Raw genomic sequence first — 229,948 nt, forward strand, 5'->3', positions numbered from 1 at the left:
TCCTCGACTTCACCGACATCGACAAGGATGCGATCGACGGCTCGCTGACCTCGCGCATCGGCATGTCGGTGGTGGCCTACCGGGTCGACGAGCCGCCGGCCGCCGGCAGTCCGGCGCAGCTCGGCGGCATGCGGGTCGGCGACCGCCCGCTGGCGGTCGAAGGCAGGCCGACGCCCGACTGGCCGGCGTTCGCCGCCGCCGTGCGCGCCCGGCCCGGTCTCGTCACCCGCATCACCGTGGCGCGCGGCGCGCAGACCTTGGCGCTGACGCTGACGCCCGAGGCGGTGGAGGAGGGCGGCCGCCGCATCGGCCGCATCGGCGCGGCCGGCGGGCCCGAGCCGGCCTCGCTGGCCGGCCTGCGCCGCGATGTCGCCTACGGCCCGGTCCAGGCGCTGGGCAAGGCGCTCGGCCAGACTTGGGACACCTCGGCGCTGTCGCTCAAGATGCTGTGGCGCATGGTCAGCGGCAACGTCTCGTTCAAGCAGCTGTCCGGCCCGGTCGCGATCGCCGACTACGCCGGCCAGAGCGCGCGGCTCGGCTGGGTCGCCTACCTGCAGTACCTGTGCCTGATCAGCATCAGCCTCGGCGTGCTCAACCTGCTGCCTGTGCCGGTGCTGGATGGAGGCCATTTGATGTATTATTCGGCCGAACTTTTGAGGGGCCGACCCGTGTCGGAGCGCGTCATGGAACTCGGCCAGCGCGTGGGCGTCGGACTCCTCGCCGCGCTGATGGTCGTCGCCCTGTACAACGACGTCACGCGTCTGCTCACCGGTTAGCCAATCCCCATTACCGGTGGACTTCCTTCAACGCACGCGGCGGCCCGGGCCCCGGCTCGCGCCGCCGGATTCGTTTATGAAACCGACCTCGATCTCGCTCGCCCTCCTGGCTGTCTTCGGCCTTTCCGTTCCCGCCTACGCTTTCGAACCCTTCGTCATCAAGGACATCCGCGTCGAGGGTATCCAGCGGACCGAGGCCGGCACCGTCTACAACTACCTGCCGGTCAAGATCGGCGACCGCATCGACGACGACAAGGCCGCCGCCGCCCTGAAGGCATTGTTCGCCACCGGCTTCTACAGCGACGTGCGCATCGAGGCCGAGAAGGACGTGCTGGTGGTGTCGGTCGACGAGCGCCCGGTGATCGCGGCGATCCATATCGAAGGCGCCAAGGAATTCGAATCCGACCAGTTGCTCAAGGCGCTGCGCGACAACGGCATGGCCGAGAGCCGCACCTACGACCAGTCGATCCTGGCCGCCGCCGAGCAGGAGCTCAAGCGCCAGTACTACAGCCGCGGCAAGTACTCGGTGATGATCAAGACCACCGTGACGCGGCTCGAGCGCAACCGCGTCGCGATCTCCTTCGACATCTCCGAAGGCCTGGTCGCCACCATCAAGCAGATCAACCTGGTCGGCAACGACAAGTACGCCGAGAAGGAGCTGAAGGACTACTTCCAGCTCAACACCGGCGGCTGGTTCAGCTGGTTCACCAAGAGCAACCAGTACTCCAAGCCCAAGCTGCAGGCCGACATCGAAGCGCTGCGCTCGTTCTACTTCGACAACGGCTACATGGAGTTCAACATCGACTCCCAGCAGGTCGGGCTGTCGGACGACAAGAAGGACATCTTCCTCACGGTCAACCTGACCGAGGGCGAGCAGTTCACCATCAGCGAGGTGAAGTTCGCCGGCGACCTGATCGTGCCCGAGGAAGAGCTGCGCAAGCTGCTCGACATCAAGGCCGGCGAGGTGTTCTCGCGCGCCAAGATCAACGCCGCCACCGAGCGCATCTCGGACCGGCTGGCCGACGAGGGCTACGCCTTCGCCAACGTCAACGCGGTGCCGGCGGTCGACAAGGACAAGAACCAGGCCGCCTTCACCTTCTACGTCGACCCGGGCCGCAAGACCTATGTGCGCCGCGTCAACATCAGCGGCAACACCCGCACCCGCGACGAAGTGGTGCGGCGCGAGCTGCGCCAGCTCGAGGCTGCACCCTACGCCGGCTGGAAGATCAAGCGCTCCAAGGAGCGGCTCGACCTGCTCGGCTATTTCTCCGAGGTCAACGTCGACACCCCGCTGGTGGCCGACAGCACCGACCAGGTCGACGTCAACGTCAGCGTGACCGAGAAGCAGACCGGCAACATCCAGGTCGGCGCCGGCTATTCGCAGTCGGACGGCATGGTGCTGTCGGGCTCGATCGCCCAGGGCAATATCTTCGGCAGCGGCAAGTACCTCAAGCTCGAGGTCAACACCAGCAAGAGCAGCAAGGTCTACGCGATGTCGTTCAGCAACCCGTACTCGACGCCCGACGGCGTCGCGCGCGGCTTCGACATCTACCGCCGCCGCTACGAGCCGGACAACCTCAGCATCGGCTCCTACGTCAACGACACCTGGGGTACCGGCCTGAACTGGGCGGTGCCGGTCAGCGAATACGACAGCATCCGCTTCGGCCTCACCGGCGAGCGTTCCAAGCTGACGGTGTTCTCGAGCAGCCCGCAGTCCTACATCGACTTCGTCAACAAGTACGGCTACCTCAACCTGACCCTGCTCGGTTCGGCCGGCTGGGCGCGCGACACGCGCGACAGCGCGCTGTTCCCGACCCGCGGCAAGCTGCTGGCCGTCAACGGCGAACTCGGCCTGCCCGGCGGCGACATCAAGTACGCCAAGCTGACCGCGCAGCAGCAATGGTTCTACCCGATCAACAAGAACTTCACCGCGCTGTGGAACGTCGAGGCCGGCGTCGGCCGCGGCTACGGCGGCCAGAAGCTGCCGTTCTACTCGAACTTCTTCGTCGGCGGCGTCAGCTCGGTGCGCGGTTACGAGACCTCGAGCATCGGCCCGCGCGACGCGGCCGGCGACACGCTCGGCGGCAACCGCAAGCTGGTCAGCAACCTCGAGCTGCTGTTCCCGATGCCGGGCATGAAGCTCGACAAGTCGGTGCGCTTGTCAGCGTTCGTCGACGGCGGTAGCGTCTGGGGCGAAGGCCAGAAGTTCAAATTCGGCGACATGCGCTATTCGACCGGTCTCGCGTTCAGCTGGCTGGCGCCGGTGGGCCCGATGAAATTCAGCTACGCCAAGCCGCTCAACGCCAAGGAAGGCGACAAGCTCGAGCGATTCCAGTTCTCGCTCGGCCAGATCTTCTGATACGTGCGCCGCATGCGGCGCGTCGCCAGCAACGAGGTAGTCAACGTGAAACGTCTGCTCAGTCTGATTCTTGCCGCCGGCCTGGCTGCGCCCGCGTTGGCGCAGGACATCAAGGTCGGCTTCGTCAATCTCGACCGCATCCTGCGCGAGTCGGGCCCGGCCGTGAAGGCGACCAAGAAGCTGGAGAAGGAATTCGCCAACCGCGAGGCCGAGCTCAAGAAGCTGGTCGAGCAGGTGCGCGCGCGCCAGACCGAGCTGGACAAGGGCGGCCTGACCATGCCCGAGACCGAGCGGCGCAACAAGGAGCGCGAACTGGTCAAGCTGCAGCAGGACCAGTCGCGCATGCAGCGCGAATTCCGCGAGGACCTGAACGCGCGCCGCAACGAGGAGCTGTCGGGCATCCAGGAGCGCGTCTACAACACCATCCAGCAGATCGCCGGCAACGAGAAGTACGACGCGATCCTGCAGGAAGCCGTCTATATCAATCCCAAGCTCGACATCACCGACAAGGTGCTGAAGGCTTTGGCCGACAAGTAACGCGGTCGTGGACTATCGACTGTCCGACTTCGTCGCCCGCCTGGGCGGCGAGCTGATCGGCGAGGACGTGGCGATCCGCCAGGTCGGCACGCTGGAAGACGCCGGCCCCGACCAGCTGGCCTTCCTCGCCAACGCCAAGTACCGCAAGCAGCTGGCCGATACGCGCGCCGGCGCCGTGGTGCTGCGCGCCGACGCCGCAGGGCTGACCGAGCGGCCGCGCATCGTCGCCGCCGACCCCTACCTGTATTTCGCCCGCGTCTCCACGCTGCTCAACCCGCTGCCGCGCCCCGCGGCCGGCATCCACCCGAGCGCGGTGGTGGCGGCCTCGGCGCTGATCGACCCGAGCGCCAGCATCGGCCCCTTCGTCAGCATCGGCGAGCGGGCGCGCATCGGCGCCGACGTGGTGATCGAGGCCGGCTGCCGCATCGGCGACGGCGTCGAGCTCGGCGCCGGCTGCCGGCTCTACGCCAACGTGGCGATCTACCACGGCTGCCGCCTGGGCGACCGCGTCACGCTGCATGCCCATGCGGTGATCGGCTCGGATGGCTTCGGCAATGCCTGGACCGGCGAGGGTTGGTTCAAGATTCCGCAGATCGGCCGCGTGCTGATCGGCAACGACGTCGAGATCGGCGCATCGACCACGGTCGACCGCGGCGCGCTCGGCGACACCGTGATCGAGGACGGCGTGCGGCTGGACAACCAGATCCAGATCGCCCACAACGTCCACATCGGCCGCCACACCGCGATGGCCGGCTGCGTCGGCGTGGCCGGCAGCACCCGGATCGGCGCCTACTGCACCTTCGGCGGCAGCGCGATGATCCTGGGCCACCTCGAGATCGCCGACCGCGTCAACGTGATGGCCGGCACGCTGGTCGGCAAATCCATCCTCAAGCCAGGCACCTACGTCGGCCAGTACCCGGTCCAGACGCACGAGGACTGGCTGGCCAACGCCTCGCACCTGCGCAGGCTCGATGCGCTGGTCACCCGCCTGAAAACAGTCGAACGTAAAGTCGGCCGCGACGATGCCGACCAGGGAGAACATGCATGACCCAAGTACTCGAAGCCATGGACATCCAGGGCATTCTCGACCACCTGCCGCACCGCTTCCCGTTCCTGCTGATCGACCGCATCACCGAGCTGGTGCCGGGCGAGCGCATCGTGGCGCTGAAGAACGTGTCCTACAACGAGCCGTTCTTCGTCGGCCACTTCCCCAAGTACCCGGTGATGCCGGGCGTGCTGATCGTCGAGGCGATGGCCCAGGCGGCCGGCGTGCTGAGCTTCCGCACCACCGGCGACAAGCCCAAGGACGGCTTCCTCTACCTGTTCGCCGGCATCGACGACGTGCGCTTCAAGTCGCAGGTCACGCCCGGCGACCAGATGCTGATCGAGGTCAAGCTCGAACGCCGCCTGCGCAATATCTGGAAGTACAAGGCGGTGGCGCGCGTCGGCGGCAACGTGGTGGCCGAGGCCAGCCTGATGTGCGCCCAGGTGCCGACCGGCGACAAGGCCGCCGCCAAGGCGCCCGCACCGGCGGCCGCCTGAGGACGAACGCATGGCCCGCATCCATCCCAGCGCCGTGGTGCACCCGGCTGCCGAGCTCGCCGACGACGTCGAGATCGGCCCGTTCTGCCTGATCGGCGAACACGTGCGCATCGGCGCCGGCACGCGCGTCGGCCCGCACAACGTGATCGACGGCCACACGGTGATCGGCGAGCGCAACGTGTTCCACGGCTCGGCCCACATCGGCTGCGCGCCGCAGGACAAGAAGTACCGCGGCGAGCCGACCCGGCTGGTGATCGGCGACGGCAACACCGTCTACCAGTTCGTCACCATCTCGACCGGCACCAGCCAGGACGAGGGCATCACCTCGCTCGGCGACGACAACTGGATCATGGCCTATGTCCACATCGCCCACGACTGCCGGCTGGGCAGCCACCTGATCCTGGCCAACAACGCCACGCTGGCCGGCCACGTGCATGCCGGCGACTGGGTGTTCCTCGGCGGCTTCACCTCGGTGCACCAGTTCTGCAAGATCGGCGCGCACGCGATGACGGCCTTCACCGCCGCGGTCACGCAGGACGTGCCGCCCTACGTGACTGCCGCCGGCAACCGCGCCGCGCCGGCCGGCATCAACAGCGAAGGCCTGCGCCGCCGCGGCTTCGACAATGCGCAGATCCTCGAGATCAAGCGCGCCTACAAGCTGCTCTACCGCCAGGGCCTGACGCTCGAGGAGGCGATCGCCGAGATCACCGCGCGCGCGGCCGAGCGGCCCGAGCTGCAGGCCTTCGTCGATTTCTTCCCCACCGCGACGCGCGGCCTGATCCGCTGATCCGATGGCGGGCATCAGTCTGTTCGACGGCTACAAGGGTCCGCGCATCGCCGTCGTGGCCGGCGAGGCTTCGGGCGATCTGCTCGGCGCCGCGCTGATCGAGGCGGTGCTGCGCCGCGTGCCCGAGGCGCGCTTCGCCGGCATCGCCGGGCCGAAGATGCAGTCGGCCGGCGCCAAGAGCCTGTTCCCGATGGAAAAGCTGGCGGTGCGCGGCTACCTCGAGGTGCTCAAGCACCTGCGCGAACTGCTCGGCATCCGCGCCGAGCTGCGCGATGCCTGCCTGGCCGAGAAGCCCGACCTATTCATCGGCGTCGACGCGCCCGATTTCAACCTGGGCCTCGAACAGAAGCTCAAGGATGCCGGCATCCCGACGATTCACTACGTCAGTCCGTCGATCTGGGCCTGGCGCGGCGAGCGCGTGCACAAGATCAAGGCCGCCACCGACGAGGTGCTGTGCCTGTTCCCGTTCGAGAAGCCGCTGTACGACGCGGTCGGCGCCAAGGCGACCTATGTCGGCCACCCGCTGGCCGACCAGATGGCGCTGACGGTCGACCGCGCCGCACTGCGCGAGACGCTGGGCCTGCGCGAGAAGCAGCTGGTGTTCACCCTGCTGCCCGGCAGCCGGGTCAGCGAGATCGAATTCCACGCCGAGCTGTTCATCGAGACTGCGCGGCTGCTGCATGCACGCTACCCCGAGGCGCAGTTCCTGGTACCGCTGGTGACGCGCGAGACGCGCGAGCTGTTCGATAGCGCGCGCTACCGACTCAAGGCGCTCGAGCTGCCGCTGCGGATGATGTTCGGCCATGCCCAGGAAGCGATGCAGGCGGCCGACGCGATCCTGGTCGCCTCTGGCACCGCCACCCTGGAAGCCATGCTGGCCAAGCGGCCGATGGCGATCACCTATCGGCTGTCCGAGACCACCTACAAGCTGGTGCGCAAGAAGATGCGGCTGCCCTATGTCGGCCTGCCCAACGTGCTGGCCGGCCGCTTCGTGGTGCCCGAGCTGCTGCAGGCCGACGCCACGCCGGCCAACCTGGCGCAGGCGCTGGGCAACCTGGTCGACGACCGCCGGCTCGGCAAGGCGCTGGCTGAGTTCTTCGGCGAGCAGCACCTGGCGCTGCGGCAGGATGCGGCCGAGCGCGCCGCCGACGCGGTGGTGGCCTACCTGGGGCGCCGGCGGTGAGCTGGGTCTGCGGTGTCGACGAAGCCGGCCGCGGGCCGCTGGCCGGCTCGGTGTTCGCCGCCGCGGTGATCCTCGACCCGGCGCGGCCGATCGCCGGCCTGGCCGACTCCAAGACGCTGACCGCGGCACGGCGCGAAGCGCTGGCGCTGGAGATCCGCGCCCACGCGCTGGCCTGGTCGGTGGCCCGCGCCAGCGTGGCCGAGATCGACACGCTGAACATCCTCAAGGCCACCATGCTGGCCATGCGCCGCGCGGTCGAAGGCCTGGCGCAGGCGCCGGCCGAGGCGCTGATCGACGGCAACCGCGTGCCGCCGGGGCTGGCCTGCCGCGCGCGCGCCATTGTCAAGGGCGATGCGCTGGAGCCGGCCATCTCGGCCGCCTCGATCCTGGCCAAGGTCGGCCGCGACGCCGAACTGGTCGAGCTCGACCTGCTCCATCCGGGCTACGGCTTCGCCGTGCACAAGGGCTACCCCACGCCGGCCCACCTGGCCGCGCTCGACCGGCTCGGCCCCTGTGCCGAGCACCGCACCAGCTTCGCCCCGGTACGCGAGCGCCTGGCCGCCCGCCAAGCCGCATTCTGGTAGGCTTCGGCCTGCGCCGGCCAAGCCGCGCCGGTGCTTGCGCAGCGAGCCGTGTTGCTGCCCGCGCCGGCATTTGTCATTCGCGACACGCGCCAACTAATATTCGACCGTTGCGTCGCCCTCGGACGCGTCAACCGGCCACAGAGCCGATGGGAGCTTCACTCGATGTTCGTGATCATCGGCTACATCTTCATGTCGGTCTGCATCTTCGGCGCCTACGCGATGCATGGCGGCCACCTGGGCGTGCTGTGGCAACCGTCTGAGATCGTCATCATCTTCGGCGGCGGCATCGGCGCGATGATCGTGGCCTACGGCTCCTCGCTCAAGAGCGTGCTCAAGGCCGTGCCGACGGTGTTCAAGGGCAGCGCCTACGGCAAGTCCTTCTACATGGACCTGTTCGCGCTGCTGTACGAGATCCTCTCCAAGGTGCGCAAGGAAGGCCTGATGTCGATCGAGGGCGACGTCGAGAATCCCGATGCCAGCCCGCTGTTCTCCAAGTACGCCACCGTCGCGCGCGACCACCACGTGATCGAATTCCTGTGCGACTACCTGCGCCTGATGGTGGGCGGCAACCTGAACGCCTTCGAGATCGAGAACCTGATGGACGTCGAGATCGAGACCCACCACCACGAGGCCGAGGTGCCGGCGCAGTTCTTCGCCAAGCTCGGCGACGGCCTGCCGGCCTTCGGTATCGTCGCCGCGGTGATGGGCGTGGTGCATACCATGGGTTCGCTGCACCTGCCGCCGTCCGAGCTCGGCAAGCTGATCGGCGCGGCGCTGGTCGGTACCTTCATGGGTATCCTGCTGGCCTACGGCTTCGTCGGCCCGCTGGCCACCATCCTCGAGGGCAAGGCCAACGACAGCACCCGCGTGTTCCAGACCATCAAGGTCACCATCCTCGCCAGCCTCAACGGCTATGCGCCGCAGGTGGCGGTCGAGTTCGGCCGCAAGGCGATGGAAGGCGCGCTCCGGCCGAGCTTCCTCGAGCTCGAGGAATACGTGAAGAACAAGAAGGGCTAGTCGTCTAGCGTCATGGAGCGAGCACAGTGAGCGACGATTCCCAACGGCCCATAGTCGTCAAGAAGATCAAGAAGGGCGGCCATGGCCATCATGGCGGCGCCTGGAAGATCGCCTACGCCGACTTCGTCACGGCCATGATGGCCTTCTTCCTGCTGATGTGGCTGCTCGGCTCGTCGACCAAGGGCGATCTGCGCGGCATCGCCGACTATTTCCAGAACCCGTTCAAGGTCGCCCTCAACGGCGGCTCGGGCGCCGGCGACTCGACCAGCGTGCTGCAGGGCGGCGGGCTCGACATCTCGAAGAAGGCCGGCGAATTCCGCCGCACCAACGATCCGGGCGACAAGCGCATCCTGGGCGACCTGAAGAAGAAGCTCGAGGACGCGCTCAAGAACGCCGCCGGCAAGCTCGGCCAGTACAAGGACCAGATCCTGCTCGACATCACGCCCGAGGGCTTGCGGGTGCAAATCGTCGACCAGCAGAACCGGCCGATGTTCAAGAGCGGCAGCGCGCAGATGGAGGGCTACGCGGCCGACATCCTCAAGGAGATCGCCGCCATCCTCAACGAGGTGCCGAACCGCCTGTCGCTGTCGGGCCATACCGATTCGGCCGGCTTCTCGACCGGCGACAAGAGCTACAGCAACTGGGAGCTGTCGGCCGACCGCGCCAACGCCTCGCGCCGGCAACTGATCACCGGCGGCCTGGCCAGCGAGAAGATGCTGCGCGTGGTGGGCCTGGCCGACTCGGTGCCGTTCGACAAGGACAACCCGGCCAACCCGGTCAACCGCCGCATCAGCATCATCGTGCTGAACAAGGAAGCCGAGGAGAACATCATGAAGCTCGCCGGCAAGCAGGCCGGCGACGCCGCCGAGGTGACCGATCCGGCAGCGGCGATCGCGGCGGGTGCGGCGCCGGCCGCTGCCGCTGGAACGCCGGCGGCAGACGCGAAACCGTGAGACCGGCGCTGGCGGCCCTGCTGATCCAGTGCGGCGCCGCCGCGGCAGCCTTCGCGCTGGTCCGCGCCGCGGCCTTCCCTCCGGCGCTGTGGTGGCCGCTGCAGGCCGGCCTCGCCGCCGCCGCCAGCGTCGCCACCGGGCAGCCGCGCTGGTGGTGGCTGATCCATCTCGCCTTCATGCCGGCCGCCGCGCTGGCGCTGCGGCTCGGCTGGCCGCCTTGGCTCTACCTGTGCGCCTTCGCGCTGGCCTGGCTGCTGTTCGGCCGCATCGACCGCTCGCGCGTCCCGCTCTACCTCAGCAACCGGCTGGCGCTCGACGCGCTGCTGCAGCGCGTGCCGCCCGGCGGCCGGGTGCTCGATCTCGGCGCCGGCACCGGCACCGTGCTTGCCTACCTGGCACGCCGGCCCGGCATCGTGGTCGAAGGCGTTGAGCATGCCTGGCTGCCGTGGCTGCTGGCGCGCCTGCGGCTGCTGCGACGCGATGCCCGGGTCTGGCGCGGCGACCTGATGCGCTGGCCGCTGGCCGGCTACGATGTGGTGTATGCCTTCCTGTCGCCGGCGGCGATGCCGTCGCTGTGGCGGAAGGCGAGGGCGGAGATGCGTCCCGGCAGCCTGTTCGTCAGCAACAGCTTCCCGGTGCCGGACGTGGACGCCGACGAGATCATCGAACTCGACGACTGGAAGGGCGCGAGGCTCTATCTATGGCGGATGCGCTGAAACCGAAGCCGAAACCGGCCGCCGACACGCCGGAAACCCGTGCCTGGCTCGACTACTGGGCCCGCCGGCCGCTGCCCGTCCTGCAGTCGACCAAGGCCGGCCTGGCGGGCTTCGCCGGCAAGGGCGAATCGGCCCGGATCGGCGACATCGCCGACCTGGTGCTGCGCGATCCGCTGCTGACCGCGCACGCGCTGCGCCAGATCAACGGCCGCGAGCGCAGCAGCCTGGCCGCCGACGTGGTGTCGATCGAGAGCATCGTGATGCTGATGGGCGTCGATGCCTTCATCGGCCAGTTCTCCCGCCTGCCGGCGGTCGAATCGCTGCTGCTGCCCAAGCACGCGGCGCAGTACCACGCGCTGCTGCAGGAGGTGGCGACCGCGCGGCTGGCCGCCCGGCTGGCGCGCGACCTCGGTTTCCAGCGCTACGACGCCCACCTCGACGAAGTCTTCGCCACCGCCTTGCTGGCCCGCATCCCGCGCATGCTGCAGCACCTCGCGCCCGGCATGCCGACGCCGCCGGCCGATGCCGCGGTGCCGATGACGGCGTTGGCACGGCACTGGAAGCTGCCGGAGGTGTGCTCGAACCTGCTCGACCCGGAACACGGCGTCGAAGTGCAGCGCGGCGAGATCCAGCGAGCCGCGATCCGGCTGGCCGAGCATCTGCAGCTCGGCTGGTGGCAGGCGCCGATCGGCGCCGACCTGCAGCTCGCCGGCGAGGTGCTGGGCATCACCACGGCCGAGGTGTGGGCACTGGTGCGGCGGGCGCTGCTCGATTTCGCCCACCGCGACTGGCCCTATGCGCAGATCTTCCCGCCGGCGCGCTGGCTGGCGATGCTGCCGGGCGAGTGGCCCAAACCGCAGCCCAAGGCCGCCGCGGCGCCGGCCAAGGCCGGCTTCAACGAGTTGTTGCGCGGCCTGCAGGCGGCCGGCGACAGCGGCGCCTCGTTCAACCAGATCATGACCCACGCGATCCGTGCGCTGGCCGAGGGCGCCGGCTTCAAGCGCATCCTGTTCGGCCTGATGGTGGCCGGCCAGCGTTCGCTGAAGACGCGCTACGTGTTCGGCGCGCCGGCCGACGATCCGCTGCGCGCCTTCGAGATCGAGCTCGGCACGCCGCACCTGTTCAGCAAGCTCCTGCTCAAGCCGCAGTCGGTCTGGCTCAACGTCGGCAACCGGCCGCAGTTCGAGGCGCTGCTGCCGCGCGGCCTGCGCCAGGCGGCCGGCGAGGGCGATTTCATGGCGATGTCGCTGTTCGTCAACGACAAGCCGGTCGGGCTGTTCTTCGCCGACAGCCAGGGCGGCGCGCTCAGCGATGCGCAGTACGCCGGCTTCAAGCAGGTCTGCCTGCTCACCGGCCAATGCCTGACCCGCCAGGCGCGCAGGCTCGACCTGGGCGGCTGATTCCGATCCATTCTCCGTTTCAACCGTCCGGCGCAGCGCCGGCCCATCATATCGTTTCCATGGAAATCATCCAGTCCCGCCAGAACGCGCTGGTCAAGACCTGCGTCAAGCTGGCCAGCCACCGCCGCGAACGGCTCAAGAGCGGCGTGACCCTGCTCGACGGCCCGCACCTGATCCGCGCCGCGCTCGACGCCGGCCTGCCGCCGCAGCGCCTGCTGGTCGCCGCCGGCGCCGTCGACAAGCCCGAGATCGTCGACCTGCTCGGCCGTTTCGACGGCGTGCCGGCGGTGCTGGCCGACACGTTGTTCGGCGAATTGACCGAGTTGGAGTCGAGCAGCGGCATCCTGGCCGTCTGGCCGGTGCCGGCAGCGCCCGCGCCGCGCCGCGACGGCCTGGTACTGGCGCTCGACGGGGTGCAGGACCCGGGCAACGTCGGCGCGATGCTGCGCACCGCCGCGGCGGCTGGCGTGGCGCAGGCCTGGCTCAGCCCGGCCTGCGCCGACGCCTGGTCGCCCAAGGTGCTGCGCGCCGGCATGGGCGCGCATTTCCTGCTGCCGCTGGTGGAAAGGGCCGATCTGCCGGCGCTGCTGGCCGATTTCGGCGGCCGCCGCGCCGCCACCCTGCTGCAGGGCAGCGTGCCGCTCTACGCGGCCGACCTGCGCGGCGATCTGGCCTTGGTGATGGGCAGCGAGGGCGGCGGTGTCAGCGAGGAGGTGGCGGCGCTGACCGAGCTGCGGCTGCGCATCCCGATGCGGGCCGGGCTCGAGTCGCTCAACGTCGGCGCGGCCGCCGCGATCTGCCTGTACGAGCGGCTACGCCAGGCGGGCGGCGAGGCGGTCCAGGCCGACCCGGCGTAGCCAGCCGCTGACGTCGGCCAGCATGATCAGGTTGCCGACCACCGCGCAGGCGATGCCGGCCACCGTGTACAGCTGCCATTGGAAGCCCTCGAACCAGGCCGACAGCAGCAGCGCGGCGATCGGCACCGCCACCGCGATATAGCCCGAGCGCGCGGCGCCGATGCGGCCCAGCAGGGTCAGGTAGGCGGCGAAGGCCAGCACCGAACCGAACACCGCGAGGTAGAACAGCGAGCCGAGATAGCTCGGCCGGGTGTCGAACACCAGCGGCTGGCCGCTGAGCAGGGTGAACAGCAGCGCGGTGCCGCCGCCGACCAGCATGCCGTAGCCGATGCCGGGCAATAGCGGCAGCGCGGCATCGCGGTTGCGCTGCGCCACCAGGTTGCCGAGCGAGGCCAGCAGGGCGGCGCCGAGGCCGAAACCGACCCCGATCCAGCCCGACGCGTCGTTGACGCCGCGCAGTTCGGGCCAGAACACCAGCGCGATGCCGGCGATGCCGAGGCCGGCGCCGAGCGCCGACTTGGCGTCGATGCGGCGGCCGAAGGCGAAGCGGGCGCCGACCAGGTTGATCACCACCATGCTCGAGTTGAGCACCGCCATCAGGCCGGACGCGATATGGCGTTCGGCCTCGTAGACCATCATGTAGCTCACGCCGAACATCAGTACCCCCTGCAGCGCGGCCCAGCGCAACTCGGCGCCCGAGAGGCGCAGCCGCTCGCGCCGCCAGGCGCACCACGCCAGCATCAGGATGCCGGCCAGCAGGAAACGGTAGGCGACCGAAGCGCTGGCCGGTACCACGCCGTACTGCAGCGTGATGGCCAGCCAGGTCGAGCCCCAGATCAGCGTGGCGACGGCGTAGAGAAGGGCGTTGGGCATGGCGGCGGCCGGGAAGGGGAGCGGAAGGCCAGACTACGCGCCGGCATCGGCCGGCGGCAGGCACGGCTGGCGGACACGCTGGCCGACTGTGATGGTCGCCGTGGCGTGACAGTCGCGCCAGGCCGTGCTGCCCGATGCAGGTCGTGCGTATCGGTCCGGCTAGCGGCCGGCGCCGGTCTAGTCGATGGTCACCGTCGGCAGACTGGCGCTGCGCGAACCGGCCAGCGGCAGATTGTCCTGGCGGTGGTAGCCGTAGACCAGCGAGTACTTGGTCGCCTCGGTCCGGTTCCAGCCGGCGGCGTGGAAGGTCATCGCGTGGAAGAACACCACGTCGCCCGGCTCGAGCGAAGGGAATACCGCGCGTTCGATCAGCGCCGCGTTCTCCGGCAGGTCGGCCCGCAGGAAGGCGCGGTTCTCGAAGCGTTCGGCATCCAGTTCGAGCCGGTGCGAACCGGGCAGGAAGCCGAGGCTGCCGTTCTCCGGATATTCGCGGCCCAGCGCCAGCCAGACCGACACCAGGTTGTTGTCCTCGAAACTCCAGTAGCGGATGTCGCGATGCCAGTGGGTGACGCTCGAATAGGCCGGCTGCTTGGTCATCAGGCTGTTGTGATGGGCCTGGGTGAGCGCGATGCGCGGTGAGCCGAGCAGCTGCTTGACGCGATCGGTCATGCGCGGATCCTGCGCCCAGCGGCGGAACGCTTCGTCGCGCTGGTAGACCTGGCGCAGTCGCCGCGCGGTGCGGCCGCCGACCGCGTCGAGCGAGGCCGGGGCGCCCGGGTAGTTCGTCTCGGCCTCGTATTCGATCGGCTCGACGGCGCGGGCGAGGTGGTCGTTGGCCACCGCGAGGATGGCCTCGCGCGTGGCGGCGTCGGCCAGGCCGCGGACCACGACGAAGCCGTGTTCATGGAAATCGTTCAGCTCGGCGGGAGAGAGGAGGGTGGCAGGCATGGCGTGGGCGGCGGAATCGCAGGAAAGCGCGGCGCAGGGAATCGGAGAGGCGCATTCTAACGCCGGCCCATGCCGGCAGGAATTGTGCTTGCTCAAATGCGTGCCGCGGCAAACGTGCGCGCGCCGGCCCGGTCGAAACGGAAGGCGCGGCACGCAAGCGCCGGGCCACGCGCCGCGACGGCCGCCGGGCCCGGTGGGCGGCCGCGCTATAATCGCCGGGACTGGAGCCCTGCCATGCCGACTGCCATTGCCATTCATGCCGATCTGCCGCTCGCCTGGCACCCCGACCAGGCGCCGGCGACGGGCGACGGCGTCCTGCTGCTGCGGGTGCTGTCGCTGCTCGAAGCCTCGCCGCCGCACCTGGACGACGAGGACGGCCCCGATAGCCTGCGCTGGCAGGCGCTCGAGGCCCGCATCGACCTCTGCCTGCAACTGATCGGCCAATTGCTGGCCCGCGGCGCGCCGCTGCCGCCGGTCGCCAGCGTGGCGCTGAACGGCGAGTCGGCGCGCTGGCGGGCGGCCGCGCCGATCGCGCCCGGCGAGCGCGGTGCGCTGGGGCTCTACCTCAGCCCGCGCATCCCGCAGGCGCTGCTGCTGCCGGCCGTCATCACCGGCTGCAGCCCCGACGGCGACCGTTGGCTGGTCGACGCGCATTTCGAGCTGCACGACGACGAGCTGCAGGACTGGCTCGACAAGACCATTTTCCGCCGCCACCGGCGCGAGATCTTCGACCGCAAACATCCCTCGCATGACGACTGAGCTTCCTCTCCAATGGGCCGCCTGGCTCGCCGACGAAACCGCCAAACCATACTGGGCCGAGCTGCAGGCCTTCCTCGCCGCCGAAGCCGCCGCCGGCAAGACCATCTACCCGCCGGCCGAGCTCCGCTATGCGGCGCTCGAAGCGGTCGCACCGAGCGAGGTGAAGGTGGTGATCCTGGGCCAGGATCCCTACCACGGCCCAGGCCAGGCGCATGGTTTCAGCTTCTCGGTGCCGCGGGGCGTGCGGCCACCGCCTTCGCTGCTCAACATCTTCAAGGAAATCGCCCGCGACCTCGGCCATACCCCGCCGGGCCACGGCAACCTGGTGGACTGGGCCGGGCAGGGCGTGCTGCTGCTCAACAGCGTGCTCACCGTCGAGGCCGGCCAGGCCGGCTCGCATCGCAAGCGCGGCTGGGAACGCTTCACCGACGCGCTGGTGGCCAAGCTGGCGCGCGAGCGCGAGCACCTGGTCTTCATGCTGTGGGGTGGTTATGCCGAGGCCAAGCAGTCGCTGATCGACCCGGCGCGCCATTGCGTGCTGCTGTCGCCCCACCCGTCGCCGCTGTCGGCCCATCGCGGCTTCATCGGCAATGGCCATTTCTCGGCCGCCAACCGCTACCTGGCCGAGCACGGCATCGCGCCGATCGACTGGGCCTTGCGCTGATCCGACCTCCGGCCCGATCGGGTCGGCGCCGTTTCGCGTCGTGGTGCCCGAAAGCTCGCCGGGCCGATAAAGCAAAAAGCCGCCCGAGGGCGGCTTTTGCATGAAGCGGATCGGCGGGACGATCAGACGCCCAGCTCCTCGACCCAGGCCAGCGCCGACACGTGCGCCTTGTTGAGCATCTCCGGCGTGAGCTGGAGCTGTTCGCACAGGCGCGGCACGTCGGCCATGTCCGGGTCTTCGCAGGCCTCGGCCAGCTCGATGAAGGGGCCGTAGATGCCGGTGCGCGACAGCAGCGCCTCGGACACGCTGTCGGGCAGCAGCAGCGTTTCGAGGATCTTGTCCATCGGCATGTCGAGCATCACGTCGAGCAGCGAGAACACGCCGACGATGAACAGGTTGTCGCGGTCGGTGCCGTCGAGCAGGTGGCTGCCGAGCAGCTCGACCAGCCGGCCGCGCGTGACCGCGGTCTTCATCAGCGCCGGCGGCGTGCCCGCGTCGGAGCTGGCGGTGACCAGCAGCAGCGTGAGCCAGCGGTACAGCTTCTGGTAGCCGAGGATGGTGACGGCATGGCGGAACGAGTGGATCTCGCACGACAGGCCGAAGCCGGCCGAGTTGATATAGCGCAGCAGCTTGAACGACAGCGCCACGTCGCGCTTGAGCGCGTTCTCGATCTCGACGATCTCGGCGTTGTTCCTGAGCATGTTCAAGAGGCTCAGGATGTTGGCGTAGGCCGGATTGATGATCTTGGCCGACAGCGTTTCCGGGTGGGCGAAGTAGTAGCCCTGGAAGCAGTCGAGGCCGACGTCGAGGCAGAACTTGAACTCGTCCTTGGTTTCGACCTTCTCGGCGACCTGCAGCACCGGGAACTTGCGCAGCTCCTTGGACAGGCTCTTGACGTTCTCCAGGCCCAGTTGCTGGATGTCCAGCTTCACGTAGTTGGCGAACTCGAGGAAAGGGGCGGTCTGCGGCGTGTAGGTGAAGTCGTCGAGCGCGATGCCGAAGCCCTGGGCGCGCAGTTCCTTGGCGCGGGCCAGCAATTCGGGCGTGGCGTTGACCGATTCGACGATTTCGAGCACCACGCGCTGCGGGTGCAGGAGCTCGAGGAAATTGCTCTCGAGCATGGAGGTGGCGACGTTGACGAAGGCGAGCTTGCTGCCGACCAGCCAATCGGCGCCCATGTTCGAGAGGGTGTTGACGAGGATGTTGGTCCCCGCCTGCATGTCGCTCGAGAAGTCGGCCGTCAGGGACGACTGGTCGAGCCGGAACAGCAATTCATAACCGATGATCTGCTGCTGTCGGTTGAGGATGGGTTGGCGGCCGATGAAGGCGTTGTTCTGCATGTTGACTCGCGATGTTCGGAATCGGTCCGGGGGCCATGAAAACGGCGGTCTTCATTATGCAGACCGCCGTCATAGTTGGCAATTTGCTTACCCTGTCATAACCCCGTCAGACAAGCTTCAGCCCTTGTGGGTAAGTAGGTTGAGGAGTTGGCTGGTCTTGATCGCCGACTGTTCGGAATTGGATTCGTCGAGCAGGTCTTCCATGTCGAGCACCAGCACCACCGAGCCGTCGCCCGACAGCGTCGCGCCGGCGATGCCGCGCGGGCGGATGTTCTGCAGCGGCTTGATCACCACGTCGTCGCGGCCGATGAAGCTGTCGATCGCCAGGATGAAACTGTGCTCGGACGACTGCATCAGCACGCCGAACTGCGGCGTCTGGGTCGCTTCCCAGCCGATCATGCGGGCCAGCGAGCGGACCGACAGGATCTCGTCGCGCACCACGATGGTGGCGCGGCCGGAGACCTCCTGCACCTGTTCCGGACGGATCGGGATGATCTCGCGCACCATCGCCAGCGGCACCGCGAACGGCTGGTCGCATACGCGCACCACCAGCACCGGCAGGATCGCCAGCGTCAGCGGCAGCGAGATGGCGAAGCGCGAGCCCTCGCCGACCACCGACTGGATGTCGATGCGGCCGTTGAGCTTCTGGATGTTGGTCTTCACCACGTCCATGCCGACGCCGCGGCCGGAGATGCTGGAGATCTGGTCCTTGGTCGAGAAGCCCGGCATGAAGACCAGCTGCAGCGCCTGCTTGTCGTCGAGGCTGTTGGCGGTCTCGAGGTCGATGATGCCCTTCTCGACCGCCTTGCGACGCAGCACGTCGGGCCGCATGCCCTTACCGTCGTCGGTGATCTCGATCAGGATGTGGTCGCCGACCTGGGTGGCGGACAGCTGGACGATGCTCTTGGGCGGCTTGCCGGCGGCGATGCGCTCCTCGATCGTCTCCACGCCGTGGTCGACCGCGTTGCGCACAAGGTGGACCAGCGGATCGTTCAGATCCTCGAGCATCGTCTTGTCGAGCTCGGTCTCCTCGCCGGTGATCACCAGCTCGACGTCCTTGCCCAACTGGCGGGCGAGGTCGCGCGCCAGGCGCGGGTATTTCTGGAACAGCCGGCCGATCGGCTGCATGCGCGTCTTCATGACCGCGTTCTGCAGGTCGCTGACCAGCAGGTCCAGTTGGCCGATCGCCTCGTCGAGCGCCTTCAGCGTGGCGGCGTCGGTCTTGCCGCCGAGGATGTCGGAACGCAGCGTGGTCAGCCGGTTCTTGGTCAGGCCGATCTCGCCGGACAGGTTGAGCACCTGGTCGAGCCGCACGGTATCGATGCGGATCGTGGTTTCCTGCGAGGCCAGCTGCTGTGCCGGCTGCGGCTTGGAAGCCGGCTGCGGTGCGGCAGGACGCAGGCCCACCGCGCCGTCGGATGCGGCCGGCACCGCCGGCTTCTGCACCACCGGTACCGGCGCGGCCGGCAGCGGCGGCGTGGCGGCGACCGGAGCGGGCGCCGGCGCGGCGGGCTTGGCCGCCGCCGCCGGGGCGGGCGCAGGAGCGGCCGGTTTGCCGGTCACGGCCTGGTAGAGCGCGTGCCAGTCGGGTTCGTTGCCGCCGGCGGGAGCGGCTGCGGGTGCGGCGGCCGGCGCCGGTGCGGGGGCCGGCGCTGCCTTGCCCTCGAGCGCGGCGTCGAGCTGGGCCAGCAGCGTGCTGTCGGCCGAAGCCGGCGGGCGGCCTTGCGACAGCGAGCCGAACATGTCGCGCACCACGCCGGTGGCGGCGAGGATCACGTCCATGAGTTCGGGCGACAGCGACAGCTCGCCGTTGCGCAGCTTGTCGAACAGGTTCTCGGTGCGGTGGCACAGGTTCACCAGCGCATCGACGTTGAGGAAGCCGGCACCGCCCTTGATGGTATGGAAACCGCGGAAGATGTCGTTCAGCAGGTGCTTGTCGCCAGGTCGCTTCTCCAGCTCGACCAGCTTGTTGTCCACGTCGGACAGGAGCTCCGAGGATTCGGTGAGGAAATCCTGGAGCAAGTCTTCCATGCCGGCAAAGTCGCTCATATCTTGATCCTCTGGGCTCGGGCCGGATTAGAAACCAAGGCTGGCGAGCAAGTCGTCGACCTGTTCCTGGTTGGTGACCACGTCGGTACGCCCATCGGCGTTGTAGACCGGACCATTGAGCAGGCTCGAATCCACCTCGCCGATCGACGGCGGCTTGATCGCGCTGCCGCCGGGCGAGAACTGCATCAGGAATTCCAGCAGGCTGCCTTCCATTTCCTTGGCCATCTCGACGATCTTCTTGATCACCTGGCCGGTCAGATCCTGGAAGTCCTGCGCCATCATGATCTCGAGCAGTTGCTCGTTGGTGGCCTTGGCGCCGCTGGCCGATTCCTTCAGGTGGTCGCGCGTCTTGGCGGCCAGCTGCTTGAATTCGTCGATCGACAGCTGGTTGGCGAACAGCTTGTCCCATTGCGCCGCGAGCGCTTCCGAATCGCTCTCGATGCGGTTCTGCAGCGGCTGGGCGACGTCGACCGCGTTGAGCGTGCGGTTGGCGGCCTGTTCGGTCAGCGTGGCGATGTATGACAGCCGGTCGCGCGCATCGGGGATGGCGGCGGCGGCCTTTTCCAGCGACTTGTCGAAGCCGAGTTCGCGCAGCGAGTCGTGCACCTTGCGGGTCAGCTGGCCGATGCTGGCGAACATCGAGCGGGCCGGTTCTTCGAGCGTTTCGAGATTGGCGGAGAAACCGGCCTGTTCCGTGGCCTTTTCCGCTGCCGGAGCCGGCGCGGGGGCCGGCGCAGGAGCCGGTGCCGGGGCGGCCGCCGCCGGCTGGTTCGCACTTACGATACTGTCGAACAATGCCTGCAGTTCGTCGGAGTCACCGCTGTTGATGGCTTGATCACTCACGTCGCACCCCGTCTCACTTGTTCAGGTTTTGGAAGATCTTGCCCAGCTTCTCGTCGAGCGTGGCCGCGGTGAACGGCTTGACGATGTAGCCGCTGGCGCCGGCCTGGGCCGCCTCGATGATGTTTTCCTTCTTGGCTTCGGCCGTGATCATCAAGACCGGCAGGTGCTTGAGGGTGGCGTCGGCGCGTACCGCCCGGAGCAGTTCGATGCCGGTCATGTTCGGCATGTTCCAGTCGGTCACGACGAAGTCGTAGGTCGTCGATTTGAGTTTATGCAGGGCAACCTGGCCGTCTTCGGCTTCCTCGACGTTGCCATAGCCCAGCTCCTTGAGCAGATTCCGCACGATGCGGCGCATCGTCGAGAAATCGTCAACCACCAGGAAACGAAGGTTCTTGTCCGTCATGTCTTACTCCGTGAAACCCGTCCGGGGACGGGCGCGCGGCACGCCGCGATTTGCTATGTAGTGGTCAGGTCAGCTTTGAAGGAACGGCGAGATGGTTTCCGCCAACACGAAAGGATCGAATTTAGCGACGTAGGCGTCAACACCGACGCTGCTGCCCATCGCCCGGTTGGCGTTGGACGACAGCGAAGAGTGCATGACCACCGGGATGCCGTGGAAGCGCGGATCGGCCTTGATGTGCTTGGTCAGCACGTAGCCGTCCATCTCCGGCATCTCGGCGTCGACCAGGATCAGCTTGAGGTGGTGGTTGAGCGGCTCGCTGTCGTGCTGGTAGCGGTTGGCGATGTTCTGCAGTTTGTCCCACGCTTCCGCGCCGTTGTTGGCCTGCTGGTACTTGACGCTGAGCTTGTCGAGCACGCCGACGATCTCCTTGCGCGCGACCATCGAGTCGTCGACGAAGAACATGAACTTTTCCTGGTCCACGCTCACGGCAGGGATGTCGGGCACGAAGGTTTCGCCGATCACGCCGGCCAGGATCTGCTCGACGTCGAGGATCGAAACCAGCTTGCCGTCGTCGAGCTCGGTGATGGCGGTGATCATGGCCTGGCTGCCGGCCAGCATGTTTTCGGGCGCGCGCACCTTGTTCCAGTCCACCCGGATGATGCGGTCGACCGACTGCACCAGGAAGCCCTGGGTGTGCTTGGAGAACTCGGTCACGATCATGGTCTCTTCCATGGCCTTGTCCTGGTCGCCGGGACAGACGAACTTGGCCAGGGAGATCACCGGGATGATGTTGCCGCGCAGGGAGATCACGCCTTCGACGCCGCTGGGCATATTGGGCGTCTTGGTGATCCGCGGCGTCTGCGACACCTCGCGGACCTTGAACACGTTGATGCCGAAAGTCTCCCGCGTGCCCAGCGAGAACAGCAGGATTTCCATCTTGTTCGAGCCGGCCAGCTTGGTGCGGGCGTCGACGCTGTCAAGCAAGGTGGAATTGGAATTGGACATTGAGGTATCCCCTGTGCGCAGTCTGGACTTCTGGTTACGTCTGAAACGATCTAAGGAGCGGTGGCGGAATGCCGGCGGATCACTTCTGCTGGCCGCGCAGCATGGAGACGACGGCCTCGGTGAGCTTGTGCGGTTCGAATTTGGCGACGTAGGCGTCGACCCCGACCGACTGGCCGAGCTTCTGGTTCGACATGCCCGACAGCGAGGAATGCATGAGCACCGGGATGCCGGCGAAGCGCGGGTCGCTCTTGACCGACTTGGTCAGCATGTAGCCGTCCATCTCGGGCATCTCGACGTCGGTCAGGATCATCTGGACGTAATCCTTCACCGGCCGGCCGGTCTGCTCGGCCTGCGCCGCGATGCGCTGCAGCTCCTCCCAGGCCTTCTTGCCGTTGATGGTCTCGACATAATTGAGCTGCAGCGCCTCGAGCGTGCGCTGGATCTGCTTGCGGGCGATGGCGGAGTCGTCGGCGTAGAACACCGTGCGGCCGACCACGTCCGATTGCGGCTGGATCGCGCGGAATTCGTGCGCGTCGTCGATCTGGTTGGTCTCGGCCAGCACCTTCTCGACGTCGAGCATCATCACCAGCTTGCCGCTGTCGAGCTCGGTGACGGCGGTCACCAGGCCGCGCATATTGTTGTTGAGCATTTCGGGCGGGACGCGCATCTGGGTCCAGTCCAGCCGCAGGATGGTGTCGACCGCCTCGACCAGGAAGCCCTGGGTGTGTCCGTTGTATTCGGACACGATCATGATGTCGGGCTTGCTCTCGGTCTTCACGCCGACGTAGCGGGCCAGGTCGATGACCGGGATCAGGTTGCCGCGCAGGCTGACCATGCCTTCGACCGCGGGGGCATTTCGGGGCCTGGGTGATTTCGGGCGTGCGCATCACCTCGCGCACCTTGAACACGTTGATGCCGAAGTTCTCGCGCCGGTTCGAGCGCTGGTCCAGCCCCAGGGTGAACAACAGGATTTCCAGCTTGTTGGTGCCGGCGAGCTTGGTGCGCGCGTCGATTTTCTTGAGCAAGTCGGACACTTTTTTCGACTCCGCGAGGATTTGGGATTGCAACTGACCGTTACGTGGGCCGCCGCTGCTGTTGGCCGGGTCGATGGCTGGCAGGACACCCGCTTCAGACACTTCGAATATTCTACCCGCGCGGCTTGCCGAACGCACACCCGGCTTGGCAGTCGGAAGCTTGGCGCGATTTTGATACCGTTATCGTCGCGAACTCCGATGAAGGCAAGCCGCATGGGCGCTGCAAGCCGGTCAATCGCGAAATTTTTATAATCCACCTGCACTTTCCCAACATAGGAACCCGCCTTGTCGTCGCCGAACAGTTCCATCCCGTCGCCATCGGACAAGATCGATCGCGCCGAACTCGAGCAGGCTTTCTCGCTGTTCAACGAAGCGTCGCGCCAACTGGTCGAGGCCTATCAGGAACTCGAATCGAAGGTCGGCTCGCTGACCCACGAACTGGCGGTGGCCAACGGCGCGCTGCGCCAACAGTTCGAGGAGAAGGCCGCGCTGTCGCAGCGGCTGGGCACGCTCCTGGCGGCGCTGCCGGGCGGGGTGGTCGAGCTCGACCTGCAGGGGCGCGTCAGCGCCATGAACCCGGCAGCCCTCGTCATCTTCGGCCACGCGCTGGACGGGCAGGACTGGGACGCCGCGGTCGGGCCGCGGCTGCGCGCGACCTCGGTCGCCACCGAGTGGGATTTCGCGCTCGAGCCCGAGATCGAGCGTCGGCTCAGCATCGTCTCCAGCACGCTCGACGACGGCGGCCGCATCCTCCTGATCCACGACGTGAGCGAGAGCTGGCGCCTGCGCCGCCAGCTGGAGCTGCACAAGCGCCTGGCCGCGATGGGCGAGATGGCGGCCGGTCTCGCCCACCAGCTGCGCACGCCGCTGGCGACCGCCTTGCTCTACACCGCGAACCTGGCCAAGCCCGGCCTGGGCGAGGCCGAACGGCTCAAGTTCGGCGAGAAGTCGCTGGCGCGGCTGCGCTACCTCGAGACGCTGATCAAGAACATGCTGCAGTTCGTGCGCGGACAGCAGGCCGCGCTCGAGGTGGTCGACCTGAACCTGGTGGTCGAGGAGGCGATGCAGACCGTGCAGCCGCACGACGCCTCGGCCAGCCGACGCTGGACGCTGGCGCTGGCGGCCGAGCCGGCCTGGGTCGAGGTGAACCGAAAGGAACTCACCGGGGCCGTGATCAATCTCCTCGACAACGCGGTGCAGGCGACGCAGGCCGGCGATGCGATCGCCGTGGCGCTCGAGCGCGCCGAGCCGGGTTGGCGGCTGGTGGTGTCCGATACCGGCTGCGGCATGAGCGACGCGGTGCGCGACCGGCTGTTCGAGCCGTTCTTCACCACCCGCAAGGAAGGCACCGGCCTGGGCCTGGCGATCGTGCGCAATCTGCTGACCGCCTACGGCGGCGAGATCGACGTCCGCTCGGCGCCCGGAGAGGGCGCCACGTTCACGATCTTGTTGCCAGCGGCGCATTAGCTCCCTATCGTGATAAGGCACATTGCATTTGCATAAACCCGATTCCATAGAACTGAAAAATCCATGACTGCTATTGTCGAGATTGATGGCCAGACCGGCCGCCTCGTATTGTCCGGGCAATTCGATTTCAGCGCGCACCGCGACTTCCGCCAGGCTTGTGACGATGTGCTGGGCAAGGAAGGGGTCCGCGAGGTGCTGGTCGATTTCCAGCAGGTCGACTACCTGGACAGCTCGGCGCTGGGCATGCTGCTGCTGCTCAAGGAGAAGGCCTCGGCAGCGGGCAAGTCGCTTGCCCTGGTGAATTGCCGCGATACGGTGCGACAAGTGCTCGAGATCGCCTGCTTCGGCAAGATATTCACCATCCGTTGAGCCCTTTGCCGCGGGCCGAACATGAAGATCCTGCTTGCCGACGACGCTGAAGTCGTCCGGCTCATGATCGGGCGTTTCGTCGAGTCGCTCGGTCACGAGCTCTTGCTGGCGTCCGACGGCGTCGAGGCGGTCGAGCGCTGCGTGGCCTTTCAGCCCGACATGGTGCTGATGGACATGCTGATGCCGCGCATGGACGGCCCGGAGGCCGGCCGCGAGATCAAGATCCGCATGGGCGAGCGCTGGGTGCCCATCATCCTGGTCACGGCGGTCGAAGAGGTCGGCAAGCTCGCCGATGCGATGGAGATCGGCGCCGACGACTACCTGCTCAAACCGGTCAATTTCCGCATCCTCGAGGCCAAGATCAAGGCCATCGAGCGCACCGTCGCGCTGAACCGCAAGGTACGCGAGCAATCGGCCAAGCTGGCCGAGTACTACGACCGCGCCGAAGAGGAGAAGCGCGTCGCGCGCCACCTGATGGAGCAACTGGTCAGCCACGAGCGGCTGTCCGATCCGCAGCTCCATTACTGGATCGCGCCGGCCGAGAGCCTGTCGGGCGACCTGGTCGCGGCGGCGCGCACGCCGGGCCAGGTGATGCACCTGATGCTGGCCGACGGCATCGGCCACGGCCTGACCGCCGCGCTCAACGTGCTGCCGCTGACGCAGCCGTTCTATGCCATGACCGAGCGCGGCTTCACCCTCACCGACATCCTGACCGAGATGCACCGCAAGGTGCGCCAGGTGCTGCCGACCGGCCGCTTCGTGGCGCTGGCCTTCGTGGCGGTCGATTTCGTCAATTGCCGCATCGAGGTGTGGAACGGCGGCATCCCCGAGCTGCGCCTGTTCGACGAGCAAGGCGGCCTGCTCAAGCGCTGGCCCTCGCGCCACCTGCCGCTCGGCATCCTGCCGGTCGACGCGCTCGATCTGGAGACCGAACGACATACCTTCCAGGGGCGCGGCAACCTGGTGCTGTGCTCGGACGGCCTGCTCGAGGCGCGCAACGACGCCGGCGAGGCGTTCGGCCTGTCGCGGCTGGCGCTGGCCTGCGCCGGCTGGCCGGCCGAAGAGGCGCTCGACCGCACCATCACCTCGCTGTCCGATTTCCTGGCCGGCGCGCACTGCCACGACGACGTCTCGCTGGCCATCGTCGATATCGACCCGGCCGCCGTACGGCCGCTGCCCGAGCCGACCGGCCTCGAGCGCGTGCCGCAGATGCCGAGCGAGGCGCGCTGGCGCTACAGCATGTCGCTGGGGCCGGACGAACTGCGTTCGCTGCACACCGTGCCGCTGATCATGGGCTTCGTGAACCAGGTCCGGCCGCTGGCGAACCACCATGCCGACATCTTCCTGATCCTGACCGAGCTGTTCGTCAACGCGCTCGATCATGGCCTGCTGCAGCTGTCGTCGTCGCTCAAGCGCGACGCCGACGGCATGGAGCAATACCTGCTCGAGCGCAGCCTGCGCCTGGCCGCGTTGCGCGAAGGGCGCATCGAGGTCGAACTGGCCGGCTACGACCTGGCCGGCCGCACCATGCTGGTGGTCCGGGTGTCCGATTCGGGCCAGGGCTTCGACAGCGCCTGGCTCGGTGCGCCGGACGTGCGCCGGCCGAGCGGCCGCGGCATCACGCTGGTGCGCGCGCTGTGCGCCTCGTTGCATTACTTCGGCAATGGCAATACCGTCGAGGCTTGCTACCTGCCGCGCGACGCTTCATGACCCATATCCAGCGCCCAGCGGGCCGGCCGCGCGAAGGCGCGTCCGAACCGCTGGAAATCCCGCCCAGCCATACCGCCGACGTGGTCCTGCCGATCGCGGGCAAGCCGGCCCGCGGTCCGGCCCAGCCCCTGATCATCGTCGGCGCCTCGACCGGCGGCACCGAGGCGCTCAAGCACTTCCTGCTGCCCTTGCCGGCCAATTCGCCGCCGGTGCTGATCGCCCAGCACATGCCCGAGATGTTCACCGCGCCGTTCGCGGCCCGGCTCGATACCTTGTGCAAGCTGCGGGTCAAGGAGGCCGAGCAGGGCGAGCGGGTGCTGCCCGGCAACGTCTACATCGCGCCGGGGCATTCCCACCTGTTGCTCGGCCTTGCCGGCGGCCACTACGTCTGCGAGCTGTCGCAGGCGCCGCCGGTCAATCGCCACCGGCCCTCGGTCGACGTGCTGTTCCGCTCGGCCGCCAACAATGCCGGCCGTCATGCGATCGGCGTGATCCTGACCGGCATGGGGCGCGACGGCGCCGCCGGCATGCTGGAGATGAAACGCGCCGGCAGCTTCAACTTCGCCCAGGACGAAGCGAGCTGCGTGGTGTTCGGCATGCCCAAGGAGGCGATCGCGCTCGGCGGCGTGGACGAGGTCGCGCCGCTGACCGAGCTGCCCGGCCGCATCCTGGCTCATCTGCGCTCCGGCGCGCATGGCAAGGGCGACGGCTGAGTCGGTCCGGGTTCCGCTCCCTCGCAGTGGATTTTCTTCCGCGTTCGTTCGACTTGGACGCGTCGCAGCGCCTATCCTTTTCCCATACGTTTCCCAGAAAGCCGCCATGCCCGCATTGCCCATCCTGATCGTCGAGGACGACAACGACCTGCGCGAGGCGCTGACCGATACGTTGGAGCTGGCTGGCTACCAGATCGTCTCGGCCGCCGACGGCGAGGAGGGATTGGCGCAACTGGCGACGCGCAAGGTCGGCCTGGTGCTGTCGGACGTGCAGATGCAGCCGATGGATGGCGAGACGCTGCTGCGCCGCGTCAAGGTCGAGCATCCGCACATCCCAGTGGTGCTGATGACCGCTTATGGCGTGATCGAGAAGGCGGTGGCCGCGCTGCATGCCGGCGCCGCCCACTACCTGCCCAAGCCGTTCGAGCCCGACGACCTGCTCGCCACGGTGGCCAAGTACATGCTGCCGGCGGTCGACGACGACGCGGTGATCGCCGAACACCCCGGCATGCTGCGACTGTTGGACATGGCCCAGCGGGTGGCGCAGTCCGAGGCGGCAGTGATGATCACCGGCGAGAGCGGTACCGGCAAGGAAGTGCTGGCACGCTATATCCATCGCCATTCCGGGCGCGCCAGCGGCCCTTTCGTGGCGATCAACTGCGCGGCGATTCCGGAACAATTGCTCGAGTCGACGCTGTTCGGCCACGAGAAGGGCGCCTTCACCGGCGCGGCCAACCAGCACATCGGCAAGTTCGAGCAGGCCGACGGCGGCACGCTGCTGCTCGACGAAATCTCCGAGATGCCGCTGGAGCTGCAGGCCAAGCTGCTGCGCGTGCTGCAGGAGCGCGAGGTCGAGCGCGTCGGCGGCAAGAAACCGGTACCGATCGACATCCGGGTGCTGTCGACCTCGAACCGCGACATGCCGACCGAGGTGGCGGCCGGCCGCTTCCGCGAAGATCTCTACTACCGGCTCAACGTATTCCCGCTGATGCTGCCGGCGCTGCGCGAGCGGCCCGACGATATCGTGCTGCTGGCACGGGCCATGCTTTCTAGGCATGCGGCATCGAGCAAGCGCAGGGTGCCCACGGTGAGTCCGGCCGCTGCAGCGGCCCTGACGGCGCACCGCTGGGAGGGCAATATCCGCGAGCTCGAGAACGTGATGCAGCGCGCGCTGATCATGGCGCCCGGCGACGAGATCGAGCCGGAGCATCTGTTCTTGCCGGCTCCGCGCCGGCAGTCGTTGCCGCCGGCGGCAATAATTGCCGGTGGGGCGCCGGTCGCCGCGGTGCCGTTGCCGGTGACGGCAGAGGTCGAAGCACCGCCGGTGGCCGTGGCTTCGGCCCCGCCGGTGACCGACATCAAGTCGCTCGAGCGCCAGCACATCCTGGACACGCTCAGGGCGGCCGGCGGGGTCAGGAAGCTTGCAGCGGAGAAGCTCGGCATGAGCGAGCGGACGCTGCGTTACAAGCTGCAGCAGTACCGGGAGGATGGTTGGCAGGAAGAATAGGACGCAGGATGGGGCGCAGGCCCGCTGATTGCTTGCTATTGTTCAGGCGAGCCACATACAATTTCGAGCAGTTTCGAGGTGCATCATGAGCGTGCAAGGGTTAGACAACTTGCTGGGTGAATTGAAGGTCATGTCCGCCAAGGCGGCGGGCCAGACTTCGTCCACCGCCGAGACCCAGGGCGAGGGTTCCGACTTCGCATCGGTGCTCAAGGCGTCGCTGGACCAGGTCAACCAGATGCAACTCGATTCGCAGGCCAAGCAACAGGCGTTCGAAACGGGCGATCCCAATGCCAACCTGCAAGATGTGATGGTCTCGCTCCAGAAGGCGAGCCTGTCTTTCCAGACTATGGTGCAGGTTCGTAACAAGCTGGTGTCCGCTTACCAGGAAGTTATGAACATGCAGGTGTGATTTCGCCTGATATATGGATGATGCGGTCGTAGCCGTCGACAATCGAGACCTATCCCAGGGTGAGCGGCCCAGCCTCATCCAGCGCTTCAATCAGCTTCCGAATCCACGCAAGATCCTCGCCATCGCCGTCGCCGCCGCCCTCGTGGCGGCGGCTGTCATTGCAGTGCTGTGGGCGCGCGACCCCGGCTACAAGATCCTGTTCGCCAACGTGTCCGACAAGGACGGCGGCCAGATCATCCAGACCCTGCAGCAGCTCAACGTTCCCTACAAGCTCGAAGCCGGCGGCGTGATCTCGGTGCCGGCCGAGTTCGTCCACAGCGCGCGGCTGCAGCTCGCCTCGCAAGGCCTGCCCAAGGGCGGCACGGTCGGCTTCGAGCTGCTCGACAACCAGAAATTCGGCATCAGCCAGTTCGGCGAGCAGGTGAATTACCAGCGCGCGGTGGAGGGCGAGCTCGCCCGTTCGATCGAGTCGCTGTCGGCGGTCGCCTCGGCGCGCGTGCACCTGGCCATGCCCAAGCAGACCGTCTTCCTGCGCGAGCAGCAGAAGCCGACCGCCTCGGTGCTGCTGACGCTGCACCCGGGCCGCGCGCTCGACGGTGCGCAGATCGCCGGCATCATCCATCTGGTGTCCAGCAGCATTCCCGACCTGCCGATCAAGAACGTCACCGTGGTCGACCAGGACGGCAACCTGCTGTCCAACATGCCCGACCTGCTCAACGGCCCGAACGGCTCGCTGAACCAGCGCCAGATGGCCATGGTGCACCAGCAGGAAGAGCTGTTGTCCGAACGCATCCAGAAGATCCTCGAGCCCATCGTCGGCGCCGACAACGTCAAGGCCGAGGTGACGGTGCAGATGGACTTCTCCGAGGTCGAGCAGGCCACCGAGAGCTTCAAGCCGAATTCGCCGCCCAACGCCGCCGCGATCCGCAGCGAGCAGACCGCCGAAGGCACCGGCAGCACGCCGGCCCAGCCCTCGGGCGTGCCGGGCGCGCTGTCCAACCAGCCGCCGGGCGCGGCCAGCGCGCCGATCACGCTGCCCAATCCGCCGGGAGCGACCGTCAACACCACGCCTGGCGCCAGCTCGCACAAGGAGCTGACGCGCAACTACGAGGTCGACAAGACGGTCCAGCACATGCGCCAGCAGACGCCGCTGCTCAAGCGCGTCAATGCCGCCGTGGTGGTCAACTTCAAGCGCGTGCAGCAGAAGGACGGCGGCGTGAAGTCGGTGCCGCTGACCCAGGCCGAGATCAACCAAGTGACCAACCTGGTGCAGGAAGCGATCGGCTACAACCGCGAGCGCGGCGACTCGGTCAAGGTGGTCAACGCCGCCTTCGCCGACCGCATTCTCGACATCGCCGGCAAGTCCTTCCTCGAGAAACTGACCGAATACCTGATCACTCACACCGCCGACATCGTCAAGGTGATCCTGATCGCGCTGGTGCTGGCCTACCTGCTGTTCGGCGTGGTGCGGCCGATCCTGCGCGACGTGATCCGGCCGAAGCAGGAGCAGCGCGCGGCGCTGGCCGGCGAGGAGGGCGCGGTGTCGCTCACCGCCGAGGAACTGGCGCAGTCCGAGGTCGAGGCCGAAGTCGTCGCCGAGGCCGAGGCCAGCGCGCAGATGGCCGCGTTCAGCGAGCTGCTGCAGCGTTCCAAGGAAATGGCCAAGGAAGATCCGCGCATGGTGGCCACCATCATCCGCGAATGGCTCAACGCCGATCCGTCCGACCAGAAGGCGAACTGAGGCGGCGATGCGGACCACGCCATCGCCGGGCCGGCAGCGTCTGGACCAGTTGATCGAACGCGCCCGCGCCGTGGCCCGCCGTGACCCGGGCGGCGCCGCCGCCGTGCTGCGCGGCTGGACGGCAGATACCAACAGGAGCCGGCATGGCCAGCAATGAAGAAGCGGTCCGCCGCAGCGCCATTCTCTTGATGAGCCTGGGCGAAGAGGCGGCGGTCGAAGTGTTCAAGTACCTCGGCCCGAAGGAAGTGCAGAAGATCGGCCTCGCCATGGCCAGCATGGACAACGTCACGCGCGAGCAGGTCGAGGAGGTGGTGACCGACTTCCTGGCCTCGACCATGAACCGCGCCAACTTCGGCGCCGCCGACGAGTACATCCGCTCGGTGCTGACCAAGGCGCTCGGTTCGGACAAGGCGGCCAACCTGCTCGACCGCATCCTGCAGGGCGGCGACAACACCGGCATCGAGGCGCTCAAGTGGATGGATTCGGTCGCGGTGGCCGAGCTGATCAAGAACGAGCACCCGCAGATCATCGCCACCATCCTGGTCCACCTCGAGCCGGACCAGGTATCGGAAATCCTCAACCAGTTCGTCGAGCGGCTGCGCAACGACGTGCTGCTGCGCATCGCCACGCTCGAAGGCGTGCAGCCGACCGCGCTGCGCGAGCTCAACGACGTGCTGACCCAGCTCTTGTCGGGCGCCGACCGGGTCAAGAAGTCGGCCATGGGCGGCGAGGGCATGGCGGCCGAGATCCTCAACTTCATGGGCGGGGTGGTCGAGGCGTCGGCCATCAACGCGATCCGCGAATACGACCCGGAACTGGCCCAGCGCATCCAGGACAAGATGTTCACCTTCGAGAACCTGATCGACGTCGACGACCGCGGCATCCAGCTGCTGTTGCGCGAGATCTCGTCCGAATCGCTGATCATCGCCATGAAGGGCACCAGCGAGGTGCTGCGCAACAAGATCTTCAAGAACATGTCGCAGCGCGCGGCCGAGATGCTGCGCGACGATTTCGAGGCCAAGGGCGCGGTCAAGGTGTCCGAGGTCGAAGCCGAGCAGCGCGAGATCCTCAAGGTGGTGCGCCGGCTGGCCGACGAGGGCCAGGTCGCCATCGCCAAGGGCGGTAGCGAAGGCTTCGTCGAGTAAGGGTGAGCTGCGATGAAAGCCTGGGGTAGCAAGAAGATTTTCCGGCGCGAGGAATTGCCGCCGCTCGAGCCCTGGCAGGTCGACCATTTCGGCGGCGCCTCGGTGCAGCGGCCGCATCTGTTCCGCGAGGAACCGCCGCCTCCGCCCGAATACGAGCCGACCATCGTGGCCGAGGAGCCGGATGCCGGTGTGCCCGAACCGGAGCCGGCCGGGCCGACCGCGCCGATGATCGGCGTGAACGAGCTCGAGGCGCTGAAGACCTCGGCGCGCGACGAGGGCTTCCAGGCCGGCCATGCCGCCGGCCAGGAGGCCGGCTATGCCGAGGGCGAGCAGGCCGGCCGCGAAGCCGGCTACGCCGCCGGTTTCGAAGCAGGCCAGCAGAAGGGGCGCGACGCGGCGAACGCCGAGGTGGCCCGCTTCCAGGCGCTGCTCGCCCATCTCGACGCCGCGGTCGTCGGCTACGAGACCGGCCTGGCCAAACCCATCCTCGACATCGCGCTGGCGGTGGCCCGCCAGATGCTGCGCGGGACGCTGGCGGCCGAGCCCGAGCGCGTGCTGACCGTGATCCGCGACGCGATCAATGCCTTGCCCGAACTGCAGGGGCCGCTGCGGCTGGAGCTGCATCCCGACGACCTGGCGCTGGTGCAGACGCTGCTCGGCGGCGAAACGACGCCCGGCAACTGGCGGCTCGAGCCGAACCCAGACATTGAGCGCGGCGGCTGCCGCATCGGCAACGCCAACGTCGAGGTCGACCTGACGCTGGCTACCCGCTGGCAGCGGGTGGTCGAGTCGCTGGGCCGGCAGGACGGCTGGGGCGGCGGATCGTGAGCCTGCCGCTCGACGAGCCGGCGCTGGCGCGCTGGCAGCGCTACGCGGCCGAGTGCCGCGAAGCGGTCGAGGAAGCCAAACCCTGGCAGCCGCGCGGCCGGCTCACCCGGGTGGCCGGCCTGGTGCTCGAAGCGGTCGGCATCAAGCTGCCGGTCGGCGCCTCCTGCCATATCGTGCTGCCCGACCATCATTCGATCGAGGCCGAGGTGGTCGGCTTCAACGGCGAGCGGCTGTTCCTGATGCCGATCGCCGAGGTCTACGGCCTCGAGCCCGGCGCCTGGGTGGTGGCCTACGAGGACCACGGCGAGCGCCAGCCCAGGCTGGAAGAGCCGCGCCCGCCGCGCCGCCGGGTCGAGGACCGCGGCCGCCAGGTCGCCGTCGGCCCGCATCTGCTGGGCCGGGTGCTCGACGGGCTCGGCCGGCCGCTCGACAAGCTCGGTCCGCTGCGCACCGAATCCCACGTCCCGCTGTTCTCGCGTCCGTTCAACCCGCTCGACCGGGTGCCGGTGCACGACGTGCTCGACGTCGGCGTGCGCGCGATCAACGCCATGCTGACGGTCGGCCGCGGCCAGCGGCTGGGCCTGTTCGCCGGCTCCGGCGTGGGCAAGAGCGTGCTGCTGGGCATGATGGCCCGCTATACCACCGCCGACGTGGTGGTGGTCGGCCTGATCGGCGAGCGCGGCCGCGAGGTCAAGGACTTCATCGAGAACATCCTCGGCGAGGAGGGCTTGCGCCGCTCGGTGGTGGTGGCCGCGCCGGCCGACACGCCGCCGCTGCTGCGGCTGCACGGCGCCGCCTACGCCACCGCGATCGCCGAGCATTTCCGCGACCAGGGCGCCAACGTGCTGCTGATCATGGATTCGCTGACGCGCTACGCGATGGCCCAGCGCGAGATTGCGCTGGCGATCGGCGAGCCGCCGGCGACCAAGGGCTATCCACCTTCGGTGTTCGCCAAGCTGCCTGGCCTGGTGGAGCGGGCCGGCAACGGCCGCGAGGGCGGCGGCTCGATCACCGCCTTCTATACCGTGCTGAGCGAGGGCGACGACCAGCAGGATCCGATCGCCGACAGCGCGCGCGCCATCCTCGACGGCCACATCGTGCTGAGCCGGCAACTTGCCGACGCCGGCCACTATCCGGCCATCGACATCGAGCAGTCGATCAGCCGGGTGATGACCGACATCATCGCGCCGCAGGAATACGACCTGGTACGGCGCTTCAAGCAGCTCTACTCGCGTTACCAGCGCGCGCGCGACCTGATCAACGTCGGCGCCTACGTGCGCGGTTCCGATCCGCTGCTGGACGAGGCCATCGTGCGCATGCCGGCGATGGAGGCCTTCCTGCAGCAGGGCATCTTCGAACGCGAGCGCTACGAGGGCGCTAGAATGAAGCTCGCCGCGCTGTTCGCAAACTGAGCGGTTGGGGCTGCCGCGCTGGCCCGGCAGGCCGGACTTCGCGTCCGGCCGCGATCCCGCTCGTGCCGGCCGGCCCGCATGATCCGTTCAATGCTTCAGACTGCCGGAGCATCCCGTGGCGAAAGCCTTCCAGTTCGCATTCCTGCTCGAACTCGCCGTCGACAAGCGTGAAGACGCGGCCCGCGCGATCAGCGCGGCGCTCGGCCGCCTGCAGCAGTCGCGCGAGCGGCTGGCGCAGATCGAGCAATACCGCGCCGAGTACCGGCAGCGGCTGGCCGACAGCGCCAGCCGCGGCATGCGCATGCACCAGTGGCACGACTTCCAGCTGTTCCTGGCCAAGCTCGACGGCGCGGTCGAGGCGCAGGCCAACGATGTGCGGCGCTGCGAGGCGGTGCTCGAGCAGACCAAGCAGGCCTGGCAGGAGTGCGAGAAGGAGGTCAAGGCCTACGAGACGCTCGAGACCCGCCACCACGAGCGCCAGGGCCGCATCGAGGCCAAGCGCGAGCAAAAGCAGTCGGACGAGTGGGCCGCCAATCTGCACCGGCGCCAGGGCGATTCGCACTGAGCCGGTTGCGCTCGGTTTCCCGTTGGCACTGTTCTTGCTGTGATCCGTCCAGGCCCGTCGAGGGCACAACCGGACAAGGGATCATGGCCACCACCGCCAGTACCAATTCGCTGCTGCTCAATCTTTCCGCCAATACCGCGAAGAGCGCGTCGCGTGCGTCCGACGGCCCGGACGTCGCCTTCGAGGACACGCTGGGGCGGCAGATGCAGACCCAATCCCAGATCCAGTCGCAGGCCAATGCTCGCGATGCCGCCGCCAGGCGCGAGTCGGTCGCGCCGCGCGAGCCGGCGCCGACGCGCCAATCCGAGCCGGCCCGCCAGCCCGAACGCACGCCGGACAAGGCGCGGCCGGCCCAGGAGACTCCGGGCAAGGACGCCGCGCAGGCCGAGCGGCAGCCGTCCGAGGCGGCTGCCGGCGAGCAGGCCAAGGCGGCGGACGAGCCGGACGGCAAGTCGGCCAAGCCCGGCCAGGACGAGGACGCCGAGCAGGCGGCCGAGCTCGCCGCGGCGGCGCAGGCCGGCGGCAGCGCGCTGATCGCCCAGTTGCAGGCCTTCGTCAACCAGGCGCTCGATGCGGCGCAGGCCAAGGCGGAAGCTGCCGGCGACCCGACCGTGCAGCATGCCGGCCTCGCATCGGCGCTGCTGGACGGCAAGGACATGGCCGAGCCGGCGGTGGAACCCAAGAAGCTGCTGCTCGACGGCCAGTCCGAAGCGGTGGGCAAGCTTGCCGCCGAGCGGCAAGCATTGCCGGCCGAGCTCGCCGCCGGGGCGCAGGATGCCAAGGCCGATTTCGGCCAGATGCTCGAACAGCGCATGCAGGTCGATGCCGGTACGGCGCGCCAGCAGATCACCGTGCCCGGCCTGCGCGTCGAATCGCCGCGCTCGCAGGCAGCGGAGCAGTCCAAGGCGATGTTCGCGGTCCATCACCCGGTCGGCGCCGAAGGCTGGGACCGCGCGGTCGGCCACAAGGTGGTGATGATGGTCAGCAATCAGCAGCAGGAGGTGGAGATGCAGCTCAATCCGCCGAACCTGGGTCCGCTCGAGGTCAAGCTCACGCTGAACCAGGACCAGGCCAGCCTGACCTTCGTGGCGGCCAGCGCGCCGGTGCGCGAGGCCTTGCAGGCGTCGCTGCCGAAGCTTGGCGAGATGCTGGCCGAGAGCGGCATCCAGCTGGCCCAGGCCGACGTTCAATCGCAAGGCAACCAGGCCGGCGCGCAGCGCGACGGCCAGCCGGGCCGCGACGGCCGGCGCGAACGCGGCGATGCGCTCGGCCAGGTCGAAAACGGCGGCGCGCCGCCGCCGGGATGGCGGGCGAGGGTGCTGAGCGGCGCTCCCGGCAACGTGAATCTATTCATCTAGGAGGGAAGTCCCCCGGAAAGCGTGGAAGCCGCGCCAGTGCTTGTTCCTGTGGCGCCTTTGCTTTATAAACCGGCTAGGCTGCCGATAAGCGGACAGTTGGTTTGTTTCCCCTACACGCAATCCCGGAGGACATCCTTCCATGGCAGAGGCCAAGAAACCGGCGCCGCAGGCGGAGGCCAGCAGCGACGCGAAGAAGTCGAAGAAAAATGTCGTGCTCTACGTCGTCATCGGCTTGCTGGTCCTGGTGATCGTGGTCGGCGGGGGCTTCGCCACCTGGCTGTTCCTGACCATCTCGGCCAACCAGAGCTACGGCGATGCGCCGCAGGAACACGTGGCGGAAGGGCACGACGAAGACAAGGGCAGCAAGAAGAAGGAAAAGAAGAAGGAGAAGGAATCTGCGCCGCCGGTATTCGACAAGCTCGATACCTACACGGTGAATCTCGCGGGCGGCACGGTGCTGCAGACCGAGATCCACGTGCAGGTGGCCAACGAGGCGCAGAAAGAGGTGGTGAAGAGCTACCTGCCGCGGATCAGCAGCCAGATCAACCTGCTGCTGAGCTCGCGCAAGCCGGAAGACATCGCCACGCTCGAAGGAAAAGTGAAGTTGATGGACGACATCAAGCAGGCCATCAACAAGGTGCTGGGCGCGAAGGATGACGAAGAGGGCGTGATGAGCGTCGAATTCAAGACCTTCATCGTCCAGTAAGGTCAAAGGAAGTTTGAAAGGTCGCAGATCATGGCCGACGACATACTCTCCCAGGAAGAGGTCGATGCCCTCTTGCGCGGGGTCACCGGCGAGGACGAGGACACCGACGAGGGCCTCGACTCATCGGCCATCCGCGCCTACGACATCGGCCGGCAGGAGCGCATCGTCCGCGGCCGGATGCCGACGCTCGAAGTCATCAACGAGCGTTTCGCGCGCAATCTGCGCATCGGCCTGTTCAACTTCATGCGCCGCTCGGCCGAGATCTCGGTCGGCCCGGTGCGGGTTCAGAAGTACAGCGAGTTCATCCGCAACCTGGTGGTGCCGACCAACCTCAACCTGATCCACATGAAGCCGCTGCGCGGCACCGGCCTGTTCATCTTCGACCCCGACCTCGTGTTCCTGGTGGTCGACAACATGTTCGGCTCGGACGGCCGCTACCACGTGCGGGTGGAAGGCCGCGACTTCACCCCGACCGAGCAGCGCATCATCCAGCGCCTGCTCGAAGTGGTGATGGACGAATACCGCAAGGCCTGGGAGCCGGTGTTCAAGACCGAGTTCAGCTACGTGCGCTCGGAAATGAACACCCAGTTCGCCAACATCGCCACCCCGACCGAAGTGGTGGTGGCCTTCACCTTCAAGATCGAGCTCGGCTCGGGCGGCGGCGATTTCCACGTCTGCTTCCCGTATTCGATGATCGAACCGCTGCGCGACGTGCTGTACAGCTCGATGCAGGCCGACCGCATGGAGTCGGACAACCGCTGGCTCAAGCTCCTGTCGCGCGAGGTGCAGAATTCCTCGGTCGACCTGATCGTCAACCTCGGCACCGCGCAGATCACGCTGGGCGAGATCCTCGACCTCAAGGTCGGCGACGTGATCGGCATCGACATCCCGGAGACGGTGCAGGGCGAGGTGGACGGGGTGCCGTTGGTCGAAGGACGCTATGGTATTCTCGGCAACCAGTATGCGCTCCGGATCGACAATGTCCTGACCTCGCCGGAAAACCTGTCGCTCGACGACGAGCCGCTGGAAGGACTGAGACATGAGTAACGAAGACGAACAAGGCCTGGACGACTGGGCCGCGGCGCTGGCCGAGCAGCAGAGCGCCGAGGCGGCCGCGATGACGCAGCCGGCTTTCGGCGCCTCGCCCAGCATCGGCTCGGCGGCCGACATCTTCCAGCGCTTCGACGCCGAACCGCAGCGCCCGGCGGGCCCGGCCGGCATCGACATGATCATGGACATCCCGGTCACCATGACCGTGGAACTGGGCCGCACCAAGATCGCCATCCGCAGCCTGCTGCAACTGGCGCAGGGCTCGGTGGTCGAGCTCGAGGGCCTGGCCGGCGAGCCGATGGACGTGCTGGTCAACGGCACCCTGATCGCCCAAGGCGAAGTCGTGGTGGTGAACGACAAGTTCGGCATCCGGCTCACCGACATCATCACTCCGGCCGAGCGCGTCCGCAGGCTGCACAAATAAGAATCCCGAGGCCCATGCGCTTCCTCCCGCTTCTCGCCACCGCCGCCTCCGTCGCGGCGGTTTCCGTTTGTGGTTACGCCGCCGAGGCGGTCAAGGCCGTGCCGGCCGCCTCGCTGCCGGCCGGCGCACCGTCTGCCTTCGCGCTGGTGCAGGTGTTCTTCGCGCTGGTGCTGGTGATCGGCGCCATCCTGCTCACCGCCTGGCTGATGCGGCGCTTCTCGCCGGGCCAGTTCGGCAACGCCGCCCAGCTGCGGGTGGTCGGCGGCGTGATGGTCGGCGCCAAAGAGCGCGTGGTGGTGGTCGAACTGCGCGATACCTGGCTGGTGCTGGGCGTGACGCCGAACGAGGTCAGCACCCTGCATACGCTGCCGCGGCCGGACGACCTGCCGCCGGCCGCCAGTGCGCCGCCCTTGCCCTTCGCCGAGAAGCTGGCCGCCGTGCTCAAGGCGCGCCAGGCCGGCAAGGGTGGGGACGCGGCATGAGGGCGCGCGCGCTGCTGGGCGGGCTGGCGCTGCTGGCATTGCCGGTGCTGGCGGCCGATCCGGGCTTGCCGTTGTTGAGCAGCCAGCCGGCCACGGGCGGCGGCCAGAGCTATACGCTGACGCTGCAGACGCTGCTGTTCCTGACCAGCCTGACCTTCCTGCCGGCCATCCTCTTGATGATGACGGCCTTCACCCGCATCGTGATCGTGCTGTCGCTGCTGCGGCAGGCGCTCGGCACCATGCAGGCGCCGCCCAACCAGGTGATCGTCGGCCTGTCGCTGTTCCTCACGCTGTTCGTGATGACGCCGGTGCTCGACCGCGTCTGGGACGACGCCTACCTGCCGTACAGCCAAGACCGCATCGGCTTCAACGAGGCGCTCGAGCGCGGCGCGGTGCCGCTCAAGCAGTTCATGCTCAAGCAGACACGGCAGAAGGACCTGGCGCTGTTCATCGAGCTGTCGCAGAGCGCCAAGCCCAACGGGCCGGAGGACGTCAGCCTCAAGGTGCTGGTACCGGCCTTCGTCACCAGCGAGCTCAAGACCGCGTTCCAGATCGCCTTCCTGGTGTTCATCCCTTTCCTGATCATCGACATGGTGGTCGCCAGCGTGCTGATGGCGATGGGCATGATGATGGTCAGCCCGGTGACCATCTCGCTGCCGTTCAAGATCATCCTGTTCGTGCTGGTCGACGGCTGGACGCTGCTGATCGGCTCGCTGGTCCAGAGCTTCTACACCTGAGGTAGCCCATGTCCCCGGAAATGGTCATCACCGTCATCCAGCGCGCCTTCGAGGTGATCATCCTGGTCGGCGGCCCGATGCTGCTGGCCGGCCTGGTGGTCGGCCTGCTGATCAGCGTGTTCCAGGCCGCCACCCAGATCAACGAGGCGACGCTGTCCTTCATCCCCAAGCTCCTGATCACCTTCCTGGTGGCGGTGCTGGCCGGGCCGTGGATGCTGTCGATCCTGATGGACTACACGGTGCGCCTGTTCGAATCGATTCCCTCGATGATCGGCTAGGGCGTGTTCACCATCAGCGACGCCCAGATCCAGGCCTGGCTGGGCCTGGTGATGTGGCCGGCCTTCCGCATCATGGCGATCTTCGCGACCGACCCGTTCTATTCGAGCCGGGCGATCCCGATCCGCGTGCGGGTGGCGCTGGCATTCCTGCTGGCCTTGGTGGTGGCGCCGGTGATCCCGGTCCAGCCGGCCATCGCGCCGGTATCGCCGCTGGGCATCCTGGTGCTGATGCAGCAGGTGCTGATCGGCCTGGCGATCGGTTTCACCATGCGGCTGGTGTTCGCCTCGGTCGAGATGGCCGGTCACCTGGCCGGCCTGCAGATGGGCCTCGGCTTCGCCAGCTTCTACGATCCGCAGCACGGCACCAATACCGCGGTGGTGGCGCAGTTCGCCAGCCTGTTGACCCTGCTGCTGTTCCTGGCCATGAACGGCCACCTGCTGGTGATCGAGACGCTGGCGCACAGCTTCGTGCTGCTGCCGGTATCCGCGACGCCGATCAAGGCGGCCGGCTTCAAGCTGCTGGTCGACGCGGCCGGGCAGATTTTCACCCTTGGCGTCCTGCTCTCGCTGCCGGTACTGGCGGCGCTGCTGATCACCAACCTGTCGATCGGCGTGATGTCGCGCGCCGCGCCGCAGTTCAACGTGTTCGCGGTCGGTTTCCCGCTCACGCTCGGGGTCGGCATGGCGGCGCTGTACTTCTCGCTGCCGCAATTCCCCGGCCACGTGCACCGGCTGATCGACCAGGCGACGCGGCTGGCCTACAAGCTGGCGAAGGTGTTCGCCGGCGGTTGAAGGCAAGTCTTTCACCGCAGAGGACGCGGAGGACACTGGGAGGGATATGCCGGCGAGCGGATTCCTCCTTTGTCTACTCCGGGTCCTCGGCGTCCTCCGCGGTGAAGCAGTCCGCCGGTTCAACTGTGCAGACCGTGATCACGGCTCCCTGAAGCTCCCCTGCACCGCCCGCGCCACCGGATAGAACAGGTAGGCGATCATCGCGCGCTTGCCGACGTGGATGTCGGCGGTCGCCGTCATGCCCGGCCGCAGCGAGAAGCTCGGCGGCGTGTCGTGCAGCTCGACCTTGTCGATGCGCACCCGGGCGCGGTAGGCCGCGGCGGCGTCGCGGCGGCCGGGGACCGGGTCGACCGCGTCGGCGCTCAGGTAGCTCAGCTGGCCGCGGATCACGCCGTGGCGCATCGAGGGCATCGCGTCGAGGCGAACCTGCACCGGGTCGCCGAGCTTGATCTGGCCGACGTCGGCCGGGCTGATCTCGACCTCGAATTCGCGCGCCACGTGCTCGGGCACGATCTCCATGATGGTCTCGGCCGGCCGGATCACCGTGCCCGGATTGGCGGCGCGGATCGCCTGCACCGTGCCGTCGGCCGGCGCGCGCAGTTCCACCAGGCTGCTGGTACGGCCCTGCTTGGCCAGCAGCTCGTTGAGCTTCTGCGCATCGCGGCGCAGGCCGGCCAGCTCGCGCTGGCTGTCGGCCTGCCACTGGCTGGCGAAGGCGCTGGCGGCGGCGCGCCTGGCGGCCAGCTGGCGTTCGAGCGCATCGCGCGCGGCGCGGGCCGCGGTGGTCTCGCGCTCGGCGCCGGCCAGGCTGCGTGCGGCGTCCAGGTATTGCAGCTTGTAGACGCCGTCGCGCTGGTAGGCTTCCCGCTCGCGTTCGTACTGGTCTTTCTTCACCGCGGTCAGCTCGGCGGCCAGCTTGAGCTGGCGCTCCTGTTCCTCGAGCTCGCGGCGGCGGCCGTCGAGCTGCTTCTCGAGTCCGGCGATCTCCTCGGCATAGCTGGCGCTGCTGGCCTGGTACTGCTGCCGCCGCGCGATCAGCAGCGCGCGCTGCTGGGCGTCCTCGGCCGCGTCGGCGCTCAGCCGCGGCGGCGTGCCGGGCCGCTGCTCGGCCACGATGCGGGCGATCTGCGCCTCGGTGCCGACCAGCTGCTGGCGCAGGTTGCGCAGGTCCGACTCGGCCACGGTCGGGTCGAGCAGGCCCAGGAGGTCGCCGCGGCGCACCGAGTCGCCCTCGCGCACCCTGATTTCCTTGATGGTGGCCTGGTCGAAGCTCTGCACCACCATATTGGGCGCCGCGCTGACCAGCTTGCCGTGGCCGCTGACCACGATCTCGGTCTTGGCCAGCGCCGACCAGGCGATCGCCGCCACCAGCGCGCTGCACAGCGCCACCACCGCGCCGCCGACCAGCGGCGGCGGCCGCAGCCGTTCGAGCAGCAGGCGGTCGGGGCGAAGTCGTCGGCGACCGAGCGGCGGCGCCAGCGCGACAGCCAGCGCACCGGCTGCTGCTCTTCCTGCTGGTCCTGCGCGTGCTGGCGGATCAGCTGGCTCTGCAGCTCGGGCACCATGCTGGCCAGCCGGCGCATCAGGTCGGCCATGAAGGCCGGGTCGCCGCCCATGCGCGCGGCCAGGGCTTCCTGGTCGAGCACCTCGAGCACCACTTCGGTCTTGGCCACCGCGCTGGCGGCGCGCGGGTTGCTGGTGATCAGCGCCATCTCGCCGAACAGCTCGCCCGGGCCGATGGTCTTGAGCACCAGCACCTGCTCGCCGGTGGTCTTGACGATGTTCACCTCGCCCTCGAGCACGATGTAGGCGTCGCGGCCCTCGCTGCCCTCGGAGAAGATCAGCTCGCCGCGCGCGTAGTGGAGCTGGGCGGCGGCGGGGGTGATGGCGGAGGTGGCGCTCATCGTTCGGCCTCGTGCGGGTTCTGGATGGTCCACAGCTTGCGGTACAGCGCGCAGCGGCGGAGCAGGGTGGCGTGCGGGCCGAGATCGACCAGGCGGCCGTTGTCGAGCACCGCGATGGCGTCCATCGAGGTCAGCATCGACAACCGGTGCGACACCTGGATCAGGGTGCGGCCGCGCGCGATCTGCGGCAGCTGCTGGCGGATCATGGCCTCGCTCTCGGGGTCGAGCGCGCTGGTGGCCTCGTCGAGCACCAGGATGCGCGGATTGGCCAGCAGCGCGCGGGCCAGCGCCAGCCGCTGCTTCTGGCCGCCGGAGAGATTGGCGGCGTCCTCTTCCAGCACGGTGTCGTAGCCGCGTGGCAGCTGCTCGATGAATTCATGGGCATTGGCGAGCTTGGCGGCGGCCACCACCTCGTCCATGCCGGCCCACTGGCGCGCCTTGGCGATGTTCTCGCGCACGGTGCCGCGGAACAGCACGGTGCGCTGCGTCACCACGCCGATCTGGGCGCGCAGGTGGGAAATGTCGTACTCGCGCACGTCGTGGCCGTCGATGCGCACCAGGCCGCGCGACGGGTCGTCCAGGCCCAGCAGCAGCCGGATCAGGGTCGACTTGCCCGAGCCGCTGCGGCCGACCACGCCGAGCGTGCGGCCGGCCTGCACGTGCAGCTTCACGTCCTCCAGCGCCGGCCGGCCGGCGCCCGGGTAGGTGAAGCCGACGCCGGCGAAGTCGATCTCGCCGCGCACGTCGGGCGTCAGGCCGCCCTGGCGGGTGCGCTCGCCGGGCCGGTTGAGCAGCTTGGCCAGCATGTCGAGCGAGATGGCGGTCTGCTGGAACTTGGTCAAGAGCTGGACCATCTGCACCAGCGGGCCGGTGACGCGGGCCGACAGGATGTTGAACGCGATCAGCGTACCGGCGGTGACCTGGTGCTCGAACAGCAGCAGCGTGCCGGCCCAGATCACCACCACGTACATCAGCTTCATCAGCAACTGGCTGACCTCGCCGGTGTAGATCGCGCGGCGGCCGACCTGGAACTGCAAACGGGCGGCGTGGGCGGTCAGGTCGAGCCAGTGGCGGCCCTGGTAGGGCTCGAGCGCCATCGACTTCACGGTCTCGATGCCGTGCACCGTCTCGGTCAGCACCGACTGGCGCTGCGCCTCGGTCTCGTACAGCGTCATCAGCTTCTCGCGGTTGCTGCGCGCGCCGAACAGCGTGTTGGCGGCGATCGCCAGCGAGAACACGATCACGATGCAGGACAGCTGCCAGCTGAAGAAGAACAGGATCGGCAGCACCACCACCAGCGCCAGGAGCTCGATCAGCGTGAGCAGCAGGTTGCCGGTGAAGAACTCGCGCACCTGGCCGGTCTGCTGGATGTGCTTGACCAGGGTACCGGCCGACACCTGCTGGAACAGGCCCAGCGGCAGGCGCAGCAGCTTCTGGAAGCTGTAGGACGCCGCCCGCATGTCGAGCCGGCTGGTCGCGTACAGCAGCAGCAGGCTGCGGATGCCGCCGAACAGGCCGTTGAACAGCAGCGCCATCACCACGCCGGCGAACAGCACGTGCAGCGTGTCGAGGCTGCCGTAGGTGATGACCTTGTCGAACACCACCTGGGAGAAGATCGCCGGCGCGAAGGCCAGGATCTGCAAGGCCAGCGCGACCACGATCACCTGGACGAAGACCGGCTTCTGCAGCGCCATCTCGTTCGCGAACCAGCGCCAGCCGAACGGCGTCTCGGCCGGGTTGCCGGCATGCAGCTCGCGCGGCTTGATCAGCATGGCCTGGCCGGCGTAGGCGTGCTCGAAGCGCTCGCGGTCGATCCACACCAGCTCGGCCTGGGCCGCCAGCGGGTCGAGCACCTGCACCGCGGCCGCATCGCCGCCGCGCATGGCGACCACCAGTACGAAGAAGCCGTTGCGCAGCTTGACCAGCGCCGGGTAGAGCCCCTGGCAGCCGAGCAGCGCCGGCCAGTCGAGCCGTTCGGTGCGGGTGTCGAGGCCGTGCTCGCCGGCGATGCGCGTCAGCGTGGCGAACGAGACCTCGGGGTCGGTGATGCCTTGCTCGCGCTTGAGCTTCTCGACGGTGGTCTCGATGCCGTGCTGGCGCGCGGCCAGGACCAGGCATTTGAGGGCTGAATCCATACGGGTGTGTCTACCGTGTCAGGCGCAGCAGGCGGCGGCACAGGCTGCGCAGCGTCGGGGCGGCGCGGCCGGCGGAGCGGCCGCGATGTCGTAACAGGCGGTTTGAGCCGTCCGCGCGGCGGGCCTTCAGAAGTTGGCGCTGCCGCGGGCGCGCTGGACGTCCTGCGCGCCGTTGATCGCGGCACCGGCCTCGGCCTCGTCGGCTGCCAGCCGGGCGGCGTCCTTGCGCTGCACCAGGCCGCGTTCCTGTAATTGCTTCACCATGCCGTCGAGCGCGCCGTACATCTGCAGGAAGGCCTCGGGCGGCAGGCACAGCCGCTCGACCAGCTCGCGCGGCGGACGCTTGTCGGCGCCGCGCGGGCCGGGCGCATAGCTGAACAGGTCGACGCGCACCACGCCGCCCACGATGGAGACTTCTTCCACGCCGTCCACAAAGATCTGGTTCATCGCTTTAACTCCTGTTTTGGTTTGAGAGGGGCCCGGCTCGGGCCGGGTCGGGGTTGTCTCGGTCAGGCCCGATCCTGCTGGCCCGGCAGGTCGTCGGGCGTCACCAGGCCGTCGCGCAGCGCCCAGCGCGTGAGCATCTGGGCATTGCGGACGTCGAGCTTGCGCATCAGGTTCTCGCGGTGCTTGCGCACCGTGCCGACGCTGAGGAAGAGCTGACTGCCGATCTCGGCATTGCTGAAGCCGCGGGCGATCAGCGCGGCGATCTGGCGTTCGCGCGCCGACAGCGGGCCGTCGGCCGGGCCGGCCGCTTCGGTCGCGGCGTGGCTGGTCTCGGCGCGGCTGCTGAGGAAGGCGGAAGCCCAGGCGCCGATCAGGCTGTCGCCGTCGTGGTGGTGCTGCGCTTCGTCGTCGCTGCCGGCCTCGGTCTCGGCCTCGCCGTACAGCGCGGCCAGCAGCGCGGCCGGCTCGACCGGCACGCGCAGCAGCGCGGCGCCGAGCCAGTCGCACAGGGCGGCCGGCAGCTCGGCCGGATCGCGGCACAGCGCCAGCACGCGCGGTCCGCGCAACTGGGTGGCGCGGCGCAGCTCGCCGACCAGGTCGGGGCTGCCGGCCAGGTCGAACAGCAGGACCTCGGCCTCGCAGCGGGCCGGCAGCGCCGCCGCGGTCTGCACCTCGAAGCCGCCCTGGCGCGCCAGCCAGTCGGCCACGCCGCAGCCGGGCAGGGGCGGGGTCTCGATCACCAGGATGCGCATCAGCCCACCTCCCGCGCCAGCTCGGCCACGCGCTGCGGCAGCGCCTGCCAGTGGCGGCGCAGCGCCTCGGCGGTGGCCTCGAGCGGCCGGTCGGCCTCGAAGGCCGGCAGCGCATCGGGCCAGACGTCGACGCCGCTGGCCTGCAGCAACTGCAGATAGCGTTCGAGCAGCGCCTCCCAGGCACGGTCGGCGGCGACGCCGGCCTGCAGCGCGGTGACCTGGGCGCGCGCCTGTTCGAGTTCGTCGTCTTCGTAGAACGGGCTGCGGGCCAGCCGGATCTCGGCGATGCGCGCGCTGCTGGCGCGGCGTGCCTCGGCGTCGCGCCAGTCGGCCAGCGCCAGCGCCAGCCGCTCGCGGCCCAGCCGCACCTGTTCGACCGCGGCGAAGCCGAGCGCCAGCTGGTGCAGGTCGGTCTGGCCGCGCTGGATGCTCAACTGGCGGTTCTGCAATGCGGCCGAGGCGAGGCCCAGCAGGTTGAAGGCCAGGCTGTAGCCCTGCTGCTGCCAGTAGGGCGGATCGAGCCGCAGGTCGGTGTCGTACTGGCGGCCGTAGAACAACCGCAGCACCGGCAGCGCGTTGAGCCAGGTCAGCTGCGCTTCGCGGCGCAGGATGCGGGCCTGCACGTCGAGTTCGCGCAGGTCGGCGCGGTGGCGCAGCGCGTGGGTTTCCAGGGTGTCCTCGGGGATCGCCAGCGTCGCGGTCACGCTCGCCAGCAGCGTGTCCTGCTGCACTGCGTCGGCCGCCACGCGCGGCGGCTGGCGGCGGTCGCTGGTCAGGAGGCCGGCCAGCTCGCCGCGCGCGGCGCTGGCCTGGTCGCCGACCGCGCGCAGCTGGCCGCGCAGCGCCAGCAGGCTGTCGCGATATTGCGCATGCACCAGCGGATCGCGCAGGCCGGCCGCTTCGAGCCGCGCCAGCAAGGCCTCGCCGTGGCCCAGCAGGCGGTCGGCTTCGGCCATCTGCGCGGTGCGCCGCTCGGCGTTGGCCACGCGTAGCCAGGCCAGCCGCGTTTCGATCGCGATGCGGCCGAGCTGCTCGCGTTCGCGCCGGGCATAGATCAGCCCGCGCTCGCCGGCCTCGCGGGTGCGCAGCCAGGCCGAGCCGAATTCGAGCGCGCCCCACGACAGTTCGGCCGAACGCGTGTGGCGGCCGAGCGGATCGCCGCTGCCGGCCTCGACCTGGTCGCGCTTGAGATAGCCGGCCTGCACGCTGAGGCTGGGCAGCATCTGGATGCTGGCCAGGTCGATCGCGCCGGCCGCCAGCGCGCGGTCCAGCGTGGCGAGGCGTACTTCGAGATTGTGGCCGGCGGCGTAGGCGACCGCGGTCTCGGCGTCCATCGCCTGCTCGGGCAGTGCGCTGCGCAGCTCGGCCATCGCCGCCTGCTGGCGCGCCACGCGGTCCGCCACGTCCTCGGCCAGCGGCGCCGGCGTGCCGGCGCAGCCTGCCAGCAGGCCGGCGGCGAGGCCGCTGCAGGCGAGTCGGCGTGGATCGAAGTGGAACGGCATGGGCGGTAATCCTGGTGCGGGTATCTGAAGCGGCGGCCGAATGGGCCTTGCCGCGTTTTTTCCAAGCTAACATCGGGCCGCAAACGGTCGATTACAGTTTTGTCATCGCTTCGCCATCTGCGCCGCCATGGTGTCCGCGTTCAATGCCGATCGGAGGATGGGCGTGCCTGCGCGCTCGCGGCATTTGGATTGGGTGATAGGAAAAGACATGGTGATAGGCGACGACTTGGCCGGCGACGGCCGGCTGCTCAGCGACATCGAGCGGGCCATCGTGATCGGGCTGGTGCGCGGCCAGCAGAAGGCGGAGCTGGCGGCGGAGCTGGCGCAGCACTTCGCGGTGCCGCTGCCGCGTGCGCATCGCGAGATCGACGAATTCGAGATCCGCCTCAAGCATATGGGGTTGATCGAGTGAGATCGGGGAAGGACGAAATCCTTCACTGCGGAGGACGCGGAGGCTGGCGAGTCCACGTCCGTGAGGTAGGGCCTGTGCAGCGAACATCCGCCGCTCGCCGTCTCCCACCGTCCGGCTAGGGGTCCTCCGCGTCCTCGGCGGTAAAGCTTTGTTCATGTCGGCTCGAAGCTGCGGATGCGGCGGGTGCGTCCGCCGCCGGCAGGCTCAGCCGGAAGCACACCAGCGGCGGCCCGGCGTCGAACAGCGCCAGCTCGCCGCCGTGCGCGCGGGCGATTTCGCGCGCCAGGCTCAGGCCCAGGCCGACCCCGTCGATGCGGCGGTTGTGCGCGCTGTCGACGCGGTAGAAGCGCTCGAACAGCCGCTCGCGGTGCTCCGGCGCGATGCCGTCGGCCGAGGCGTTGGCGACGTCGATCAGCCAGCGCTGGTCGACCCGGATCGCGCTCAGCCGGATCCAGCCGTCCTCGCCGCGGTCGCCGTACTTGACCGCATTGATCACCAGGTTCTGCACGATCTGCCGCAGCAGGTCCGCATCGCCCGCCACCGGCAGGCTGGGCGGCAGCATCACCTGGGTCGGCCGGTCGGCCGCCAGCAGCGCCAGGTCCTCCACCACGTCCTGCAGTACCTCGGCCAAGTCGAACACCTGCTCGGGCACCCGCATGCGGCCGGCGTCGGCGCGCGACAGCAGCAAGAGCTTGCGCACGATGCCGTCGAGCCGGCGCACCTCGTCCATCATCTCGCTCAGGCTGCGCTGCAGGGGCGAGCCCGGGATCGACTGGTGCAGGCAGCGTTCGAGCCCGCCCTGCAGGATCGCCAGCGGCGTCTTCAGCTCGTGCGCCGCATCGCCGGAGAAGCGGGTGGCCTGGGTGAAGCTGCGTTCGAGCCGGTCGAGCATGTCGTTGAAGGTGGCCACCAGGCCGGCGAACTCGCGGTCCTCGTCGGCCGCGCTGATGCGCCGGTCGAGCGCGCTGGTGTTGACGTGGCCGATCGCGCTGCCGAGGTGCTCGATCGAGCGCATGGCCCGGCCCGACAGGTACCAGGCGGCCAGCGCGATCAGCAGCAGTGCGATCGGCACGGCGGCGCCGAACAGCGCGATGTTGCGCCGGATCTGGCGCTGCGACAGCGTCAGGTTGATGCCGACCAGCACCTTGCTGCCCGGATGGTCGACCCCGCCGAAGCGCCACTTGGTATCGCCCACCTGCAGCGTGGTGAGCTTGATGTGCTCGCGGCGGAACTGCGGCGGCGGCATCGGCCGCCGCCGGTCGGGCGGCCTGCGGCCTTCGGGATCGCCGGCCTCCGGACCGCCGGCCGCCGGATCGCCGGCCGCCGGGTCGCCGCCGTCCCAGGGCGGCGGGCGGCCGAAGTCCTCGCGGCCCATCTCCGCGGTCGGGCCGGCCGGCGGGAAGTTGCCGTGCAGCACGGTGGCGGGCGGCAGGCGGTCGTCGGACAGCGCGGCCGGCCATTCCGGGCTGCGGTAGATCTCGCGCCGGCGCGCGTCGTAGACCAGCAGCAGCACGCGCGGCTCGCCGTAGTCCTCGTCGGCGAAGCCGGTGAAGGTCGCGTCGAGCTGGGCCTGGATGTTGCCCCAGACGTTGTCGGGATTGCGTCGCGCCATCTGGCCCGACAGGTGGCTCAGCAGGATCTTGTCCATGACCAGGCCGCGCCGGCTCTGCACCATCAGGTAGGCGCCGGCGAAGAACACCGCCAGCACCACGCTGGCGAGGCCCGCGGCCATCAGCGCCACCCGCAGGCGGAACGAGCGCAGGCGCGGCCGCCGCAGGCGGATCACGCCTCGCCGTCCTTGCTCAGCCGGTAGCCGACGCCGCGTACCGCCTCGATCGGCTGGCTGCCGCAGCGGTCGAGCTTCTTGCGGATGCGCTGGATGCAGACGTCGACCACGTTGGTCTGCGGATCGAAGTCGTAGCCCCAGACGTGTTCGAGGATCTGGGTGCGGGTGAACACTCGGCCGGGCGAGCGCATCAGGTATTCGAGCAGGTTGAATTCGCGGCCGGTCAGCTCGACCGTCTCCTCACCGCAGCGCACCTCGCGGCTCAGCCGGTCCAGCCGCAGCGTGCCGAGCTTGAGCACGTTCTGCCGCTCGCCGCTGACCCGGCGCAGGAGCGCATGCACGCGCGCCACCAGCTCCTCGACATAGAACGGCTTGGCCAGGTAGTCGTCGGCGCCGAGGTTGAGGCCCTCGAGCCGGTCGTCGAGCTCGTTGCGCGCGGTCAGCAGGATCACCGGCACGTTGCGGCCCTGCTTGCGCATGTTCTTCAGGATCGACAGCCCGTCGCGGCCCGGCACCATGATGTCGAGCAGCACGATGTCGTAGTCGCGCGTCATGGCGTAGTCGTAGCCGGTGTTGCCGTCCTCGCAATGCTCGACCGTGAAGCCCTGCTCGCGCAGGCCGGCGCAGACGAAGCCGGCGATGCGCTGTTCATCCTCGACCAGTAGTGCCCTCATGACCCCTGTGTTCCGTTGCGGTGGCAGCCGCGGATCGGCGCGCCGAAGCATCGATTGTCCGCCGGGCGGTGGCGGGCGTCCACTGCCCGGTGCGGTCGGTTCGGATCGGCCGAGCCAGGCGGGAATATCGGATATATCCACGACCAGGCCGAAATCACTCGATTAAACAAGGCATTGGCGACGAACGGCGACGGCTTGTTTTAAATTGTTGTCGTTCATTTTTATGGCTATTGATAAGAGGCAAGTCCGCCAGGGCCCAGTCGATCCGGCCCGGACCCCGCACGTTCACCTACCTAAAATCCTCCAGGAGGCTCCAAACATGGCGATTCGTACCCTCATCCGTTCAACGATGCTGACCGGCCTGGTCGCCGCCACCTCCGTCCAGGCATTCGCCTGCGGTACCGAGGCCTATATCGGTCAGATCTGCATCGTGGCGGGCAACTACTGCCCGAACGGCACCGCCGAGGCCCAGGGGCAGCTCCTGGCCATCAATACCTACAACGCGCTCTATTCGCTGGTGGGCTGTACCTACGGCGGCGACTGCCGCACCACCTTCGGCATTCCCGACCTGCGCGGCCGCGCGCCGGTCGGCTGGGGCCAGGGCCGGGTCTGACCGCGCATGCGGTGGGCCAGAAATTCGGCCAGGAAGGCATATCGCAAACCCTCGCCATGATGGCGCCGCACACCCATGCCGCGACCTTCACGCCCGGCGGCAGCGGCACGCCGGGCACCAATGCGCAGGTCAACGCTCGGCAGGCGCCGGCTACTTCCGACACGCCGCAGGCCGGCTACATGCTGGGGCAGAGCAGCACCACCTCGGGCGAGCAGGTCAACACCTACCTGAATCCGACCGTCACCACCGGGACCGACGTGGCGCTCGGCGGCGTGTCCGGCGGCGGCGGCTCGGCGAGCAGCGGCACGGTGACGGTAGCGGTCAGCGGCGCCGGGCAGGTGATGCCCACCGTGCCGCCCGAGATCGCGCTGCGCTACTGCATCGTCCTCGAAGGCCTCTATCCGCCGCGCCCCTGAGCCTCCGGCGGCAAGGCCCGTGCGTGCCGGACCGCAGCGTCGGGGCGGATGTCCATCGCCCGGCGGCGTGGCCGCGCACCTGAAACCACGACAGGAGGACCCTTCATGACGATTCGCACGCTCATCCGCTCGACCATGCTCACCGGCCTGGTCGTCGCGACGTCCGCTCAGGCCTTCGCCTGCGGCGAAGACGCTTACATCGGCCAGATCTGCATCATGGCGGGCAGCTATTGCCCGGCCAACACCGTGGAACCGCAGGGACAACTGCTGTCCATCAACACCTACCAGGCGCTCTATTCGCTGGTGGGCTGCAACACCTACTCCGGCGGCGATTGCCGCACCACTTTCGGAATCCCCGACCTGCGCGGCCGCGCGCCGGTCGGCTGGGGCCAGGGACCGGGCCTGACCGCCCATCCGATGGGCCAGAAGTTCGGCCAGGAGAGCGTGGTGCAGACCGTCGCCATGCTGGCCGCGCACACCCATGGCGCGACCTACACTCCGGGCGGCGGCGGCACGTCGGGCAGCAGCGTGCAGGTCAAGGCGCGCCAGGCGTCCGGCACTTCCGATACGCCGCAGGCCGGCTCCATGCTGGGGCAGAGCAGCACGACCTCGAGCGAGCAGGTCAATCTCTACCTGGATCCCACCGTGACCAGCGGGACCGACGTGGCGCTCGGCGGCGTTTCCGGCGGCGGCGGCTCGTCCAGCGGCGGCACGGTGACGATCGCCACCAGCGGCGGCGGCATGCCGATCCCCACGGTGCCGCCGCAGATCGCGCTGCGCTACTGCCTGGTCGTCAACGGCCTCTATCCGCCGCGCCCGTAACGGTCCGGCCGCGGTGAAACGACGAAGGGAGGCGGGTATCGCCTCCCTTCGTCGTGTACCGGCCTGGCGTTTCTCCCGGTCCCTGTCTCCAGCTCTGGCCGGCGGCTTCGCTCCTCGCACCTCGATGACATCTTTGTAATCCGGCCGCCATCCAGGCCGCCATTCCCTTCCGCTGTAATGGCCGGCATACGGGCGCTCCACGCGCCGGACCGGGTCCGGCGGCGCGAATGGGAAAAATCCCATCGTGCGGGCCGGCCGAATACGACGCGCGTCGTATGTGAGCCGGCCGGACGCCTCCCTAACATCCAGCCCATCACAAACAGGGAGATCGTCGATGACGAATCAGGCCATCGTTCAATGGACCGGCCGCCTGCGCCGCGACGGCAAGCAATCGGTCGCCGCCCTCGCCGAGCGCACGCTGCGCCGGCTGCGCAGCGAACCGGGCTTTGCCGGTTTCAGCCAGATGATCCGGCCCAAGGAAGCCGAGCTGCACTGGCTGATGGCCTTCGACGACACCGCTGCGCTCAAGGCCTTCATCGACGGCAACCATACCGCGCTGTTCCAGGACGCCCAGTCCGTCGCCGAGCTCGAGCCGGCCTTCCTGTCGCGCCGCCCGGTGCACTACCGCGTGCCGCACGCGGCGCGGCCCAAGCTGATGGTGCAGCTGGCCGCCATGCTGTCGGCCAAGGCCGCCGGCCGCGAGCTGGTGCCCGAGATGGCGGCGCTGATCCGCTCGATGCAGGGCATCGACAGCTTCTGCGGCCTCGACTGGCTGCTCGACCCCGATTTCGGCACCACCCAGGTACTGACCTACTGGTCCGATCCGCAAGGTTTCAAGCATTACCTCGACGCCAATCCGGCCGAACTGGCCGGCTTCCTCGACGGCATCGCCGAAAAGATGATGCCGCTGGCGCCGTACGTGATCATCGACGAGCAGGCCGCCTGAGGCGGCGCTGAGCGCGACAACAGTAGCAACAAGCAGGGCAATCCAAGGAGAAGAAAATGGGTGTTTTAGGCTGGCTCAAGAAGAACGTCGCCGATCCGATAGTCGATACCGCCAAGCAGTGGGCCAACACGGTCAGCAATGCCTGGAACGACATCAACGACGAGATCAACGACATCGGCAAGGCGTTCGCCGAACTCGGCGACGATCTCAAGGATCTGGCCGACAGCATCGTCAAGCTCGGTTATACCAACGTCCAGCTCGGCGGCGGCAACGACAACTACACCGCGTCGTCGATCGGCGCCAACATCGTCAAGGGCGGCGGCGGCAACGACACCCTCACCGTCACGGCCGGCGCCTACAACACGCTGTTCGGCGAGGACGGCAACGACACCCTGGTCATCAAGGTCGGCGCCTACAACAAGATCGACGGCGGCAGCGGCGACGACACCATCCGCATCTACGTCGGCGCCTACAACAAGGTCTTCGGCGGCGACGGCAGCGACAACATCGAGATCTCGGCCGGCGCCTACGCCGACATCGACGCCGGCGGCGGCAACAACACCATCACCAGCACCAGCGGCTACAACGAGATCGACGCCGGCACCGGCGACGACAAGGTCACCGCCTACGGCGGCTACAACGACATCGACGTCGGCCAGGGCAACAACACCGTCTACGCGGCCGGCGGCGGCAACAAGATCGCCACCTACGGCGGCAACGACAATATCCAGGCCTACGGCGGCTCCAACGTCGTCAACGCCGGCGACGGCAACAACAGCGTCACCGTCGGCGGCGCCAGCAACAGCGTGACCACCGGCAGCGGCAACGATACCGTCAGCGCCGACGGCGTCAGCAACAGCATCACGACCGGCGCCGGCAACGACAAGGTCACCGTGACCGCGGCCAGCAATACCGTCAACGTCGGCAGCGGCGACAACACCGTCAGCGCCGGGGCGGCTACAACAAGATCAGCGCCGAGGGCGGCAGCGACAACATCAGCGCGGTCGGCGGCTACAACACCGTGGCGGCCGGCGACGGCAACAACACCGTCAGCGTCGGCGGCGCCGGCAACAAGGTCACCAGCGGCAGCGGCAACGACAGCGTGACCGCCGACGGCGTCAGCAACAACATCTCCACCGGCGGCGGCAACGACAGCGTGACGGTCAAGGCGGCCAGCAACGTGGTCAACGTCGGCAGCGGCGACAACACCGTCAGCGCCGCGGGCGGCTACAACCAGGTCACCGCCGAAGGCGGCAGCGACAAGATCAGCGCGGTGGGCGGCTACAACACCGTGACCGCCGGCGACGGCAACAACACGGTGGACGTCGGCGGCGCCGGCAACAAGGTCACCGCCGGCAGCGGCAACGACGCGGTGACGGCCGACGGCGTCAGCAACACCATCTCGACCGGCGCAGGCAACGACAACGTGACGGTCAAGGCGGCCAGCAACGTGGTCAACGTCGGCAGCGGCGACAACACCGTCAGCGCGGCCGGCGGCTACAACGAGATCACCGCCGAGGGCGGCAGCGACAACATCACCGCCGCCGGCGCCTACAACAAGGTGACCGCGGGCGACGGCAACAACACCGTCAAGCTCGCCGGCGCGCAGAACACGGTCACGGCCGGCTCGGGCAGCGACTCGATCATCGCCGACGGCGCCAGCAACACCATCTACACCAACGGCGGCGACGACTGGGTCAAGCTCAACGCGGCCAGCAACGTGCTCAACGTCGGCGACGGCAACAACACCGTGATCGCCAACGCGGCCTCCAACGTCATCACCGCCGGCGGCGGCAGCGACAACATCACCACCGCGGGCGGCTACAACCAGATCGCCGCGGGCGACGGCGCCAACACCATCAGCGCCGCCGGCGGCTACAACAAGATCACCGCGGGCAGCCAGAACGACAACGTGTCGGCCGCCGGCGCCGGCAACGAAGTCACCACCGGCAGCGGCGACGACACCGTCAAGGTGGTCGGTGCCGGCAACGTGGTCGATACCTCGGGTGCGGCGACCTACGCCACGGAAGTCACCTACACCACGGTCAAGATGCCGCTGATCGGCAGCATCAAGATCCCGACCGGCACCATCACCACGCTGGTCAGCAACGACAACGACACGGTGAATGCCGAAGGCGGCGCCAACGTGATCAAGGTCGGCGACGGCGACAACACGGTGACCGCCGTGGGCGGCTACAACAAGGTCACCAGCGGCGCGGGCCTCGACAGGATCACGGTCGCGGGCGGCGGCAACGAAGTGAACGCCGGCGCGGGCAACAACGTGGTCAGCGCGGCCGGTGCCGGCAACGTGGTCACCACCGGCAGCGGCAACGACAGCATCACCACCGACGGCGCAGCCAACGTGGTCAAGGCCGGCGCGGGCAACAACACCATCAACGCGGCCGGCGGCACCAACGTCATCACCACCGAAGGCGGCGACGACAGCATCACCGCCGCGGGCGCCACCAACGTCATCACGGCCGGCGACGGCGCCAATACCGTCACCGCGCTGGGCGGCTACAACAAGGTCACCACCGGCTCGGGCCTGGACCGCATCACCGTGGCCGGCGGCGGCAACGAAGTGAGCGCCGGCGCGGGCGACAACGTGATCAAGGCGGCAGGCGCCGGCAACGTGGTCACCACGGCCGGCGGAAACGACAACATCACCACCGACGGCGCGGCCAACGTGGTGTCGGCCGGTGCGGGCAACAACACCATCAACGCGGCCGGCGGCACCAACGTCATCACCACCGAGGGCGGCAACGACAGCATCACCGCCGCGGGCGCCACCAACACCATCACGGCCGGCGACGGCGCCAACACCGTCACCGCGCTGGGCGGCTACAACCAGGTCACCGCCGGCAGCGGCGTCGACACGGTCAAGGTCGCCGGCGGCTACAACAAGGTCAACGTCGGCGCGGGCGACAACACGGTCACCGCGGCCGGCGCCGGCAACGAGATCACCTCGACCGGCGGCAACGACAGCATCACCACCGACGGCGCGGCCAACGTGGTCAAGGCCGGCGCAGGCAACAACACCGTCAACGCGGCCGGCGGCGCCAACGTCATCACCACCGAGGGCGGCAACGACAGCATCACCGCCGCGGGCGCCACCAACGTCATCACGGCCGGCGACGGCAGCAACGTCGTCACCGCGCTGGGCGGCTACAACCAGGTCACCGCCGGCAGCGGCGTCGACACGGTCAAGGTCGCGGGCGGCTACAACAAGGTCAACGTCGGTGCCGGCGACAACACGGTTACCGCGGCCGGCGCCGGCAACGAGATCACCGCGACCGGCGGCAACGACAACGTCACCACCGACGGCGCGGCCAACGTGGTCAAGGCCGGCGCGGGCAACAACACCATCAACGCGGCCGGCGGCGCCAACGTCATCACCACCGAGGGCGGCAACGACGCCATCAAGGCGGTCGGCGGCGCCAACGTGATCACGGCCGGCGACGGCGCGAACACCATCACCGCCGAGGGCGGCTACAACAAGATCTCCGCCGGCAGCGGCGTCGACACCGTCAAGGCTTACGGCGGCGGCAACGAGATCAGCGTCGGCGCGGGCGACAACGTGATCACCGCGGCCGGTGCCGGCAACGTGGTCACCACCACCGGCGGCAACGACAACATCACCACCGACGGTGCGGCCAACGTGGTCAAGGCCGGCGCGGGCAACAACACCATCAACGCGGCCGGCGGTGCCAACGTCATCACCACCGAAGGCGGCAACGACGCCATCAAGGCGGTCGGCGGCGCCAACGTCATCACGGCCGGCGACGGCGTGAACACCATCACCGCCGAGGGCGGCTACAACAAGATCACCGCGGGCAGCGGCGTCGACACCATCAAGGCCTACGGTGGCGGCAACGAGATCGCCGCGGGCGACGGCGCCAACAGCATCCTGGCCGAGGGCGGCGCCAACGTGATCAAGGCCGGCAGCGGTGCCGACAGCATCACCGCCAACGGCGCCGCCAACGTCATCGACGCCGGCGGCGGCAACAACACCATCACCGCCGGCGGCGTGGCCAACGTGATCGACGCCGGCAGCGGCAACGACACCATCACCGGCTGGGGCGGCGCCAACGTGATCGACGCCGGTTCGGGCGACAATCAGATCACCGTCGGCGGCGGCGCCAACGTGGTCGACACCGACGGCGGCAAGGACACCATCTACGCCGCGGGCGGCGCCAACGTGCTGACGCTGGGCGGCGGCAACGACTTCGCGCTGGCCATCGGCGGCGCCAACGTGGTGACTACCGGCAGCGGCAACGACACCGTGGTCGAGCTCGGCGGCGCCAACGCGATCTACGCCGAGGACGGCAACGACAACCTGATCGCGGCCGGCGGCGCCAACCTGGTGATCGAGACCGGCGGCAACAGCAACATCCTGGTCGCCGGCGGCATCAACGTGGTCTACACCGGCGGCGGCGACAACAAGATCGGCGCGCTCGGCGCGGCCAACGCGCTGGTCAGCAACGCCGGCGGCAACATCGAGGCGGCGGTCGGCAACTACAACGTGATGCTGGCCAATAGCGACAAGAACGTGATGGTGGCGGCCGGCACCGGCAACCTGGTGGCGACCACCGTCGGCGGCAACACGGTGGTGGCGGTCGGCGCCGCCAACGTGATCCTGACCGAGGTCGGCGGCATGGTGAAGGCCGGCGCCAAGGGCCTGGGCGACGTGCTCGGCGACGCGGTCGACAGCAAGGACGCCGCCGCGGCGATCGACAGCGCGGCCGACCAGATCACCGGCGCCATCAACAGCGGCTCGGGCCAGGACATCGTGGTCGCGGTCGGCGGCACCAACGTGATCTACACCGGCGGCGGCAACGACATCGTCACCGCGGTGGGCGCCAACAACATCGTGCTGGCCAACGGCGGCGACAACGTCACCACCGCGCTCGGCGCCAACAACATCGTCCTGAACACCGCCGGCGACAACATCGTCACCGCGGTCGGCAGCAACAACGTGGTGCTGACCGGCCTGGGCGACGGCCTGACCGACCTCGCCGGCATGCTCGACGACGCGGTCGGCGACAACGTGACCGGCGCGATCGAGCAGTTCCTCGGCGACAACCTGGCGCAGGGCGCCGGCGACGACGTGGTGACCGCGATCGGCTCGACCAACGTGATCTACACCGGCTCGGGCGACGACATCGTCACCGCGCTCGGCTCGACCAACGTGGTGTGGAGCGGCACGGGCGACGACGTGGTGACCGCGGTCGGCTCCAACAACATCGTCTGGGCCGACGGCGGCGCCGACGTGGTGACGGCCATCGGCAGCAACAACCTGGTGGTGACCGGCAACTACATGGAAGTCGCCGCTACGGCGGTCGGCCTGGTCGATTCGATCGCGGCCGGCGTGGCGGCCACCGACCTGGTCGGCCAGGCGGGCCTGTCGGACGCCGCGGTGGCGGCCAACGGCACCGAGGTGGTGACCGTGCTGGGCAAGAACAACGTGGTGGTCGGCGGCAGCGCCGACACGGTGGTGACCGCGCTGGGCCAGAACAACCTGCTGGTGACCGGCGCCGGCGACGACGTGATCACGGCCGTCGGCAGCAAGACCGGCATCGTCGCGGGCGCCGGCAACGACGTGGTGACCGCGCTCGGTACCTACAACGTGGTGGTGGCGGGCGAGGGCGACAACATCGTCACCACCGTCGGCACCGGCAACCTGGTCGAAGGCGGCTCGGGCGACGACGTGCTGACCTCGCTGGCCTACGGCAGCGCCAGCAGCACCCACAGCGTCAACGGCAACATCCTGATCGGCGGCGACGGCCACAACGTGATGACCCTGGTCGGCACCGACAACCTGGCGGTCAGCGGCAGCGGCAGCGACACGCTGGTGATGGTGTCCTACGGCGGCGGCCAGACCAGCAAAAGCGAAGTGGCCGAGGAGGGCAGCGACCAGACCACCGAGAGCACCACGACCTACAACACCCAGTTCAACGTGGCCTGGACCGGCGCCGGCGACGACACCGCGGTGGTCTACGGCGACCACAACGTGCTGCTGACCGACAGCGGCGACGACTTCATCGTGGTGGTCAACGACGGCAGCAAGCTCAACTACGACAGCACCACGACCACCACCACCGAGGCCGACGACGGCACCACCTCGACCGACACCAGCAAGAGCCACCTCAGCGTCGACACCGCCTTCAACTTCGTCCACTCGGGCAGCGGCGACGACACCATGGTGCTGGCCGGCACCTCGACCGTGGCGATGGGCGCCGAGGGCGACGACCTGATCGTGACCGCCGCACAGAACAACATCGCCATCGGCGGCGCCGGCCGCGACGTGCTGATCGGCCTGTCCGAAGCCACGGTGTTCAACACCATGGAAAGCCTGGTCGAGAGCGACTTCGAGTCGGCCGGCGACTGGGTCGGCGTGGCGATGGACGCCAACTTCCTGCGCTCGCAGTACAAGTCGCTGAGCAGCGGCAACCTGGGCGACCTGAACCTGGTCGGCAACGTGCTGCTGGGCGGCGAGGGCGACGACGTGGTGTTCTCCACCACCGCCGGCACCTACGTCAGCGGCGGCGCCGGCGACGACGTGATGCTGGGCCTGGGCTGGGGCCTGATCGACCAACTGCTGACCAGCGACGCCAATTCGCTGAACTCGGCCTGGGAGGACGTGGGCACCGGCTTCGACGCCATCACCCACTACCTGACCGATACGCTGATGGAAGACCTCGCCAGCGCCTGGTCCGGCATCGCCTCGATGATCAAGGACGAGCTCAGCGACGCCACCGTCTCGGCCGGTTCGCTGCTCGATACCGTCGACGGCGTCACCAGCAGCGCGGTCGGCGCGGTGTCGAACGTCACCGGCCTGTCGTCGGCCGACTTCAGCCTGGCCGACGTGCTCAAGCCGCTGCTCGAGGGCGGCGCCGACGGCCTGTCGACCGCGGTCGACGGCGTGTCGAGCGGCTTCGACTACGTGGCCGACGCCGACGTGTCGAGCAGCATCTCCAGCGGCCTGGAATGGCTCGGCGACAAGGTCTCGAGCGGCACCGGCGCGGCGTTCGAAGGCGTCGACTGGCTGACCAACCAGGTCGGCATCGACCTCAACCTGGACGAGTTCAACGGCGTCGAAGGCCTGGTGGGCGGCTTCCTGGCCTACCTGGTCGGCTACAAGTACGCCGGCGACAACGACCTCACCGGCGGCGCCGGCAACGACAAGCTGTACAGCGGCATGGGCGACGACGACCTGCGCGGCGGCGCCGGCAGCGATACCTACGTGATCTCGATCGGCGATGGCCGCGACACGATCTACGACGTGGCCGGCGGCCACGACACGGTCAAGCTGGCGGCCAACCACCTGTTCGACGTCGAGCTCAGCGCCGACAACCTGAAGGTCGACATCGACGGCGACGATCTGGTCGTCAACTACGTGGTCGGCGAGAAGTCCTACGCCCGCATCACCATCGCCGACTACCAGTCGGTCGACGTCGACACGCTGCAACTGGTCGATGTCGACGGCAACACGGTGGCCTCGCTGTCGCTGGACACGCTGGCGGCCAACGCGGGCCACGGCGACGGCGTCTACACCATGGCTTCGGGCTGGACGGCGGACCGGCTCGACCAGTTCTCCGAGCTGCTGATCGCGGCGCTGGAGAAGGGGCAGAGCGGGGTGGAAGCGGTGCTGGACAGCAACAGCGAGTCGGCCAGCGTCGAAACCTATGCCACGGCCAGCGACGTCGGCGGTGACCACGTCGGCTGATGCCGGTCTCCGGGGAATGAAAAAGCCCGCCGAAAGGCGGGCTTTTTCATGGGGACTCGGCTATGCCGGTCCCTTTTCATCCTGGCCGAGGCGCGCGGCTCGTGCGTCGCCGCGAAACCTCGACGCTGCCGGTCAGACGGCGTCCGCGCCGGTCTCGCCGGTGCGGATGCGCACCACCTGCTCGACCGGGCTGACAAAGATCTTGCCGTCGCCGATCTTGCCGGTGCGGGCCGCCTTGACGATGGCGTCGATCGCCGCGTCGACGCGGTCGGCGGTGATCACCACCTCGATCTTCACCTTGGGCAGGAAATCGACCACGTACTCGGCACCGCGGTACAGCTCGGTGTGGCCCTTCTGGCGGCCGAAGCCCTTGACCTCGGCGACGGTGAGTCCGGTCACGCCGACCTCGGCCAGCGCCTCGCGCACTTCGTCGAGCTTGAACGGCTTGATGACGGCTTCGATCTTCTTCATGTCCATGGTGTTCTCCGGGGAACGGTTGCTGCGGATATGACAAGGGGCCTTGCGGCCCCTTGTGCGTGCTGGCGATACGGCGGGACGATTACTCGACCTTGGCCTTGCCGCGCAGGTCGGCGATCAGCTTGTCCAGCTGCTGGCCCTGCAGTTGCTGCTGCAGGCCGGCCTTGACCTCGTCGAAGCCGGGGCCTTGCGGCGTGCGCACGTCTTCGAGCTTGATCACGTGGAAGCCGAACTGGGTCTTGACCGGGTTCTGGGTGACCTGGCCCTTCTGCAGGCCGGTCATCGCGTCGCCGAATTCCTTGACGAAGTTGGTCGGCGCGGCCCAGCCCAGGTCGCCGCCGTTGGCCTTGCTGCCCGGATCTTCCGACTTGGCCTTGGCGATGTCCTCGAACTTCTTGCCCTTCTTCAGATCGGCGATGATGGTCTTGGCTTCGGCCTCGGTCTTCACCAGGATGTGGCGGGCCTTGTATTCCTTCGACGGCATCTGGGCCTTGAGCTTGTCGTACTCGGCCTTCAGCGTCGCCTCGGGGATCGCGTTGGTCTTCTGGTAGTTCTGCACGAAGGCCTTCAGCAGCACGTTCTGCTGGGCCATCGCGCTTTCCACCTGTACGTCGGCGCTCTTGTTGAGGCCTTGCTTGGCGGCTTCCTGGGCGATCACTTCCTTGGTGATCAGGTCGTCGCGGATCTTGGTGCGCAGTTCGGGGCTGTCCTTGGCGCCGCGCTCGGCCAGCTGCTTCAGGATGAAGTCCATCTGGGCCTGCGGGATGGCCACGCCGTTGACCACCGCCACCGGCTTGTCGGCAGCGACGACGGCGCCGGCCAGCATGGCGGCGATCAGAGCGGGGGCGAAAATCTTGGTTTGCATCGAGTGCGTCCTTCTTGGTCCTAGAGAGGATGAGGGTAAGAGTCAGTCGGAGCCCGGTTCGCCGGGCGCTTTTGCATCGATGGCGAGCGCGTGGATGTCGCGTCGCATCATTTCGCCCAGCAGGCCGTACACCAGGCGGTGGCGGGCCACGGCGGCGAGGCCGGTGAAACGCTCGGACACGATCCGCAACCGATAGTGCCCGCCGCCCGAAGCTGCGCCGGCGTGGCCGGCATGCCGCTCGCTGTCGTCGCGTAGTTCGATTACGAGCGGCGACAAGGGCGCGAGTTTCGCACGGATTCGTTCGATCGTGTTCAAGTGGGGAAAACCTTGCGGAAGGGCCTTACCTCGACCGCGGCATAGACGCCGGCGGCCTTGTAGGGATCGGCTTCGGCCCAGGCGCGGGCCGTTTCGAGATCGTCGAATTCGGCCACGATCAGGCTGCCGGTGAAGCCGGCCGGGCCGGGGTCGGGGCTGTCGATGGCGGGGAAGGGGCCGGCCAGCAGGAGGCGGCCCTGTTCCTGCAATGCTTTCAGCCGTTCGAGGTGGGCCGGCCGGTTGGCCAGGCGCTGCTCGAGCGTGCCGGGGGTATCGAGGCCGGTGATGGCGTAGTACATGGTCAGGATTCCTTGGCGACCGCTTTGTCGTCCGGCAGGTGGCGCGACAGCCAGACGCCTTGCGCCAGCGCGAAGACGACGGTGAGGCCGAGCAGGCCGAACAGCTTGAACTTGACCCACACCGCCTCGGGGAAGCTGTAGGCGACGTACAGATTGATCGCGGCGACGGCGACGAAGAAGCCGGCCCAGGCCCACATCAGCTTGTCCCACAGGGGCTCGGGCAGCTGGATTTCCTTGCCCAGCAGCAGTTGCATCGGCGGCTTCTTCAGCACGAAGCGCGACACCAGCAGCGCGGTGGCCAGCGCCAGGTTCAGCAGGGTCGGCTTCCAGTAGATGAAGGTGGGGCTGTGCAGCAGGATGGTGGCGCCGCCGAGCACGACGATCAGCGCCAGCCCGATCCACTGCATCACCTCGACGTGCTTGCCGCGCAGCTTGAGCCAGCCGATCTGGCCGACCGAGACCAGGATGGCCAGGGCGGTCGCGAATTCGATGGGCTTCTGCAGGCCCAGCTGGGGAGGGTGACGTCCGTGGAATAGCCGGCGAAGAAGACCAGGACCGGCAAGAGGTCGAACAGGAATTTCATGGTGGCGGGATTATGCCGACGGCCTCGCCGAGCGGCAATCGTGCTTCGATAAATGGGACGGGTTTGTTGTGACCGGCGGCGGGCGGGTCGGTTCGCGATGGAGAAAGACATTCACCGCGGAGGACGCCGAGGACGCGGAGTTCGCAGCGAGAAGCGTGGCGCTTTGTTCGGGACTTACATACTCAAGTCCCTATGTGTGTCGACTTAAAGGGATAAATCCCCTTCGTTCCTCCTCCGTGTCCTCGGCGTCCTCTGCGGTGAAAATTGCGGCATGTCCGGCCTGCGCGGCGCTCAATTCGCCTCTCCGACCGCCACCTGCCAGTGCCCTTCGTCGCTGCGCCACAGCGTGACCGGCCAGTCGTAGGCGCGCGCCAGCAGGTCCGGCGCCAGCGCCTCGGCCGGCGGGCCGGCGGCCAGCAGGCGGCCGTTGCCGAGCAGCAGCGCGTGGTCGGCCCAGCGTACCGCCTGCGCCAGGTCGTGCAGCACCGCGACGATGGTGCGGCCGGCCGCGACCTCCTGGCGCAGGCGGCGGAACAGCAGCGCCTGGTGCTTGAGGTCGAGGTGGTTGGTCGGCTCGTCGAGCAGCCAGATCGGCGCGTCCTGCACCAGCAGCCGGGCGAGGCCGGCGCGCTGGCGTTCGCCGCCGGACAGCGTGCGCCACGGCCGGCCGGCCAGGTGCGCGAGGTCGAAGGCAGCCAGCGCCGCTTCGACGCGCCGGCGGTCGTCCGGGCCCGGCCGGCCGAAGCTGCCGAGCGCCGGCCGGCGGCCCAGCATCAGGTATTCGGCCAGCGACAGCGGCAGCGTCTGCGGCGGGAATTGCGCCAGCCAGCCGATGCGGCGCGCGCGCTCGGCCGGCGTCAGCGCGGCCAGCGGCAGGCCGTGCAACTGCACCTCGCCGCCGCTCGGCGGCTGCAGGCCGGCCAACAGGCGCAGCAGGGTGCTCTTGCCGGCGCCGTTGGGGCCGACCAGCGCGGTCAGGCGGCCGGCCGGCAGCGCCGCCTCGAGCGGCGCGAGCAGCGTGCGTTCGCGCACCCGCAGCGTCAGCCGGCGCGTCAGCAGCGCGGGCAGGCCGATCCGGCCGGCGGCGGGGGCGTTCATGGCTGCTCCTTGCTGCGGTGGTGGAACAGCCAGAGGAAGAAGGCCGGACCGATGAAGGCCGACAGCAGGCCGACCGGCAGGTTGACCGGGTAGGCGATGCCGCGCGCCAGCGTGTCCATCAGCAGCAGGAAGAAGGCGCTGGCCGCCGCCGAGGCGGCGATCAGCTTGCGCCGGCCGCCGCCGAGCAGCAGCGCGCAGGCGTTCGGCACCATCATGCCGACGAAGCCGATGATGCCGGACACCGAGACCGCCGCGCCGACCGCCAGCGCGGCGGCGACCGCGGTCAGGAGGCGGGTGCGTTCGACCGCGACGCCGAGGCTGCGCGCCTCGTCCTCGCCCAGCAGCAGGCAGTCGAGATCGCGGCCCAGCGCGATCAGCGCGGCCAGGCCCAGCAGCGCCCCGGGCGCGGCCAGCGCCAGCGGCGCGCCGGTGCTGCTGCCGAGCTGGCCCGACAGCCAGCTCATCGCGCTGCGCAGCGTGAGGTCGTCGGACAGGAACATCAGCATGCCGGTGGCGGCTGCGCCGAAGCTGCCCAGCATCAGGCCGAACAGCAGCAGGCCTGCCTCGCCGCCGCCGAGCCAGCGGCTCAGCGCCAGCAGCAGCACGGTGGCGACCAGGCCGCCGAGGAAGGCCGCCAGCGGCAGGCCGATGCCGCCCCAGCCGAGCGCCATCACGCCGACCGCGGCCAGCGCGGCGCCGCTCGAAGTGCCGATCAGGCCGGGATCGGCCAGCGGATTGCGGAACAGCGCCTGCAGCGCCGCGCCGGCGGCGCCGAGCGCGCCGCCGACCAGCAGCGCCGCCAGCACGCGCGGGACGCGCAGGCCGGCGACCAGCGGATCGGCCAGGTCGGGCCAGTGCCAGCCGTCGCCGGCGAAGCCGAGCGCGAACAGCAGCAGGGCGGCGCACAGCGCCGCGGCCAGCAGGCCGCGCCAGCCGGGCGGCGGGACGAGCAGGCTGGGGCGTCGCCAATAGGCGCGGACGGCGGACATCTAGCGCTCCAGCGAATGGCCGATATGCCACAGCACGCCGCACGGATCGCGCAGCACGCACTGGCGCACGCCCCAGGGCTCGTCGCGCGGCGCGCGGGCGCGGCACAGCGGGTAGGCCTCGAGCAGGGTCTCGCTGTGCTGCCACAGCGCGTCGGCGTCCTCGACCAGCAGGTGGATCATGGCGTTGTCGGCCCAGTCCTTGCGGTAGAAATCCTGCAGCAGGAAGGCGCAGTCGCCGAGGCCGAGCTCGGCCACGCCGTTGCGGCACCAGCGCTCCTCGAAGCCGAGCGCACGGTAGAAGCGGCGCGAGACGTCGAAGTCGCGCGCCGGCACGAAGGGCTTGATGCTGGGCGTTCCCATCTCAGAGCCTATCCCGATAGGAATTCACCCTGCGCCGGGCCCCAAACCGGCCCGGCCCTTCGGGTTGCCGGCATGAAAGCCCGCCAGCTTTGTCGCTCATCGTCATGTAGATCACTACATTTCCTCCTCGCTGCGTGGTTGTTGGCGCGTAGCGCCTTGCAACCACGGCGTACCCCTTGCGGGTGCTTCGCGCCGGCGGGCTTTTATGCCGGCAACGCAAGGCGAATTCCTGTCGAGATAGGCTTCTTAACTCAGCTCGCGCAGCTTCTTCACGCTCGCCGGGCTGCCCAGGTTGATGGTGAAGAACTCGTGCACCGGCACCTCGAACACCTTGCCGTTGCGGCCGGCCGGGGTGGCGGCGATGTCGGGCCGGCGCTTGAAGCCGTCGAGGCCGCCGTAGACCGCGCGGTTGTGGTCGGCCACCAGGATCAGGTCGGGCGCCAGCCGGGCGATCGCCTCGGGATCGAGCGGCTTGTAGCCGTCCACGCCGGCCGCGGCGTTGATGCCGCCGGCGGCGCGGATCAGCGCGTCGCCCGGGGTGTCGCGGCCGGCCACCGTCTTGCCCTCGTAGGTGATCAGCACGCGCTTGCGGGCAGCTGCGGCGGCCGATGCCGCGGCGGCCGACGACTGCATGGCGGCCTGCCACTCGCCGGCCAGCTTGCCGGCATCGGACTCGGCGCCGATCAGCTTGCCGACGCTGCGGATCATGTCGGCGTAGTCGCTGCCGTTCTCGCGCGCGCCGATCTTGACCGCGCGGATGCCGAGGCCGCCGAGCTGGCCCCAGATGCCGTCGGGCGTGGCCAGCTGGCTGCCGATCACCAGGGTCGGCTTGAGCCGGACGATCGGCTCGGCGGAGAGCGAGCGCGACGAGCCGATCTCGCCGGCCTTGGCCAGTTCGGGCTGCTTGCTGGCGCGGTCGCGGCCGACCACCTCGGCCGCCTTGCCCAGCGCGACGACGATCTCGGCCACGTCGGAAGTCAGCACCACCAGCCGCTCGGCCGCCTGGCCGGCGACGGCGACGAGGCCGGCCAGCAGCGCCGGCAGCCAGCGGCGGACGGGCAGGGCGCGCTCAATGGACATGGTTCGCCTCCTTGGCGGCCAGGCTGTGCGCCAGCTCGGTCCAGCCGGCCAGCTCGGGCTTGCCCGGCTTGCGCTCGCCGAAGAACTGCACGATCAGGTCGCCCTGGGCGTCGTAGCACTCGAGCGAGGTGACCTCGCCGTCGCGGGTCGGCTTGCGCACCACGTAGGCGCGGTCGAACAGATCCATCCGCAGGTGCAGGTTGAAGCCGGGATCGAGCACGTTGAGCCACGGCCCCATCGGCACGATCTTGCGCACCGGGCCGGTGTGGATCTGCAGGCAGCCCTGGTTGCCGGCGAACACCATGATCGACAGGCCGCTCTTCGCTGCGCTGTCCAGCAGGGTGTTGACCGCCGCGACCGGCGCCGGCCGCACGTAGCCCTCGGGCGCCAGCCGCAGCGCCTGCAGCCGCTGCAGCTTGAAGCGGCGGATCAGCGGGAAGAATTCGTGGGTATCGCCCATGCCGAGCCAGCCGTCGCGGAAAGCGGCGACGTCGACGCCGTCGTCGGTCTGCTCGGCTTCGCGCGCGTTGCGCGCGTCGGGCTCGACCACCGCGTGGCTGCTGGCGTAGCGGCTGACCAGCTCGTCGTAGGCGGCGGTGTTCGATTCGTGGGTGAGGAAGACCTTGTGGACGGCATCGCCGTGGCGGTCGAAGAACTGGATCGACGGCCGTTCGCCGCGCACCGCGAAGCCGTAGCGCCAGCTGTGCAGGAAGAAGCGCAGGTCGATCTCGGGATTCAGCGCCAGGCCGATCTCGCCGTTGATGCTGACGTTGGCGTAGACGCCGGTCTTCTCGTGCACCGCGGCTTCGTTGCGGGTCAGCGTCATCACCGGGCCGAGCGCTTCGAGCTCGCCCAGGATGTCGGCCCACTTGGGGAACAGCGTGACGGACAGCGGATCGGCCGCCACCAGCTCGGCTTCGCTCACCTCGAGCCGGGCGGCGGCGTCGCGCGCACGGATCTTCGGTTCGCTGGCCTTGATGTGCAGATAGCTCTGCCACAGGGTGGATGCGTTCATGTCGGGCTCCTTGTGTTGATCCAACGGGGATCGTGTGCAATGGCTGGGGGCGGCGCCGGCTGCCGGGCCGCCCCTGGCTTGCCCTTGGGCGGGGCTTCCTCCTCCTGCCGGGTACATGGCCCGGCGGGTTCCTCTTGCGCCGCTCGGGCTCAGAAGCGGTAGTCGACCGTGGCCGCCGCCTTGCGGCCCGGCTGGGTGAAGCGGTCGAGCACGGCGCCGTTGGCGGCGGCGCCGCGGCTGTCGGCCCACAGCCAGTACTTGCGGTCGGCCAGGTTGTAGACGCCGGCGGTCAGCGTCAGCGACTTGCCCAGCGCGTAGTGGCCCGACAGGTCGAGCACGCCGTAGCCGGGTGCCTTGAACAGGGTGTCGGCGCTGGTGCGCGACTTCTTCTGCGCGCCGCGCAGCGTCAGGCTGGCGCCCCAGGCCGTGCGCTCGTAGTCGAGCGCGACGAAGCCGTTGAGCGGATCGACGCTGTCGAGGGCCACGTCGTCCTCGAGGTCGTCGCCGCGGGCATAGGCCAGCGCACCGCGCAGGCGGAAGTCCTCGGCGAAGCGCCAGGCCGCCTTGAGCTCGACACCCTGGATGCGCACGCGGGCCAGGTTGCGGGCCTGGAATTCCATGTTCACGCCGTTGCCGTTGGTGTCGACCGGCGACACCATCACCTGCTCGATGAAGTCCTTGTAGCGGTTGTGGAAGGCGGTGGCCGACAGCTCGACGCCGCCGTCGCGCCAGCGCGCGCCGATCTCGACGCTGTTGCTCTTCTCGGCCTCGAGCGCCGGGTTGGGCAGCACTTCGTAGCCCTGGGCGGCGTTGCTGAATACCAGCATCGCGTCGTCGAAGTTGGGGGCGCGGAAACCGGTGCCGACCTGGCCGAACAGGGTGAAGTGCTCGCCCAGCGGCAGCGCCAGCGAGAGCCGCGGCGACACCGCCGAGTCCTCGTACTCGGCCACCGTGTAGCCGTTCGGGTTGGCCGCGGCGAACAGCGCGTCGGGCTTGGGCGTCAGGCGGTAGCGGTCGTAGCGCAGCGAAGGCGTCACGGTGAGGCCCGAGGCGAAGGCGATCTCGTCCTGCACGAAGGCGCCGTAGCGTTCGGCGTCGTTGTCGGGGAAGGTCTTCTGCGGGAAGCGCTCGCCGCCGACCACGGTGGTGACGGTGCCGTTGGCCGCCACCTGGGTGCGCATGCGCGGCCGGCTGGTCTGGGTCTTGCCGTATTCGGCGCCCCACACCACGGTGTGGACCATGTTGCCGAGGTCGAAGCGGTGGGTGAGCTGGCCGTCGGCGCCGACCGCCTCCTGCTCGAAAGCCGAATCGGTGGTGCGCAGCACGTTGCCGCTGCGGTACTCGCGCACGTTCTCGTGGCTCCTGGCGTCCTGCCGGTAGACGTTGACGCGCGCGCCGATGAGGCCTGCGCCGTCGGCCTTGAAGCCGTAGCCGAGGCTGGTGCGGCTGCGTTCGGCGGTGTCGTGGGCGATCTGGCCCAGCACGGCGGCGCTGCGGCTGGTCAGGATGTCGCCGTCCTGGGTGCGGTCGAAGCCGTCGTAGGTCAGGCCCACCGTGTGGCCCGGCGCGATCGACCAGTCGAGCTTGAGCAGCACGGCGTCGCTGTCCCAGCCCAGCGGGTTCGGCGCGGTGCGGGCGGAGCCGGCGCTGGTGTTCTCACCCTTGTTCTCGAGCGCGTCGCCGCGGCGCTTCACATAGCTGACTACGCCGCCGAGCTGGTCGCCGCGGAAGCCGACGGCGGCGCCGAGCTTGGTGCTGTCGTCGGCGCCGTACCAGCCGCCGCGCAGGCGGCCGCCGATCTGGCTGCCCGGCTGGAGCAGGTCGTCGACCGACAGCGTGCGGTAGGCCACCACGCCGCCGATCGCGTCGGCGCCGTAGAGGCCGGAATACGGACCCTTGACCACTTCGACCGCCGCCAGCGTGTCGAGCTCGACCATGTCGCGGCCGGAGATCGCCGCGCCGCCGCCGGCATAGAGCTGGGGCAGCGAGACGCCGTCGATGGTCATCAGCACGCGGTTGCCGTCGATGCCGCGGATGTTCACCGCGGCGTTGCCGCGGCGGGCCGGGTCGCGGTTCACGTTAACACCCGGCTCCTCGACGAACAGGCTCTGGATGTCGCGCACGCGGCCTGCGTCGGTGCCTTCGGGCGCCAGCAGCGTCACGTTGGGCGCGACCGTCTCGGCGTCCTTGGGCAGGCGGGTGGCGGTGATCGAAACGGTGGGCAGGCTGTCGCCCGGTGCGGCGCCGGCGGCCGGGGCGGCGGTGTCGGCGAAGGCGGCGGCGAAGGGCAGGGTGGCGAGCAGCGCGGCGAGCGGCGTGAGGCGAGGCGGTCGGGTTGTGGTCATGAGGTCGGCACATCCAAAAAAATCCCCGCCGCTGGTGGATTCCCGTGTGGGCATGAACCGGCGACGGGGCGGGTAAGTTGGCTGGCTGACCGTCGAGACGGCTGGCTGGCTACATCGTCATGGAGAGGGTGATAGGAAGCCCGCGCCGCTCCGCTACTTGGTCAGGATCAGCTTGCCGCTCTTGGTCAGGCGGAGCCGGTAGACCTCGCCGCGATGGGCGATCTCGAGCTCCTGGCGGCCCTGCATCAACTGCTGCACGTCGATGCGCGGGCGAGGGGCCGGAACGGGGCTGGGTAGCTTCAGCGTGGGCGTCGTCATGTATTGAATGATAATTGTTAGCATTTCAAATGCAAGCAATTCTCATTTTATATTCGGCGGGGGTTAGGTGTGAGGGTTAGGTGTGAGGGGTTAGGTGTGAGGGGTTAGGTGTGAGGGTTGACCCCATCCCCACCCCGGCCCTCCCCTTGAAGGGGAGGGAGTCGGTCGCACATGTCTGAACGATCGCAGCCAATGGAGCCGTCGCTGCACGGCTCCTCCCCCTTCAAGGGGGAGGCCGGGAGGGGGATGGGGTTACACCTCACCCCTCACCCCTGTCCCCTCACTGCGCAGCCATCAGCCGCCGCATCGCGCTTTCCAGGCCGGCCGGCGTCAGCGGGAACATCCGCCCGCCCATCAGCTCGCGCGTCATGCGCAGGCTCTCGGTGTAGTCCCAGTACTGCTCGTCGACCGGATTGAGCCAGACCGCGGCCGGGAAGCGCGCCAGCAAACGTTCGAGCCAGACCCGGCCCGGCTCCTCGTTCATGTGCTCGACCGAGCCGCCCGGATAGCTGATCTCGTACGGGCTCATGGTGGCGTCGCCGACCAGGATCAGCTTGTAGTCGGACGGATAGGTGTGCAGCAGATCCCAGGTCGGCAGCCGCTCGGCGTGGCGGCGGCGGTTGTCGCGCCAGACCGATTCGTAGACGAAGTTGTGGAAGTAGGCCTGCTCCAGGTGTTTGAACTCGCTGCGCGCGGCCGAGAACAGCGTCTCGCAGACCTGGATGTGGTCGTCCATCGAGCCGCCGACGTCGAGCAGCAGCAATACCTTCACCGCGTTGTGGCGCTCGTGGCGGAACTTCAGTTCGAGCCAGCCGGCGTTGTCCGAGGTCGCGCGCACCGTGCCGTCGAGGTCGAGCACATTGGCCTCGGCATCGCGGGCGAAACGGCGCAGCCGCCGCAGCGCCACCTTGAAGTTGCGGCTGCCGAGCTCGCGCGTGTCGTCGAAATCGCGGTATTCGCGCTGGTCCCATACCTTGACCGCGCGGCGGTGGCGCGAGCCGTCCTGGCCGATGCGGATGCCTTCCGGGTTGTAGCCGTAGGCGCCGAACGGGCTGGTGCCGCCGGTGCCGATCCAGGTGTTGCCGCCCTGGTGGCGCTCCTTCTGCTCGGCCAGCCGCTCCTTCAGCGTCTGCATCAACTTGTCCCAGCCCATGCCCTTGAGCTGGGCCTTCTCCTCCTCGCTGAGCTGCTTCTCGATCAGCTTGGTCAGCCAGTCCTCGGGGATCTCGGCCTCGATCTTCTCCAGCGCGTGCTCGGCGCCCTTGAAGTAATGGCCGAACACCTGGTCGAAGCGGTCGAAATACTTCTCGTCCTTGACCAGCACGGTGCGCGCCAGCACGTAGAAATCGTCGAGGCTGCCGGCCACCACGCGCGCGTCGAGCGCTTCGAGCAGGGTCAGGAATTCCTTGATCGAGACGGGCAGCCTGGCGGCGCGCAACTGGTAGAAGAAATCGAGCAGCATGGTCGGCGTGGTGCGGGGAATGGAACGCCATTGTCGCCGCTGGACGCGCCTTCTGTCCCGTTCCGCCATATCGCCTGCGCAGCTTCGCGTAGGCGCGGCTTCGGCCGCGAATGGCGGGAAGCACACGAACGTGCGACAGCGACAGCACCACCATTCGCGGCTGAAGCCGCTCCTACAGGCGTTTCCCTGCGCATGCTCCGAAGGAGTCACGCACTGTGCGCCCCAGGCTGCAGCATCGCACCAAACTGTTTATGATAATCGTTCTCAATTTATATCCGGGGTGATGCCGATGCGCCTGCTCATGTCCTTCCTCGCCGCCGCCACGCTGGCGGCCTGTGCCACGCCCGCCCGCACCGACCGGGCCGCCGCGCCGGCGGCCCAGGCCGACCAGTTGGCCGGCCTGCTCGAGGGCGACGCGGTGGTCCTCTTGGGCGAGGTGCACGACAACGCCGCCGTGCACGACTTCCGCTTCCGCGCGCTCGAACGCGCCGTCGCGGCCGGCTGGCGGCCGGCGATCGCGATGGAGCAGTTCGACCGCGAACGCCAGGCCGATCTCGACCGCGCGCGCCAGGAGAGGCCGGGCGACGCCGACTACCTGATCGAGCAGGCCAAGCCGGCCGGCAAGAGCGGCTGGAACTGGGCCTTCTATCGCCCGGTGGTGGCGCTGGCGCTGCGCTACGACCTGCCGATCGTGGCCGCCAACCTGTCGCGCGCCGACGGCGCCAAGGTCGTCCGCGAGGGCTACGCGGCGGTGTTCACGCCGGCCCAGATCGCCGCCGCCGGCCTGGACAAGCCCTTGCCGGCCGCGCTGTTCGACGGCCAGCGCGAGGCGGTCGACCGTGGCCATTGCGGCAAGCTGCCGGCCTCGCTGCTCGACGGCATGGCGCGCGCCCAGATCGCCCGTGACGTGGCGATGGCCGAGGCGCTCAAGCCCTACGCCGGCCGCGGCGCGGTGCTGCTGGCCGGCAACGGCCACGTGCGGCGCGACATCGGCGTGCCGCGCTGGCTGCCGGGCAGCGTATCGGTGGGCTTGCTGGAAGGCGAGAACGCCGAGCGCTACGACCGCAAGCTGCTGCTGCCGGCGCAGCAGCGGCCCGATCCCTGCGCGGCGCTGGACTAGCGGCCCGGGCGCGGCTGCGTGGCGAACCGCCTGCCTCGCTGCAGAGGCCGAGGTGGGCGTTCGTAACGCTGCGCACGTTTGTGCACTTCACCGCAGGCGCGGCGATCTGGTGCCGATGAAGCGCCGCGGCCATCGCCCCGCTGCTCATCCCGCCATACGACAGCCCGTCGCACCGAATTGGCCGCGATCAGGGACAACCCTTATGCTCGCGCGCTTCGGGCTACCCGCCCCGCCACCGCAGACCCCCACGAGGAGAGACATGAAGAACACGCTGCTATCGCTGGCGCTCGCCGGCGCCACCCTGGCCGGCCAGGCGGCCACCATGGCCGATCGCAACCAATGGCTCGAAGACGTCGGCGGCAAGAAGTCGCTGAGCTGGGTCAAGGGCCAGAACGCGCGTACGCGGGCGGTGCTCGAGAAGGCGCCGGGCTTCGCCGAGACGCGCAGCCAGATCGCCGACATCCTCAATTCCAAGTCGCGCATCCCCTACGCCCACAAGATGGGCGGCCACCTCTACAACCTGTGGCAGGACGCCGACCATCCCAAGGGCCTGTGGCGGCGTACCACGCTGGCCGAATACAAGCTGGCCGAGCCGAAGTGGGAAACGGTGCTCGACCTCGACGCGCTGGCCGCGCGCGAGAAGGAGAACTGGGTCTGGAAGGGCGCCGTCTGCCGCGAGCCGGCCTACGACCGCTGCCTGCTGCAGCTGTCGCGCGGCGGCGCCGACGCGGTGGTGGTGCGCGAATTCGACCTGCCGACGCTGTCCTTCGTCGACGGCGGCTTCGCGCTGCCCGAGGCCAAGCTCGACGTGAGCTGGCAGGGCCGCGACGCGATCTTCGTCGGCACCGACTTCGGCGCCGGCTCGCAGACCGATTCCGGCTACCCGCGCATCGTCAAGCTGTGGCAGCGCGGCACCCCGCTGACGGCCGCCAAGACCGTCTACGAAGGCCAGAAGAGCGACATCTCGGTCTCGGCTTCGGTCTACGAGCATCCGCAGTACCGGCGCGAGCTGGTGCACCGCGGCGTGACCTTCTACACCAGCGAGACCTATCTGCGCGAAGGCGACAAGCTGACCCGCATCGACGTGCCGGCGCAGTCCGACGTCGGCTTCTTCGGCCCGCAACTCCTGGTGACGCTGCGCGAGCCGTGGACCGTCGGCGGCAAGACCTGGGCCGCCGGCAGCCTGGTGGCGACCGACTTCGCCGCCTTCATGGCCGGCAAGCGCGAGTTCACCGCGCTGTTCGAGCCGACCGACAGCACCGCGCTCGAGCGCGACGGCGGCGTGACCACCACCCGCAACTACGTGCTGCTCGGCGTGCTCGACAAGGTCAAGGGCCGCTTGATCGAATGGCGCTTCGCCGACGGCAAGTGGAGCCGCCGCGACGCGGCCGCGCCGGCCTTCGGCAGCCTCAACGTCAGCGCGCTCGACGAGTTCGAATCGGACGACTACTTCCTCGGCCACGTCGACTTCCTGACGCCCGATTCGCTCTACCTCGGTCAAGCCGGCAGCGACACGCGCGAACTGCTCAAGCAGCGCCCGGCCTTCTTCGACGCCTCCCGCTTCGAGATCGCCCAGAACGAGGCGGTATCGAAGGACGGCACCCGCGTGCCTTACTTCATCGTCGCCAGGAAGGGCCTCAAGCTCGACGGCGACAACCCGACCTTGCTGTACGGCTACGGCGGCTTCCAGGTCAGCCTCACTCCGTGGTACTCGGCGGCGGCCGGCAAGGCCTGGCTGGACAAGGGCGGCGTCTACGTGGTCGCCAACATCCGCGGCGGCGGCGAGTTCGGCCCGCGCTGGCACCAGGCGGCGCTGAAGGAAAACCGCCAGCGCGCCTACGACGACTTCATCGCGGTGGCCGAGGACCTGCAGGCGCGCAAGATCACCAAGCCACGGCGGCTCGGCATCATGGGCGGCAGCAACGGCGGCCTGTTGATGGGCGTGATGCTGACCGAGCGGCCCGACCTGTTCGGCGCGGTGGTCTGCCAGGTGCCGCTGCTCGACATGCGGCGCTACAACAAGCTCCTGGCCGGCGCCTCGTGGGTCGGCGAATACGGCAATCCGGACCTGCCGGCCGAGTGGGACTACATCCGCAAGTTCTCGCCCTACCACAACCTGCACAAGGGCACGCAGTACCCCAACGTGCTGTTCACCACCTCGACCCGCGACGACCGCGTCCACCCGGGCCACGCGCGCAAGATGATGGCCAGGATGCAGCAGGAGCTCGGCGTGAAGAACGCCTGGTACTACGAGAACATGGAGGGCGGCCACGCCGGCGCGGCCAACAACCTGCAGAAGGCCGACATGAGCGCGCTGGAGTACACCTTCCTGTGGCAGATGCTGGGGCAGCCGGCGACCTGAGGCGCATCGGCCGGGTTGTAGCGATGCCATGGAAAACCGGCCGCGAGGCCGGTTTTCCTTTGCAGCCGCCCGGCGCGGCAGCGTTGTCGCGGCGCGGGGCCTGCACTACGCTCGAGGGGGCGCACCGCCGCCCCTGTTCATTGCTTCGCGAGGCCCCGCGTGAAGATCCTGCCCCTGCTGCTGCTGATCGTGCTGGCCTGCCTGTGGTCGGTGCGTGCCGACGAGGTGGTGCTGTATGCCTACCACCTCAAGCCGCCCTATATCGTCGACGCCGAGCAGGGCGTCGGCCTCTACTACGACCTGGCGCGCTACCTGAACGAGCGGATCGGCGAGCATCACTTCACCACCGTCTACCTGCCGCGCCGCCGGCTCGAGACCGAGCTCGAGCAGGGCCGGCTCAAGGGCCTGGTGCTCGGCGTGAACCCGCTGTGGTTCAAGGACGAATCGCACACCCGCTACCTGTGGTCGCCGGCCTTCATGAACGACGAGGACGTGGTGGTGTCGCGCAGCGAGCAGCCGCTGCGCTACGAGGGGCCGGACAGCCTGGTCGGCATGCGCGTCGGCCTGCCGACCGGTTACTACTATTACGGCGTGGACGAGCTGGTGAAGGCCGGCCGGATCGAGCGCGACGACGCGGTCAGCGAGGGCGCCAACCTGGGCAAGCTGATGCTGGGCCGGGTCGACGCGATCATCATCAGCCGGCCGACGCTGGACTACTACCTGCGCCACCACACCGACTGGGCCGGTCGCTTCTACGTGGCGGCCAAACCGCACGACCGCTTCGACCGTTTCGTGCTGGTGCCGAAGAACTATGCCGACCTGATGCCCGACCTGAACGCCGCGCTGGGCGGCATCCTGCGCGATCCGGCGTGGCGGGTGCAGCGCGAGACCTATCGCTGACGGCGGGTGCGGTCACCGCGGCGGCAGCGCTGTGCGTCACCGCATGCAGGTTGCACCGATGTTGGTGCATTGCGGCTGCTGCATGACCTTTCCCGAAACATCGAGTCGTACTTCAAGGCGCGCCGATCATGGCCGCGACGATCTGGAGTCGAGCGACTTCCGGGTATCCGCTTCATCTGGTTGCGGTCTGCAAATCGAATGCAAACGGAGCCTGGCGGCTCCGTTCTTCATCGATTCCCGTCTGTGTCCTCAGGCGTTCAGCCATTCCTTGCGCGCCGTCACCCTGGCCGCATCGCCCTCGTTGCGCTTCAACCCCACCGTATTGGCCGGCGCCGCTTCCAGCCGCAGCTTGAAGCGCATCAGCTCGTCGCGGCGGAAGGCCAGCACTTCAAGCTTGTCGCCGGGCCGGGCCAGCGCCAGCGCGGCGTCGAGGTTGGCCGGGCTGGCCTTGAGATCGTCGATCGCCACCAGCACGTCGCCGGCGGCGAGGCCGGCCGCCATCGCCGGGCCGTCGCTGAGCACGTGGGCGAGCTTGACCAGGCCGCCGTCGGCCGCCGCGGTACGGGCGCCGATCCAGGTGGCCGGCGCCTTGGGCTGCTCCAGCCAGCCGCCCTTGTCGCCGGCGCCGACCTGGGCGCGCGCCTGCCAGTCGATGCCGACCTGGGCCAGCACGCTCTCCAGCGGCAGCGGCTCGGTCGAGCGTAGCAGCGTGTCGAACAGCGGCTCGAGCGTGAGGCCGGTCACTTCCTCGGCCACCGCCTCCCAGGCTTCCTCGGCCACGCCGACCGGCTTGCCGGCGTAGAAATCGCGGCCGTAGCGCTGCCACAGCGCCTGCATCACGTCGTCGAGCGACTGGCGGCCGGCGGTCTCGCGGCGGATGTGCAGGTCGAGGCACAGCCCGGCCAGCGCGCCCTTGGTGTAGTAGCTCACCATGCTGTTGGGCGCGTTCTCGTCGGGGCGGTAGTACTTGATCCAGGTGTCGAAGCTCGATTCGGCCAGCGTCTGCACCGCGCTGCCGGGATTGCGCAGCACGCCGGTGATGGTGTGCGACAAGAGTTCGAGATAGCTGTCGGCGTCGATCAGGCCGGCGCGCACCAGCGTCAGGTCGTCGTAGTAGCTGGTCAGGCCCTCGAACGCCCACAGCAGGCGCGAATAGGCTTCGCCGTCGGCCGGGTAGGGCGCGTAGGCGGCCGGCTTGATGCGCTTGACGTTCCAGGTATGGAAATACTCGTGGCTGACCAGGCCGAGGAACTGGCGGTAGGGGCTCTTCAGGCCGCGCTCGCCCGGCTGCGGCAGGCTGTCGCGGCTGGCCATCAGCGCGGTCGAGGCGCGGTGCTCGAGGCCGCCGTAGCCGTCGCCGCTGACGAAGGTCATGAACACGTAGCGCTCGAATGGCGCCGGCTCGCCGAAGAAGCGGATCTGGTATTCGCAGATCGCCTTGACGTCGCGTGCCAGCCGCTTGGAATCGAGCTTGGGCAGCCGGCCGGCCAGCACGAAGTCGTGCGGCACGCCGCAGGCCTTGAACTGGATCAGGGTGAAGTCGCCGAGCTCGACCGGGTGGTCGATCAGTTCGTCGTAATTGGCGGCCCGGTAGCTGCCGAATGCATAGGGCTTGGCCTTGAGCGGCGTCAGGCTGGTGGCGACGCGCCACTCCCGGTAGTCCTTGCCGGCCGGCGGTGCGATGTCGACCGTCACCGGCGCGTCGAGCTGGCCCTCGACGCCGAGGAACACGCTGGTGCCGTTGAAGAAGCCGCGCGTCTGGTCGAGGTAGGCGGTGCGCACCGACAGGTCGTAGCCGTAGACGCTATAGCGCACCGTCAGCGCGCCCTCGGCCGGCGCCGCGCGCCAGCTGCGCTTGTCGAGCTTGTCGATGGCGAGCGGGCCGCGGGCGTCCTCGGCCTCGATGCGGACGATGTGGCGGGCGAATTCGCGCACCAGGTAGGAACCGGGAATCCACACCGGCAGGCTGAGCAGCTGGCCGGCCGGGTCGGGTTGCTCGACGGTCAGGCTGACTTCGAACAGGTGGGCTTCGGGCGAGGCGGGATTGATGCGGTAGTGGATGGCTGGCTTCATGGTGGGCCGCTCTTGCCGGCGGGCGTGGCGTCGGTCACGCCGGCCCGGCGGTGGGGGTTCGGTAGAAAGACGCGGAGTGTACGCCGCCGCGCCGCAAAGCTGAATTTTGGCGGCCCGCAGCGGCCCCGGGCGTGGCATCCGCGCTGCGGCAAGCGGTCGCAGGGGGCCGCGGCGCGCCGCCGGCTAGAATCCGCCGGTTACCTTCCGGCCCGGAAACGGAGCCCCGCGCGGCCTAGGATGCAGCCGACACCCACGGTCGGACCGCCGCCGCGTGGGTTCCGTTCAACCCAGACCCGATCGACCCCGAGCCATGACCACCACCACCGTCGCCCCGCCGATCCAGCGTCCCTTCAGGCTGCTGCCCGCGCTCTACCGCTGGCACCGCCGCATCGGCCTGTGCGCCGCCGTGGCGGTGCTGGTGTGGGCCTGCTCGGGCCTGAGCCACCCGATCATGACGCGGCTGTTCCCCAGCGCCGTCGCCATGCAGCCGCCGGCCAGCGACGCGGCGCCCGGCGGCCTGCCGCTGGCCGAGGCGATGGCGCGCGCCGGCATCGCCGAGCTGACCGGCGCGCGGCTGATCGGCTGGCAGGACCGGCCCTACTGGCAGGTGCGGCGGCCGGGCGAGCACGAATGGCGTTACGTCGACGCCGCCGATGGCCGCCTGGTGGCGGACGGCGACGCGCGCTATGCCGAGATGCTGGCGCGCCACTACAGCGGCGAGCAGGCCGCCGCGGTGCGCCGGGCGACGCTGGTCACCGCTTTCGATGGCGATTACGCCGCGATCAACCGGCTGCTGCCGGTCTGGCGCATCGAATTCGAGCGACCGGACGGCCTGCGCGTCTATGTCGAGACCGCGCCGGCGCGGCTGGCGGCGCTGATGGACGACCGCAAGGCGGTGTTCCAGGCGCTGTTCGGCCTGCTGCACCGCTGGGAATGGCTCGACGGCGCGCCGCTGCTGCGCCGGCTGCTGATGAGCGTGCTGCTGCTGTCGGCTGCCGGCGCCGCCGGGCTCGGCCTGGTGCTGGCCTGGCGCCGCCCGCGCGGCGGCCGCGGCACGCCCCTGCGCACCTGGCACCGGCGGCTCGGCCTGCTGGTGCTGGGCAGCACCTTCGCCTTCACGCTGAGCGGCGTGTTCCACGTCTGGGCCGCGCCCGACTTCGATCCACCGCTGCGGCGCGAGGCACGCTTCGACACGGCCACGGCCACCGTGCCGCCGCAGCGGCTGGCGCTCGGGGCGACGCTGGTGGCGATCGACGGCCGCGCCGCCTGGTGGCTGCCGCCGGCGCCGATCGTGGCAGGCGACGAACATGCCGCGCATGCCGGCCACGCCATGCCGGCCGGCGCGACGGCGGCCGCGCGCGTCCTCGATGCCGCCTCCGGTGCCGTGCTGGCCGACGGCGAACGGCGGCTGGCGGCGGTGATCGCGGCCGAGCTGGCCGGCCTGCCGCTGCAGAAGCTGCGCGAGGCGACGCCGGTCACCCGTTTCGACGGCGAATACGGCTTCGTCAGCAAGCGGCTGCCGGTGCTGCGGCTGAGCTACGACCTGCCGGGCCGGCCGAACGCCTACGTCGAGCCGGCCAGCGGCGTGCTGGCGGCCCGGCCGCAGCCGCTGGCGCGGATCGAGAGCGCCGCGTTCTCCTGGCTGCACAAGGCGCAGTGGCTCGACGGCCTGGGCAAGGGACCGCGCGATACGCTGCTCGGCCTGTTCGCGCTGCTGAACGGCGGCCTGGCCGTGATCGGCCTGCTGCTCTGGCTGCGGCGCGCCCGCCGCCCGGCCTGAGCCGCCGGCCCTACAATCCGATCCTTTCCACCCATCACCACGAGGAATCCCGACTTGCGCGCTTCGCTCACCTTCCTGGCCGCATTGGCTCTCTCGGCCGGCGCTGCCGCCCATGAATTCAAGCTCGGCACGCTCGAGATCCACCACCCCTGGGCGCGCGCCACGCCGCCGGGCCAGGGCAACGGCGCGGTCTACCTGAAGATCAACAACGCCGGCGGCCAGCCCGACGCGTTGGTGGCGGCGAGCGTCGGCGCGCTGGCCAGGGCCGAGCTGCACGCCCACCTGAACGAGAACGGCGTGATGAAGATGCGGCCGGTCGAGCGCGTCGCGGTGCCGGCCAAGGGCTCGGCGCTGCTCAAGCCCGGCGGCGACCACGTGATGCTGATCGGCCTCAAGCGCCCTCTGAAGGAGGGCGACAAGCTGCCGCTAACGCTGCGCTTCGAGAAGGCCGGCGAGGTGAAGGTGGAGATCAAGGTCGAGCCGCTGACGGTGGATGCCGAGTCGTTGCACGCCGGGCATTGAGTCCGCGGGGTTGATGCTCGAAGGACGCGCTGTACTTCTGTAGGTCGGAATTCATTCCGACGCTGCTGCCTTTCAAATGAGGTCGCTGTCGGAGTGCCCGGTAAAGCGGGGCAGGCCCTGAATTCCGGCCTGCAAAACCCGGGCCGGTCCCCTGCCTCGGGGCCTGTTTGTTGCGCGCCGCGCCGCCATGCGCTAACAAGACCCATTGAAGCGGCCACGCAGCAGCCGGCGAACGGGGGAGAGCAGGGATGGCGGACTACAACTTCGGCATGAACGAGCCGCCGCACCGGCGTTGGCCGGTGGCCTGGTACAACCCGCTGGTGTTGCTGCGCTCGGCGCGCGAGCTGATGGCCAGCGCCGACCAGATCCGCAACTTCGACCGGCGCGAGCTGTACCAGGGCGAGTTCGAGGTGGTCGACCTGTCCGGCACCGCGGGCCGCGACGATTTCTGGTGGGATTTCGTCTCCGACATGGGCGACAGCGGCAACGCCACCTACGCCGTGGCGCGCGCCGTGCTGGCGCCGGCGGTGGTGGCGCCGCAGGCCGAGGCCTGCGGCGAATCGGACTGGCAGGGCACCTTCCCGCGCGGCGACCTGCTGGTGCTCGGCGGCGACCTGGCCTACCCGGGCGCCTGCACCGAGGAATACCAGTACCGCTTCGTCGAGATGTGGGAGGGCGCACGACCCGACGATGCGCCGTGCGACCGCACCGTGCTGGCGATCCCGCAGAACCATGACTGGTTCGACAACATCTCCACCTTCCACCGCTATTTCGTCAAGGATCACCAGCCCGGCTTCGGCGATCCCTTCCTCGCCGCCGAGACGCCGCAGCAGCGCAGCTATTTCGCCGCCCGGCTGCCGCGCGGCTGGTGGCTGTTCGGCTTCGATTTCGCGCTGGTCGGCGACCTGGACCGCGGCCAGTTCGAGGCCTTCTGCGGCGTGGTGAAGAGCCGCATGCGGCCCGGCGACGACGTGATCCTGCTGTACCCCGAGCCGTACTGGACCCGTCCGCTCGGCGACGAGGCGCGGCCCGGCTATCCCAAGCGCTACCAGCGGCTGGAGGCGCTGCTGCTGGAACGCGAGGTGCGCATCCGCATCCGGCTGGCCGGCGACCTGCACCACTACGTGCGCGAGCAGGCCGAGTCCGGCGGCGCCGGTCTCGAATACGACGACGCGCTGGTCACCTGCGGCTGCGGCGGCGCCTTCCTGCATCCGACCCACGCCAACCTCGCCGCCCAGCCCAAGCGGATGGACCGCCGCATCGACGCCGAGGCGATGACCGACGACCTCAAGGGCCGGGTGCGGCTCGGCACCGTCGAGGGCGCCTGGCAGACCTGGGGCCACCGCGCCTACGGCGTGGCCGGCTGCTATCCGGACCAGGCCACCAGCCGCCGGCTGGTGTGGGGCAACCTGCTCGCCATGTTCAAGCCGGCCGGCGAGCTGGACGAGCTGTGCGGCCGCAGCCTGCTGCAGGGCAACCTGATGTTCTCGCTGCTGCTGGGCCTGCTGTACTGGGCGGCGGTCTACTGCAACAGCTTCGTGTTCAGCGCCTCCTTCCTGCCCGACGGCTTCGTGCCGTCGAGCCGGATCGGCGAACTGCCGCTGTCGACCTTCCTCGGGCTGTGGGTGCGCGGGCTGTTCTTCAGCCCGCTGGCGATGGGCGTGCATGTCCTGCTGGTCGTGCTGTGCGGCGCCATCGCGCGCGAGGACGGCTGGCGCACCATGCTCTCGGGCATGCTGCTGGGCGTCCTGCACGTGCTGGCCGCCGCCACGCTGTACTGGTGGATCTGCGGCCTGGTCGGCGACCCCTTCGTGCGCGGCCTGGTGCTGACCGCCTTCGGCACGCTGGTCGGCGGGCTGCTGTTCGGCACCTACTTCGCCTGCATGTCCTGGCTAGGCTGCCTCGGCAACAACGCCTTCTCGCCGGTCGCCTACCAGGGCTACAAGGGTTTCCTGCGCTTCCGCATCGACCGCGACGGCAATCTGCACGGCTATATGCTCGGCACCGATTCGGTGCCGCGGCGCTGGCGCCTCAACCCCGATCCGCGCGCGCGGCGGCCGGTGTGGGTCGAGCGCGACGCGGACGATCTGCCGGACTGGCAGCTGCGCGACGCCTTCACGCTGCGGCGCTGAAGGCCGCCGGCGCGCCGGCGACGGCCGGCGCGGTTGCCGTGCGCGCCGCGCTGCGGTGCAATGGCGGCTTCGGCCGTCCGCGGCCTCTCTCGAAGATTCCGCCATGAAACGACCTTTCGCCCTGATGTTGTTGCTGGCCAGCCTCGCCGCGCCGGCCGCCGAACAGCCCTACGACGAGTCCGCCAACGCGCGCGACGACGTGCGCCAGGCCCTGGTCACCGCGCGCAAGGGCGGCAAGCCGGTGCTGCTGGTGTTCGGCGCCAACTGGTGCAAGGACTGCCGCGCGCTCGACAAGGCGCTCAAGGGCGAGAAGAACGCGGCGCTGATCGCGCGCGAATTCAACGTTGTGAAGATCGACGTCGGCCGTTTCGACAAGAATCTCGATCTCGACACCGTCTACGGCAACCCGATCAAGCAGGGCATCCCGGCCGTGGTGGTGCTGGCGCCCGACCAGCGCGTGCTCTACGCCACCCGCGCCGGCGAGCTGGCCAATGCGCGCGAGATGAACGAGGAGGGCGTGTACGGCTTCTTCAAGCAGATCGTCGAGCAGGCGGGCAAGGGCGGTTGAGCGCCGCCGGCCGTTTCCTCCGGCACGAAACGTCGATCGAATCCCCCGTAGGAGCGGCTTCAGCCGCGAATGCCCGATGGCGCGCGGCCGGCATTCGCGGCTGAAGCCGTTGCTACGATGCGGCCTGCCGGCGGTGCCAGCCCGGCTGCCTCAGCCGTCCACCTCGAATGCAATCGGCGCCAGCCCGGCCAGCGCGCGTTCCCACATCTGCGCATAGGCATCCTCGAGCGCCCGCGTGGTCGCCGCGGTATCGAACAGCGGCGCCTGCCGCCGCGCCGCCGCCAGCCGCCCGCGCACGGCGGCCAGCCGGTCCGGTTCGGTCGCCAGCCGCGTCGCCAGCGCCTGGTAGTCGGCCAGGGTGTCGACGGCCAGCTCGGCCAGGCCGACCGCGTGCAGACAGCTGGCCGCCACCCGGCTGGCGAAGCCCCGGCCGCGGCAGCTGACCAGCGGCACCCCGGCCCAGAGCGCGTCGCTGGCGGTGGTGTGGCTGTTGTAGGGCAGGGTGTCGAGCGCCAGGTCGGCCAGCGCCAGCCGGGCCAGGTGTTCGGCATGCGGCAGGCCGGGCGCGAACACGAGGCGCTCGCCGTCCACGCCGCGGCGGCCGGCCTCGTGGCGCAGCCGCGCGCGGTTGCCCGGCTGCTGGTCGAGCAGCCACAGCACGCTGCCCGGCACCGCGCGCAACAGCTGCATCCACAGGTCGAACATCCCCGGCAGCAGCTTGTAGTGCTGGTTGAAGCAGCAGAACACGAAGCCCTGCCCGGGCAGGCCGGCCTGCGCGCGGCCCGGCCGGGCGGCGACGTCGCTCGGGGCGTTGATCTGGTAGCAGTGCGGCAGCCGCACCAGCCGCTCGGCATAGTGGAGGTCGGCGCCGACGGGGGCCACCTGCGTGTCGGCGATCAGGTAGTCGACCCAATCGGCGCCGAGCGTGCCCGGGTAGGCCAGGTAATGGACCTGCACCGGCGCCGGCCGCCAGGCCAGCGTCTCGGCGCGGGTACCGCGGGTCCAGCCCTTGAGGTCGATCAGGATATCGATGCCGTCGGCGCGGATCTGCCGCGCGATCTCGGCCGGCGCCAGCGCATCGACCTGGCGGAAGCGGTCGAAGCCGGCCAGCAGCTGCGCGCGCAGCGCCGAGCCGTCGTCGCGGCCATAGTCGTAGCCCCACACTTCGAAGCGTGCGCGGTCGTGGCCGGCGAACAGGCCGGCGGTGAGCCAGCTGGTGGCGTGCGAGAAAAAATCGCCGCCGAGGTAGCCGAGCCGGATGCGCTCGCGCCGTTGCGGCGGGCGCGGCGGCAGCGGCTCGACGCGGTATTGCGCCGCCCAGCGCCGGGCGATCTGCAGCTGCGCCGCCGGCGAGTCGTCCAGGCCGAGATGGAAGAACGGCGAGATGCGGCTGTCGGGCCGGCGCTGCAGCGCCGATTCGAGCTGGGCGAGCGCGTCCGGCAGGCCGCGCCATTCGCACCGATGCAGCCGCGCGGTGAGCTGGCCGGCCCGGGCCTCGGCGAAATCGGGCCGCAGGGCGATGGCTTGGCCGAAGCCGTGCTCGGCCTCCTCGAAGCGCGCGTGTTCCTGCAGGATCGCGGCCAGGTTCTTCCAGCCCGCCGCATACCGCGGATCGCAGGCCAGCGCGCGCCGGTAGTGGGCCTCGGCCGCGGCCAGGTCGCCGGCCTGCTGGCGCAGCGCGCCGTAGTTGTTGTGGGCCAGCGCGAGGCCGTCGTCCAGCGCCAGCGCGCGGCGGTAGGCCGCCTCGGCGCCGGCGGCGTCGCCGCTTTCCTGCCGCGCTACGCCGAGGTCGTTCCACAGCCGCGCATCGTCGGGCGCCAGCCCGGCGGCGCGCGCATAGGCGAGGCCGGCCTCGGCCGGGCGGCCCAGCGCGCGCAGCAGGCCGCCGAGCTCGCCGTGCAGTTCGGCGTCGCCGGGCGCGGCGAGCGCGGCCGCGTGGAGGTCGGCCAGCGCGCCCTCGCGCTCGCCCGCATGGCGCCGCAGCGCGGCCCTGCAACGCAAGGCTTCGGCCTGGTCGGGCCGCAGCCGCAGCGCCGCCTCGATCGCGCGGCCGGCTTCGTCGAGCCGGCCGGCCGCCAGCGCGATACGCGCATGCAGCGCCAGCGCGTCGGCGTCGGCGGGCTGGCGTTCGAGCACCATGGCCGTGAAGTTGGCGGCGGCGGCCAGATCGCCGGCGGCGAGCCGCTGGCGGGCGATGGCGAGCAGTTCGGCGGGGAGAGCGGCGTGGTCATGGCCGGCATTCCAGGAAAGTCCCGCCCGGCGCGGTGGCCGCGGCCGGCGGGCAGGGCGGCCGTCTCCGCCGCCCTGCCTAGGTTTCAACTCGGTGGATGCACCGCGGGCGGATCAGGGCCTGGCCACCAGCGGCGTCGTCCCGTCGCTGACGATGACGGTGCAGCCCTTGTCGCAGCGCTCGTACAGGAACCGGCGGGCCTTGATGTCCTCGAGCTTGATGAACTGCTCGGGCGTCAGTCCCAGTTCGTTGCGGTAGGCATTGTCGGCCGCGGCGCGCGAGCGTTCGGCCTCCTTGCGCTGGTTTTCCGCCTCGCGGGCGGCTTCCATGGTCTTGCTGCGCTGCTTCTGGCGGCCGGTCTCGTTGATCTCCTCGAGGATCTTGCCGTCGGGCAGCACCTTGCCCAGGTTCACGTCCAGCACCGCGACCGGCAGGCCGTAGTCCTTCACCAGCTTGCGGGTCGAGGCCAGGATGGCTTCCTCGAGCTGCTGCACCGACTGGTTGTCCGACAGCAGCTGGTTCAGCGTGTAGCGCTTGGCCGCGTTGCGCACGATGGTGCGGTACTGCTCCTTGAGGTTGTTGTCGTACCAGTGCTCGCCGTACTTCTTGATGATGGCGACCGGCTCGCGGATCTGCAGCTGCAGATAGGAATTGAAGTCGACCGGGATATTGTCGCCGGCCGTGATCAGGTCGTCGAAGCGCTCGTCGATCTTGATCGGCACGATCGGTACGGCGATGCCGCTGGTGGACCACCAGTACCAGCCCGAGCCGGGCTTCTGGCTGTCGTCGCGCACGCCGCCGTGGCCGACGAAGTAAGGCTTGTCGACCAGCACCGTCTCGGTGCCCGGATCGGTGCTGATGCGGCTGCAGCCGGCCAGCGCGACGGCCAGCAGCGCGGCCAGGATGATCGGTGTCTTCTTCATGTGCCCCTCCGGCGCGGTTCGGAAATCCCCCCGGCTTATAGCACCAAGCGGGCTCGGCGGGTTCGCGCCGTCGGCATGCGCTCGTCCGCAGGGCTTCAAAAGCAAAAGCCCCCGCGCAAGGCGGGGGCTCCGGACGGCGAAGTCGGCGCGGGGGCCGGCTCAGTCGACGTGGTAGTTCGGCGCTTCCTTGGTGATCTGCACGTCGTGCACGTGCGATTCGCGGATGCCGGCCGAGGTGATCTCGACGAACTCGGCGCGCGCATGCACGTCGGCGATGGTGGCGCAGCCGAGGTAGCCCATCGACGAGCGCAGGCCGCCCATCAGCTGGTGGATCACCGCGCTCAGCGGGCCCTTGTAGGGCACGCGGCCTTCGATGCCCTCGGGCACCAGCTTGTCGGCGTTGTTGACGTTGTCCTGGAAGTAGCGGTCGCTCGAGCCTTGCTGCATCGCGCCGAGCGAACCCATGCCGCGGTAGCTCTTGTAGGAACGGCCCTGGTACAGCTCGACCTCGCCCGGGGCTTCCTCGGTGCCGGCGAACAGGCCGCCGAGCATCACCAGGTTGGCGCCGGCCGCGATGGCCTTGGAGATGTCGCCCGAGAAGCGGATGCCGCCGTCGGCGATCAGCGGGACGCCGCTGCCGCGCAGCGCGTCGGCCACGTTGGCCACCGCCGAGATCTGCGGCACGCCGACGCCGGCCACGATGCGGGTGGTGCAGATCGAGCCGGGGCCGATGCCGACCTTGACGCCGTCGGCGCCGGCTTCGACCAGCGCCAGCGCGGCGGCGGCGGTGGCGATGTTGCCGCCGATCACCTGCACCTGCGGGAAGTGCTTCTTCACCCAGGTCACCCGGTCCAGCACGCCCTGGCTGTGGCCGTGGGCGGTGTCGACCACGATCACGTCGACGCCGGCCTCGACCAGCAGCTCGACGCGCTCCTCGGTGCCGGCACCGACGCCGACCGCGGCGCCGACGCGCAGGCGGCCCTGGCTGTCCTTGGCGGCATGCGGGTGCTCGGTGGTCTTGATGATGTCCTTGACGGTGATCAGGCCGCGCAGCTTGAACGCTTCGTCGACCACCAGCACGCGCTCCAGCCGGTGGGCGTGCATCAGCTCGCGCGCCTCGTCGATGCTGGCGCCTTCGCGCACCGTCACCAGGCGGTCCTTCGGCGTCATGATGCTCGACACCGGGGCGTCGAGCCGCGTCTCGAAGCGCAGGTCGCGGTTGGTGACGATGCCGACCACTTGGCCGCTGGCCTCGACCACCGGCAGGCCGGAAATGCGGTGCTGGCGCGTCAGCGTCAGCACGTCGCGCACCAGCATGTCGGGCTTGACCGTCACCGGGTCCTTCACCACGCCGCTTTCGTAGCGCTTCACCTTGCTCACTTCCTGCGCCTGGGCGCGGGCCGGCAGGTTCTTGTGGACGATGCCGATGCCGCCTTCCTGCGCCATGGCGATGGCGAGACGGCCCTCGGTCACCGTATCCATGGCGGCCGAGACGAGGGCAGGTTGAGGCGGATTTCGCGCGTGAGCTGGGTCGAGAGGTCGACATCGCGCGGCAGGACGTTGGAGTGGGCGGGGACGAGCAGAACGTCGTCGAAGGTCAGCGCTTTTTGAATAACTCGCATGGCTAAGTCCCTGGCGGCAAAAACGGATTGTACCTCAAATCGGTGCCCGCTCGGACAGGCGGCGACAGCCGCGGTTCAGCGCGGCATGGGCTATGCTTGGATCGCCGGCCCGCAGCGTCCCGCGCGGCGGCCGGCCAACGACAACGAGGAGTCCATGTCCGAACCCCGCCCTCCGCTCGTCGGGCTGATCATGTCCGGCGGCGGCGCCCGTGCCGCCTACCAGGTCGGCGTGCTGCGCGCGATCGCCAAGATGCTGCCGCCGCAGGCCGACAACCCGTTCCAGATCATCTGCGGCACCTCGGCCGGCGGCATCAACGCCGCCTCGCTGGCGGCCGGCGCCACCCAGTTCCGCAAGAGCGTGTGCAAACTCGAGTACGTCTGGAAGAACCTGTCGGTCGAGGACGTCTACCGCACCGACGTCGGCACCATGTGCCGCTATTTCTTCCATTGGGTCGGCTCGCTGTTCACCGGCGGCTTCGGCCGGCTCAATCCCAAGGCCTTCCTCGACAACGAACCGCTGGGCGGCCTGCTGGAGCGCTTGATCGATTTCGACGGCATCGAGCACTCGATCCAGGCCGGCCAATTGCGCGCGCTCAGCATCACCGCCTCGGGCTACAACTCGGGCCAGTCGGTCTCGTTCTTCCAGGCCGCGCCCGACCTCAAGGGCTGGAACCGGGCCCAGCGCGTGGGCACCCGCACGCGCATCGAATTGCGTCACCTGCTGGCCTCGGCGGCCATCCCCTTCGTGTTCCCGGCGGTGCAGATCAACCGCGAGTGGTTCGGCGACGGTTCGGTGCGCCAGGTCGCGCCGATCAGCCCGGCGCTGCACCTGGGCGCCGAGAAGGTGCTGGTGGTCGGCGTCTCGCCGCCGCGCGAGGAGCCGCTCGAGCGGCTCTACGCGCCGGACTATCCGACGCTGGCCCAGGTCGCCGGCCACCTGATGAACAGCGTGTTCATCGACGGCATGGAGGTCGATCTCGAACGCATCGCGCGGGTCAACCGCACGCTGTCCTTCGTGCCCGACGAGGTCAAGCACCGCCGCGACGTGCAGCTGCGCGAGGTCGAGATCCTGGTGATCGCGCCGTCCAAGCCGCTCGAGCAGATCGCCTCGCGCCATACCGGCCGCTTTCCGTGGACCATGCGCTTCGTGCTCGGCGGCCTCGGCGCGCTCAAGCGGCAGGGTTCGGTACTGGCGTCCTACCTGCTGTTCCACCGCCGCTACGCGCGCGACCTGATCGAATTGGGCTATACCGACGCCATGCGGCGGCGCGACGACATCCTGAAATTTCTCGGCTATGATCCCGCAGCCCTCGAAACCGGGGACTGAGCGCCCTCATCGACCGGAATCCGCCTTGCGCCGCTACCTGCTTCCCCTCGCCCTCGTGCTGTCCTTGTCCGCCTGTGCGCAGATCCGCGCCCAGATGGCGGCGCGCGAGGCGGCCCAGGCGCCGACCGCACCGCTGCTGCGCGCGCCGGCCGACTGGGGCGAGCTGGCCCACCAGGTCGCGCTGCGCGCCAGCCAGCGCGCCAGCCAGGTGTCGGAGCTCGGCCGCAAGCCGATCTTCGTGGCCGAGCCGAGCCGGCCGACGCCGTTCGCGCGCGCGCTCAACCAGTACCTGCGCACCAGCCTGGCCGAGCTCGGGCTCGCGGTGGCGCAGAAGCGCGACGACGGCGTGGTGGTGCTCGAGGCCGACATCCAGTCGGTGCGCATGGCCGAGGGCCTGCAGGTGGTGGTGACCACCTCGATCGGCAACGGCAGCCGCTACCTGTTCCGCGATACCGAGGCCTACGCGGTCAGCCAGGCCGACGTGCCGCTCTACGACGAATCGCTGCTGCCCGCGCCGCCGGCGCCGCCGGTCCCGGTCAAGCGCATGAACGTGACCGGGGGCGCCTGATGCGCGCGCTGGCCGTTCTCGCCCTGCTGTTCGCGCTGGCCGGCTGCGCCGCCAGCCAGCCCGGCGCCAAGAATCCGCTGATCCGCGCCAGCTACGAGGCGGCCGACCGGCTGGCCGACATGGGCGGCGCGATGGTGCCGGACCAGCCGGTGATCGTGGCCACCCTGGTCAACATCGACAAGCTGACCGAGTCGTCGACCTTCGGTCGCGTGCTGGCCGAGCAGGTCGCCACCCGGCTCTTGGGGCGCGGCTATCCGGTGATCGAGCTCAAGCTGCGCGGCAGCGTGTTCGTGCGCGAGGGAACCGGCGAACTGCTGCTGTCGCGCGAGGTGAAGGACATCAGCAGCGCCCACAACGCGCAGGCGGTGGTGGTCGGCAGCTACGCGGTCGGCGCCGACAAGATCTACCTGAACCTCAAGCTGGTGCGGCCGACCGACAACCGCGTGCTGGCCGCAGACGACGTCGCCATCGACCTCGATGAAACCACCCGGGCCTTGCTGTTGTCCGAGCCGTCCTGATCCACTCTCCCACCCCGACACCATGAACTGGCTGACCTCCCGCCGCGCGGGCTTCTTCGCGCTCTTCCTCGCCTGCGCCGGCATGATGGCCTTCGCGCTCTACCTGCAGCACTACAAGTTCCTCAACCCCTGCCCGCTGTGCATGTTCCAGCGCGTGTTCGTGATCGCGGTCGGGGTGCTGTCGCTGCTGGCCGCGCTGCACGGCGGCGCGCCGCGGCTGTGGGGCGCGCTGATCGCATTGACCGGCCTGGCCGGCTTCTCGATCGCGGTGCGCCATACGGTGTTGCAGTACTTCCCGCCGGACAGCCTGCCCAGCTGCGGCGCCGGCCTGTTCCAGATGCTCGACAGCGCGCCGTTCGGCCAAGTGGTGGCCGACGTGCTGCGCGGTACCGGCGAATGCGCGGTGATCGACTGGAAGCTGCTGGGCTTGTCGCTGCCGGGCTGGACCGCGCTCGGCTTCGCCGGCCTGATCGCCGTGGCGCTGTGGCTGGGCTTCCGCGCGCGGCGCTGAGCGGACCGGCCGGCCCGCAATGAAGAACGGGGCGCTTGGGCGCCCCGTTTCGCATGCTCGTCGCCGACCGCTGCGGTCGATCTTGCGCACCGCCCGCGGCATATCCGTAGGAGCGGCTTCAGCCGCGAATCGCGGGCGTGGACGCTTGACCCATTCGCGGCTGAAGCCACTCCTGCGCGCTGCGTCCGGCGTTTGTGCCACGGCCGAGGGCCCTCGCCACCTCAGCCAGGTCTTCAAGCCGCCATCAGGCCCTGCAGGTCGGCGGTGCCGAGCTGTTTCTGCACCTTGCTCGGCGCTTCCGGATCGCCGGCCAGGAAGTAGAAGAACTCGCGCGCCAGGCTGACGAAGATATGCCAGCGGTCCTGCCGCGGGAACAGCACCAGCACCTTGTCGACGCCGCCGCGATAGCTGTCGGTATTGGCGGCCGAATCGCGGATCGAATACAGCAGCAGCTTCACCAGTTTCAATCGCAGCGCGACGTTGGCGTCGTCGAAGCCGGCCTTGCGCAATTCCTCGATATAGCGGCCCAGGCACTTGAGCTGATGGATATGGCGTTCGAGCTGGGCCAGCGTGGTCTGCGACCACGGGTCGGCCTCCATCCGCCGCAGCGCCTCGTCGAGCGAAGACGCTTCGCCGGCGGCGGCCAGGGTGCCGCTGCTGGCGATGGCGGCCGGCGCCGCCACGGCTGCCGGGCGCGGCGCCGGCGCGGCGGTGGTCTCGCCGCTCCAATAGGGGAAGAACTCGCGGATCAGGTTGACGAACTGGGCGTCGTCGGGAAAGTTGCGCAGCGTCAGCTCGGACGCCTTGCGGTAGCCGATGCCGTCCTGCGGCAGGTCGCGCAGCGTGGACAGCAGGTGGCGCAGGAAATGCCGCGCCAGGGTGAGCTGCTTGGTCGCGACGTCGCGCCGCCGCAGGTCTTCGAGGAATTGGTCGAGTGCGGCGTCGGGCGAGGGTCGGCTCATGGCGGCGTCGGGTCGGTTCTATCGGTGCAAGGTTTATGTATAGATCGCCGGGCCCGATCGTGCGCTCAGGCCGCGCGGGCCAGCGACGGCGTGCCGGGGTTGAAGCCGTTCCAGAAGTAGAAGAACTCGCGCGCCATCTCGATGAAGGCGCGCCGGGCGTCTTCCTTGGAGAACAGCGTGAGCATGGCGTCGACGCCGGCGCGGTAGGCGGTCGGCGTCGGCTCGGCGTGGCGGATCACGTACAGCAGCAACAGCAAGAGGCGCTCGCGGATGTCGCGCACCGCGTCGCTGGCGCCCTGTTCGGCCAGCAGCGCGATATAGCCCTCGAGGCTCGGATGGGCCTGGCGGCTCCACGGATCCTGGTCGAGCCGGGCGAACATGTCGATCAGGCCGCCCTGCAGGTCGACCTGGGCCTGCTCGAGCGACAGCGCGTCGGCGGCGTGCAGGCGGGCGATGGTCTTGAGGTCGCCGATCCAGAACGGATGGAATTCGCGGGCGGAGGTGATGATCTCGAACTGCTGCTCGAGCGGGAAGCGCGCCACCGTATCGTCGACCGCGCGGCGGTAGCCGGCGTCGTCCTCGCCGATCAGGCTGTCGGCGTACTGCTCGAGCGCCGTCACCAGGTGACGCAGGAAATGCTTGCGCCGGGTCAGCACGCTGGTCGCCGCACCCTTGTTCTTCAACAGGTTGAGGTAGGCGGTCAGGGCGGTGTCGGCGTGTCGGGGATCGGTCGGCGGCATCGGTTGGGCGGGCCAGGAGCTACCTGACCGATTCTAGTTGATTTGGCGGTCGGTGGAGGCGGGCGCACAACTGTTAAAATTCGCCGATGATCCGCCTAACTTCCCTCACCCTGCGACGCGGCACCAAGGTTCTGCTCGACCGCGTCGACCTCATTCTGCACCGCGGCCAGCGCGTCGGCGTCGTCGGCCCCAACGGCGCGGGCAAATCCAGCTTCTTTGGCCTCCTGCGCGGCGAATTGTTGCCCGACGCCGGCGATTTCGACCAGCCGGCCGGCCTGGTGATCGCCTCGGTCCGGCAGGAGACCCCTGCCCGGCCCGAGAGCGCGCTCGACTACGTGCTCGACGGCGACGCCGAGCTGCGCGAGATCCAGCGCCAGCTCGCCGCCAGCGAACACGACGGCGTGACGCATGCCGACTGGCTCGGCCGCTTCGAGGCGGTCGACGGCTATTCGGCCGAGGCGCGCGCCGGCAAGCTGTTGTACGGCCTGGGCTTCAAGGCCGACGACCTGGCGCGGCCGGTGGCGAGCTTCTCGGGCGGCTGGCGCATGCGGCTGAACCTGGCGCAGGCGCTGATGTGCCGCTCCGATCTGCTGCTGCTCGACGAACCGACCAACCACCTCGACCTCGACGCGGTGATCTGGCTGGAGAACTGGCTGGCCAGCTATCCAGGCACGCTGCTGCTGATCTCGCACGACCGCGATTTCCTCGACGCCACCGTCAACGCCATCGCCCACTTGGCGAACGGCCAGATTACGCTCTACACCGGCAACTACGCCGATTTCGAGGCGCAGAAGGCCGAGAAGCTGGCGCAGCAGCAACAGGCCTTCGACAAGCAGCAGCGCGAGATGGCGCACCTGCAGAAGTACATCGACCGCTTCCGTGCCCAGGCCACCAAGGCGCGCCAGGCGCAGAGCCGGATCAAGGCGCTGGAGCGGATGGAGCGCATCGCCGCGGCCCACGTCGATTCGCCGTTCGAATTCGCCTTCCGCGAGCCGGTGGCCAGCCCCAATCCCTTGTTGCGCATCGAGCACGGCGCGGTCGGCTACGGCGGCAACCGGCTGCTCGACGGCATCGCGCTCAGCGTCGAGGCCGGCGCGCGCATCGGCCTGTTGGGCCGCAACGGCGCCGGCAAGTCGACGCTGATCAAGCTGCTGGCCGGCGAGCTGCCGCTGTCGGCCGGCGAGCGAGTCGAGGGCCGCGGCCTCGCCATCGGCTACTTCGCCCAGCATCAGCTCGAGCACCTGCGGCTCGACGAATCGCCGCTGTGGCATCTGCAGAACCTCGACAAGCAGGCGCGCGAACAGGATCTGCGCGACTTCCTCGGCGGCTTCGACTTCCGCGGCGAGATGGCGACCGGCCCGGTCGCGCCGTTCTCGGGCGGCGAGAAGGCGCGGCTGGCGCTGGCGATGATCGTGTGGCAGCGGCCCAACCTGCTGCTGCTCGACGAGCCGACCAACCACCTCGACCTCGAGATGCGCCACGCGCTGACGCTGGCGCTGCAGGACTATGTCGGCGCGATGATCGTGGTCTCGCACGATCGCCACCTGCTGCGCGCCACCACCGACCGCTTCTGGCTGGTCGAGGGCGGCCGGGTGCAGCCCTTCGACGGCGATCTCGACGATTACAAGCGCTATCGCCAGGACAACGAGGGCAGCCGCGCGACGGCGGAGGAGGGCGGCGCCGAGCCGGTCGACCGCAAGGCGCTGAAGCGGCAGGAGGCCGAGGCGCGCCAGCGGCTGTCGCAGCTGAAGAAACCGCTGGAGAAGGAGCTGGCCCAGATCGAGAGCCAGCTGACCCGCTTCAACGAGGAAAAGGCGGCGCTCGACGCCGAGCTGGCCGGCGAGGCGATCTACGCGGCCGAGGCCAAGGACCGGCTCAAGGACACGGTGCGGCGGCAGTCCGAGCTGGAGATCCGGCTGGGCGAACTGGAGACGCGCTGGTTGGCGCTGCAGGAGCAGATCGAGGTGCTGACGGCCGAGGCCTGAGCGCCGCCGGCCGGGGTGCTTCTGCAGGCGCGGCTTCTGCCGCGAATGCGTGCGGTCCGCCGCCATCCGTGGCTGAAGCCTGGATGAAAAAGATTCACCGCAGAGGACGCGGAGAAGGCGAGTTCGGTTCATGCCCGGAGGATGGCCCCGCGTCCTCGGCGTCCTCTGCGGTGAAAGTCTGTTCCGTTCCGCTTGGTGCTGCAGCTCGCTGCGACGCAGTCGCCCACCGTGATGTAGTCGCTCGCCGCGAGGTAGTCATCCGCCGTGAGGTAGTCGCCCGCCGCGAGGTAGTCGCCCGCCGCGACGTAGTCGCGGCGTAGCGACTACCGATATTTATATCGCCCGGCCGCCGTGCCCGGGCGCTCCGCATGGCTTACATTGCCTGACCACCGCCGCGGCCCGACCGCGGCGGGGACCGTTCACCCTACCCAAGTCGCCATGCAATCCGAACTCGCTCTCCCCGCCGCGCCCGCGGCCGGCGGCCGCCTGCGCCAGGCCGCCATCCCCGTTCTCTTCCTGCTGCTCGGCGTGGTCTACGCCAGTTGGGCGGCGCGCCTGCCGGCCATCCGCGAGGCGCGCGCGCTCGATCCGGCCACGCTCGGCACCGTGCTGCTCGGCGGCGGCATCGGCGCGGTGTGCTCGTTCCCGCTGGCGGCCTGGCTGATCGGCCACTTCGGCGCCCGGCGGGCGGCGCTGCTGTCCGGCTGCGGCCTGCTGCTGGCCTTGCCGCCGCTGGCCTGGCTGCCGACCTGGCCGGTGCTGATGGCCGGCGTGCTGCTGCTCGGCGCCAACAGCAGCTGCTTCGACGTCGCGATCAATGCGCTCGGCGCCGAGGAGGAACGCGCGGCCGGCCGCTCGATCATGTCGATGCTGCACGCCTGGTTCTGCGTCGGCACCTTCGGCGGCGCGCTGCTGGCCAGCGCCGCGGCCGGCGCCGGGCTGACGCCGGGCTGGCACTTCCTGCTGATCTCGCTGGCGATGGCGGCGCTGCTGCTGGCGGCCTACCGCGTGCTGCCGTGCGACGCGCCGGACCCCGAAGCCGGCCGCAAGCATTTCGCGCTGCCGCACGGCGCCTTGGTCTGGCTCGGGCTGATCGCCTTCCTCGGCGCGGTGTCGGAAGGCTCGCTGACCGACTGGATCGCGATCTACCTGCGCGACCACCTGCATGCCAGCGAGGCGGTGGCGCCGCTGGGCTACGCGGCCTTCGCCGGCGCGATGCTGGCGGCGCGGCTGGTCGGCGATCGGCTCAAGGAGGCGTTCGGCGCGCGCCGGCTGGTGGCGGCGTCGAGTCTCTTGGCGGCGGTCGGGGTCGGGTCGGCGGTGCTGGCGCCGTCGATCGGGCCGGCGGCGTTCGGTTTCGCGCTGGCCGGCCTGGGCGTGGCGGCGGTGTTCCCCTGCCTGTTCAGCGCGGCCGGCCGCGAGGGGCCGGCGGCCCTGGCCGGGGTGGCCACGCTGGGCTACAGCGGCTCGCTGCTCGGGCCGCCGATCATGGGCTACGTGGTGCACGGGCTGGGATTGCAGGCGGGACTGGTATTCCTGGCGATCGCCTGCCTGGGCGTAGCGGTGGCGGCGTCGAGCGCGCGGTTGCTGCGCTAGCCTGATGTGAGCGTTGGTCTGGCCGTGGATCACGTCCTCTCCCTCGGGGAGAGGGCAGGGCGGGGGAGCAGCGGTCCAGGATGTACGGCGGGTGGTGAGCGCTCCACGGGCGCTCCCTCACCCTAGCCCTCTCCCGGCGGGAGAGGGGACGACAGCGAAGCCTGGCGAGTCTGCGGTTTGAATTCGCGCAATCCGCGAAAAGATACTCATGCCGGGCGACTCGCCAGCCCTCGCGTCTCGCCCGGCAACGTCATCGCGGACATCGCCGGGTCGCTGCTTCCTCCTTACTGCTGGCCGGCCGCCTTGGCCCCGGCCGTGTTGCCGGCCGCCTGCTTGGCCGGCTTCAGGTACTGCTCGAAGTAGCGCAGCGTGTGGCCGATGCTGGCCACCTGGTTCTCGCGCTTCTGCGCGCCGTGGCCTTCGTCGGCGAAGATGATCAGGTCCGACGGCACGCCCTTCTGCTGCGCCGCCTGGTACATCTGCACCGCCTCGCCGACCGGTACGCGCGGGTCGCTGGCGCCCTGGATGATCAGCAGCGGCGCCTTCAACTGGTCGATGTAGCTGGTCGGCGACAGCTTGATCAGCGCTTCGCGGTCCTGCACCGGGTCGCCGTACTCGGCTACCCGCAGCGCGCGGCGGTAGGGCGCGGTGTTCTCGAGGAAGGTCAGGAAGTTGGAGATGCCGACGTTGGAGACGCCCGCGTCGTAGGCGCCGGCGAAGCGCGTCATGGCGTACAGCGTGGCATAGCCGCCGTAGCTGCCGCCCATCACGCCGACCTTGGGCGCGATGCCGTCGCGGCCCCAGTTCTTCTTGATGTAGAGCGCGGCGTCCTCGATGTCGGTGACCACGTCGAGCCGCTTGGCGCCGTTGTCGGCGTTGAGCCAGGTCTTGCCGTAGCCGTCCGAGCCGCGCACGTTGGGCTCGACGTAGATGAAGCCGGCGTCGACGAACAACTGGGCGTAGGGCGAGAAGCCGGCGTCGGACTGGGCCTCGGGGCCGCCGTGGAAGTGGACCACCACCGGGCAGGGGCCCGGCTCGCAGCGGGCCGGCCGGCGCACGAACATCGGCACCTGGGCGCCGTCGCGGGTCGGGTAGCTTTCCAGCCTGGCGACGGCGAAGCGGCTGGTGTCGGCCTCGGGCGCCGAGGGCAGCACCCACTGCGTCAGCTTGCCGGTCTTCCAGTCGAGCACGTAGCTCGAACGCGGCGCGGTGGCGGTCTCGACCGTCAGCGTCAGGTAGCGGCCGTCGCGCGTGTCGCGGCCGACCACGACGTGGTCGGCGCCCTTGAACTGCGGCAGCGCCAGCGGCTTGTAGCTGTGCGCGTCGAGCGCATAGCTGCGGGTGTAGCCGCCCTCGTTGACGCTGTAGTAGATGCGCCGGCGCAGCTGGTCGATCGAGACGCCGGAGACGTCCCACTGCAGCTCGGGGCTGATCGCGGCCAGCTTGCCGTCCTGCAGCCGGTAGAGCCGGCGGAAGTCGCCGATCTTGCTGGTCTGCAGCAGGATCTCGCCCGGCCGCGCGCCGTACAGCGCGTTGTACTCGGCCTTCTCGCCCTGGCCGATCACCGGCTTGAGGCGGCGCTCGGCCGGCGACCATTCCCACACCTCGGTCTCCACGTTGCTCAGCGCCTTCTGCAGCAACAGGGTGCCGTCGGCGCGGTGGTCGACCACCGACCAGTAGCCCTTCTCGCCGAACAGCTTCTCGCGCTGGCGGCTCTTCAGGTCGTAGCGATAGAAGGTGTAGCTGTCGGCGGTCTCGTCGTTGCTGCGGAAGTAGACGTAGCGGCCGTCTTCGCTGACGAACTCGAACAGCGTCTGCACGCCGGCGATGTGCTGGATGGCCTGCAGTTCGCCGCCGGCGGCCGGCTGCAGGTAGAGGCCGGGGTTCTCCTCGCCCTTGCGGTCGCGGCTCACCACCAGCCAGCGGCCGTCGGGGGTGATGTCGGCCAGGCTGGTGGCGTCCTCGCCGCCGGTCATCTGCACCGGGAAGCGCTGCGGGCCGTCGATGCGCCAGACCTGGGCGGTGCCGGTGACGCGCCAGCCGAAGTACAGCGACTTGCCGTCGGGCGAGAGGATGCCGGCGCCGGGCGCGCGCAGGTCGAAGATGGCCTGGACCTTGCGGCTCAGTTCGCTGTCGAGCGGCTTGGCGCGGAATTTCTCCAGCGTCTCGGCCGTGACGCTGGCGGCGCCGAGGCCGCTGTAGGCGGGCGCATCGGCGGCATGGGCGGCGAAGCCGGCTGCGATCAGCGCGGCGAGCAGGGCGGGTTTCATGTTGTTGTCACCTCGTGGGTTGGAGTGGGGTGCGCCGGGTGGGCGCGGAATATGTCGCAGTCGTATCGACGATAAGGCTTTCACCGCAGAGGACGCCGAGGACGCGGAGGGGGAGGCGGGTGTGCAGATGCGATCGACGCCGCATCCGGGCGACTGCGCTTTTCTCCGTGTCCTCCGCGTCCTCTGCGGTAAAGCTGTTTTTCCGGGGGGCGGACTCCACGCCCCCTCACTCGTAGCGCAGCGCTTCGATCGGATCGAGATTGGCCGCCTTGGACGCCGGCATGATGCCGAACACCACGCCGACCAGCGCGCAGAACAGCGCTGCGCCGAGCGCGACCCAGAACGGCACCGAGGCCGGCGGGAAGTTCGGGATCAGCGCCGCGATGCCGTGGCCCAGCAGCACGCCGATGCCGATGCCGATCACGCCGCCGAGCAGCGACAGCATGCCGGCCTCGAGCAGGAACTGGACCAGGATGTCGCGGCGGGTGGCGCCGAGCGCCTTGAGGATGCCGATCTCGCGGGTGCGCTCGGTCACGCTGACCAGCATCACGGTCATGATGCCGATGCCGCCGACCAAGAGCGAAATGCCGACGATGCCGCCGAGCACCAGGGTGGCCATGCCGGTGATCTGGCCGAACTGCTTGGCCAGCTGGTCGGCCGACTCGACCTCGAAGTCGTCCTCCTTGCCGGGCCGGATGCGGTGGGCGGCGCGCACCGCGCGGTTGACGCGCTCCTTCACGGCGTCGATGTCCTTCATGTCGTTGACGGTGAAGTGCACCTCGAACATCAGCCGGCGGTTCTGGCCCTGCAGGGCGCGGCCGACGTCGAACGGCACGATCAGGTAGTTGTCCTGGCTCATGCCGAAGATCTCGCCGCGCTTCTCCATCATGCCGACCACCTTGAACCACTCGCTGCCGACCTGGATGTAGCTGCCGACCGGGTTGTCGGGCAGGCGCAGGTCGTCGCGCAGCTTGGGGCCGATCACCGCGACGCGGCGGTGGCCCTGGTCGTCGCCGTCGACCAGGAAGCGGCCGGCCTCGGGGAAGCGCCGCTCGACCCAGACGTAGTCGGCGCTGACCGCGTAGACCTGCGGCGTGGCCGAGCGGCCGCGGAAGCGCACCATGCCGCCGTAGGAGACCTGCATCACCGGCGCCACGTGCTTGACGCCCTCGACCCGGTAGCGCAGCAGGTCGACGTCGCTGAGCTTGAGCAGGTTGATGTTGCCGCTGTTGAAGTTGTCGAAGTTGTTGAGCGGCTTGAGCGTGAGCGCAGTGCCGCCCAGATCGGCGAACTGCGCCTTGATGGAGTCGCCGAAGCCCTGCATCAGCGCCACCACGGCGACCACCGAGGCGGTGCCGATCATGATGCCGAGGGTGGTGAGGAAGCTGCGCAGCCGGTGCGCCAGCAGGTTGAGCCAGGCGGCGCGCAGCGATTCGATCAGCAGGTACATCAGCGGGCTCCCTTGCGCACCTGGGCCTGGTCCGATTCGATCCGGCCGTCGACCAGCCGGATCACGCGCGCGGCGTGGGCGGCGATGTCGGCCTCGTGGGTGACCAGCACCACGGTCTGGCCCTCGGCGTGCAGCGCGTCGAACAGCGCCATGATCTCCTCCGAGGTCCGGGTGTCGAGGTTGCCGGTCGGCTCGTCCGCCAGCAGCAGCGAGGGACGGCCGACCAGCGCGCGGGCGACGGCGACGCGCTGGCGCTGGCCGCCCGACAGCTGGTTGGGCAGGTGTTTGAGCTTCTGGCCGAGGCCGACGCGCTCCAGCGCTTCGGTCGCCAGCCGCTCGCGCTCGCGCGGCGGCAGGCCGCGGTAGACCAGCGGCTGGGCCACGTTGGCCAGCACGTTCAGCCGCGGCAGCAGGTGGAAGCTCTGGAACACGAAGCCGATCTCGCGGTTGCGGATGCCGGCCAGCTCGTCGTCGTTCATCGCCGCCACGTCGCGGCCGTTGAGCAGGTAGCGGCCCTTGGTCGGGGTGTCGAGGCAGCCGAGCAGGTTCATCAGCGAGGACTTGCCCGAGCCCGACGGCCCGGTCAGCGCGACGTAGTCGTTGCGCGCGATGGCGAGGTCGACGCCGGCCAGCGCGTCGAATTCCTCCTCGCCCATGCGGTAGCGCTTGACGATGCCGCTCAGCGCGATCAGCGGCGGGGCCGCCGTGGCGTCCACCGCGGCGGCGCCCGGCGGCAGCGGGGTCGGCGCCTCGCTCATGGCTGGCCCTTGTCCGCCTGCTTGGCGTTCTGGTCCTTCTTGTCGGCGGCGTCCTTCTTGTCGGCCGGCTTGGGGGTCAGCTTGTCGCCGTCCTTCAGCTCGCGCAGCGTGCGGCCCGGGCCGGTGACCACGCTGTCGCCGGCCTTCACGCCGCGGGTGATTTCCTGCCAGTGGTCGTCCGACAGCCCGAGGCCGACCTCGACGCGCGCGGCGACGCCCTCGCGCGCCAGCACCACGTAGTGGCGCGCCTGCTTGCCGTCCTTGTCCTCGCTGATCAGCGCCTCGACCGGCACCGCCAGCCGCTGCTTGCCGTCGCTGAGGAAGATCTCGGCGCGGCAGCTCATGCCCGAGCGCAGCCGCAGCTCGGCCGGCACCTCGAGCCGCACGGTGACCTTGTAGGCGCGCGCCTGGTTCTCCACCGTCGGCGCCAGCGCGATCTTCTCGACCGTGCCCTTGAGGGCGCGGTCGGGGTAGGCGGCCGGATAGAGGTCGACCACCTGGTCGAGCGCGACCTTGGCGATGTCGCCCTCGTCGACCTTGAGCTCGGCCTGGGTGGCCGCGGTGTCGGCCACCGTCATCAGCTGGGCGCCGGCCAGGCTCATGGTCGAAGGGATCGCGGTCTCGCCGACCTTGATCGGCAGGTCGACCACCCGGCCGGCGATCGGCGCGCGCACCTCGGTCTTGCCGAGCTGGTCGCGCGCCTCGGCCAGCACCGCGGCGGCGCGGCGCACGGCCTCTTCGCTGGCCTTGAGCTCGACCTCGGCCAGTTGCAGCTGGTTGCGGTCCTCGTCGAAGCGCGAGCGGTCGATCATGCCGGCCTTGAACAGCTTGTCGGTACGCTCGAACTGCTTCTTGCGCAGTTCCAGCGCCACGCGCTGGCGCTCGATGCCGATCTGGTTCTGGCGCTGGCCGGCTTCCTCGCGCTCGATCGCGTTGCGGTAGCTTTCCGGGTCCAGCCGCAGCAGCACCTGGCCCTTCTGGACGTCGTCGCCTTCCTTGACCAGGATCTCCTTGACCTTGGCGGTCACCTCGGCGGTCAGCTTCACCTCGGTGCGATAGGCCAGCAGGCCCGAGGCCAGGATGGTGGGCCGGATCTCGTGCAGCGCGGCCGGCTGCAGTTCGACCTCGCGGCCGGCGCCGGCCGATTTGGCGCGCAGCGCGAGCGGGACGACGATGACGACGGCGACCAGGGCCAGGCCCAGCCATTTCTTGTTGATGCGCATGGGATGTTTCCGCGGCGGTTCGGATAGGGGCGTAGGCCGGCGTCGGGCCGGCCTCGGCGGTTTCGGTCAGTGGCTCACGGCGATGGCGAGGGCCCAGCCGCCGAAGATCACCAGCAGGGGCAGCAGGGCGACGATGATGGCGGCGGTCCAGCTGCCGCGGCTCCACTGGCGCCAGCCGATGGCGGTCAGCGCGATCGACCACAGCGACAGCAGGTCGATCGCGTTGAGCAGCTGCTTCCACGGATTGTTCAGCGGCAGGTTGACGAGCAGCGGGTCGACATGGGTCAGCTGCACGTCGGACGGGCTGGTCTGCGAGGTCATGATGAACACGTTGATCAGCATCACCAGCAGCGACAGCAGGCCGGGCGCGGCGGTCCAGCTGGCGAACGAGAACCAGGCGGTGAAGCGCTGCTCGACGCCGGCGACCTTGCCGGCCAGCTTGTAGTAGAGCGCCATGACCAGGAACATGCCGGCCGTCACGATCGGGGTGGAGATCACCGTGGCCCACTGGATCACCGCCAGGCTCATGCCCTCGCGCATCTTCTGCGCGTCGGACGGCTTCATGTCGCTGGCGGAGACGATGTGGTCGATCAGCCAGGCACCGTCGACGCGCTGATAGTAGAGGAACCAGATCAGTGGCGCGGCGACGAGGAACAGCACGAAGGGCAGGGGGAAGCCGGGCTTCTCCTTGATCTCGTCGAACAGGCGGGCGGGTTCGGTGAAGACGGTGAGCAACTGCATGGCGATCCTCTCGTTCGTTTTCTACGTTATTCGATCGGTCTGGCCCGGTTGAGCCGAACGGGCCGGATGTTAACCGGATAGCATGCCGACGGGTATGGTATGTGCGACGAATCGACGGCGGACGTGGCCGAATGACGACAGAGGCGGGTTCCGGCGCGACAGGGGGCGCTTCGGTCCATGCCGAGAACAAGGCTTCACCGCGGAGGACGCCGAGGCCGCGGCGTATCGAAGCGATGGTTCTGCTTTACCTCCGCGTCCTCGGCGTCCTCTGTGGTGGGGCCTTCGCCGGTCGAGTCCCCATGCAAAAGCCCGCGCAGGAGCGAACGCTCCTGCGCGGGCTTTTGCCGTCATGCATGGCCGCTCAGCGTCCCGAGCCGGCCTCCGGCGCCACCTGCGGCAGCGCGGCCGGCGCTTCCGCGTGCTTGCCGCCGAACTTGCGGCGCAGCCAGGCGCCGAGGTCGTCGAGGTAGGTGAACACCACCGGCACCACCACCAGCGTCAGCAGCGTCGAGGTGATCACCCCGCCGATGATGGCGTGGGCCATCGGCGCGCGCTGCTCCGAGCCCTCGCCCAGGGCCAGCGCCAGCGGCAGCATGCCGCCGATCATGGCGAAAGTGGTCATCAGGATCGGCCGCAGCCGCACCCGGCCGGCCTCGACGATGGCGTGGAAGCGGTCCATGCCGTCCTCGCGCAGCCGGTTGACGAAGTCGATCAGCAGGATCGCGTTCTTGGTCACCAGGCCCATCAGCATGATGATGCCGATGATCGAGAACAGGTTCAGCGTCGAGCGCCAGGCCAACAGCGCGATGAACACGCCGATCAGCGACATGGGCAGCGAGAACATGATCGCCACCGGCTGGCTGAAGCTGGCGAACTGCGAGGCCAGCACCAGGTAGATGAACACCACGCCGATGATCAGCGCCTGCACCGCGTAGCCGAAGCTCTCCTGCATGTCCTGGTTGGCGCCTTCCTGCACGTAGCGGTAGCCGGGCGGCATCTGCACGCTGTCGAGCACCTTCTGCACCGCCGGCTGCACCGAGCCGACCGGCACGCCTTCGACGTCGGCGTTGATCTCGACCGTGCGGAACAGGTTGCGCCGCTTGATCAGGGTGGCGGTGCCGCTGTCGCGGATGGTGGCGACCTGGGACAGCGGGATCATCAGCGGCTGGCCGTGCGCGTTGACGTCGTTGCTGGCGATCGGCACGTCGGCCAAGTCCTCGGCGATGCGGCGGTTGCTCTCGGGCAGCCGCACCACGATGTCGTAGCTTTCGCCGTCCGGCGCCTGCCAGGTGCCGATGTCGTCGCCCGACACCAGCGGCCGCAGCGCCGAGCCGATCTGGCCGACCGACAGGCCGACCGCGCCGGCCAGCTCGCGGTTTACCTCGATGTCGACCGCCGGCTTGGCGGCGCGCAGCGAGGTCTGCACGTTGGTCAGGCCCTTCACCGCCTTGAGGCGCTCGGTGATGGTCTCGGCGATGCGCTTGAGCTCGCCCAGGTCCTTGCCCTGCACGTTGATCGACACCGCCGATCCACCGCCGCCGCCGTTGGGGCCGCGCACGCCGCGGATCTCCAGGCCGGCGATGCGTTCGAGCCGCTCGCGCACGTTCTTGATCATCTGCTCCTGGCTCAGCTCGCGCTTGTTCTTGTCCACCAGCTTCAGCGTGGTCAGCGCGATGTGCTTGCCGCCCGAGTCGCCGGTATTGATCGTGGTGTAGATCTCGTCGATCTCGGGGAACTCGTGCAGCGCGTTCTCGACCTGCTGCGCCTTGGCGGTGGTGTAGTCGAGCGAGGTGCCGATCGGGGTGCGGAAGTCGATGTAGATGCGGCCGACGTCGGCTTTCGGGATGAACTCGGCGCCGATCTTGGACACCAGGCCGAAGGAGCTGAACAGCAGCACGAAGGCGCCGATCAGCACCAGCGAGCGGTGCGACCAGCTCGGCTTGCCCTTGAAGCCGCCGAACACCCAGGCGCGCGCCCGCGGCCGCGTCGCCAGCACCAGGAGGGTGATCGGCAGGAACAGCGCGGCCAGGATCAGCGCCAGCCACTTCGGCACGCCGACGCGGTGCTCGCCGAGCACCCATTCGATGGTGCGGCCGTAGAAGGCCGACACCTTGTCCATCCAGCGCTCGAAGCCGTCCAGGATGCGGCCCAGCGGGCCGCCGTGGCGCATGCCGTGGGCGTGCGGGTCGTGCCACACCGAGCTCAGCATCGGATCGAGCGTGAACGACACGAACATCGAGATCAGCACCGCCGCGCAGACCGCGATGCCGAACTGGAAGAAGAACTTGCCGATGATGCCGCCCATGAAGCCGACCGGCATGAACACCGCGACGATGGTCAGCGTGGTGGCCAGCACGGCGAGGCCGATCTCCTGGGTGCCGTCCATCGCCGCCTGGTAGTGGCCCTTGCCCATCTCGGCGTGGCGCACGATGTTCTCGCGCACCACGATCGCGTCGTCGACCAGGAGGCCGACGCACAGGCTCATCGCCATCAGCGTCATCACGTTGATGGTGAAGCCGAACAGCTGCAGGAAGAAGAAGGTGCCGATCAGCGCGACCGGCAGCGTGAGGCCGGTGATCACGGTGGAGCGCCAGGAGCCGAGGAACAGCCAGACGATGGCGATGGTCAGCAGCGCGCCTTCGAGCAGGGTGTGCTGCACGTCGCCGAGCGAGCGGCGGATGCCGCGCGAGCTGTCGCCGATCACCTGCAGCTCGATGTTGTCGGCCTTCATCTCCTTGTTGAGCTGCGCGACCATGGCCTTGACGTCGTCGGCCACCTGGATGGTGTTGGCGCCGTCGACCTTGCGGATGTCGAGCGACAGCGCGCGGCGGCCGTTGACCAGCGCCAGCGATTCCTGCGTCTGCTCGCCGTCGATCACGTTCGCGACCTGGCCCAGCGTGATCGGCTGGCCGTCGCGGCGCGCCACCACGATGTGGCGGAAGTCGGCCGCCTCGGTGTAGCGGCCCTTGAGCTGGACCACGCGCTCGGTCTTGTCGAACTCGATGTTGCCGATCGGCACTTCCTGGTTCTCGCTGCGCACCGCGGCGATCACCTGGTCGGCGCCGATGCCGAGCGCGCGCATGCGTTCGGGCAGGATCTCGATGCGCAGCTGGCGCTCGATGCCGCCGACCACGCTGACCGTGCCGACCCCCTTGATGCCCTGGAACTGGCGCTTGATCTGCTGCTCGGTGCGGATCGTCATCTGGCGCTGGCTCACCACGTTGCTGGTGATGGCGACCGAGATGGTGGGCGCTTCGTCGTTGCGGGCGCGGGTGATGTAGGGCTCGTTGACCTCGCGCTTGAAGTCGACCTTGGCCTCGTCGACCTTGTCGCGCACGTCCTTCATGGCGGTGTCCATGTCGGTGCTGAGCTCGAACTCGGCGAACACCACCGACTGGCCGTTGTAGCTGTCGGAGTTGACGTTCTTGAGGCCGGAGATGGTCGACAGCTTTTCCTCGAGCGGCCGCGAGATCTCGGACTCGATGATCTCGGGCGAGGCGCCGGGATAGGAGGTGACGACGATGGCGAACGGGAATTCCACGTTCGGCATTTCCTCGATCGGCAGCCGCTTGTAAGCGAACAGGCCGAGCACGACCAGCGCCACCATCATCATGGTGGCGAAGACCGGGTTCTGGATGCTGATGCGGGTGAACCACATGGTGTGTGCGTCCTTGTTAGGGGCAACGGTTTCTTGCGGACTGTGCTTCGAAGGGGAGTGAGGCGTTAGGGGTGAGGTGAGAGGCGTGACCCCATCCCCACCCCGACCCTCCCCTTGAAGGGGAGGGAGGCGGGCGGCGAGGGCTCGGACAGTGCAGATCGCGCCGCCCGTGCTCCTCCACCTTCAAGGGGAGGCCGGGAGGGGATGGGGTCGACACCTCACCCCTCACGCCTCACCCCTCGCACGACTCAGCTCTTCTTCGCCGCCGCCGGCGCCGGCAGCTTCACCTGCTGGCCGGCCTTGATGTTCTCGAGCTTGGCGATCACCACCACGTCGCCGGGCTTGACGCCCGATTCGATCGCCGCGGTCTTGGTCAGCTCGTTCACGAGGCCGATGCGGATCGGGTGTTCGACCACCTTGCCGCCCTCGACCGCCAGTACGTGCGGCTTGCCGCTGTCCAGGCCGCGCAGCGCCGACAGCGGCAGCGTGTCGGCTGCCTCGTTGCGCGCCACCGTCACCTCGCCCTGGGCGTACATGCCGCCGCGCAGCGCGCCGTCCTGGTTGGCGATGCGCACGTAGACCGGCACCAGCCGCGAGCCGGCCTGCGCCACCGGCGCGATGCGCTCGACCCGGCCGGTGAAGCGACGCTGGCCGAAGCCCTCGACACGGATGGCGACCTCCTGGCCGATCTTGACCAGCGGCAGCACGTTGACCGGCACCTCGGCGGCGAACTCCAGGTCGTCCAGATCGACCAGCGCGAACAGCTTCTGGTTGAGGCCGACACGCGCGCCGGGCTCGACGTTGCGGTCCGAGATCACGCCGGAGAACGGCGCCCGCACCGCGGCGTCGCCCACCGCCTTGCGCGCCATCGCCAGCTGGGCCTCGTCGGCCTTCACCTGGGCGGCGGCCACCGCGTAGCTGTTCTCGCTGGCGTCGTGGCTGTTGGGCGAGATGAAGTTCTGCTTGAGCAGGTCGGCGCTGCGCGCGCGGTTCTTCTCGGCCAGCCTGAGCTCGGCGCGCGAGCGCTCGAGATTGGCGGCGCGGGTGGCGGCCAGGTCGCCCAGGTCGCGGCTGTCGAAGCGCGCCAGCAGCTGGCCGGCCTTGACCGCCTCGCCGGGGCGCACCTTGACCTCGGCCACCACGCCTTCGACCTCGGCGCCGAGCACCGTCTGGCGCACCGGGTTGAGGCTGCCCGACAGCGCCACCGGCTGGCGCAGCTCGCCGCGCACCACGCGGGCGAGGTCGGAACTCGACAGTTCGAGCACCTGCGGCTTGTCCTTCTTCTCCTCGGCGGCCTTGCTCGGCTGGCTGACCATCCAGGCGGCGCCGCCGAGCAGCACCACCACGCCCAGCGCGATGGCCTTGCGCGAAAATCGGCTTGCGGCAACGGATTTCATGATTGCGTTCCTCAGGGAATTATTCAGTTCGTTCCGGCGGGCAGCGGCGCCATGCCGCGCCACAGCATGTCGACGATGCGCGGCATCAGCGCGTCGAGATCGATGCGTTCGGGGTTGATCAGCCAGGCCAGGATCAGGCCGTCCATCAGGGCGCTCCAGAACAGCGCCATCAATTCGGGCTCGGCCGGCGGCTGCTGGCGACGCAGCTGGTGCTGCTGCGCGATCAGGCCGGCCGAAAGGCGGTAGGAATCCTGGTAGGCCGACGCCAGCCGCTCGCGCACCTCGGGCGTGCGCGCCTGGCCCATGAATTCCAGCAAGAGGCGCGGCCAGTCCGGATCTTCCTTGACCCGGCCGAGCACGCTCGACAGCAGCGCCTTGAGGCCTTCCTTCTGGTCGCGCTGGACCGACTCCAGCGCCAGCGCCTCGGGCACGTGCACGTCGTATTCCTGCTGGAAGCGGCTGTCGAGCAGGGCGAAGAACAGGTCGCTCTTGCTCTTGAAGTGCCAGTACACTGCGCCCTTGGTCAGCCCGGCATCGGCGGCCACCTCGTCGAGCGAGGCGCCGAGGAAGCTCTTCTGGGCGAACACCCGCGCGGCGGCGTCGAGGATGCGGTCGCGCGTGTCGACCGGCTCCGGGCCGTCGCCGTCGAGCAGCGCGACGAAGCCTTCGCGCGGCCCGAGCAGGCGCTTGACGGTCTGCCACGGCAGACCGGTCTGGGCCGCGATGTCGCCGTAGTTGATATCGGCGACCTGACGGTCGGCGGCGAGGTCGCGCAAGGCGTCGAGCGCATTGCGGCGGGCTTCCTGGGTGTCGAGTTCCATGGCGGCGGGGGCGGCGGGGCGGTTCAAGCCGGTGCTCCAATAAGCATACTGGCTGGTATTTTATGTAGCGCCGGCGCTCCGTGTAAAGCGCCGCACGTCAGATGCCGCGCCCATCTGCGCCTATATTGATGGCGAGCGCCATCGTCCACTTACCTGCCCTGAGCCCCTATCGCGACATGCCCATCGATCAACCGACACCGTCTCCGGCCGGCTGGCTTCGGCGCTTCGCGCAGATCTTCGTGCCGTTGGCGCTGCTGGCCGGCCTGAGCGGCCTGTGGTTATGGCACAACGAACGCGATGCGGCGGTCGAGCGGCTGGCCGAGCGCTCGCAGGCGATGCTCGGCCAGGCGCAGCAGGAGATCGGCCACACCATCGTGTCCGGCGCAGCCGACCTGTTGCTGCTGGCCAACGATCCCGACATCACCAGGCTGGTGGCCGAGCCCGAGACGCAATGGCGGCAGCGGCCCGAGCACTTCCTCGGCCTGCTCGCCTACAAGCCCTATTACGACCAGGTGCGGCTGCTCGACCTGGCCGGCCGCGAGCGGCTGCGCGTCGACCTCAACCGCGGCGACTCGGTGGTGGTGGCCGAGAACAGCCTGCAGGACAAGCACGAGCGCGGTTATTTCCGCGATGCGGTCGGCCTGTCGCGCGGCCGCATCTACCTGTCGCCGCTCGATCTCAATGTCGAGCATGGCCGGATCGAACGGCCCTACCGGCCGATGCTGCGGCTGGCTACCCCGGTGTTCGACCGCGAAGGCACGCGGCGCGGCGTGCTGGTGTTCAACATGGTGGCCGACCAGCTGTTCGAGCAATTGCGCCGGCTGGCCGGCGGCGAGGGCGAGCTGTGGCTGCTCGACGCCGGCGGCCAGTGGCTGATGGGCGGCGAGGAGGCCGACCGTTTCAGCCGCCAGACCGGCGCCGGCAAGCTGCTGGGCCAGCGCCTGCCGGCGCTGTGGGCGGCGATGGGCGAGCGCGAGCGCGGCTTCGTCGCGACCGACGACACGCTGTGGAGCTTCCACGCCATGCACCCGGAGCGCCCGGGCGGCCGCGGCGACCTGGCGCGGCTGCGGCTGCCGTTCGCCACCGACGCCAGCGGCGCCAGCCAGTGGTGGCTGGTGCTGCGCCAGCCGACCGCCAGCCTGGCCGGCTTCTACGACGAGGCGCGGCAGCTGACGCTGCTGTTCCTCGGCGGCGCGCTCGGCCTCGCGCTGCTGGCCGCCTCGGCGCTGGCGACGCTGAGCCGCCGCAACGCCTCGCGGCAGGCGCGCGAGGAGGCCTGGTACGCGCTGTTCGAACAGGCGCCGATCGGCGTGATGGTGCTCGACGCCGACTTCGCGCTGGTGCATGCCAACCCCTACTGGGCCCAGCTCAGCGGCATGCCGGTCGAGCTGGCGCGCGGCGAGGGCTGGTGGAGCCTGGTCGATCCGGCCGACGGCGACGCCATGCGCGAGGCGCTGGCGCGGGCGCGCAGCGAGGGCGACGTCTGGCTCGAATTCCGCATGCAGCGCCGCGACGGCGAGCAGCGCTGGATCGTCTGCCGCATCTCGACCAGCGGCGGGCCCGAGGGCGGCCGCGCGCGGCTGATCGTGAGCTGGGCCGACGCCCAGGAGCACAAGGACTACGAGAGCCGGCTCAGCCGCGCGCTCGAGCTGGCGCGCGGGTGGTCAACGGCAGCGGCGACCCGATCCTGGCGATCGACCGGCGCTGCCGCGTCAGCCTGGTCAACCCGGCGCTGGGCCAGGCCTTCGGCACGCTGTACGGCCGCGCGCCCGAGCCCGGCGACGCGCTGTTCGACTGGCTGCAGCCCTTCGCGGCCGACCATGCGGCGCTGATCGGCCATTTCAGCCGCGCGCTGCAGGGCGAGCACATCCAGGTCCGCATCACGCTGGGGCTGTCGCGGCGCGTCTTCGACGCTTCGCTCGGCCCGCTGCGCGACGGCGAGGGCGAGCTGGCCGGCGCCATCCTGTTCGCCCGCGACGTGACCGACATCTCGCGCATCCAGAGCCGTGTGGCGCGCAGCGAGGAGCTGTTCCGCGCGGTGTTCGCCGGCAGCCTGGACGCGGTGTTCGTGCTCGAGGCGGTGCGCGGCGACGACGGCCGCATCGTCGATTTCCGCTACCTCGAGGTGAACGGCCACGCGCTGGCGGCGCTGGGCCGCAGCCGCGAGGAGATGGTCGGCCGGCTGCAGTCCGAGGCCTATCCGGTAGCGCGCGCAGCCGGTTATTTCGACCGCTACGTGCGCGCGATCGAGAGCAGCGAGCCGTTCATCGAGGAGGCCTATCTCGAGCACGAGGGGCTGGCCGCCGGCTGGTACGAGAACCGGGTGGTGCCGATGGGCTGGGGCGTGACGCTGACCAGCCGCAACATCACCGCGCGCAAGCAGGCCGAGCTGGCGCTGGCCGGCAGCGAGGCGATGCAGCGCAACATCCTCGATTCCTCGCCCTACGCGATCATCGCGGTCGATCTGGACGGCCGCATCAGCCTGTTCAACCGCGCCGCCGAACGCATGCTCGGCTACTGGGCCGAGCAGGTGGTGGGCCGGCAGTCGCCGCTGGTGCTGCACGACAATGTCGAGATGGCGCGCTATGCCCAGGAGCTGGGCGCGCGGCTGGGCCGCGAGATCGAGCCGTCGCCGCAGATGTTCCTGCACGCCGCGGTGGCCGGCGGCGACACGCGCGAATGGACTTATGTGCGGCGCGACGGCAGCCGGCTGCCGGTGATGCTGACCAACAGCGTGCGGGTCGGGCCCGACGGCGAAGTGATCGGCACCATGGCGATCGCCTACGACATCAGCCGGCAGAAGGTGATCGAGGCCGAGCGCGACCGGCTGCACGCGGTGGTCGAGGCGCTGCCCGACATGGTCGGCGTCGCCTCGCTCGACGGCCGGGTGCTCTACCTGAACCAGGCCGGCCGCCGCCTGCGCGGCCTGGCGCCCGACGCGCCGCTGAGCGACATCGACGTGCTGGGCAACTACACCGAGTGGTCGCGCAACCTCCTGGTCAACATCGCCGTGCCGCAGGCGATCGCCGGCCGGCCCTGGCAGGGCGACACCCAGTGGGTGCTGCCGGACGGCCGGGTGATGGACACCCGCCAGCTGATCGTCGCGCCGCGCATGGACGGCCGCGACCCGACCTTCACCGCCACCATCGTGCACGACCTCAGCGAGGTGCGCGCGATGGAGGCCAAGATGGTGGAGGAGGACGCGCTGATCAACTCGATCCTGGAAAGCGTGCAGGACGCCATCGTAGTGGTGAACGAGGAGGGCCGCGTGCAGGCGCTCAACCCGGCGGTGGCCGAGCTGTTCGGCTACGGCCTGCACCGGGTGATGGGCCAGTCGATCGACATCCTGCTGCCCGACGGCCGGGCGGGAGGCGCGAAGGCTTCTTCCGCAGCCTGGTCGGCGACGGCGAGGACGGCGCCGAGGTCGGCCGCCGCATCGAGGTCGACGGCCGGCGCGAAGACGGCAGCGTGTTCGAGCTCGAGCTGACGCTGAGCGAGATCCAGCTCGGCAACAAGCGGCTCTATACCGCGGTGATGCGCGACATCTCCGAGCGCAAGGCCTTCGAGGCCAAGCTGATCGCCAACATCGACGAGCTCGAGACCATGCAGCAGGCGCTCAACGCCGCCAACGCCCAGCTGCTCGAAGCCAATATGGAACTCGGCCGCATCGCCCAGCAGGACGGCCTGACCGGCGTCGCCAACCGGCGCGCCTTCGATTCGAGGCTGGCGCACGAATGGGCGCGGGCGGCGCGCAGCGGCGACACGCTGGCGATCCTGATGCTCGATGTCGACCACTTCAAGAAGTACAACGACGGCTACGGCCACCAGCTCGGCGACGACTGCCTCAAGCGGGTGGCGGCCATCCTGCGCCAGGCGCCCGAACGGCCCGGCGACTTCGTCGCGCGCTACGGCGGCGAGGAGTTCGTCATCCTCCTGCCGGGCACCGACGCGCCCGGCGCGCGCCGGGTGGCCGAACGGATCCGCGACGGCCTGATCGCGGCCGGCATCCCGCATGCCTTCTCGCCGACCGCCCCGCACGTGACCACCAGCATCGGCATCGCCGTGATGCGCCCGCGCGTGGGGCCGACCCGGCCCGCCTGGTGGCGGCGGCCGACGAGGCGCTCTACGCGGCCAAGGACGCCGGCCGCGACCGCGCGGTGCTGGCGGGGGACTGAGCGCCGGCGCCGGCCGCGGCGGAGGCCGGGCCTCGCCGGGCTGCGCGGCGCGGCCGACTCCTCCGAGACGGGCCGGCGCCGCAGCCGGCCGGCCGGCGCGCCGCCGCTCCCTTGTCATCCGCCCGTCACGCGCCGCCGCTAGCGTGCAGCCATTTGACCTCCGGGAAAATGCGATGCGCGTGCTGATGGTGTCCGATGTCTACTTTCCGCGGGTCAACGGCGTCTCGACCTCGATCCAGACCTTCCGCCGCGAGCTGCCCGGCCACGGCGTCGAGGTCGACCTGGTGGTGCCGGCCTACCCGAACGAGACGGCCGAGCCCGGCCTGATGCGCGTGCCGTCGCGCTACCTCGCCTTCGATCCCGAAGACCGCATGATGCGGCGCGGCCAGCTGCGCCGGCTGCTGCCGCGGCTGCGCGAGACCGGCTACGACCTCGTCCACATCCAGACCCCCTTCGTCGCCCACTACGCCGGACTCGAGCTGGCGCAGGCGCTGTCGCTGCCGACGGTCGCCACCTACCACACCTTCTTCGAGGAATACCTGCACCACTACGCGCGCATCCTGCCGGCCGGCTTCACCCGCGCCATCGCGCGGCGCTTCTCGCGCAGCCAGTGCAACGCTACCGACGGCGTGATCGCGCCGTCGACCGCCATGCGCGACGCGTTGCGCGGCTACGGCGTCGAGGTGCCGATCGAGGTGATCCCGACCGGCATCCCGCTCGGCCAGTTCAGCGCCGGCGACGGCGCGGGCTTCCGCCGCCGCAACGACATCGGCGCCGAGCGCGAGGTGGCGCTGTTCGTCGGCCGCGTCGCCCACGAGAAGAACATCGACCTGCTGCTGCATGCGGCCCACCGGGTCCGCCAGCAGCGGCCCGACTTCCTGCTGCTGATCGCCGGCGAGGGCCCGGCCCAGGCGCACCTGGAGGCGCTGGCCAAGCGGCTCGAGCTCGGCCGCCACGTGCGCTTCATCGGCTACCTCGATCGCGCCGGCGGCCTGGTCGACTGCTATGCGGCGGCCGACCTGTTCGCCTTCGGCTCGACCACCGAGACGCAGGGCCTGGTGCTGCTCGAAGCGATGGCGATGGGCCTGCCGGTGGTCGCCATCCCGGCCATGGGCGCGCACGACATCCTGTCGCCGGGTCTCGGCTGCGCCTGCGCCAGCGACGATGCCGACGACTTCGCCGCCAGGCTGGTCGACCTGCTGGCCGACCCGGACCGCCGCGCCGAGCTGGCCGGCGAGGCGCGCCAGTACGCGAAGCGCTGGAGCGCGCCGGCCACGGCCGAGCGTCTGGGCGGCTTCTACCGGCGCGTGCTGGCGGGGCAGGCGGCCGGCGTGCCGCTGCCGCAGGCCGGCGGCTGAATGCGGTTTCCGCCGGCGCGATCCGTCGTCGAGCTTTCCTGCAGGAGCGGCTTCAGCCGCGAAGACGCCAGTTCCACCGCCACCGTTCGCGGCTGAAGCCGCTCCTGCGGTGAACGGCCGTCGCAGGTCGGGCATCAAGCCCGACCTGCCGAGCGGTTTGGCGCCCGTGCGCTTATCGGACCGACAAGCAAAAACGCCCCGCACGAAGCGGGGCGTTTGAGCGATGAGGCCGCGATCGAGATCAGGAGATCGTGACCGCCGCCACATCCTTGGCCACCGTCGCCGTGGTCACCTTGGCCACCACGGTCGCGGGCGCGTTGCCGGCCACCAGCTTGTTCACCTGGCGGAACTCGCAGCTCAGGCCGGCCGGGGTCAGCGTCACCAGCGCGTAGCCCTGCGCGTCGGTATTGGCCAGCGCCAGCCACGGGTTGCTGTTCATGCCGGCCAGTTGCTGCGCCAGCGGCACCAGCTGGCCGGTGAAGCTCGGGCTGGCCTGCAGCGAGGTCAGCACGGCCGTGGTGGTGACGTCGAGCTGGGCCTCGGGCACGCCCTTGGCGCCCAGCGCGCCGCGCAACTGCACGCGCAGGCCTTCGGCCAGCGAGGCGGCGGTCACGGCCGAGGCGCGCAGCGTGTGGTCGAGCAGGTTGACCTTGAGGTCGACCGTGCCCAGGCCGGTCACCGGGATGCTCAGCGGGTAGTAGACCAGCGTGGCCAGGTCCGACGACAGGCTGCCCACCGCGTCGCGCAGGTAGCTGAAGAAGGAGTCCGAGCTCACCCCGGCGGTCACCAGGTCGACCATCACCGGCGTGCCGCCGCCGGCCGCCGTGTAGTCGTCGTTCACCGTGCCGGCATAGAAGGCGTGGATGTCGCCGGTCAGCGCGACCACGTTCTTGATGCTGTTGTCCTTGAGATGCTTCATCAGCGCCTTGCGCTCGGCGTTGTAGCCGTCCCACTGGTCGGCGTTCAGCACGAAGCGGGTGAAGTAGGGCGTCAGGCCCGCCTTCTTGTCGGCCGGGATGAAGGGCGAGTTCTGCTTGAGCGCCACCACGTTGGGCTTGATGAAGCCGAAGGCGATCACCTGGGCGCCGGCGACGGCCTGGGTGGCCGCACCGGCCGGCGCGGCGGCGCGGGCGGCCAGGTAGGCCTGCACCGTCACGCCGATCTGGGTGGCATCGGTGAAGCCGGCCGTGGCCATGGCGCCGGCCAGGGTGGCCTGGTCGGCCGTGCCGCCGGCCATGCCGTCGGCCGTGGCCAGCGCGCCGACCGCGGTGGTGGCCTGGGCGTCGTTGCCGCCGGTGGTCTTGACCGCCACGAAAGCGGCGCCGCGCGGCGTGCTGCCGGTGGCCGTGGCGGCCTGGCCGATGCCGGTGGCCAGCGTGGCGACGGCCTGCAGCGCCAGCAGCGTGGCGATGGCGGTGGTGCCGTCGACGCCCATCTTCAGCAGCGAGACCTCGTTGCCCCACAGCTTCCAGGTGGCGGCCGAGCCCTTCATGGTGGTCTTCCACCAGTCGCGCTGGGTCTGGCCGAGGATCGAGACGAAGATCAGCTCGTCCGGCAGCTTGCCGACGGTGGCGGCGATCTTCTGCGCCTCGACCGCGGCCAGCGTGGCTTCCGGCACCATGTAGCGGGCGCCGATGCTGCCGACGGGATTGCCGGTGGCCGGGTTCGGCGCGGCTTCGGGGATCACGTGGTCGGTGCGGTACAGCCGCTCGTCGGTCATCACCAGGTGGGCCAGCTTGCCGAACTGCAGCTCGCGGTAGATCTTGACGTTGAAGTAGCTGTCGCGCGGATCGGTCGAGAAGAAGATGTCGGCCGGCATGTACTCGTACCAGGCCTGGTTGGCCTCGCGGCGGCGGGTCGGCTGGTGCTCGTTGTCGCCGCCGGTGGCGCTGACGGTGCCGTTGGTATAGGTCTGCGCGTCGTTCCAGCAGTCGTCGCTGAACTCGTGGTCGTCCCACACCGCGATGATGGCGAAGCGCTCGTGCACCGCCTGCAGGCGCGCGTCGGTGCGGTACTTCTTGTACAGGTAGCGGTAGTCGGCCAGCGTGGTGGCGTACTTGGCGTCGCTGCCGGCGCTCTTGAGCGTGCCGTTGGGCAGCGTCAGCGCAGTGTGGGCGGACTCGACCGCGCCGACCTGGAAGGCCTCGCCGACCGTCTCGTAGATGTAGTCGCCGAGGTGGACGAAGAAGTCGATGTTCTCGTCCTTGAGCGTGCTGTAGGCGCCCCAGTGGTTGATGCTCCAGTCCTGGCAGCTGAGGAAGGCGAACTTGAGCTGGGCGACGTCGGCGTCCTTGGCCGGCGCGGTCTTGAAGCGGCCGACCTTGGAGCGCACGTCGCCGGCGACGAACTGGTAGTAGTAGGTCTTGCCGGCCGACAGCCCGGTCACCTTGTGGCGCACGGTGTTGTCGTACTGGGCGTAGACCGGGACGGCGGCGTCGACCGCCAGCGTGCCGGTCAGCGCGCCGGTGGTGCCGATCTTGGCGGCGTTGTCGGCGTCGGTGACCTGGACCTTGATGGTGAGATTGGCGGCAGTGCCGGCAGTGGCCACGTCGTCGGCGCTGGTCGGCACCACGCGCGTCCACAGCATGATGCTGTCCGGGCGCGGATCGCCCGAGGCCACGCTCTGCGGGAACTTCCAGTTGCTGCCGGTGGCGGCTGGCGCATCAGGCGTGGTCGGCATCGGCGAGTTGGTGTTGCCGTCGTTGCCGCCGCAGCCGGCCAGGCCCGCGGTCGCGGCCGACACGGTGACGAAGCTGCCGAATTTCAGAAAATGCCGTCTATCCATCATCTCTCTCCATGATTTGGTGTTCGGTTCCATTGACGATCTGCCTGGCCATCGCCTAAACCAAATCAAACAATAGAAGCCGATCCGGCTGCGGGCAGCCGGAATCGCGATTTGACCAAGCAAACGCTCAAATTAGCAGGACGGCATTGCGTTTTCTTTGCACCGCGTGGTGCCGATGCCACATCGCGTCACTCAATATGCATTTTTGCCGCATGCGTGGCGTAGTTACGACACCCCGGCATTCATGACCCCGGCATGGCTACCCTATGGTTGAATCATGAACTGCTAATAGATAACGCCTCGGCAGGCCGCGGTACCGAATGAGACCGGTATCGTCGACCGTAGCGAGGCGTTTGGTACATCTGTAAAGGGAGAAACGGATGTTCTCGCGACTTACCGTCGTTCAGCGCATTGCCACCGGTTTTTTCGTCGTTGCGGCGCTCTTGCTCGCGGTCGGGCTGACCGGCCTGTTCGGCCAGGCCAGCATGAGCCGCAGCCTTTCCAACGTCAGCGAAGCCACTCAATTGCGCGGCCATAGCCAGTCGGTGCTGGTCGCCCTGCTCGAAACCGGCCGCCTGGCCGACGGCTATCACGCCAGCCGCGACGCCGGCGAGCTCGCCGCGCTCGAGGCGCGCTATGCCGACACCGCCAAGCGGATCGGCCAGTTGCGCCAGGATCTGCAGGGCCTCGGCGCCAACGACGAGGCGCTCAACAGCGCGGCGCGCCGCTTCGGCGACGGCATCGTCTCGGTGCAGCAGGCGGCCGATGCGCTGTTCGCCTCGCACAAGCAGTTCGCCGAGCTGCTGCCCAAGCTCAAGTCCGCCCGCGGCCAGCTCGAGGACAGCGCCGACGAGCTCGACGGCCTGATCGCCGACGCGCTCGACAGCCACGCCGGCAAGCCCGACGTGCTGAACAAGCTGCGCCGCGACGTGAAGCGCGCGGTGCTGGTGGCGACCGAGGCGCTGCAGCAGAACAAGCTCGAATCGGCCCGCATCGCCGCCAAGGACGTCGCGCCGGTGGCGGCCGACATCCGCGCCGGCTACGAGGCGGTCGGCGAGGCCAAGCCGGTGGCCGACATCCACGAGCTGCTCGGCGACTACCTGGCCGTGCTCGAGGGCGACAAGGCGCTGATGCCGACCTACGTGCGCTCGCTCGAGCAGGACGCCGAGTCGCTCAAGGCGCTGGCGCTGCTGAACCAGCGCATCGAGGAGACGCGCAAGCAGCTCGACCAGGTCGGCAAGCTGGCCGGCGAGCGCGTCGCGGCGGCCAAGCAGAGCGCCGACCGCAGCAGCGGCTTCGCCATGGCCGCCATCGTGGTCATGAGCCTGGCCGCGCTGGGCATCGCGCTGGTCACCGCGCTGTGGGTCACCAACAGCATCCGCAAGCCGCTGGCCCTGGTGGTGGCGCAGCTGCGCCGCATCGCCGAGGGCGACATGACGCGCCGCGTCGAGGTGAAGAGCCGCGACGAATTCGGCGAGCTGGCGCGCTGGACCAACGAGCTGACCGATCGGCTGCGCGCCATGCTGGTCGACATCGCCAGCGGCGCGGTGAAGCTGGCCGAGGCCAGCGAGCAGAGCGCCACCATCACCGCCCAGACCAGCAGCGGCATCGAGAACCAGAAGCGCCAGACCGACGAGATGGTGCGCGAGATGGCCGCCATGACCGACAGCGTGCGCGCGGTGGCCGAAGGCGCCGACCGCACGCTGGCCGAGATCCGCGCCGCGCGCGGGATCGCCGAGCGCGGCCAGGACGTGGTGACCGCCAACATCCAGACCATCGAGCAACTGGCCGGCCATATCCAGTCGACCGCCGAGGTGGTGACGCGGCTGGACGGCTACAGCAAGGACATCGGCCGCATCCTGACCGTGATCGGCGACATCGCCGAGCAGACCAACCTGCTGGCGCTCAATGCCGCGATCGAGGCGGCGCGCGCCGGTGAGCAGGGCCGCGGCTTCGCCGTGGTGGCCGACGAGGTGCGCACGCTGGCCAGCCGCACGCGCGAATCCACCGGCGAGATCCAGTCGGTGATCACCCGCCTGCAGGCCGGCGTGAAGGACGCGGTCGGCGCCATGACGCAGAGCCGCAGCGGCACGGTGGCCAGCGTCGAGCAGGCCGGCGAGGCCGGCCGCGCGCTGGCTGCCATCCTCTCCAGCATGCGCCAGGTCGACAGCATGAGCGGCGAGATCGCCCAGGCCGCCGACGCGCAGTCGGCCACCACCCGCCACCTGCACAAGGGCGTGGTCGGCATCAGCGAGATCGCCGAGCAGACCGCCGTCGGCGCCAACCAGACCGCCGCCTCGAGCCGCGAGCTGTCGCAACTGGCCGAACGGCTGCAGCGCCAGGTCGCGCAGTTCCAGGTCTGAGCCCGGAACGCACGAGATGAATACCCAGTACCAAGCCATTGCAAAGGAATCCCGCGCCATGACCAACAGACTCTGGCTTTGCCTCGCGGCGACCGCGCTCGTGGCCGGCGCCCAGGCCGACGACGACCTGCGTGCCCTGCAGAAGATCTGCGACTACATCAAGGTGGACGACCGTTCGAGCCTGCGCCGCACGCTCGACGAGACCGAGGTCGACCTGCGCCGCGAATACGGCGACTTCAAGTGCGGCAAGTACAGCCTCCTGCGCTATGCCGCGCTCAGCGGCTCGCTCGAGGCGGCCACGCTGCTGGTCAGCAAGGCCGGCAAGAAGGCGATCGGCGAGAAGGAAGGCGACGGCATGAACGCGATCGAATGGGCGCAGAAACAGGCCGACGGTGCCGACGCCGGGCTCAAGCCCAAGATCAAGGCGGTGGTGGAGTTGATGCAGTCCAAGCAGTGACGCGTCGGCAGTACGCGCCAACCCGAAAACAGACAGGCCACCGCAAGGTGGCCTGTTCGTTTCGAGGGCGAGCCGAGGCGGCGGGGTTTCAGTCCTGCCCGCGCTCGAACGACTGCAGTTGCCGCCGCCACTTCTTGGTCGGCCGGCCGCGCACGTCGGGATGGTCGAACTGCGGCGCCAGCGCCTGTTCCTCGCGGCGCCGCTCGCGCGCCGCCTGGCTGGCCTCGGTTTCGCGATAGAGCTGGCGCGCGGTCTCGGCCGGGCCGCGCTGCTCGCTCAGCGCGAGCACCTCGACTTCGAATTCGCCGTGCGGCGCCAGGATGCGCAGCGTGTCGCCGGGCTTGAGCTGGCGTGCCGGCTTGGCGCGTTCACCGCCGAGGTGGACATGGCCGGCCTCGATCGCCGTGACGGCCAGGCTGCGCGTCTTGAAGAAGCGCGCGGCCCACAGCCACTTGTCGAGGCGGACGGCGACGGGCTGGCTCAAGCGGCGGCCTCGCCGACGGTGTCGGCCGGGTTGAAGCGGAAGGTCTGGCCGCGCACCTCGCGGCTGGCCGGGCCGGCCAGCCAGAGGAAGGCCGGCGCCATCTCGGCGGCGGCGGGCATCGCGTCCTTGTTCTCGGCCGGATGGGTCTTGGTGCGGAACGGCGACTTCACCGGGCCCGGCACCAGCACGTTGACGCGCGGGAAGGGCGGCTTGTCCCACTCGTCGGCCGCCACTGCCGCCAGCGCGGCCTGGCCGGCACGGGTGGTGACGAAGCCGCCCCAGTAGGCCTTCGGGTCGAAGGCATGCTGTTCGACCACGAACAGCACGCTGGCGTCGTCGGCGCGCTTGAGCAGCGGCAGCGCGGCGCGGGTGATGGCGAACGGCGCGGCCACGTTGGCGCGGTACATCGACACCCATTCCTCGAGCTTCTGGTTGACCAGCGGCGACAGGTGGTTGAAACCGTTGGCGCAATGAACGATGCCGTCGAGCTGGTCGAATTCCTTCCAGATCAGGTTGGCGAAGTTCACGCAGTCCTGGTCGCCCATTGCCGCCAGGTCGACCGGGATGGCGGCCGGCTTGGCGCCGCCTGCGGCCTCGATGGCGTCGTAGACGCGGCCGAGCTTCTTCTCGTTGCGGCCGGTCAGCACCACGGTCGCGCCGTGGGCGGCCAGCGCCAGCGCGGCCACCTCGCCCAGGCCCTGGCCGGCGCCGGTGACGAGGATGACGCGGTCCTTGAGGTAATCGGCGGGCGGGGCGAAGTCTTGCCAGGGCTGCTGCATGTCAGTTTCTTGCATGGAGTTCGACGAAGACGGCAAGTCTAGCATGGCGCCCCAGCCGGGCTTTGCGGTGGCGCAAGCGGCTTGCAATCGGCGCGATCGTGCACCATCTAGACAGGACGAGGTCCCAACCATGCGCAGGGCCCGAGGCCGGCCAGCCCGGCCGCGACGGCCTGTCCGCATGCAACCCCTGCTGACGATCGGAGTTCCCCATGGCCAAAGTGGTCAAGACCGACGCCGAATGGCGTGCCCAGCTGAGCGAGACGCAGTACCGCGTCACCCGCCACGCCCACACCGAGCCGCCCTTCACCGGCATCTACTGGGACACCGAGACGCCCGGCACCTACAACTGCATCTGCTGCGGCACGCCGCTGTTCGTCTCCGGCACCAAGTTCGACGCCGGCTGCGGCTGGCCCAGCTTCTGGCAGGCGCTGCCCGGCGTGGTGGCCGAAAAGGTCGATACCAGTCACGGCATGGTGCGCACCGAGATCCTGTGCGCGGTGTGCGATGCGCATCTGGGGCATGTGTTTCCCGACGGGCCGGGGCCGACCGGGTTGCGGTATTGCGTGAATTCGGCGTCGATTGACCTGGACGCAGGAACGAAGACTGAATAATTGAGGTCGAGGTGGCGATGACTGTTTCGTTTATGGTAGTCATTTTTGAGGGCTGAAGCCGTACCGGTATAAGCCGATATATGCGCCGCTGAAGTGCTAGCAGCTGTCATCACTGACGGCTGAAACCGGACAACGTGCTGGCGTACGCGCTGGTCAGATGGTTTCAATTCACGGCTGGAACCCGAGCTATCGGGTGCGCGCATGAAATTCAAATGGTCTCAATTCACAGCCGTCATTACTGACGGCTGAAACGCAACGCTCCGCTGGATAAAAGAGATGGCGCACAAGTTTCAATTCACAGCCATCATCACTGACGGCTGAAACGTCGTCGATGAACTGGCACAGGTACAGCTGCGCGTTTCAATTCACAGCCGTCATCACTGACGGCTGAAACGGTCCGCACGGTCGAGCGCGGCTGGGTGCGGCTGTGGTTTCAATTCACAGCCGTCATCACTGACGGCTGAAACTCGGCGCGGTCGACCTCGAGCTCGACGATGGGCTGTTTCAAATCACAGCCGTCATCACTGACGGCTGAAACGCACCAGCTGGCCGAGTAGCCCCTGGATGCTCCAGTTTCAATTCACAGCCGTCATCACTGACGGCTGAAACTATCCAAGTGCAGCAGGCAGTCATTCTGGAGGCATGTTTCAATTTACAGCCGTCATCACTGACGGCTGAAACACGACCAACGTGGACTTGATCCGCATCCGAAGCGGTTTCAATTCACAGCGGTCATCACTGACGGCTGAAACGTCCACGACACGTCGACGCCGTCGACGTCCACGATGTTTCAATTCACAGCCGTCATCACTGACGGCTGAAACCGACGATCACTGCCCGGCGCAACGTCGCAACGGCGTTTCAATTCACAGCCGTCATCACTGACGGCTGAAACCGATCACACGGGCGAATTTCGCCACGTAGCCGATGTTTCAATTCACAGCCGTTATCACTGACGGCTGAAACGCTTTCGCGAGTGGATCGGCGAACGCGTGCTGCAGTTTCAATTCACAGCCGTCATCACTGACGGCTGAAACATGCGGCAGCCCTTGAGCTGCTGCGCCGCAATCCGTTTCAATTCACAGCCGTCATCGCTGACGGCTGAAACATGTGGACTTCGACAGGGGTCATGCTCGTCTCCTGTTTCAATTCACAGCCGTCATCACTGACGGCTGAAACCAATCGTGCGTTCGAATCATGAGGGCTGTTCAAAGTTTCAATTCACAGCCGTCATCACTGACGGCTGAAACGACCATCAACTACGGCAACGGCAACACCACCGAGTTTCAATTCACAGCCGTCATCACTGACGGCTGAAACTGCGCTGGCCGCCGGCACTCGAGGCGACAACCTGTTTCAATTCACAGCCGTCATCACTGACGGCTGAAACCGGCAGCACCTGGCCGCCGGCGCGGGTCCACACCAGTTTCAATTCACAGCCGTCATCACTGACGGCTGAAACCTGCCGACGTTCGCCGTCGCGCCAGGAATGGCCGGTTTCAATTCACAGCCGTCATCACTGACGGCTGAAATCCCAGCGCAGCGGATCGTTCCAGTGCCGATCGCCGTTTCAATTCACAGCCGTCATCACTGACGGCTGAAACCTGCCGACGTTCGCCGTCGCGCCAGGAATGGCCGGTTTCAATTCACAGCCGTCATCACTGACGGCTGAAATCCCAGCGCAGCGGATCGTTCCAGTGCCGATCGCCGTTTCAATTCACAGCCGTCATCACTGACGGCTGAAACCGTCAAGGTGCGCTGCTGGGATTCCGGCCGTGTTGTTTCAATTCACAGCCGTCATCACTGACGGCTGAAACGACGAGACGGCATCGTGATGCGCGCTCTGCTCGCGTTTCAATTCACAGCCGTCATCACTGACGGCTGAAACAGATGTCCGGCTCCGGGTGGGCCGGCGACAGCAAGTTTCAATTCACAGCCGTCATCACTGACGGCTGAAACCAACCTTCCGGTCCCGAGATGCCGGTGAGCGGAGTTTCAATTCACAGCCGTCATCACTGACGGCTGAAACTTCCGCAACCTGCTGCTGTACGCGCCGAACGGCAAGTTTCAATTCACAGCCGTCATCACTGACGGCTGAAACTATCGGTGGCCGGGGTGTAGAGGCCCAGGAACTTGTTTCAATTCACAGCCGTCATCACTGACGGCTGAAACTCGGGTGGTATTTCGATGGACATGTCACCGTCAAGTTTCAATTCACAGCCGTCATCACTGACGGCTGAAACCTGTTCCGCCTGAGCAGATCGAGCCGCTGCAGTGGTTTCAATTCACAGCCGTCATCACTGACGGCTGAAACCCTGGATCGGGCCGGTCAATACGTGGCTGCAATCGTTTCAATTCACAGCCGTCATCACTGACGGCTGAAACTGCCTCGGCCTGCTCCTCGATACCGGACCAGCTCAAGTTTCAATTCACAGCCGTCATCACTGACGGCTGAAACGCCGGCTGCGCAACGCGATCGCCGGCGCCTACGTTTCAATTCACAGCCGTCATCACTGACGGCTGAAACGCGCAGTAGTCGCGGTCGACGTCGCAGCGCGAGCAGTTTCAATTCACAGCCGTCATCACTGACGGCTGAAACAGTGCACCTGCCGGCGGTGAGTACCGGCCGAAGAGTTTCAATTCACAGCCGTCATCACTGACGGCTGAAACCCCCGATTCGGCGCGGCCGTGGGCGCGCTCGGAGAGTTTCAATTCACAGCCGTCATCACTGACGGCTGAAACAGCGGGCGCTGATGCGGCGGCACCTCACTCGCGGGTTTCAATTCACAGCCGTCATCACTGACGGCTGAAACTAGACCGCGCTGACACCCGCCGAGATGGTCTGCGCGTTTCAATTCACAGCCGTCATCACTGACGGCTGAAACAAAGGTAGACCGCGCACGAACGGCCTGCAGGCCGTGTTTCAATTCACAGCCGTCATCACTGACGGCTGAAACCGTGGCGAACCGCCAGGCGCGCGCCGCGGCCGACGTTTCAATTCACAGCCGTCATCACTGACGGCTGAAACCGCGGCGAAGCCGGATCGCCTCATGGTGTGGGACACGTTTCAATTCACAGCCGTCATCACTGACGGCTGAAACAGGTGTTGCCCTTTCGGTCGCTGAAATCGCTGCTGTTTCAATTCACAGCCGTCATCACTGACGGCTGAAACGAAGCTGCCGCGGCGGTTATTGGGCTTCACCGAGTTTCAATTCACAGCCGTCATCACTGACGGCTGAAACCCAATTCCACCTGCCCCAGCACCTCGACGTACTGGTTTCAATTCACAGCCGTCATCACTGACGGCTGAAACACCATCACGCCGGCCATGCTGGCCGAGATGGTCAAGTTTCAATTCACAGCCGTCATCACTGACGGCTGAAACCGACGACGGGCAGGCGCTCGGCGCCGGCGCGCTTGTTTCAATTCACAGCCGTCATCACTGACGGCTGAAACGACTGGGGGCGCGGCAGTGCGGCCGGTTACATCGCGTTTCAATTCACAGCCGTCATCACTGACGGCTGAAACGGCGATGGCGGCAAGCGCGCTGCCGGTGATGCAGTTTCAATTCACAGCCGTCATCACTGACGGCTGAAACCTGGAAGGTCTGTTCCTGCGCCTTGCTGAAATTGTTTCAATTCACAGCCGTCATCACTGACGGCTGAAACCGTCGGCGGCACGATCACGAGCACCGGGACGACGTTTCAATTCACAGCCGTCATCACTGACGGCTGAAACGACTATTTCGATCCGGCCCGCCAGCCCATCGACTGGTTTCAATTCACAGCCGTCATCACTGACGGCTGAAACGCCGAGAACGACGCCACCGCGCTGCGGATGATCCAGTTTCAATTCACAGCCGTCATCACTGACGGCTGAAACCAGCGAGCTCGGCGAGGCTGCCCTGCTCGCCGTAGTTTCAATTCACAGCCGTCATCACTGACGGCTGAAACTCGCGCCCTCGATCGTCGGCGAGCTCGAGTAGTAGTTTCAATTCACAGCCGTCATCACTGACGGCTGAAACACCTGCTGCCGCTCGAATACATCGAGCGAGACATGTTTCAATTCACAGCCGTCATCACTGACGGCTGAAACTATGTCTTCGTATCTGTCGGCTTCTTCCGCCGTGTTTCAATTCACAGCCGTCATCACTGACGGCTGAAACCTGCGTCGCAACATGGCGCCGCAGCAGGTGTAAGTTTCAATTCACAGCCGTCATCACTGACGGCTGAAACCCTATCCCTGGCTCGGCGCCATCACCAATTTCCGGTTTCAATTCACAGCCGTCATCACTGACGGCTGAAACGTTGGTGAGGTCGGCGACGGCACGTCGATTGGCGAGTTTCAATTCACAGCCGTCATCACTGACGGCTGAAACGCACGCACCTGGCCGAGGTTCGCGCTTTCCTGGTGTTTCAATTCACAGCCGTCATCACTGACGGCTGAAACGTCGGTCTGGGACGTGGACCCGCGCGCGGTCACGGTTTCAATTCACAGCCGTCATCACTGACGGCTGAAACCGCACTACGCCTGTCGATGCCAGCGGGAGTAAAAGTTTCAATTCACAGCCGTCATCACTGACGGCTGAAACTGGGCATGGAAAAGCTGGCGTGCGATTTCAGCTTGTTTCAATTCACAGCCGTCATCACTGACGGCTGAAACCCTTGAGCCGCCCCGGATGCGGGTCAGATTGCGCCAGTTTCAATTCACAGCCGTCATCACTGACGGCTGAAACGAAAGAGAGGGATGCTCGCTCACAAGGGTCACGCGTTTCAATTCACAGCCGTCATCACTGACGGCTGAAACGCCATGATCTGGGTTCTCCTTGGTTGGGGTTGGCTGTTTCAATTCACAGCCGTCATCACTGACGGCTGAAACCCGAACGCCGATCTTGAGAGCGTAATTGATCAGGTTTCAATTCACAGCCGTCATCACTGACGGCTGAAACGCCTGCAACAGCTGATCCAGTTGATCCCCAATTCGTTTCAATTCACAGCCGTCATCACTGACGGCTGAAACGTCGGCCAGCTGGTTGCAGCCGTTCTGTTCCCAGTTTCAATTCACAGCCGTCATCACTGACGGCTGAAACACCGTCACCGGCGAATCGGCCTGTGCCAGTCCCGAGTTTCAATTCACAGCCGTCATCACTGACGGCTGAAACTGCGGAGCTGGGAGCCGCTCGCGCCGCCGCCAGGGTTTCAATTCACAGCCGTCATCACTGACGGCTGAAACCTGGGTCGATCCGACCCGACGGCCCGATGACGACGTTTCAATTCACAGCCGTCATCACTGACGGCTGAAACGATTCGGCGCTGTATGGCTGGTGGACCGAAGAGTGTTTCAATTCACAGCCGTCATCACTGACGGCTGAAACTGGAGTGGCCGCCGAAATCGTAGTTGTTGCTCACGTTTCAATTCACAGCCGTCATCACTGACGGCTGAAACCGTAGCGCCTCGTCGGCCTTCCGGCGCCAGGTCTGTTTCAATTCACAGCCGTCATCACTGACGGCTGAAACACTTGATTCCTACTACTCGTTCGACTTCCGAAAGGTTTCAATTCACAGCCGTCATCACTGACGGCTGAAACCATATCGCTTCTTGGCCGAGAACACCGCATTGATGTTTCAATTCACAGCCGTCATCACTGACGGCTGAAACTTCAAATCGCGCGAATACCAAAACCAAGCGCCAGTTTCAATTCACAGCCGTCATCACTGACGGCTGAAACATATGGTCGGTCTGGCACCTTGTTGGAGAAGTATGTTTCAATTCACAGCCGTCATCACTGACGGCTGAAACTACCTAAACATGAAACAGAAACCACCGCCCGAGAAGTTTCAATTCACAGCCGTCATCACTGACGGCTGAAACGCCCGGATGCCACCACTGCCGGGCAGGGTGACCAGTTTCAATTCACAGCCGTCATCACTGACGGCTGAAACACAAAATCCTCCAGCCCGCGGCCGACGATAATCGGTTTCAATTCACAGCCGTCATCACTGACGGCTGAAACTCAATCTTCGGCACAACCAAATCTTTCATCAATTGTTTCAATTCACAGCCGTCATCACTGACGGCTGAAACGAGAGGGAGCAGCCATGTCCAACATGTCCAACGTGTTTCAATTCACAGCCGTCATCACTGACGGCTGAAACGTGAGGGTGTGAGCATGTGGCCCCTAACACCCGAAGTTTCAATTCACAGCCGTCATCACTGACGGCTGAAACAGGCATCGGCTTTCCCGCTGGCGAATTTGTCGGTGTTTCAATTCACAGCCGTCATCACTGACGGCTGAAACAATGTCTCAAGCGCTATCGCCGCATTGTCAACAAGTTTCAATTCACAGCCGTCATCACTGACGGCTGAAACGCAAGGAGCGAAGACAATGCCTAATCACGCCTGGGTTTCAATTCACAGCCGTCATCACTGACGGCTGAAACGAAGCAGTTTCCAACCCACTTTTACGAATACCCTGTTTCAATTCACAGCCGTCATCACTGACGGCTGAAACTTGGCTTCCATCACCGTCCACCTCCGATAATCCGTTTCAATTCACAGCCGTCATCACTGACGGCTGAAACCCGCCGCCCAGTGAAATCATCGCCGCACGACAAGTTTCAATTCACAGCCGTCATCACTGACGGCTGAAACTATCCGCGCTCGAACTGACATAGCAGGCAGATTGTTTCAATTCACAGCCGTCATCACTGACGGCTGAAACGGCAAGCGCTTTGGCATGAGCATCAACGCCAATGTTTCAATTCACAGCCGTCATCACTGACGGCTGAAACGACGATCAACCAGCCTAACCAGGGAGATGACGCTGTTTCAATTCACAGCCGTCATCACTGACGGCTGAAACGCCTGCACGTCGGCGGCTCCCTGTACCTCCGCGGTTTCAATTCACAGCCGTCATCACTGACGGCTGAAACTTCGACAGTATGCTGAGCCAGGCCCGCGAAAACGTTTCAATTCACAGCCGTCATCACTGACGGCTGAAACGGCCTGGCGCTGGCAATGCGGGGCGAGCTGGCGGTTTCAATTCACAGCCGTCATCACTGACGGCTGAAACGGCGCAAAGCTGCCAAGCTCGCGGCGATCAAGAAGTTTCAATTCACAGCCGTCATCACTGACGGCTGAAACGTCCGGTATTCCAGCCTACGGTAATCACCAGTGGCGTTTCAATTCACAGCCGTCATCACTGACGGCTGAAACTTGGTCAAAATTGGTCCGACGTTCGACCAGTCAGCAAGTTTCAATTCACAGCCGTCATCACTGACGGCTGAAACGGCGACTACGCGGTGCAATGCTCGCGCACCGGCTGGTTTCAATTCACAGCCGTCATCACTGACGGCTGAAACGCGGCATGCCGATCGCGTCGGCCAGCTTCCTCATGTTTCAATTCACAGCCGTCATCACTGACGGCTGAAACCGGCGACTACCTGGGGGCGTACAGGGAATTCCCGTTTCAATTCACAGCCGTCATCACTGACGGCTGAAACCGGCGCCAGTGCGGCGGGTTTCGACACAGCAGTCGTTTCAATTCACAGCCGTCATCACTGACGGCTGAAACCGCAATGGCCGGCGACACCGTCGAAATTGCCGAGTTTCAATTCACAGCCGTCATCACTGACGGCTGAAACATAGGCCGTCAGGGCGACGTCAACCTCATCAATGTTTCAATTCACAGCCGTCATCACTGACGGCTGAAACCTTTCAGATCGCCGGTGAATGTCAGCCCGCTAAAAGTTTCAATTCACAGCCGTCATCACTGACGGCTGAAACGTAATTTGAAGGACTCCACCATGATCAAGAACCTGTTTCAATTCACAGCCGTCATCACTGACGGCTGAAACATTTCGGCAGCGCGGAAGCCCTGGCCGGGGCTGAAGTTTCAATTCACAGCCGTCATCACTGACGGCTGAAACAAGATCAACCGCAAGGAGAAAACCATGCAACACGTTTCAATTCACAGCCGTCATCACTGACGGCTGAAACTCGAACATCACCCGGAGTGGTCAAGCCGAGCTCGTTTCAATTCACAGCCGTCATCACTGACGGCTGAAACCGTTCATCACGTGGGCATCGTTTGTCTGCGGCAGTTTCAATTCACAGCCGTCATCACTGACGGCTGAAACGGCGAACTGCAGGAAGGCCCGGCCGGCGCTCTTGTTTCAATTCACAGCCGTCATCACTGACGGCTGAAACGAAATAGAGGAGATCCATATCATGGCCCGCCACTTGTTTCAATTCACAGCCGTCATCACTGACGGCTGAAACCTTCATAGGCCGGGTATCCGAGGGAATTGCAAAGGTTTCAATTCACAGCCGTCATCACTGACGGCTGAAACGGTCACGGTGGCCCGGGCGTAGCAGCCGCTGTAGTTTCAATTCACAGCCGTCATCACTGACGGCTGAAACCCTCCACCGTCACGCCCTGGCCGTGCTTGTAGTCGTTTCAATTCACAGCCGTCATCACTGACGGCTGAAACGGCCGATGTGCGCGATACGCGCAGTTCGGGAGACGTTTCAATTCACAGCCGTCATCACTGACGGCTGAAACACCGCTGCCGTCGAAGGCGTCGGCGACCAGGTTGTTTCAATTCACAGCCGTCATCACTGACGGCTGAAACGCCACGCATCGAAATGCTTGGCATCGAAGGCATAAATGCCCGTTTTGCGCGAACCTAAGCCACATGTCACTAGCTTGGCCGGATGGGATGGGGATGGATTCGAAGAAAGCATTGCTTCATCAATGGCTTGCGAGACTGCGCGAACCCTTCAGATGATTGACGGTTGATCCAGGTTCGCGCGAGTCATTCTAGGCCGGCGTACTCGTCTACTCAACGTGATATGCGCCTGTCCGCTTCAAAGCACGAGTGGGCCTTCGAAGTCGGTTGCTCGGAATATGCCGTGTTCCTTGACTTCGCAACCACGGGTTTCCGCCAGGCGATACAGGCGCAGGTTGTCTTCGGACGGTTCGATTTCTGCCAGCAGTCGCCGTTCCAGATCCTCATATTGCATCTGGTTGACTTGGCATTCGAATACCGATTTCTGCACGCGTTGTCCCGTACTTTCGCAGACCTTGGCCACTCGCCGCAGGCGACGGCGGCCTTCGCGCGTCTCGGTGTTCACGTCGTAGCAGACGATGATCAGCATGCCGGCGCTCTACTTGAATACGAAGGGCAGATAGCCTTCGGTTTCGCCGCGGATCGCCCTAGCCATCAGCCGTGCCTGGACCAAGGGCATCAGGCCGAGCGGGATCGCTTCCTTGAACAATGAATGTTGCAAGGCTTCCTGCTTGCGCTCCTGAAAGGCAACGACGATGTCGCGCCGCGCATCACCCTCCAGTAGCACGGCGCCTCCCTCGCGTTCGACGAAGCTCGTCGTGTCGATCTGCCTGCGATTGATTAGGCTCAGCGCCAGGCGGTCGGCAAACGGCCTGAACTCTTCCACCAAATCCAGTGCCAGTGCGGGTCTGCCCGGACGCACCACGTGCAGGAAGCCGAGCTGTGGGTCGAGCCCGGCTGCTTCGCACGCCGCTCGACAGTCGCTGGTCCACATCGAGTAAAGAAAGGACAGCAAGGCATTGAGCCGATCTCGTGGTGGCCGGCGTGTTCGGCCATCGAAATGGAAGGCGTCGCGCCGATCCGGGCGGATCAGCAAATTGAATCGGGCGAAGTATTGGCGGGCGGCTTCGCCTTCGAGCCCCCTTACCGTATCGAGGTCGATGGCGCCGGGTAGCGCACGCAGGCTAGCCGCCAGATCGTTGCCGCCACGCTCGAGCTGCGCGCGTTCCGATTCGCTCTTGGCCTCACGAGCGCCTCGCAACAGAACCTGCCGCGCATTGCGAATCTTGCCGGCGACGCATGCGTGCGCCGTCATCAGTGCGAAGGCCATTTCCGCGGCTCGTCGGTGCTGAGCTTGTCGCAGCAGGATGTTGCCGCTCTGTGGTCCTTCCAGTCGCGCCTTGAAACGGCCATTGGCGTCAAGGAGTGTCAGCGTGATGGCCTCTTCCGCAAGTCGATGCATCAGCGGCGTGGACAGCATGACATGACCAAAGGTGACCACGCCGCTCAGGTGATGCAGCGGTACGCGCAGCCGGGTGTCCTGGCCGACTTCGACGCGCAGCGTGTCGTTGTCCAGCCGTAGGTAGGCGTCGGGCGTGGTGACGTAAAGCGTGTTGAGCAGTTGCATGGCTATTCGTCGACCTCGAACAGACGCGCCAGCAATTGCCTTTGCTGCTCGGGTATCGCCAGCGCCTCGGGTTGGCAGCGATCGCGGAGTGAGCACTCGCGGCAGCGTTCGTCATTGACTGGTGGCGGGAGCCGGCCCGCGGCGAAGGTGGAGCGGATCGCCGCGGTGCAGTCTTCCACGGCCTGGCGCAAGGTCGTATCGATGCGAACTGGACGGCGTTTCTTCGATCCGGCGTAGAACAGCGCACCCTCGGTGACGGATCGGCCCGTCATTTCTTCGAGGCAGATCGCCTGAGCCGCCAACTGCAATTCGTCGAAGTCGCGCACGCGGCGACGGCCGTGCTTGTATTCGACCGGGTAGGGTGTGCCGTCGGGCAGGAACTCGACTACGTCGGCCCTGCCGCTCAGGCCGAGGCGGTCGCTCCATAGGGGCAGCGCGCGCACGATGCGGCAACCGGCGCGGGTTTCGGCGCCGGGCGTGTCGACCCGGGCATGGAGCGCATTGCCCCGCGCCGTGTGCAGATTGTCATCGAACGCCTGCTCCAGATGAATCAGCGCGCACTGGCGCGGGCAATAGCGCCAGTGCTGGAGGGCGCTGATGGGGATCGGATCGGGCGACTCCATGGCAGGTGGTTTGCAAGCGCTGACCGGCGTGCAACCTCAGGACTTCAGCCGACCCGCCGTTGCAAGGTCACGCCGGTCGGCAGATCCGCATCGTTCACCGTCACGCGGAAGTCGGCGAAGTCGCGTGCCGGCTTGCTGGGGTCCACAGGCTGAACCTGGATGCGTTCGAACAGGCTATGGGCGTGAGCATTGCCAAGCTCGGACTCGTGCTTGAACACATAGAGCCCGCGAGTAGCCATCTCGCCGCGGGCGGCCGAACGGTCGTGCTCGAACATTTGTTCCAGTGCCTTGAGCAGCAGTTCCAGGTCGTCGTCCGAGAAACCGGTCTGCTTGGCGAGGAAGGAGGAAACGAAGCCGTGGGCGACGTAGAGGCCATAGGGCACGGTGTGCTTGCGGCCCATGGTGCGGTTGTCGCCGTCCTGTTTCTCGGCTTCCGCCTCGGTGGCCACGGCCATCCGGGTGATGCTGTGTTCGAGCGATACGATGGGCGCGACCGAGCGCGCGAAGGTCAGTTGCACGGGCCCGCGCACCTGGCCGCAATTGACGCCGGTGCTCATCACTGCGCCGAAGGTACGCACATCGTAGAAGTTGGCGCACATCCAGTTACGGGCGGCGGTCACCGCATCGCCGCCGCCCTTGCGCTTCTTCTCCTCGCCCTTGAGCAACTCGCCGTTATCGGTAGCGACGTAGGCGCGTTCGTGGGTCTGGTTGAGGATGGCCTTTTCCTTGACGTAGATCTCGTAGGGCGGCGTCTCGCCCTTCACCAAGCCCACGAAGTTGCGCACCTTGCGCTTGAGGCTGACGTCGGTGACCAGGCCATGGCCGGTTTCGGCATCGATGCGCGGCAGGTTGCCGGCGTCAGGGTCGCCGTTGGGGTTGCCGTCCTTCACATCGAACAGGAGGACGAAGTCGTAACGGTGGACGATGGCCATGCTCATTGCTCCTCGGGGCGGTGTTGTCGGTATCGGCGCTGCGCTTGGTGAAGAAGTCCTGGCGCTGGTGGTAGTAGCCGAGCGCGAAGCGGCCTTGGTCGGGCAGGCTAAGGTGGGCCGGGAAGTCGGCTAGGCCGCCGCTGATCTCTCCCAGCAGGCGCTCCAGGTTCACCTTGCGGCCGGGCTTGAGTTTGGCCAGGTGGTGGTTGGACAGCCGCAGCAAGGTGGCGAATACCGTGGCCGGCGTGCTGGAAGCGGCGCCATAGAAGCGTTCGCGGATGGTGGCGTTGATGCCGGGCTGGGCTTCTTCCTGGATCTTCTCCAGCGCCGCGAACAGCCGGCCCAGGCGGTAGCCGGGATGGTTGTTGCTGGTATCGAGCATGACTTGAAACTCCTTCTCCTCGGTATGTTTGGCGCGGACATCGCGGTTGAGCCAGGCCTTGATCATGGCGGCGCGGGCGTAGGTCACCTTCCGTTCGGCCCGGCAGCGCAGCACGGCCAGGTTGATCAGCTGGGCGGGGTAGGGGCGGCCGTCGAGCACGCTGCGCAGCACTTCGCCGCCCAGCCGCGGCGGGATGTTGTCGGCTTTGCCCTGGGCCGCCAGTGCGGCGAGCAGGCGAAACAGCGACGGATGCGGCGGATCGTTCGGCCCGCCCTGGATGGCCAGGTCGTCGAAGTGCCGCTTGATGCGCGGCGCCAGCTCGGCCAGCGGCAGGTCGTGGTAGTCGCGGATGGCGATGCGGGCGGCGTTGGGGGCGAGGGCCAGCACATGGAAGCGGCGGGAGCCCGCCTCGTGTTGGTAGCGGCCACTTTCGATGGCTTTGAAGATGGCCTGGACCGCGGCGATGCCGCGATCGGGGTCGTCGTCCTTGGCCGGCTCGCCAAGCAGGAAGGCCAGGCCGGCCTCCATCGGTTCGTCGTCGACGTCGGCCCAGAACACGGTGGAGGCATCGCCGACCTGGACGCGATTGGTCGAGTCGCGCGCCAGCAGGGCGTTCAGCGCAGTGGTATAGGTCTGAGCCGCCGTTTCGCCGATTGGTGCGTTGTTGCCTTGCGTCTTGCCGTAGGAATTGAAGGCGTCGAGGTTGAAGCTGACGATATTGGCGCCGGAGGTCTGGGCACCCCATACGCCCTTGATGGCGGGATGCAGGCGCGCGACCGTGTCCGGTTGGCCGCGCACCAGGCAGATCGCGGCCTCCAGAGTCGCATCGTCGTCGGTTGGCTCCGGGGCTGCTTGCAAGGCCGGGCGCTGGCAGACCAGCGCGTCATCGCCCAGTAGCCGGAAAGTCATGGTCGGATTGGTATCGGCGATATCGGCCCATTGCGGTAGTTGCGCCAGCGCGGCGAGGTCGAGCCGGTCGAAAAAGGCCTGGACGGCGCGTATGCCGGTGTCGCTTGCGACCGCTTCGGGCAAGGCCGCCAACTTGGCGCGGAAAGCCGCATGCTGCTCGGCCACCCGCTCGGGCTTGCCGCGCGTGTCCACGCCGAGCACATATTCGGCGCTATCCCACAGCAGGTTGGCCGCGACGCCGGAGGTCTTCTTCACGCCGCGCGGCACCAGGAATCGGCTGGGTTCGTGCTTCTTGCCGCGCATCTCGCCGGTCTTCTGCAATTGCACCAGTCGGCCGGCCGGATCGATCTCGATCAGGTAGCCGATCGGCTGCTCGACCAGCCCGACCGCGGGCAGGCGGCGAGCCGGCTCGGGATGGGCGGCGCGGCGCCGGTAATAGTTGTCGAGCGCTTGCAGGATCATGCCAATGCCTCCTGCCAGTCCGGCACCGCCATCGCGCCGTCGTGCAGTTCGGCCCGGAAGAAGCGCGGCTGTGGATCGGCCGGGTCGGAGAAGTCGAGGTCATGCAGCATGTAGCCGAGGTCGCGCGGCTTGCCGAAGCCGAGTTCGGCGCGGTCGGCTTCGCTCAAGTCTTGCCGGTCGGCGGGCTCGGAGAGCGGATCGACCAGGCGAAAGCTGGCCGCGAATTCACGGCAGCCGAGATAAGGCTGGTTCACGCATTGGCCGCGCTCGGCGCGGCGCGCGAACATCTCGCGATACTTGGCCAGGGGATTGGCGGCCCGCGCTTCCGGCTTGACCGTCAATTCGGCATGCAGCCGGTAGCCGACGTCGCGCAGGAACAGCCCGGCCCGTTGCTGCCGCTCTTCTTCAATGTAAAGCCCGAGCGCGCCGCGACCCTGCTTCATCGCGCTGGCGACTGCGCCGGCCGGCACGGTCTTGCCGACTTCGTTGCGGCGCAGGTTGATCCAGCGGATGGGCTTGAGCACTTCGATCCGGTGGATGCGCCAGTCGATCTCGGGCTTCCACAAGATGGCCTGGAAGACGTTGCGGGCGGCGGACGGGGTGATCAGGTCGTAGCTGACGCGCTCGACCTTCATCTCGGGACGGGTGAAGCAGGCGAAGTCACCGCTGACTTCGAGGCAGAACCGATTCATCGCTCCTCCAGGTATGCGGCTCAGAGCGCCGTGGCGCTCGGGTTGTAGATCGCGACCTGTTCCGTGTTCAATCCGAGTTCCGGGTGATAGCGCAGCGGATTGATCAGGATGTAGCTGTCCAGGAGCACCGGATGCAAGTCGTTCCCCATGCGTTGCATATCCTTCTTTCTCACGCTCACCGCATAGCGCTGCAGCGCACGGATCGACCAGCGTTCGGCCTGACCTTGTGCGAGCCGGTCCAGCAATGCCTGTACTTTTTCATCGCCGGCCGGATAGCAGACGTAGACCGTGACTCGTTCTTCGTCGTCGATCAGCCTGAAACGCTCGGCTGCCGTGCGGAAGGCCACCGCGAGCATGCCGTCCAGGCGGGGCGTGAGGACATCCCGATGCAGCAGATCGACGATCCCGCGCTGGTCGTGGCCGCCGCAGTCGGCGTAGTAACGTCTGAAGTAGCGCCACATGCCATTGCGGTCGGCCAGCAGCCGGCTGCCGTCCGGATCGTCGTAGCCGTGCAGCACCGCGCGCGTGGCGCCGGCCGCGAGCGCCAGCGTGCCGCGCGGTTCACCGGTCGGCGGCACGAACACCTTGACCCGTCCCAGTCCGTCCAGCCGGCCTTCGCGGTTGCAGCGGCCGGCTGCCTGCGCGATCGAATCCAGGCCGGCCAGCGCTCGCCAGACCACCGGGAAATCGACGTCCACGCCGGCCTCGATCAGACTCGTGCTCACGACATGCAAGGGGCGCGGATCGCTGCCCGTGCGGCGGCCGTCGAGCCGGGTGCGAATCTCGGCCAGCAGGGCGGCTCGATGCGCACCGCACAGGTCGGTGGTCAGGCAGATCGCACCCTCGGGCAGCCGCCGCCACAGTTCGCGCGCATCGGACTTGCGGTTGACGATGGCCAGGATGCAATCCTCGGCAGCGATGGCCGCGGCGATTTCGTCCCAATCGCCGTGCGCGGCCAGATCGGCGGGGAGCTCGACCGCGACGCGCTTGAGCGCATCGAACAGGGCGTCGGGATCGTCGATGATTTCGCAGACCTGGCCTTCCTCGAAACCGCGCAGGCCATGGCGTGGATCAAGCATCTCGCGATGGGTCAGCACCGGCTGCGTTGCGGTACAGAACACCACCGTCACGCCGTAGTGCGCGATCAGCAGGCGCAATACGTCGAGGATCGGCTGCAGGAACTCGGGGGGCAGTTGCTGCGCTTCGTCGAGCACGATCACGCTACCGGCCAGGTTGTGCAGCTTGCGGCAGTGCGAGGTGCGGGCGGCGAACAGGCTCTCGAACAACTGTACGTTGGTGGTGACGATCAGCGGCGCATCCCAGTTCTCGCAGGCCAGCCGGCTCGCCAGCGTGTCGCCGTCGCGCTCGGCCTGGCTGTGGTGTTCGATCACCGGATCGCCCGCCAGGCCTTCGAATACCCGGCGGAATACGTCGGTGGTCTGCTCGATGATGCTGGTGTAGGGGATCGCGTAGACGATTCTGCGCTTGCCGTGGCGCAACGCGTGCTCGAGCGCGAAACCGAGGCTGGCCAAGGTTTTGCCGCCGCCGGTAGGGACGGTGAGCGAGAAGGCGCCCGGCGTTTCGCTAGCCTTCCAGCGGCACTGGGCCAGGACCCGGGCGCGCAACTGGTTGACCGCGCCGGCCGGTTCGCCGAAGCGGGCCATATGGGCGTCGTAGGCGGCACGCAATTCGGCGATGGCGGGAAAGCGGCCTCGGCGCTCGAACTGGGCCGGGTCCATGAAGCGCTCGGTATCGAGGAAGTCGGCGTCGACCAGCGCGGAGAACAGCATGCGTACCCACAGCGCGTATGCGCCGGGCTGGTCGTGTTCGGCAGCCAGGACGGCCTTGAGCGAAGGGCCTGGGTTGAAATCTTCGTCGGCCAGGATGTCGGCAGCCGGCCGGGCCGACAGCGCTTCATCGTATTCCCGACGGGATTCTGCATCGGCGAGGCGCGCCTTCAAGCCGGCGCTGACGTTCGATTCCCAGTCGTACAGCCCGGCATGGTGGCTGGCGATCAGATAGGCGAGGACGCGGCCGGCCAGTTCTCCGACGCTGCCGTGACGCTGCCTGAGCGTCTCGATCGCATGCAAGGCACCGGCGGTCGAATGATTGGCCCGGCCACCTTGCTCGATATGGGCGTCCGGATCGAAGCCGCTGCCTTTCCTGATCTTGCCCTGGAATGGCGGCCGGTATTTGCCGAGGTCGTGCCAGCGGCCCGCCAGCCGAGCCCATTCCTCGGCGGCGAAGACGGTGGCGCGCTCGGCGGCGAGGCGAGCGACCTCGTGAAGATGTTCGTGGAGAAGATGGACGTCCCAGCCGGACGGTTTCTCGGGCGCGGGCCGGACATGGGCCAGGGCGACGTCCTGCACGGTATGCGGTGCCTGCATGCTTCCTCCCTCTGCGGCGGGTTCATGCCCGCCGTCTCGTATCGAGCATAGCAACCGCCTGTATTGCCGCAAGGCACGACGGTAACAACCCGGCCGGGGCCGACCGGCTGCGCGCCCAAGCGCATTGAAGCTAAGATGGCGCCCTCCCCGAAAGGACCCCCATGCACCCCGCTGCCGCCTTCCTCCCCATCGCCCACCGCCTCGCCGACGCCGCCCGCGCCGCCATCCTGCCGCACTACCGCAGCGGCCTCGCCATCGACGACAAGCTCGACGCCAGCCCGGTCACCCAGGCCGATCGCGGGGCCGAGCAGGCGATGCGCGCGATCCTGGCGGCCGAGCTGCCGGAGCACGGCATCGTCGGCGAAGAATTCGGCCGCGAGCGCGACCAGGCCGAGTGGGTCTGGGTGCTCGATCCGGTCGACGGCACCAAGAGCTTCATCGTCGGCCGGCCGACCTTCTGCACCCTGATCGGCCTGCTGCACCACGGCCGGCCGGTGCTGGGGCTGATCGACCAGCCGGTGCTGGCGGAGCGCTGGGTCGGCGTCGAAGGCCGGTCGACCACGCTCAACGGCGTCGCCACGCAGACCTCCGACATCACCGCGCTGGCCGCCGCGCGGCTCGGCTCGACCGGGCCGCAATACCTGCCCGGCGCGGCCGGCGAGGGTTTCGCCCGGCTGCAGGCGCAGTGCCGCTTCACGGTCTGGGGCGGCGATGCCTATGCCTATGCGCTGCTGGCCTCGGGCGGCTACGACCTGGTGGTCGAGGCCGGCCTCAAGCTGCACGACTTCGCCGCGCTGGTGCCGGTGGTGAAGGGCGCCGGCGGGGTGATGACCGACTGGCAGGGCGGCGAGCTCGACCGCGATTCGGACGGCAGCGTGCTGGTGGCCGCCACGCCGGCGCTGCACGCGGCGGCCCGCGCGGTGCTGGGCTGATGGCGGCGTTGCGGCGGGCAGGGCGCCGATGCGGCATCGCGCCGCACTGTGGCGGCGCTGGCACGGCATGCTGGCGGCAGCGCTGCTGGCGTCGGCGGCGCAGGCCGCGCCGGCGCTGGTATTCTGCGCCGACGGCGATCCGGACGGCTTCGATTCGGCGTTGTCCGATACCGCCGCCACCCACCGCGCCGCCGCCTATCCGCTCTACAACCGGCTGGTCGGCTACGCGCCGGCCAGCGGCGCTCTGGTGCCCGAGCTGGCCGAGAAATGGAGCGTCACGCCCGACGGCCGGGTCTGGACCTTCACGCTGCGCAGCGGCGTCGCCTTCCACGCCACGCCGTGGTTCAAGCCCGGCCGGCCGCTCGATGCCGACGACGTGGTCTGGAGCGTGCGGCGCCAGCTCGATCCCAGGCATCCCGGCGCGGCCGCCGCGCCGGCCGGCTTCCCCGGCGCCGTCTCGGGCAACTGGGCGGCGTTGATCACCGCGGTCGACAAGCTCGACGCGCGCACCGTGCGCTTCACGCTGGCCAAGCCCTATGCGCCGTTCCCGGCGCTGCTGGCGTCGTGGCCGTTCTCGATCGTCTCGGCCGAATACGGAGAGGGGCTGGCCCGAGCCGGCCAGATCGGCCGGCTGGCCAGCGAGCCGGTCGGCACCGGGCCTTACCAGCTGCTCAAGTACACGCGCGGCGCCACCATCCGCTATGCCGCCCATCCGGGCTACTTCAAGGGCAGGGCGGCGATCGACAAGCTGATCTTCAGCATCGACCCGGACCCGGCCGTACGGGTGCAGAAGCTGCGCAGCGGCGAATGCGGCCTGGCCGAGAGCCTGCGGCCGCAGGACATCGCCGCGCTCGAGGGCGCCAGCCGGGTGGCGTTGCGCAGCTACCGGCCGCAGATCACTTCCTTCCTGGCCTTCAATACGCGCAGGAAGCCGTTCGACGACGCCCGCGTGCGGCGCGCGCTGAGCCTGGCGATCGATCGCCAGGCCATCGTCCGCGCGGTGTTCGACGGCCGTGCCGAGACCGGCCTCTTGCCGTATTCGCCGAAATCGCTGTGGGGCGCGCCGGCGCAGCCGGCCAGCGGGCCGGACCTGGCGCAGGCGCGCCGGCTGCTGCGCGAGGCCGGCTTCCCCGACGGCTTCGCCACCCGCATCTGGGCGCGCGTCGGCGGCGGCGCCTCCAATCTCAATCCGCGGCTGACGGCCGAGCTGGTGCAGGCCGACTGGGCCAAGCTCGGCGTGAAGGCCGAGGTGGTGGCGATGGAGAGCGCCGAGCTGGGCCGCCGCGGCCGCGCCGGCGAGCACGACGCGATCATCTCCGGCTGGATGAACAGCACCGATCCGGACGAGCTCTACGCCAACCTGCTGACCTGCGAGGCGGCGGCCAGCAGCACCGCGCGCTGGTGCGACGCGGACTTCGATGCCGAAGTCGACGCCGCCCGGGCGACGCCGGACCGCGCCCGCCGCGGCAAGGCCTACGAAGCGGCCGCCCGGCGCTTCGCCGTCGAGATGCCGTGGGCGGTGCTGGCCTATCCGTTCGCCACGCTGGCCTACGGCAAGGGGCTGAGCGGCGTCGCGCCGTCGCCGGCGATGCCGTTCCAGTTCGACCGGCTGAGCTGGGGCGCCGCAGCGCGCTAGCGCCGGCCTGGCCCGGGCGAAAACCTCGCCTTTTCTTGCAGCCTAGGGAACGGCGGCATGTAAATGCTACAGGCCGCTGTCCGGGCTGTTTCAATAAGTAATTGAAATGAATGGATTTATTTGGTTGGCATGGGTTTGGCTGAGATCGCTCCATCACCTGTTTCGCCCGCTGCATGCGGGCGGCGATTTCAACCGACGAAGAGGAAAAGCCAAATGAAACGCATCCATATCGCGACGACGCTCTCCGCCCTGATGCTGGGCCTCGGCCTGGCCCTGCCGGCCGCGGCCGACGACGTGGCCAAGGCCAACAAGAAGGCGGCCGACGCCCACTACACCCAGGCCAAGGACGCGGCCGACGCGCAGTACGACGCGGCCAAGAAGGCCTGCGACGGCATGTCGGGCAACGACAAGGATGTCTGCAAGAAGAAGGCCAAGGCCGATCACGAAGCCGCGCTGGCCGACGCCAAGGCCGACAAGAAGTCCGGCAAGGCCTGGGCCGCCGCCGGCGAAGACAAGCGCGAGGCCGAATACAAGCTGGCCAAGGAGAAGTGCGATGCGCTGTCGGGCGATGCCAAGGATGCTTGCGTCGCCAAGGCCAAGGTCGATTACCGGCAGTAAGCGCCTGGTCTGATTTGGCGTAATCGTTGAATCGACCTGTTGTGCGGGCGCCCGGCTGAGCCGGGCGCTTGCGTTTCGTGCGAGCTGAACCGGCGTGCGCTTACCCCTGATTCACCCCGACTCCCCCGCCCTCGCCGCCACCGGGGCCCCCGTAAAGTCGAAGACTTCACGGGGTGGTCCAGAGGGAGCCTCGCTGGCGCTCGTCAGTTCTTCGTAGGGCCTGCAGCTAAGCATGTCGCTTCGCTCATGCCGCAACCGGCACGGTTGCCAGCTTGCATGGCGGGTTTGGCCGCGATTTTTCGCCATTGCGTTCACCACGGTAGGTTGGGCTGAGCGAAGCGATGCCCAACGGGTGCGTCGAGAACGTTAGCTTCGTCTTACTCTGCCCAGCTTGCGGCGTTGCATTCCTCGGCTGTTCATCGCGCCTGTCGCCGGGCGCGTCGATCCGCTTCGGCCGTTTTGCCTTATTGCCGCACCAGCTCCGCCCAGATCTTCTCCAGCCGCTTCACCGATACCGGGTAAGGCGTGCGCAGTTCCTGGGCGAACAGGCCGACGCGCAGTTCTTCCAGCATCCAGCGGAACGGCGCCAGCGGGGCCGGGTCGCGGCCCTGCTTGCGCCATTTGTCCTGCTCGGCTTCCCAGCGCGCCCACAGCGCGGCGATCTCGTCGCCGCGCTGGGCGTCGCGCGCCTGGTTGGCGTTGTACTTCTCCAGCCGCAGCTTCATCGCCTTGAGGTAGCGCGGCAGCTGCGGCAGCTGCTCCCACGGCGTGGCGGCCAGGAAACCCTTGTAGACCAGCCGGCCGAGCTGCTGCTTCAGCTCGCTCTGCAAGCGCACCGGCTTGGCCAGCACGGCCTGCAGCTGCTGCTGTTCGGCGGCGACTTCCTGCAGCACCCGCCAGGCGGCATCGCGCACCGCCGGCAGGCGGGTCTTGGCGCGCTGCTTCTGGTTGTCGAAATCCTTCTTGCTGCGCGGCAGCGCATCGTCGCCGACGAAGGCGCGGTCGCAGATGCAGGCCACCAGGTCGTCCATCAGGCTGTCCGAATCGGCGACGTGGCGCAGCAGCAGCGCGGTCTGGGTGAAGCCGGAGAAGCACTTGGGCAGCTGCTTCACCTGCTCCTTGAGCTCCAGCTGCATCAGCCGCACCACGCCGCGGCGGTGCTCGGCCTGGGCCAGGCTCTCGACGTCGAACAGCCGGATCGCGCAGGCGCCCTCGTGCGGCACCAGCGCCGGGTAGCCGGTGAGCTTGGCGTTGCCGCGGTCGAAGGTCAGCTTGGCCGGCAGGTCGCCGAAGTCCCAGCCGGTGATGTTGTCCTTCTCGATCGCAGGTGCGGCGGCCCTGGCCGACGGGGCAGGGGAGGCGGCCGCGGCCGGCGCGGCCTTGCCCTTGCCGCCGCCCGCGGGCCCGGCCTTGCCGGCGGTCGGCTGGGCGGCCACTTCGCGGAAGGTCATCTGCGCCGCTTCGCCGAGCTTGGCGCGCAGTTCGACCAGGTCGCGGCCCGAGGCCAGTTCCTGGCCGGCGTCGTCGACCACCCGGATGTTCATGCGCAGGTGGGCCGGCAGGTCGGTCGCATCGAATTCGTCCACGCTCACCGGGTTGCCGATGCCGCGTCCGACCGCGTGGGCCAGTTGCGGCAGCAGCGGCGCCTTGCGGTCGGCGCGGTCGAGTTCGAGCAGCATGCGGGTGACGAAGTCGGGCACCGGCACGCACAGCCGGCGGATGCTCTTGGGCAGCGACTTCACCAGCAGCGTGATCTTCTCGCGAATCAGCCCCGGCACCAGCCAGTCGAAGGCGGCGCCGTTGACCTTGTTCAACAGGTGCAGCGGCAACTGCACCGTCACGCCGTCGAGCGCGTGGCCCGGCTCGAAGCGGTAGGCCAAGGGCAGATCGATGCCGTCGAGCGTCAGCTCGGGCGGGAACTGCTGCTCGGTGATCGATTCGCCGGCGTGGCGCATCAGGTCGTCGCGGTTCAGGAACAGCAGCTGCGGCGCGGCCTTCTCGGCCTCCTTGCGCCAGGTGTCGAAGCCGTGGCCGTTGAACACCTCCTGCGGCACCTTGGCATCGTAGAAATCGAACAGCACGTCCTCGTCGACCAGCACGTCCTGCCGCCGCGCCTTGTGTTCCAGCTCCTCGATCTCGCTGATCAGCTTCTCGTTGTGCTGCCAGAACGCCGCGCGGGTATTGAAGCGGCGGCCGGCCAGGCCTTCGCGCAGCATGATCTCGCGCGCCTTCACCGGATCGACCGCGCCGTAGTGCACGCGCCGCCGCGCCACTACCGGCAGGCCGTACAGCGTGACGCGTTCGCTGGCCACCACCTGGGCCGGGCCTTCGTCCCAGTGCGGCTCGAAGTAGTCGCGGTTGACCAGGTGGCCGGCCAGCTTCTCCAGCCATTCGGGCTGGATGGCGGCCACGCTGCGGGCGTAGAGCTTGGTGGTCTCGACCAGCTCGGCCGCCACCACCCACTTGGGCCGCGACTTCTTGAGGCCGGAACCGGGGAAGATGCTGAACCGGATGCCGCGCGCGCCGAGGTATTCGTCGTCCTCGGGCTGCTTGAAGCCGATGCTGCCCAGCAGGCCGGCGCACAGCGCCTTGTGGATCGCCTCGTAGCGCGCGGCTTCGGCGGCCTGGCGTTCCTTTTCGGCTTTCTTGGGCAGGACGGGTACGGCCACGCTCTGCCCCTCTCCCGCGTGCGGGAGAGGGCTGGGGTGAGGGTGGTTTGAGCGTGCTGCTCATTTTCAGCCGCCCTCACCCCAACCCCTCTCCCGCGCGCGGGAGAGGGGCTTTCCGTGGCGTGCTTGTCCGCTTCCAGCCCTCGCAAGGAGGACGCCGCGGGGTGCCCGGCGCCTTCGGCGCCACCCTCGCGCAGCCACCCCATGTCGATGACGATCTCCTTCAGCTGCGCATGCAATTCGCGCCACTCGCGCAGGCGCAGATAGCTGAGGAAATGGTCGTGGCAGGCCTGCACCAAGAGCCGGTTGGTCTTCTTGTTGCGCAATTCCTCGTCGAAGAAATGCCAGATGTTGAGCAGCGCCAGGAAATCCGACTTCTCGTCGGCGAAGCGCGCCTGGGCGCGGTCGGCGGCATCGCGCGCCTCGAACGGCCGTTCGCGCGGGTCCTGGATGCTGAGCGCGGCGGCCAGGATCAGCAGTTCGGCGAGGCAGCCCTCGTCGCGGCCGGCCAGCAGCATGCGGCCGATCTTGGGGTCGATCGGCAGCCGCGCCAGTTCCTGGCCCAGCCGGGTCAGCACGCCCTGCTCGTCGACCGCGCCGAGCTCGTGCAGCAGCGCGTAGCCGTCGGCGATCAGCCGGCCCGACGGCGCCTCGATGAAGGGGAAATCCTCGACCCGGCCGAGCTTGAGCGCCTGCATGCGCAGGATCACCGCGGCCAGCGAGGAGCGGACGATCTCCGGGTCGGTGAAGGCCGGCCGGGCGTCGAAATCCTTCTCCGAATAGAGCCGGATGCAGACGCCGGCGGCCACCCGGCCGCAGCGGCCGGCGCGCTGGCGGGCGCTGGCCTGGCTGATCTTCTCGACCTGCAGCTGCTCGACCTTGGCGCGCGGCGAGTAGCGGTTGACGCGGGCCAGGCCCGAGTCGATCACGTACTTGATGCCGGGCACCGTCAGCGAGGTCTCGGCCACGTTGGTCGACAGCACGATGCGGCGGCCGTTGCTCGGCTTGAACACCTTCTGCTGGTCCTCGACGCTCAGGCGCGCGAACAGCGGCACGATCTCGGCGCCCATGATCTTGGCGCGGCGCAGCTCCTCGGCGGTCTCGCGGATCTCGCGCTCGCCGGGCAGGAACACCAGCACGTCGCCGAGGCCGTCGTGGCGCCAGACGTCCTGCACCGCGTCGACCACCGCTTCTTCCATTTCGAGGTCGGCGTCGTCGTCATCGAGCGCGGAGCGCACGGGGCTCGCACCCTCGCCCCTCTGGGGAGAGGGTTGGGATGAGGAGCGCGCGTTAGCGCGCAGTTCCTTGTAGCGGATCTCGACCGGATAGGTGCGGCCGCTGACCTCGATCACCGGCGCGCCGTCGAAATGCTTGCTGAAGCGGTCGGCGTCGATGGTGGCCGAGGTGACGATCACCTTGAGGTCGGGCCGCTTGGGCAGCAACTGGCGCAGGTAGCCGAGCAGGAAGTCGATGTTGAGCGAGCGTTCGTGCGCCTCGTCGACGATCAGCGTGTCGTACTGGTTGAGGAAGCGGTCGGTCTGGGTCTCGGCCAGCAGGATGCCGTCGGTCATCAGCTTGATCAGGCTGAGTTCGGACGACTTGTCGGTGAAGCGCACCTTGTAGCCGACGGTGTCGCCGAGCTCGGTGTTCAGCTCCTGGGCGATCCGCCCCGCCACCGTGCGGGCCGCCAGCCGGCGCGGCTGGGTGTGGCCGATCAGCCCGGCCACGCCGCGGCCGAGCTCCAGGCACAGCTTGGGCAACTGGGTGGTCTTGCCCGAGCCGGTCTCGCCGCAGACGATCACCACCTGGTTGTCGGCGATCGCGCGCAGCAGTTCGTCGCGGCGCTGGTTGACCGGCAGCGCCTCGTCGAAGCGCGGCCGCGGCAGGCGGGCGCGGCGGGCGCCGTACCTGGCCTGCGAGGCGGCGACGGCCTGGGCCAGCTCCTCGGCCTGGCGTTCGGCCGGCTGCTTCTGCTTGAGGCGTTCGCGCAGAGCGCGGGCCTTCTGCCGCAGGCCGTGGCGGTCGCGGAGCAGGCAGGTTTCGAGGGCTTGGTCGAACTGGGCTGGAAGCATGGTGCAGCAAGGGCGGAGCGGGAAAGGCGGGATTTTAGTGCCTTATGGCTCGATGGCGCTCGTGTGTGTTCGACTTGTGGGCGAGGGCGGACGCCGGCCGAATGCAGGAGCGGCTTCAGCCGCGAATGGCGGCAGCGATGGCTGCACCATTCGCGGCTGAAGCCGCTCCTGCAGGGGCCTGCCTATATCTATGTAGCGATCACTGCACGGCGGCCGGATAGCGCTCCGCCACCCAGCGCTCGAACTGCGCGCACATGGCGTCGTCCGATTCGCCGTTGTCGGCCAGCACGGTGTCGCCGTCGACGATGCGGATCACCGCGTCGAGCGCGCCGAGGCCGCCCTGCGCTTCGCCGCGCGCCTCGGCGGCCGCCATGCTGCGCTGCGCCTCGGCCCAGGCCTCTTCGCTCGACAGATTGCACTGGCCGGCCAGGTAGCGCGCCGAGAAGCCCTCGCCGGTCAGCCGGCGCAGCGTGGCGTCGTGGTCGATGCTGTTGCCCGGACCCCAGTAGTGCTCGGCCAGCAGGGGCCGATGGCCGGGTTGTCGGTCAGGTAGCTGTACTGGCGCAGGAAGAAGGCGCGCGTCTGGTAGACCGCCATATGGGCCAGCAGGTAGCCGTGGTAGGCGGCCGCCGCTTCCTGGTTCAACAGGTGCGGGATCGCCAGGATCGGCCGCGGCGCGCCCTGGGCCAGGCCCTGGATGCGCGCCTCGCTGTCGCGCGCCAGCGCCAGCACCGCCTCGGGCTGCAGCGCGGCGTCGTCGAGCTGGTACAGCGCGCGCTCGAAGTAGGCCACCACCGCGATGCTGCGCTCCTCCAGCGCCATGAAAGGCTGGCGCGATTCGATGCGGGCGCGGATCAGCTCGTCGGGCATGGCCGCGCCGGCGGCATCGCGCGCATAGCGCTTGAGCCAGTCGGCGTCCTCCAGCAGGCTGTCGCAGAACATCGATTGCGTCTCGGCATAGGCCATCGAGGTCGGCGCGAACTCCTGCGAGAAGCACGGCGAATTCTGCGTCACGTTGGCGAAGTGGGCGGCGTGGCCGCCTTCGTGGAACAGCGTGTTGAGCGCGCGCCAGCCGCTGCCGGCCTGGTCGGGCTTGGCCTCGGCGGTGAAGTTGATGCGGCCCGGCACCCAGCGGCCCCGGTCGTCGAAGTGCGACGGCATCGGGCCGTGGCAGAAGCCGTTCTGGTACTTGCCGCGGCGTTCGAGCAGGTCCAGCTGCATGGTCGCGCCGCGGAAGGCGATGCCGAGCCGGCGGAAGCTGTCGACCCAGCGCTGCAAGCCCTTGCCGAACGGCAGGTAGGGGTCCATCCGGCGCAGCACGTCGCCGTTCATGTGGAAGCGCAGGTTCCACGGCGCCAGCGCGTCCTCGCCCTTGTCGGCCGCAAGCGCCTCGAGGGCGCACCGGTTGGCGTCTCGGGTGGCGGCCTCGAAGTCGTCGAGGATGACGAACAACTGCTCGGGCGACATGTTCTCGTTCTTGCGCACCTTGTAGTCGAAGTAGTCGCGGTAGCCGAGCGCGCGGGCGAAGCGGTTGCGCAGCCGCACGATGTCGAGGAAGCCGTTGTCGAGCACCCAGCGCTCGAGCCGGCGATAGGCCGCCAGCGAGCTCTTGCGGGCGGTCTCGTCCGGGTTCATGGCCAGGTTGGTGGCCAGCATCGACAGCGAGGCCTCCTCGGTCTCGCCCTGCTCGTTGACGTGTTCGAGCAGCAGCTCCTTGCGGCGGGCGAACAGGTCGGCCTCGGCCTCGATCAGCTCGCGCATCAGCACGCGCGCCTCGTCGTTGTCGACGATATTGCTCTCGAACAGCGCGAGCCAGCCCTTGAGGCCGTGCAGCAGCGCATCGCGCTCGGCGCCGGCCGGTTCGGCTTCGACCGCGGCCAGCTGGCGGCGGGTCTCGGCCAGCAGGGCCGGGTCGGAGATGAAGTCCTTGTAGGCCTGCTCGGCGCGGGCGAAGCCGGCGTGGTCGTCGCTGGTCCCCATATAGGTGGACCAGAACAGGTTTTCCTTGGTCTCGTGGACCTCGAGGTAGTCGCGGTTCAGTCGTTCGAAGAACGTGCGGGCGCTTTCCATGGTATGGGCACTCGGCTGGCGAAATGGGGTAGGCAGGATAGCAGCGGGCGCGGCGGCGAACGCGGCTGCTCGCGCCGCTGTTGTCTTCGCGCCAATCGCGGGTGCTAGAGATCAAGTGTTGAGGATGCGAGTGCCCGGCAGAAGCGACAGGTTCAGCGAGCAGGACCGTATATAAGATGCGCCGCGAGCGCAGCGAGGCTCCCTCGCGGCGGCGAGGGCGGGGGAGTAGGAATAGATCACGGCGCGGGCCGCAGGCCACGCCAGCACAAAGAAAAAGCCCAGTCCGAAGACTGGGCTTTTTCTTTGTGCTGGCGGAGTGGACGGGACTCGAACCCGCGACCCCGGCGTGACAGGCCGGTATTCTAACCAACTGAACTACCACTCCTATGCTTCGAACCTTGCGGTTCTCGGCTGACTTGGTGGGCGATACTGGGATCGAACCAGTGACCCCTGCCGTGTGAAGGCAGTGCTCTACCCCTGAGCTAACCGCCCGAAATCCGTGTTTCCGATTTCGGAAAGACGCGCATTTTTCCACGCGTCCCGAGTTGCGTCAAGTCATTCGCTTCTCGGTAGATCGCTGCAGTTCACTGCAACAACCTCAGTATTCTTGGCGGAGCGGACGGGACTCGAACCCGCGACCCCCGGCGTGACAGGCCGGTATTCTAACCAACTGAACTACCGCTCCGCGCGGCTCGCTGCGACTGGCGTCGTTGCAAGGGGCGGATTAAACACGGCTTTTCGGACCGTGTCAAACACCGCCGCACGATTTCGCGAATTTCATGCCGGCGGCGGCAAATCATGACGGTGTGATGGCAGCCCGGGATGCTTGCTGCTATAAATGCCGCCTCAAATTTGGCGTTCATGAACCTTTTGCCCGTTTACGTTCGGTAGTCCGGCCTCGTCCGATTACCTCCGATCACGCCCGCGACCCCCATCCGAATGATCGTCTCCCTTCCCGCATCGCCCTGGTTCTACCGCTGCCTGAACGCTGCGCTGCTGCTCGTCGTGGCCTGGCTGCTGGCGGGCCTGGTCTGGCTGGCGCTCACGCCGCGCGCCTTGCCGCCGGTGGCGGCGCCCGCGCTGGCCGCCGCGCCGCGCGCGGTGCTCGACCTGTCTCCGCTCAATGCCCTGTTCGCCCCGCCGCCGTCCGGCGACATGGCGCCGTCTACGCTCGACTATAAGCTGCGCGGCGTGATCGCCAGCGGCACGCCGTTCGCCGCCGCGGTATTCGAGAAGCCGGGCCAGGCGCCGCTGGCGGTGCGCAAGGGCGACGAGCTCGAATCGGGCGTGCGGCTGGCCGAGGTCAATTCCGATCACGCGGTGGTCGACAACCGCGGCCGCCGCGAGCGGCTCGAACTCGACGCCAAGCCGGCCGCCCAGGGCGTGCTGCCGGCCGACACGCCGCCGCCCCAGGTCGAGCCCGGCCTGATCGCGCCGGCGCCGCCGTCCTTGCCGCCGCCGCCGCAGGTCCAGCAGCAGGTCCATCGCGAACCGCCCTCGCGCGGCATGCGCCGCGGCGGCGACGAGCGCGTATTGAACCGGACCGCGCTGGCCGGCGGCATGCAGAGCCTCAACGTCACCGAATGGGCGCGCGGCCTGGCCGACGCCGAGGGCGGCGGCGTGACCGTGGCCAATGCCTCGGCCCAGCCGCTGGCCGGCCCGCTCGGCCTGCAGAGCGGCGACGTGCTCAAGTCGGTCAACGGTGCGCCGATGGGCCGCACCAACGATATCTCGGCGCTCTATGCAGCGTTCAGCAACGCGCCCACCGTCACCATCGAACTCGTGCGCAACGGCAGCCCCGTGACCTTGCGCTATCGCATCGAGGCCCAATGAGCCCTATGAAAAAGCTGAAGACCCTCGCTCTCGCAGTCCTCCTGGCCGGCCAAGTCATGGCGGCGGACGACAAGGTGATGCTCAACTTCGTCAATTCGGACATCGAATCGACGGTCAAGGCGGTCGGCCTGATCACCGGCAAGAATTTCGTGCTCGATCCGCGCGTGAAGGGCACGGTCAACATCGTCTCGTCGAGCCCGGTGGCGCGCGGCGAGGTCTACGAGATCCTCTTGTCGGCCCTGCGGCTGCAGGGCTTCGCGGTGGTCGAGACGGCCGGCGCGGTGCGCGTGGTGCCCGAGGCCGACGCCAAGCAGAACTACGGCCTGACCGTGAACCGCAAGCTCGGCGTCGGCGGCGACCGCATCATCACCCAGGTCTATCCGCTCAAGCACGAGTCGGCCGCCCAGCTGGTGCCGATCCTGCGCCCCCTGATCACGCCGAACAACTCGATCGCCGCCTATCCGGGCTCGAACGTGCTGGTGATCACCGACTACGCCGACAACGTGCGCCGGCTCAACCAGATCGTGGCCAACATCGACCAGCCGGCCGCGGCCGACCTGGTCACGCTGCCGCTCAAGTACGCCTCGGCGGTCGACGTGGCGCAGATGATCGGCCGGCTGATGCCGGAGGTCAGCGTGTCGGGCGTGGCGGTGCAGGCGGCGATGCCGGGCGCCCAGCTCGAGGGCGTGCGCAAGACCGCGCTGGTGGCCGACGTGCGCGCCAACACGCTGATCGTCCGCGGCGACAACCCGGCCCACCTGGCGCAGATCCGCAAGATCGCCGAGGGCCTCGACCAGCCCGGCGCGGCCGGCGGCAACATCCACGTGATCTACCTGAAGAACGCCGACGCGACCAAGCTGGCCGCCACCCTTAAGGCGATCCTGACCGGCGGCGACGTGCCGCAGACCCAGTCGGGCAGCTTCACCAGCGTCACCTCGAGCGGCGGCGCCGGCGGTACCGGCGGCGTCGCCACGCCGTCGGCGCCGGCCAGCAGCGCGGTGTCGCTCGGCGGCAGCGGCGGCGGCCAGGTGGCGCCCGGCGTGGCGGTACAGGCCGATCCGACCACCAATGCGCTGATCGTGACCGCGCCGGACAACGTCTACAACAACCTGCGCTCGGTGATCGACAAGCTCGACGTGCGCCGTGCCCAGGTCTACGTCGAGGCGATGATCGCCGAGGTGTCGGTCGACCGCGGCGGCGAGTTCGGCATCCAGTGGCTGCTCGGCGGCGGCAACAATTCGGTCAACGGCGTCGGCATGTCCAACCTCGGCTCCGCCGCCAGCGGCACCAGCCTGGGCTCGGTGGCCGCCGCCCTCGCCACCAAGAGCTACGGCTCGCTGCCGGCCGGCCTGATGCTCGGCGTGGTCAACGGCTCGCTCAGCGGCGACGGCAAGCAGCCTACGCTCGGCGCCATCGCCACCGCGATCGAGAGCCACGGCGACGGCAACGTGCTGTCGACGCCCAACCTGCTGACGCTGGACAACGAGGAAGCCAGCATGATCGTGGGCCAGAACATCCCGATCGTGACCGGCACCCAGTCGTCGACCGGCAGCAACCAGAATCCGTTCACCACCGTCACCCGCGAAGACATCGGCATCAAGCTCAAGATCAAGCCGCAGGTGTCCGAGGGCGGCGCGATCACGCTGCAGGTGTCGCAGGAGGTGTCGAGCATCGACGCCACGGTGAATACCTCGGGCACCGGCATCGCCACCAAGAAGCGTTCGATCGACAACAAGGTGCTGGTCGACGACGGCCAGATCATCGTGCTGGGCGGCCTGATCGAGAACAAGGTGACGCAGACCGACAGCAAGGTGCCGCTCTTGGGCGACATCCCGCTGCTGGGCAACCTGTTCCGCTACGAGAAGCGCACCAACAACCGCACCAACCTGATGGTGTTCCTGCGCCCGGTGATCCTGCGCGACGGCCAGGGCGCGGCGGCGCTGAGCGCCGAGCGCTACCAGCTCTTGCAGGACGCCCAGATCGGCTACCAGCCGGAGAACCGCTGGATGCTGCCGACGCTGCCCAAGGTGGTGCTGCCGGCCTACGACACCAAGCAGGGCAAGGCGGTGGCGCCGATCATGGGTTCGGCCCCGGCGCCGGGCGCGATCCCGGCCGCGCCGCAGCAGGAACCCGCATCCAAGACCCCGGCCGAGCCGGCCGCCAAGCCATGAGCTACCCGCGTCTCGCCAATTACGGCTTCGCCCGCAACCGCGGCGTGGTCGACATCGCCGAGCGCGACGGCTCGGTCGACGTGCTGCTGCGCGAAGGCGCCGACCTGACCGGCCTGATGGAATTGCGCCGCATGCTGGGCAAGCCGGTCAACGTCGAGCGCATCGCCGCGGCGGCGTTCGACGCGCGGCTGGCCCAGCTGTTCTCGCGCAGCGACAGCCATTCGGCCGACGTGGCCGAGGACGTCGCCGCCGACATGGACCTGACCCGGCTGGCGCAGGACCTGCCGGCGATCGAGGATCTGCTCGAAGCCGAGGACGACGCGCCGATCATCCGGCTGATCAATGCGCTGTTGACCGAATCGCTGCGCGAGGGCGCTTCCGACATCCATATCGAGCCGTTCGAGACGCGCTCGGTGGTGCGCTTCCGCATCGACGGCAAGCTGCGCGACGTGATCGAGCCGAAGCGCCAGTTGCACGCCGCCATCGTGTCGCGCATCAAGGTGATGGCCAATCTCGACATCTCGGAGAAGCGGCTGCCGCAGGACGGCCGCATCACGCTGCGCATCGCCGGCCGGCCGGTCGACGTGCGGGTGTCGACGCTGCCGACCGGCCATGGCGAGCGCGCCGTGCTGCGCCTCTTGGACAAGTCGGCCGGCCGGCTCGACCTGGTCAAGCTCGGCATGGCCGGCCGCACGCTGGAGACCATGCAGAAGCTGGTCGCCGAGCCGCACGGCATCGTGCTGGTGACCGGCCCGACCGGCTCGGGCAAGACCACCACGCTGTACGCCGCGCTGGCCTCGATGGATGCGGCCACCACCAACATCATGACGGTGGAAGACCCGATCGAGTACGACCTCGACGGCGTCGGCCAGACCCAGGTCAACGCGCGCATCGACATGAGCTTCGCCCGCGCGCTGCGGGCGATCCTGCGGCAGGATCCGGACGTGATCATGATCGGCGAGATCCGCGACCTGGAGACCGCCCAGATCGCGGTGCAGGCCTCGCTGACCGGCCACCTGGTGCTGGCCACCATCCACACCAACGACGCGCCCGGCGCGGTGACGCGGATGGTCGACATGGGCATCGAGCCCTTCCTGCTGGCCTCCTCGCTGATCGGCGTGCTGGCGCAGCGGCTGTACCGCCAGCTGTGCCCCTCGTGCAAGCGGCCCTACCAGCCGGACGAGGCCGAGATCGCGCTGCTCGGGCTCGAGCACGCGCAGCCGCTCTACCACGCGGTCGGTTGCGAGCATTGCAACCAGCTCGGCTACAAGGGCCGCGCCGGCATCTACGAGCTGCTGACGGTCGACGACGAGATCCGCCACCAGATCCACGACGGCGCCAGCGAGGCGCGCATGCGCGAGTACGCCACGCGGCAGGGCATGACCAGCCTGCGCAGCGACGGCCTGGCGCAGGTGCGGGCCGGCCGGACCACGCTCGAGGAAGTGCTGCGGGTGACGCGCGACGGCTGATCGCGCCGATGTCCGGCCCGGCCGGGTAGAGCGGCTTCGGCCGGAATGGCCGAGGCCGTCCCGGCGGCTTGTTCGCGGCGGTTCTTCGGGCGGCAGTTCACGGTTGGAGCGGTTGCCGTCGATCGGCGATTCGCGGCTGGAGCCGCTCCGCGGCGCGATGCGATGACCGGCCACGGTCGGGCATGCGCGGCGGTCGGGCGGCGCTAGAATGGTAGGAGCGCCGGCCACGGCGATGTCCGCAGGGGGATACATGTTCGGAATCAGGAAGAAGGAAGCCTACGCCACCGTCGTCTGCAAGGGCGCCAAGCTCGATGGCCGCGCGGTGCAGGCATTGCTGATCCGCGATCTGGACCTGCCCGAGATCGTCAAGCAGGTCGACAAGCTCGAGATCTGCACCCGGGTCTCGTTCGGCCGCATCTACCAGAAGCCCGGCTCGCTGCTCGAGGAGAACGATCCCGAGGACCAGGGCTATTCGGCGCGCTACGACAAGATCACCAAGTCGATCGGCGTCAACCTGCGGCAGGGCTTCATGCGCCAGACGCTGGTGTTCGCGACGCGCGAGCCGCAGGCGCTGTGCGCCGAGCTCGGCCTGTCGCTCGAGGTGGAGGCGCCGCCGGCGCCGTCCGAGCCGACCGTGAGTTGATGCGTCGCAGGGGAGTGATGGCGTGTCGGTCCGAACACAGCACTTCGTATTCAATATTTCCGCCGCCGCGCTGCTGGCCGGCATGGCCTTGCCGGCCGCGGCCGACCCTACCCGCTGCGAGCGCGTCTGGCGGCTCGGCTATACCTTCCGCTGGGCCGACGGCAGCGGCGCCGGCTCGGTGCGCGGGGTCGACTACGACCTGATCGCGCTGCTGGCGCAGCGCGCATCCGGCTGCCCGATGATCCAGGTCCAGCTGCCGCTCACGCGCGTGCTCAAGCAGATCGAGAGCGGCGAGATCGACGTCAACGGCCAGAAGGTCTGCACCCCCGAACGCGGCCGCTACGCCTGGCTGCTGCCCTATCTGCGCGGCAAGAACCACGTGCTGTTCCGGCGCGACCGCGGCGTGGCCGAATCGGCCGAGGCGGCGCTGGGCGACGACGGGCTCAGCATCGGCATCGTCCGCGGCGGGGTCTACGGCGCGGCCTACGATGCCCAGATCGCCCGCCTGCGCGCGGCCGGCCGCATCGTCGAGGTGCCCGACCTCGACACCCTCTACCACCAGTTCCGCATCGGCCGGTTCGGCGCCATCGTGTCGACGCCGCCGACCTATGTCGCGATGCTCGGCGAGCGCTACCTGCGCGAATCGGTGCGGGTGGTCGACTGGGCGCCGGGCGAGCCGGTCTACCCGGTCTGCCTGCTGCTGTCGCGCAAGCGTTTCAGCGCCGACCAGGCCGCCCGGATCGCCGAGGTGCTGCAGGGCATGCGGCGCGACGGCAGCATCCAGCGCATCGTCGAGCGCTACCTCGGCGCCGCGGCGGCGCGCGATCTGGTCTTGCCGGCCGATGTGCCGGCGATGCTGGAATTGCCGGTGCCTTGACGGCCTCACGCACGGGGCCTGTCTTCCCCGATCTCAGCGTTCCCCCTCCAGCCCCAGCGCCCGCGAAATCTCCGCCCACGGCACGTACTTGAAGTTCTGCGCGCCGTCCGGCAGCCGCTTGTGGCCGTCCTGCACCACCAGCATCCCCTGTTCCCAGCCCGCGCCGAGCGGCGCCGAGGTCACGTCGAGGCCGTCGGTCTCCGAGCCGGCGTCGATGCCGCGCGCCGCGTCGATGCCGACGCGGAAGGCGCCGCGGTAGCGGTAGGGTGGGGCGGCGTCGAGCACCACGTAGCTGTCGTTGCCCTGGCTCGACACCACCAGGTAGCTGCGCTTCGCGCCGTGGTACAGCGCCATGCCCTCGACGTCGGCGGTGATCTTCTCGCCGACCGGCAGGATCAGCCGCGGCGTGGCCGGCGCCGGCCCGCCGCCGTCGGCGCGCGCCGAGGCCACCCAGACGCCGCGGTCCTCTTCGCCGAAGAACAGCGTGCCGCTGCGGTCGTCGGCGACGCAGCCCTCGGGCTGGGTGCGGGTGGCGAAGCGGCGCAGCAGGCGGCCTTTCAGTTCGTCGCCGGCCAGCTCGATGCGGTAGTGCTGGAACACGCCGTCCTTGTCGTTGACGAAGGCCTCGAGCCCGCCCTCGGCCGGCCGGTAGAGGCAGACGCCGTAGATGTCCTTGAGCCCGGTGGCGATGCGCGCGCGTTCGCTCACCGTGCCGTCGGCATCGATGCCGAACACCACCAGCGACAGGTCGTCGCGCTGGGTGGCGACCGCCAGGTCCAGCGTGCGCGCGCCGAAGCGCACCTGCTGGCGCAGGTCGACGTTGTTGACGCGGCCGACCGGCAGCAGCTGGCGTTCGCGGCCGTCGAGGTCGTAGACCAGGAGGCCCTGCTTCTTGTTGGTGGCCAGTACGCGGCTCGATTGCGGCGCGGTCGGATGCACCCAGATGGCCGGATCGTCGGCGGCGTCGCCGAGCCGGGCGACCGGATCGGTCTGCACCCGCGGCAGCACGATCGGCAACTCGGCCGGCCGCGCCGGCGCGCGCCAGGCCAGTGGTTGCGGCTGCCAGCGCGTCTCGCCGACCCGGCTCCACAGCGCGCCGGCCGGCTGGCCGGCGGCCAGCTGGCTGCGTGCCGCGGCATAGGCCTGGCGGCCCTGCAGGCGCCAGCTCGTGCCGTCCTGGCGCCATAGCTGCAGCTCGCGGCCGGCCTTGTCCAGCACGGCCACGCCGCCGGGCAGCGCCGCCAGCGCGGCGACGCCGCCGTCGAGCCGGCCCCACGGCCGCCGCAGCGTGACCGGCTGGCGCAGCACCTTGCGCTCGGCATCGGCCGGGTAGGCCCAGACGCCGAAGTCCATCTCGGCCAGGTAGAGCTGGCCCTGCGCGTCGTCGACGCTGCAGGCCTCGACGCCGGGCGGCAGCGACAGCGTGCGCAGCTGGCGGGGCGCCGGGCCGTCGAGCAGCCATTGCTCGGCCTGCCCGTCCTCGCCGAGCAGGAACAGGTGGCGCAGCCGCTGCGGATCGCGGTAGAGGCACAGCGCCTCGACCTTGAAGCGGCTCGGCGGCAGCGCCGGCAGGCGTTCGATGCGGCCGGCGGCGAGGTCGATGCGCAATGGCTGGGCGGCCTGGCTGGCGCTGTCCATCACCACCGCCAGCGTCTCGCCGTCGGCGCTGCGCAGGTCCAGCCCGTCGCTGCGCAATGTCAGCGCGGCGCGTTCGCGGCCGGCGGCATCGGTCAGCCGCAGCGCCTGCTTGGTCTGCACCAGCCAGCCGCCGTCGGGCAGGGCGGCGATCCGGACGGCGTCGGGGAAGTCGGGCGCGGCCGCGTGGGCGAAGCCGCCGGGCAGCAGGGCGGCGAGGATGAGCGCAAGGTTGGATCGCATGGTCGTTTGTCTTGTCTTGACTGTCTGGTAGCGGAACCCCGCGGCGGGGCGGGGACCGGAGATGCCTGGTGCGCCGGTTGCGGCCATACGCCGATCGAGGCGTCGTGTAGGAGCGGCTTCAGCCGCGAACAGGTCGGTCGTGCCGGTCGCCATTCGCGGCTGAAGCCGCTCCTACGGTAGTCGGCCAAGCCCGGGGATGGCTCAGTACAGCGAGAACTTCAGCCCGACCTTGAAGCTGCGGCCGTAGGTCTCGTACTGCGCGTTGTGCCGTGCCGAGCCGGTATACACGTAGTAGGGCTCGTCGCGCAGATTCAGCGCCTCGAAGCTCAGCTGGACTTGCCTGGTGAGCATGTAGCGCGCCGAGAAGTCGATCTGGGTCTGGGCGTCGACATAAAGATCGTGGCGCGCATCGAGCAGGTCGCCGACCTCGAGCAGGTAGGCCGACTTGTAGTTGGCCGCCAGCCGCAGGCTCAGCGGGTCGGCCTCGTAGCCGAGCGCCAGGTTGCCGCTGCGGTTGGACTGGCTGGGCAGCGGGATGTCGCGGTTCAGCGTGCGGCCGGCGTCGGCGTCGAAGCGGCCGATGCTGGCGCGCGAGCGGGTCCAGGTGCCGTTGGCGATCAGGATCAGGCCGTTCCACGGCGCCGGCAGGCTGCGCAGCTGCTGGGTGTAGTTCAGCTCCAGTCCGTGCAGCCTGGCCTTGTCGCCGTTGGCGAAGGTGACGGCCTCGTCGAAATCCATCCAGCGGCCGCTGCCGGCCAGGTCGGTCTGGTAGACGAAGTTCTTGATGTCCTTGTCGAACACGTAGGCCGACAGCGTGCCGGACGGCCCGATGCGGTGCTCGATGCCGAGGTCGAGGTTGCGCGACTTCAGCGCTTCCAGCGCCGGATTGCCGAAGCTGGCTTCGTCGCCGTCGATCACGAAGCCCGGCGCCAGTTGGCCGAAGGTGGGCCGCACCACCGAATGGGTCCAGGCGGCGCGCAGGCTGGTGGCGTCGTCGAAATCGTGGCGCAGGTGCAAGGCCGGCAGCCAGTGGCGGTCCTTGTGCTCGGTATGGCTGGCGACGAAGTCGCCGTCGTCGAGGCCGGTGCCGTCGGCGCGGCGGCGCGTACCCTCGTAGCGCACGCCGGCCAGCAGCCGCCACGGGCCGTCGCTCAACGTGCCTTGGAGGTAGGCGGCGTCGATGTCCTCGCGGATATTGAAATCGTTGACGCGCGAATCCTCCTCGTTGGCATAGTCGGCGCGCGGCAGGCCGTTCATCAGCCGGCGCACCGCGTCGGCGTCGATGCGCGGGCCGAAGGCGCCGAGCTTCCAGTCGGTGTTGCCGCGGCTGAAGTTGGCCAGCGACAGCTGCTCGTCGTCGAAGCCGGCCTCGTCGAGGTCCTCGAACTGCCACACGTCCTCGTCGACCGTCTTCTCGCGCCGGCTCAGCTTGCCGCCGAACTTGAGCTTGAGCACCGCGTCGCCGACGGCCAGGTCGCGGCCCAGGTCCAGCCGCAGATTGCGTTCGGTGTCGCGCGTCTTGCTGCGCGTCAGCTCGATCTCGTCGAGCTGGTAGGCGGCCGCGTCCATCAGCGCGGCCGGGCCGGACAGCGCCGGCCGGCGGCTGTCGCGGAAGCCCACGTCGGCGAAGTCGTCGGTACCGGCGAAGACCGCGCCGGAAATCTCGTCCGGCGTGTCCTCGCCGGCACGGCTGGCGGCGGCCGCCAGTTGCAGCTTCCAGTCGCCCAGCCGGCGCTCGGTGCCGACGGTCAGCGATTCGATCTTCTGCGTCTCCTTGCGCGATTTCAGCTCGCGCGCGGCCTCGGCGTCGCCGGCTTCGCCCTCGGCCTGGGCGTCGTCGAATTCGATCACGTGGGCCTGGCGCTCTTCGCTGTCGCTGTAGCGGCTCAGCAGCGTGCGCAGGTAGTAGCGCTCGCCGGCGGCCGGCTTGAAATCGAGGTTGAAAGCGGCGCCCATGCGCTCGCGGGTGATCAGGTAGTCGCGCCGCTCGAATTCCTCCAGCAGCGCCGCGCCGTCGTCGGCGAAGTCCCAGCTGCCGCCGGTCTCGATATTGGCCGAGCCGAACTTGCGCTTCTCCCAGTTCAGGCCCAGCGCCAGGCCCAGCCGGCCGTCGGCGAAGCGGTCGGCCCAGGTGGCGGCCAGCTTGGGGCTGGTCTTGCCGGTGTGCTGGTCGCGGTGGGCCTCGGCCTCGATCGACAGCAGCCGGCCGGGCTGGTCGAAGGCCGACAGCGTCTTCACCTCGACCGTGCCGCCGAGCGAGTTGGCGTCCTGCTCGGGCGACAGCGTCTTGCGCACCTCGAGCGCGCGGATCAGCGCCGACGGGATCACGTCGAGCATCACCGCGCGGCGCTCGCTCTCGGGCGAGGGCACCAGGCTGCCGTTGATGGTGACGCTGTTGAAGTCGGGCCCGAGGCCGCGCACCCGGATGTAGCGGCCCTCGCCCTGGTCGCGCTCGACCGAGACGCCGGGCACCCGCTGCAGCGCCTCGGCCGCGTTGGTATCGGGCAGCGCGCCGATGGCGTCGGCGTGCACCACGCTGACGATGGCGTCGTCGGCCTGCTGCAGGTCGAGCGCGCTGCGGATGCGGGCGGCCTGGCCGACCACGGTGATCGATTCGACCGGGCCGGCGTCGGCTGCCCAGGCGCCCTGCATCAGGCCGGCGAGGCAGGCGGCCAGGACGGTACGGTGTGCCGGTGCGGCCGGCATGTGCTTGGTCTTCATTTTCGGCATTTCCCTCGATGCGCTCGATGGGCCGGGCGGCCCGTCGCGGTTCGGGGCGAGAAGCTAGGGCGGCGAGGTTGCGGTTTCGTGACGCACGGGGCGTGTAATCCATTGAAATCAAGGATTTGGAGCGGATTTGCGGGTGTGGTGAGCTGATTTGCCGGTGGCGCGGCTGCCTGCCGACCGGGAACGGCGCCTAGCGGCCCGCACGCGTGGGAGCGATCGGTCGAATCGAGGCAAGTCGATGATCCGATTGGGAAAACGCTGTGGGGAAGGGCGAGGGGCATGGCCGAAGCGGAGCGCTGCCGGCCGTGTATCCGCGGCCTTGGCCGCGCCGGGTATGCGCCGCACCGCAATACCGTGTGAGCCGAATTGACCCCACCCCCGCGATGCAATCGCCCTGCCATCTGTACGCGCTAATCTGCGCCGCCATCGGCCCTCGCGGCCGCCACCCGACGCCTGCCATGCTCCATCTCTACCGCACTCCGCTGATCCTGTTCGCCGCGCTGGCCGCGGCGCTGTTCCTGCTGTTCCAGGCGCACGGCGCCGTCCGGCCGTTCGGCGACTGGCAGTGGATGGACATCGCCGGCGAGGGCGGCACCGCGCTGATGGCGGCCGTGTGGCTGCTGCAGATCCTCAGCAGCCGGCCGCGCGGCCGCGTCACCACGCTGCTGGCGCTGGGCCTCGCGGGCGTGGCGCTGGGCAGTTGGGCCGATTGCCTCGACGAATTCTTCTCGCTCGGCCACGCGGTGCAGTGGGACAACTGGCTGGAATCGACGCTGTCGCCGCTGGGCATGCTGACGCTGACCGCGGGGCTCTACTTCTGGCGCCAGGAACAGTTCAGCCTGAACGAGCAGCTGCACAAGCGCGAGCGGCTGTTCCGCGAGCACCGCGCCTTCGACCGGCTGACCCAGCTGGCCAATGCCGAATACCTGCGCCGCCAGATCGCGCTCGAGCGCGAACGCCGGCCCGATGCGCCGTGCGCGCTGGTGCTGCTCGACATCGACCGCTTCCATGCCATCAACCGCGAGCATGGCCAGGCCGAGGGCGACCGCCTGCTGCAGGCGCTGGGCCACCTGCTGCTGCTCAATCTGCGCAACGACGACCTGCTGTGCCGCTACGCCGGCGACCGCTTCGCCGTGCTGTTGCCCGAGACCGGCCAGGCCGAGGCCGATCGCATCGCGGCTCACCTGCGTGCGGTGGTCGGCCAGCTGGCCTGGCACACCCGCGCCGAGGGCCGGCGGCTGGCGCTGAGCGCGCGGGTGGCCTGCGCCGTGGCCGATACCGATGCCGAGCGGCTGCTGGCGGCGCTGAACGCCGCGCTCGAGCCGGCGGCCGCGCCGCTGGCGCCGGCCGGGGCCGCCTGAGGCCGCCATGCTGGCCGACTGCTACACCCGCGACAGCGCGCTGCTGCGCACCGGCTACCAGCCGGCGCTGGTGCTCGAATTCGCCCGCGGCCGCGACCTGGCGGCGGCGCCGCTGCTGCGCGGCAGCGGGCTGGACGAGACCGTGTTGCTCGATCCGCTGCGGCGGGTAAGCCCGGGCCAGCTGCTCGAATTGCTGGGCCGCGTCGCCCGCCAGCTCGACGACCGCGACACCGCCTTCGTGCTGGGCCAGCAGTGGCTGCCCGGCCACTACGGCGCGGCCAGCCTGGCGCTGATGCAGGCGACCGACCTGGGCCAGGCGCTGGCCATCCTGGTCGGCCAGCAGGCGCAGCTGTGCCCGCTGCTCGGGCCGCGGCTGCGGCTGGAGGCCGACGAGGCGGTGCTGTACTGGACCGACAGCATCGGCGCCGGCGCCATGCTGCCTTTCCTGGTCGAGCTGCACATGACCGCGGTGACCGCGCTGGGCCGCTGGCTCGGCGGCGAGCGGCTGCCGTGGCGCTACCGTTTCAACCGTACCCGGCCGCGCCACCTGGAGCAGCACCAGGTGCACCTGGGCGGCGAGCTGCGCTTCGATTGCCAGTTCGACGCCATGCTGATCGACCGCGGCTGGCTCGAGCGGCCGTGGCCGCGCGGTAACGCGGCCGGCATGGCGCTGTCGCTGCAGCAAGTGGCGGCGGAGGAGGGCGCCTGGGCCGGCGCGCGCAGCGTGGTGCAGGCGGTCTACGACCAGTTGCTGGCCGACATCCGCCGGCCGCCGACGCTGGAAGGCACCGCGCACGGCTTCGGCGTCAGCCCGGCCACGCTCAAGCGCCACCTGGCGCGCCACGGCACGCATTTCCAGGCGCTGCTGGACCTGGTGCGCACCCACGTCTCGCTGCAGCTGATGCAATACCAGGGCTACGACCAGGCCGCGCTGGCCGACTACCTATGCTTCCACGACGCGCGCAATTTCCGCCGTTCGTTCAAGCGCTGGACCGGGCTGGCGGCCGACCTGCCGGTGTCGGCGGTCGGATCGGGCTGACGGCGGATGCCGTGGGACCGCGCTGATTCGTTAGGCGCGGCTTCCGCCGCGAGTTGCATGGGGCCTCGTCATGGCCGATCGCGAGCCATGCCGTTCCCGCCGGTATCCCGGCCGGACATCCGGGCCGGCTGTGCGCACGCAATGGCGTCGAACGACGAAGCGGCCGCGGGGAGACCCTCCGCAGCCGCTTCGTCACCGCAGCCCCCGGCCCCGATCGGCCGGCGACCGCATCGTCAGTACGTCTGGAAATACAGCCGATAGTCGTTCTGCCCGTACAGCAGCGACACGCTGGTCACGTTGCTGTTGGCCGGCGCCTCGGTCACCGTCAGCACCGGGATCGAGTTGTAGCCGTACTCGTAGTGGTTGGTCTGCCGGTTGTAGGCGAACTGGTAGAAGGTGTCGTTGCTGCCGACCCTGAACGCGTACAGCCGGTAGTCGGTGCCGTCGAACAGCATCGACCAGCGGTGCCAGTCGGTATCGGGCGGCGCGCCGGTCACGTTGAGCGTCGGGATCGAGTTGTAGCCGTACTCGTAGTTGCCGGTCGCCTTGTTGAAGCCGAACTGGTACAGCACGGTCGGCGAACCCAGCCGGCGCAGGTAGAGCCGGTAGGTGCTGGTGCTGCTGTCGTACAGCATCGAGAAGCTGCTGGCATCGGCGTCGGCCGGCGCGCCGGTGATCTTGAGCTCGGGGATCGAGTTGTAGCCGAACTCGTAGGCCGTGGTCCCGTAGTTGAAGGCGGCCTGGTAGATCGTGTCGGCGCTGCTGCCCTTGAAGAAGTACATCCGGTAGTACTCGCCGTCGTTCAGCATGGTCCAGCGCGTCCAGTTGGTGTCGGCCGGCATCTTGTTGATCGGGATGTTCGGGATCGAACCGCCGTACCCGAACTGGTAGCGCGTGCTGTTGGGCACATAGGCGAACTGATTGACTGATGGCATGGTTTTCCTCCTGCGTCGTTGGCTTTACGGGGATGTCCGGCGCCGGGCGCGTTCTCGCCCGCGGTCGCGGGATCGCGGCCCCGCTGGCGATTGCGTCGATGGCAGGCCGGCCGAGGCCGGATCGATCGCACTGGGAATCGCGCCGGACCCTGCCAACTTAGTCTTTATGCATATCCATTGCTTCATTCATCTGGATGAATCAATGACAATGGCATTGAATGTAACCGTCACAGCGTGGCTTTCGGATGAGCGGTCCATGCCCGGGGTCCGGGCGCCCAGCCGGCGATTTCGCGCCTCGAGCGTGCCTTCAGCACGCCTTTGCTTATCTTTCAGCACGACTGTGCAAGATTTCAGGCCGCCTTCAGGCTGCTTTCAGGCCGCCCGCTTAGGATCAGTCCAGCCGCGAAATTCATGAAGCACGGGCGTGGCTGTCACCGGAACGATCCAGGGGACAGGACTGATCCGCGGTAATCGCCCAAGGGCCTCCATCGGGAGCCTTTCCGCTTCGACCGCCATCCGAACGAGGCCACACCATGAACGCAACGACCGCCCATCTCGACGCCCTGCTGCACGCCCGCCATATCGTCTTCGTCGGCGGCGCCGCGCTCGCCAAGTCCATCAGCGCCTGCCGCGAGATCGGCTACGTCGGCCGCATCTCCATCGTCAGCCGGACGCGCGCCGAGATCGGCGGCATCGCCTGCCTGCCCTCGCTCGCCGCGCTCGACGGCGTGCCCGACGCCGCCTTCGTGGCGGTGCGCAATACCGAGACGGTCGAAGTGGTGCGCGAGCTGGCCGCGCTCGGCGTCAAGGCCTGCGTCTGCCACGCGGGCGGCTTCGCCGACGCCGGCGAGGCGGGGCTCGAGGCCGCGTTGCTCGACGCCGCCGGCCCGATGGCCCTGCTCGGGCCCAATAGCTACGGCGTGCTCAACTATCTCGACGGCGTCGCGCTGTGGCCCGATCACCACGGCGGTTCGCCGGTCGAGCACGGCGTGGCGCTGATCTGCCAGGGCACCCGGGTCTGCCTCGGCCAGCCCGTGCTCGACCGCGCCCTGCCGCTGGCCTACGTGGTGCAGGTCGGCAACCAGGTCCAGCTCGATGTCGCGCACTGGATGGACGTGCTGCTCGACGATCCGCGCGTCAGCGCGATCGGCCTGTGCTTCGACAGCCTGACGGACGTGGCCGGCTTCAGCCGTGCCGTGCTCAAGGCGCGCGAGAAGAACGTGCCGGTGGTGGTGGTGAAGGCCAGCCGCAGCGACGGCATGGGCCAGTTCGGCGCCGATCGCATCTACGACGCGCTGTTCGAGCGCTACGGCATCGTGCGCGCCGCCAGCCAGCTCGAGCTGCTGGAAATCCTCAAGTTCCTCGCCCTGTCGGGCCCGCTTACCGGCCGCCGGCTCGGCGTGGTCGGCTGCACGGGCGCCGATGCCACGCTGGCGGCCGATTTCGCCGCCGCCAACCGGTTGCTGCTGCCGCAACCCGACATCACCTGCCGCGCGCGGCTGGCTGCCTACCTGGCGCCGGCACGCCTCGCCAATCCGCTCGATTGCAGCCAGGCCGCGCGCGTCGGCCGCCAGGCCCTGGCCGATTGCTTCACCCAGTTCCTGACCGATGGGCTCGATGCCGGCGTGCTGCTGATCGACTACCCGGGCGAGCGGCACGGTACGCGCCAGGCCTGGGACATGGCGATCAATGCCTGGATCGACGCCTATTCGCGCACCACGTTGCCGATGGCCGTCGTTTCCAACTTTCCCGAGAAGATCCCGGCCGCGGTCTGCCATCGGCTGGCCAGCGTCGGCATCACGCCGCTGCGCGATCTCGAGTCGGCGTTGCGCGTGCTCGACGCGGCGGTAAGGGTCAGCGAGGGCTGGGTGGTGACGCCGGCGGCGCCGCTGGCTTATGCGCGGCAGCACGATGACGGGGACGATGGCCCGGCATCTCGCCTGCCGAGACGGACGGCGAGTTACAGACCGAAACCGTGGCCGAGCGTGCCGTAGTCGAGGACGAGCCGGCAGGGTCTCGCCGTGTGCCGGGCCTGATCCGGGTCAACCTGCGCAGTCGCGAGGAAGTCGAACGCGCGGTCGAGATGGTGGGGCAGCGCACCCGCGCCGGCCGCTGCGAAGCATTGCACCTGCTGATCGAACCGATGCTCGAGGGCGCTTCGGTCGAGGTCGTGGTCGGTGTCACCCGCGACCCGGTGTTCGGCCCGGTGCTGACGCTCGGCGCCGGCGGCGCGCTGGTCGACCTGATCGAGGACAGCCAGGTGCTGCTGCTGCCGGCGTCGGCCGAGGAGATCGAGGATGCGCTGCGTTCGCTGCGCTGCTTCGTGCTGCTCGAAGGCCAGCGCGGCAATCCGCCGGCCGAACTGCCCACGCTGGTGGCGGCGATCGCCCAGATCGCCCGACTGGTCGCGGCCGGGCCGAACGGCATCATCCATCCGGTCGTGGCCGAGCCGGTACGGGAGCCGGCGCGCTCGGCGGCCTGATGCCAGCCGGAGAACCAAGCAAAACGCCCGGCGACGACCGGGCGTTTTGCTTGCTGCAACGAACCTGCTTGCGCCGGGGCCGCACCAGCCCGGAGCCCGGCCGGCCTCAGCTCGGCTTGCCGAAATGCAGCTTGCCGTCGCGATAGTCGACCACGATGGTGTCCTTGGCGGCGAACTCGCCGGACAGGATGGCGCGGGCCAGCGGGTTCTCGATTTCGCCCTGGATCGCGCGCTTCAGCGGCCGCGCGCCGTAGACCGGGTCGAAGCCGGCTTCGGCCAGGTGGGACAAGGCCGCGTCGGTGATCTGCATGCCCATCTCCATCGCCGCCAGCCGGCTTTCGAGCCGCTGCAGCTGGATGCGCGCGATGCCCTGGATCTGGCGCTCGCCGAGCGCATGGAACACCACCACTTCGTCGATCCGGTTGATGAACTCGGGCCGGAAATGCGCCTTCACCTCGCCCAGTACCGCCAGCTTGATCACCTGGTAGTCGTCGCTCGCCATCGCCTGGATGTGCTGCGAGCCGAGGTTCGAGGTCATCACGATCACCGTGTTCTTGAAGTCGACCGTGCGGCCCTGGCCATCGGTCAGGCGGCCGTCGTCGAGCACCTGCAGCAGCACGTTGAACACATCCGGATGCGCCTTCTCGACCTCGTCGAGCAGGATCACGCTGTAGGGCTTGCGCCGCACCGCCTCGGTCAGGTAGCCGCCTTCCTCGTAGCCGACGTAGCCGGGCGGTGCGCCGATCAGCCGCGCCACCGAGTGCTTCTCCATGAATTCGCTCATGTCGATGCGGATCAGGTGTTCGTCCGAATCGAACAGGAAATTGGCCAGTGCGCGGGTCAGCTCGGTCTTGCCCACCCCGGTCGGGCCGAGGAACAGGAAGGAGCCGTAAGGCCGGTTCGGATCGCCCAGGCCCGAGCGCGAACGGCGGATCGCGTCGGACACCAGCGTGACCGCCTCGTCCTGGCCGACCACGCGCCGGTGCAGCGCGTCTTCCATCTGGAGCAGCTTGTCGCGTTCGCCCTGCATCATCTTGCTGACCGGGATGCCGGTCGCGCGCGACACCACCTCGGCGATCTCCTCGGCGCCGACCTGGGTGCGCAGCAGCCGGTTCTGGCGCGGCGCGCCTTCGCTGGCCTCGGCGGCATGCAGCTTGGCCTCGAGCTCGGGCAGGCGGCCGTACTGCAGCTCGCTCATCTTCTGCCAGTCGCCCTTGCGGCGGGCATCTTCCATGGCGATCTTGAGCTGGTCGATCTCCTCGCGGATCGCCTGCGAGCCGAGCACCACCGCCTTCTCGGCCTTCCAGATCTCCTCGAGATCCGAATATTCCTTCTCGAGCCGGCCGATCTCCTCCTCGATCAGGCCCAGCCGCTTGATCGAGGCCTCGTCCTTCTCCTTCTTCACCGCCTCGCGCTCGATCTTGAGCTGGATGGTGCGGCGCTCGAGCTTGTCCATCGCCTCGGGCTTGGAATCGATCTCCATCTTGATGCGCGCGGCCGCCTCGTCGATCAGGTCGATCGCCTTGTCGGGCAGGAAACGGTCGGTGATGTAGCGATGGCTCAGCTCGGCCGCGGCGACGATGGCCGGGTCGGTGATCTCGACGCCGTGGTGGATCTCGTAGCGTTCCTGCAGGCCGCGCAGGATGGCGATGGTGTCCTCGACGCTGGGCTCGGCCACCAGCACCTTCTGGAAGCGGCGTTCGAGCGCGGCGTCCTTCTCGATGTACTTGCGGTATTCGTCGAGCGTGGTGGCGCCCAGGCAATGCAGCTCGCCGCGCGCCAGCGCCGGCTTGAGCATGTTGCCGGCGTCGAGCGCGCCTTCGGCCTTGCCGGCGCCGACCAGGGTATGGATCTCGTCGATGAAGACGATGGTGTTGCCTTCGTCGCGGGCCAGCTCGTTCAGCACCGCCTTGAGCCGTTCCTCGAATTCGCCGCGGTACTTGGCGCCGGCCAAGAGGGCGGCGAGGTCGAGCACCAGCAGCTTCTTGTGCCGCAGCGAATCGGGCACCTCGCCGTTGACGATGCGCTGGGCCAGGCCCTCGACGATGGCGGTCTTGCCCACGCCGGGCTCGCCGATCAGCACCGGGTTGTTCTTGGTGCGCCGCTGCAGCACCTGGATCGCGCGGCGGATCTCGTCGTCGCGGCCGATCACCGGGTCGAGCTTGCCCTGGCGCGCACGCTCGGTCAGGTCGAGCGTGTACTTGTTCAGCGCTTCGCGCTTCTGCTCGGCGTCCTGGCTGTCGACCGCCTCGCCGCCGCGCACGGCGTCGACCGCGGCGGCCAGCGCTTCCTTCTTGCCGCCGTATTCCTTCAGCAGGCGGCCGGTCTCGCCCTTGTCCTCGGCCAGCGCCAGCAGGAACAGGTCGGACGAGATGAACTGGTCGCCGCGCTTGGTGGCGGCCTTGTCGGTCAGGTTGAGCAGGTTGGCCAGTTCCTTCGAGACGGTGATCTCGCCGCCGGTGCCCTGCACCTGCGGCAGCCGCCTGATCGCCTGGTCGAGCGCAGTGCGCAGCGGGTTCACGTTGACGCCGGCGCGGGCGAGCAGCGAACCCGCGCCCGATTCGGCGTCGTTGAGCAGCGCCAGCAGCGCGTGCTGCGGCTCGATGTAGGGATTGTCGCCGGCCAGCGCGAGGCTCTGGGCGTCGGCGATCGCCTGCTGGAACTTAGTGGTGAGCTTGTCGAAACGCATGGTGCGTGCTCCGAAGGAAAGAGGTATGACCGCTAGTTGGGGCGGGCGTTGCCTGATTTCAAGCTTGGCGCAAGGCAGGGCGGCGGCGTTTGATCGTGCGCAAGATCAGAAGGGTTTGCGGACCGGCCGCGTGGGACGGCCGATCGCGGCGCAGGCGCGGCCAGGCGTGGCACGCCCGGTGGCAGAGGGGGATGCAGGAGCGGCTTCGGCCGCGAATGGCGCTGGCGGATGCGTCCACCGGTTCGCGGCGGAAGCCGCGCCTACGGGGCGCGTTGCGTGGATCCGGCGGCGCGTCGAACGCCGCGCGCCGCTATGCCGCGGCGGCCGTCTCGTCCTCGGCCGCCTGCCGGATCGGCAGCCAGATGCGGAAGGTGGTGCCCCGGCCTTCCTCGCTCGAGACGTCGATGCGGCCATGGTGCTTCTGGATGATGCTGTAGGTGACCGACAGGCCGAGCCCGGTGCCCTTGCCGACCGGCTTGGTGGTGAAGAACGGCTCGAAGATGCGCTTGAGGTTGGCGGCCGGGATGCCGCTGCCGTCGTCGGCGATCTCGACCCAGGCGTGGGTCTCGTCGCAGCCGGTGCGCACGGTGATGGTGCCCTTGGCCGGGATCGCCTGCGCCGCGTTGACCAGCAGGTTGAGGAAGACCTGGTTCAGCTGCGAGGCGCGGCACTCGACCTGCGGCAGCTGGCCGTACTGCTTGACCACCTCGGCCTTGTAGCGGATCTCGTTGTTGACCACGTTGAGCGTGCTGTCCAGGCATTGGTGCAGGTCGGCGAACTGCCAGTCGGTGGTGTCGATGCGCGAGAAGTCGCGCAGGTCCTGCACGATGCGGCGTACCCGGCTCAGGCCTTCCACGCTCTCGGCGATCAGGGCCGGGATGTCGTCCTTGAGGAAGTGGTAGTCGATCTGCTGCTTGATCGCCTCGATCTGCTGCGCCAGCGGCGCCGGCAGGCTGCCTTCGGCGCCGCAGTAGCCGTCGATCAGGCGGAACAGGTCGTTCACGTAGCGCTCGAGCGAGCCGAAGTTCGAATGCACGAAGCCGATCGGGTTGTTGATCTCGTGCGCCACGCCGGCGGCCAGCTGGCCGATCGCGGCCAGTTTCTCCGACTGCAGCAGCTGGTTGTGCGCCTCTTCGAGCTTGTGGATCAGCTGCTGCTGCTCGGCCTTCTTCTGCTCGAGTTCGGCGATGGTGTCCTTGAGCCGCTGCTGGAAGATCGCGGTATCGGTGTAGTCGAACACCGTCGCGTAGACGTAGTCGACCTCGCCGCCCTCGTTCTTGAGCGGGATGAAGGCGGTGTTCTGGCGCATCTCGCCGACGCCGCCGGTGACCGGCCGGTTGTGCGGGAAGCGGAACAGGAAGGGCCGCTGCTCCCACGAGGTGAAGGCGTAGTTCTTGAGGATGAACACGCTCTCGATCTTGCGTTCGAGCCAGGCGCGCGGCAGCTCGGGGAACAGCTCGAACAGGTTGCGCCCGCACACGTCTTCTTCGCGCCGGCCGCTGTGCACCGCCATGTAGCGGTTCCACAGCGCCACCTTCATCGAGCGGTCGACGGCGAAGATGCCGACCTCGATGGTGTCCACCAGGTTGGCGAACAGGCTCGCCTTGACGTGCTGCTCGTGCTCGCTGTCGTGGTGCTCCATGGTGTCGAGCCTGTTCTAATTGATCGTTGCGGCGGATCGGCGCGCCGTGCAGGCGCCCGGCGAAGCCGGACGCTCGAGATTCGTGTGGGCTCGAGCGTCGGCTCTCCCTTGATTCATTCCTACTCCCCCGCCCTCGCCGCTATCGGGGCCCGATGGCGGTCCCCCGCGAAGTCGAAGACTTCGTGGAGTGGTCCAGATGGGGCCTCGCTTCGCTCGTATGAGCCTTCCGGTCGGCATCGGCTCGCGTTCCATTTGCAGACTGCGGCTATCGCTGCGCTCAAAGCTCGGCGATGAACTTGTCGAGCGCAGTCCGCAGCGCCGCCACGTCTTCCTCGGCGGTCAGCATGATCAGGTGGCAGGAGAAATCGCTCTTCTCCAGCTTGAAGTTCACTTCGACCAGCAGGGCGCTACGCGACTTGATGTCGTCGGAATCGAGCAACTGGCCGGCCAGCACGTCCTCGGCCAGCAGCGAGGGCATCGAGAAGCCGATCATCAGGCCCAGCAGCTCGGCGATCGAATTGAGGCAGGCGCCGATCAGGATGTTGGCGATGTCGAGCATGATCTCCTGCTCGGCGGCGCGGTCGAGCTCGGCGTGGTAGCCCATCACGGTGCCGAGCTCGGTCACGCTGCGGCCCGGGTAGACGATCAGCGCCTCGCCGCGGAATTCGCCCATGAAGGCCTGCCGCACCGCGGTCAGGCGGGCGCCGCCGACCAGCCGTTCGACCACGCTGGCGAATTCGGACGGCGCGGCCGAGGAGATGCGCGGGATCGACAGCACCACGAAGGCGCCGAGCACCTTGGCGATCGACGCGCCGGCCTGGCCCATGCCGATATTGGCGATCTCCTGCAGCGCTTCGCGTTGTTCTTCCGTCAGGATGGCCGTGGTCACAGTTCGATCCCGTATTCTTTGAGCGCCTTGTGGATCTTGGCGGCATCGACCGGCTTGCGCACGAAGGCGATGGCGCCGAGGCTCAGCGCGCGGACCTGGGCTTCTTCCTGCACGTCGGCCGAGACCACGATCACCAGGCAGTTGAGATCCTCGTGGCGCAGCGTGTCCAGCACCTGGAAGCCGTCCATCTCGGGCATGGTCAGGTCGAGGAACATCACGTCCACCCGGCCTTGCCGGTAGGCCTCGAGCGCCTCGATGCCGTTGGAGGCCTGCGTGATGGCGACGTCCCAACTCGGCGGCAGCGCCTTGATCAGCATCTTGCGCGCCATCGGCGAATCGTCGACGACCAGGACAGAGACGGGCATGTTTCCTCCTTCCACGATGGATGGCGACGCGGGCCAGGCGCGGGAGCAGCAGTCGCTTGCGATCGTCGGTCGGGCGCGGGCAGGGTATCGCGGCACGATCCCCGCCGTCGTTCGCCGTCCGACATGGCTCTTAGCTCATATTAGCCACTGGGATCGCTGCGCCAAGCCAAAAAAAGCAGGCTTTCGCCGCAAGGAGGCGGATGCGGATGGGGGCGACGGCGATTCGCCATCCGTTCGGCCTGCCGCCGCATCCTCGGCCGCGCGGGGGAGATCAGCGCCGCTCGGGCGGCAGCGCGGCGTTCAGCACGCCGCGCAGGATGTCGACCTCGAGCTTCTCGAGCTGGATTCGGCCGAACATGCGGCGCAGCCGCGGCATCAGCCGCTTGGGGTTGTCCGGATTGAGGAAGCGAAGTCCGACCAGGGTCGACTCGAGGTGGACGTAGAAGCGTTCGATGTCCTCGTGGGCGGCCAGCTCGGGCCGCTCTTCGAGATGGCCGATGTCGTCGTCGATCGCGCAGCGCAGCTCGTAGGCCAGGATCTGCACCGCCTGCGCCAGGTTGAGCGAGGAGTAGCCGGGATGGGTCGGGATGGTGACCAGCCGGTTGCAGCGGCGCACTTCGTCGTTCGACAGGCCCGACATCTCGGTACCGAACAGCAGCGCCACCTCCTCGCCGGCGGTCGCGCGCTCCAGCAGCAGCGGCGCGATCGCGCGCGGCGTGTGGCGCGGCACCGACAATTCGTGCACGCGCGGGCAGGTCGCCACCGTCTGGGTGCAGCCCTCGAGCGCCGCGTCGAGGCTGTCGACCACCACCGCTGCGGCCAGGATGTCGTCGGCGCGCGAGGCGAGGGCGGTCGCCTCCGGATCGGGGAAGCGCTTGGGGTTGACCAGGTAGAGCCGGGAGAGGCCCATGGTCTTCATCGCGCGCGCCACCGAACCGATATTGCCCGGATGGGAGGTATGCGAGAGCACCACGCGGATGCGGTCCAGCGGCGTGAAATCGCGCGCCGGCGCTGTGAAATCGGGTTTGTCCATCGTTCGAATTCGCGTAAAATCGCGGAAAAATCAACGGCGTCGATCCTATCGACGCCGTTTCGCTTGATCTTTGCTTCCCGCCGCATCGTGCATGTACGCCGCCAGCGCCAGTTGGCCGGCAGGTCTATCCTCCTGCGGCAGGGAGTCCCACTTCGTCGCCCCAAGGACCGATGCCATGCATCCGATGCTCAACACCGCCATCAAGGCCGCCCGCCGCGCCGCTACCGTCATCCAGCGCGCCTCCAACAACCTCGACCTGCTGCGCGTCGAGCGCAAGGATCACAACAGCTTCGTCACCGACGTCGACCGCGCGGCCGAGAAGGCCATCGTCGACACCTTGCTCGAGGCTTATCCGAAGCACGCGATTCTAGCCGAAGAGGGCGGCAGCCAAGGCGACGGCGAGCACGTCTGGATCATCGACCCGCTCGACGGCACCACCAACTACCTGCACGGCTTCCCGCAATACTGCGTCTCGATCGCGCTCGAGCACCGCGGCCAGATCACCCAGGCGGTGGTCTACGATCCGACCCGCAACGACCTGTTCACCGCCAGCCGCGGCGCCGGCGCCTTCCTCAACGACCGCCGCATCCGCGTCTCCAAGACTCGCGAACTGGCCGACGGCCTGATCTGCACCGGCTTCCCCTACAAGGAATTCGGCAAGCTCGACGCCTACCTCGGCATGTTCAAGGACGTGCTGCAGAAGTCGGCCGGCGTGCGCCGCCCCGGCGCCGCGGCGCTCGATCTCGCCTATATCGCCTGCGGCCGCTTCGACGGCTTCTGGGAACTGGGCCTGCAGCCCTGGGACATCGCCGCGGGCAGCCTGCTGGTGCTCGAAGCCGGCGGCCTGATCACCGACCTGGACGGCGAGGCGGGCTTCATGGAAAGCGGCAACGTGGTGGCCGGCACGCCCAAGGTGTTCGGACAACTGCTGCAGACCCTGCAGGCGCACAAGTAAGCGCGACTTCCCGATCGCCCGGCCGGGGTGAAGACGTCCGGCCCGAAAGCAAAGACCCGGCATCGACTGCCGGGTTTTTGCTTTCGGGGCGCCGCGTTACATGGCCGCGGCTGCGGGTTGCGCCGTCGTCTGCTAATAAACAAGGGCAATCAAAAAAACCAAGCAATATCAAGGAGGATGGGATGGGTGAACTCGCATGGCAGCGCTCCCTGCGCGCATCGGAGCCGAGCAAGGGCAATGGGCCCTTCGTGAGCGGCAAGGCCAGCGCCAAGGGAGACCTGGACAGCATCAGTCATCATCGCGCGTCGATCGCCTTCCGCACCCGGCAGATGCCGCTGCAGTCGCCCAAGCGCGGCGGCGAGCTGTCGGCGATGCAGGGCGGCAGCCACGGTGGGCTGGCCTCGGGCGCCGGCGGCGATCCGCCCAGGCGGCCCAACGGTTTCGACAAATCCAACACCGGCCATTACGCGCCCGACGTCGGGCCTTTCGTTCCGCTGCATCCGAGCATGGCCTTCCAGATGGCCGACCCGCGCGGCGTCCGCCGCCAGGGGGCGCCGCTGTTCCCGGGCGGCCAGCGGCCGCGCGCCAACTCGATGCCGGCGCTGGGCCAGGACGGCGCGTTCTATTCGACCTTCCGCAGCGTGATGACGCACGGCCTGCTGCCGCAGAACGAGATGCGCCAGAAGGGCATCAGCTTCAATCCTTCCCACGACGGTCGCCAGCGCGATGCCAACCAGATCGAGGTGACCCGCCTGCCGGGCGGGCTGAGTCCGCGGCGGCAGGGAGTGGTGTCGCAGCAGGCGGTCAACAATCCTTACCACGGTGCGCTGACCGTGGTGCTGGAGCGCGGCCAGGAAATGCAGTCCCGCCAGCCGACGCGCCAGGATCTTTCCTTGGAACAGCGCATGCGGCTATTGAGCGCTCCGAACGAGGTCGGCCCGGCACTGGAGAACTACATGCTGGCGTCGCACGGACAGGTGCTGACGCAGCATGGCCAGCAGCAGGCAGAGCAACGCATGCACAGTTCCTTCCTGGTCATGGCGAATGCCAGCCAGCCGTCGAACTCGAATCGGGCGCACGAGCAGCAACGGCCGCGCCTCACGCCGCAGCAGATGAATCAGGTGGTGGTGCCCGAGCAGCACATGTCCGCCGCGCGGCAGGTCATCCGCGATCTCAACGTGCGCGGCGGCCTGGCATTTCCGCCGCTGCAGTCGATCCACAGCAGCAACGACATGGCGCCGCAGTACAACACGCGCAACGGCAATGCGGTCAACGTCAGCGGGATCCAGGCCCCGTCCTACCATACCGCGATCACTTCGCACGCCAACCGGCACGGCGACACCGACATCCACATCGTCAAGACCGGCCTGTCCCAGCAGGGACAGGCACCGCAGACACGGCCGCGCTCGCGCACCTTCTGAGGCTGCGGCCGGCCGGATCATGGAGGAGGGCGGCGGCCCGGGGCGGCGCCGCCGCTTGCCGTCTTCGGTGAGCCGGGCCGGTTCGCCGGCCGGGCGCATCCGCCGAGGCGCCTTCCCCGCTTCTCCGTCCGTTTCGACTACCGCCTAGCCCGCTCCCGTTCGCCAGGGAGACCGCCGTGGCGCTTCCTTGCCGGCGATCGCCGGTCCGCAACGACGGTATCCGCCGCCAGGGGCGCGAGTGTCGCGCCGTTGCCGCGCCGGCATGCTCCCGGTTGCCGCAATTTTTACCATACCATTACGATACCTCTATGCTGTGACGGGTCGTTCCGCCGATCGTCGCGGCCGCCACCGTCCTCTACCGCTCGAACACAACCTAATAAGGCGCAAGCCATGCAGCTCATCTATCACCTGCTCACCATCCTGCTGCTGTGGCTGCACCTGGCGGCGCTGGCCGCGCTGGCCGGGCCGCGGCTCGGCTCCTGGGCGATCGGCCGCGCCGGCGGGCTGCTGGCACTGGTATTGACCTTGTTTTGCCTCGAACACTTCGTCGGCCTCGGCGCGCTGACCGGCCTGTGGCCGGTGAGCACCCTGGCCGCGGCCGGCTGGCTGTGGCATCGCCGCGCGCAGCTGGCCGAGGGCGGCTTCTGGCGCGCCGAGCTGGTGTTCGGCCTGGCCTTCGCCTACGGCCTGGCCTGGAAGTTCGGCTTCCCGAGCATCTACCCGACGTCCGAACGCGTCACCGATCTCTACTTCATCGACAACTACCTGTCGGGCAGCCGCCTGCCGCCGCCCGACCTCTGGTATCCGCCCTACCGCTTCGACTTCTACTACGCGCTGCAGCACTACGGCGCCGCGCTGGCCGGCCGCTGGCTGCAGCTGTCGCCGGGGCTCACCTACAACCTGTCCTTCGCCATGCTGATGGCGCTGCCGATCGCGCTGGCCTGGGATCTGGCCAGCCGCTTCACCGCCAGCCGCGGCGCGCGGCTGCTGCTGGTGGCGGCGCTGGCGGTCGGCGGCACCGGCGCCGGCCTGGTCAACCGCTACCTGATCGAGCCGTCGCCGCAGGCCGGCGAGGGCGAGCTGAACCAGATCGTCGAGGACCGGATGTGGGGCAATGCGCGGCTGATCGGCCTGTACGACCAGCGCGGCAACACCGTATTCGCCCACGACTGGTTCCCGCGGCCGGCCGACGGCAAGATCGCGCGCGAACTGCCGCTGGAGAACTTCGGCTACCAGTACTACGTCGGCGACTACCATCCGCCGATCGGCGGCTATGCGCTGCTGCTGCTGGCGCTGGCGCTGATCTGCGCCTTCGAGATGGCGCCGGCCGGCGCCGCGGTGCGCAATGCCCAGCTGGCGCTGCTGGCGGCCACCGTGCCGGCGACCATCGCGGTCAATACCTGGGTGTTTCCGCTGCAGGCGCTGCTGATCGGCGGCTGGGCCGGCTGGCGCCACTGGCAGGCGCGGCGCGATCCCGAGCGCGCGGTCGGCTGGCCGGCGCTGCTGGCCGGCGGCGGCGCCGCGCTGCTGCTGCTCTATCCCTTCCTGGCCGGCTTCACCGCGCGCTCGCTCAATACTCCGATCCGGCTGGTGCAGAGCGGCGACCATACCCCGCTGATCTCCTTCCTGGCGCTGACCTGGCCGCTCTTGATCCTGCTGGTGCTGGGCCTGTTCCGCCGCGGCACGCGCGGGCTGGCGCTGTATTTCGCGCTGAGCTTCGGCCTGCTGCTGCTGATGTCGGAAGTGGTGTTCGTCGACGACCCGTCGGGCGACCAGTACCAGCGCACCAACACGGTGATGAAGTGGTGGGGCTGGATCTGGACCGGCGGGCTGACGGTGCTCGGCGCGCTGCTGCTGTCGGCGCCGGCGCGCTGGCAGCGCTGGGTGGCGGGCCTGGCGCTGGTCGGCACGCTGAGCTACGCGCTCGACGTCGCCAACTACTGGCGCAAGCAGGGCTTCCACGACTTCGGCCGGCTGTCCGCCGACGCCATCTACACCGGCGACCCGATAGTGCGCGCGATGTTCCGCCACCTGCGCGCGGCGCCCGACGGCATCGTGCTGGAGAACAGCTACGGCGACGCCTACCACGACGGCGGCATCTATTCGGCCTTCGCCGCCAAGCAGACGCTGCTGGGCTGGCCGTCCCACCTGAGCACCTGGCACGGCTACGTCGAGGAAGTCTGGACCCGCCGCGAGCAGATCCAGCGCTTCTACGCCGGCCAGCTGCCCGACGCGCGCCGCTGGCTGGCCGCCCACAAGGTCCGCTACATCGTCTGGAATCCGCGCGATTCCGCCGCCGGGCCGGCCTGGGCCATCATCGACGGCGCGATCCGCGACGACTACCAGTGGATCGGCTTCGGCCGCGCCGGCAACATGCCGGTCGGCCTGTGGGTCCGGCTGTGAGCCGGCTGGCGCTGCCGCTGCAGTTCGTCCGCTTCGCGGCGGTCGGCGCGGTCGGCACGCTGGCGCAGTACGCGGTGCTGTGGCTCGGCGTCGAGTTCGCGGGTCTGGGCGCCACCGTGGCGTCCTGCCTGGGCTACCTGCTCGGCGCGGTGGTCAACTACCTGCTCAACTACCACTTCACCTTCAGGAGCGCGCGCGCCCACCGCTCGGCCGCGCTGCGCTTCTGCCTGCTGGCGGCGGTGGGCTTCGCGCTCAACGCCGGCCTGATGGCGCAATTGACCGAGCGCTGGCTGTGGCCCTATCTGCCGGCACAACTGCTGGCCACCGGCCTGTGCCTGCTGTGGAACTTCACCGGCTCGCGGTTGTGGGCCTTCCGGGAGCAACGCCGTGCCGTCTAGACCCCTGCTGTCCGTCATCGTCCCCGCCTACAACGAGGAAGCGGTGCTCGCCGCCTTCCACGCCCGCCTCGCGGCGGTGTTCGACGGCCTGCCCGACATGCGCTGCGAAGTCGTCTACGTCAACGACGGCAGCCGCGACCGCACCCAGGCGATCATCGACGGCCTGTGCGAGGCCGATCCGCGGGTGGCCTCGATCGACCTGTCGCGCAACTTCGGCAAGGAGATCGCCATGACCGCCGGGCTCGACCATGCCGGCGGCGACTGGGTGGTGATGATCGACGCCGACCTGCAGGACCCGCCCGAGCTGATCCCGGCGCTGCTGGCCAAGGCCGCCGAGGGCTACGACACGGTCTACGCGCGGCGCACCCACCGCGATGGCGAGACGCTGCTGAAGAAGGCGACCGCGCGCGGCTTCTACCGGCTGATGGACCGGCTGTCGGGCAAGGTGCGCATCCCGCGCGACACCGGCGATTTCCGCCTGATGAGCCGGCGCGCGGTCGACGCGCTGCGCCAGCTGCGCGAGCAGCATCGCTTCATGAAGGGCCTGTTCGCCTGGGTCGGCTTCCCGTCGACCGCGCTCGACTACCGGCGCGACGCGCGCGAGGCCGGCGAGAGCAAGTTCAACTACTGGAAGCTGTGGAATTTCGCGCTCGAGGGCATCACCTCGTTCACCATCGGCCCGCTCAAGCTGGCGACCTACCTCGGCCTGACCGCGGCCGGCCTGGCCTTCGCCTACGGCCTGTGGATCGTGATCAAGACCCTGGTCTGGGGCGACGCGGTGCGCGGCTATCCGACCATCATGGTGACGGTGCTGTTCTTCGGCGGCGTGCAGCTGTTCTTCATCGGCGTGCTCGGCGAATACCTGGGCCGCATCTTCGACGAGACCAAGGGCCGGCCGCTGTATTTCGTGCAGGGGCATCGGGCGGCGCGGCAGGCGGCCGACGAAGTGCCGGCGATGCGCGTGCCGGCCGGGGTTGGCGCCGAGCCGGTGGCGCAGGAGCGCTGAACCGTCTGGCTCACCGTGGATATGCTATTGCCGCCAGCCGATCCACCCTGGCGGGGTAGGTCGGACTGAAGTCCGACCGCGTCGTCGATCGTGGATTGCCGTCGGACTGAAGTCCGGCCTACGGCGGCGCGCGAATCTGCTCCGTAGGAGCGGCTTCAGCCGCGAATGGGCGGGGGTGACGCGGCTGCCATTCGCGGCTGAAGCCGCTCCTACAGGCGTTCCATCGCCGCGTCCCGCTCAGGCAACCGCCGCGCCCACCTTCACGATCTTCAGCGTATTGCTGCCGCCCGGCTGGCCGATCGGCTCGCCCACCGTCAGCGCGATCAGGTCGCCCGGTTGCACCACGCCCTTCGCCAGCAGCAGCCTTTCCGCCTCCAGCAGCAGCGTCTCGCGGTCCTTGCCCTCGGTGACGATGCTCAGCGGCGACACGTTGCGGTACAGCGACAGCCGGTAGCGCGTGCGCAGCTCGGGCGTCAGCGCGTAGATCGGCACGCCGCAGTTGAGCCGGCTCATCCACAGCGTGGTGGCGCCCGACTGGGTCAGCGCGGCGATGGCCTTGACCTTGAGGTGGTGGGCGGTCCAGATCGCCGCCATCGCGACCGACTGGTCGATGCGGTCGAACACCCGGTCCAGCATCTCGTGATCGAGCCGCACCTCGGCCGACTTCTCGGCCTCGATGCAGGTACGCGCCATCGCCTCCACCGTTTCGACCGGGAACTGGCCCGAGGCGGTCTCGGCCGACAGCATCACCGCGTCGCTGCCGTCGAGCACCGCGTTGGCGACGTCGCTGACCTCGGCCCGGGTCGGCACCGGGCTGGCGATCATCGATTCCATCATCTGGGTGGCGGTGATGGTCAGCTTGTTCTTCTCGCGGGCGAGCCGAATCATCCGCTTCTGCAAGGCCGGCACCGCCGCGTCGCCGACCTCCACCGCCAGGTCGCCGCGCGCCACCATGATGCCGTCGGCGGCGTCGAGGATCTCCTCCAGCGCCGGGATCGCCTCGGCGCGCTCGATCTTGGCGATCAGCCGCGCGTCCGAGCCGGCCGCCCGCAGCAGCCGGCGCGCCAGCTCGATGTCGGCGCCGGACTTGGGGAAGGACACCGCGACGTAGTCCACCCCGAGCTCGGCGGCGACCACGATATCGTCCATGTCCTTGGCCGTCAGCGCCGGCGCCGACAGGCCGCCGCCCTGGCGGTTGACGCCCTTGTTGTTGCTCAGCATGCCGCCGACCCGCACGCGGCAGCGCACCTCCTGGCCGCGCACGTCCTCCACGTCGAACACCAGCCGGCCGTCGTCGAGCAGCAGCACGTCGCCGGCCGCCACCTCGCGCACCAGTTCCGGGTAATCGAGGCCGACGCGCTCGCCGTCGCCGAGCTGGCAGGCGGCGTCGAGGATGTAGGCCTGGCCCGGCACCAGCAGGGTCTTGCCCTCGGCCAGCTTGCCGACGCGGATCTTGGGGCCCTGCAGGTCGGCCAGGAAGCCGATGGTGCGGTCGGCGAACTCGGGCAGCAGCTCGCGCAGCAGGGCGATGCGCGCGCGGTGGTCGTCGTGGCGGCCGTGCGAGAAGTTCAGCCGGACCACGTCGACGCCGGCCGCCAGCAGGCGGCGCAGCGTGGCGCGGTCGGAACTGGCGGGGCCGAGCGTGGCGACGATCTTGGTGTTGCGGGGCATGGCGGGTTTCCTGTCGGGACGGCTGGATCGGATGGGATTGGAGGGGCTCGACCGCTTGCTCGGCGGCCTGCTATTGGACGAAATCGCCGTTGCTGCCGATCACCGACAGGTCGACGAAGCCGGAGCCCTTGCGCTGGCCGGGCTGGTATTCGAGGCGGAAGCCGCCGAGGTCGAGCCGGCCGAGCTTGTCGAGCGCGGCGGCGAGGCTCTTGCGGCTGGGCTGCGGGCTGGCGCGGCGCAGGCCCTCGGCCAGCAGCAGGCCGGCCAGGTAGCCCTCGAGCCCGGCGTGATGCAGCTCGTCGGTCTGCTGGTAGCGCTTGAGCGCCAGCCGGTAGCGGCCGGCCACCGGCTGGCTCGAATGCCAGGGCGAGGGCACCACGTGGGCGATGCCGATGCCGGCGGCGGCCGGGCCGAGGTCGCTGCGCAGCTGGGCGGCGCTGAGCACCGACAGGCCGACCAATTGGGCGGCCGAGCCGGTCTGCCGCCAGGCGCGCACGAAGCCGGCGCTGGCGGCGCCGGTGGTGGCCAGCAGCAGCGCCTCGGGCTGGCCGGCGGCCAGCGCGGCCGCCAGCGCCGGGTAGCCGGCGTTCGAGGCGGGCAGCGCGCGGCGGGCGGATTCCTGCAAGCCGACGCGGGCCAGCGCGGCGTCGAGCGCGGCCAGCTCGGCCGGGCCCAGCACGTCGGGCTGGTAGACCACCGCCAGCCGGCGCAGGCCCATGGCGGCGATCTGCTCGAGCAGGCGGTCGATCTCCTGGCCGTAGTCGGCGCGCAGCGGGAACACCAGCCGGCCGGCCCGGCGCAGCACGATGGCGCCGCTGAGCGGGTCGACCAGAGCGGCGCCGGCCGCGTCGGCCAGCGGTACGGCGGCCAGCGCGCTGGCGCTGCCGCTATAGCCGACCAGCGCCAGCACCTGTTCCTCGTCGAGCAGGCGGCGGGTATTGGCGAGCGTGCGCGCCGGCTCGCCGCCGTCGTCGAGCGCCACCAGGGCGAGCGGCCGGCCGCCGACGCCGCCGGCGGCGTTGACCTCGGCCAGCGCGGCGCGCAGGCCGCGCAGATAGTGGAAACCGTTCTCCAGCTGCGGCCCGGTCAGCGCGGCCGACAGGCCCAGCAGCAGGTCGCCGCCGGCGGCCGGCTCGGCGCGGGCGGGGGAGAGGGCCAGGACGAAGGCGAGCAGCAAGGCAGCGAAGCGAGCCACGGGGGCCTCCGCAATAGTCGGATCGGATGGGAAAAGACCCGGCCTGGAGCGGCCGGGCGGGCACTTCAGAAGGCGATCGAAGCCTGGATCGCGGCGACGCCGGCGCGGGCGACCTGGGCGTCCTCGCCGGCCTTGACGCCGGAGACGCCGACGGCGCCGATGCAGTCGCCGTCGACCACGATCATCTCGCCGCCCTCGAGCGGCACCACCGGCATGCGCAGCGCGGCGTAGCGGCCGTTGTTGACCATGTCCTCGAAGGTCTTGCTGGGCTTGCGCGCCAGCACGCAGGTGCGGGCCTTCTCGGGCGCCACCGCGGCGCTCATCGGCGGCGCGCCGTCCATGCGCTGCAGCCACAGCAGGTGGCCGCCTTCGTCGCACACGGCGATCGAGACCTGCCAGCCGCGCTGGACCGCTTCGGCTTCGGCGGCGGCGGCGATCTGTTTCACGTCGGAGAGGGTGAGGGCGGCGCGGGTACGCATGGGGTGCTCCTTCGATGGGCGGTTTTCGAACTGGTCCGGGGCAACAGGGTGGAATTGCCCGCCATATGCCTCGGGAATCGCTAGATCGAGCGGGGCGACCACAATTGCCCCGGCCTTGGTGGTCCGCTTTCGGATGGCTTGCAGTCAGGGCATGTCACGCACGAGCGCAGCGAGGCCCCTCGCGGCGGCGAGGGCGGGGGGAGTAGGGGTGAATCAGGGGTAAGCCCATGTTCGATTTCCCACTGGTCACGAATGCCCGGCTTGGCCGGGCGTTGCGCTGAAGCGCGATGTCTGGCAGATGCATGAAAGGACATAGGGCTTACCGCACCAGGATCGCCCGGAAATCGTTGACATTGGTCAGCGTCGGCCCGGTCACCAAGAGGTCGCCGAGCGCCTCGAAATAGCCGTAGCCGTCGTTGTCGGCCAGGTAATGCCTGGCGCGCAGCCCCAGCGCCTCGGCGCGGGCGTGGCTGTCGGGGTGGAGCAGGGCGCCGGCGTTGTCCTCGCTGCCGTCGATGCCGTCGGTGTCGGCCGCCAGCGCGTGGATGCGCGGATGGCCTTGCAGGTCGGCCGCCAGCGCCAGCAGGAATTCGCTGTTGCGGCCGCCGCGGCCATGGCCGCGCAGCGTCACCGTGGTCTCGCCGCCCGACAGCAGCACGCAGGGCGCGCCGAACGGTTGGCCGCGCTCGGCCACCTGGCGGGCGATGGCGGCGTGCGCCAGCGCGATGTCGCGCGCTTCGCCCTCCATCCGGTCCGACAGGATCCACGGCGTGAGGCCGAGTTCGCGAGCCTTGGCCGCGGCGGCTTCGAGCGCCATCTGCGGGGTGGCGATCAGCCGCGTCTCGCAGCGGTCGAAGCGCGGGTCGCCGGGCTTGGGCGTCTCGCCGCGGCCCGACTCGAGCAGCGCGCGGGCGGCCGGCGGCAGCACGATGCCGTAGCGCGCCACCACCGCCAGCGCGTCCTCGCAGGTCGTCGCATCGGGCACGGTCGGGCCGGAGGCGATGATGGCCGGGTCGTCGCCGGGCACGTCGGAGATCGCCAGCGTCACCACTCGCGCGGGCGCCGCGGCCAGCGCCAGGCGGCCGCCCTTGCTGGCCGACAGGTGCTTGCGCACGCAATTCATCTCGGCGATGGTCGCGCCGGAGCGCAGCAGGTCGGTATTGATCGCCTGCTTGTCGGCCAGCGTCAGGCCCTCGGCCGGCAGCGCCAACAGCGCCGAGCCGCCGCCCGAGATCAGGCAGATCACCAGGTCGTCCGGACCGAGGCCGCGCACCTTCTCGAAGATGCGCTCGGCGGCGCGCAGGCCGGCTGCGTCGGGCACCGGGTGGGCGGCCTCGACGATCTCGATGCGCGTGCACGGCGCGCCGAAGCCGTAGCGGGTGACCACCAGCCCGTCGAGCGGGCCGGCCCAGTGCTGTTCGAGCGCCTGGGCCATGGCGGCCGAGGCCTTGCCGGCGCCGACCACCACGGTGCGGCCGCGCGGCGGCTCGGGCAGGCAGGCCGGCACCCGCAGCGCCGGCCGCGAGGCGGCCAGGGCGGCATCGAGCAGGGACTTGAGCAGGTCGGCGGGCGGTAGATCGGTCTGGGGCAGGGTGGACACGCTGGGCTCCGTGGGGTTGGGCTGCTGCGAGTATTGCTCAGGGATCGCCGCGCAAAAATGGAACCGCGGGCCGCACTTGCCTTTCCGGCCGGGCAAACTGCGGTGCGTACCGCGGTCCGAACGACTACTCCCTGTATTGCCTGGTAGGGCGCGGCGGCGGGCCGCCGGGCCGGTGATCGGTGCTGCTTCGGGATGCCGGGGCGGCAGGCCGGGCTTCATGCCCGACCTGCGCAGGCATCCCGCCGGTGCTCGTCGCGATCCGCAGGAGCGGCTTCAGCCGCGAATGACGCCGGTTCTGCGTGAACCGGTTCGCGGCTGAAGCCGCTCCTACGGGGAAGTACGAAGCCTCGCGGCCTATTCCGCGTCCGGCGCCACCGTGTGGTTGGCCAGCAATTCCAGCGCCTTCACCATCGCCGAGTGGTCCCAGCCGCTGCCGCCTTGCGCGGCGCAGGCGTTGAACAGCTCCTGCGCGGTGGCGGTGTTGGGCAGGCTCACGCCGAGCGCGCGCGCGCTGGCCAGCGCAAGGTTCAGGTCCTTCTGGTGCAGCGCGATGCGGAAGCCCGGCTCGAAAGTGCGCTTGACCATCCGGTCGCCGTGCACCTCGAGGATGCGCGAGGCGGCGAAACCGCCCATCAGCGCCGTGCGCACCCGGGCCGGATCGGCGCCGGCCTTGCTGGCGAACAGCAGCGCCTCGGCCACCGCCTCGATATTGAGCGCGACGATGATCTGGTTGGCCACCTTGGCGGTCTGGCCGTCGCCGTTGCCGCCGACCAGGGTGATGTTCTTGCCCATCAGCGCGAACAGGGGCTTGACCCGCTCGAACGCGGCTTCCGGCCCGCCGACCATGATCGACAGCGTGGCGGCCTTGGCGCCGACCTCGCCGCCCGACACCGGCGCATCGAGGTAGTCGCAGCCGAGCGCATTGATGCGGCGGGCGAATTCCTTGGTCTCGATCGGCGAGATCGAGCTCATGTCGACCACCGTCTTGCCGGCGGTCAGGCCGGCGGCGACGCCGTGCTCGTCGAACAGCGCGGCGGCCACGTTGGGCGTGTCCGGCACCATGACGATGACGATCTCGGCCTGGCGCGCCACGTCGCGGGCGCTGGCGCAGGCGATCGCGCCGGCGTCGCGCAGCGATTGCGGCACTTCGCCGATGGTGTGGGCATACAGCGTATGGCCGCCGGCGATCAGGTGGCCCGCCATCGGGGTGCCCATGATGCCGAGGCCGATGAATCCTACGTTTGCCATGATGTGTCTCCTTGTTCTGGTTCGATCAATACAGGTCGTACGTTGCGTGTCCGGGACGACCGGCAGGGGGCGGGCTTCGGGGCTGTCCCGTAGGAGCGGCTTCAGCCGCGAATGGCCGTTCGTGACCGCTGCCGCCATTCGCGGCTGAAGCCGCTCCTGCGGGGGCGCGGATCGGCCATCCTGCTGTTCAGCCCGCCAGTTTCGCCCGCCAGCCCAGCCCGTCTTCCGTGGTGCTCGCCGGCTTGTATTCGCAGCCGATCCAGCCGTCGTAGCCGATCGCGTCCAGGTGACCGAACAGCCAGCCGTAGTTGATCTCGCCCGTGCCCGGCTCGTGGCGGCCCGGGTTGTCTGCGATCTGCACATGGCCGATGCGCGGCAGCGTGGCGGCGAGGGTGGCAGCCAGCTCTCCTTCCATCCGCTGCATGTGGTAGACGTCGTACTGGAGGAACAGGTCGTCGGCGCCGACCTCGTCCATGATCGCCAGCGCCTGGCGCGTGCCGTTCAGGTAGAAGCCGGGGATGTCGAAGGTGTTGATCGGCTCGATCAGCAGCCTCAGCCCGTGCGCCTTCAGCCGGCCGGCCGCGTAGTGCAGGTTCTCCACCAGCGTGGCGTGCGCATCGCGGGTGGTGACGCCCTCGGGCCGGATGCCGGCCAGGCAGTTGAGCTGGCCGACGCCGAGCGCCTGGGCATAGGCGATCGCCTTCTCCACCCCGGCGCGGAACTCGGCGGTGCGGTCCGGCAGGCAGGCGATGCCGCGTTCGCCGGCCGCCCAGTCGCCGGCCGGCAGGTTGTGCAGCACCAGCTTCAACCCGTTGTCGGCCAGCCGGGCGCGGATCTCGTCGGCGGCGAAGTCGTAGGGGAACAGGAACTCGACCGCCTCGAAACCGGCCGCCGCCGCGGCGGCGAAGCGGTCGAGGAAGGGCCGTTCGGTGAACAGCATGGTCAGGTTGGCGGCGAACTTGGGCATGGCTTTTCTCGCTCGTACAGGGTCGTTGTGTGCGGATCAGTCGAGCAGCGCGATGGCGGTCGGCGCGTCGCCGATGCTTTCGGCCAGCGGCTCGAATTCGTTGATGGCGTTGATCTCGGTGCCCATCGCCACGTTGGTGACGCGTTCGAGGATGATCTCCACCACCACCGGCACCCGGTATTCCGCCATCCAGGCGCGGGCCTGGGCGAAGGCCGGCTGGATCTCGTCCGGATGCTTGACCCGGATCGCCTTGCAGCCGAGGCCCTCGACCACCGCGACGTGGTCGACGCCGTAGCTGCCGAGCTCGGGCGCATTGATGTTCTCGAACGACAGCTGCACGCAGTAATCCATGTCGAAGCCGCGCTGCGACTGGCGGATCAGGCCCAGGTAGGCGTTGTTCACCACCACGTGCAGGTAGGGCAGCTTGAACTGCGCGCCGGCCGCCAGTTCCTCGATCATGAACTGGAAGTCGTAGTCGCCGGAGATCGCCACCACCTGGCGGGCCGGATCGGCCGCCGCCACGCCGAGCGCGGCCGGCGCGGTCCAGCCCAGCGGGCCGGCCTGGCCGCAGTTGATCCAGTGGCGCGGCTTGTAGACGTGCAGGAACTGCGCGGCGGCGATCTGGCTCAGGCCGATGGTGCTGACGTAGCAGGTATCGCGGCCGAAGGCGCGGTTCATCTCCTCGTACACGCGCTGCGGCTTCATCGGCACTTCGTCGAAGTGGGTGCGGCGCAGCAGCGTCTTCTTGCGCTCGCGGCATTCGGCCAGCCAGGCGCCGCGGTCCTTCAGCCGGCCGGCGGCCTTCAGTTCGCGCGCCACTTCGACGAACAGCAGCAGCGCGGCCTTGGCATCCGACACGATGCCGTAGTCGGGGTTGAACACCCGGCCGATCTGGGTCGGCTCGATATCGACGTGCACGAAGGTGCGGTCCTTGGTGTAGACGTCAACCGAGCCGGTGTGGCGGTTGGCCCAGCGGTTGCCGATGCCGAGCACGAAATCCGAGGCCAGCAGCGTGGCGTTGCCGTAGCGGTGCGAAGTCTGCAGGCCGACCATGCCGACCATCAACGGGTGGTCGTCGGGCACCGTGCCCCAGCCCATCAGCGTCGGTACCACCGGCACGCCGGTGATCTCGGCGAATTCCTGCAAGAGATCGGCCGCGTCGGCGTTGATCACGCCGCCGCCGGACACGATCAACGGCCGCTCGGCGGCGTCGAGCATGGCCAGCGCCTTCTCGATCTGGGCGCGGGTGGCGGCCGGCTTGTAGACCGGAAGCGGCGCGTAGGTGTCGATGTCGAACTCGATCTCGGCCATCTGCACGTCGAACGGCAGGTCGATCAGCACCGGGCCCGGCCGGCCCGAGCGCATCAGGTGGAAGGCCTGCTGGAACACCCGCGGCACCAGCGCCGGCTCGCGCACGGTGACCGCCCACTTGGTCACCGGCTTGGCGATCGATTCGATGTCGACCGCCTGGAAATCCTCCTTGTACAGCCGGGCGCGCGGCGCCTGACCGGTGATGCAGAGGATGGGGATCGAATCGGCCGAGGCCGAGTAGAGGCCGGTGATCATGTCGGTGCCGGCCGGGCCCGAGGTGCCGATGCAGACGCCGATATTGCCGGCGCAGGCGCGGGTGTAGCCTTCGGCCATGTGCGAAGCGCCCTCGACGTGGCGGGCCAGCACGTGCTTGATGCTGCCGCGCTTCCTGAGCGCCGAGTAGAGCGGATTGATGGCCGCGCCGGGCACGCCGAAGGCTTGCGCCACGCCTTCCTTCTCCATCACCCGGACCGCGGCCTCGACGGCTGTCATCTTCGCCATGTTGCTGCTCCTTCATGCTGTGGCCGAACGGCCTTGGTGGCCTGGTTCGGTATATTGTTAACAATCTAAGCTTAATTTTGTTTGCATGCTATGCCCGGCCTGGGCAAAATGGAATGACCGTTCCGGTTGGGGCAGTCGATACCGCGCGTATCGAATCGGACAGGGGGCCGGACTGAACCGGCGAGCATCCGTAGGTCGGGCTTCACGCCCGACAGCGATCTCGATCGGCGGCGCTGTCGGGCGTGAAGCCCGACCTAATGCGATGCAGCGCCGACTCGCGCGGCTCCCGCCATTCCCCCCGGACGGATCGCCACCGGAGAGCCGCCATGGACCGCTATACCCAGCTCGAAACCTTCGTCCGCGTCGCCGACAAGGGCAGCTTCGCCGCCGCCGCGGCCGCCGAGGGCGTGACCCCGGTGGTGGTCGGCCGCCGGCTCGATGCGCTCGAGGCGCGGCTCGGCGTGCAACTGTTCCACCGCAGCACCCGGCGGCTGACGCTGACCGAGGCCGGCGAGGGCTTCCTCGCCCGTTGCCGGCCGCTGCTGGCCGACTGGATCGAGGCCGAGAACGCCGCCAGCGCGGCGCGGCAGCAGGCGCACGGCCAGTTGCGCGTATCGGCGCCGGCCGCCTTCGGCCGCAGCCACGTCGCGCCGCACGCGACCGGCTTCCTGGCCCGGCATCCGGGCGTGCGGCTGTCGTTCAACCTGACCGAGCGGGTGGTCGACCTGGTGCAGGAGGGCTACGACCTGGCGATCCGGGTCGGCGAGGTGTTCGATCCCAACTACGTGGCGATCCGGCTGCATCCCAATCGCCGCGTGGTCTGCGGCACGCCGGGCTATTTCGCCCGCCACGGCGTGCCGGCCGCGCCGGAAGAGCTGGCCGAGCACAACTGCCTGGCCTTCAACGCCGAAGGGGGCCAGCCGCGCGGCTGGCATTTCCAGCGCGACGGCCGCGATTTCAGCGTGCGGGTGCAGGGCGACCTGGACTGCAACGACGGCGAAGCGCTGCAGCGCTGGGTACTCGAGGGCCGCGGCCTGGGCTGGCGCTCGACCTGGGAGATCCAGCGCGAGCTGGCGCGCGGCGAGCTGGTCACCGTGCTCGACGACTACGCCGGCCCGCCGTGCGACATCCAGGCGGTCTACCCGCAGCAGTCCTGGCTGCCGGCCAAGGTGCGCTGCTTCATCGACTATCTGAAGACGGTCTACGCCGTGCCCGGCTATTGGGACGCGGAGCGCTGAACGCCGGCGCTGTAACCTCCGTACCGGCGCATTCGTCTGCAGGACGGGCCCGCCGCGGCTAGGCTGGGTTGGATACCCATGCGGCCGGACGACCGGCCCCAACCCGACGGAGGAGGAAACGATGGACGACGTCACCGACTGGCGCTGGCTGGAAGACACCTATTGGTATGTGCAGCCGGCCCAGCTACCCGCGCTGCAATACGACCCCGACGACAACGCCCTGGCCTGGGTCTGCGACCAGACGGTCTGGCACTTCACCGGCTATCGCGACGGCTATCTGTGGGGCGTCTGCGCCACGGTCATGCAATCGGCCGGCGACGACGGCGGCCGGCCGGTCGATTTCACCATCGTGGGCAGCATCACGCCGGAAGGCCGGGTCTATCTCACCTTCGTCCCGGCGAGGAACTCGCGCTCGGCCACCGTCGGCATCGGCCGCGCGACGCCGCACAACGGCGGCACCAGCATGGAGATGCAGATGTCGTCGGGCTCGGGCACCCGCACCACCCATTGGGCCTACATGGCCCAGGTGAAGCCGGGCGAGCCGGCCTGGGACCGGCTGCCGGGCGCCGGCATCTCGGTGCCGCAGATGCTCGAGGGCTGCGAGGCGCCGGCCGCGCCACCTTCGCCGGCGGATGGGCAGGACGCCGGCGCGGCAGGTCGGAATGCCCGGTAGCGCAGGGCAGACCCTGAATTCCGGCCTGCCCGACCGGTTTCCGCCGTCGGTGCGCGGGCGCTAGTCCACCGTCCCGATCCGCATCGGCTCGGCGAAGAAATGCTCGTCGCAGTTGTTGCCCGGCCCGCTGCGGTCGATCACCAGGAAATCGGCCCCCCGGTCGAGCGCCAGCAGCGGGTGGTGCCATACGCCGCGGCCGTAGTTCACGCCCTGGTCGCCGCGGGCCAGGAAGACCCGCACCGCGGCCGGATCGGGCGCCGGGCCGGCCGGCGCCACTGCCACCAGGTAGCGGTGGCCCGACAGCGGGATGAAGCACTGGCTGCCGAGCGGATGGCGCTCGAGCATGACCACCTCGAACGGCAGCGCACGTGGCTGGCCGCGGAAGATGCTAACGATCGGCCGGCCGGCCTCGTCGACCTCGATCTTCATCAGGTCGTGGTAGCGCTCGGTATTGCCGCCGTTGATCGGGAAGTGGCGTACCGCGTCGCTTGCTTCGATCACGTCGCCGAACGGTGCGAAGGCTTCGCGGCTCAGGGGCTCGATGGGCAGCGTGCGCATCGTTAGAGCCTCCCCCGGCCCGCCAGCTTGCCCCACAGCCGCAGCCGCGCCACGCCGCCGTCGGGGTGGACGTTGAGCCGCACGTGGCTGATCGGGCCGAGCGCGGCGATCTGCTCGGCGAAGGCGTGCACCGAGTCGGCGCGCATCGGCTGCTCGGGCAAGAGCGTCGGCCAGAACATCGACTGGGTGACCAGCGACTGGTCGGTGCCGCCTTCGACCAGGGCGGCCTGGATCGACACGCGGTCGGGGAAGTTGCCCTTGAAGAAGGCGGTGTCGACCTCGATCCGCTCGACGATGCCCGGCGCGCCGAGCTGCAGGATGCACCAGTCGTTGCCCGGCTCGCGGCGGCGGCGGGTTTCCCAGCCGTCGCCCATGTTGAGGCTGTTGCCCGGCAGGATCAGGTTCTGCGCCACGCCGAAGTGGGCGTCGTTCCAGGCCACCGCGCGGCCGCCGTTCTCCAGCGCGACCAGGTCGATCGGCCGGCCATGGTCGAGCGCGGCGAAGTCGATCAGCGGCTGGCCGTAGACGCGCAGCCGGGCGATGCCGCCGTCCGGGTAGATGTGCACGCGCAGATGGCTCCAGGCGCCGTCGTTGTCGATGCGCAGCAGGTGGTGACTGTTGCCCTTGAGGCTGGTGGCCGGCAGCACCTCGGTCCAGGCGGTGTCGGCGTTCGGTTCGCCGTCGAGATTGCAGGCCTCGATCGAGACCGCCGGCGCGTAGTTGCCCGTGAAGTGGCTGGTATCGACGTCGAAGCCGTAGATGCGGCCGCGGCGCCCGAGCTGGACGATGGCCCAGTCATGGCCGGTGCCGCGCTTGCGGCGCGATTCCCAGCCGTCCATCCACTTGCCGTTGTCGTCGTACTTGCCCGGCACGAACACCGCCGGCTCGGGGTTCAGCATGCGCTCGAGCGGGGCGAAGAACTGGTCGCTGGCGGCCAGCGCGCGGGCGCCCAGGCGCGGATTGGCCAGGTCGATGGCGCGATGCGCCCAGTCGGGCAGCTCGGCGGCGGGGGCGACGATGGGGCGCCGGAGGCGGGTGCGACCATGATGTGTGTCCTCTGTTTGATATAGGGGGTGGATCAGCGCAGCGTGATGGCGAGGCCGGCGCCGACGAAGCACAGCGCCGACAGCCGCATGAAGGTGGGGCGCGCCGCCGCGATGCGGGCCGCGCCGGCGGCGGCGATCGCGCCGTAGCCGAGCTTGCAGGCCAGGTCGACCGCGATCCAGCCGGCGATCATGGCGGCCAGTTGGCCGGCCAGCGGCGCATCGGCGCGGACGAACTGCGGCAGGAAGGCGACGAAGAAGGCGATGTCCTTGGGATTGCTGATGCCGAGCAGGAAGGCCTGGCGAAACAGCGGGCCGAAGCGCGCGGCGGCGGCATCCGCCTGGCCGACGGGCCGCAGCGCGCGCGCATCGCGCCAGGCGCGGAAGCCGAGGTAGAGCAGGTAGGCCGCGCCCAGCCACTGCATGGCGGCGAACAGCCGCGGCGAGGCCAGCAGCAGGGCGCCGAGCCCGAGCGCCGACAGCGCCAGCAGCAGCACCGAGGCGCTGACGCCGCCGAGGAAGGCCGGCCAGGCCCGCCACAGGCCCAGGCGTACGGTATTGCTCACCATCAGCAGCGACAGCGGGCCGGGGATCAGGATCACCACGGCGATCGCGGCCAGGTAGAGGGCGAAGGCGTGCGCGCTCATCAGCGGGCCGCGTAGGGATGGCGTTCGGCCCAGTGGCGGGCGATGTCGACGCGGCGGCAGACCCAGACCCGGTCGTGCCGCTCGACGTGGTCGAGGAAGCGTTGCAGCGCGCGGAAGCGGCCGGGCCGGCCGAGCAGGCGGCAGTGCATGCCCACGCTCATCATCTTGGGCGAGTCGGCGCCCTCGGCATAGAGCACGTCGAAGCTGTCGCGCAGGTATTCGAAGAAATGGTCGGCGGTGTTGAAGCCCTGCGGCGTGGCGAAGCGCATGTCGTTGGTGTCGAGCGAGTAGGGCACCACCAGATGCGGCCGGCGGCCTTCGGCGGTCGCCACCTCGGTCCAGAACGGCAGGTCGTCGCCGTAGTAGTCGCTGTCGTAGAGGAAGCCGCCGCGCTCGACCAGCAGCCTGCGGGTGTTGGGGCTGTCTCGGCCGGTGTACCAGCCGAGCGGCGCCTGGCCGGTCAGCCGCTCGAGGATCTCGATGCCGCGTGCCATGTGCTCGCGCTCGGTGGCCTCGTCGACGTTCTGGTAGTGGATCCAGCGCCAGCCGTGGCAGGCGATCTCGTGGTCGAGCTCGACCAGCGCGCGGGTCAGCTCCGGGTGCCGCTCCAGCGCCATCGACACGCCGAACACCGTGAGCGGCAGGCCGCGGCGCTCGAACTCGCGCAGGATGCGCCAGACGCCGGCGCGCGAGCCGTATTCGTAGATCGACTCCATGCTCATGTGGCGGGCCGGGTAGGCCGCCGCGCCGACGATCTCGGACAGGAACTGCTCGGAGGCGGGATCGCCGTGCAGCACGCAGTTCTCGCCGCCCTCCTCGTAGTTCAGCACGAACTGCACCGCGACGCGGGCCCGGCCCGGCCAGTCGGCGGCCGGCGGCGTCTCGCCGTAGCCGATCAGGTCGCGCGGATAGGAGGAGTCGCTTGCCATGGCATCTATTCTTTCGTTGGGGCGGCGGCCCGGCGTGGGCCGGGCCGCGGCGGTTGCTGCCTGGGTACTCAGTTTATTGTTGGACAAACCGGCCGATTCGGCGCGACCAGCTTGGGCGACCCGCTGGCGCGGACCGCTCGGGCGGCCGGACGGGCATGGCCGGCCGCCTCCTGCCTGCCACGGCGACGCGACCGGGCAATCGGGCCCGAGCCGCGTCACGCCGTTTTCTCGGCGCGGTTTGCGGCTTGAAAGGTAACTATATGAGTAGTAGATTGTCAACAATCTAAACGACAAATTGCTGGGAGACTGACGCGATGGCTACCGTACTGACGCTGGACGAGCTGAACCGCCTGCCGCTGGAGGGCTTCACCGCGGCGCTGGCCGACATCTATGAACATTCGGACTGGATCCCGGCCTCGGTGCACCGGCTGGCGCCATTCGCCGGGGTCACCGCGCTGGCGGCGGCGATGGTCGACGCGGTGCGCCGCGCCGGCCGCGACGCCCAGCTGGCGCTGCTGCGCGCCCACCCGGAACTGGCCGGCAAGGCGGCGCAGGCCGGCACGCTGACTGCGCACTCGACCGACGAGCAGCGCGGCGCCGGCCTGGTGAACCTGAGCGAGGCCGAGCGGCAGCGCATCGCCGAACTGAACCGCGCCTACCAGGCGCGCTTCGGCTTTCCCTTCATCATCGCGGTGAAGAACCACGACAAGGCTGGCATCCTGGCCGAGTTCGAGCGGCGCAGCGGCAACGATCCGGAGACCGAATTGGCGACCTGCCTGGAGCAGGTGCACCACATTGCGCGGTTCCGGCTGGATGCGTTGCTGGGTTAGGGGCCGATCTCGGTTGCGGCCGCCGTATAGCGGCTGCAATATAAAATTTCTGGAAATGCGATATAGTCGCGCGTCCTTTAAGGATGTTCGCGCTTCCTATGGCTTTGTCGATTAAATTGTCTTGCCTTGCCCGAAGCAATGCGTTCTGCATTTAATTCTCTAGATCAATGAGTCAGGGGTTATGAAAAATGAATAAATCGAAGCTTGTTCAGATCTTGGTCTTGTGTCTGGTTTGGTTCACTCCGACATTGGCTGTCGCGAATTCCTCATTCGCACGAACGACGGTATCGAGCGTGGTAGTCCATGACTTTGGCACCGGAGTTCTGATTCAGCTTGCTGCGATGCCCAATGCCGAGGGATGTGCTCAGAGCGGCTATTACATGCTCGAAAAGAGCAATCTTTCAAAGAGATATATGCGGCCGTATTGATGGCCTTCTCGACCGGTGCAAGCATTCAAGGCTGGGTGCACGGCTGCAGCGATTCGCTCGGCTATCCCAAGCTGACGCGGATCGATCTGGTCAAATAATTGCAATTGGGCGCGGGTATCCTGCCCACCCTCCCTGCTCGTGGTGCACTGATGAGATCTGCTTGCCGGTCCGGATCGGGGCGGCGGCAATTGTGTCGTCCCGTCAGATGAAATCGAAAAGAGTCTGCTTCATCCAGCTGAATGCCGCCAGGCACCGCCTGCTGGAATAAGTGGGAATTTCTTTGAAAGAAGATCATATGAATTGGCAAAGAATGTATGACAAGCGGATGCGCTCGTTCAAGCGACTGCTTGCGCTTCCGACATTCCTGTTCGTGCTCGCGGTAGGGCCGGCACATGGGGCAGCCCAGCCCAGCGCTTATCTTCCGCCGATCATCGATCTTCTCCTGCAGGACGATTCGGGCAGCAATTCCAGTCCGGGAGCGGATACGCCGGTGCCTCCCGCTTCCGTCAGCCTGGGTACGCTGCAGTTGCCTCATCTAGCCAATGCCGATGCGGGTTTGGTGCCGCAGGGCAAGGGCAGCGTGAAGCAAGGCGAGGCGCTGTACGACGTGCCGATCGTCGTGCCGCCCGGGGTGAATGGCATGACGCCGAATCTCTCCATTCATTACGGCAGCGGCGAGAAGAATGGACTGTTGGGCATCGGCTGGTCCTTGTCCGGCCTTTCCTCCATTCATCGTTGCGGCTTGGTCTTTGCGATCAATGGCGCGACCGGGCCGGTCGGGCTGGGCACGTCCGACAAGCTTTGCTGGAATGGCCGGCAATTGCTGCTCGCCAAGGGAACCGACTACTGGGCCGCAGATGCCGAATACCGGCTCGAGATCGACGACTTCAGCCGGGTCCGCCGCAGCGGGAATGGTTTCCTGGTGCAGACCAAGGACGGCCTACAGCATATCTTCGGACAGACCGCCGATTCGATCGTCGAGGCGCAGGGAAGCACTGCGGTATTAAGCTGGGCGTTGTCGCGGTCGTCGGATCGGTCCGGCAATTTCATCCGCTACAAGTACACCGAGAACACCGCGGAAGGGGAAATCTACCCGGCCGAGGTTGCCTATGGGACGACGGGCACCGGTTCGGAAGTCGTGATCGCTTCGGTCAAGTTCGAATATAAGGTACGCAGCGACATTCTTTCTGGCTACCTGGGCGGCGCCAAGTCGAAGATAAAAAACGTGCTGTCCAAGGTCACCACCTATGCCGAGAGCACGGTTGCATCCACTTATTCGCTCGAATATCGGCAGAGTAGGGTATCGGGCGATACGTTATTGCAAACGGTAAGCGTGTGTGCGCGCAATCCGGTATCGGGCGCCACGGAGTGTGTGCCGAGCACCAAATTCGAATGGAACGATGCGGCTATAGCGGCTGCCTCTATCTTCAAACTACGGGCAACGACCCCATTGGCCGATATAAACGTGAGCTCGGCTTGCGCGTTGTCGATCGGTGATTTCAATAATGATGGAAAATCCGATCTGCTGACCAATAGCAAGGGGTTTTACACCGGTATTGCCGGTGGGTTCGAATACAGGACGGTGACTGGTCTGCCTGTTTCGTGTTACGACGGGCGTCGAGTCGTTGGTGATTTCAATGGCGATGGCGCTTCGGACTTGATGATTGCCAAGGATAGCTTCATCTGGACGACGTGTCTGTCTGATGGTCAGGCAAATCCCGATTCAGTTGTACCGATTCGCCCAGGACCGATGGAACCGAGGCTAACTATTTCGGGCAGGATGGATTCGATGTCCTCCCGATCGGCATCCGTGGCAACGGAAAGAACGCGTTGTTCTTTTCATCGGGAAAGGCTTGTGAATTCGCTTCGAATAATACACTTTCTTGTAATGGAGTCAGGAATGTAGTTGGGGGGCTAGGGTCGTTCATCGATTATCCCTACTACGCCAGCAAGGTCGCCTATCTGCAGCATGATATGAATGGCGACGATTCGGAGGATGTATTGAAAGCTGTATTCCGGCCGTCTCCCGATTCGGATTCGCGGGATATCGTTCTGGAGCAGAATCTATGCCAGTTCAAGGGTGGAAACGCCGCAGGTGCCGAATTGGCTTGCCAATATCAAGAATATACCGGTGCACCATCCGACTTTTTCTGGGAAGAATGGTCGAGCCCGGATTTCAGCGTCGATATTAATGGAGACGGACTGGTCGATCACATATTAGGGACCGAGCGGCAGAATGGCCAGACTTTGAATCTACTTTGCTTATCCCGTGGAACGGGATCGTCCGATTGTTCGCCGATTTCGAGAATTGGTGCGGTGGGCGATTTCGACGGTAGCGGTAGGATCGGCCTGTTGACGATGGATAAGTCCTCCCTTTGTTACTGGAGCGGGGCTGGGCTGCAGTGCCGGCCGGTAGCCATTCCAGGTTTCGAACCCATCCGAATCGATCCCTATGACACACCGCCTGGGCCGATTTTCGAGATGGGTATTGCGGTCTATTCGATGCCTAATTTCCAAGGAAATGGAAAGACAGCCCTGCTTGTGGCCGATCGTAACCAGAATCTGCGCCTGTTCAGTATGGAAGAAGGGACGACGCGCCCCGAAAAGATCGTCGCAGCCGTCGACGGCTTGGGCCGCCGTATGGAAATCGACTACGCCGAACCAGGCGACAGTTCGGTTTACCAGGCGAAGGCGGTCGACGTGCAGGACGCAGCCATTCCGCATGTCTATCCGCAACGCGAACTGGCGACGGCCAACTATCCGGTCAAGGCGATGCGCTACGGCAATGGCCAGGGCGGCTGGCTGGAGACGCGCTACCGTTATTTCGGCGCAGCATTCGATCAGCAAGGCCGTGGTCATCTCGGCTTCGCCCGCATCGAGACAACCGATGTGACGAGCGGCCTGCGCAGCGTGGACATCTATGCCCAGGGCCATCCGTATACCGGCATGCTCAAGCAGCAGCGCGTGTTCACCACGGGTGGCGCCGCAATCCTGGATTCGTCTTACACGCTTGATCGCCAGGTGCTGACTCAGGCCAACGGCCAGACCACGGTCTTCCCATATACCAGGCAAAGCCGCGTGTCCCGTCAGGAGCTCAATGGCGCCAATATGGAGACCACCACGACCGTCAATAGCTACGGCGATGGTTGGGGCAACCTGACCCAGCAAGACATCACTGTTACCGGCGACGGCAACAGCTACCTCACCAGCATTTCGACGGTCTACCGCAACGACAGTACGAATTGGCTGCTCGGCCTGGCAACGCGGCGGACGGTCAGCAAGACCCGCGACGGCATCACCGTCCCGCGTGTGATGGCCTATGACTACGACGCCAAGGGCCTGCTGAGCAGCGAGACGGTGGAGCCCGACGACACCAGCCTGCTCTTGAAGCTGGCGACGATCTACGATCGCAGCGGCAATGCCTTCGGCCTGGTCAACAAGCGAATCCAGACCTGGTGGGATCAAGCCAGTTCGAAAGCCCGTAGCCGCACGCCGGAAGACGTGGTGTACGAGGCCAAGGGCCGCTTCCCGCAAGTAGTCAAGAATGCGCTCGGCCAGGCCGAGACGCGGACCTACGCGCCGGCGACCGGCGCCTTGCTCAGCGTCGTCGACCCGAATCAGCTGACGACGCGCTGGGAATACGACGGCTTCGGTCGCAAGACGCGCGAAGTGCGCGCCGATGGTACGGAGAGCCGCTACTACTTCAAGCAGTGCCCCTCGGGCTGCCCGGCTTATGCGGCGAGCGTCGCCATTGTCGATCATCTCAAGGGCGCCGAGCGCATCGCCGTGCCCAGCTTGGTTTATAGCGACAATGCCGGCCACGTGGTGCGAAGCCAGAGCTATGGCTTCGACGGCCGCGTCGTCGTCAGCGATTCTCGCTACGACAGTCGCGGGCGGCTGTGGGAAGAAGATCAGCCGCGCTACCTGGACCAATCCGCGGTACTCGAACAGCGCTACGCCTACGACGCACTCGATCGAGTCGTTCGCCTCACGGTGCGGGATGAGGGCGGCGTGGAACGCAGCGCGACCACCGACTATCAGGGTTTCACCATCACCCGGACCAATGCCAAGGGCTACAAGAAAGTCGATGTCAACGACGCCCTGGGCCTGCTGGCACAGACCACCGACGGGGCTGGCGTGCTGAACGTGCTGACCCGCTACAAGCGCGATCCTTTCGGCAACCTGAGCCAGACCATCGATGCCAACGGCAATGTGATCAAGGTCGAGTACGACAAGCTGGGCCGCAAGACCGATCTGCGCGATCCGGACCTCGGCTGGATCCACTATGACGTCGACCCGCTGGGCCTCGTCTGGAAGGAGACCGATCCTCGGCTGCGGGCGGCGACGCAATCCACCCGGACGCAGTACGACGATCTGGATCGCCCGATCGTGCGCTTCGAGCCGGATCTGGAAAGCCATTGGATCTACGACCACGCCACCACGGCGGGCCAATGCGCGAGCACCAAGAGCTGCGGCCTGCTGGTGGAGAGCTACGCCGGCACGCCCTCGGTCAAGGATTACCGGCGCCTGCAGACCTACGATAGCCTGGGTCGACCGAGCACCACCACGACATTGCTCGATACCAGCTATGCCGTAACCCAGGCCTATGACGCCTGGGGCCGGCCTGGTCTGCGGACGATCCAGCGGCGAGATGGGGCGGTGAAGGGCTACGACCACCGCTACAACGCGATGGGCTACCTGGTCCGGATCGAGCGCGGCAGCCTGGTGCTGTGGCAGGCCAATGCGCAGGACGCATCCAACCGCGTGCTGCAGGCGAGCCTGGGCAACGGTCTGCTGACTGATACGGTCTATAACCCCAACACCGGCCGCCTCACCAGCGACACGCTCAAGACCGCCGCGGGCGCGGTGCGGCTGCAGGAGGGCTACCAGTACGACATGTTGGGCAACATGGCGCAGCGCAGCCAGTACTGGAACGGCAGCACCGGTTTCATGGAAAGCTTCGGCTACGACGCCCTGAACCGGCTGGAGAACAGCACGGTCAGCGGCAAGCCGCAGCAGGTCTTCGCCTACGACGCGATCGGCAATCTCAAGAGCAAGACCGGCGTGGGCAGCGGTGCCTACGTCTACCCCGCGCAAGGCGCGACGGCGCTCCTGCCGCACGCGGTGCAGAGCATCCCCGGCATCGGCACCTTCACCTACGATGCCAACGGCAACCTGACCAGCGGAGCGGGCCGGACGATCACGTGGACCAGCTTCGACATGCCCAAGAAGATCATCAAGGGCAGCGTATCGAGCGAGTTCAGCTACGGGCCGGAGCATCTGCGGACCAAGCAGGTGAAATCGGACGGCACTACGATCTATTACGCGGGCAACCAGGAAGTGGAGAGCAAGTCCGGCGTGACGACGATACGGACTTACTGGCCGGGCGGCGTGGGGATCGAGGTCGACACCACGAGCGGCAGCACGACGACGACCACGCAGACCTGGGTGCACACTGACCGGCTGGGCAGCGTGATTGCATTCACCGACCCGAACGGCAACTTGAAGGAGAACCTGGCCTACGACGCCTGGGGCAAGCGGCGGACGCTGGACGGGCGAGCACGCCCGATGCGCTGGAAGGTCTGAACGATAATAAAGGCTTCACCGGCCACGAGATGCTGGACGGGCTAGACCTGGTGCATATGAACGGCCGGATCTACGATCCACTGGTGGCGCGCTTCATGAGCGCCGATCCGATCATCCAGGCGCCCGAGTATGGGCAGAGCTATAACCGCTATACCTATGTGTGGAACAATCCGACCAATCTGACCGATCCGACGGGGTTCGAGGCGGATGGCGCAGACAATGATTCCGATTCGGACGGGGAGAGTTCAGGTGGTGTGAATGCCGACACTTCGTCGACGAAGTCCGAAACATCGGAACCGAAAGCAGGAGCATCGGACTATGAGGGAGATTGGGTCTATTCGGATGGTAGGCGAGTAGCTGGTTATCGTTCTGGTACGGCAGGGCCTCCACCCGGCGCAGTCGGTTTTGAACCTGCAGAATCTGAGCGCATTTCGGTAACGGGCAACCACCGCGCTTCTTCAAGCAGTGGTGGAGGATGGTCGGCCGCGAAGAAGGGGGGGTAGCCAATTCTAGCTTCAAATCGGCCAATTCCGATAAGGGCTGGTGGTCAAAGGCTACTGATGCATTTGCCAACGTATTCAAAGGTGTGGCGAACAACTTTTGGCTTCAGGCAAGCGCAATGAATGGCGATCCCGATGCGATAAGGTATTTTGAGGACAGGGCGCGGCAAGATCAATTCACGAGTGGCTTTGCTGCTGGTGTGGCGGCTGTTGACGACTTTCGCCAAGGCGGGCCTCGTGCGGCAGGTACCTTGGCTGGCAATGTCGTATTAGGTACTGCCGTCAAAGGCGTGATGTCGCGGTCGAATTCGGCTGTTTTGCTGGCTGATGCAAATAGAGCAAGAGACATCATGATCGAAGTGATGGCCAAGCGACCGCGATCTTCACGGCCGCAGACGGTGACCGCCGGTTACAATACCAAGACGGGCCAAGTGGTGGCCGCTGCTTGCGGTAGTGGTGAATGTGCAGAGGCCCATGTTGTGAAGCAATTGGGGGGGATAAATCGGTTGTTCGATTTACCCAAGCAATGAGAGTAAATGAAGCTCGCCGAGGGATCAGCATGCAGCAACCGATCTGTGCAATATGCGAGGGGGAGTATGGTCGTTCGCCATTTCCTGCGGGAACCATATATCAAAGTGACTCTTGGTAATCGGAAAGAGTATATGAAAACACCCTGGGAAATTTCGCTGTTCGATTGGAGCGTGAAGGGATCATGTGGAAGGCCTTTGGAACCGCATGAAGTGTTTGAATTGATATTCACGCATGATAAGGATAAGGCGGTTAAGGCATATTCTCTCGTATGCCAGGAGGTCGGTCAGAACGGGTGGCTGTATCCTTGTGCGTTGCCCGTATTGAAGACCATTCTGGCATGCTTGCCCATTTGTAGTGCCGTCTCGAAAATCCACTGTCTGGATTTGATAGCGCTTATTGTTGCTTCGGAATCCGCTCCGGGTGCTGAGGATGTTGAAAAGCACTGTATGGTCGAAGTGAGGAACGCATTCTGGCTATTTGCCCATGGGGTGCAATTTGATGATGAAAAATTGATTGGATCGTATGTGGACATCTTGGGGTGTCTGGGTATGAAAATATCGGAATTGAAAGGTATTTCTCTGGCGTACTTGGAAATGGCACTCACTAGGGCTGTACCGGAGTACGACGTCGAGATGGTAGAGAACACCATCGAAGAGCTGAAACAGTCAAAAGCACTTTAGCACTGAACTGCTTCTTTTTTAAGTCAGGTTTTCCATCCATCGAATGTGCCTGGACAAGGAGTACCGATGTGCGAATAAAATGCAGCATTGGGTTGGATGGACATGCTGGCCATATATGGCCGAGCATAGAGCTCGGAGTAAGATTTATGCTTGAAGAGGGAGAGATCGATGTGTGGAATAACTGATCTTTAAAAGATTGTTCTGAATGATAGGGAAAGAATTTTTATGAGGATCTTGCTTAAAAAACCCGCGCGGACAGCTTAAGAATTTATGTGGGGCTTTCTACTGGTGAGATTTTATTAGCTCCGGGCGGTGTGTTGGCGATTATGCCTGGATTTGATGATGAGTCCCTTTGAGGTACATTATCGCAGCGATCCTATTATCATATGGGTTGCTCGTGGGCAATCGGCAGGTTTTATACTAAATAGAATGCTCAGTGGAGAGAAAAATGAGGCGTTATGCGACCAGTACATTTGGTGGGGTCGAGTGGGGGATGCCATAATTGGTGGGTGATGAAAGCGATTATTTGCTTAGGTAGCAATTCTCATCACTGTCTAAAGTGAGGTAATTGTCTTTTATGGGTAACGGCATAAGTATTCTGGAGGCGTGTATGAAGCAAGCCTTATTTCTTGGGGCTGCATTTTCACTGCGGGCTGGAGCCGCTGTAGAATGTATGGAAGTGCTCATATCAGCGATTGCGCACAAGGACGGCGGAATCTATTTCACCACAGACAAGACGTGCAGCAGCGGTTGGTGCCAAGTCGCCCGGAGGTAATATATATGTCAAAAATGCTTAGCGATGTTGCTGGCCGGGAAGTCCGCAGGTAAGCGTGCAATTTCTGTTGGCCTTCAATCAATACCTGTACCGGTAAGAATCAGACTTTCGCATCTCCTGGCTATATGAACATGGTGAGTTGGCATTGGAACGCTACCTTGGGTCTTCTTTTTTCTTGGTTGCTTATGGCTAATAATTAGCCTTGGCTCAATGCAATCATGCTTCCCGTCGTCCGCATTATGATGTATATATTCTGATCGAGGTGTAGTGTAAGGTCGCACTGGGTACTCCCTTGCAATTTCGGTATTACTAACTTACGAGGCTAATCGTGAATATGAAAAAACTCATCGTACTGTTGCTGTCGCTCGTTCCCTTTGCAGCTCATGCCGCAGAGCAAGACATTGCCGTCAGCAATTTTCAGGTCTGGGGCAACGTAGGCGCGAACAACGTGGTCCGTGTGACCACGCCCGGCACTACCGTGGCCAACCCTTCCGGCTGCAGCGACACGGATTCCTATATGGTGGCGTCCACGCTGCCTAAAGATGCGCAGGCGCGTATCTTCGCCATCTTGGTCGTCGCTCGCAGTGCTGGAGCGGCCGTCACTTTGCGGATAAGTGGTTGTGAGAACAACCGGCCTGCGATCCAAACCGCTTATTACTGAACGCAAAAAGCAGTGGGTAGCTCCCGGAAATCCGCTGCTTATCTAGCTTTATGCCCATGCCTTGCCGATGATCGCATCTGGCGTGGTTGCGGACATCGCGGCCATTGCGGCGAGCCGGGCGTGTTCTTGCTCCAGCAACTACTACTTGCGCGCCAACCCGCCATCGTAGCCGGTCAGGGCATCATTCTTGCCGAGCACCCGGAGGCAGGGCCTACGATGGCGATCCGGTTGGCACCCTTGACCGCGGCGACACCGCGCGCCGCCTCGGGCCGGCCGAGCTTGGTCGCCTGTGCCTGATAGCTGGCAGTGCTGCCGTAGGGCATGGTCTGTAGGTTTTTCCAGGTGGTACGCCGGAAGTCGCTTCCAGGCGTATATCGGGCGCGCGCTCGAAGCTTTGCCGTTCGCCGACGTCACTGCGCTGGCGACGGCGTAGGCCAGCACGCTGACCGCGCACTTGACCGACGAGCAGCGCGGCGCCGGCCTGGTGAACCCGCGCGAGGCCGAACGGCAGCGCATCGCCGAACTGAACCGCAATTACCAGACGCGCTTCGGCCTCCCCTTCATCATCGCGGTGAAGAACCACGACAAGGCCGGTATCCTGGCTGAATTCGAGCGGCGAAGCGGCAACGGTCCGGAGACCGAACTGGCGACCTGCCTGGAGCAGGTGCATCACATTGCGCGGTTCCGGCTCGATGTCTTGCTGGGTTAGGGCCGCCCATGGTTGCGGCCGCCGTGCAGCGGCCGCAATGCATTGAACGTGGATAACTTCTTCGAATAACGCAGGCCCCTGCTTCCGTCGAAGCGACAACCGCAGGCCGGAGCGGGAGAGCACGCCGATCGTCCCATCGAGGCATTGATCGCCGAGGTGAAATCGCTGTTCGAGAAACTGCGTGCCGTGGTGCGCAACAACGGCGGCGGGCATGCCAATCACAGCCTGTTCTGGACCGTCATGTCACCGCGCGGCGGAGGCTAGCCCGACGGCGAGCTGGCGCAGGCCATTGACGCCGATCTGGGCGGCTTCGATGCGTTCAAGGACGCCTTTGTAATGACCCAGTGAAAACCTGCTCACGTCATACTTGAAGGGAAGACGATGGGCATGAAGATGGAAGAAGACATTAAGCGGTGGACGGCCAAGCGCAAGAGCGCACTGGTCTTGGACATCATCCAGGGCAAGACGACGGTGGCTGAAGCCAGCCGGGCCTATGACCTCTCGCCTGCCGAAGTGGAAAACTGGGTCGAAGACGGCAAGCGGGGCATGGAAAATGCGCTACGCGCCAATCCGCTCGATGTGCGAGAGCAATACGAGCGGCAGATCAAAGACCTGCAAGAGGCCTACGGCGAAGCGATGCTGGAGCTGCGCGCCCGAAAAAAATTGCAGTCCCTGCTGGGCGAGGACGAGAAGTGATCGAGACGATCCGCCAGGGACTGCAAGCTGACGGAATCGCCATCTCGATCGCCAAGCTGTGCCGCTGGTTCGGTGTACCCCGGCGTACGGTGTACTACCGCCCCGTCAAAGCTGAGCCCAAGATACAGCCTCGCTTCGCAGAACCGATCAAGGCCTTGATCGAAGCATCGCCCTCGTTCGGCTATCGCACGGTGGCGCACCTGCTGGGTTTGAACAAGAACACCGTGCAGCGCGTGTTCCAGTTGGTGGGCTGGCAAGTACGCAAGCGGCCGATTGGCTTTCGGCCACGCATTGAGGCGTTACCCTCGGTCGCCACGGCGCCCAACGAGCGCTGGCCCACCGATCTCTGTCGGGTCTGGGCGGGCCGGGATGGCTGGGCCACGCTTGCGCTGGTCATGGATTGCCACACGCGGGAACTGCTGGGCTGGCATCTATCGCGTAGTGGCAAAACCAGTACAGCCGGCAATGCACTGGAGCAAGCCTTGATCGCCCGCTTCGGTACCTTGGGTCGAGTGCCCAAGCCCTTCCTGCTGCGTAGCGACAATGGGCTGGTCTTCACCAGCCGGACGTATACCGCGCTGGTTCTCAGCTATGGCTTGCGGCAGGAGTTCATCACGCCGCATTGCCCGCAGCAGAACGGCATGGTCGAGCGAGTGATCCGCACGCTGAAGGAGCAGTGCGTGCATCGCCAGCGGTTCGAGACCTTGCAGCACGCTAGTCGTGTGATCGCGGACTGGATCCAGTTCTACAACCATCGACGGCCTCACCAGGCGCTGAAGATGAAAACCCCGGCGGCAACCTATGCTTTAGCCGCTTAACCTGTGCAGGTTTTGCTGGGTCATTACAGTGGCGCTATTGGCCGCCGGCTATCGGCGCGCGTTCGCGGTGGGCCTCGGCATGGCTTCCGGCCTGGTCGAGCCGGTGGGGGCGGTGGCGGGTGCCGCCATCGTCGGCTACTCGGCCGCGCTGCTGCCCTGGGGGCTGGGTTTCGCGGCCGGCGCCATGCTGTTCGTGATCAGCCACGAGATCATTCCGGAACCCATCGCAAGGGCCATGAGGCCTTCGCCACCGCCGGCCTGATCGTGGGTTTCGTGCTGATGATGATGCTCGACACCGCGCTGGCCTGACGGCGGGTTGCCGCCTACGTTCGGAGGAGGAACAGGACATGCGGGTCGCCGCACACGAATTCGAGCAGCTTTTGCGCGAGCACCATGCGCTGCTCCGCGAGCATGGCCAGGCCCAGGTCCGCTGCAGCGAACTGGTGCAGGCGCAGGCGGGCGAGATCGACCGGCTGAATGCGCAGGCGATGCGGCTGTAGGCCGCCGTGATGGTGCGCGAGACGGCGCTGGCCTGGAGCCGGGAAGAGCGCGCCGCGCTGGAACGGGCCGTGCCCGGCCTGCCGCGGCGCCTGGCGCTGGCGCGGCGGGTGGATGCCTTGCTGGTGCGTACCAGGAACTGATGCGCGAACGGCTGCAATGGCAGCACGCCGGCCGGCAGCCCGATCCGGTAACGGAAGCCGCGGCCGGGGTGCTCGACCGGGATGCCGAGGTCGACGATCCCGCCGCGCTGGAGGCCAGCCTGGTCGCCGCCGACCTGATGATCTGCCAGACCGGCTGCCTGAGCCACGGCGAGTACTGGCGCGTGCAGGACCACTGCAAGCGTACGGGCAAGGCCTGCGTGCTGGTGGAAGCGCCGCAAGCCCTGCGCATCGTGCGCATCCAGCGTCCGGCCGAAGGCGATGGCGCATCGATCGCGCCGATGGTGGCGGAGCCGGCAGGGTGAGCGGGCCGCCTGCGCGTCATGCCGACGCGGTGGCCGGGTCCGGCGCCGCAATCTGGTGGGCGCGTTCGTGTTCCAGCAGCCACCGCTTGCGCGCCAGCCCGCCGCCATAGCCGGTCAGCGCGCCGTCCTTGCCCAGCACGCGGTGGCAGGGCACCACGATGGCGATCCGGTTGGCGCCGTTGGCCGAGGCGACGGCGCGTGCCGCTTCGGGGCGGCCGAGCTTGATCGCCTGCTCCTGGTAGCTGGCGGTGCCGCCGTAGGACACGGTCTGCAGGCATTGCCAGGCGGCGCGCTGGAAGTCGCTGCCCGGCGTATCGAGCGACAGCTCGAAGTCGCGCCGCGTGCCGGCGAAGTATTCGCCGATCTCCTTCTCCGCCTGGCGCGTATGCGCGTTCTCGCCGGCCACGATCCGCGCCTTCAGCAGCCGCTGCAGATCCTTGAACTCGGTTTCCAGCATGCGGCGGTCGACGAATTCCAGCAGGCAGACGCCTTGGTCGGTCGCGCAGACGAACATCGGCCCGAGCGGCGTGGTGAAGCGGTGGATCACGATGGTGCGGGCGGCGTCGGTCGGCGCGGTGCCGGTCAGCTTCTTGTAGGTGTAGCCGAAGCCGCTCAGCGAGTCGTAGCCGCTGTCGAGCGCGACCTCGGTCGCCTTGCGGCCGCCCTTGAGCTCCTGCAGCGCGACGTTGACGCGCAGCATGCGCTGGAAGGCCTGGAAGGTGATGCCGTAGTGGCGCTGGAACCAGCGCCGCACCCGCTCCGGGCTGATGCCGCGCTGCCGCAGCTGCCAGTCGGCGATCCGCGTCTTCGGCTCGCTGCGTACCCAGGCGATGGCCTGCTCGATCTCCGGCGGCGCGCTGTGGGCGTTCTCGGTCGGCCGGCAGATCTTGCACGGGCGGAAACCGGCATCGAGCGCCGATTTGAAATCGGTATAGAAATCGACGTTCTCGCGCTTGGGCTTGCGCGCCCGGCAGGTGGCGATGCAGAACACGCCCGTGGTGCGGACGCCGACGAAGAAGATGCCGACGTGGTCCGCGGCGCGGTCGATCAATGCCCGGTAGTAGGCATCGATCAGCGTGGCGTCAGTGATCTGCATCGGCGAACACCGGCTGGAAGGATTGCCCGTCGCGGATGTCCTGCAGCATGCGCTGGAGATGCTGCTGCAGCCGGGCGTGGACGAAATTGCCCATGCTGATGCGCTTGACGCCGAGCCGGGCCAGTTCCTCGAACGGCGGCAGCGCGGGCATGCACATCACGTTCAGCGGCAAGGGCACGGCCGCCACGATGGCGGCGATGTCGGCCGGCGCGGTGACGCAGGGCACGAACAAGCCGTCGGCGCCGTGCGCGGCATACAGGCGGCCGCGGGCGACGGTGTCCTGCAAGGCGCCGTCCTGGCCGAGCAGGAAGGGATCGGTGCGGACATTGAGGAACAGCGGGACGCCGGCGTCCGCCAGCCCGGTCCGGATCGCGGCCAGCCGGGCGGCGAAGGCTTCCGCCGCGACCAGGCTGCGCCGGCTTTGCCGCACCACGCTGTCCTCCAGGTTGACGCCGACCACGCCGAGCCCGGCCAGTTCGGCCAGGTTGGCGACGACCTGGGCCGGCTCCTCGCCGTAGCCGGCTTCCATGTCCACGCTCAAGGGCAGGGCGGACGCCGCCCGCAGGCGGACGACCAGCTGCTTCAGCTCGGCGAAGCTCAAGCCCTCGCCATCGGCGTAGCCCAGCATGGCGGCGATTGCCGCGCTCGAGGTGCCGAGCGCGGCGTAGCCGGCTTGTTCGGCGGCACGGGCGCTGGCGGCATCCCAGACGTTGGCGATCAGCAGCGGCGTGTCTTGTCGGTGCAGGGCGGCGAAATCCATCGCGGGCTTCCTTGCGTGAAGTCGAAGGTCCCCAGCTTAGCCGCCCGCCTTTTGCGGCAACAACCGAAAATCGGACGAGTATTTTTCTCGATCGAGTCCCCAGTTCTCCGCCGGATCGAAGCCTATTTCTCGCCCAGCGCCGCGGTATGCCGCAGCAGCCAGTCGCGCGCCTCGCCCTCCACCAGCGGCAGCAGCCGCTGTCTCACCTCGGCGTGGTAGCGGTCGAGCCAGGCGATCTCGTCGTCGCGCAGCAGCGCCGGCTCCAGGCAGCGGCGGTCGATCGGGCACAGCGTCAGCGTCTCGAAGCGCAGGAAGTCGCCGAAGCCGTGCGAGCCGGCCTCAACCGCCAGCAGCAGGTTCTCGATCCGCGCGCCCCACTGGCCGGCGCGGTAGATGCCGGGCTCGACCGAGGTGATCATGCCGGCCCGCATCGCGGTGTGCGGCTCGGGCGCGGCGTGCGGGCTGATCACCTGCGGGCCTTCGTGCACGTTGAGGAAATAGCCGACGCCGTGGCCGGTGCCGTGGTTGTAGTCGACCGCCTCGGCCCACAGCGGTGCGCGCGCCAGCGCGTCGAGCTGCGGGCTGCGGGTGCCGGCCGGGAATTGCGCCCGGCTCAGGCCGATCATGCCCTTGAGCACTAGCGTCACGTCGCGGCGCTGTTCGGCGCGGGTCTGGCCGATGGCCAGCATGCGGGTGATGTCGGTCGTGCCGCCGAGGTACTGGCCGCCCGAGTCGACCAGCAAGAGGCCGTCGCCCTCGATCGCGGCGTGGCTGGCCTCGCTCGCGCTGTAGTGCGGCATGGCGCCGTTGCCGTTGAAGCCGGCGATGGTGGCGAAGCTGGCGCCGACGAAGCCGGGCCGGCGCGCGCGGGCGGCCACCAGCAGGCGGTCGACGTCGAGCTCGGTCATCCGCTCGCCGGCCGCCAGCGCGCGCTCGAGCGCGGCGAAGGCCTCGCACAGCGCGGCGCCGTCGTGTTCCATCGTGGCGCGGACGTGGGCGATCTCGTCGGCGGTCTTGCAGCCCTTGGCCAGCGTCGACGGGTTGACCGCCTCGATGCGCGCCATGCCGGCCGGCACCGACTCGGCCAGGCCGATGGCGACGCGGCGCGGATCGAGCAGGATCGCCTCGTCGGCCGGCAGCGCGGCCAGCATCGGCTTGACCGAGGCATAGTCGGCCACCGCCACGCCGTCGCGGGCCAGCTCGGCGACCAGGCCGGCGTCGAGCTTGCCGGCGGCGACGAACAGTGTGGCCGACTGCCGGCCGAGCAGCAGGTGGCTGACGAACACCGGGTTGTAGGGCACGTCGGCGCCGCGCAGATTGAGCAGCCAGGCGATGTCGTCGAGGCTGGACAGCAGGTGCCAGCCGGCGCCGTGGCGCACCATCGCGGCGCGGATCTGGCCGAGCTTGTCGGCGCGGCTCACGGTGGCGTGCGGCTGGCGATGGGCGCGGATGGCGCCGTCGGGCAGGCCGGGGCGGTCGGGCCAGACCGCGTCGAGCAGGTCCAGCCCGGTGCGCAGCGCGATGCCGTTGGCGGACAGCGCGTCGCGCAGCACGCGGCCGGCGGCCAGGCCCAGCACCGCGCCGTCGACCGCCACGCTGGCGCCGGGCTGGCCGGCCAGCGCGCGCGCCAGCCAGTCGGCATGGTCGAGGCTGGTGGCGACGGCGATTTTCATCAGCGTGATGCCGGAGCCGGCCAGCTCGGCCTCGGCCTGGACCCAGTAGCGGCCGTCGACCCACAGGCCGGCCTGGTCGGCGGTGACCACCAGGGTGCCGACCGAGCCGGTGAAGCCGCTGAGCCAGCGGCGGCCGTGCCAGCGGCCGGGCAGGTATTCGGACTGGTGCGGATCGGCCGAGGGCACGATGCAGGCGGCGACGCCGTGGGCGGCCATGGCCTCGCGCAGCGCGGCGAGGCGGGCGACGGCGGGGTGGAGTGGGGCGTTCATGGGGCGAGGTCCTTCGATGATCGGGTTGTGGGCTTCGGGCTGGGCGCGTTCGGATGTCGTATGCGGAAGCCGGGATTCGGGGTGGTAAGGAATTGGGGTGGTAAAGGGCTCGAAGCGGCGAGTGCTACGGCGCTCACCCTCTCCCGCGGGAGAGGGCAGGCTGAGGGAGCGGCGGTTCGGCATGTGCTGCCGGTTCCAGCGTGCTGTGTGCTGTCGTCGGCGCTGGCGGTGACTGGCTGAACTGCCGCTCCCTCACCCTCCGCCGGGCGCCCCTCCCCGTTCCTGCTGTGCAGGAACGGGGGCCTCTCCCGGCGGGAGAGGGGCTTACAGGCATGAGCCCGTTGGATCTCAGGGAGCGAGCTTTCCGGTTTTTTAAATAAGCCGCCTCACCCCCCCGACACCGTCTCCAGCACCTTCCACTGCCCCTTGTCGGCCTTGTAGACGGTGATGTCGCCGTTCTTCAGGTCGCCGCGCGCGTCGTAGGCGATCTTTGCCGAGGTCACGCCGGCGTACTGCGTCTGCGCCAGCAGCGGCAGGTAGCGCGCCGGCTGGGTCGAGCCGGCCGCCTTCATCGCGTTCACCATCACCATGGTCGCGTCGTAGGAGTAGGGCGCGTAGAACTCGATCGCGCCGAAGCGGGCCTTGGCGCGCTGCAGCAGGGCCACGCTGCCCGGCGTCTGCTCGGCCGGCAGGCCGGCCAGCGAGGCGATCGCGCCGTCGCCGGCTTCGCCGGCCAGCTTGAGGAAGGTGTCGGTGCGCGTCATCTCGCCCGAGATCAGCTTCGCCTTGAGCCCCAGCCGCTTCATCTGCACCGCCAGCGGGGCCGACTGGCTGTCGGCGCCGCCGTAGAACACCGCGTCGGGCTTCTTGGCCTTGATGCTGGTGAGGATGCTGGCGAAATCGGTGGCGCGGTCGCTGGTGTACTCGCGCTGCACCACGGTGCCGCCGGCGGCGCGCGCGGCGCGTTCGAACTGGTCGGCCAGGCCCTGGCCGTAGGCGGTGCGGTCGTCGATCACCGCGATCTTCTTCAGTCCGAGCTTCTTCACCACGAAGCCGCCCATCACGCTGCCCTGCTGGGTGTCGCTGGTCATGGCGCGGAAGGTGGTCTTGAAGCCCTGCGCGGTATAGGCCGGCGCGGTGGCCATGGCGATCTGCGGGATGCCGGCGTCGGCGTAGACCTTGGAGGCCGGGATCGAGGTGCCCGAATTGAAATGGCCGATCACGCCGGCCACCCGCGCGTCGACGAAGCGCTGGGCGATGCCGGTGGCGGCCTTGGGGTCGGCCTGGTCGTCCTCGGCCAGCAGCTCGAAGCGCACCGGCAGGCCGCCGATGCGCAGGTTCTGCCGGTTGGCGTCTTCCAGCGCCAGCACGATGCCGGCCTTCATGTCGGCGCCGTAATGCGCCTGCGGGCCGGTCAACGGCGCGGCGAAGCCGATCTTGACGACCTGCGGTTCGGCCGCCCAGGCGCTGGCGAGCAGCGCGGCGGCGAGGACCAGCGGGGTGGGGCGGAGCTTGGGGTGCGGCATGTCATCCTCTTTTCTGATTGTGGGTGGGGCGGGGAAAACGGGGTGATGCGGGCCGTTCGCTGCAGCCGGCCGGTTCTGTAGGCCGGAATTCATTCCGACAGCGCCGCTGGTTGCGTCAGCGGTCGGGGAAACCGATCAAGGTTTCGAATCCCATCGAGGTCTTTGGCCGACATTGCTGTCGGAATGAATTCCGACCTACAAACCCGGATCCGGCAGCAGAGGCCTGCGCGACGGGTGCGCTCAGCGGCGGCGTTCGCCGTCCTCGAGCCGCCACAGCACCAGCGGGTTGGCGGCCTGCAGCGCCGGCGGCAGCAGCTCGTCGGGCCAGCCCTGGTAGCAGACCGGGCGGGCGAAGCGCAGCAGCGCGGCGGCGCCGACCGAGGTGCTGCGGCCGTCGGCGCTGGCCGGGTAGGGGCCGCCGTGGACCATGGCGTGGCCGACCTCGACGCCGGTCGGCATGCCGCCGAACAGCACCCGGCCGGCCTTGCGCGCCAAGAGCGGCACCAGGCCCGGCCAGTCGACCAGCTCGGCCGGCTCGGCGTGCAGGGTGGCGGTCAGCTGGCCGTCGAGCGCCTGCAGCGCAGCCATCAGCTCGGCCTTGTCGGCGCAGCGCACCAGCAGGCAGGCCGGGCCGAACAGCTCGTGCGCCAGGGCTGGATCGGCCCGCAGCGTGGCGGCGTCGGTCTCCAGCAGCAGCGGGCCGACCGCGCGGCCGGCGCCGGTATGCGCCAGCAGCGGCTGCACGCCGGGCCGGGCGGCACGGGTGGCGGTGCCGTCGCGGAAGGCGGCGGCGATGCCGGCGCTGAGCATGGCCGCGGCCGGCACGGCGGCCAGCCGCTCGACCAGGCGGTCGCGCAGCCGGCGGTAGCCGTCGCCGTCGAGCGCGAAGGCGAGGCCCGGCCGGGTGCAGAACTGGCCGTTGCCGAGCGCCACCGAGCCGGCCAGCGCGTCGGCGATCGCCTCGCTGCGCGCCGCCAGCGCCTGCGGCAGCAGCACCACCGGGTTGGCGCTGCCCATCTCGGCGTAGACCGGGATCGGCTCGGGCCGCGCCGCGGCCAGGTCCATCAGCGCGCGGCCGGCGCGCAGCGAGCCGGTGAAGCCGACCGCGCGGATGGCCGGATGGCGGACCAGCGCCTGGCCGACGCCGATGCCGTCGTCGAACAGCAGCGAGAACACGCCCTCGGGCAATTCGAGCGCCTCGGCCGCCTCGACCACCGCGCGGCCGACCAGCTCGGAGGTGGCCGGGTGGGCCGGGTGGGCCTTGACCACCACCGGGCAGCCGGCGGCCAGCGCCGAGGCGGTGTCGCCGCCGGCGACCGAGAAGGCCAGCGGGAAGTTGCTGGCGCCGAACACCGCCACCGGGCCGATCGGCTGCAGCATCGAGGCGATCGCCGGGCGCGGCTGCGGCAGCCGCTGCGGTTCGGCGCGGTCGAGCCGGGCATCGACCCAGTCGCCGGCTTCGGCCTGGGCGGCGAACAGCCGCAGCTGGCCGGTGGTGCGCGCCAGCTCGTTGCGCACGCGCGCCTCGGCCAGCGCGGTCTCGCGCGGCACCAGGGCGGCCAGCGTGTCGGCCAGCGCCTCGAGCCGTTCGGCGATGCCGCGCAGGAAGGCGCCGTGCACCGCGCCGCCGAGCGCGGCATAGAGCGGGGCGGCGCGTTCGGCCAGCCGCGCGGCGCGGTCGACCTCGGCGGGTGCGGCGCGGTGGTAGCGCGGCGGCAGCGCCTCGCCGCTGGCCGGGTCGTGGCCATGGAAGCCGTGTTCGCCGGGCTCGCCGCTGGCGTAGCCGATCAGGGAGCGTCCTTGCAGCATCGGGGGAATCCTGTTGGGTGCAAAAAGACCGCCGCGGGCGCCGTCACGCCCGCCGGCGGCTGGAATGGAGCAACTCGGAGATGTCGCGGAACGGCTCAGTGCAGCGGTGGGCGCTGGGCCAGCGCGCGTTCGATCAGCGCCTCGGCGGCGGCCAGCTCCTCGCCGGCCAGCTCGAGCCGCGGCGGCCGCACGCGGCGGTGGCCGACGCCGAGCTTTTCCTGCACCAGCTTGATCAGCTGGACGAACTTGGGAACGGTGTCGAGCTTGAGCAGCGGCAGGAACCAGGCATACAGCTCGGCCGCCTCCTGCCAGCGGCCGGCGCGCGCCAGTTCGAACAGGCGCACCGATTCGTGCGGCAGCGCGTCGACCAGGCCGGCGATCCAGAACTGCGCGCCGGCGGCCACGCCCTCGACCAGCGCGTCGTCGACGCCGACGCCGAGCGCCAGGCGGTCGCCCGCCAGCGCCTTGATGGCGGTGATGCGGCGCACGTCGGTCGACGATTCCTTCACCGCGCGCACGTTGTCGAACTGGTCGGCCAGCTCGAGGATCTGCTCGGGCTGGAAGTCGGTGCGGTAGGCGACCGGGTTGTTGTAGACGATGCACGGCAGCCGGGTCGCGCCGATCACGGCGGCGACGTGGGCCTTCATCTCGCGCCAGTCGGTCGAGTAGACGTAGGGCGGCAGCACCATCAGCGCGCGGGCGCCGTGGGCCTCGGCGGCCTTCGCCAGCTTCACCGCCTCGCGCGTCGACAGCGCGGCGATGCCGGGGATCACCGGCAGGTCGGTGGCGCGCGCGCAGGTCTCGATCAGCTCGACCTTCTCGTCGAAATCGAGCGTGGCGCTCTCGCCCAGCGAGCCGCAGGGCACGAAGCCCTTGCAGCCGGCCTCGGCCAGCCATTGCACGTTGGCGGTGGCGGCGCCGTGGTCGACGCTGAGGTCGGCGTTGAACGGGGTGGTGATGGCGGGCAGGACGCCCTCGAACTTGACGCTCATGTGTGTGTTGCCTCGGGTTGGGTGATGGGGAGATGGGCGCTGGTCAGCGTGACCAGCCGCGCCGGTTGCAAGGGGGGGCGGTCCGATCCGGCCGGCCAGCCGTACAGCGTTTCGCAGGCGGCGCCGCAGATGCGGCCCTGGCACGGGCCCATGCCGCAGCGCGTCTGCAGCTTGGCTTCGCGCCAGTCGGCGAAGCCGGCCAGCTGGCTGTGGCGCACGTCTTCGCAGCGGCAGACCACGGTGTCGGCCGCGGCCAGCCGGGCCAGCTCGGGCCGCAGCGCGAAGCGGCGGGCCAGCAGCGCGGCGAAGCGCAGCTGGCGCGGCCGCTTGCGCGCCAGCGCGTCGGCGGCGACGAACTGGCCGGTGGCCGCCAGCGCGGCGATGCGGCCTTCGAGCAGGGCCTTGTCGAGCCCGCCGACGCCGGTCGCCTCGCCGGCGGCGTGGATCGTCGGCAGCGAAGTGCGCTGCCAGCCGTCGACGCGCACCCGGCCGTCGGCGACCTCGCAGCCGAGCGCGCGCGCCAGTTCCAGGTTGGGCAAGAGGCCGAAGCCGACGCCGAGCCAGTCGCAGGCGATCTCGCACTGCCGCTCGCCCAGTTGCAGCCGCACGGATTCGAGCCGCTCGCCGCCGCGGGCCGACAGCACGTAGGCGTCGCTGCGGTAGGGCACGCCGCGCAGCCGCCAGGCCAGGCCCGCCGCCTGCGCCAGCCGCGCCGGCCAGGCCGGCAGCGCCGCGGCGAAGCCGGCCAGCGCGCGCAGCGGCGCCTGCTCGGCGATCAGCAGCACCTCGGCGCCGGCATGCCGCAGCGTGTTGGCGGCGGCCAGCAGCAGCGGACCGCTGCCGGCCAGCACCACGCGGCTGCCGGCCAGGTCGAGGCCGGACTTGGCCAAGGCCTGCAGGCCGCCGGCGCCGGTCACGCCGGGCAGAGTCCAGCCGGGGAAGGGCAGCAGCCGCTCGCGCGCGCCGCTGGCCAGGATCAGGCGGTCGTAGTGCAGCAGGCAGGCGCCGTCGGCGTCCTCCAGCAGCAGCCGGCCCGGCGCCGGCGCGGCGACCACCCGGGTGCCGGCCAGGTGGCGGATCGGCGGCTCGGGCCGGCTGCGTTCCTTTCCGGTGGAGCCCGCCGCGGCGGGGCCCGACGGACCGCAGCCCGGCCGTACCGACCGCAGCGAGGCGATCAGGGCGGCGGCGCGCGGATGGGCGCCGTGGCGTGCGTCGCGGCGCCAGACCTGGCCGCCGGCGGCCGGGTTGTCGTCGATCAGCACCACGCTGCGGCCGGCGCGGGTCGCCACCTCGGCGGCGGCCAGCCCGGCCGGGCCGGCGCCGACGATGGCCAGTTGGGTGTGCAGCTCAGTCTCCACGGCGCACCTCCATGCCCTCGCGCACCAGCACCTGGCAGGCGCGCTGCTGCGGCCGGCCGTCGATGGCGACGCGGCATTCGAAGCAGACGCCCATGCCGCACAGCGGCGCGCGCGCCTCGCCGCCGACCGAGCGGCGGCTCCATTCGCCGGCCAGCGCGGCGGCCACGCTGATGCCGGCGGCGACCTGGCGCGGCTGGCCGTCGATCACGATGCGGACGCTCATGGCGCGGTCTCCATCAAAGCGCTGTCGGCCACCGCGACGGCGGCGGCGAAGCGGACCGGGTCGTAGGGCCGCGGATCGAGCCGCGGCGCGCGGCCGGTCAGCAGGTCGGCCAGCAGCTCGGCGCTGGCCAGCGCGGTGGTGATGCCGAGGCCCTCGTGGCCGGTGGCCAGCCACAGCCGGCGGCAGCCGGGCGCGCGGCCCAGCAGCGGCAATTTGTCGGGAGTGGTCGGCCGGAAGCCGGTCCAGGCGCGGATCGCCTGCAGATTGCGCAGGCCGGGCAGGTAGTCGAAGGCGCGCGCCAGCATGCGGCCCAGCAGTGCCCAGTCGATCGCCAGGCTGTCGTCGCGGAACTGGCGCGAGGAGCCGATCAGCAGCTGGCCGGTGGCGCGCGGCTGCACGTTGAAGGCGACCGAATCGCCGTCGCCGGCGTGCGCCGTGCGCACGTAGCCGAGCTCGACCAGCTGGTGGCGCACCTGGCCCGGATAGCGCTCGGTGACCAGCAGCTGGCCCTTGCGCGGCGCCAGCGGCAGGCCGGGCAGCAGCGCGCGGCTGGCGCAGCCGGCCGCCAGCACGATCTGGCCGGCGCGCAGCGTGCGGCCGTCGGCCAGCCGGGCGCGGCCCTGGTCGTCGATGGCGGCGACCTGGCCGCGCAGCAGCTCGGCGCCGTGGCGGCGCGCCGATTCGAGCAGCCAGGCGCTGGCGCGCGGCGGGTAGAGCACCGCGTCGCCGGGCACCCGCAGGCCGCCGGCCAGCCCGGCCGCCAACTGCGGCTCGGCGGCGCGCAGGGCGTCCGGGCCGAGCAGCTCGGCGGCCAGGCCGTGGGCGGCGTAGACGGCGCGCTTACGCTCGGCCTCGGCCAGCTCGTCAGGGGCGCGGGCGATCCACAGCGTGCCGCAGGCGCGGTATTCGGCCTCGGCCGGCAGTTCGTGGCGGCGGGCCTGCCAGCGCGCCAGACCGTCGGCGCTCAGCGCCAGCTCGGCCGGGCTGCCGTCGAGCACCACCAGGTGGCCCATGCCGGCCGCGGTGGTGCCGCCGGCCGGCGTGCCGCCTTCCACCACCCGCACCCGCAGCCCGCGCCGGGCGCAGCTCTCGGCCAGCGCGCTGCCGACGATGCCGGCGCCGACGATCAGCAGGTCGGCGTCGTGGCTGGCCATCAGCGGATGCCCCAGGCGAACGGGTCGGCCGGATCGACGATCAGCTCGGCCTCGCCGTTGACGTAGGCGCGGCTGGCGATGCGCGGCAGCAGCCGGCCGCCGGCCTCCTCGAAGCTGGCCTCGAACACGCTGCCGATCACGCTCTCCTGGCGCCAGACCTGGCCGGCCGCCAGCTTGCCGTCGGCGGCGAGGCAGGCCACCTTGGCGCTGGTGCCGGTGCCGCAGGGCGAGCGGTCGTAGGCGAGGCCGGGGCAGAGCACGAAGTTGCGCGCGTCGGCGCGTTCGCTCGGGCCGAACAGCTCGACGTGGTCGATCTCGGCGCCGTCGGCGCCGGTCACCTGCTGGCGCGCCAGCGCGGCGCGGATGCGCATCGCGCAGTCGGTGAGCCGGGGGATGTTGTCGGCGGCCAGCCGCAGGCCGTGGTCGGCGACCAGGAAGAACCAGTTGCCGCCCCAGGCCACGTCGCCGTGCAGCCGGCCGTAGCCCTCGACATCGAGCGGCACGCGCGCCGCCAGCCGGTAGCTCGGCACGTTGAGCAGGCTCACGCTGCCGTCGGCCGCCAGCGTGGCCTCGACCACCCCGACCGGGGTGTCGATGCGGTGGCGGCCCGGCCCGATGCGGCCCAGGTGGGCAAGGGTGGCGACCAGGCCGATGGTGCCGTGGCCGCACATGCCCAGCGTGCCGACGTTGTTGAAGAAGATCACCCCGGCGGCGCAGCCGGCTTCGTGCGGTTCGCACAACAGCGCGCCGACCACCGTGTCGCTGCCGCGCGGCTCGTTGACGATGGCCGAGCGGAAGTGGTCGAAGCGGCGCTCGAAGCGTGCGCGGCGCTCGGCCAGCGGCCCGTCGCCGAGCTCGGGACCGCCGGCCAGCACCACGCGGGTGGGCTCGCCGCCGGTATGCGAATCGACTACGCGGATGCGGTGAAGCTCAGTCATGCGGCATTTCCTCGGGGCTTGCGCCCGGGTTTCGAATGCCGTCATGCTAGTTTTGGGTGGTCCGGCGATCTTGTGCGATCTCGCCACCCTGGCGCCCCTTTCCGGCAAATCGCCGCCGGCCGCGCTGCCCGGTCCGGCAGCACCCCTGGAGCCGCCTCTCGTGGAGCCCGTTCTCAAGGCCTGGCGCGACGATTTCATCGCCGCGCTGGCGCAGCCCCTGTTCGTCGAAGCGCTGTTCGACCGCATGCCCGACATGGTCTTTTCGGTGAAGGACCGCGAGGGCCGCTACGTCACCATGTCCGAGGCCTGTGCCGACCGCTGCGGCCTGGCGAACAAGCGCGAGGCGGTCGGCCGCACCGCGCACGAGTTGTTTCCGCAACACATGGCCGACCGCTACGCCGAGCAGGACGAGCAGCTGTTCCGCACCGGCCAGCCGGTGGTCGACAACCTCGACCTGACGCTGTTCAACAACCGCAAGCCCGGCTGGTGCCTGAGCAACAAGACCCCGCTCTACGACCGCCAGGGCCGCATCGTCGGCCTGGCCTGCCTGTCGCGCGACCTGATCGAACCGAGCCGCGCCGGCATCGTCGACGCGCCGATGGCGGCCACCGTCGACCTGATGCTGGCGCGCTACGCCGAACCGTTGCGGGTCGAGGCGCTGGCCGAGCTGGCCGGCGTGTCGCTGGCGCGCTTCGAGCGGCGCATGAAGAAGATCTTCCAGCTCTCGGCCGGCCAATTCATCATCAAGACCCGCATCGATTCGGCCGCGGCGAGGCTCGCCCACACCGACGAGCCGATCGCCGACATCGCGCTAGCCTGCGGCTTCTGCGACCAGAGCGCGCTGTCCAAGCAGTTCCGCCAGCTCACCGGCATGACGCCGCGCGAGTACCGGCAGTGGGCGCGGCGGGGGCCGGGGTAGGGCGCGGCGCATCGGTCTTGCCTCGCCCGCAGTGCGCAGGATGGACGGCGAGAACGCCGCCGGGCTTGAAGCCGCGGCGCCGGGCGAGCGGCCAGCCCGCGGCGCCGAGCTCCGCCGCGGCCGGTCGCCGTGAACCGGTGCATGCCGATCGCTTCGACCGCGCGCCCGACCTGCCGCGGGTCGATCACGCGCGTATCCGGCTGTCAGGCGGGAGCGGGCGGGTGGCGGGCACGCGTTCGACCGGCGCTACCTGCCGCTCGCGATCGGGCATCGGCTGACCAGGTCGCGCCATGCGCAAACCGGCGGCATGGCCGGACCGGCCGCCCGCACGGCCGCGCCGCCAGCAGGGCGCGCACATATAATGCGACTTTCAGACACATATTGATGGCTCGCCATGGAAAACAAGACCGCACGGCTGACGATCTTGATCGACCCGCACAAGAAGCGGGCGTTCGAGGAGCTTTGCGCGTCCCAGGATCTGACGCCGTCCCAGGTGGTCCGGCAGTTGATCCGCGACTACCTGGCCGCCCATGGCGTCGACTATCCCAGCAAGGCTGCCGCCGCGAAACGGGCTTAGGGACGCGGGCGGAACCCGGCGAAGCGGTTCCGGCTAGGCGCGCGAGCGCAGGCGGTACATGGGTGCGGCAAGCTCGTGCGACGACGCCGGAAGGGTTTCGCTGGCGGCGCTTAGTTTCGCTTCTCGTCGTGGTCGCCATGCCGGGCATGACCGAAGTAGGCCTTGCTGACTTCCAGCCACTTGCCGATGGTGGTGGTGGCCGCCAACGGCGGTGATTCCGCCAGGCGGCGGCCCGCTTCCGCCAGCGCCAGGGCGAAGTCCTGCACATAGTTTTCGGCGCCTAGCTCGCCGAGCACCCCAGCCTTCCCGAGCTTGGCCATGACCCGGTGATTGGCCTCGCAGACCAGTACCGTCACCCCTTTATCCCGCAGCTCCTGGATGACGTCCACCAGGCTCTGGAGGGCGGTCATGTCGATGAAGGGAACCTTGCGGAGCCGCAGGATCAGTACGCCCTGGGCGTCCAGCGATCGCAGCAGGGCATGTTCGAAGGTTCCGACCGCCCCGAAGAACAAGGGACCGGCAATTTCGTAGACCAGCGCCCCCTTGGGCAACTGGGTCCAGCCCAGCTCCGCCAGCTCGTGCTTCAGGTCGGTGCCGGTCATGTGCTGCACCTCGACGCTTTCCACCATGCGGCGCATGAAGTGCAGGATGGCCAGGATGACTCCGATGTTCACGGCCACGACCAGATCGACCAATACCGTCAAGGCGAACGTGATCAGCAGGATCGCCGCATCCGCGCGCGGAGCGTGAAGCAGGACATGCTTGAAGCGGTGCAGCTCGCTCATGTTGTACGCCACCACGAACAGGATCGCGGCCAGCGTCGCCAGGGGGATGAAGGCCGCGTAAGGCGCCGCGACGAGCAAGACGACCGTCAGCGTCAGCACATGCGCTACGCCCGCCAATGGGCTGTTGCCGCCATGGCGAATCGAGGTGGCCGTGCGCGCGATGGCACCCGTCGCCGCGAATCCGCCGAACAGGGGAACGATGACGTTGGCGATGCCCTGGCCGATCAATTCCTGATTCGAATCGTGCCTGGTGCCGGTCATGCCGTCGGCGACGACGGCGGAGAGCAAGGACTCCATCGCGCCCAGCATGGCGACGGTGAAGGCCGGCCCCACCAGCTGGATGATCAGCGCCGGGTTCAGGCTGGGCGGCGAATATGCGGGCAGGCCGCTGGGGATGCCGCCATAGGCGCTGCCGATGGTGGCGACCCCGGGCAGCGGGAACCACCATTGCCACAGCGTGGTGACGACCAGCGCCACCAGCGGGCCGGGCACTTGGCCGAGTCCGGGGACGCGCTTGGAATACAGCGTGAGGATCAGGCTCAGCACCCCGATGGCTGCGGTGCCGACATGGAGATGGGGCAGCGCCAGCAGGGAGCTGGCCAGGCGATCGTGGAAGTGCGGTCCGCCGACCCCGGCCAGACCCAGGAAGTCCTTCCATTGGCCCACCCAGATGATGACGGCAATGCCGGTGGTGAAGCCGATGATGACCGGGGAGGGGATGAAGCGGATGACGGCGCCCATCCGGACCGCGCCCATGACGATCAGCATCAGCCCCGCCATCAGGGTGGCCAGCTGGAGTCCTTCGATACCGTACTGCGCGGTGATGCCCGACAGGATGGCGACGAATGCCCCGGTCGGCCCGGCGATCTGGACACGGCTGCCGCCGAGCAGGGAGACCGCCAAGCCGCCGATGATGGCCGTGTAGATACCCTGCTCCGGCCGGGCGCCGGACGCGATGGCGAAGGCCATGGCGAGCGGCAAGGCCACGACGCCGACGATCAGGCCGGCGACGATGTTGCCCGCCCATTTCCCCTTGCCGAACAGGCCCGCGCGTTTGGCTTCAAGAACGCTGATCACGGCATGCCTTTCGTCCAATGCCTAAGCGCATTCTAGATGCATTCCCTTAGCCTTACAGGTGATTTGCATTATCATATGATTAACATGCTGCGCACATGTCGAGGCGCGCGATGAACTGCGAGAATGAGGATCGGGATGGCCAAAGGGGTGCAATTGCGTTTGATGGCGGCGAGCGATTGGGAGGCCTGCCGCGCGCTTTGCGGCGCGGGTTTCGGGGGCGCCCAGTGCGAGCTGCCGTCGCAGGACGTGCTGAAACGCTTCCTGGCCCGCAATCCCTTCATGAGCTGGGTGGCGTGCGACGAGGCCGCGCGCGTCGTCGGCTGCGTGCTCTGCGGTACCGACGCTTGGCGCGGCTATCTGTACCACTTGGTGGTGGAATCCGCATTCCGGCGGCGAGGCATCGGTGAACTGCTGCTCGGGCGGGCGATGGGCGGCTTGCAGAAGTTCGGGATCCAGAAAGCCCTGATCCTGTCCCCGCGAGGCAATCCGGATATGGAGCTGCTGCTGCTCGAGCGGGGCTGGCGCCGCGGCGACGACGTGACGGTCTATGTCGCCGACTTGAGTGTCCCGGCCACCTGAGCATGAACCAGGACGACCATGTGACCCGGTTCATCGATTGGATACTGGCGGGGACCGATCGCCCTGAAAAACCGTTCGTGATGGAATTCGACGGCACGCTGAGCCTGCATTTCGAGCCCTCCATCGTGCAAAGTCAGATGAATCTCGAAACGCCCGACCTCCTGGTGCTCAACTACACCCAGGCGATGATGGGCTTCCTGCTGCTGCAGCCCGCTCCCGCGCGGATGTGCCAGATCGGGTTGGGCGGCGGCTCCCTGGCGAAATTCTGCTATCGCTATCTGCCGGGAACCGACCTGGACGTCGTCGAGATCAACCCCGACGTGATCGCGCTGCGGGATCGCTTCCGCGTTCCCAAGGACGACGCGCGCTTCCGCGTGGTGCCAGGCGATGGCGCCGAGCATGTCGAATCCATGCGGGACCGCTACGACACCTTGCTGGTGGACGGATTCACGGAGCATGGCCTGCCGACGGCCTTGAGCACGCGGGCCTTCTATCAAGGCTGTCACGACGCGCTGTGCACGGGCGGCGTCCTGGTCGTCAACCTGGCGGCGGGGGACGGCATGCCGGCACACCTCATCGACCGGATACACCGGGTCTTCCGGGGCCAGATCGCGGTTGTCCAGGCCGAGGATTCCTGGAACGTGGTGGTGTTCGCCATGAAAGACCGGCCTATCCGGCAAGCCTGGCGGCAGCTGTCGCGGCGTGCCGATGCGCTGGCGGCCAGGATGCCTGTCGACCTCCATCCCGTCGCCGCGTCGCTGGTCTCGTATTTCCGGAGCGGAGCCTGTCGCAACGACGACCTACCTGCTTCGTCCGCCTAGGCAGCAGGAGACGAAGCAGACATGCCGCTCGGGTACTTGAGGCGCCTGACCACTCATCAACGCGATTTCACCGCGGATCGCCACCTGGGCTACGCCCTCGCCTTCGTTGCGGGGGCGACCAACGCCGGGGGTTTCCTGGCAGTCGGGCAATACACCTCGCACATGACGGGCATCGCATCCCTGATGGCCGACGCGGCGGCCTTGGGACAACTGTCCATGGCGGCGGTGGCGCTCGCGTCGCTGGTGACCTTTGTCCTTGGGGCGGCCACGACCGCGTTGCTGACCAACTGGGCCAGCCGACGGCGGCTTCAGAGCAAATATGCGCTCAGCCTGCTGCTCGAGGCGCTGTTGCTCCTGCTGTTCGGCGTGGCCGGGAGTTATCTCGCCACCGTACGAGACCTGGTGGCGCCCATGACCGTCCTGTTGCTCTGCTTCATCATGGGTTTGCAGAATGCCGTGATCACCAAGATATCCGGAGCCACGATACGGACCACGCACATCACCGGCATCGTCACGGACATCGGCATCGAGCTGGGCAAGCTCCTGTATTTCAACCGTCGCACCGGGCCTGGCTTGCAGGCAGTCCGCGCCAATCGCGCCAAGCTGAGGCTCCATGGCCTGCTGTTGCTGAACTTCACCGCCGGGGGCGTGACCGGCGCCGTGGGCTTCAAGCAATTCGGCTTCATCGCCACCGTCCCATTGGCCTTGGGATTGGCGCTGCTGGCGGTCATGCCGGTGCTGGACGACCTGGCGGCGATCGCGCGGCGGCGCAGATGAACGCCGGCGCGATGATATTGACCCGTTCCTCCCGCTCAGGCCTTCCCATGCCCACATTGACGCATCACCTCCGCCGAACCGCTCGAGCCTTCATGACCGTGCTGTGCATGTTCACCGGCATTGGGCGTGGCAAGCACTACCGGAACCCTGACCAGGGTTTGACGCTCAAGCATTTCGTGATGGGCGGGATCGCCGCCGCGCTGATGCTGATTGGCGGCTTGATCCTGCTGGTACGCTGGATTGCCGCCGATGCATAGCGAGCGGATACGTTTCTACCGGTCGCGCATACCGACCTTCGCCTGCCAGCCGGGCTGCCATGACTGCTGCGGGCCGGTATTGGCCTCGACGACCGAAGTGGCGAGGTTGCCGGAGGTGAGCGCCATGCGGCGCGCCCGCGCCGAGCGGTCCTGGTCCTGCCCTTACCTGGGCAAGGACGGTTGCACCGTCTATCCGGATCGTCCCCTGATATGCCGGCTCTTCGGCACGACGCCGCGCCTGCGCTGCCCCAATGGCTGCGCGCCGGAGGCGCCCGTCGCGTCGGCGCTGGAGGCGGACATCGAAGCCTTCATGCGTCGCGTGCGCCACGTGCTGATCTGATCTGGCGACCATCCCATTCACTCAAGAGAGGCCCCCATGACATACCCCGACTGTCCGCGATGCGGATCCAGCTTGACCTACGAGGATGGCGATCTGTACGTCTGCCCGGAATGCGCGCACGAATGGCCGCGTGACGCGCCGGCCGAGGTCGCCGCCGAGGTCAGGCTTGTCCGCGACTCGAACGGGAACGTGCTCCAGGATGGCGACACCGTGGTGGTCATCAAGGACTTGAAGGTCAAAGGCGCGTCATCGACGCTGAAGGTGGGAACCAAGGTCAAGAACATCCGGCTGGTCGAGGGTGACCATGATATCGATTGCAAGATCGAGGGCTTTGGCGCGATGCAACTGAAATCCGAGTTTGTAAGGAAGGCCTAGCTGGCAGGCTGGCGTGTAGCTCCGCCAGCCAACCGCGAGGTGGGCAAAACCTTTCTTCTTCTTGTCGGTTGAAAAGAAAAGACGGCACCCGGGTCGAGATCGATCGATCCTGATCGATCCTGATCGGTCATGGCTGCCCGGGTGCCGTTCGCGGCCGAAGCCGCCCTCCGCCTCGGCGACCTTAGCGGCGCCGGGTCTCGCCGCCGCCGGTCACCGTCAGCTTGTGCGCGCCGATCACTTCGAACGCATCCTTGACCTGCTGCTTGTCGACTTCCAGGCGCACCCAGTAGTCGCCCGGCTGGCTGCCGGCCACGATCGGCGGAATCCCGACGGTGCCGACATGACCTTCGTCGCTGCGGGAAACGACCTGGTACCGGACCGCTTCTTCGCCGGCGATCAGGAAGTGCGGCGATTGCGTGTCGCCCAGCGCGACAGGGGCGTTGCCCACCGCCTTGTTCAGCGTCAGCGTGGCCTGGATGCCGCCCACCGGCGTGCCGTTCATGTGGATGATGAATTCGCCCATGTCCGGCAACGCTTCCGTCACCTTGGCCGTGAACGCATGGTTGGGCGAATCCGCCTCATTGGCCCGGGCGGCCGGGTCCGGCTCGAGCACATGCGCCGTCAGCTGGATTTCCACCAGGTCGTTTTCGAGGATATACGCCCGGATGCCGACGGCGCCCGCGACCGGGCCGGCGACGATGGGCGGCAGGATCGTGCGGCCGTTGCCGTCGAACTGGCCGGTGAATCGCTTGCTTTGCTTGGCGGGGTGCTCCGTATCGTGGAAATAGCTGCCGGTATCGCCGGTCAGCACGCACTCGATGTCCTTGCCCGGAAGGGGCAGCGGCTTCCTGCTTCTCGCTCCGCCTTCCCACAGCTGCACTGCGATGCGCTTGACGAAACGCTGCCCGACGGCCGCCCACTGCCGGTCCGCATCGGTGCCCTCGACCTGGGTCAGGCTCGCGATGACCAGTTCGGCCTCGACGCTCATGGACTGATCGATCTCGTACATGACCAGGGCACCGAGCCCCAGCGCCATCGGCGGACTGGTGTGCCAGGCCTTGAGGATGTAGTTGGCCTTGATCTCCGCGATCCCGAAGCCGATCCGGCTGCCCTTGACGAACCATCGGCCGGAGGTGGGGACGGGTTCGACCCGGTTCATCGAGTCGGCCCATACCACGGCCGATCCGGGCGGCGTGACCTTGCCATCCAGCTTGACGAGATCGACCGGGGCCGGTTCACCGCGCTTGCGCAGATGCGCCAGGACCACGCACAGGCCCTTGCCGGCATAGCTTTCGAGCTGGTCGAGATGGAGTGTCTGCTCCGTCGTCGCGAGCCGCGTGCCGTTGACCGTCCAATACTCGACTTCGCAGCCGTCGATCGAGGGGAGGATGTACAGGCTGGGGGTGCCTGCCGGCGAATACCTGACCTCTCCCCAGTTGAACGGCACCGCGTCGAATTCCAGCCGGATGAAGCGGGCGGCGATGACCTGGTCTTCGCCCGAACTTCTGAAGCAGCCGTCTGCCTCGGCAAGCGGCCGGCCGTCGAGTTGCCAGCCGAGGCTGGCATAGCCGTCGCTTGTCGCCGCGCCGGCGAGCTGGGCTAATTCCACGTCGGTGCCGCGTTCGATCCCATCCCAGCGCCCACCCGGCTCCAGCGTCCGGTCTTCAGGCCCGTCCGCGAGATGGCAGCGTACCCTGACGCCGCGGGTCACGGCCTCGGGCGGCACGATCTGGAGCGTCACGCTGCCCTGCTTGGCCGGCAGCATCTCGAAATGGGCTTTCGCCGTGTGCGCCCGGTCCATGGTCAGCGTGACCGTAGGTTCGGTCGTGGCCGATTTCTCGTCGCCGTCGATGATCCAGCGGCCGAACGTGCTGCGGTCGGCGAACGGCACCGCCGTCAGCGTCACCTTGCCGTTCGCGGCATGGGGGCCCAATTCGTCCGGAATGATCCGGCCGGCCAGGAGCCTGGTGCTACGCGATGCGCCGACCTCCAGCTTCAGGTCGACATGATCGCCGCCATCGGCGGCGTAGCGCCGGGCGACCACCTTGGTGGTCAGCCGCAACAGCCTGGCGGTGTCCGCCTCGAACAACTGCCCGACCGCGACGCCGGTCGGATGGCCTCCGTAGCGAATCTCCGGGGAGGAATAGTGCAGGATGGGCGTGCCGTACCCCATCACGGTCACCACCTCGTCGCCCGCACCCTGAAGTCGGTAACCGCGCGCCCAGCCATAGCTTGCATCGACGAGTACCGAACCGTTGCGCGAGCTGGTGGTCTGCCGGTCATGCCATGCCCCCAGCAGATGCCCCAGCTCATGGCTGAACACGGCGTTGGGGGAACCGCCGACCTGGGAATCCCCTTTCGAATCCAACAGTGCGATCGTCATCAGCGCCGACGTCAGCGAATCCGTATCGCTGTCGGGGGCTGGGGCAGGAAGGCCAGTCCGCCTATCGAGGTCCGGTTTTCCGACAGCAGGATGGCGACGCAATGCGCCTTTTCCTGCCGCCGCAGCTGTACGATGGCTGCGGCGGAGATATTTTTCTTTTCGTCCGCGTCTATCACCGCTTGCATGGCCTTCTCGACGTCCATGCCGTCGAGTTCGGCCAGATCGAGCGAGTGGCAGACGATCTCGACGGTGGCAGCGATATTCGAATTCGCAAAAGCCGTGTCCGTCGCCATCTTGGCTTCATGCATCAGCAATTCGATCTTTTGCTTGCCGCTCAGGGTCGAGCCGCCCCATGCGTTTTTCCCGACGGCATCGGCGGTACGCGGCGAATAAATGGCGAGTACCTTGATATTGGCCACGGCCTCCGCTTCTTCACCCTGCTCATAAGAAACGGCTTGCTGCGGCACACGCCGAAAACGCAGGGTATCGGGCAGGCGAAAACCGGCCGACGGCGCATGGCAGGTCTTGCATTCGGCCGGGCCGGCGGCCCGGTCGAGCGCCCGGATCCGCACCCGGCCAGGGCCTGCCGGTGCGAGTGCGTAGCGGAGGCCATCGATCACCGCGCTGCCCGATACCAGTGGCCCGGCACTGCCGGCGAGTCCGGATATGGCCAGCAGTGCGTGATCGCCTGCCTGCTCACCATACCAACTACCGCCGTTCCGGTCCGATTGCGCACGGCGGGTGTCCAGCGCCACGCCGACATGGTCGAACAGGTTGAAGAGGAGACCGCCCTTGGCCGCTGGATCGTTTGGATTCAATTCCCGCAGCAGGAGCGCTGCATCGAGATCGGCGAAGCGTTCCGGCATGCCGCCGTGGAGCGTATGGGCAATATCGACGGAAAACAGGTTTTCCAATTTGGAGTGAGCCATGGTTTTTCTTTCATCTATTGTTTTTGAAAAAAGCGGCACCTGGATCGATGTCGATCGATCTTGATCAATTCAATTCAATTCAATTGAATGCAGGGATACCTATCGCGGCGATACGGACGACTCATCCTCCCGGGTCGCCGATCGGCCGGAATGGATCGCTTCTCGCTGGAGTTGGCTTAGGCCGTGCTGGAGGTCATTCATTTATCATTGCCGGCGCATCCTTCTTGGTCTTCTTATGGGCTTCAATCATTCGCCGTCGATACGGGCCGATGCAATAGCGATGCGACGGACTAGGCGGCGCCGCGACCAGCCAAGACGAAATGCGATGGACAATCGCGCCGGTATGCGTGCGGTCCCGTTTCCATGCATGTGCCGTCGCCTCGGCGGTCAAGCGGGGAATTCGTCTACGCTGATCACTGACCGCAGCAGCCTGAGCCGTATTCGGCCGCCGTGCCGGAACTTATGGGCACTTCCAGAAACCTACTTTCGGAATCCTGCGCAACGAAAAATCAACGGGTTGCGATGAGCGAAGTGTCAGGATTCGAGGTTTCTGGAAGTCCCCTTATGGCTGGCGCCGCTCGCCTGCTGATCAACCCCCTACGCGAGGCGCCTGCCGTGAGCCAGCCGTCCCCTGTCGCCGCAACCTGCCCGCCGCCCGCGCGGCAGCTGATGGCTTGCCCGGACTGCGACCTGCTGCAGCAGGTGCGCTGCGATGCCGGCCCGCAGTTGCAGCGCTGCGGCCGCTGCGGCGCCGAACTATGCAACCGCAGCCCCGGCAGCATCGGCCGCACGCTGGCGCTGCTGCTCACCGCGGTCATCCTGTTCATGATCGGCAACGGCTTTCCCATCGTCGGCATGGAACTGCAGGGCGTGCGCAGCGCGGTCAGCCTGCCCGGCGCGGTGCTGGCGCTGTGGCAGCAGGGCGAGCACGCGGTGGCCGGCGCGGTGCTGCTCACCGCCATCGTGGCGCCGGGCGCCATGCTGGCCGCACTGCTGTGGCTGTTCCTGCCGCTGGCGCTGGGCCGGGCGGCGCCCGGCGCGCGGATCACGCTGCGGCTGGTCCACCTGCTGCGGCCCTGGGGCATGATCGAAGTGTTCCTGCTCGGCACCCTGGTGGCGGCGGTCAAGCTGGCCGGCTACGCCAGCGTCCATCCGGGGCCGGCGCTGTGGTCGCTGGCCGCCATGCTGCCGGTGCTGGCCGCCATGTTCACCAGCTTCCGCGCCGACGACGTCTGGGCCGCGCTGGAGCAGGCGCCATGCTGAGCGGACCGGTCGCCGCCCGCCACGGCTTGGCCGGCTGCCGCGTCTGCGGCCTCTTGGCGCGATTGCCCGGCGGCCACGGCCGCTGCCCGCGCTGCGGCAGCCGGTTGCACCTGCGCAAGCCGGCCAGCCTGTCGCGCTGCTGGGCCTTCCTGCTCACCGCCGCCGGCTGCTACCTGCCGGCCAACCTGCTGCCGGTGATGCATACCGGCGCCTTCACCGGCGACCAGGACGACACCATCCTGAGCGGCGTGGCCTATCTGTGGACCAGCGGCTCCTGGCCGCTCGGCGCGCTGGTGTTCGTCGCCAGCATCGTGGTGCCGCTGCTCAAGATGCTGGCGCTGCTGCTGCTCCTGCTGGCCGTGCACCGCGGCCTGCGCTGGCAGCCGATGCAGCGGCTCAAGCTGTATCGGCTGCTCGAGTTCGTCGGCCGCTGGTCGATGCTCGACATCTACGTCGTCACCCTGCTGGCCGGGCTGGTGCAGGTGCAGGGCTTCGCCACCGTGGCGGCCGGACCCGGCGCGGCCGCCTTCGGCGCGGTGGTGGTGTGCACCATGCTCGCCTCGCAGAGCTTCGACCCGCGCCTGATCTGGGATTCGATGCCGCTGGCGGAAGAACCGGCGGGGCCGGCCACCCCGATCGGCGATGGAGACGCGCGCCATGGCTGAAGCCGCTCCGCCGCCGCTGCCGCCCGAGATCCCCGAGGCCGTGCCGGCGCGCCAGGGCCGGCTCACGCTGCACCTGGTCTGGGTGCTGCCCTTGGTGGCGGCCGCCATCGGCGGCTGGCTGGCGCTGCAGGCCTGGCTGGCGCGCGGGCCGGAGGTGGTGATCCGCTTCCAGTCGGCCGAGGGCATCGAGGTCGGCAAGACCCGCATCAAGTACAAGAACGTCGACATCGGCCTGGTCAAGCGGCTCGAACTGTCGGCCGACCGCAGCCGGGTGCTGGTGCACGCCGAGATCGACCGCGACGCCGCCGCCATGCTGGTCGACGACACCCGCTTCTGGGTGGTGCGGCCGCGGGTGGCGGTCGGCAGCATCTCGGGCCTGAGCACGCTGCTGTCGGGCTCCTACATCGGCATGGACGTCGGCAAGTCGGCCAACGAGCGGCGCGAATTCGAAGGCGCCGAAGTGCCGCCGGTGGTCACTGCCGGCCTGCCGGGCCGCCAGTACATCCTGCGCAGCGAGCAGCTCGGTTCGCTCGACATCGGCTCGCCGGTCTACTACCGCCGCATCGAGGTCGGCCATGTCGTCGCCTACGCGCTCGACCAGGACGGGCAGGGCATCACCGTGCAGGTGTTCATCAACGCCCCTACCAGCGCTACGTCACCAGCAACGTGCGCTTCTGGCAGGCCAGCGGGCTCGACGTCACGCTCGACGCCACCGGCTTCAAGGTCGACACCCAGTCGCTCGCCACCATCGTCGCCGGCGGCATCGCCTTCGAGGCGCCGCCGGCCCAGCCGACCGGGCCGCAGGTCAAGGAGAACACCGTGTTCCAGCTGGCCGATGACCGCGTGCTGGCGATGAAGGACCCGGACCGCGCGGCGCAGCGCTATCGCGTCTATTTCGAGGAATCGCTGCGCGGGTTGTCGGTCGGCGCGCCGAT

The 229,948-nt window shown here is 68.3% G+C and carries 193 protein-coding genes, 3 tRNA genes, 4 pseudogenes and 1 CRISPR repeat array (2 of these 201 cut by a window edge); of the genes and pseudogenes, 107 read left to right on the forward strand and 93 right to left on the reverse strand.

The genetic code is table 11. The annotated features are described in order from the left end of the window. The 13 genes from rseP to H9L41_RS08550 all read left to right on the forward strand — a co-directional run. On the forward strand, positions 1-776 hold the 3' portion of the coding sequence (rseP, locus tag H9L41_RS08490; RefSeq protein ID WP_028446562.1) for an RIP metalloprotease RseP. The gene continues 574 nt to the left of window position 1, outside the view; only the last 776 of its 1,350 coding nucleotides appear in the window; the start codon falls outside the window, past its left edge; it ends in the stop codon at positions 774-776. Between the two features lie 76 nt (positions 777-852). Next, a complete protein-coding gene (gene bamA, locus H9L41_RS08495) occupies positions 853-3,135 on the forward strand; it encodes an outer membrane protein assembly factor BamA (protein ID WP_028446563.1) in 2,283 nt (760 codons plus the stop codon). 45 nt (positions 3,136-3,180) lie between these two features. Beyond that, complete coding sequence (locus H9L41_RS08500; protein ID WP_028446564.1) at positions 3,181-3,672, forward strand: OmpH/Skp family outer membrane protein; 492 nt, start codon at positions 3,181-3,183, stop codon at positions 3,670-3,672. 7 nt (positions 3,673-3,679) lie between these two features. Further along, positions 3,680-4,720, forward strand: a complete 1,041-nt coding sequence (gene lpxD / locus H9L41_RS08505; protein WP_028446565.1) for a UDP-3-O-(3-hydroxymyristoyl)glucosamine N-acyltransferase — start codon at positions 3,680-3,682, stop codon at positions 4,718-4,720. Then, a complete protein-coding gene (gene fabZ / locus H9L41_RS08510; RefSeq protein ID WP_245589216.1) occupies positions 4,717-5,214 on the forward strand; it encodes a 3-hydroxyacyl-ACP dehydratase FabZ in 498 nt (165 codons plus the stop codon). The genes lpxD and fabZ overlap by 4 nt, the downstream gene beginning before the upstream one ends. Positions 5,215-5,224: 10 nt before the next feature. Further along, positions 5,225-6,001 (forward strand): acyl-ACP--UDP-N-acetylglucosamine O-acyltransferase, encoded by a 777-nt coding sequence (gene lpxA, locus H9L41_RS08515; RefSeq protein WP_028446566.1) that lies wholly within the window; start codon positions 5,225-5,227, stop codon positions 5,999-6,001. Between the two features lie 4 nt (positions 6,002-6,005). Then, positions 6,006-7,184, forward strand: coding sequence for a lipid-A-disaccharide synthase (gene lpxB, locus H9L41_RS08520; protein ID WP_051319079.1), 1,179 nt, complete (start codon positions 6,006-6,008; stop codon positions 7,182-7,184). Then, positions 7,181-7,768: a ribonuclease HII gene (gene rnhB / locus H9L41_RS08525; RefSeq protein ID WP_028446568.1), complete on the forward strand. Its 588-nt coding sequence runs from the start codon at positions 7,181-7,183 to the stop codon at positions 7,766-7,768. The genes lpxB and rnhB overlap by 4 nt, the downstream gene beginning before the upstream one ends. A 162-nt stretch (positions 7,769-7,930) precedes the next feature. Further along, positions 7,931-8,785 carry a flagellar motor stator protein MotA gene (gene motA / locus H9L41_RS08530; protein WP_028446569.1) on the forward strand — a complete coding sequence of 285 codons (855 nt, stop codon included), beginning with the start codon at positions 7,931-7,933 and terminating at the stop codon, positions 8,783-8,785. Positions 8,786-8,811: 26 nt separating this feature from the next. Then, positions 8,812-9,738, forward strand: coding sequence for a flagellar motor protein MotB (gene motB, locus H9L41_RS08535; protein WP_028446570.1), 927 nt, complete (start codon positions 8,812-8,814; stop codon positions 9,736-9,738). Next, positions 9,735-10,454, forward strand: coding sequence for a class I SAM-dependent methyltransferase (locus H9L41_RS08540; protein ID WP_028446571.1), 720 nt, complete (start codon positions 9,735-9,737; stop codon positions 10,452-10,454). The genes motB and H9L41_RS08540 overlap by 4 nt, the downstream gene beginning before the upstream one ends. Continuing rightward, positions 10,439-11,854, forward strand: coding sequence for a hypothetical protein (locus tag H9L41_RS08545; RefSeq protein WP_028446572.1), 1,416 nt, complete (start codon positions 10,439-10,441; stop codon positions 11,852-11,854). Before H9L41_RS08540 ends, H9L41_RS08545 begins: the two co-directional genes overlap by 16 nt. A gap of 59 nt (positions 11,855-11,913) precedes the next feature. Next, the gene (locus H9L41_RS08550; RefSeq protein WP_028446573.1) at positions 11,914-12,711 is read left to right on the forward strand and encodes a TrmH family RNA methyltransferase; all 798 of its coding nucleotides are present in this window, start codon (positions 11,914-11,916) and stop codon (positions 12,709-12,711) included. On the opposite strand, the gene H9L41_RS08555 is transcribed toward H9L41_RS08550, so the two are convergent. Then, positions 12,667-13,584, reverse strand: a complete 918-nt coding sequence (locus H9L41_RS08555; protein WP_051319080.1) for a DMT family transporter — start codon at positions 13,582-13,584, stop codon at positions 12,667-12,669. The genes H9L41_RS08550 and H9L41_RS08555 overlap by 45 nt on opposite strands. A 177-nt stretch (positions 13,585-13,761) precedes the next feature. Then, positions 13,762-14,532, reverse strand: coding sequence for a phytanoyl-CoA dioxygenase family protein (locus H9L41_RS08560; protein WP_028446574.1), 771 nt, complete (start codon positions 14,530-14,532; stop codon positions 13,762-13,764). A 234-nt stretch (positions 14,533-14,766) separates the two neighbouring features. On the opposite strand from H9L41_RS08560, the gene H9L41_RS08565 reads away from it, so the two are divergent. Then, positions 14,767-15,291: a PilZ domain-containing protein gene (locus tag H9L41_RS08565; protein WP_028446575.1), complete on the forward strand. Its 525-nt coding sequence runs from the start codon at positions 14,767-14,769 to the stop codon at positions 15,289-15,291. Continuing rightward, positions 15,281-15,955 (forward strand): uracil-DNA glycosylase, encoded by a 675-nt coding sequence (ung, locus tag H9L41_RS08570; protein WP_084300325.1) that lies wholly within the window; start codon positions 15,281-15,283, stop codon positions 15,953-15,955. The genes H9L41_RS08565 and ung overlap by 11 nt, the downstream gene beginning before the upstream one ends. A gap of 122 nt (positions 15,956-16,077) precedes the next feature. Here ung and H9L41_RS08575 read toward each other — a convergent pair whose 3' ends face one another. The 6 genes and pseudogenes from H9L41_RS08575 to H9L41_RS08600 form a co-directional block, all read right to left on the reverse strand. After that, a complete protein-coding gene (locus H9L41_RS08575; RefSeq protein ID WP_028446577.1) occupies positions 16,078-17,295 on the reverse strand; it encodes an EAL and HDOD domain-containing protein in 1,218 nt (405 codons plus the stop codon). A gap of 117 nt (positions 17,296-17,412) precedes the next feature. Further along, positions 17,413-19,344, reverse strand: a complete 1,932-nt coding sequence (locus H9L41_RS08580) for a chemotaxis protein CheA (RefSeq protein ID WP_028446578.1) — start codon at positions 19,342-19,344, stop codon at positions 17,413-17,415. Positions 19,345-19,371: 27 nt separating this feature from the next. Further along, on the reverse strand, positions 19,372-19,983 hold the full coding sequence (cheZ, locus tag H9L41_RS08585) for a protein phosphatase CheZ (RefSeq protein ID WP_211236881.1): 612 nt from the start codon (positions 19,981-19,983) through the stop codon (positions 19,372-19,374). A gap of 217 nt (positions 19,984-20,200) precedes the next feature. Continuing rightward, positions 20,201-20,590 carry a chemotaxis response regulator CheY gene (gene cheY / locus H9L41_RS08590; protein ID WP_028446580.1) on the reverse strand — a complete coding sequence of 130 codons (390 nt, stop codon included), beginning with the start codon at positions 20,588-20,590 and terminating at the stop codon, positions 20,201-20,203. A gap of 69 nt (positions 20,591-20,659) precedes the next feature. Further along, the gene (locus H9L41_RS08595; protein ID WP_028446581.1) at positions 20,660-21,595 is read right to left on the reverse strand and encodes a chemotaxis protein; all 936 of its coding nucleotides are present in this window, start codon (positions 21,593-21,595) and stop codon (positions 20,660-20,662) included. Between the two features lie 79 nt (positions 21,596-21,674). Next, a pseudogene (locus H9L41_RS08600) lies at positions 21,675-22,629 on the reverse strand (chemotaxis protein). Between the two features lie 285 nt (positions 22,630-22,914). Between H9L41_RS08600 and H9L41_RS08605 the strand changes: the two are divergent. The 19 genes from H9L41_RS08605 to fliR all read left to right on the forward strand — a co-directional run bounded on the left by H9L41_RS08605 (position 22,915) and on the right by fliR (position 40,322). Beyond that, the gene (locus tag H9L41_RS08605) at positions 22,915-24,096 is read left to right on the forward strand and encodes a sensor histidine kinase (protein WP_051319081.1); all 1,182 of its coding nucleotides are present in this window, start codon (positions 22,915-22,917) and stop codon (positions 24,094-24,096) included. A 63-nt stretch (positions 24,097-24,159) separates the two neighbouring features. Continuing rightward, positions 24,160-24,465: an STAS domain-containing protein gene (locus H9L41_RS08610; protein WP_028446584.1), complete on the forward strand. Its 306-nt coding sequence runs from the start codon at positions 24,160-24,162 to the stop codon at positions 24,463-24,465. 21 nt (positions 24,466-24,486) lie between these two features. Beyond that, positions 24,487-26,175 carry an ATP-binding SpoIIE family protein phosphatase gene (locus H9L41_RS08615; protein WP_034607113.1) on the forward strand — a complete coding sequence of 563 codons (1,689 nt, stop codon included), beginning with the start codon at positions 24,487-24,489 and terminating at the stop codon, positions 26,173-26,175. After that, positions 26,172-26,888 carry a chemotaxis protein CheB gene (locus H9L41_RS08620; RefSeq protein WP_084300327.1) on the forward strand — a complete coding sequence of 239 codons (717 nt, stop codon included), beginning with the start codon at positions 26,172-26,174 and terminating at the stop codon, positions 26,886-26,888. Before H9L41_RS08615 ends, H9L41_RS08620 begins: the two co-directional genes overlap by 4 nt. Before the next feature lie 106 nt (positions 26,889-26,994). After that, positions 26,995-28,395, forward strand: a complete 1,401-nt coding sequence (locus tag H9L41_RS08625) for a sigma-54-dependent transcriptional regulator (protein WP_028446585.1) — start codon at positions 26,995-26,997, stop codon at positions 28,393-28,395. An 85-nt stretch (positions 28,396-28,480) separates the two neighbouring features. Beyond that, positions 28,481-28,804: a flagellar hook-basal body complex protein FliE gene (gene fliE, locus H9L41_RS08630; protein ID WP_028446586.1), complete on the forward strand. Its 324-nt coding sequence runs from the start codon at positions 28,481-28,483 to the stop codon at positions 28,802-28,804. A 13-nt stretch (positions 28,805-28,817) separates the two neighbouring features. Next, on the forward strand, positions 28,818-30,545 hold the full coding sequence (gene fliF, locus H9L41_RS08635; protein ID WP_084300329.1) for a flagellar basal-body MS-ring/collar protein FliF: 1,728 nt from the start codon (positions 28,818-28,820) through the stop codon (positions 30,543-30,545). A 143-nt stretch (positions 30,546-30,688) separates the two neighbouring features. Further along, positions 30,689-31,690 (forward strand): flagellar motor switch protein FliG, encoded by a 1,002-nt coding sequence (gene fliG / locus H9L41_RS08640; RefSeq protein WP_028446587.1) that lies wholly within the window; start codon positions 30,689-30,691, stop codon positions 31,688-31,690. A 12-nt stretch (positions 31,691-31,702) separates the two neighbouring features. Next, positions 31,703-32,518 carry a flagellar assembly protein FliH gene (gene fliH / locus H9L41_RS08645; RefSeq protein ID WP_051319082.1) on the forward strand — a complete coding sequence of 272 codons (816 nt, stop codon included), beginning with the start codon at positions 31,703-31,705 and terminating at the stop codon, positions 32,516-32,518. Next, positions 32,515-33,930, forward strand: coding sequence for a flagellar protein export ATPase FliI (fliI, locus tag H9L41_RS08650; RefSeq protein WP_373278949.1), 1,416 nt, complete (start codon positions 32,515-32,517; stop codon positions 33,928-33,930). The genes fliH and fliI overlap by 4 nt, the downstream gene beginning before the upstream one ends. Before the next feature lie 115 nt (positions 33,931-34,045). Further along, positions 34,046-34,495, forward strand: a complete 450-nt coding sequence (gene fliJ, locus H9L41_RS08655; RefSeq protein ID WP_211236882.1) for a flagellar export protein FliJ — start codon at positions 34,046-34,048, stop codon at positions 34,493-34,495. Between the two features lie 83 nt (positions 34,496-34,578). Further along, positions 34,579-35,853, forward strand: a complete 1,275-nt coding sequence (locus H9L41_RS08660; RefSeq protein ID WP_028446589.1) for a flagellar hook-length control protein FliK — start codon at positions 34,579-34,581, stop codon at positions 35,851-35,853. Positions 35,854-35,992: 139 nt separating this feature from the next. Next, positions 35,993-36,559 carry a flagellar basal body-associated FliL family protein gene (locus H9L41_RS08665; RefSeq protein WP_028446590.1) on the forward strand — a complete coding sequence of 189 codons (567 nt, stop codon included), beginning with the start codon at positions 35,993-35,995 and terminating at the stop codon, positions 36,557-36,559. Between the two features lie 30 nt (positions 36,560-36,589). After that, positions 36,590-37,606: a flagellar motor switch protein FliM gene (gene fliM, locus H9L41_RS08670; protein WP_028446591.1), complete on the forward strand. Its 1,017-nt coding sequence runs from the start codon at positions 36,590-36,592 to the stop codon at positions 37,604-37,606. Further along, a complete protein-coding gene (gene fliN, locus H9L41_RS08675; RefSeq protein WP_028446592.1) occupies positions 37,599-38,033 on the forward strand; it encodes a flagellar motor switch protein FliN in 435 nt (144 codons plus the stop codon). The genes fliM and fliN overlap by 8 nt, the downstream gene beginning before the upstream one ends. Before the next feature lie 14 nt (positions 38,034-38,047). Beyond that, positions 38,048-38,515 (forward strand): flagellar biosynthetic protein FliO, encoded by a 468-nt coding sequence (gene fliO / locus H9L41_RS08680; protein WP_084300331.1) that lies wholly within the window; start codon positions 38,048-38,050, stop codon positions 38,513-38,515. Next, positions 38,512-39,252, forward strand: a complete 741-nt coding sequence (gene fliP, locus H9L41_RS08685) for a flagellar type III secretion system pore protein FliP (protein WP_028446594.1) — start codon at positions 38,512-38,514, stop codon at positions 39,250-39,252. Before fliO ends, fliP begins: the two co-directional genes overlap by 4 nt. Positions 39,253-39,260: 8 nt before the next feature. Continuing rightward, positions 39,261-39,530 carry a flagellar biosynthesis protein FliQ gene (gene fliQ, locus H9L41_RS08690; RefSeq protein WP_028446595.1) on the forward strand — a complete coding sequence of 90 codons (270 nt, stop codon included), beginning with the start codon at positions 39,261-39,263 and terminating at the stop codon, positions 39,528-39,530. A gap of 3 nt (positions 39,531-39,533) precedes the next feature. Continuing rightward, a complete protein-coding gene (gene fliR, locus H9L41_RS08695; protein ID WP_028446596.1) occupies positions 39,534-40,322 on the forward strand; it encodes a flagellar biosynthetic protein FliR in 789 nt (262 codons plus the stop codon). A 138-nt stretch (positions 40,323-40,460) separates the two neighbouring features. Here the strand turns inward: fliR and H9L41_RS08700 are convergent, their stop codons facing one another. From H9L41_RS08700 to H9L41_RS08720, 6 genes and pseudogenes are all read right to left on the reverse strand, one after another. Further along, positions 40,461-41,711, reverse strand: a complete 1,251-nt coding sequence (locus H9L41_RS08700; RefSeq protein ID WP_187523758.1) for an HlyD family type I secretion periplasmic adaptor subunit — start codon at positions 41,709-41,711, stop codon at positions 40,461-40,463. Positions 41,712-42,004: 293 nt separating this feature from the next. Next, positions 42,005-42,226 (reverse strand): annotated as a pseudogene (locus H9L41_RS24490) (cyclic nucleotide-binding domain-containing protein); the annotation flags it as partial. Then, positions 42,223-44,361, reverse strand: coding sequence for a peptidase domain-containing ABC transporter (locus H9L41_RS08705; protein WP_028446598.1), 2,139 nt, complete (start codon positions 44,359-44,361; stop codon positions 42,223-42,225). The gene H9L41_RS08705 and the pseudogene H9L41_RS24490, both read right to left, overlap by 4 nt. A 126-nt stretch (positions 44,362-44,487) precedes the next feature. Continuing rightward, positions 44,488-44,808, reverse strand: coding sequence for a hypothetical protein (locus H9L41_RS08710; RefSeq protein ID WP_028446599.1), 321 nt, complete (start codon positions 44,806-44,808; stop codon positions 44,488-44,490). 62 nt (positions 44,809-44,870) lie between these two features. Beyond that, positions 44,871-45,560, reverse strand: a complete 690-nt coding sequence (locus tag H9L41_RS08715; RefSeq protein WP_051319083.1) for a helix-turn-helix transcriptional regulator — start codon at positions 45,558-45,560, stop codon at positions 44,871-44,873. Beyond that, positions 45,560-47,062: a TolC family protein gene (locus H9L41_RS08720; protein WP_028446600.1), complete on the reverse strand. Its 1,503-nt coding sequence runs from the start codon at positions 47,060-47,062 to the stop codon at positions 45,560-45,562. Before H9L41_RS08720 ends, H9L41_RS08715 begins: the two co-directional genes overlap by 1 nt. A 208-nt stretch (positions 47,063-47,270) precedes the next feature. On the opposite strand from H9L41_RS08720, the gene H9L41_RS08725 reads away from it, so the two are divergent. Then, on the forward strand, positions 47,271-47,474 hold the full coding sequence (locus H9L41_RS08725; RefSeq protein WP_028446601.1) for a hypothetical protein: 204 nt from the start codon (positions 47,271-47,273) through the stop codon (positions 47,472-47,474). Between the two features lie 115 nt (positions 47,475-47,589). Here H9L41_RS08725 and H9L41_RS08730 read toward each other — a convergent pair whose 3' ends face one another. Together H9L41_RS08730 and H9L41_RS08735 are read right to left on the reverse strand one after the other, a co-directional pair. Beyond that, entirely contained in the window at positions 47,590-49,260 is a 1,671-nt protein-coding gene (locus tag H9L41_RS08730) for a sensor histidine kinase (RefSeq protein WP_051319084.1), read from the reverse strand. Continuing rightward, positions 49,257-49,934, reverse strand: coding sequence for a response regulator transcription factor (locus tag H9L41_RS08735; protein ID WP_028446602.1), 678 nt, complete (start codon positions 49,932-49,934; stop codon positions 49,257-49,259). Before H9L41_RS08735 ends, H9L41_RS08730 begins: the two co-directional genes overlap by 4 nt. Before the next feature lie 319 nt (positions 49,935-50,253). Between H9L41_RS08735 and H9L41_RS24495 the strand changes: the two genes are divergently transcribed. From H9L41_RS24495 to H9L41_RS08760, 6 genes are all read left to right on the forward strand, one after another. Then, entirely contained in the window at positions 50,254-50,547 is a 294-nt protein-coding gene (locus tag H9L41_RS24495) for a phage tail protein (RefSeq protein WP_265583973.1), read from the forward strand. A gap of 56 nt (positions 50,548-50,603) precedes the next feature. Continuing rightward, entirely contained in the window at positions 50,604-50,963 is a 360-nt protein-coding gene (locus tag H9L41_RS24500; RefSeq protein WP_265583974.1) for a hypothetical protein, read from the forward strand. Positions 50,964-51,068: 105 nt separating this feature from the next. Then, entirely contained in the window at positions 51,069-51,785 is a 717-nt protein-coding gene (locus H9L41_RS08745) for a phage tail protein (protein ID WP_051319086.1), read from the forward strand. Between the two features lie 334 nt (positions 51,786-52,119). Continuing rightward, positions 52,120-52,731, forward strand: coding sequence for a hypothetical protein (locus H9L41_RS08750; RefSeq protein ID WP_028446605.1), 612 nt, complete (start codon positions 52,120-52,122; stop codon positions 52,729-52,731). Positions 52,732-52,787: 56 nt separating this feature from the next. Further along, positions 52,788-53,837 (forward strand): calcium-binding protein, encoded by a 1,050-nt coding sequence (locus H9L41_RS08755; protein WP_187523759.1) that lies wholly within the window; start codon positions 52,788-52,790, stop codon positions 53,835-53,837. Continuing rightward, positions 53,753-60,457 carry a DUF3060 domain-containing protein gene (locus tag H9L41_RS08760; protein WP_187523760.1) on the forward strand — a complete coding sequence of 2,235 codons (6,705 nt, stop codon included), beginning with the start codon at positions 53,753-53,755 and terminating at the stop codon, positions 60,455-60,457. The genes H9L41_RS08755 and H9L41_RS08760 overlap by 85 nt, the downstream gene beginning before the upstream one ends. A 132-nt stretch (positions 60,458-60,589) precedes the next feature. Here the strand turns inward: H9L41_RS08760 and H9L41_RS08765 are convergent, their stop codons facing one another. The 13 genes from H9L41_RS08765 to H9L41_RS08825 all read right to left on the reverse strand — a co-directional run bounded on the left by H9L41_RS08765 (position 60,590) and on the right by H9L41_RS08825 (position 71,663). Then, complete coding sequence (locus H9L41_RS08765) at positions 60,590-60,928, reverse strand: P-II family nitrogen regulator (protein ID WP_028446606.1); 339 nt, start codon at positions 60,926-60,928, stop codon at positions 60,590-60,592. A gap of 88 nt (positions 60,929-61,016) precedes the next feature. After that, a complete protein-coding gene (locus tag H9L41_RS08770) occupies positions 61,017-61,799 on the reverse strand; it encodes a peptidylprolyl isomerase (RefSeq protein ID WP_034607116.1) in 783 nt (260 codons plus the stop codon). Positions 61,800-61,841: 42 nt separating this feature from the next. Then, complete coding sequence (locus tag H9L41_RS08775) at positions 61,842-62,114, reverse strand: BolA family protein (protein WP_051319087.1); 273 nt, start codon at positions 62,112-62,114, stop codon at positions 61,842-61,844. Beyond that, positions 62,111-62,413 carry a YciI family protein gene (locus H9L41_RS08780; protein ID WP_028446609.1) on the reverse strand — a complete coding sequence of 101 codons (303 nt, stop codon included), beginning with the start codon at positions 62,411-62,413 and terminating at the stop codon, positions 62,111-62,113. Before H9L41_RS08780 ends, H9L41_RS08775 begins: the two co-directional genes overlap by 4 nt. 2 nt (positions 62,414-62,415) lie before the next feature. Further along, positions 62,416-62,991, reverse strand: a complete 576-nt coding sequence (locus tag H9L41_RS08785; RefSeq protein ID WP_308419657.1) for a septation protein A — start codon at positions 62,989-62,991, stop codon at positions 62,416-62,418. 296 nt (positions 62,992-63,287) lie between these two features. Next, positions 63,288-64,094 carry an ABC transporter ATP-binding protein gene (locus tag H9L41_RS08790; protein WP_084300339.1) on the reverse strand — a complete coding sequence of 269 codons (807 nt, stop codon included), beginning with the start codon at positions 64,092-64,094 and terminating at the stop codon, positions 63,288-63,290. Beyond that, the gene (locus tag H9L41_RS08795; RefSeq protein ID WP_084300341.1) at positions 64,091-65,083 is read right to left on the reverse strand and encodes a FecCD family ABC transporter permease; all 993 of its coding nucleotides are present in this window, start codon (positions 65,081-65,083) and stop codon (positions 64,091-64,093) included. The genes H9L41_RS08790 and H9L41_RS08795 overlap by 4 nt, the downstream gene beginning before the upstream one ends. Then, on the reverse strand, positions 65,084-65,443 hold the full coding sequence (locus H9L41_RS08800; protein WP_034607119.1) for a VOC family protein: 360 nt from the start codon (positions 65,441-65,443) through the stop codon (positions 65,084-65,086). 246 nt (positions 65,444-65,689) lie between these two features. After that, positions 65,690-66,523: a heme/hemin ABC transporter substrate-binding protein gene (locus tag H9L41_RS08805; RefSeq protein WP_051319088.1), complete on the reverse strand. Its 834-nt coding sequence runs from the start codon at positions 66,521-66,523 to the stop codon at positions 65,690-65,692. Beyond that, the gene (locus H9L41_RS08810; RefSeq protein WP_034607120.1) at positions 66,513-67,538 is read right to left on the reverse strand and encodes a hemin-degrading factor; all 1,026 of its coding nucleotides are present in this window, start codon (positions 67,536-67,538) and stop codon (positions 66,513-66,515) included. Before H9L41_RS08810 ends, H9L41_RS08805 begins: the two co-directional genes overlap by 11 nt. A gap of 149 nt (positions 67,539-67,687) precedes the next feature. Next, positions 67,688-69,883 carry a TonB-dependent hemoglobin/transferrin/lactoferrin family receptor gene (locus H9L41_RS08815; RefSeq protein WP_028446616.1) on the reverse strand — a complete coding sequence of 732 codons (2,196 nt, stop codon included), beginning with the start codon at positions 69,881-69,883 and terminating at the stop codon, positions 67,688-67,690. A gap of 153 nt (positions 69,884-70,036) precedes the next feature. Beyond that, positions 70,037-70,201 carry a hemin uptake protein HemP gene (gene hemP, locus H9L41_RS08820; protein WP_157462005.1) on the reverse strand — a complete coding sequence of 55 codons (165 nt, stop codon included), beginning with the start codon at positions 70,199-70,201 and terminating at the stop codon, positions 70,037-70,039. Between the two features lie 280 nt (positions 70,202-70,481). Continuing rightward, positions 70,482-71,663 carry a vWA domain-containing protein gene (locus tag H9L41_RS08825; protein ID WP_028446617.1) on the reverse strand — a complete coding sequence of 394 codons (1,182 nt, stop codon included), beginning with the start codon at positions 71,661-71,663 and terminating at the stop codon, positions 70,482-70,484. A 289-nt stretch (positions 71,664-71,952) separates the two neighbouring features. On the opposite strand from H9L41_RS08825, the gene H9L41_RS08830 reads away from it, so the two are divergent. From H9L41_RS08830 to H9L41_RS08840, 3 genes are all read left to right on the forward strand, one after another. Further along, complete coding sequence (locus tag H9L41_RS08830) at positions 71,953-72,783, forward strand: ChaN family lipoprotein (protein ID WP_308417318.1); 831 nt, start codon at positions 71,953-71,955, stop codon at positions 72,781-72,783. A gap of 259 nt (positions 72,784-73,042) precedes the next feature. Continuing rightward, positions 73,043-75,145: a prolyl oligopeptidase family serine peptidase gene (locus tag H9L41_RS08835; RefSeq protein ID WP_028446619.1), complete on the forward strand. Its 2,103-nt coding sequence runs from the start codon at positions 73,043-73,045 to the stop codon at positions 75,143-75,145. A 159-nt stretch (positions 75,146-75,304) separates the two neighbouring features. Then, positions 75,305-76,045, forward strand: a complete 741-nt coding sequence (locus H9L41_RS08840) for a substrate-binding periplasmic protein (protein WP_051319090.1) — start codon at positions 75,305-75,307, stop codon at positions 76,043-76,045. Positions 76,046-76,294: 249 nt separating this feature from the next. Here H9L41_RS08840 and H9L41_RS08845 read toward each other — a convergent pair whose 3' ends face one another. Next, a complete protein-coding gene (locus H9L41_RS08845) occupies positions 76,295-78,118 on the reverse strand; it encodes a M61 family metallopeptidase (protein ID WP_028446620.1) in 1,824 nt (607 codons plus the stop codon). 310 nt (positions 78,119-78,428) lie between these two features. Here H9L41_RS08845 and H9L41_RS08850 point away from each other — a divergent pair, with 310 nt between their 5' ends. The 4 genes from H9L41_RS08850 (at position 78,429) to H9L41_RS08865 (ending at position 83,120) form a co-directional block, all read left to right on the forward strand. Next, positions 78,429-79,898, forward strand: a complete 1,470-nt coding sequence (locus H9L41_RS08850) for a PepSY domain-containing protein (protein ID WP_028446621.1) — start codon at positions 78,429-78,431, stop codon at positions 79,896-79,898. A 54-nt stretch (positions 79,899-79,952) separates the two neighbouring features. Beyond that, positions 79,953-80,420 carry a copper chaperone PCu(A)C gene (locus tag H9L41_RS08855; protein WP_051319091.1) on the forward strand — a complete coding sequence of 156 codons (468 nt, stop codon included), beginning with the start codon at positions 79,953-79,955 and terminating at the stop codon, positions 80,418-80,420. A 248-nt stretch (positions 80,421-80,668) separates the two neighbouring features. Beyond that, positions 80,669-82,552, forward strand: coding sequence for a hypothetical protein (locus tag H9L41_RS08860; protein WP_028446622.1), 1,884 nt, complete (start codon positions 80,669-80,671; stop codon positions 82,550-82,552). 103 nt (positions 82,553-82,655) lie between these two features. After that, positions 82,656-83,120, forward strand: coding sequence for a thioredoxin family protein (locus H9L41_RS08865; protein WP_028446623.1), 465 nt, complete (start codon positions 82,656-82,658; stop codon positions 83,118-83,120). A 150-nt stretch (positions 83,121-83,270) separates the two neighbouring features. Here the strand turns inward: H9L41_RS08865 and H9L41_RS08870 are convergent, their stop codons facing one another. The 3 genes and pseudogenes from H9L41_RS08870 to guaB form a co-directional block, all read right to left on the reverse strand. After that, the gene (locus H9L41_RS08870; RefSeq protein WP_187523761.1) at positions 83,271-85,259 is read right to left on the reverse strand and encodes an O-linked N-acetylglucosamine transferase, SPINDLY family protein; all 1,989 of its coding nucleotides are present in this window, start codon (positions 85,257-85,259) and stop codon (positions 83,271-83,273) included. Between the two features lie 204 nt (positions 85,260-85,463). After that, positions 85,464-86,273, reverse strand: a complete 810-nt coding sequence (locus H9L41_RS08875; RefSeq protein WP_051319093.1) for an SPFH domain-containing protein — start codon at positions 86,271-86,273, stop codon at positions 85,464-85,466. Between the two features lie 159 nt (positions 86,274-86,432). Further along, a pseudogene (gene guaB / locus H9L41_RS08880) lies at positions 86,433-87,895 on the reverse strand (IMP dehydrogenase). A gap of 154 nt (positions 87,896-88,049) precedes the next feature. Here guaB and H9L41_RS08885 point away from each other — a divergent pair. The 4 genes from H9L41_RS08885 to H9L41_RS08900 are packed head-to-tail and all read left to right on the forward strand — an operon-like array spanning position 88,050 to position 90,819. After that, positions 88,050-89,222: a patatin-like phospholipase family protein gene (locus H9L41_RS08885; RefSeq protein WP_028446626.1), complete on the forward strand. Its 1,173-nt coding sequence runs from the start codon at positions 88,050-88,052 to the stop codon at positions 89,220-89,222. A gap of 25 nt (positions 89,223-89,247) precedes the next feature. After that, positions 89,248-89,790: a hypothetical protein gene (locus tag H9L41_RS08890; RefSeq protein WP_028446627.1), complete on the forward strand. Its 543-nt coding sequence runs from the start codon at positions 89,248-89,250 to the stop codon at positions 89,788-89,790. After that, complete coding sequence (locus H9L41_RS08895; protein ID WP_028446628.1) at positions 89,790-90,308, forward strand: FlgO family outer membrane protein; 519 nt, start codon at positions 89,790-89,792, stop codon at positions 90,306-90,308. The genes H9L41_RS08890 and H9L41_RS08895 overlap by 1 nt, the downstream gene beginning before the upstream one ends. 22 nt (positions 90,309-90,330) lie before the next feature. Beyond that, positions 90,331-90,819 carry a disulfide bond formation protein B gene (locus H9L41_RS08900; protein WP_034607123.1) on the forward strand — a complete coding sequence of 163 codons (489 nt, stop codon included), beginning with the start codon at positions 90,331-90,333 and terminating at the stop codon, positions 90,817-90,819. A gap of 233 nt (positions 90,820-91,052) precedes the next feature. Here H9L41_RS08900 and H9L41_RS08905 read toward each other — a convergent pair whose 3' ends face one another. Then, complete coding sequence (locus H9L41_RS08905; RefSeq protein WP_028446630.1) at positions 91,053-91,781, reverse strand: hypothetical protein; 729 nt, start codon at positions 91,779-91,781, stop codon at positions 91,053-91,055. Positions 91,782-91,846: 65 nt separating this feature from the next. Further along, positions 91,847-92,521 (reverse strand): hypothetical protein, encoded by a 675-nt coding sequence (locus H9L41_RS08910; protein ID WP_028446631.1) that lies wholly within the window; start codon positions 92,519-92,521, stop codon positions 91,847-91,849. 86 nt (positions 92,522-92,607) lie between these two features. Here H9L41_RS08910 and H9L41_RS08915 point away from each other — a divergent pair, with 86 nt between their 5' ends. Beyond that, the gene (locus H9L41_RS08915) at positions 92,608-94,506 is read left to right on the forward strand and encodes an ATP-binding cassette domain-containing protein (RefSeq protein ID WP_028446632.1); all 1,899 of its coding nucleotides are present in this window, start codon (positions 92,608-92,610) and stop codon (positions 94,504-94,506) included. Positions 94,507-94,944: 438 nt separating this feature from the next. Continuing rightward, positions 94,945-96,102 (forward strand): MFS transporter, encoded by a 1,158-nt coding sequence (locus H9L41_RS08920; RefSeq protein WP_028446633.1) that lies wholly within the window; start codon positions 94,945-94,947, stop codon positions 96,100-96,102. A gap of 284 nt (positions 96,103-96,386) precedes the next feature. On the opposite strand, the gene H9L41_RS08925 is transcribed toward H9L41_RS08920, so the two are convergent. From H9L41_RS08925 to H9L41_RS08960, 8 genes are all read right to left on the reverse strand, one after another. After that, the gene (locus tag H9L41_RS08925; RefSeq protein ID WP_084300351.1) at positions 96,387-98,372 is read right to left on the reverse strand and encodes a S9 family peptidase; all 1,986 of its coding nucleotides are present in this window, start codon (positions 98,370-98,372) and stop codon (positions 96,387-96,389) included. Between the two features lie 226 nt (positions 98,373-98,598). After that, positions 98,599-99,822 carry an ABC transporter permease gene (locus H9L41_RS08930; protein ID WP_028446634.1) on the reverse strand — a complete coding sequence of 408 codons (1,224 nt, stop codon included), beginning with the start codon at positions 99,820-99,822 and terminating at the stop codon, positions 98,599-98,601. Further along, positions 99,822-100,580, reverse strand: coding sequence for an ABC transporter ATP-binding protein (locus tag H9L41_RS08935; protein ID WP_084300353.1), 759 nt, complete (start codon positions 100,578-100,580; stop codon positions 99,822-99,824). The genes H9L41_RS08930 and H9L41_RS08935 overlap by 1 nt, the downstream gene beginning before the upstream one ends. Then, positions 100,577-101,803 carry an efflux RND transporter periplasmic adaptor subunit gene (locus H9L41_RS08940; RefSeq protein WP_028446636.1) on the reverse strand — a complete coding sequence of 409 codons (1,227 nt, stop codon included), beginning with the start codon at positions 101,801-101,803 and terminating at the stop codon, positions 100,577-100,579. The genes H9L41_RS08935 and H9L41_RS08940 overlap by 4 nt, the downstream gene beginning before the upstream one ends. Before the next feature lie 66 nt (positions 101,804-101,869). Next, the gene (locus H9L41_RS08945) at positions 101,870-102,544 is read right to left on the reverse strand and encodes a YIP1 family protein (RefSeq protein ID WP_028446637.1); all 675 of its coding nucleotides are present in this window, start codon (positions 102,542-102,544) and stop codon (positions 101,870-101,872) included. A gap of 361 nt (positions 102,545-102,905) precedes the next feature. After that, entirely contained in the window at positions 102,906-106,202 is a 3,297-nt protein-coding gene (locus tag H9L41_RS08950; RefSeq protein ID WP_051319094.1) for an efflux RND transporter permease subunit, read from the reverse strand. Between the two features lie 248 nt (positions 106,203-106,450). Further along, positions 106,451-107,599 (reverse strand): efflux RND transporter periplasmic adaptor subunit, encoded by a 1,149-nt coding sequence (locus tag H9L41_RS08955; protein WP_034607125.1) that lies wholly within the window; start codon positions 107,597-107,599, stop codon positions 106,451-106,453. Positions 107,600-107,622: 23 nt separating this feature from the next. Then, positions 107,623-108,447, reverse strand: coding sequence for a TetR/AcrR family transcriptional regulator (locus tag H9L41_RS08960; protein ID WP_157462006.1), 825 nt, complete (start codon positions 108,445-108,447; stop codon positions 107,623-107,625). Positions 108,448-108,596: 149 nt separating this feature from the next. Here H9L41_RS08960 and H9L41_RS08965 point away from each other — a divergent pair, with 149 nt between their 5' ends. Genes H9L41_RS08965 through H9L41_RS08980 form a run of 4 tightly spaced genes read left to right on the forward strand, consistent with a single transcriptional unit; the run spans position 108,597 to position 113,953 of the window. Beyond that, on the forward strand, positions 108,597-110,252 hold the full coding sequence (locus H9L41_RS08965) for a PAS domain-containing protein (RefSeq protein ID WP_187523762.1): 1,656 nt from the start codon (positions 108,597-108,599) through the stop codon (positions 110,250-110,252). Beyond that, entirely contained in the window at positions 110,138-111,907 is a 1,770-nt protein-coding gene (locus H9L41_RS24505) for a PAS domain-containing protein (RefSeq protein ID WP_265584029.1), read from the forward strand. The genes H9L41_RS08965 and H9L41_RS24505 overlap by 115 nt, the downstream gene beginning before the upstream one ends. Next, on the forward strand, positions 111,889-112,737 hold the full coding sequence (locus H9L41_RS08975; RefSeq protein WP_265583975.1) for a diguanylate cyclase: 849 nt from the start codon (positions 111,889-111,891) through the stop codon (positions 112,735-112,737). Before H9L41_RS24505 ends, H9L41_RS08975 begins: the two co-directional genes overlap by 19 nt. A gap of 31 nt (positions 112,738-112,768) precedes the next feature. Beyond that, positions 112,769-113,953, forward strand: coding sequence for a glycosyltransferase (locus H9L41_RS08980; protein WP_028446639.1), 1,185 nt, complete (start codon positions 112,769-112,771; stop codon positions 113,951-113,953). 241 nt (positions 113,954-114,194) lie between these two features. Here the strand turns inward: H9L41_RS08980 and H9L41_RS08985 are convergent, their stop codons facing one another. Beyond that, on the reverse strand, positions 114,195-116,738 hold the full coding sequence (locus H9L41_RS08985; protein ID WP_028446640.1) for an alkaline phosphatase D family protein: 2,544 nt from the start codon (positions 116,736-116,738) through the stop codon (positions 114,195-114,197). Positions 116,739-117,118: 380 nt separating this feature from the next. On the opposite strand from H9L41_RS08985, the gene H9L41_RS08990 reads away from it, so the two are divergent. Both H9L41_RS08990 and H9L41_RS08995 read left to right on the forward strand, forming a co-directional pair. After that, on the forward strand, positions 117,119-119,101 hold the full coding sequence (locus tag H9L41_RS08990; protein ID WP_028446641.1) for a methyl-accepting chemotaxis protein: 1,983 nt from the start codon (positions 117,119-117,121) through the stop codon (positions 119,099-119,101). 58 nt (positions 119,102-119,159) lie between these two features. Further along, positions 119,160-119,558, forward strand: a complete 399-nt coding sequence (locus H9L41_RS08995; RefSeq protein WP_051319097.1) for a DUF3718 domain-containing protein — start codon at positions 119,160-119,162, stop codon at positions 119,556-119,558. Between the two features lie 88 nt (positions 119,559-119,646). Here the strand turns inward: H9L41_RS08995 and H9L41_RS09000 are convergent, their stop codons facing one another. Beyond that, the gene (locus tag H9L41_RS09000) at positions 119,647-120,042 is read right to left on the reverse strand and encodes an RNA-binding S4 domain-containing protein (RefSeq protein ID WP_028446642.1); all 396 of its coding nucleotides are present in this window, start codon (positions 120,040-120,042) and stop codon (positions 119,647-119,649) included. Continuing rightward, positions 120,039-120,821, reverse strand: coding sequence for an SDR family NAD(P)-dependent oxidoreductase (locus H9L41_RS09005; protein ID WP_028446643.1), 783 nt, complete (start codon positions 120,819-120,821; stop codon positions 120,039-120,041). The genes H9L41_RS09000 and H9L41_RS09005 overlap by 4 nt, the downstream gene beginning before the upstream one ends. Before the next feature lie 209 nt (positions 120,822-121,030). On the opposite strand from H9L41_RS09005, the gene msrB reads away from it, so the two are divergent. Next, on the forward strand, positions 121,031-121,432 hold the full coding sequence (gene msrB, locus H9L41_RS09010; protein WP_028446644.1) for a peptide-methionine (R)-S-oxide reductase MsrB: 402 nt from the start codon (positions 121,031-121,033) through the stop codon (positions 121,430-121,432). Positions 121,433-121,647: 215 nt separating this feature from the next. After that, a CRISPR array of direct repeats spans positions 121,648-130,065; the repeat unit is 37 nt; unit sequence GTTTCAATTCACAGCCGTCATCACTGACGGCTGAAAC. Positions 130,066-130,300: 235 nt separating this feature from the next. Here msrB and cas2 read toward each other — a convergent pair. The 7 genes from cas2 to H9L41_RS09045 are packed head-to-tail and all read right to left on the reverse strand — an operon-like array spanning position 130,301 to position 138,016. Next, entirely contained in the window at positions 130,301-130,591 is a 291-nt protein-coding gene (gene cas2 / locus H9L41_RS09015; protein ID WP_028446645.1) for a CRISPR-associated endonuclease Cas2, read from the reverse strand. 9 nt (positions 130,592-130,600) lie between these two features. Further along, the gene (gene cas1c / locus H9L41_RS09020) at positions 130,601-131,629 is read right to left on the reverse strand and encodes a type I-C CRISPR-associated endonuclease Cas1c (RefSeq protein ID WP_028446646.1); all 1,029 of its coding nucleotides are present in this window, start codon (positions 131,627-131,629) and stop codon (positions 130,601-130,603) included. 2 nt (positions 131,630-131,631) lie between these two features. Beyond that, on the reverse strand, positions 131,632-132,252 hold the full coding sequence (gene cas4 / locus H9L41_RS09025) for a CRISPR-associated protein Cas4 (RefSeq protein ID WP_028446647.1): 621 nt from the start codon (positions 132,250-132,252) through the stop codon (positions 131,632-131,634). 44 nt (positions 132,253-132,296) lie between these two features. Beyond that, on the reverse strand, positions 132,297-133,184 hold the full coding sequence (gene cas7c, locus H9L41_RS09030; RefSeq protein ID WP_028446648.1) for a type I-C CRISPR-associated protein Cas7/Csd2: 888 nt from the start codon (positions 133,182-133,184) through the stop codon (positions 132,297-132,299). Beyond that, positions 133,111-134,937: a type I-C CRISPR-associated protein Cas8c/Csd1 gene (gene cas8c, locus H9L41_RS09035; RefSeq protein ID WP_187523764.1), complete on the reverse strand. Its 1,827-nt coding sequence runs from the start codon at positions 134,935-134,937 to the stop codon at positions 133,111-133,113. Before cas8c ends, cas7c begins: the two co-directional genes overlap by 74 nt. Beyond that, complete coding sequence (cas5c, locus tag H9L41_RS09040) at positions 134,934-135,629, reverse strand: type I-C CRISPR-associated protein Cas5c (protein WP_028446650.1); 696 nt, start codon at positions 135,627-135,629, stop codon at positions 134,934-134,936. The genes cas8c and cas5c overlap by 4 nt, the downstream gene beginning before the upstream one ends. A 20-nt stretch (positions 135,630-135,649) precedes the next feature. Beyond that, positions 135,650-138,016 (reverse strand): CRISPR-associated endonuclease Cas3'', encoded by a 2,367-nt coding sequence (locus tag H9L41_RS09045; RefSeq protein ID WP_034607126.1) that lies wholly within the window; start codon positions 138,014-138,016, stop codon positions 135,650-135,652. 161 nt (positions 138,017-138,177) lie between these two features. On the opposite strand from H9L41_RS09045, the gene hisN reads away from it, so the two are divergent. From hisN to H9L41_RS09060, 3 genes are all read left to right on the forward strand, one after another. Next, positions 138,178-138,948 (forward strand): histidinol-phosphatase, encoded by a 771-nt coding sequence (hisN, locus tag H9L41_RS09050; RefSeq protein WP_028446651.1) that lies wholly within the window; start codon positions 138,178-138,180, stop codon positions 138,946-138,948. 28 nt (positions 138,949-138,976) lie between these two features. Further along, positions 138,977-140,584 carry an ABC transporter substrate-binding protein gene (locus H9L41_RS09055; protein WP_051319099.1) on the forward strand — a complete coding sequence of 536 codons (1,608 nt, stop codon included), beginning with the start codon at positions 138,977-138,979 and terminating at the stop codon, positions 140,582-140,584. Positions 140,585-140,797: 213 nt separating this feature from the next. Further along, positions 140,798-141,202: a hypothetical protein gene (locus H9L41_RS09060; protein WP_028446652.1), complete on the forward strand. Its 405-nt coding sequence runs from the start codon at positions 140,798-140,800 to the stop codon at positions 141,200-141,202. Between the two features lie 464 nt (positions 141,203-141,666). On the opposite strand, the gene H9L41_RS09065 is transcribed toward H9L41_RS09060, so the two are convergent. From H9L41_RS09065 to H9L41_RS09090, 7 genes and pseudogenes are all read right to left on the reverse strand, one after another. After that, the gene (locus tag H9L41_RS09065; protein WP_187523765.1) at positions 141,667-143,871 is read right to left on the reverse strand and encodes a DUF3418 domain-containing protein; all 2,205 of its coding nucleotides are present in this window, start codon (positions 143,869-143,871) and stop codon (positions 141,667-141,669) included. A 191-nt stretch (positions 143,872-144,062) separates the two neighbouring features. After that, positions 144,063-145,943: pseudogene (hrpA, locus tag H9L41_RS09070) on the reverse strand (ATP-dependent RNA helicase HrpA); the annotation flags it as partial. 199 nt (positions 145,944-146,142) lie between these two features. Continuing rightward, positions 146,143-146,316 carry a hypothetical protein gene (locus tag H9L41_RS24510; protein WP_265583976.1) on the reverse strand — a complete coding sequence of 58 codons (174 nt, stop codon included), beginning with the start codon at positions 146,314-146,316 and terminating at the stop codon, positions 146,143-146,145. 83 nt (positions 146,317-146,399) lie between these two features. Beyond that, the gene (locus H9L41_RS09075; RefSeq protein ID WP_265583977.1) at positions 146,400-148,013 is read right to left on the reverse strand and encodes a M3 family metallopeptidase; all 1,614 of its coding nucleotides are present in this window, start codon (positions 148,011-148,013) and stop codon (positions 146,400-146,402) included. A gap of 309 nt (positions 148,014-148,322) precedes the next feature. Then, positions 148,323-148,398: transfer RNA gene (locus H9L41_RS09080), tRNA-Asp, on the reverse strand. A gap of 32 nt (positions 148,399-148,430) precedes the next feature. Beyond that, positions 148,431-148,505 (reverse strand) — tRNA-Val (locus H9L41_RS09085). 116 nt (positions 148,506-148,621) lie between these two features. After that, positions 148,622-148,698: transfer RNA gene (locus H9L41_RS09090), tRNA-Asp, on the reverse strand. A 254-nt stretch (positions 148,699-148,952) separates the two neighbouring features. Here H9L41_RS09090 and H9L41_RS09095 point away from each other — a divergent pair. The 5 genes from H9L41_RS09095 (at position 148,953) to H9L41_RS09115 (ending at position 155,006) form a co-directional block, all read left to right on the forward strand. Then, positions 148,953-149,846, forward strand: coding sequence for a type II secretion system protein N (locus tag H9L41_RS09095; RefSeq protein WP_028446655.1), 894 nt, complete (start codon positions 148,953-148,955; stop codon positions 149,844-149,846). A 5-nt stretch (positions 149,847-149,851) separates the two neighbouring features. After that, positions 149,852-152,017 (forward strand): type II secretion system secretin GspD, encoded by a 2,166-nt coding sequence (gene gspD / locus H9L41_RS09100; protein WP_034607127.1) that lies wholly within the window; start codon positions 149,852-149,854, stop codon positions 152,015-152,017. After that, a complete protein-coding gene (gene gspE / locus H9L41_RS09105; RefSeq protein ID WP_028446656.1) occupies positions 152,014-153,486 on the forward strand; it encodes a type II secretion system ATPase GspE in 1,473 nt (490 codons plus the stop codon). Before gspD ends, gspE begins: the two co-directional genes overlap by 4 nt. A 250-nt stretch (positions 153,487-153,736) precedes the next feature. Continuing rightward, on the forward strand, positions 153,737-154,129 hold the full coding sequence (locus H9L41_RS09110) for a hypothetical protein (protein ID WP_028446657.1): 393 nt from the start codon (positions 153,737-153,739) through the stop codon (positions 154,127-154,129). Between the two features lie 22 nt (positions 154,130-154,151). After that, on the forward strand, positions 154,152-155,006 hold the full coding sequence (locus H9L41_RS09115; protein WP_028446658.1) for a substrate-binding periplasmic protein: 855 nt from the start codon (positions 154,152-154,154) through the stop codon (positions 155,004-155,006). 33 nt (positions 155,007-155,039) lie between these two features. On the opposite strand, the gene H9L41_RS09120 is transcribed toward H9L41_RS09115, so the two are convergent. Both H9L41_RS09120 and H9L41_RS09125 read right to left on the reverse strand, forming a co-directional pair. Then, the gene (locus tag H9L41_RS09120) at positions 155,040-156,884 is read right to left on the reverse strand and encodes a phytase (protein WP_028446659.1); all 1,845 of its coding nucleotides are present in this window, start codon (positions 156,882-156,884) and stop codon (positions 155,040-155,042) included. Positions 156,885-157,085: 201 nt separating this feature from the next. After that, positions 157,086-159,605 carry a TonB-dependent receptor gene (locus H9L41_RS09125; protein WP_034607129.1) on the reverse strand — a complete coding sequence of 840 codons (2,520 nt, stop codon included), beginning with the start codon at positions 159,603-159,605 and terminating at the stop codon, positions 157,086-157,088. Between the two features lie 464 nt (positions 159,606-160,069). Here H9L41_RS09125 and H9L41_RS09130 point away from each other — a divergent pair, with 464 nt between their 5' ends. Further along, positions 160,070-160,972, forward strand: a complete 903-nt coding sequence (locus H9L41_RS09130; RefSeq protein WP_028446661.1) for a GGDEF domain-containing protein — start codon at positions 160,070-160,072, stop codon at positions 160,970-160,972. 7 nt (positions 160,973-160,979) lie between these two features. After that, a complete protein-coding gene (locus tag H9L41_RS09135; RefSeq protein WP_028446662.1) occupies positions 160,980-162,011 on the forward strand; it encodes an AraC family transcriptional regulator in 1,032 nt (343 codons plus the stop codon). A gap of 233 nt (positions 162,012-162,244) precedes the next feature. On the opposite strand, the gene H9L41_RS09140 is transcribed toward H9L41_RS09135, so the two are convergent. Beyond that, positions 162,245-162,946, reverse strand: a complete 702-nt coding sequence (locus H9L41_RS09140; RefSeq protein WP_028446663.1) for a hypothetical protein — start codon at positions 162,944-162,946, stop codon at positions 162,245-162,247. Positions 162,947-163,479: 533 nt separating this feature from the next. Between H9L41_RS09140 and H9L41_RS09145 the strand changes: the two genes are divergently transcribed. Further along, complete coding sequence (locus H9L41_RS09145) at positions 163,480-164,940, forward strand: CoA-binding protein (protein ID WP_187523766.1); 1,461 nt, start codon at positions 163,480-163,482, stop codon at positions 164,938-164,940. A gap of 29 nt (positions 164,941-164,969) precedes the next feature. Further along, on the forward strand, positions 164,970-165,428 hold the full coding sequence (locus tag H9L41_RS09150; RefSeq protein ID WP_187523767.1) for an acetate--CoA ligase family protein: 459 nt from the start codon (positions 164,970-164,972) through the stop codon (positions 165,426-165,428). A gap of 106 nt (positions 165,429-165,534) precedes the next feature. Here H9L41_RS09150 and clpB read toward each other — a convergent pair whose 3' ends face one another. The 5 genes from clpB to H9L41_RS09175 form a co-directional block, all read right to left on the reverse strand. Beyond that, positions 165,535-168,117, reverse strand: a complete 2,583-nt coding sequence (gene clpB, locus H9L41_RS09155; RefSeq protein ID WP_028446665.1) for an ATP-dependent chaperone ClpB — start codon at positions 168,115-168,117, stop codon at positions 165,535-165,537. A gap of 310 nt (positions 168,118-168,427) precedes the next feature. Beyond that, entirely contained in the window at positions 168,428-169,759 is a 1,332-nt protein-coding gene (locus H9L41_RS09160) for an ATP-binding protein (protein WP_051319100.1), read from the reverse strand. Between the two features lie 277 nt (positions 169,760-170,036). After that, positions 170,037-170,648, reverse strand: a complete 612-nt coding sequence (locus H9L41_RS09165; RefSeq protein ID WP_028446667.1) for a hypothetical protein — start codon at positions 170,646-170,648, stop codon at positions 170,037-170,039. Further along, complete coding sequence (locus H9L41_RS09170; protein WP_028446668.1) at positions 170,645-171,013, reverse strand: response regulator; 369 nt, start codon at positions 171,011-171,013, stop codon at positions 170,645-170,647. Before H9L41_RS09170 ends, H9L41_RS09165 begins: the two co-directional genes overlap by 4 nt. 271 nt (positions 171,014-171,284) lie before the next feature. Continuing rightward, positions 171,285-172,046: an RNA methyltransferase gene (locus H9L41_RS09175; protein ID WP_051319101.1), complete on the reverse strand. Its 762-nt coding sequence runs from the start codon at positions 172,044-172,046 to the stop codon at positions 171,285-171,287. Between the two features lie 175 nt (positions 172,047-172,221). On the opposite strand from H9L41_RS09175, the gene H9L41_RS09180 reads away from it, so the two are divergent. The 5 genes from H9L41_RS09180 (at position 172,222) to H9L41_RS09200 (ending at position 178,229) form a co-directional block, all read left to right on the forward strand. After that, complete coding sequence (locus H9L41_RS09180) at positions 172,222-173,001, forward strand: inositol monophosphatase family protein (RefSeq protein ID WP_028446670.1); 780 nt, start codon at positions 172,222-172,224, stop codon at positions 172,999-173,001. 77 nt (positions 173,002-173,078) lie between these two features. After that, positions 173,079-174,422: a hypothetical protein gene (locus tag H9L41_RS09185; protein WP_169730192.1), complete on the forward strand. Its 1,344-nt coding sequence runs from the start codon at positions 173,079-173,081 to the stop codon at positions 174,420-174,422. 390 nt (positions 174,423-174,812) lie between these two features. Then, complete coding sequence (locus tag H9L41_RS09190; protein WP_028446672.1) at positions 174,813-176,825, forward strand: DUF2298 domain-containing protein; 2,013 nt, start codon at positions 174,813-174,815, stop codon at positions 176,823-176,825. Beyond that, positions 176,822-177,223, forward strand: coding sequence for a GtrA family protein (locus H9L41_RS09195; protein ID WP_034607131.1), 402 nt, complete (start codon positions 176,822-176,824; stop codon positions 177,221-177,223). Before H9L41_RS09190 ends, H9L41_RS09195 begins: the two co-directional genes overlap by 4 nt. Continuing rightward, positions 177,213-178,229, forward strand: a complete 1,017-nt coding sequence (locus H9L41_RS09200) for a glycosyltransferase family 2 protein (protein ID WP_034607132.1) — start codon at positions 177,213-177,215, stop codon at positions 178,227-178,229. The genes H9L41_RS09195 and H9L41_RS09200 overlap by 11 nt, the downstream gene beginning before the upstream one ends. A 237-nt stretch (positions 178,230-178,466) precedes the next feature. Here the strand turns inward: H9L41_RS09200 and pyk are convergent, their stop codons facing one another. The 7 genes from pyk to gcl form a co-directional block, all read right to left on the reverse strand. After that, complete coding sequence (gene pyk / locus H9L41_RS09205) at positions 178,467-179,900, reverse strand: pyruvate kinase (RefSeq protein WP_028446674.1); 1,434 nt, start codon at positions 179,898-179,900, stop codon at positions 178,467-178,469. 70 nt (positions 179,901-179,970) lie between these two features. Then, on the reverse strand, positions 179,971-181,095 hold the full coding sequence (locus H9L41_RS09210; RefSeq protein WP_169730193.1) for an ABC transporter substrate-binding protein: 1,125 nt from the start codon (positions 181,093-181,095) through the stop codon (positions 179,971-179,973). 65 nt (positions 181,096-181,160) lie between these two features. Further along, entirely contained in the window at positions 181,161-181,574 is a 414-nt protein-coding gene (locus H9L41_RS09215) for a GlcG/HbpS family heme-binding protein (RefSeq protein ID WP_028446676.1), read from the reverse strand. Between the two features lie 319 nt (positions 181,575-181,893). After that, on the reverse strand, positions 181,894-183,174 hold the full coding sequence (locus H9L41_RS09220) for a glycerate kinase type-2 family protein (protein WP_051319102.1): 1,281 nt from the start codon (positions 183,172-183,174) through the stop codon (positions 181,894-181,896). A gap of 354 nt (positions 183,175-183,528) precedes the next feature. Then, positions 183,529-184,422: a 2-hydroxy-3-oxopropionate reductase gene (glxR, locus tag H9L41_RS09225; RefSeq protein WP_028446678.1), complete on the reverse strand. Its 894-nt coding sequence runs from the start codon at positions 184,420-184,422 to the stop codon at positions 183,529-183,531. 187 nt (positions 184,423-184,609) lie between these two features. Further along, complete coding sequence (gene hyi, locus H9L41_RS09230; RefSeq protein WP_028446679.1) at positions 184,610-185,389, reverse strand: hydroxypyruvate isomerase; 780 nt, start codon at positions 185,387-185,389, stop codon at positions 184,610-184,612. A 36-nt stretch (positions 185,390-185,425) separates the two neighbouring features. Next, positions 185,426-187,201, reverse strand: a complete 1,776-nt coding sequence (gene gcl, locus H9L41_RS09235) for a glyoxylate carboligase (protein WP_028446680.1) — start codon at positions 187,199-187,201, stop codon at positions 185,426-185,428. A 326-nt stretch (positions 187,202-187,527) separates the two neighbouring features. Between gcl and H9L41_RS09240 the strand changes: the two genes are divergently transcribed. Together H9L41_RS09240 and H9L41_RS09245 are read left to right on the forward strand one after the other, a co-directional pair. Continuing rightward, positions 187,528-188,439, forward strand: a complete 912-nt coding sequence (locus H9L41_RS09240) for a LysR family transcriptional regulator (RefSeq protein WP_028446681.1) — start codon at positions 187,528-187,530, stop codon at positions 188,437-188,439. A gap of 121 nt (positions 188,440-188,560) precedes the next feature. Beyond that, complete coding sequence (locus H9L41_RS09245; protein WP_051319103.1) at positions 188,561-189,112, forward strand: hypothetical protein; 552 nt, start codon at positions 188,561-188,563, stop codon at positions 189,110-189,112. 60 nt (positions 189,113-189,172) lie between these two features. On the opposite strand, the gene H9L41_RS09250 is transcribed toward H9L41_RS09245, so the two are convergent. Genes H9L41_RS09250 through puuE form a run of 4 tightly spaced genes read right to left on the reverse strand, consistent with a single transcriptional unit; the run spans position 189,173 to position 192,289 of the window. Continuing rightward, positions 189,173-189,670 (reverse strand): ureidoglycolate lyase, encoded by a 498-nt coding sequence (locus H9L41_RS09250; RefSeq protein ID WP_034607133.1) that lies wholly within the window; start codon positions 189,668-189,670, stop codon positions 189,173-189,175. A gap of 2 nt (positions 189,671-189,672) precedes the next feature. After that, entirely contained in the window at positions 189,673-190,788 is a 1,116-nt protein-coding gene (gene alc / locus H9L41_RS09255) for an allantoicase (protein ID WP_308419632.1), read from the reverse strand. Further along, positions 190,749-191,360, reverse strand: coding sequence for a LysE family translocator (locus H9L41_RS09260; protein WP_028446683.1), 612 nt, complete (start codon positions 191,358-191,360; stop codon positions 190,749-190,751). Before H9L41_RS09260 ends, alc begins: the two co-directional genes overlap by 40 nt. Then, positions 191,360-192,289 (reverse strand): allantoinase PuuE, encoded by a 930-nt coding sequence (gene puuE, locus H9L41_RS09265; RefSeq protein WP_028446684.1) that lies wholly within the window; start codon positions 192,287-192,289, stop codon positions 191,360-191,362. Before puuE ends, H9L41_RS09260 begins: the two co-directional genes overlap by 1 nt. Positions 192,290-192,603: 314 nt before the next feature. Here puuE and uraD point away from each other — a divergent pair, with 314 nt between their 5' ends. The 7 genes from uraD to H9L41_RS09300 all read left to right on the forward strand — a co-directional run bounded on the left by uraD (position 192,604) and on the right by H9L41_RS09300 (position 202,280). Further along, positions 192,604-193,119: a 2-oxo-4-hydroxy-4-carboxy-5-ureidoimidazoline decarboxylase gene (uraD, locus tag H9L41_RS09270; protein ID WP_028446685.1), complete on the forward strand. Its 516-nt coding sequence runs from the start codon at positions 192,604-192,606 to the stop codon at positions 193,117-193,119. A 708-nt stretch (positions 193,120-193,827) separates the two neighbouring features. Beyond that, entirely contained in the window at positions 193,828-195,453 is a 1,626-nt protein-coding gene (locus H9L41_RS09275) for a SpvB/TcaC N-terminal domain-containing protein (RefSeq protein WP_187523768.1), read from the forward strand. A 68-nt stretch (positions 195,454-195,521) separates the two neighbouring features. Then, the gene (locus H9L41_RS09280) at positions 195,522-199,133 is read left to right on the forward strand and encodes an RHS repeat domain-containing protein (protein ID WP_187523769.1); all 3,612 of its coding nucleotides are present in this window, start codon (positions 195,522-195,524) and stop codon (positions 199,131-199,133) included. A 29-nt stretch (positions 199,134-199,162) separates the two neighbouring features. Continuing rightward, a complete protein-coding gene (locus tag H9L41_RS09285) occupies positions 199,163-199,636 on the forward strand; it encodes an RHS repeat-associated core domain-containing protein (RefSeq protein WP_187523770.1) in 474 nt (157 codons plus the stop codon). After that, positions 199,609-200,163 (forward strand): hypothetical protein, encoded by a 555-nt coding sequence (locus tag H9L41_RS09290; RefSeq protein WP_187523771.1) that lies wholly within the window; start codon positions 199,609-199,611, stop codon positions 200,161-200,163. The genes H9L41_RS09285 and H9L41_RS09290 overlap by 28 nt, the downstream gene beginning before the upstream one ends. A gap of 132 nt (positions 200,164-200,295) precedes the next feature. Beyond that, positions 200,296-200,844, forward strand: coding sequence for a hypothetical protein (locus tag H9L41_RS09295; RefSeq protein WP_157462008.1), 549 nt, complete (start codon positions 200,296-200,298; stop codon positions 200,842-200,844). A gap of 1,109 nt (positions 200,845-201,953) precedes the next feature. Further along, positions 201,954-202,280, forward strand: coding sequence for a hypothetical protein (locus tag H9L41_RS09300; protein ID WP_157462009.1), 327 nt, complete (start codon positions 201,954-201,956; stop codon positions 202,278-202,280). 173 nt (positions 202,281-202,453) lie between these two features. On the opposite strand, the gene H9L41_RS26110 is transcribed toward H9L41_RS09300, so the two are convergent. Beyond that, entirely contained in the window at positions 202,454-202,603 is a 150-nt protein-coding gene (locus H9L41_RS26110) for an MGMT family protein (RefSeq protein WP_084300366.1), read from the reverse strand. A 131-nt stretch (positions 202,604-202,734) separates the two neighbouring features. Here H9L41_RS26110 and H9L41_RS09310 point away from each other — a divergent pair, with 131 nt between their 5' ends. The 8 genes from H9L41_RS09310 to H9L41_RS25685 all read left to right on the forward strand — a co-directional run bounded on the left by H9L41_RS09310 (position 202,735) and on the right by H9L41_RS25685 (position 205,467). Then, the gene (locus H9L41_RS09310; protein WP_051319104.1) at positions 202,735-202,989 is read left to right on the forward strand and encodes a 2-oxo-4-hydroxy-4-carboxy-5-ureidoimidazoline decarboxylase; all 255 of its coding nucleotides are present in this window, start codon (positions 202,735-202,737) and stop codon (positions 202,987-202,989) included. Between the two features lie 156 nt (positions 202,990-203,145). Beyond that, positions 203,146-203,253 (forward strand): hypothetical protein, encoded by a 108-nt coding sequence (locus H9L41_RS25670; RefSeq protein ID WP_308419633.1) that lies wholly within the window; start codon positions 203,146-203,148, stop codon positions 203,251-203,253. A 123-nt stretch (positions 203,254-203,376) separates the two neighbouring features. Continuing rightward, positions 203,377-203,685: a DUF1153 domain-containing protein gene (locus tag H9L41_RS09320; RefSeq protein ID WP_308417320.1), complete on the forward strand. Its 309-nt coding sequence runs from the start codon at positions 203,377-203,379 to the stop codon at positions 203,683-203,685. Then, positions 203,682-204,503: an IS3 family transposase gene (locus H9L41_RS09325; protein ID WP_028446689.1), complete on the forward strand. Its 822-nt coding sequence runs from the start codon at positions 203,682-203,684 to the stop codon at positions 204,501-204,503. Before H9L41_RS09320 ends, H9L41_RS09325 begins: the two co-directional genes overlap by 4 nt. A 28-nt stretch (positions 204,504-204,531) precedes the next feature. Next, the gene (locus tag H9L41_RS09330) at positions 204,532-204,765 is read left to right on the forward strand and encodes a ZIP family metal transporter (protein ID WP_308417321.1); all 234 of its coding nucleotides are present in this window, start codon (positions 204,532-204,534) and stop codon (positions 204,763-204,765) included. Positions 204,766-204,850: 85 nt separating this feature from the next. Beyond that, positions 204,851-205,003, forward strand: coding sequence for a hypothetical protein (locus H9L41_RS25675; RefSeq protein WP_308417322.1), 153 nt, complete (start codon positions 204,851-204,853; stop codon positions 205,001-205,003). 9 nt (positions 205,004-205,012) lie between these two features. Further along, positions 205,013-205,144 carry a hypothetical protein gene (locus tag H9L41_RS25680; protein WP_308417323.1) on the forward strand — a complete coding sequence of 44 codons (132 nt, stop codon included), beginning with the start codon at positions 205,013-205,015 and terminating at the stop codon, positions 205,142-205,144. Further along, positions 205,144-205,467 carry a DUF2325 domain-containing protein gene (locus H9L41_RS25685; RefSeq protein ID WP_308417324.1) on the forward strand — a complete coding sequence of 108 codons (324 nt, stop codon included), beginning with the start codon at positions 205,144-205,146 and terminating at the stop codon, positions 205,465-205,467. Before H9L41_RS25680 ends, H9L41_RS25685 begins: the two co-directional genes overlap by 1 nt. Positions 205,468-205,483: 16 nt before the next feature. Here H9L41_RS25685 and H9L41_RS09340 read toward each other — a convergent pair whose 3' ends face one another. The 10 genes from H9L41_RS09340 to H9L41_RS09385 form a co-directional block, all read right to left on the reverse strand. Beyond that, positions 205,484-206,563, reverse strand: coding sequence for a bifunctional transcriptional activator/DNA repair enzyme AdaA (locus H9L41_RS09340; RefSeq protein WP_028446691.1), 1,080 nt, complete (start codon positions 206,561-206,563; stop codon positions 205,484-205,486). Continuing rightward, complete coding sequence (locus tag H9L41_RS09345; RefSeq protein ID WP_028446692.1) at positions 206,550-207,323, reverse strand: isocitrate lyase/PEP mutase family protein; 774 nt, start codon at positions 207,321-207,323, stop codon at positions 206,550-206,552. The genes H9L41_RS09340 and H9L41_RS09345 overlap by 14 nt, the downstream gene beginning before the upstream one ends. A gap of 122 nt (positions 207,324-207,445) precedes the next feature. Then, positions 207,446-209,266 (reverse strand): aminopeptidase P family protein, encoded by a 1,821-nt coding sequence (locus tag H9L41_RS09350; protein WP_028446693.1) that lies wholly within the window; start codon positions 209,264-209,266, stop codon positions 207,446-207,448. Positions 209,267-209,652: 386 nt separating this feature from the next. Then, positions 209,653-210,792, reverse strand: a complete 1,140-nt coding sequence (locus H9L41_RS09355) for a branched-chain amino acid ABC transporter substrate-binding protein (protein ID WP_051319105.1) — start codon at positions 210,790-210,792, stop codon at positions 209,653-209,655. Positions 210,793-211,032: 240 nt separating this feature from the next. Beyond that, positions 211,033-212,601 (reverse strand): aldehyde dehydrogenase (NADP(+)), encoded by a 1,569-nt coding sequence (locus H9L41_RS09360; RefSeq protein WP_034607136.1) that lies wholly within the window; start codon positions 212,599-212,601, stop codon positions 211,033-211,035. Positions 212,602-212,696: 95 nt separating this feature from the next. After that, positions 212,697-213,593 carry a dihydrodipicolinate synthase family protein gene (locus H9L41_RS09365; protein ID WP_028446696.1) on the reverse strand — a complete coding sequence of 299 codons (897 nt, stop codon included), beginning with the start codon at positions 213,591-213,593 and terminating at the stop codon, positions 212,697-212,699. Next, positions 213,590-214,951, reverse strand: coding sequence for an NAD(P)/FAD-dependent oxidoreductase (locus tag H9L41_RS09370; RefSeq protein WP_157462010.1), 1,362 nt, complete (start codon positions 214,949-214,951; stop codon positions 213,590-213,592). The genes H9L41_RS09365 and H9L41_RS09370 overlap by 4 nt, the downstream gene beginning before the upstream one ends. Next, positions 214,941-215,174: a (2Fe-2S)-binding protein gene (locus tag H9L41_RS09375; RefSeq protein ID WP_028446697.1), complete on the reverse strand. Its 234-nt coding sequence runs from the start codon at positions 215,172-215,174 to the stop codon at positions 214,941-214,943. Before H9L41_RS09375 ends, H9L41_RS09370 begins: the two co-directional genes overlap by 11 nt. After that, positions 215,171-216,328 (reverse strand): NAD(P)/FAD-dependent oxidoreductase, encoded by a 1,158-nt coding sequence (locus tag H9L41_RS09380; protein WP_028446698.1) that lies wholly within the window; start codon positions 216,326-216,328, stop codon positions 215,171-215,173. The genes H9L41_RS09375 and H9L41_RS09380 overlap by 4 nt, the downstream gene beginning before the upstream one ends. Next, on the reverse strand, positions 216,328-217,266 hold the full coding sequence (locus tag H9L41_RS09385) for a 4-hydroxyproline epimerase (protein ID WP_028446699.1): 939 nt from the start codon (positions 217,264-217,266) through the stop codon (positions 216,328-216,330). The genes H9L41_RS09380 and H9L41_RS09385 overlap by 1 nt, the downstream gene beginning before the upstream one ends. Before the next feature lie 160 nt (positions 217,267-217,426). Between H9L41_RS09385 and H9L41_RS09390 the strand changes: the two genes are divergently transcribed. Both H9L41_RS09390 and H9L41_RS09395 read left to right on the forward strand, forming a co-directional pair. Then, complete coding sequence (locus H9L41_RS09390) at positions 217,427-218,185, forward strand: AraC family transcriptional regulator (RefSeq protein WP_211236883.1); 759 nt, start codon at positions 217,427-217,429, stop codon at positions 218,183-218,185. Between the two features lie 394 nt (positions 218,186-218,579). Then, positions 218,580-218,762 carry a ribbon-helix-helix protein gene (locus H9L41_RS09395; RefSeq protein ID WP_028446701.1) on the forward strand — a complete coding sequence of 61 codons (183 nt, stop codon included), beginning with the start codon at positions 218,580-218,582 and terminating at the stop codon, positions 218,760-218,762. Positions 218,763-218,872: 110 nt separating this feature from the next. On the opposite strand, the gene H9L41_RS09400 is transcribed toward H9L41_RS09395, so the two are convergent. Next, positions 218,873-220,624 carry a SulP family inorganic anion transporter gene (locus H9L41_RS09400; RefSeq protein WP_084300416.1) on the reverse strand — a complete coding sequence of 584 codons (1,752 nt, stop codon included), beginning with the start codon at positions 220,622-220,624 and terminating at the stop codon, positions 218,873-218,875. A 135-nt stretch (positions 220,625-220,759) separates the two neighbouring features. On the opposite strand from H9L41_RS09400, the gene H9L41_RS09405 reads away from it, so the two are divergent. The 6 genes from H9L41_RS09405 to H9L41_RS09430 all read left to right on the forward strand — a co-directional run bounded on the left by H9L41_RS09405 (position 220,760) and on the right by H9L41_RS09430 (position 223,773). After that, the gene (locus H9L41_RS09405) at positions 220,760-221,203 is read left to right on the forward strand and encodes a GNAT family N-acetyltransferase (protein ID WP_169730194.1); all 444 of its coding nucleotides are present in this window, start codon (positions 220,760-220,762) and stop codon (positions 221,201-221,203) included. 2 nt (positions 221,204-221,205) lie between these two features. Next, a complete protein-coding gene (locus H9L41_RS09410; protein ID WP_051319107.1) occupies positions 221,206-222,024 on the forward strand; it encodes a spermine/spermidine synthase domain-containing protein in 819 nt (272 codons plus the stop codon). Positions 222,025-222,045: 21 nt separating this feature from the next. Then, entirely contained in the window at positions 222,046-222,801 is a 756-nt protein-coding gene (locus H9L41_RS09415; RefSeq protein ID WP_028446702.1) for a YoaK family protein, read from the forward strand. A gap of 92 nt (positions 222,802-222,893) precedes the next feature. Further along, positions 222,894-223,058, forward strand: coding sequence for a DUF2970 domain-containing protein (locus H9L41_RS09420; RefSeq protein ID WP_169730195.1), 165 nt, complete (start codon positions 222,894-222,896; stop codon positions 223,056-223,058). A 97-nt stretch (positions 223,059-223,155) separates the two neighbouring features. Beyond that, entirely contained in the window at positions 223,156-223,398 is a 243-nt protein-coding gene (locus tag H9L41_RS09425; protein WP_245589227.1) for a zinc/iron-chelating domain-containing protein, read from the forward strand. A 36-nt stretch (positions 223,399-223,434) separates the two neighbouring features. After that, on the forward strand, positions 223,435-223,773 hold the full coding sequence (locus tag H9L41_RS09430) for a zinc ribbon domain-containing protein YjdM (RefSeq protein ID WP_028446705.1): 339 nt from the start codon (positions 223,435-223,437) through the stop codon (positions 223,771-223,773). 181 nt (positions 223,774-223,954) lie between these two features. Here the strand turns inward: H9L41_RS09430 and H9L41_RS09435 are convergent, their stop codons facing one another. Together H9L41_RS09435 and H9L41_RS09440 are read right to left on the reverse strand one after the other, a co-directional pair. Beyond that, entirely contained in the window at positions 223,955-226,156 is a 2,202-nt protein-coding gene (locus H9L41_RS09435; RefSeq protein ID WP_187523772.1) for a hypothetical protein, read from the reverse strand. 11 nt (positions 226,157-226,167) lie between these two features. Next, positions 226,168-227,085, reverse strand: a complete 918-nt coding sequence (locus H9L41_RS09440; RefSeq protein WP_187523773.1) for a hypothetical protein — start codon at positions 227,083-227,085, stop codon at positions 226,168-226,170. A gap of 615 nt (positions 227,086-227,700) precedes the next feature. On the opposite strand from H9L41_RS09440, the gene H9L41_RS09445 reads away from it, so the two are divergent. The 4 genes in view from H9L41_RS09445 to H9L41_RS24520 are tightly spaced (each overlapping or abutting the next) and all read left to right on the forward strand, a layout consistent with a single transcriptional unit that may run on beyond the window. Next, entirely contained in the window at positions 227,701-228,348 is a 648-nt protein-coding gene (locus tag H9L41_RS09445; RefSeq protein WP_187523774.1) for a paraquat-inducible protein A, read from the forward strand. Beyond that, positions 228,342-229,013: a paraquat-inducible protein A gene (locus H9L41_RS09450; protein ID WP_187523775.1), complete on the forward strand. Its 672-nt coding sequence runs from the start codon at positions 228,342-228,344 to the stop codon at positions 229,011-229,013. Before H9L41_RS09445 ends, H9L41_RS09450 begins: the two co-directional genes overlap by 7 nt. Beyond that, positions 229,006-229,869 (forward strand): PqiB family protein, encoded by an 864-nt coding sequence (locus H9L41_RS24515; protein WP_265583978.1) that lies wholly within the window; start codon positions 229,006-229,008, stop codon positions 229,867-229,869. The genes H9L41_RS09450 and H9L41_RS24515 overlap by 8 nt, the downstream gene beginning before the upstream one ends. Beyond that, positions 229,866-229,948, forward strand: partial view of an MlaD family protein gene (locus H9L41_RS24520; protein WP_265584031.1) — the 5' portion only. The gene runs 688 nt beyond the window's last position; 83 of the gene's 771 nt are visible here — the first part of the coding sequence; the start codon lies at positions 229,866-229,868; the stop codon falls past the right edge of the window. The genes H9L41_RS24515 and H9L41_RS24520 overlap by 4 nt, the downstream gene beginning before the upstream one ends.

Origin of the sequence: Chitinimonas koreensis (assembly GCF_014353015.1) — a bacterium.
Taxonomy (GTDB): Bacteria; Pseudomonadota; Gammaproteobacteria; order Burkholderiales; family Chitinimonadaceae; genus Chitinimonas; species Chitinimonas koreensis.

Excerpts from the sequence above, each read along its gene's own strand:
- bamA (WP_028446563.1), top strand. The coding sequence starts at position 853 with ATGAAACCGACCTCGATCTCGCTCGCCCTCCTGGCTGTCTTCGGCCTT.
- fabZ (WP_245589216.1), top strand. The coding sequence starts at position 4,717 with ATGACCCAAGTACTCGAAGCCATGGACATCCAGGGCATTCTCGACCAC.
- lpxA (WP_028446566.1), top strand. The coding sequence starts at position 5,225 with ATGGCCCGCATCCATCCCAGCGCCGTGGTGCACCCGGCTGCCGAGCTC.
- lpxB (WP_051319079.1), top strand. The coding sequence starts at position 6,006 with ATGGCGGGCATCAGTCTGTTCGACGGCTACAAGGGTCCGCGCATCGCC.
- motA (WP_028446569.1), top strand. The coding sequence starts at position 7,931 with ATGTTCGTGATCATCGGCTACATCTTCATGTCGGTCTGCATCTTCGGC.
- H9L41_RS08545 (WP_028446572.1), top strand. The coding sequence starts at position 10,439 with ATGGCGGATGCGCTGAAACCGAAGCCGAAACCGGCCGCCGACACGCCG.
- H9L41_RS08550 (WP_028446573.1), top strand. The coding sequence starts at position 11,914 with ATGGAAATCATCCAGTCCCGCCAGAACGCGCTGGTCAAGACCTGCGTC.
- H9L41_RS08555 (WP_051319080.1), bottom strand. The coding sequence starts at position 13,584 with ATGCCCAACGCCCTTCTCTACGCCGTCGCCACGCTGATCTGGGGCTCG.
- H9L41_RS08560 (WP_028446574.1), bottom strand. The coding sequence starts at position 14,532 with ATGCCTGCCACCCTCCTCTCTCCCGCCGAGCTGAACGATTTCCATGAA.
- H9L41_RS08565 (WP_028446575.1), top strand. The coding sequence starts at position 14,767 with ATGCCGACTGCCATTGCCATTCATGCCGATCTGCCGCTCGCCTGGCAC.
- ung (WP_084300325.1), top strand. The coding sequence starts at position 15,281 with ATGACGACTGAGCTTCCTCTCCAATGGGCCGCCTGGCTCGCCGACGAA.
- H9L41_RS08575 (WP_028446577.1), bottom strand. The coding sequence starts at position 17,295 with ATGCAGAACAACGCCTTCATCGGCCGCCAACCCATCCTCAACCGACAG.
- H9L41_RS08580 (WP_028446578.1), bottom strand. The coding sequence starts at position 19,344 with ATGAGCGACTTTGCCGGCATGGAAGACTTGCTCCAGGATTTCCTCACC.
- cheZ (WP_211236881.1), bottom strand. The coding sequence starts at position 19,983 with ATGTTCGCCAGCATCGGCCAGCTGACCCGCAAGGTGCACGACTCGCTG.
- cheY (WP_028446580.1), bottom strand. The coding sequence starts at position 20,590 with ATGACGGACAAGAACCTTCGTTTCCTGGTGGTTGACGATTTCTCGACG.
- H9L41_RS08595 (WP_028446581.1), bottom strand. The coding sequence starts at position 21,595 with ATGTCCAATTCCAATTCCACCTTGCTTGACAGCGTCGACGCCCGCACC.
- H9L41_RS08610 (WP_028446584.1), top strand. The coding sequence starts at position 24,160 with ATGACTGCTATTGTCGAGATTGATGGCCAGACCGGCCGCCTCGTATTG.
- H9L41_RS08615 (WP_034607113.1), top strand. The coding sequence starts at position 24,487 with ATGAAGATCCTGCTTGCCGACGACGCTGAAGTCGTCCGGCTCATGATC.
- H9L41_RS08620 (WP_084300327.1), top strand. The coding sequence starts at position 26,172 with ATGACCCATATCCAGCGCCCAGCGGGCCGGCCGCGCGAAGGCGCGTCC.
- H9L41_RS08625 (WP_028446585.1), top strand. The coding sequence starts at position 26,995 with ATGCCCGCATTGCCCATCCTGATCGTCGAGGACGACAACGACCTGCGC.
- fliE (WP_028446586.1), top strand. The coding sequence starts at position 28,481 with ATGAGCGTGCAAGGGTTAGACAACTTGCTGGGTGAATTGAAGGTCATG.
- fliF (WP_084300329.1), top strand. The coding sequence starts at position 28,818 with ATGGATGATGCGGTCGTAGCCGTCGACAATCGAGACCTATCCCAGGGT.
- fliG (WP_028446587.1), top strand. The coding sequence starts at position 30,689 with ATGGCCAGCAATGAAGAAGCGGTCCGCCGCAGCGCCATTCTCTTGATG.
- fliH (WP_051319082.1), top strand. The coding sequence starts at position 31,703 with ATGAAAGCCTGGGGTAGCAAGAAGATTTTCCGGCGCGAGGAATTGCCG.
- H9L41_RS08660 (WP_028446589.1), top strand. The coding sequence starts at position 34,579 with ATGGCCACCACCGCCAGTACCAATTCGCTGCTGCTCAATCTTTCCGCC.
- H9L41_RS08665 (WP_028446590.1), top strand. The coding sequence starts at position 35,993 with ATGGCAGAGGCCAAGAAACCGGCGCCGCAGGCGGAGGCCAGCAGCGAC.
- fliM (WP_028446591.1), top strand. The coding sequence starts at position 36,590 with ATGGCCGACGACATACTCTCCCAGGAAGAGGTCGATGCCCTCTTGCGC.
- fliN (WP_028446592.1), top strand. The coding sequence starts at position 37,599 with ATGAGTAACGAAGACGAACAAGGCCTGGACGACTGGGCCGCGGCGCTG.
- fliO (WP_084300331.1), top strand. The coding sequence starts at position 38,048 with ATGCGCTTCCTCCCGCTTCTCGCCACCGCCGCCTCCGTCGCGGCGGTT.
- fliP (WP_028446594.1), top strand. The coding sequence starts at position 38,512 with ATGAGGGCGCGCGCGCTGCTGGGCGGGCTGGCGCTGCTGGCATTGCCG.
- fliQ (WP_028446595.1), top strand. The coding sequence starts at position 39,261 with ATGTCCCCGGAAATGGTCATCACCGTCATCCAGCGCGCCTTCGAGGTG.
- H9L41_RS08705 (WP_028446598.1), bottom strand. The coding sequence starts at position 44,361 with ATGGATTCAGCCCTCAAATGCCTGGTCCTGGCCGCGCGCCAGCACGGC.
- H9L41_RS08710 (WP_028446599.1), bottom strand. The coding sequence starts at position 44,808 with ATGAACCAGATCTTTGTGGACGGCGTGGAAGAAGTCTCCATCGTGGGC.
- H9L41_RS08715 (WP_051319083.1), bottom strand. The coding sequence starts at position 45,560 with ATGCGCATCCTGGTGATCGAGACCCCGCCCCTGCCCGGCTGCGGCGTG.
- H9L41_RS08720 (WP_028446600.1), bottom strand. The coding sequence starts at position 47,062 with ATGCCGTTCCACTTCGATCCACGCCGACTCGCCTGCAGCGGCCTCGCC.
- H9L41_RS08725 (WP_028446601.1), top strand. The coding sequence starts at position 47,271 with ATGGTGATAGGCGACGACTTGGCCGGCGACGGCCGGCTGCTCAGCGAC.
- H9L41_RS08735 (WP_028446602.1), bottom strand. The coding sequence starts at position 49,934 with ATGAGGGCACTACTGGTCGAGGATGAACAGCGCATCGCCGGCTTCGTC.
- H9L41_RS24495 (WP_265583973.1), top strand. The coding sequence starts at position 50,254 with ATGGCGATTCGTACCCTCATCCGTTCAACGATGCTGACCGGCCTGGTC.
- H9L41_RS24500 (WP_265583974.1), top strand. The coding sequence starts at position 50,604 with ATGATGGCGCCGCACACCCATGCCGCGACCTTCACGCCCGGCGGCAGC.
- H9L41_RS08745 (WP_051319086.1), top strand. The coding sequence starts at position 51,069 with ATGACGATTCGCACGCTCATCCGCTCGACCATGCTCACCGGCCTGGTC.
- H9L41_RS08750 (WP_028446605.1), top strand. The coding sequence starts at position 52,120 with ATGACGAATCAGGCCATCGTTCAATGGACCGGCCGCCTGCGCCGCGAC.
- H9L41_RS08755 (WP_187523759.1), top strand. The coding sequence starts at position 52,788 with ATGGGTGTTTTAGGCTGGCTCAAGAAGAACGTCGCCGATCCGATAGTC.
- H9L41_RS08765 (WP_028446606.1), bottom strand. The coding sequence starts at position 60,928 with ATGAAGAAGATCGAAGCCGTCATCAAGCCGTTCAAGCTCGACGAAGTG.
- H9L41_RS08770 (WP_034607116.1), bottom strand. The coding sequence starts at position 61,799 with ATGCAAACCAAGATTTTCGCCCCCGCTCTGATCGCCGCCATGCTGGCC.
- H9L41_RS08780 (WP_028446609.1), bottom strand. The coding sequence starts at position 62,413 with ATGTACTACGCCATCACCGGCCTCGATACCCCCGGCACGCTCGAGCAG.
- H9L41_RS08790 (WP_084300339.1), bottom strand. The coding sequence starts at position 64,094 with ATGAACGCCCCCGCCGCCGGCCGGATCGGCCTGCCCGCGCTGCTGACG.
- H9L41_RS08795 (WP_084300341.1), bottom strand. The coding sequence starts at position 65,083 with ATGTCCGCCGTCCGCGCCTATTGGCGACGCCCCAGCCTGCTCGTCCCG.
- H9L41_RS08800 (WP_034607119.1), bottom strand. The coding sequence starts at position 65,443 with ATGGGAACGCCCAGCATCAAGCCCTTCGTGCCGGCGCGCGACTTCGAC.
- H9L41_RS08805 (WP_051319088.1), bottom strand. The coding sequence starts at position 66,523 with ATGTCCATTGAGCGCGCCCTGCCCGTCCGCCGCTGGCTGCCGGCGCTG.
- H9L41_RS08810 (WP_034607120.1), bottom strand. The coding sequence starts at position 67,538 with ATGAACGCATCCACCCTGTGGCAGAGCTATCTGCACATCAAGGCCAGC.
- H9L41_RS08815 (WP_028446616.1), bottom strand. The coding sequence starts at position 69,883 with ATGACCACAACCCGACCGCCTCGCCTCACGCCGCTCGCCGCGCTGCTC.
- hemP (WP_157462005.1), bottom strand. The coding sequence starts at position 70,201 with ATGACGACGCCCACGCTGAAGCTACCCAGCCCCGTTCCGGCCCCTCGC.
- H9L41_RS08825 (WP_028446617.1), bottom strand. The coding sequence starts at position 71,663 with ATGCTGCTCGATTTCTTCTACCAGTTGCGCGCCGCCAGGCTGCCCGTC.
- H9L41_RS08830 (WP_308417318.1), top strand. The coding sequence starts at position 71,953 with ATGCGCCTGCTCATGTCCTTCCTCGCCGCCGCCACGCTGGCGGCCTGT.
- H9L41_RS08835 (WP_028446619.1), top strand. The coding sequence starts at position 73,043 with ATGAAGAACACGCTGCTATCGCTGGCGCTCGCCGGCGCCACCCTGGCC.
- H9L41_RS08845 (WP_028446620.1), bottom strand. The coding sequence starts at position 78,118 with ATGAAGCCAGCCATCCACTACCGCATCAATCCCGCCTCGCCCGAAGCC.
- H9L41_RS08850 (WP_028446621.1), top strand. The coding sequence starts at position 78,429 with ATGACCACCACCACCGTCGCCCCGCCGATCCAGCGTCCCTTCAGGCTG.
- H9L41_RS08860 (WP_028446622.1), top strand. The coding sequence starts at position 80,669 with ATGGCGGACTACAACTTCGGCATGAACGAGCCGCCGCACCGGCGTTGG.
- H9L41_RS08865 (WP_028446623.1), top strand. The coding sequence starts at position 82,656 with ATGAAACGACCTTTCGCCCTGATGTTGTTGCTGGCCAGCCTCGCCGCG.
- H9L41_RS08870 (WP_187523761.1), bottom strand. The coding sequence starts at position 85,259 with ATGGTGCTCGAACGCCAGCCCGCCGACGCCGACGCGCTGGCGCTGCAT.
- H9L41_RS08875 (WP_051319093.1), bottom strand. The coding sequence starts at position 86,273 with ATGAAGAAGACACCGATCATCCTGGCCGCGCTGCTGGCCGTCGCGCTG.
- H9L41_RS08885 (WP_028446626.1), top strand. The coding sequence starts at position 88,050 with ATGTCCGAACCCCGCCCTCCGCTCGTCGGGCTGATCATGTCCGGCGGC.
- H9L41_RS08895 (WP_028446628.1), top strand. The coding sequence starts at position 89,790 with ATGCGCGCGCTGGCCGTTCTCGCCCTGCTGTTCGCGCTGGCCGGCTGC.
- H9L41_RS08900 (WP_034607123.1), top strand. The coding sequence starts at position 90,331 with ATGAACTGGCTGACCTCCCGCCGCGCGGGCTTCTTCGCGCTCTTCCTC.
- H9L41_RS08905 (WP_028446630.1), bottom strand. The coding sequence starts at position 91,781 with ATGAGCCGACCCTCGCCCGACGCCGCACTCGACCAATTCCTCGAAGAC.
- H9L41_RS08910 (WP_028446631.1), bottom strand. The coding sequence starts at position 92,521 with ATGCCGCCGACCGATCCCCGACACGCCGACACCGCCCTGACCGCCTAC.
- H9L41_RS08915 (WP_028446632.1), top strand. The coding sequence starts at position 92,608 with ATGATCCGCCTAACTTCCCTCACCCTGCGACGCGGCACCAAGGTTCTG.
- H9L41_RS08920 (WP_028446633.1), top strand. The coding sequence starts at position 94,945 with ATGCAATCCGAACTCGCTCTCCCCGCCGCGCCCGCGGCCGGCGGCCGC.
- H9L41_RS08925 (WP_084300351.1), bottom strand. The coding sequence starts at position 98,372 with ATGAAACCCGCCCTGCTCGCCGCGCTGATCGCAGCCGGCTTCGCCGCC.
- H9L41_RS08930 (WP_028446634.1), bottom strand. The coding sequence starts at position 99,822 with ATGTACCTGCTGATCGAATCGCTGCGCGCCGCCTGGCTCAACCTGCTG.
- H9L41_RS08935 (WP_084300353.1), bottom strand. The coding sequence starts at position 100,580 with ATGAGCGAGGCGCCGACCCCGCTGCCGCCGGGCGCCGCCGCGGTGGAC.
- H9L41_RS08940 (WP_028446636.1), bottom strand. The coding sequence starts at position 101,803 with ATGCGCATCAACAAGAAATGGCTGGGCCTGGCCCTGGTCGCCGTCGTC.
- H9L41_RS08945 (WP_028446637.1), bottom strand. The coding sequence starts at position 102,544 with ATGCAGTTGCTCACCGTCTTCACCGAACCCGCCCGCCTGTTCGACGAG.
- H9L41_RS08950 (WP_051319094.1), bottom strand. The coding sequence starts at position 106,202 with ATGTGGTTCACCCGCATCAGCATCCAGAACCCGGTCTTCGCCACCATG.
- H9L41_RS08955 (WP_034607125.1), bottom strand. The coding sequence starts at position 107,599 with ATGAAATCCGTTGCCGCAAGCCGATTTTCGCGCAAGGCCATCGCGCTG.
- H9L41_RS08965 (WP_187523762.1), top strand. The coding sequence starts at position 108,597 with ATGCCCATCGATCAACCGACACCGTCTCCGGCCGGCTGGCTTCGGCGC.
- H9L41_RS08980 (WP_028446639.1), top strand. The coding sequence starts at position 112,769 with ATGCGCGTGCTGATGGTGTCCGATGTCTACTTTCCGCGGGTCAACGGC.
- H9L41_RS08985 (WP_028446640.1), bottom strand. The coding sequence starts at position 116,738 with ATGGATAGACGGCATTTTCTGAAATTCGGCAGCTTCGTCACCGTGTCG.
- H9L41_RS08990 (WP_028446641.1), top strand. The coding sequence starts at position 117,119 with ATGTTCTCGCGACTTACCGTCGTTCAGCGCATTGCCACCGGTTTTTTC.
- H9L41_RS08995 (WP_051319097.1), top strand. The coding sequence starts at position 119,160 with ATGACCAACAGACTCTGGCTTTGCCTCGCGGCGACCGCGCTCGTGGCC.
- H9L41_RS09005 (WP_028446643.1), bottom strand. The coding sequence starts at position 120,821 with ATGCAGCAGCCCTGGCAAGACTTCGCCCCGCCCGCCGATTACCTCAAG.
- msrB (WP_028446644.1), top strand. The coding sequence starts at position 121,031 with ATGGCCAAAGTGGTCAAGACCGACGCCGAATGGCGTGCCCAGCTGAGC.
- cas2 (WP_028446645.1), bottom strand. The coding sequence starts at position 130,591 with ATGCTGATCATCGTCTGCTACGACGTGAACACCGAGACGCGCGAAGGC.
- cas1c (WP_028446646.1), bottom strand. The coding sequence starts at position 131,629 with ATGCAACTGCTCAACACGCTTTACGTCACCACGCCCGACGCCTACCTA.
- cas4 (WP_028446647.1), bottom strand. The coding sequence starts at position 132,252 with ATGGAGTCGCCCGATCCGATCCCCATCAGCGCCCTCCAGCACTGGCGC.
- cas7c (WP_028446648.1), bottom strand. The coding sequence starts at position 133,184 with ATGGCCATCGTCCACCGTTACGACTTCGTCCTCCTGTTCGATGTGAAG.
- cas8c (WP_187523764.1), bottom strand. The coding sequence starts at position 134,937 with ATGATCCTGCAAGCGCTCGACAACTATTACCGGCGCCGCGCCGCCCAT.
- cas5c (WP_028446650.1), bottom strand. The coding sequence starts at position 135,629 with ATGAATCGGTTCTGCCTCGAAGTCAGCGGTGACTTCGCCTGCTTCACC.
- H9L41_RS09045 (WP_034607126.1), bottom strand. The coding sequence starts at position 138,016 with ATGCAGGCACCGCATACCGTGCAGGACGTCGCCCTGGCCCATGTCCGG.
- hisN (WP_028446651.1), top strand. The coding sequence starts at position 138,178 with ATGCACCCCGCTGCCGCCTTCCTCCCCATCGCCCACCGCCTCGCCGAC.
- H9L41_RS09055 (WP_051319099.1), top strand. The coding sequence starts at position 138,977 with ATGCGGCATCGCGCCGCACTGTGGCGGCGCTGGCACGGCATGCTGGCG.
- H9L41_RS09060 (WP_028446652.1), top strand. The coding sequence starts at position 140,798 with ATGAAACGCATCCATATCGCGACGACGCTCTCCGCCCTGATGCTGGGC.
- H9L41_RS24510 (WP_265583976.1), bottom strand. The coding sequence starts at position 146,316 with ATGGCGGCCGCCGAGGCGCGCGGCGAAGCGCAGGGCGGCCTCGGCGCG.
- H9L41_RS09075 (WP_265583977.1), bottom strand. The coding sequence starts at position 148,013 with ATGGAAAGCGCCCGCACGTTCTTCGAACGACTGAACCGCGACTACCTC.
- H9L41_RS09095 (WP_028446655.1), top strand. The coding sequence starts at position 148,953 with ATGATCGTCTCCCTTCCCGCATCGCCCTGGTTCTACCGCTGCCTGAAC.
- gspD (WP_034607127.1), top strand. The coding sequence starts at position 149,852 with ATGAAAAAGCTGAAGACCCTCGCTCTCGCAGTCCTCCTGGCCGGCCAA.
- gspE (WP_028446656.1), top strand. The coding sequence starts at position 152,014 with ATGAGCTACCCGCGTCTCGCCAATTACGGCTTCGCCCGCAACCGCGGC.
- H9L41_RS09110 (WP_028446657.1), top strand. The coding sequence starts at position 153,737 with ATGTTCGGAATCAGGAAGAAGGAAGCCTACGCCACCGTCGTCTGCAAG.
- H9L41_RS09120 (WP_028446659.1), bottom strand. The coding sequence starts at position 156,884 with ATGCGATCCAACCTTGCGCTCATCCTCGCCGCCCTGCTGCCCGGCGGC.
- H9L41_RS09125 (WP_034607129.1), bottom strand. The coding sequence starts at position 159,605 with ATGAAGACCAAGCACATGCCGGCCGCACCGGCACACCGTACCGTCCTG.
- H9L41_RS09130 (WP_028446661.1), top strand. The coding sequence starts at position 160,070 with ATGCTCCATCTCTACCGCACTCCGCTGATCCTGTTCGCCGCGCTGGCC.
- H9L41_RS09135 (WP_028446662.1), top strand. The coding sequence starts at position 160,980 with ATGCTGGCCGACTGCTACACCCGCGACAGCGCGCTGCTGCGCACCGGC.
- H9L41_RS09140 (WP_028446663.1), bottom strand. The coding sequence starts at position 162,946 with ATGCCATCAGTCAATCAGTTCGCCTATGTGCCCAACAGCACGCGCTAC.
- H9L41_RS09145 (WP_187523766.1), top strand. The coding sequence starts at position 163,480 with ATGAACGCAACGACCGCCCATCTCGACGCCCTGCTGCACGCCCGCCAT.
- clpB (WP_028446665.1), bottom strand. The coding sequence starts at position 168,117 with ATGCGTTTCGACAAGCTCACCACTAAGTTCCAGCAGGCGATCGCCGAC.
- H9L41_RS09160 (WP_051319100.1), bottom strand. The coding sequence starts at position 169,759 with ATGGAGCACCACGACAGCGAGCACGAGCAGCACGTCAAGGCGAGCCTG.
- H9L41_RS09170 (WP_028446668.1), bottom strand. The coding sequence starts at position 171,013 with ATGCCCGTCTCTGTCCTGGTCGTCGACGATTCGCCGATGGCGCGCAAG.
- H9L41_RS09175 (WP_051319101.1), bottom strand. The coding sequence starts at position 172,046 with ATGGACAAACCCGATTTCACAGCGCCGGCGCGCGATTTCACGCCGCTG.
- H9L41_RS09180 (WP_028446670.1), top strand. The coding sequence starts at position 172,222 with ATGCATCCGATGCTCAACACCGCCATCAAGGCCGCCCGCCGCGCCGCT.
- H9L41_RS09190 (WP_028446672.1), top strand. The coding sequence starts at position 174,813 with ATGCAGCTCATCTATCACCTGCTCACCATCCTGCTGCTGTGGCTGCAC.
- pyk (WP_028446674.1), bottom strand. The coding sequence starts at position 179,900 with ATGCCCCGCAACACCAAGATCGTCGCCACGCTCGGCCCCGCCAGTTCC.
- H9L41_RS09215 (WP_028446676.1), bottom strand. The coding sequence starts at position 181,574 with ATGCGTACCCGCGCCGCCCTCACCCTCTCCGACGTGAAACAGATCGCC.
- glxR (WP_028446678.1), bottom strand. The coding sequence starts at position 184,422 with ATGGCAAACGTAGGATTCATCGGCCTCGGCATCATGGGCACCCCGATG.
- hyi (WP_028446679.1), bottom strand. The coding sequence starts at position 185,389 with ATGCCCAAGTTCGCCGCCAACCTGACCATGCTGTTCACCGAACGGCCC.
- gcl (WP_028446680.1), bottom strand. The coding sequence starts at position 187,201 with ATGGCGAAGATGACAGCCGTCGAGGCCGCGGTCCGGGTGATGGAGAAG.
- H9L41_RS09240 (WP_028446681.1), top strand. The coding sequence starts at position 187,528 with ATGGACCGCTATACCCAGCTCGAAACCTTCGTCCGCGTCGCCGACAAG.
- H9L41_RS09245 (WP_051319103.1), top strand. The coding sequence starts at position 188,561 with ATGGACGACGTCACCGACTGGCGCTGGCTGGAAGACACCTATTGGTAT.
- H9L41_RS09250 (WP_034607133.1), bottom strand. The coding sequence starts at position 189,670 with ATGCGCACGCTGCCCATCGAGCCCCTGAGCCGCGAAGCCTTCGCACCG.
- H9L41_RS09260 (WP_028446683.1), bottom strand. The coding sequence starts at position 191,360 with ATGAGCGCGCACGCCTTCGCCCTCTACCTGGCCGCGATCGCCGTGGTG.
- puuE (WP_028446684.1), bottom strand. The coding sequence starts at position 192,289 with ATGGCAAGCGACTCCTCCTATCCGCGCGACCTGATCGGCTACGGCGAG.
- uraD (WP_028446685.1), top strand. The coding sequence starts at position 192,604 with ATGGCTACCGTACTGACGCTGGACGAGCTGAACCGCCTGCCGCTGGAG.
- H9L41_RS09280 (WP_187523769.1), top strand. The coding sequence starts at position 195,522 with ATGAATGGCGACGATTCGGAGGATGTATTGAAAGCTGTATTCCGGCCG.
- H9L41_RS09285 (WP_187523770.1), top strand. The coding sequence starts at position 199,163 with ATGCTGGACGGGCTAGACCTGGTGCATATGAACGGCCGGATCTACGAT.
- H9L41_RS09290 (WP_187523771.1), top strand. The coding sequence starts at position 199,609 with ATGGTCGGCCGCGAAGAAGGGGGGGTAGCCAATTCTAGCTTCAAATCG.
- H9L41_RS09295 (WP_157462008.1), top strand. The coding sequence starts at position 200,296 with ATGAAAACACCCTGGGAAATTTCGCTGTTCGATTGGAGCGTGAAGGGA.
- H9L41_RS09300 (WP_157462009.1), top strand. The coding sequence starts at position 201,954 with ATGAAAAAACTCATCGTACTGTTGCTGTCGCTCGTTCCCTTTGCAGCT.
- H9L41_RS26110 (WP_084300366.1), bottom strand. The coding sequence starts at position 202,603 with ATGCCCTACGGCAGCACTGCCAGCTATCAGGCACAGGCGACCAAGCTC.
- H9L41_RS09320 (WP_308417320.1), top strand. The coding sequence starts at position 203,377 with ATGAAGATGGAAGAAGACATTAAGCGGTGGACGGCCAAGCGCAAGAGC.
- H9L41_RS25675 (WP_308417322.1), top strand. The coding sequence starts at position 204,851 with ATGCGGGTCGCCGCACACGAATTCGAGCAGCTTTTGCGCGAGCACCAT.
- H9L41_RS25680 (WP_308417323.1), top strand. The coding sequence starts at position 205,013 with ATGGTGCGCGAGACGGCGCTGGCCTGGAGCCGGGAAGAGCGCGCCGCG.
- H9L41_RS25685 (WP_308417324.1), top strand. The coding sequence starts at position 205,144 with ATGCGCGAACGGCTGCAATGGCAGCACGCCGGCCGGCAGCCCGATCCG.
- H9L41_RS09340 (WP_028446691.1), bottom strand. The coding sequence starts at position 206,563 with ATGCAGATCACTGACGCCACGCTGATCGATGCCTACTACCGGGCATTG.
- H9L41_RS09345 (WP_028446692.1), bottom strand. The coding sequence starts at position 207,323 with ATGGATTTCGCCGCCCTGCACCGACAAGACACGCCGCTGCTGATCGCC.
- H9L41_RS09350 (WP_028446693.1), bottom strand. The coding sequence starts at position 209,266 with ATGAACGCCCCACTCCACCCCGCCGTCGCCCGCCTCGCCGCGCTGCGC.
- H9L41_RS09355 (WP_051319105.1), bottom strand. The coding sequence starts at position 210,792 with ATGCCGCACCCCAAGCTCCGCCCCACCCCGCTGGTCCTCGCCGCCGCG.
- H9L41_RS09360 (WP_034607136.1), bottom strand. The coding sequence starts at position 212,601 with ATGCTGCAAGGACGCTCCCTGATCGGCTACGCCAGCGGCGAGCCCGGC.
- H9L41_RS09365 (WP_028446696.1), bottom strand. The coding sequence starts at position 213,593 with ATGAGCGTCAAGTTCGAGGGCGTCCTGCCCGCCATCACCACCCCGTTC.
- H9L41_RS09375 (WP_028446697.1), bottom strand. The coding sequence starts at position 215,174 with ATGAGCGTCCGCATCGTGATCGACGGCCAGCCGCGCCAGGTCGCCGCC.
- H9L41_RS09380 (WP_028446698.1), bottom strand. The coding sequence starts at position 216,328 with ATGGCCAGCCACGACGCCGACCTGCTGATCGTCGGCGCCGGCATCGTC.
- H9L41_RS09385 (WP_028446699.1), bottom strand. The coding sequence starts at position 217,266 with ATGACTGAGCTTCACCGCATCCGCGTAGTCGATTCGCATACCGGCGGC.
- H9L41_RS09395 (WP_028446701.1), top strand. The coding sequence starts at position 218,580 with ATGGAAAACAAGACCGCACGGCTGACGATCTTGATCGACCCGCACAAG.
- H9L41_RS09405 (WP_169730194.1), top strand. The coding sequence starts at position 220,760 with ATGGCCAAAGGGGTGCAATTGCGTTTGATGGCGGCGAGCGATTGGGAG.
- H9L41_RS09410 (WP_051319107.1), top strand. The coding sequence starts at position 221,206 with ATGAACCAGGACGACCATGTGACCCGGTTCATCGATTGGATACTGGCG.
- H9L41_RS09415 (WP_028446702.1), top strand. The coding sequence starts at position 222,046 with ATGCCGCTCGGGTACTTGAGGCGCCTGACCACTCATCAACGCGATTTC.
- H9L41_RS09420 (WP_169730195.1), top strand. The coding sequence starts at position 222,894 with ATGACCGTGCTGTGCATGTTCACCGGCATTGGGCGTGGCAAGCACTAC.
- H9L41_RS09430 (WP_028446705.1), top strand. The coding sequence starts at position 223,435 with ATGACATACCCCGACTGTCCGCGATGCGGATCCAGCTTGACCTACGAG.
- H9L41_RS09435 (WP_187523772.1), bottom strand. The coding sequence starts at position 226,156 with ATGACGATCGCACTGTTGGATTCGAAAGGGGATTCCCAGGTCGGCGGT.
- H9L41_RS09440 (WP_187523773.1), bottom strand. The coding sequence starts at position 227,085 with ATGGCTCACTCCAAATTGGAAAACCTGTTTTCCGTCGATATTGCCCAT.
- H9L41_RS09450 (WP_187523775.1), top strand. The coding sequence starts at position 228,342 with ATGCTGAGCGGACCGGTCGCCGCCCGCCACGGCTTGGCCGGCTGCCGC.
- H9L41_RS24515 (WP_265583978.1), top strand. The coding sequence starts at position 229,006 with ATGGCTGAAGCCGCTCCGCCGCCGCTGCCGCCCGAGATCCCCGAGGCC.